At 51.8% G+C, this 230,686-nt stretch carries 182 protein-coding genes, 1 tRNA gene, 2 pseudogenes and 1 other annotated feature (2 of these 186 cut by a window edge); of the genes and pseudogenes, 102 read left to right on the top strand and 83 right to left on the bottom strand.

Features of this window, described 5'->3' with window-relative positions:
- The 3 genes in view from otnC to ltnD are tightly spaced (each overlapping or abutting the next) and all read right to left on the bottom strand, a layout consistent with a single transcriptional unit that may run on beyond the window.
- On the bottom strand, positions 1-121 hold the 5' portion of the coding sequence (gene otnC, locus ACX1CU_RS15865; RefSeq protein WP_459399232.1) for a 3-oxo-tetronate 4-phosphate decarboxylase. Its footprint begins 530 nt before the window's first position; 121 of the gene's 651 nt are visible here — the first part of the coding sequence; the start codon lies at positions 119-121; the stop codon falls past the left edge of the window.
- A complete protein-coding gene (gene otnK, locus ACX1CU_RS15860) occupies positions 118-1,380 on the bottom strand; it encodes a 3-oxo-tetronate kinase (protein ID WP_459399231.1) in 1,263 nt (420 codons plus the stop codon). Before otnK ends, otnC begins: the two co-directional genes overlap by 4 nt.
- The gene (gene ltnD / locus ACX1CU_RS15855) at positions 1,380-2,294 is read right to left on the bottom strand and encodes an L-threonate dehydrogenase (RefSeq protein WP_459399230.1); all 915 of its coding nucleotides are present in this window, start codon (positions 2,292-2,294) and stop codon (positions 1,380-1,382) included. The genes otnK and ltnD overlap by 1 nt, the downstream gene beginning before the upstream one ends.
- Before the next feature lie 261 nt (positions 2,295-2,555).
- On the opposite strand from ltnD, the gene ygbI reads away from it, so the two are divergent.
- The 3 genes from ygbI to ACX1CU_RS15840 all read left to right on the top strand — a co-directional run bounded on the left by ygbI (position 2,556) and on the right by ACX1CU_RS15840 (position 5,475).
- Positions 2,556-3,320, top strand: coding sequence for a DNA-binding transcriptional repressor YgbI (ygbI, locus tag ACX1CU_RS15850; protein ID WP_459399229.1), 765 nt, complete (start codon positions 2,556-2,558; stop codon positions 3,318-3,320).
- A 535-nt stretch (positions 3,321-3,855) separates the two neighbouring features.
- On the top strand, positions 3,856-4,665 hold the full coding sequence (locus ACX1CU_RS15845) for a winged helix-turn-helix domain-containing protein (RefSeq protein WP_459402834.1): 810 nt from the start codon (positions 3,856-3,858) through the stop codon (positions 4,663-4,665).
- Between the two features lie 189 nt (positions 4,666-4,854).
- The gene (locus ACX1CU_RS15840) at positions 4,855-5,475 is read left to right on the top strand and encodes a helix-turn-helix transcriptional regulator (RefSeq protein WP_459399228.1); all 621 of its coding nucleotides are present in this window, start codon (positions 4,855-4,857) and stop codon (positions 5,473-5,475) included.
- A gap of 180 nt (positions 5,476-5,655) precedes the next feature.
- Here the strand turns inward: ACX1CU_RS15840 and ACX1CU_RS15835 are convergent, their stop codons facing one another.
- Positions 5,656-7,122: a HAMP domain-containing sensor histidine kinase gene (locus ACX1CU_RS15835; protein ID WP_459399227.1), complete on the bottom strand. Its 1,467-nt coding sequence runs from the start codon at positions 7,120-7,122 to the stop codon at positions 5,656-5,658.
- A gap of 3 nt (positions 7,123-7,125) precedes the next feature.
- On the bottom strand, positions 7,126-7,839 hold the full coding sequence (locus ACX1CU_RS15830) for a response regulator transcription factor (RefSeq protein ID WP_459399226.1): 714 nt from the start codon (positions 7,837-7,839) through the stop codon (positions 7,126-7,128).
- Positions 7,840-7,988: 149 nt separating this feature from the next.
- Between ACX1CU_RS15830 and ACX1CU_RS15825 the strand changes: the two genes are divergently transcribed.
- The 4 genes from ACX1CU_RS15825 to ACX1CU_RS15810 all read left to right on the top strand — a co-directional run bounded on the left by ACX1CU_RS15825 (position 7,989) and on the right by ACX1CU_RS15810 (position 10,061).
- Entirely contained in the window at positions 7,989-8,600 is a 612-nt protein-coding gene (locus ACX1CU_RS15825) for a cytochrome b/b6 domain-containing protein (RefSeq protein WP_459399225.1), read from the top strand.
- Between the two features lie 10 nt (positions 8,601-8,610).
- Entirely contained in the window at positions 8,611-9,399 is a 789-nt protein-coding gene (locus tag ACX1CU_RS15820; protein ID WP_459399224.1) for a molybdopterin-dependent oxidoreductase, read from the top strand.
- Between the two features lie 61 nt (positions 9,400-9,460).
- Positions 9,461-9,751 carry a pentapeptide MXKDX repeat protein gene (locus ACX1CU_RS15815; RefSeq protein WP_459399223.1) on the top strand — a complete coding sequence of 97 codons (291 nt, stop codon included), beginning with the start codon at positions 9,461-9,463 and terminating at the stop codon, positions 9,749-9,751.
- 61 nt (positions 9,752-9,812) lie between these two features.
- A complete protein-coding gene (locus ACX1CU_RS15810) occupies positions 9,813-10,061 on the top strand; it encodes a YdgH/BhsA/McbA-like domain containing protein (protein WP_459399222.1) in 249 nt (82 codons plus the stop codon).
- Positions 10,062-10,131: 70 nt separating this feature from the next.
- Here ACX1CU_RS15810 and ACX1CU_RS15805 read toward each other — a convergent pair whose 3' ends face one another.
- The 3 genes from ACX1CU_RS15805 to ACX1CU_RS15795 form a co-directional block, all read right to left on the bottom strand.
- Positions 10,132-10,590: a helix-turn-helix domain-containing protein gene (locus tag ACX1CU_RS15805; protein WP_459399221.1), complete on the bottom strand. Its 459-nt coding sequence runs from the start codon at positions 10,588-10,590 to the stop codon at positions 10,132-10,134.
- A 252-nt stretch (positions 10,591-10,842) separates the two neighbouring features.
- The gene (locus ACX1CU_RS15800; protein ID WP_459399220.1) at positions 10,843-11,550 is read right to left on the bottom strand and encodes a glutathione S-transferase N-terminal domain-containing protein; all 708 of its coding nucleotides are present in this window, start codon (positions 11,548-11,550) and stop codon (positions 10,843-10,845) included.
- A gap of 76 nt (positions 11,551-11,626) precedes the next feature.
- Positions 11,627-12,310, bottom strand: coding sequence for an ArsR/SmtB family transcription factor (locus ACX1CU_RS15795; protein ID WP_459399219.1), 684 nt, complete (start codon positions 12,308-12,310; stop codon positions 11,627-11,629).
- 79 nt (positions 12,311-12,389) lie between these two features.
- Here ACX1CU_RS15795 and ACX1CU_RS15790 point away from each other — a divergent pair, with 79 nt between their 5' ends.
- Both ACX1CU_RS15790 and ACX1CU_RS15785 read left to right on the top strand, forming a co-directional pair.
- On the top strand, positions 12,390-13,346 hold the full coding sequence (locus tag ACX1CU_RS15790) for a cytochrome P450 (protein WP_459399218.1): 957 nt from the start codon (positions 12,390-12,392) through the stop codon (positions 13,344-13,346).
- Positions 13,346-13,693: an antibiotic biosynthesis monooxygenase family protein gene (locus ACX1CU_RS15785; protein ID WP_459399217.1), complete on the top strand. Its 348-nt coding sequence runs from the start codon at positions 13,346-13,348 to the stop codon at positions 13,691-13,693. The genes ACX1CU_RS15790 and ACX1CU_RS15785 overlap by 1 nt, the downstream gene beginning before the upstream one ends.
- A 58-nt stretch (positions 13,694-13,751) precedes the next feature.
- On the opposite strand, the gene ACX1CU_RS15780 is transcribed toward ACX1CU_RS15785, so the two are convergent.
- Entirely contained in the window at positions 13,752-14,234 is a 483-nt protein-coding gene (locus ACX1CU_RS15780; RefSeq protein WP_459399216.1) for a winged helix-turn-helix transcriptional regulator, read from the bottom strand.
- Positions 14,235-14,297: 63 nt separating this feature from the next.
- On the opposite strand from ACX1CU_RS15780, the gene ACX1CU_RS15775 reads away from it, so the two are divergent.
- From ACX1CU_RS15775 to ACX1CU_RS15760, 4 genes and pseudogenes are all read left to right on the top strand, one after another.
- Positions 14,298-14,528 (top strand): tautomerase family protein, encoded by a 231-nt coding sequence (locus ACX1CU_RS15775; RefSeq protein WP_459399215.1) that lies wholly within the window; start codon positions 14,298-14,300, stop codon positions 14,526-14,528.
- A gap of 151 nt (positions 14,529-14,679) precedes the next feature.
- On the top strand, positions 14,680-16,272 hold the full coding sequence (locus ACX1CU_RS15770; RefSeq protein ID WP_459399214.1) for an ABC-F family ATPase: 1,593 nt from the start codon (positions 14,680-14,682) through the stop codon (positions 16,270-16,272).
- Positions 16,273-16,854: 582 nt separating this feature from the next.
- Positions 16,855-16,938, top strand: a pseudogene (locus ACX1CU_RS15765) (ESPR domain-containing protein); the annotation flags it as partial.
- 255 nt (positions 16,939-17,193) lie between these two features.
- Positions 17,194-30,027, top strand: a complete 12,834-nt coding sequence (locus ACX1CU_RS15760; RefSeq protein WP_459402833.1) for an autotransporter outer membrane beta-barrel domain-containing protein — start codon at positions 17,194-17,196, stop codon at positions 30,025-30,027.
- Positions 30,028-30,101: 74 nt separating this feature from the next.
- On the opposite strand, the gene moeB is transcribed toward ACX1CU_RS15760, so the two are convergent.
- Both moeB and moeA read right to left on the bottom strand, forming a co-directional pair.
- Entirely contained in the window at positions 30,102-30,848 is a 747-nt protein-coding gene (gene moeB / locus ACX1CU_RS15755) for a molybdopterin-synthase adenylyltransferase MoeB (RefSeq protein WP_459399213.1), read from the bottom strand.
- 2 nt (positions 30,849-30,850) lie between these two features.
- On the bottom strand, positions 30,851-32,089 hold the full coding sequence (moeA, locus tag ACX1CU_RS15750; RefSeq protein WP_459399212.1) for a molybdopterin molybdotransferase MoeA: 1,239 nt from the start codon (positions 32,087-32,089) through the stop codon (positions 30,851-30,853).
- Between the two features lie 114 nt (positions 32,090-32,203).
- Between moeA and ACX1CU_RS15745 the strand changes: the two genes are divergently transcribed.
- From ACX1CU_RS15745 to ACX1CU_RS15695, 11 genes are all read left to right on the top strand, one after another.
- The gene (locus ACX1CU_RS15745; RefSeq protein ID WP_459399211.1) at positions 32,204-32,740 is read left to right on the top strand and encodes a DUF924 family protein; all 537 of its coding nucleotides are present in this window, start codon (positions 32,204-32,206) and stop codon (positions 32,738-32,740) included.
- A 373-nt stretch (positions 32,741-33,113) separates the two neighbouring features.
- Complete coding sequence (locus ACX1CU_RS15740; protein WP_459399210.1) at positions 33,114-34,964, top strand: dipeptide ABC transporter ATP-binding protein; 1,851 nt, start codon at positions 33,114-33,116, stop codon at positions 34,962-34,964.
- A 30-nt stretch (positions 34,965-34,994) separates the two neighbouring features.
- Entirely contained in the window at positions 34,995-36,524 is a 1,530-nt protein-coding gene (gene gsiB / locus ACX1CU_RS15735; RefSeq protein WP_459402832.1) for a glutathione ABC transporter substrate-binding protein GsiB, read from the top strand.
- Between the two features lie 53 nt (positions 36,525-36,577).
- Positions 36,578-37,498, top strand: a complete 921-nt coding sequence (gene gsiC / locus ACX1CU_RS15730; protein ID WP_459399209.1) for a glutathione ABC transporter permease GsiC — start codon at positions 36,578-36,580, stop codon at positions 37,496-37,498.
- A gap of 8 nt (positions 37,499-37,506) precedes the next feature.
- The gene (gsiD, locus tag ACX1CU_RS15725; RefSeq protein WP_459399208.1) at positions 37,507-38,415 is read left to right on the top strand and encodes a glutathione ABC transporter permease GsiD; all 909 of its coding nucleotides are present in this window, start codon (positions 37,507-37,509) and stop codon (positions 38,413-38,415) included.
- A 704-nt stretch (positions 38,416-39,119) separates the two neighbouring features.
- Complete coding sequence (locus ACX1CU_RS15720; RefSeq protein ID WP_459399207.1) at positions 39,120-52,793, top strand: Ig-like domain-containing protein; 13,674 nt, start codon at positions 39,120-39,122, stop codon at positions 52,791-52,793.
- Between the two features lie 319 nt (positions 52,794-53,112).
- Entirely contained in the window at positions 53,113-54,042 is a 930-nt protein-coding gene (locus tag ACX1CU_RS15715; RefSeq protein ID WP_459399206.1) for an OmpA family protein, read from the top strand.
- A 523-nt stretch (positions 54,043-54,565) separates the two neighbouring features.
- The gene (locus ACX1CU_RS15710; protein ID WP_459399205.1) at positions 54,566-56,854 is read left to right on the top strand and encodes a type I secretion system permease/ATPase; all 2,289 of its coding nucleotides are present in this window, start codon (positions 54,566-54,568) and stop codon (positions 56,852-56,854) included.
- A 44-nt stretch (positions 56,855-56,898) separates the two neighbouring features.
- Positions 56,899-58,164, top strand: coding sequence for an HlyD family type I secretion periplasmic adaptor subunit (locus ACX1CU_RS15705; protein ID WP_459402831.1), 1,266 nt, complete (start codon positions 56,899-56,901; stop codon positions 58,162-58,164).
- Positions 58,165-58,168: 4 nt separating this feature from the next.
- Positions 58,169-60,241: a TolC family protein gene (locus ACX1CU_RS15700; RefSeq protein WP_459399204.1), complete on the top strand. Its 2,073-nt coding sequence runs from the start codon at positions 58,169-58,171 to the stop codon at positions 60,239-60,241.
- A 368-nt stretch (positions 60,242-60,609) separates the two neighbouring features.
- Entirely contained in the window at positions 60,610-61,542 is a 933-nt protein-coding gene (locus ACX1CU_RS15695) for an IS110 family RNA-guided transposase (protein WP_459399203.1), read from the top strand.
- Between the two features lie 169 nt (positions 61,543-61,711).
- Here the strand turns inward: ACX1CU_RS15695 and ACX1CU_RS15690 are convergent, their stop codons facing one another.
- From ACX1CU_RS15690 to ptrR, 4 genes are all read right to left on the bottom strand, one after another.
- Positions 61,712-64,789: a beta-galactosidase gene (locus tag ACX1CU_RS15690; RefSeq protein WP_459402830.1), complete on the bottom strand. Its 3,078-nt coding sequence runs from the start codon at positions 64,787-64,789 to the stop codon at positions 61,712-61,714.
- A gap of 199 nt (positions 64,790-64,988) precedes the next feature.
- Positions 64,989-65,831 (bottom strand): S-formylglutathione hydrolase, encoded by an 843-nt coding sequence (gene fghA, locus ACX1CU_RS15685; RefSeq protein WP_459399202.1) that lies wholly within the window; start codon positions 65,829-65,831, stop codon positions 64,989-64,991.
- 16 nt (positions 65,832-65,847) lie between these two features.
- Positions 65,848-66,972, bottom strand: coding sequence for an S-(hydroxymethyl)glutathione dehydrogenase/class III alcohol dehydrogenase (locus ACX1CU_RS15680; protein ID WP_459399201.1), 1,125 nt, complete (start codon positions 66,970-66,972; stop codon positions 65,848-65,850).
- Position 66,973: 1 nt separating this feature from the next.
- The gene (ptrR, locus tag ACX1CU_RS15675) at positions 66,974-67,873 is read right to left on the bottom strand and encodes a putrescine utilization regulator PtrR (protein WP_459399200.1); all 900 of its coding nucleotides are present in this window, start codon (positions 67,871-67,873) and stop codon (positions 66,974-66,976) included.
- A 105-nt stretch (positions 67,874-67,978) separates the two neighbouring features.
- Here ptrR and ACX1CU_RS15670 point away from each other — a divergent pair, with 105 nt between their 5' ends.
- From ACX1CU_RS15670 to ACX1CU_RS15620, 11 genes are all read left to right on the top strand, one after another.
- The gene (locus ACX1CU_RS15670) at positions 67,979-69,130 is read left to right on the top strand and encodes a YbfB/YjiJ family MFS transporter (protein WP_459399199.1); all 1,152 of its coding nucleotides are present in this window, start codon (positions 67,979-67,981) and stop codon (positions 69,128-69,130) included.
- 254 nt (positions 69,131-69,384) lie between these two features.
- Positions 69,385-70,047 carry a GTP cyclohydrolase I FolE gene (folE, locus tag ACX1CU_RS15665; protein ID WP_459399198.1) on the top strand — a complete coding sequence of 221 codons (663 nt, stop codon included), beginning with the start codon at positions 69,385-69,387 and terminating at the stop codon, positions 70,045-70,047.
- A gap of 72 nt (positions 70,048-70,119) precedes the next feature.
- Entirely contained in the window at positions 70,120-71,301 is a 1,182-nt protein-coding gene (gene yeiB / locus ACX1CU_RS15660; protein WP_459399197.1) for a DUF418 domain-containing protein YeiB, read from the top strand.
- A gap of 129 nt (positions 71,302-71,430) precedes the next feature.
- On the top strand, positions 71,431-72,468 hold the full coding sequence (gene galS / locus ACX1CU_RS15655; RefSeq protein ID WP_459399196.1) for an HTH-type transcriptional regulator GalS: 1,038 nt from the start codon (positions 71,431-71,433) through the stop codon (positions 72,466-72,468).
- A 345-nt stretch (positions 72,469-72,813) separates the two neighbouring features.
- Positions 72,814-73,806 carry a galactose/glucose ABC transporter substrate-binding protein MglB gene (mglB, locus tag ACX1CU_RS15650; protein ID WP_459399195.1) on the top strand — a complete coding sequence of 331 codons (993 nt, stop codon included), beginning with the start codon at positions 72,814-72,816 and terminating at the stop codon, positions 73,804-73,806.
- A gap of 70 nt (positions 73,807-73,876) precedes the next feature.
- Complete coding sequence (gene mglA, locus ACX1CU_RS15645) at positions 73,877-75,385, top strand: galactose/methyl galactoside ABC transporter ATP-binding protein MglA (RefSeq protein ID WP_459399194.1); 1,509 nt, start codon at positions 73,877-73,879, stop codon at positions 75,383-75,385.
- Positions 75,386-75,396: 11 nt separating this feature from the next.
- Entirely contained in the window at positions 75,397-76,407 is a 1,011-nt protein-coding gene (gene mglC / locus ACX1CU_RS15640) for a galactose/methyl galactoside ABC transporter permease MglC (RefSeq protein ID WP_459399193.1), read from the top strand.
- 244 nt (positions 76,408-76,651) lie between these two features.
- Entirely contained in the window at positions 76,652-77,413 is a 762-nt protein-coding gene (locus ACX1CU_RS15635) for a dimethylarginine dimethylaminohydrolase family protein (RefSeq protein ID WP_459399192.1), read from the top strand.
- A gap of 24 nt (positions 77,414-77,437) precedes the next feature.
- Positions 77,438-78,211: an ABC transporter substrate-binding protein gene (locus ACX1CU_RS15630; protein WP_459399191.1), complete on the top strand. Its 774-nt coding sequence runs from the start codon at positions 77,438-77,440 to the stop codon at positions 78,209-78,211.
- Between the two features lie 30 nt (positions 78,212-78,241).
- The gene (locus tag ACX1CU_RS15625) at positions 78,242-78,934 is read left to right on the top strand and encodes an ABC transporter permease (protein WP_459399190.1); all 693 of its coding nucleotides are present in this window, start codon (positions 78,242-78,244) and stop codon (positions 78,932-78,934) included.
- A complete protein-coding gene (locus ACX1CU_RS15620) occupies positions 78,934-79,656 on the top strand; it encodes an ABC transporter permease (protein WP_459399189.1) in 723 nt (240 codons plus the stop codon). Before ACX1CU_RS15625 ends, ACX1CU_RS15620 begins: the two co-directional genes overlap by 1 nt.
- A 1-nt stretch (position 79,657) precedes the next feature.
- On the opposite strand, the gene ACX1CU_RS15615 is transcribed toward ACX1CU_RS15620, so the two are convergent.
- Complete coding sequence (locus ACX1CU_RS15615) at positions 79,658-80,113, bottom strand: Lrp/AsnC family transcriptional regulator (protein WP_459399188.1); 456 nt, start codon at positions 80,111-80,113, stop codon at positions 79,658-79,660.
- 14 nt (positions 80,114-80,127) lie between these two features.
- Here ACX1CU_RS15615 and ACX1CU_RS15610 point away from each other — a divergent pair, with 14 nt between their 5' ends.
- Positions 80,128-81,246, top strand: a complete 1,119-nt coding sequence (locus ACX1CU_RS15610) for a succinylglutamate desuccinylase/aspartoacylase family protein (protein WP_459399187.1) — start codon at positions 80,128-80,130, stop codon at positions 81,244-81,246.
- A gap of 238 nt (positions 81,247-81,484) precedes the next feature.
- On the opposite strand, the gene ACX1CU_RS15605 is transcribed toward ACX1CU_RS15610, so the two are convergent.
- The gene (locus tag ACX1CU_RS15605) at positions 81,485-82,012 is read right to left on the bottom strand and encodes a cysteine hydrolase family protein (RefSeq protein WP_459399186.1); all 528 of its coding nucleotides are present in this window, start codon (positions 82,010-82,012) and stop codon (positions 81,485-81,487) included.
- Between the two features lie 131 nt (positions 82,013-82,143).
- Between ACX1CU_RS15605 and ACX1CU_RS15600 the strand changes: the two genes are divergently transcribed.
- Positions 82,144-83,094 (top strand): helix-turn-helix domain-containing protein, encoded by a 951-nt coding sequence (locus ACX1CU_RS15600; RefSeq protein ID WP_459399185.1) that lies wholly within the window; start codon positions 82,144-82,146, stop codon positions 83,092-83,094.
- Positions 83,095-83,105: 11 nt separating this feature from the next.
- Here the strand turns inward: ACX1CU_RS15600 and sanA are convergent, their stop codons facing one another.
- From sanA to ACX1CU_RS15570, 6 genes are all read right to left on the bottom strand, one after another.
- Positions 83,106-83,855, bottom strand: a complete 750-nt coding sequence (gene sanA / locus ACX1CU_RS15595; protein WP_459399184.1) for an outer membrane permeability protein SanA — start codon at positions 83,853-83,855, stop codon at positions 83,106-83,108.
- Positions 83,856-84,031: 176 nt separating this feature from the next.
- Positions 84,032-85,729: an NAD-dependent malic enzyme gene (locus ACX1CU_RS15590; RefSeq protein WP_459399183.1), complete on the bottom strand. Its 1,698-nt coding sequence runs from the start codon at positions 85,727-85,729 to the stop codon at positions 84,032-84,034.
- 189 nt (positions 85,730-85,918) lie between these two features.
- On the bottom strand, positions 85,919-86,803 hold the full coding sequence (cdd, locus tag ACX1CU_RS15585; protein ID WP_459399182.1) for a cytidine deaminase: 885 nt from the start codon (positions 86,801-86,803) through the stop codon (positions 85,919-85,921).
- 197 nt (positions 86,804-87,000) lie between these two features.
- Positions 87,001-87,696: a CidB/LrgB family autolysis modulator gene (locus tag ACX1CU_RS15580; protein ID WP_459399181.1), complete on the bottom strand. Its 696-nt coding sequence runs from the start codon at positions 87,694-87,696 to the stop codon at positions 87,001-87,003.
- Entirely contained in the window at positions 87,693-88,100 is a 408-nt protein-coding gene (locus tag ACX1CU_RS15575; protein ID WP_459399180.1) for a CidA/LrgA family protein, read from the bottom strand. Before ACX1CU_RS15575 ends, ACX1CU_RS15580 begins: the two co-directional genes overlap by 4 nt.
- Before the next feature lie 138 nt (positions 88,101-88,238).
- Positions 88,239-89,462 carry an MFS transporter gene (locus ACX1CU_RS15570; RefSeq protein WP_459399179.1) on the bottom strand — a complete coding sequence of 408 codons (1,224 nt, stop codon included), beginning with the start codon at positions 89,460-89,462 and terminating at the stop codon, positions 88,239-88,241.
- 231 nt (positions 89,463-89,693) lie between these two features.
- Here ACX1CU_RS15570 and ACX1CU_RS15565 point away from each other — a divergent pair, with 231 nt between their 5' ends.
- Entirely contained in the window at positions 89,694-90,083 is a 390-nt protein-coding gene (locus tag ACX1CU_RS15565) for an endonuclease domain-containing protein (protein ID WP_459399178.1), read from the top strand.
- A gap of 222 nt (positions 90,084-90,305) precedes the next feature.
- On the opposite strand, the gene metG is transcribed toward ACX1CU_RS15565, so the two are convergent.
- Positions 90,306-92,333, bottom strand: coding sequence for a methionine--tRNA ligase (gene metG, locus ACX1CU_RS15560; protein WP_459399177.1), 2,028 nt, complete (start codon positions 92,331-92,333; stop codon positions 90,306-90,308).
- A 162-nt stretch (positions 92,334-92,495) separates the two neighbouring features.
- Between metG and apbC the strand changes: the two genes are divergently transcribed.
- Positions 92,496-93,608 carry an iron-sulfur cluster carrier protein ApbC gene (gene apbC / locus ACX1CU_RS15555; RefSeq protein ID WP_459399176.1) on the top strand — a complete coding sequence of 371 codons (1,113 nt, stop codon included), beginning with the start codon at positions 92,496-92,498 and terminating at the stop codon, positions 93,606-93,608.
- 184 nt (positions 93,609-93,792) lie between these two features.
- Entirely contained in the window at positions 93,793-95,172 is a 1,380-nt protein-coding gene (locus tag ACX1CU_RS15550) for an IS4 family transposase (RefSeq protein WP_459399175.1), read from the top strand.
- A 104-nt stretch (positions 95,173-95,276) separates the two neighbouring features.
- Here ACX1CU_RS15550 and ACX1CU_RS15545 read toward each other — a convergent pair whose 3' ends face one another.
- Complete coding sequence (locus tag ACX1CU_RS15545) at positions 95,277-95,921, bottom strand: phosphatase PAP2 family protein (RefSeq protein ID WP_459399174.1); 645 nt, start codon at positions 95,919-95,921, stop codon at positions 95,277-95,279.
- A gap of 359 nt (positions 95,922-96,280) precedes the next feature.
- Between ACX1CU_RS15545 and udk the strand changes: the two genes are divergently transcribed.
- From udk to dcuC, 4 genes are all read left to right on the top strand, one after another.
- Positions 96,281-96,922 carry a uridine kinase gene (gene udk / locus ACX1CU_RS15540; RefSeq protein ID WP_459399173.1) on the top strand — a complete coding sequence of 214 codons (642 nt, stop codon included), beginning with the start codon at positions 96,281-96,283 and terminating at the stop codon, positions 96,920-96,922.
- A gap of 259 nt (positions 96,923-97,181) precedes the next feature.
- On the top strand, positions 97,182-97,763 hold the full coding sequence (gene dcd / locus ACX1CU_RS15535) for a dCTP deaminase (protein ID WP_459399172.1): 582 nt from the start codon (positions 97,182-97,184) through the stop codon (positions 97,761-97,763).
- Positions 97,764-97,807: 44 nt separating this feature from the next.
- Entirely contained in the window at positions 97,808-99,649 is a 1,842-nt protein-coding gene (gene asmA, locus ACX1CU_RS15530) for an outer membrane assembly protein AsmA (RefSeq protein WP_459399171.1), read from the top strand.
- A gap of 815 nt (positions 99,650-100,464) precedes the next feature.
- Entirely contained in the window at positions 100,465-101,820 is a 1,356-nt protein-coding gene (gene dcuC / locus ACX1CU_RS15525; RefSeq protein ID WP_459399170.1) for an anaerobic C4-dicarboxylate transporter DcuC, read from the top strand.
- Positions 101,821-102,618: 798 nt separating this feature from the next.
- Here the strand turns inward: dcuC and ACX1CU_RS15520 are convergent.
- Positions 102,619-104,205, bottom strand: coding sequence for a TerC family protein (locus ACX1CU_RS15520; protein ID WP_459399169.1), 1,587 nt, complete (start codon positions 104,203-104,205; stop codon positions 102,619-102,621).
- A 674-nt stretch (positions 104,206-104,879) separates the two neighbouring features.
- Here ACX1CU_RS15520 and galU (ACX1CU_RS15515) point away from each other — a divergent pair.
- The 20 genes and pseudogenes from galU (ACX1CU_RS15515) to galE all read left to right on the top strand — a co-directional run bounded on the left by galU (ACX1CU_RS15515) (position 104,880) and on the right by galE (position 129,026).
- Positions 104,880-105,779 (top strand): UTP--glucose-1-phosphate uridylyltransferase GalU, encoded by a 900-nt coding sequence (galU, locus tag ACX1CU_RS15515; RefSeq protein ID WP_459399168.1) that lies wholly within the window; start codon positions 104,880-104,882, stop codon positions 105,777-105,779.
- A gap of 45 nt (positions 105,780-105,824) precedes the next feature.
- On the top strand, positions 105,825-106,721 hold the full coding sequence (gene galU, locus ACX1CU_RS15510) for a UTP--glucose-1-phosphate uridylyltransferase GalU (RefSeq protein WP_459399167.1): 897 nt from the start codon (positions 105,825-105,827) through the stop codon (positions 106,719-106,721).
- A gap of 544 nt (positions 106,722-107,265) precedes the next feature.
- Complete coding sequence (gene wecA, locus ACX1CU_RS15505) at positions 107,266-108,315, top strand: UDP-N-acetylglucosamine--undecaprenyl-phosphate N-acetylglucosaminephosphotransferase (RefSeq protein WP_459399166.1); 1,050 nt, start codon at positions 107,266-107,268, stop codon at positions 108,313-108,315.
- A 137-nt stretch (positions 108,316-108,452) separates the two neighbouring features.
- A complete protein-coding gene (locus tag ACX1CU_RS15500; protein WP_459399165.1) occupies positions 108,453-109,589 on the top strand; it encodes a polysaccharide export protein in 1,137 nt (378 codons plus the stop codon).
- A gap of 3 nt (positions 109,590-109,592) precedes the next feature.
- Positions 109,593-110,027, top strand: coding sequence for an arsenate reductase/protein-tyrosine-phosphatase family protein (locus tag ACX1CU_RS15495; protein ID WP_459399164.1), 435 nt, complete (start codon positions 109,593-109,595; stop codon positions 110,025-110,027).
- A 16-nt stretch (positions 110,028-110,043) separates the two neighbouring features.
- Entirely contained in the window at positions 110,044-112,224 is a 2,181-nt protein-coding gene (wzc, locus tag ACX1CU_RS15490) for a tyrosine-protein kinase Wzc (protein ID WP_459399163.1), read from the top strand.
- 110 nt (positions 112,225-112,334) lie between these two features.
- Positions 112,335-113,639: a flippase gene (locus ACX1CU_RS15485; protein WP_459399162.1), complete on the top strand. Its 1,305-nt coding sequence runs from the start codon at positions 112,335-112,337 to the stop codon at positions 113,637-113,639.
- On the top strand, positions 113,636-114,835 hold the full coding sequence (locus ACX1CU_RS15480; RefSeq protein WP_459399161.1) for a polysaccharide pyruvyl transferase family protein: 1,200 nt from the start codon (positions 113,636-113,638) through the stop codon (positions 114,833-114,835). Before ACX1CU_RS15485 ends, ACX1CU_RS15480 begins: the two co-directional genes overlap by 4 nt.
- A complete protein-coding gene (locus tag ACX1CU_RS15475) occupies positions 114,832-115,761 on the top strand; it encodes a glycosyltransferase family 2 protein (protein ID WP_459399160.1) in 930 nt (309 codons plus the stop codon). The genes ACX1CU_RS15480 and ACX1CU_RS15475 overlap by 4 nt, the downstream gene beginning before the upstream one ends.
- Before the next feature lie 72 nt (positions 115,762-115,833).
- The gene (locus ACX1CU_RS15470; RefSeq protein WP_459402829.1) at positions 115,834-116,766 is read left to right on the top strand and encodes a glycosyltransferase family 2 protein; all 933 of its coding nucleotides are present in this window, start codon (positions 115,834-115,836) and stop codon (positions 116,764-116,766) included.
- Positions 116,767-116,791: 25 nt separating this feature from the next.
- A complete protein-coding gene (gene wbaP / locus ACX1CU_RS15465) occupies positions 116,792-118,225 on the top strand; it encodes an undecaprenyl-phosphate galactose phosphotransferase WbaP (RefSeq protein WP_459399159.1) in 1,434 nt (477 codons plus the stop codon).
- Positions 118,226-118,488: 263 nt separating this feature from the next.
- Entirely contained in the window at positions 118,489-119,379 is an 891-nt protein-coding gene (locus ACX1CU_RS15460) for a glycosyltransferase family 2 protein (protein WP_459399158.1), read from the top strand.
- Between the two features lie 668 nt (positions 119,380-120,047).
- Positions 120,048-121,223 (top strand): oligosaccharide repeat unit polymerase, encoded by a 1,176-nt coding sequence (locus ACX1CU_RS15455; RefSeq protein WP_459399157.1) that lies wholly within the window; start codon positions 120,048-120,050, stop codon positions 121,221-121,223.
- Between the two features lie 76 nt (positions 121,224-121,299).
- The gene (locus ACX1CU_RS15450) at positions 121,300-122,808 is read left to right on the top strand and encodes a hypothetical protein (protein ID WP_459399156.1); all 1,509 of its coding nucleotides are present in this window, start codon (positions 121,300-121,302) and stop codon (positions 122,806-122,808) included.
- A 560-nt stretch (positions 122,809-123,368) separates the two neighbouring features.
- Positions 123,369-124,187, top strand: a pseudogene (locus ACX1CU_RS15445) (GDP-mannose 4,6-dehydratase).
- 255 nt (positions 124,188-124,442) lie between these two features.
- A complete protein-coding gene (gene rffG / locus ACX1CU_RS15440; RefSeq protein ID WP_459402828.1) occupies positions 124,443-125,507 on the top strand; it encodes a dTDP-glucose 4,6-dehydratase in 1,065 nt (354 codons plus the stop codon).
- Between the two features lie 14 nt (positions 125,508-125,521).
- On the top strand, positions 125,522-126,391 hold the full coding sequence (gene rfbA / locus ACX1CU_RS15435; protein WP_459399155.1) for a glucose-1-phosphate thymidylyltransferase RfbA: 870 nt from the start codon (positions 125,522-125,524) through the stop codon (positions 126,389-126,391).
- 1 nt (position 126,392) lies between these two features.
- Positions 126,393-126,929 (top strand): dTDP-4-dehydrorhamnose 3,5-epimerase, encoded by a 537-nt coding sequence (gene rfbC / locus ACX1CU_RS15430; protein WP_459399154.1) that lies wholly within the window; start codon positions 126,393-126,395, stop codon positions 126,927-126,929.
- A complete protein-coding gene (rfbD, locus tag ACX1CU_RS15425; RefSeq protein ID WP_459399153.1) occupies positions 126,926-127,792 on the top strand; it encodes a dTDP-4-dehydrorhamnose reductase in 867 nt (288 codons plus the stop codon). Before rfbC ends, rfbD begins: the two co-directional genes overlap by 4 nt.
- 220 nt (positions 127,793-128,012) lie before the next feature.
- The gene (galE, locus tag ACX1CU_RS15420) at positions 128,013-129,026 is read left to right on the top strand and encodes a UDP-glucose 4-epimerase GalE (protein WP_459399152.1); all 1,014 of its coding nucleotides are present in this window, start codon (positions 128,013-128,015) and stop codon (positions 129,024-129,026) included.
- 251 nt (positions 129,027-129,277) lie between these two features.
- On the opposite strand, the gene ACX1CU_RS15415 is transcribed toward galE, so the two are convergent.
- The 6 genes from ACX1CU_RS15415 to ACX1CU_RS15390 all read right to left on the bottom strand — a co-directional run bounded on the left by ACX1CU_RS15415 (position 129,278) and on the right by ACX1CU_RS15390 (position 135,829).
- On the bottom strand, positions 129,278-130,399 hold the full coding sequence (locus tag ACX1CU_RS15415; RefSeq protein WP_459399151.1) for an acyltransferase family protein: 1,122 nt from the start codon (positions 130,397-130,399) through the stop codon (positions 129,278-129,280).
- A 331-nt stretch (positions 130,400-130,730) separates the two neighbouring features.
- A complete protein-coding gene (locus ACX1CU_RS15410; protein ID WP_459399150.1) occupies positions 130,731-131,135 on the bottom strand; it encodes a WbuC family cupin fold metalloprotein in 405 nt (134 codons plus the stop codon).
- Between the two features lie 200 nt (positions 131,136-131,335).
- Positions 131,336-132,559 carry a glycosyltransferase family 4 protein gene (locus ACX1CU_RS15405; RefSeq protein ID WP_459399149.1) on the bottom strand — a complete coding sequence of 408 codons (1,224 nt, stop codon included), beginning with the start codon at positions 132,557-132,559 and terminating at the stop codon, positions 131,336-131,338.
- Positions 132,560-133,690, bottom strand: coding sequence for a non-hydrolyzing UDP-N-acetylglucosamine 2-epimerase (gene wecB, locus ACX1CU_RS15400; RefSeq protein ID WP_459399148.1), 1,131 nt, complete (start codon positions 133,688-133,690; stop codon positions 132,560-132,562).
- Positions 133,687-134,793: a UDP-2-acetamido-2,6-beta-L-arabino-hexul-4-ose reductase gene (gene wbjC, locus ACX1CU_RS15395; protein WP_459402827.1), complete on the bottom strand. Its 1,107-nt coding sequence runs from the start codon at positions 134,791-134,793 to the stop codon at positions 133,687-133,689. The genes wecB and wbjC overlap by 4 nt, the downstream gene beginning before the upstream one ends.
- A gap of 1 nt (position 134,794) precedes the next feature.
- The gene (locus ACX1CU_RS15390; RefSeq protein ID WP_459399147.1) at positions 134,795-135,829 is read right to left on the bottom strand and encodes a polysaccharide biosynthesis protein; all 1,035 of its coding nucleotides are present in this window, start codon (positions 135,827-135,829) and stop codon (positions 134,795-134,797) included.
- A 164-nt stretch (positions 135,830-135,993) separates the two neighbouring features.
- On the opposite strand from ACX1CU_RS15390, the gene ACX1CU_RS15385 reads away from it, so the two are divergent.
- A complete protein-coding gene (locus ACX1CU_RS15385) occupies positions 135,994-136,086 on the top strand; it encodes an IS1-like element transposase (protein WP_459399146.1) in 93 nt (30 codons plus the stop codon).
- 735 nt (positions 136,087-136,821) lie between these two features.
- Here ACX1CU_RS15385 and ACX1CU_RS15380 read toward each other — a convergent pair.
- The 3 genes from ACX1CU_RS15380 to ACX1CU_RS15370 form a co-directional block, all read right to left on the bottom strand.
- Positions 136,822-138,015 carry a glycosyltransferase gene (locus ACX1CU_RS15380; protein WP_459399145.1) on the bottom strand — a complete coding sequence of 398 codons (1,194 nt, stop codon included), beginning with the start codon at positions 138,013-138,015 and terminating at the stop codon, positions 136,822-136,824.
- Between the two features lie 66 nt (positions 138,016-138,081).
- Positions 138,082-139,440, bottom strand: coding sequence for a hypothetical protein (locus ACX1CU_RS15375; protein WP_459399144.1), 1,359 nt, complete (start codon positions 139,438-139,440; stop codon positions 138,082-138,084).
- A 71-nt stretch (positions 139,441-139,511) separates the two neighbouring features.
- A complete protein-coding gene (locus tag ACX1CU_RS15370; RefSeq protein WP_459399143.1) occupies positions 139,512-140,942 on the bottom strand; it encodes a polysaccharide biosynthesis protein in 1,431 nt (476 codons plus the stop codon).
- Between the two features lie 506 nt (positions 140,943-141,448).
- On the opposite strand from ACX1CU_RS15370, the gene gndA reads away from it, so the two are divergent.
- Positions 141,449-142,855 carry an NADP-dependent phosphogluconate dehydrogenase gene (gndA, locus tag ACX1CU_RS15365; RefSeq protein WP_459399142.1) on the top strand — a complete coding sequence of 469 codons (1,407 nt, stop codon included), beginning with the start codon at positions 141,449-141,451 and terminating at the stop codon, positions 142,853-142,855.
- A gap of 182 nt (positions 142,856-143,037) precedes the next feature.
- On the opposite strand, the gene hisIE is transcribed toward gndA, so the two are convergent.
- From hisIE to hisL, 9 genes are all read right to left on the bottom strand, one after another.
- Positions 143,038-143,652, bottom strand: coding sequence for a bifunctional phosphoribosyl-AMP cyclohydrolase/phosphoribosyl-ATP diphosphatase HisIE (gene hisIE / locus ACX1CU_RS15360; RefSeq protein WP_459399141.1), 615 nt, complete (start codon positions 143,650-143,652; stop codon positions 143,038-143,040).
- Positions 143,646-144,422, bottom strand: coding sequence for an imidazole glycerol phosphate synthase subunit HisF (gene hisF / locus ACX1CU_RS15355; protein WP_459399140.1), 777 nt, complete (start codon positions 144,420-144,422; stop codon positions 143,646-143,648). Before hisF ends, hisIE begins: the two co-directional genes overlap by 7 nt.
- Positions 144,404-145,141 carry a 1-(5-phosphoribosyl)-5-[(5-phosphoribosylamino)methylideneamino]imidazole-4-carboxamide isomerase gene (hisA, locus tag ACX1CU_RS15350; RefSeq protein ID WP_076942336.1) on the bottom strand — a complete coding sequence of 246 codons (738 nt, stop codon included), beginning with the start codon at positions 145,139-145,141 and terminating at the stop codon, positions 144,404-144,406. The genes hisF and hisA overlap by 19 nt, the downstream gene beginning before the upstream one ends.
- A gap of 5 nt (positions 145,142-145,146) precedes the next feature.
- Positions 145,147-145,737, bottom strand: coding sequence for an imidazole glycerol phosphate synthase subunit HisH (gene hisH / locus ACX1CU_RS15345; protein ID WP_459399139.1), 591 nt, complete (start codon positions 145,735-145,737; stop codon positions 145,147-145,149).
- Positions 145,737-146,804, bottom strand: coding sequence for a bifunctional histidinol-phosphatase/imidazoleglycerol-phosphate dehydratase HisB (gene hisB, locus ACX1CU_RS15340; protein WP_459399138.1), 1,068 nt, complete (start codon positions 146,802-146,804; stop codon positions 145,737-145,739). Before hisB ends, hisH begins: the two co-directional genes overlap by 1 nt.
- Positions 146,801-147,877 (bottom strand): histidinol-phosphate transaminase, encoded by a 1,077-nt coding sequence (gene hisC, locus ACX1CU_RS15335; protein WP_459399137.1) that lies wholly within the window; start codon positions 147,875-147,877, stop codon positions 146,801-146,803. The genes hisB and hisC overlap by 4 nt, the downstream gene beginning before the upstream one ends.
- Positions 147,874-149,181: a histidinol dehydrogenase gene (gene hisD, locus ACX1CU_RS15330; RefSeq protein ID WP_459399136.1), complete on the bottom strand. Its 1,308-nt coding sequence runs from the start codon at positions 149,179-149,181 to the stop codon at positions 147,874-147,876. The genes hisC and hisD overlap by 4 nt, the downstream gene beginning before the upstream one ends.
- A gap of 4 nt (positions 149,182-149,185) precedes the next feature.
- Entirely contained in the window at positions 149,186-150,085 is a 900-nt protein-coding gene (gene hisG, locus ACX1CU_RS15325) for an ATP phosphoribosyltransferase (protein WP_459399135.1), read from the bottom strand.
- Positions 150,086-150,154: 69 nt separating this feature from the next.
- Positions 150,155-150,288: a sequence feature (His leader region), on the bottom strand.
- Positions 150,264-150,311, bottom strand: a complete 48-nt coding sequence (gene hisL / locus ACX1CU_RS15320; protein WP_100396937.1) for a his operon leader peptide — start codon at positions 150,309-150,311, stop codon at positions 150,264-150,266. (Overlaps the previous feature by 25 nt.)
- Before the next feature lie 229 nt (positions 150,312-150,540).
- Here hisL and ACX1CU_RS15315 point away from each other — a divergent pair, with 229 nt between their 5' ends.
- On the top strand, positions 150,541-151,365 hold the full coding sequence (locus ACX1CU_RS15315; protein ID WP_459399134.1) for an SDR family oxidoreductase: 825 nt from the start codon (positions 150,541-150,543) through the stop codon (positions 151,363-151,365).
- On the opposite strand, the gene ACX1CU_RS15310 is transcribed toward ACX1CU_RS15315, so the two are convergent.
- On the bottom strand, positions 151,362-152,279 hold the full coding sequence (locus tag ACX1CU_RS15310) for a LysR family transcriptional regulator (RefSeq protein WP_459399133.1): 918 nt from the start codon (positions 152,277-152,279) through the stop codon (positions 151,362-151,364). The two genes, ACX1CU_RS15315 and ACX1CU_RS15310, sit on opposite strands and share 4 nt — an antisense overlap.
- Positions 152,280-152,530: 251 nt before the next feature.
- Here ACX1CU_RS15310 and speB point away from each other — a divergent pair, with 251 nt between their 5' ends.
- Both speB and ACX1CU_RS15300 read left to right on the top strand, forming a co-directional pair.
- The gene (gene speB, locus ACX1CU_RS15305; protein ID WP_459399132.1) at positions 152,531-153,472 is read left to right on the top strand and encodes an agmatinase; all 942 of its coding nucleotides are present in this window, start codon (positions 152,531-152,533) and stop codon (positions 153,470-153,472) included.
- A 33-nt stretch (positions 153,473-153,505) separates the two neighbouring features.
- Complete coding sequence (locus ACX1CU_RS15300; RefSeq protein WP_459399131.1) at positions 153,506-154,882, top strand: sodium:solute symporter family protein; 1,377 nt, start codon at positions 153,506-153,508, stop codon at positions 154,880-154,882.
- A 54-nt stretch (positions 154,883-154,936) separates the two neighbouring features.
- Here ACX1CU_RS15300 and rimO read toward each other — a convergent pair whose 3' ends face one another.
- Together rimO and ACX1CU_RS15290 are read right to left on the bottom strand one after the other, a co-directional pair.
- The gene (gene rimO, locus ACX1CU_RS15295; protein ID WP_459399130.1) at positions 154,937-156,244 is read right to left on the bottom strand and encodes a 30S ribosomal protein S12 methylthiotransferase RimO; all 1,308 of its coding nucleotides are present in this window, start codon (positions 156,242-156,244) and stop codon (positions 154,937-154,939) included.
- A gap of 166 nt (positions 156,245-156,410) precedes the next feature.
- Entirely contained in the window at positions 156,411-157,388 is a 978-nt protein-coding gene (locus tag ACX1CU_RS15290; protein WP_459399129.1) for a CobW family GTP-binding protein, read from the bottom strand.
- Between the two features lie 317 nt (positions 157,389-157,705).
- Between ACX1CU_RS15290 and ACX1CU_RS15285 the strand changes: the two genes are divergently transcribed.
- Positions 157,706-158,023 (top strand): type 1 fimbrial protein, encoded by a 318-nt coding sequence (locus tag ACX1CU_RS15285; protein ID WP_459399128.1) that lies wholly within the window; start codon positions 157,706-157,708, stop codon positions 158,021-158,023.
- 48 nt (positions 158,024-158,071) lie between these two features.
- Here the strand turns inward: ACX1CU_RS15285 and ACX1CU_RS15280 are convergent, their stop codons facing one another.
- Positions 158,072-159,553, bottom strand: coding sequence for a mannitol dehydrogenase family protein (locus tag ACX1CU_RS15280; RefSeq protein WP_459399127.1), 1,482 nt, complete (start codon positions 159,551-159,553; stop codon positions 158,072-158,074).
- Between the two features lie 352 nt (positions 159,554-159,905).
- Here ACX1CU_RS15280 and uxuA point away from each other — a divergent pair, with 352 nt between their 5' ends.
- Positions 159,906-161,096, top strand: coding sequence for a mannonate dehydratase (uxuA, locus tag ACX1CU_RS15275; RefSeq protein WP_459399126.1), 1,191 nt, complete (start codon positions 159,906-159,908; stop codon positions 161,094-161,096).
- Between the two features lie 39 nt (positions 161,097-161,135).
- On the opposite strand, the gene yeiP is transcribed toward uxuA, so the two are convergent.
- The 3 genes from yeiP to mtr form a co-directional block, all read right to left on the bottom strand.
- Positions 161,136-161,708, bottom strand: coding sequence for an elongation factor P-like protein YeiP (yeiP, locus tag ACX1CU_RS15270; RefSeq protein ID WP_459399125.1), 573 nt, complete (start codon positions 161,706-161,708; stop codon positions 161,136-161,138).
- A gap of 273 nt (positions 161,709-161,981) precedes the next feature.
- Entirely contained in the window at positions 161,982-162,914 is a 933-nt protein-coding gene (locus ACX1CU_RS15265) for an IS110 family RNA-guided transposase (RefSeq protein WP_459399124.1), read from the bottom strand.
- A 279-nt stretch (positions 162,915-163,193) separates the two neighbouring features.
- On the bottom strand, positions 163,194-164,438 hold the full coding sequence (mtr, locus tag ACX1CU_RS15260) for a tryptophan permease (protein WP_459399123.1): 1,245 nt from the start codon (positions 164,436-164,438) through the stop codon (positions 163,194-163,196).
- Between the two features lie 264 nt (positions 164,439-164,702).
- Here mtr and ACX1CU_RS15255 point away from each other — a divergent pair, with 264 nt between their 5' ends.
- The gene (locus ACX1CU_RS15255; protein WP_076941519.1) at positions 164,703-164,957 is read left to right on the top strand and encodes a YkgJ family cysteine cluster protein; all 255 of its coding nucleotides are present in this window, start codon (positions 164,703-164,705) and stop codon (positions 164,955-164,957) included.
- A 6-nt stretch (positions 164,958-164,963) separates the two neighbouring features.
- Here ACX1CU_RS15255 and setB read toward each other — a convergent pair whose 3' ends face one another.
- The gene (gene setB / locus ACX1CU_RS15250) at positions 164,964-166,142 is read right to left on the bottom strand and encodes a sugar efflux transporter SetB (protein WP_459399122.1); all 1,179 of its coding nucleotides are present in this window, start codon (positions 166,140-166,142) and stop codon (positions 164,964-164,966) included.
- A gap of 120 nt (positions 166,143-166,262) precedes the next feature.
- Complete coding sequence (locus ACX1CU_RS15245) at positions 166,263-166,685, bottom strand: nucleotide triphosphate diphosphatase NUDT15 (RefSeq protein WP_459399121.1); 423 nt, start codon at positions 166,683-166,685, stop codon at positions 166,263-166,265.
- A 248-nt stretch (positions 166,686-166,933) separates the two neighbouring features.
- On the opposite strand from ACX1CU_RS15245, the gene fruB reads away from it, so the two are divergent.
- From fruB to fruA, 3 genes are read left to right on the top strand one after another with little or no spacing between them, the layout of a single operon-like run.
- Positions 166,934-168,067 carry a fused PTS fructose transporter subunit IIA/HPr protein gene (gene fruB / locus ACX1CU_RS15240; protein ID WP_459399120.1) on the top strand — a complete coding sequence of 378 codons (1,134 nt, stop codon included), beginning with the start codon at positions 166,934-166,936 and terminating at the stop codon, positions 168,065-168,067.
- Positions 168,064-169,002 carry a 1-phosphofructokinase gene (gene fruK / locus ACX1CU_RS15235; RefSeq protein WP_459399119.1) on the top strand — a complete coding sequence of 313 codons (939 nt, stop codon included), beginning with the start codon at positions 168,064-168,066 and terminating at the stop codon, positions 169,000-169,002. The genes fruB and fruK overlap by 4 nt, the downstream gene beginning before the upstream one ends.
- A gap of 14 nt (positions 169,003-169,016) precedes the next feature.
- A complete protein-coding gene (fruA, locus tag ACX1CU_RS15230; RefSeq protein ID WP_459399118.1) occupies positions 169,017-170,699 on the top strand; it encodes a PTS fructose transporter subunit IIBC in 1,683 nt (560 codons plus the stop codon).
- An 85-nt stretch (positions 170,700-170,784) separates the two neighbouring features.
- Here fruA and nfo read toward each other — a convergent pair whose 3' ends face one another.
- Complete coding sequence (gene nfo / locus ACX1CU_RS15225) at positions 170,785-171,624, bottom strand: deoxyribonuclease IV (RefSeq protein ID WP_459399117.1); 840 nt, start codon at positions 171,622-171,624, stop codon at positions 170,785-170,787.
- Positions 171,625-171,729: 105 nt separating this feature from the next.
- Complete coding sequence (locus ACX1CU_RS15220) at positions 171,730-172,806, bottom strand: YeiH family putative sulfate export transporter (protein ID WP_459399116.1); 1,077 nt, start codon at positions 172,804-172,806, stop codon at positions 171,730-171,732.
- Positions 172,807-173,071: 265 nt separating this feature from the next.
- Between ACX1CU_RS15220 and yieE the strand changes: the two genes are divergently transcribed.
- Together yieE and ACX1CU_RS15210 are read left to right on the top strand one after the other, a co-directional pair.
- Positions 173,072-173,950 (top strand): DNA-binding transcriptional regulator YeiE, encoded by an 879-nt coding sequence (yieE, locus tag ACX1CU_RS15215; RefSeq protein ID WP_459399115.1) that lies wholly within the window; start codon positions 173,072-173,074, stop codon positions 173,948-173,950.
- A gap of 133 nt (positions 173,951-174,083) precedes the next feature.
- On the top strand, positions 174,084-175,562 hold the full coding sequence (locus tag ACX1CU_RS15210; RefSeq protein WP_459399114.1) for an amino acid permease: 1,479 nt from the start codon (positions 174,084-174,086) through the stop codon (positions 175,560-175,562).
- Positions 175,563-175,698: 136 nt separating this feature from the next.
- Here ACX1CU_RS15210 and ACX1CU_RS15205 read toward each other — a convergent pair whose 3' ends face one another.
- From ACX1CU_RS15205 to puuR, 4 genes are all read right to left on the bottom strand, one after another.
- Positions 175,699-176,001, bottom strand: coding sequence for a HigA family addiction module antitoxin (locus ACX1CU_RS15205; RefSeq protein WP_459399113.1), 303 nt, complete (start codon positions 175,999-176,001; stop codon positions 175,699-175,701).
- Positions 176,001-176,279 carry a type II toxin-antitoxin system RelE/ParE family toxin gene (locus ACX1CU_RS15200; protein WP_459399112.1) on the bottom strand — a complete coding sequence of 93 codons (279 nt, stop codon included), beginning with the start codon at positions 176,277-176,279 and terminating at the stop codon, positions 176,001-176,003. Before ACX1CU_RS15200 ends, ACX1CU_RS15205 begins: the two co-directional genes overlap by 1 nt.
- A 137-nt stretch (positions 176,280-176,416) precedes the next feature.
- Positions 176,417-178,402 (bottom strand): ligand-gated channel protein, encoded by a 1,986-nt coding sequence (locus ACX1CU_RS15195; protein ID WP_459399111.1) that lies wholly within the window; start codon positions 178,400-178,402, stop codon positions 176,417-176,419.
- 320 nt (positions 178,403-178,722) lie between these two features.
- Positions 178,723-179,280, bottom strand: coding sequence for an HTH-type transcriptional regulator PuuR (gene puuR, locus ACX1CU_RS15190; protein ID WP_459399110.1), 558 nt, complete (start codon positions 179,278-179,280; stop codon positions 178,723-178,725).
- A gap of 397 nt (positions 179,281-179,677) precedes the next feature.
- On the opposite strand from puuR, the gene ACX1CU_RS15185 reads away from it, so the two are divergent.
- Both ACX1CU_RS15185 and ACX1CU_RS15180 read left to right on the top strand, forming a co-directional pair.
- A complete protein-coding gene (locus ACX1CU_RS15185; protein WP_459399109.1) occupies positions 179,678-181,096 on the top strand; it encodes a glutamine synthetase family protein in 1,419 nt (472 codons plus the stop codon).
- Between the two features lie 487 nt (positions 181,097-181,583).
- Entirely contained in the window at positions 181,584-182,954 is a 1,371-nt protein-coding gene (locus ACX1CU_RS15180; RefSeq protein WP_459399108.1) for an APC family permease, read from the top strand.
- Positions 182,955-183,013: 59 nt separating this feature from the next.
- Here ACX1CU_RS15180 and sbcB read toward each other — a convergent pair whose 3' ends face one another.
- Both sbcB and ACX1CU_RS15170 read right to left on the bottom strand, forming a co-directional pair.
- The gene (gene sbcB / locus ACX1CU_RS15175; RefSeq protein ID WP_459399107.1) at positions 183,014-184,441 is read right to left on the bottom strand and encodes an exodeoxyribonuclease I; all 1,428 of its coding nucleotides are present in this window, start codon (positions 184,439-184,441) and stop codon (positions 183,014-183,016) included.
- A 100-nt stretch (positions 184,442-184,541) separates the two neighbouring features.
- The gene (locus ACX1CU_RS15170) at positions 184,542-184,730 is read right to left on the bottom strand and encodes a DNA polymerase III subunit theta (protein WP_459399106.1); all 189 of its coding nucleotides are present in this window, start codon (positions 184,728-184,730) and stop codon (positions 184,542-184,544) included.
- A 323-nt stretch (positions 184,731-185,053) separates the two neighbouring features.
- Between ACX1CU_RS15170 and ACX1CU_RS15165 the strand changes: the two genes are divergently transcribed.
- On the top strand, positions 185,054-186,163 hold the full coding sequence (locus ACX1CU_RS15165; RefSeq protein ID WP_459399105.1) for an SDR family oxidoreductase: 1,110 nt from the start codon (positions 185,054-185,056) through the stop codon (positions 186,161-186,163).
- A 33-nt stretch (positions 186,164-186,196) separates the two neighbouring features.
- Here the strand turns inward: ACX1CU_RS15165 and ACX1CU_RS15160 are convergent, their stop codons facing one another.
- Complete coding sequence (locus tag ACX1CU_RS15160) at positions 186,197-186,943, bottom strand: S24 family peptidase (protein ID WP_459399104.1); 747 nt, start codon at positions 186,941-186,943, stop codon at positions 186,197-186,199.
- A gap of 192 nt (positions 186,944-187,135) precedes the next feature.
- On the opposite strand from ACX1CU_RS15160, the gene ACX1CU_RS15155 reads away from it, so the two are divergent.
- From ACX1CU_RS15155 to ACX1CU_RS15125, 7 genes are all read left to right on the top strand, one after another.
- Positions 187,136-188,194, top strand: a complete 1,059-nt coding sequence (locus ACX1CU_RS15155) for an FUSC family protein (RefSeq protein WP_459399103.1) — start codon at positions 187,136-187,138, stop codon at positions 188,192-188,194.
- Position 188,195: 1 nt separating this feature from the next.
- On the top strand, positions 188,196-188,324 hold the full coding sequence (locus ACX1CU_RS15150; protein WP_459399102.1) for a hypothetical protein: 129 nt from the start codon (positions 188,196-188,198) through the stop codon (positions 188,322-188,324).
- Between the two features lie 31 nt (positions 188,325-188,355).
- The gene (gene tmaR, locus ACX1CU_RS15145) at positions 188,356-188,673 is read left to right on the top strand and encodes a PTS system regulator TmaR (RefSeq protein WP_459399101.1); all 318 of its coding nucleotides are present in this window, start codon (positions 188,356-188,358) and stop codon (positions 188,671-188,673) included.
- Positions 188,674-189,044: 371 nt separating this feature from the next.
- Positions 189,045-190,190, top strand: a complete 1,146-nt coding sequence (locus tag ACX1CU_RS15140; protein ID WP_459399100.1) for an MlaE family ABC transporter permease — start codon at positions 189,045-189,047, stop codon at positions 190,188-190,190.
- The gene (locus ACX1CU_RS15135; RefSeq protein ID WP_459399099.1) at positions 190,184-190,984 is read left to right on the top strand and encodes an ABC transporter ATP-binding protein; all 801 of its coding nucleotides are present in this window, start codon (positions 190,184-190,186) and stop codon (positions 190,982-190,984) included. Before ACX1CU_RS15140 ends, ACX1CU_RS15135 begins: the two co-directional genes overlap by 7 nt.
- A gap of 3 nt (positions 190,985-190,987) precedes the next feature.
- A complete protein-coding gene (locus tag ACX1CU_RS15130) occupies positions 190,988-191,929 on the top strand; it encodes an MlaD family protein (protein ID WP_459399098.1) in 942 nt (313 codons plus the stop codon).
- Positions 191,926-192,576, top strand: coding sequence for an ABC-type transport auxiliary lipoprotein family protein (locus ACX1CU_RS15125; protein ID WP_459399097.1), 651 nt, complete (start codon positions 191,926-191,928; stop codon positions 192,574-192,576). Before ACX1CU_RS15130 ends, ACX1CU_RS15125 begins: the two co-directional genes overlap by 4 nt.
- 66 nt (positions 192,577-192,642) lie before the next feature.
- Here ACX1CU_RS15125 and ACX1CU_RS15120 read toward each other — a convergent pair whose 3' ends face one another.
- Positions 192,643-193,794 carry a porin gene (locus tag ACX1CU_RS15120; protein ID WP_459399096.1) on the bottom strand — a complete coding sequence of 384 codons (1,152 nt, stop codon included), beginning with the start codon at positions 193,792-193,794 and terminating at the stop codon, positions 192,643-192,645.
- Between the two features lie 319 nt (positions 193,795-194,113).
- Here ACX1CU_RS15120 and ACX1CU_RS15115 point away from each other — a divergent pair, with 319 nt between their 5' ends.
- A complete protein-coding gene (locus ACX1CU_RS15115) occupies positions 194,114-194,557 on the top strand; it encodes a YybH family protein (protein ID WP_459399095.1) in 444 nt (147 codons plus the stop codon).
- 67 nt (positions 194,558-194,624) lie between these two features.
- Here the strand turns inward: ACX1CU_RS15115 and ACX1CU_RS15110 are convergent, their stop codons facing one another.
- The 5 genes from ACX1CU_RS15110 to ACX1CU_RS15090 form a co-directional block, all read right to left on the bottom strand.
- Positions 194,625-195,338: a fimbria/pilus chaperone family protein gene (locus tag ACX1CU_RS15110; RefSeq protein ID WP_459399094.1), complete on the bottom strand. Its 714-nt coding sequence runs from the start codon at positions 195,336-195,338 to the stop codon at positions 194,625-194,627.
- A gap of 77 nt (positions 195,339-195,415) precedes the next feature.
- Complete coding sequence (locus tag ACX1CU_RS15105; protein ID WP_459399093.1) at positions 195,416-197,791, bottom strand: fimbria/pilus outer membrane usher protein; 2,376 nt, start codon at positions 197,789-197,791, stop codon at positions 195,416-195,418.
- Between the two features lie 117 nt (positions 197,792-197,908).
- Positions 197,909-198,556, bottom strand: a complete 648-nt coding sequence (locus tag ACX1CU_RS15100) for a DUF1120 domain-containing protein (protein ID WP_459399092.1) — start codon at positions 198,554-198,556, stop codon at positions 197,909-197,911.
- Between the two features lie 148 nt (positions 198,557-198,704).
- The gene (locus ACX1CU_RS15095) at positions 198,705-199,343 is read right to left on the bottom strand and encodes a DUF1120 domain-containing protein (RefSeq protein WP_459399091.1); all 639 of its coding nucleotides are present in this window, start codon (positions 199,341-199,343) and stop codon (positions 198,705-198,707) included.
- Between the two features lie 999 nt (positions 199,344-200,342).
- Positions 200,343-201,281 carry a LysR substrate-binding domain-containing protein gene (locus tag ACX1CU_RS15090; protein WP_459399090.1) on the bottom strand — a complete coding sequence of 313 codons (939 nt, stop codon included), beginning with the start codon at positions 201,279-201,281 and terminating at the stop codon, positions 200,343-200,345.
- 114 nt (positions 201,282-201,395) lie between these two features.
- Here ACX1CU_RS15090 and ACX1CU_RS15085 point away from each other — a divergent pair, with 114 nt between their 5' ends.
- A complete protein-coding gene (locus ACX1CU_RS15085) occupies positions 201,396-202,547 on the top strand; it encodes an MFS transporter (protein ID WP_459399089.1) in 1,152 nt (383 codons plus the stop codon).
- A gap of 174 nt (positions 202,548-202,721) precedes the next feature.
- On the opposite strand, the gene ACX1CU_RS15080 is transcribed toward ACX1CU_RS15085, so the two are convergent.
- On the bottom strand, positions 202,722-203,612 hold the full coding sequence (locus ACX1CU_RS15080; protein WP_459399088.1) for a LysR family transcriptional regulator: 891 nt from the start codon (positions 203,610-203,612) through the stop codon (positions 202,722-202,724).
- A 227-nt stretch (positions 203,613-203,839) separates the two neighbouring features.
- Between ACX1CU_RS15080 and ACX1CU_RS15075 the strand changes: the two genes are divergently transcribed.
- The 3 genes from ACX1CU_RS15075 to ACX1CU_RS15065 all read left to right on the top strand — a co-directional run bounded on the left by ACX1CU_RS15075 (position 203,840) and on the right by ACX1CU_RS15065 (position 206,719).
- Positions 203,840-205,036, top strand: a complete 1,197-nt coding sequence (locus ACX1CU_RS15075) for an MFS transporter (protein WP_459399087.1) — start codon at positions 203,840-203,842, stop codon at positions 205,034-205,036.
- 161 nt (positions 205,037-205,197) lie between these two features.
- A complete protein-coding gene (locus tag ACX1CU_RS15070; protein WP_459399086.1) occupies positions 205,198-206,226 on the top strand; it encodes an alpha/beta hydrolase in 1,029 nt (342 codons plus the stop codon).
- Positions 206,227-206,371: 145 nt separating this feature from the next.
- Positions 206,372-206,719, top strand: a complete 348-nt coding sequence (locus ACX1CU_RS15065) for a cyclophilin-like fold protein (protein WP_459399085.1) — start codon at positions 206,372-206,374, stop codon at positions 206,717-206,719.
- A gap of 198 nt (positions 206,720-206,917) precedes the next feature.
- Here the strand turns inward: ACX1CU_RS15065 and ACX1CU_RS15060 are convergent, their stop codons facing one another.
- A complete protein-coding gene (locus ACX1CU_RS15060) occupies positions 206,918-207,982 on the bottom strand; it encodes an SDR family oxidoreductase (protein WP_459399084.1) in 1,065 nt (354 codons plus the stop codon).
- Positions 207,983-208,604: 622 nt separating this feature from the next.
- Between ACX1CU_RS15060 and ACX1CU_RS15055 the strand changes: the two genes are divergently transcribed.
- The 3 genes from ACX1CU_RS15055 (at position 208,605) to ACX1CU_RS15045 (ending at position 209,819) form a co-directional block, all read left to right on the top strand.
- Positions 208,605-208,811: a YgaP family membrane protein gene (locus tag ACX1CU_RS15055; protein WP_459399083.1), complete on the top strand. Its 207-nt coding sequence runs from the start codon at positions 208,605-208,607 to the stop codon at positions 208,809-208,811.
- An 11-nt stretch (positions 208,812-208,822) separates the two neighbouring features.
- The gene (locus ACX1CU_RS15050; protein WP_459399082.1) at positions 208,823-209,350 is read left to right on the top strand and encodes an RNA polymerase sigma factor; all 528 of its coding nucleotides are present in this window, start codon (positions 208,823-208,825) and stop codon (positions 209,348-209,350) included.
- A gap of 112 nt (positions 209,351-209,462) precedes the next feature.
- The gene (locus ACX1CU_RS15045) at positions 209,463-209,819 is read left to right on the top strand and encodes a carboxymuconolactone decarboxylase family protein (protein WP_459399081.1); all 357 of its coding nucleotides are present in this window, start codon (positions 209,463-209,465) and stop codon (positions 209,817-209,819) included.
- Positions 209,820-210,230: 411 nt separating this feature from the next.
- Here ACX1CU_RS15045 and ACX1CU_RS15040 read toward each other — a convergent pair whose 3' ends face one another.
- A complete protein-coding gene (locus ACX1CU_RS15040) occupies positions 210,231-211,082 on the bottom strand; it encodes an aldo/keto reductase (RefSeq protein ID WP_459399080.1) in 852 nt (283 codons plus the stop codon).
- A 108-nt stretch (positions 211,083-211,190) separates the two neighbouring features.
- Between ACX1CU_RS15040 and ACX1CU_RS15035 the strand changes: the two genes are divergently transcribed.
- Complete coding sequence (locus tag ACX1CU_RS15035; RefSeq protein WP_459399079.1) at positions 211,191-212,078, top strand: LysR family transcriptional regulator; 888 nt, start codon at positions 211,191-211,193, stop codon at positions 212,076-212,078.
- Positions 212,079-212,109: 31 nt separating this feature from the next.
- On the opposite strand, the gene ACX1CU_RS15030 is transcribed toward ACX1CU_RS15035, so the two are convergent.
- The 5 genes from ACX1CU_RS15030 to ACX1CU_RS15010 form a co-directional block, all read right to left on the bottom strand.
- A complete protein-coding gene (locus tag ACX1CU_RS15030; protein WP_337049414.1) occupies positions 212,110-213,183 on the bottom strand; it encodes an alpha/beta hydrolase in 1,074 nt (357 codons plus the stop codon).
- A gap of 222 nt (positions 213,184-213,405) precedes the next feature.
- Positions 213,406-213,876, bottom strand: coding sequence for a (R)-mandelonitrile lyase (locus tag ACX1CU_RS15025; protein ID WP_459399078.1), 471 nt, complete (start codon positions 213,874-213,876; stop codon positions 213,406-213,408).
- A 54-nt stretch (positions 213,877-213,930) separates the two neighbouring features.
- Positions 213,931-214,353 carry a carboxymuconolactone decarboxylase family protein gene (locus ACX1CU_RS15020; protein WP_065683265.1) on the bottom strand — a complete coding sequence of 141 codons (423 nt, stop codon included), beginning with the start codon at positions 214,351-214,353 and terminating at the stop codon, positions 213,931-213,933.
- A gap of 271 nt (positions 214,354-214,624) precedes the next feature.
- The gene (locus ACX1CU_RS15015; protein WP_459399077.1) at positions 214,625-216,052 is read right to left on the bottom strand and encodes a heavy metal sensor histidine kinase; all 1,428 of its coding nucleotides are present in this window, start codon (positions 216,050-216,052) and stop codon (positions 214,625-214,627) included.
- A gap of 11 nt (positions 216,053-216,063) precedes the next feature.
- Positions 216,064-216,756 carry a heavy metal response regulator transcription factor gene (locus ACX1CU_RS15010; protein ID WP_459399076.1) on the bottom strand — a complete coding sequence of 231 codons (693 nt, stop codon included), beginning with the start codon at positions 216,754-216,756 and terminating at the stop codon, positions 216,064-216,066.
- A 328-nt stretch (positions 216,757-217,084) separates the two neighbouring features.
- Between ACX1CU_RS15010 and ACX1CU_RS15005 the strand changes: the two genes are divergently transcribed.
- The 3 genes from ACX1CU_RS15005 (at position 217,085) to ACX1CU_RS14995 (ending at position 219,598) form a co-directional block, all read left to right on the top strand.
- Positions 217,085-218,074, top strand: a complete 990-nt coding sequence (locus tag ACX1CU_RS15005) for an alpha/beta hydrolase (protein ID WP_459402826.1) — start codon at positions 217,085-217,087, stop codon at positions 218,072-218,074.
- A 169-nt stretch (positions 218,075-218,243) separates the two neighbouring features.
- Positions 218,244-218,909 carry a flavodoxin gene (locus ACX1CU_RS15000; RefSeq protein ID WP_459399075.1) on the top strand — a complete coding sequence of 222 codons (666 nt, stop codon included), beginning with the start codon at positions 218,244-218,246 and terminating at the stop codon, positions 218,907-218,909.
- A gap of 14 nt (positions 218,910-218,923) precedes the next feature.
- Positions 218,924-219,598 (top strand): DUF4405 domain-containing protein, encoded by a 675-nt coding sequence (locus tag ACX1CU_RS14995; protein WP_459399074.1) that lies wholly within the window; start codon positions 218,924-218,926, stop codon positions 219,596-219,598.
- A gap of 401 nt (positions 219,599-219,999) precedes the next feature.
- On the opposite strand, the gene ACX1CU_RS14990 is transcribed toward ACX1CU_RS14995, so the two are convergent.
- Positions 220,000-220,075 (bottom strand) — tRNA-Asn (locus ACX1CU_RS14990).
- A gap of 375 nt (positions 220,076-220,450) precedes the next feature.
- On the opposite strand from ACX1CU_RS14990, the gene ACX1CU_RS14985 reads away from it, so the two are divergent.
- Together ACX1CU_RS14985 and ACX1CU_RS14980 are read left to right on the top strand one after the other, a co-directional pair.
- On the top strand, positions 220,451-220,861 hold the full coding sequence (locus ACX1CU_RS14985; protein WP_459399073.1) for a hypothetical protein: 411 nt from the start codon (positions 220,451-220,453) through the stop codon (positions 220,859-220,861).
- A 219-nt stretch (positions 220,862-221,080) separates the two neighbouring features.
- Positions 221,081-222,268 carry a sugar transporter gene (locus ACX1CU_RS14980; RefSeq protein ID WP_459399072.1) on the top strand — a complete coding sequence of 396 codons (1,188 nt, stop codon included), beginning with the start codon at positions 221,081-221,083 and terminating at the stop codon, positions 222,266-222,268.
- A 72-nt stretch (positions 222,269-222,340) separates the two neighbouring features.
- Here ACX1CU_RS14980 and ACX1CU_RS14975 read toward each other — a convergent pair whose 3' ends face one another.
- The 6 genes from ACX1CU_RS14975 to ACX1CU_RS14950 form a co-directional block, all read right to left on the bottom strand.
- On the bottom strand, positions 222,341-223,072 hold the full coding sequence (locus ACX1CU_RS14975) for a fimbrial biogenesis chaperone (protein WP_459399071.1): 732 nt from the start codon (positions 223,070-223,072) through the stop codon (positions 222,341-222,343).
- The gene (locus tag ACX1CU_RS14970) at positions 223,069-224,415 is read right to left on the bottom strand and encodes a fimbrial protein (protein WP_459399070.1); all 1,347 of its coding nucleotides are present in this window, start codon (positions 224,413-224,415) and stop codon (positions 223,069-223,071) included. The genes ACX1CU_RS14975 and ACX1CU_RS14970 overlap by 4 nt, the downstream gene beginning before the upstream one ends.
- Positions 224,416-224,441: 26 nt before the next feature.
- Entirely contained in the window at positions 224,442-227,018 is a 2,577-nt protein-coding gene (locus ACX1CU_RS14965; protein WP_459402825.1) for a fimbria/pilus outer membrane usher protein, read from the bottom strand.
- Between the two features lie 91 nt (positions 227,019-227,109).
- Positions 227,110-227,850, bottom strand: a complete 741-nt coding sequence (locus ACX1CU_RS14960) for a fimbrial biogenesis chaperone (protein WP_459399069.1) — start codon at positions 227,848-227,850, stop codon at positions 227,110-227,112.
- A 55-nt stretch (positions 227,851-227,905) separates the two neighbouring features.
- A complete protein-coding gene (locus ACX1CU_RS14955; protein WP_459402824.1) occupies positions 227,906-228,427 on the bottom strand; it encodes a fimbrial protein in 522 nt (173 codons plus the stop codon).
- A 661-nt stretch (positions 228,428-229,088) separates the two neighbouring features.
- Positions 229,089-230,024: a LysR family transcriptional regulator gene (locus tag ACX1CU_RS14950; protein ID WP_459399068.1), complete on the bottom strand. Its 936-nt coding sequence runs from the start codon at positions 230,022-230,024 to the stop codon at positions 229,089-229,091.
- A gap of 145 nt (positions 230,025-230,169) precedes the next feature.
- Between ACX1CU_RS14950 and ACX1CU_RS14945 the strand changes: the two genes are divergently transcribed.
- Positions 230,170-230,686, top strand: partial view of a DsbA family protein gene (locus tag ACX1CU_RS14945; RefSeq protein WP_459399067.1) — the 5' portion only. It continues 218 nt past the right edge of the window; the window shows 517 of its 735 coding nt (coding positions 1-517); the start codon lies at positions 230,170-230,172; its stop codon lies beyond the right edge, outside the window.

Here is a 230,686-nt window from a genome sequence, read left to right as displayed (position 1 = left end):
GCGACAGGTTACCTGCTGAACCGGTGGCGTAGCCGCGTTGGAAGAAAGAGGCACCCAAACGCACCATTTCTTCTCTGGCATGCTGCTCTGCGACCGAAGGTTGGCCAACGGTGGTCGTCATACTGGAAACTCCATTTGTGCTCTGGCGAAAAAGTTTTCATCGCCGAAATTGCCCGATTTCAGGGCCAGTGAAACAGGTTGTTCGATGGCACGTACCCAAGGTACGCCGGGCGAAATGCAGGGGCCGATATGGAACCCGCGGATCCCCAGCGCCTGGGTGACGACGCCGGAGGTTTCACCGCCCGCGACGATAAAGCGGCTGAATCCCTGTTGGCGCAGGCGCGTCACTACATCGGCAAACAGCGCTTCCACTGCCAGGCTAGCTGCTTCAACACCATACTGCTGCTGAGTTTGCTGCAACTGCTCCGGCTCGGCGGTGGCGTACAGCAACGGGGCCAGTTCGGCTGCTGCATGTTGCTCCACCCAACGACTGAGTTCGGCGGCATAGGCGCTGCGATCGGCGGCATTGATGCAGCGCGCCACGTCGATAGCCTGCGCCGTAGCCTGTTGGCGATAGCGGGCGACCTGTTTGTTGGTCATGGTGGAGCAGGAACCGGAAAGCACCACGGCTTTTTTGCCCTGCGGCGCACCGGCTGACTGGGCTTTTTCCTGCCCAGGCTGTGCCCATTGGCGGGCAATGCCGATCGCCAGCCCGGAACCGCCGGTCACCAGCTTCATGGTTTTCAGCGCTTCCCCTTGGGTGAGCAAATGCTGCTCATTCAGGGTGTCCAGCACCGCGTAGCGCACGCCTTGCTGCGCTAACTGCTGCAGTTTTTCTTTTACCGCACCGGCACCGCGATCCATCTCCGCCGCATTGACCAGCCCACAGCGCCCGGTTGCCTGCGCTTCCATCAGCCGCAACAGATTGCTGTCGGTCATTGGTGTGACCGGGTGGTTGCGCATGCCGGATTCAGACAGCAGTTGATCCATCACGAACAGATATCCTTGATACACCGTGCGCCCGTTGACCGGCAGCGCAGGGGAGATCACCGTTTGCTGCTCGCCCAGCGCTTCAAGTAAAGCATCGGTTACCGGGCCGATATTGCCCTGCGCGGTACTGTCGAAGGTGGAACAGTATTTGAAGTAGAACTGGCGGCAGCCTTGGCGTTGCAACCAGGCCAGCGCCTGCAACGATTGCTCGATCGCCTGATCGACCGGGCAAGAGCGCGACTTCAGGCTGATCACCACCGCTTGGGCAGCTACCGGCGCATCGTCCTGCGGCACGCCGTTCAGTTGGACGGTAGGTAAACCGTTTTCTACTAGGAAGCTGGCGATATCGGTCGCTCCGGTAAAATCATCGGCAATTACTCCGAGCAGCATTAGGCGTTCCTCTTGTTGTCTGGCAGGTTGATGCCGGAGAAAATCTTGATCACCGCGCTGTCATCTTCTTTGCCATAACCGGCATTGCTGGCGGAGGTGAACATATTGAAGGCCGTGGAGGCCAGCGGCAGCGGGAAGTGCAGCGCTTTGGCTGTGTCGGCCACCAGCCCGAGGTCTTTAACGAAGATGTCCACGGCGGATTTTGGCGTATAGTCACCGTCCACTACGTGGCGCATCCGGTTTTCAAACATCCAGGAGTTACCAGCGGCGTTGGTAACCACATCGTACATCACGTCCAGCGGGATACCGGCGCGTGACGCCAGCGCCATCGCTTCGGCCCCGGCGGCAATATGCACCCCGGCCAGCAGTTGGTGGATGATTTTCACCGTAGCACCCAGGCCGATCTCTGCGCCGATGCGGTAAACCTTACCGGCCACTGCGTCTAATACCGGCTGCAACTGGGCAAAAGTGGCTTCACTGCCAGATGCCATTACCGTCATCTGGCCTTCTGCGGCCTTGGCCGCGCCGCCGGAAACCGGGGCGTCCAACATGTTGAGGCCAAATGCCTTCAGCCCCTGTTCGATCTCTTTGGCATCGGCGGCGGCAATGGTGGAAGACACCATCACGGGCGTATTGGGTTTTAGCTGTGCTGCCAAGCCGTTGTCGCCAAACAGGATGTGCTTCACCTGCGCCGCATTGACCACCAGCAGCAAGACGGCATCCAGTTCAGCCGCAAACCCTGCCGCGCTGGTGGTAGCCTGCTTGGCCCCGGCCTGTTGCAGAGTTGCCAGTGCCTGTGGGTTGAGATCGACACCATAAGTGGTGAGCCCGGCATTAATGCACGACTTTGCCGCCCCCATGCCCATGGAGCCTAAGCCGACGATACAAACTGAATAATTTCCTGGCTGTGTCATAAAGCACTCCTGTTAATTTTAGTGATTATTTGTTTTGTTGTGTTAAATGTAAGCGTTATGGCGGCGGTTATCGGTGATCGTCTTCACAATTATTAACAATAAAGAAAAAGGTCATTTATAGCGGAAACTTTGCTTAACATAATGCTTTTAAATGTTTTTTGTGATTATGATGGGCTTCACAGCCTGGAAAGCTTTGCTTTCTCTGCACGAAAATTGACGTAAAATCACAATTATTATCACTGCGGTTATTGAGAGGACATCGTGATACCTGTTGAACGCCACCAACAAATTTTAGCGCTGGTATCTGAGCGCGGCGTGGTCAGCATCGCCGAACTGACCGAAAGGCTGGGGGTGTCGCATATGACAATCCGGCGCGATCTACAAAAACTGGAAGAACAAGGCGCTGTGACCACCGTTTCTGGTGGCGTACAGTCGGCTGAACGGGTGGCCACAGAACCTTCGCATCAAGATAAAGAGGGCATGTTCAGCCAGCAGAAAGCGGCGATTGGGCAACTGGCCGCGCGCCAGATCCCGGTTAACAGTTGCATCTATCTGGATGCGGGTACCACCACGCTGGCCCTGGCCCGGCAGATTGGCGATCGCGACGATATCACCGTGGTGACCAACGACTTTGTGATCGCGGCTTATCTGCTTGAGCACAGCCAATGCAAACTGATCCACACCGGCGGAACCGTCTGCCGTGAAAACCGTTCCTGTGTGGGGGCCGCAGCGGCCCAGGCATTGGGTCATCTGTTTATCGATCTGGCGTTTATCTCGGCTTCTTCGTGGAGTATGCGTGGGCTGTCAACGCCCAGTGAGGATAAGGTGATGGTGAAGAAGGCGATTGTTGAAGCCAGTCGCCGCTGTATTCTGCTGAGCGATACGTCCAAATATGGCAAGGTGGCCACCTATCTGGCGCTGCCGATCACGGTATTTGATGCGATTATCACCGATGGCAATCTACCGGAAGCGGTACAGGAAGCGATTATGCAGGCGAATATTTCGTTGCTGACGGCAAATGTTTAACTGGTCTTTACAAAGCAGAATATTTATCACCGATCTGCGAAATGAAGTCATGCTTTTGGAGCGGAAATTCGAAGCTTTTTATTTTCACTTGAGAGCTCTCAACACCAAACGATATTGATTTCAAAGCATAAGTCCTGTTTGAAACCACTATTTGCGCTCATTCTTTCGTGAAGCAAAAGATCTCATTTCTTAAAGTATCACTATTTTTACATTAAAATTGACTGAAACAGATGATTTATATCTGTTTTCGGCTTAAAAATTGTTATTTACAATATAAAAATCTAACTTTTAATTATTTCATATATAAATATATCAATGTGCGGCGTGTTTGTATAACCTTTGGTTCGGGTTATGAGAAAATTCTTACTCCAAGGAAGGGGGAAAAAACCAAGATAGTCCTCCTTGGTGTTAAGACATTGATACCAATGTATAAAGTAGGATTTGCGAAAGTTAGTTTTTTTACACTTTAGTTAATGCTTTATTAACAACAGATGCCAGGATTAGGCTGTTCTTATAGTGAAAACCCGTGAATAAAATGAAATATAGATTTAATGACCGCATTATTTTCGACGCTGATAGCGGGGCGTTGAGCCTGTGTGATTTCTCCGAAGAGCCCTTACCTATCTCGAATCCTTCAAAACGTCTGTTGCAGTTGTTGATTGCCCACCATGGCGATGCTGTCAGCCGAGAAGTGATATTCAAGAAAGTATGGGATGACTACGGTATGGTCTCCAGCAACAATAACCTTAATCAGTGTGTCAGTAAATTACGTAGAGTGATCAAGGCATTAGGTATTGATGATGAAGTTATTGTTACCGTGCCTAAAGTGGGCTTTATGTTGCGGCACGAAATACAGGTGGAAGCCTGTGAAAAGGAGGATGAGGCGTTTATCGACGACAATGATTTGCCGTTAGCCAAATCCACGGTACATGCAGAGGCGAAACCACCTTCAGCAACGGCTCGTTCTTCACCTGCAAGGTCTGCAAGACATATTCATTATGGTTGGGGCATTCTGGCGTTTGTTTTTGTCGTGATTACCGGTATTGCCATCTATGGTTTTAGCCCGGTCTCCCGTGAGGAAACCTACTTGGGCAAAGCAGGCGAGTGTAAGGTGTTCATGTCAACCTCGGCAGATGCAGGCCTTGGCGATGATGTTCTGGCTTACGCCGAACTACAAAAAGTGCAGTGCAGTGCAGATGAGTATCTTCTGTTGGTACGTAGTAATCAGGTTAAGTCGTATATATCCGGTATCTCCAGGCTGTTTTTTCTGCGCTGTAAGGTTCTTCGCGAACATAAAGTAGAAATTTGCTCCGGGTTGGAAAGTGAAAACTCACCGCTAATGTAATCAATATCATCGGGTGTCAGGATGAAACACCTGCAAGGGAAATGGAATAGGCCAGCAAGAACACGCTATTAAAATCAAATAATTAATCTCAATGCAGCGCTTAATAAATTCCCTTTATATTTTGGCATTGAAGGGGACTATGCTTTGCATTTTTCCGATATTCTTACAGTTATTCGATGGTAATTTGTTATGAATAAAGCTACTTATGAAGGTGATTTCATTTTTTTTGATCCTTCTCCTTGGGTGAGAAAAGGATTACAGACGCTGATTGATCCTGAGCATACTCGCACTTGCAGTTTTCAACACCTGAAAGAAATAGAGATTGCGTTGGGTGATAACGAGAAACAAACCGTCATCATGGAGCTCTATAGCCATTCTGAAAACTTGTATGACGTTATTCAATTTGTTTTAACATCCAGAGTATTCTGGCCTGATGCTGCTTTTGTGATATTCACCGATATTACGCATACTGGCATTCTTGCTATTCTGGCAATGGAACCCCACTTGTCCTTGATGTCTAAACGTGATGATCTGGATTGTCTGTCTACCGCTATTGATATCCAGGGGTATCGCAGCCCGTCTATCCAGAGCCTGCTAGGGCAACCGATACAGCCACTTTCGCACAGCGAATGGCGTATTCTGGCTCTGATGATTAGCGGTGCCGATCCTCAGCGCATTGCCAACGTCACCCAGCGCAGCTACAAAACTGTCAGTACCCATAAGCTTAATATTATGCGCAAGTTGCAGTTAAATCAGGCGGATTTTATGCGTCTTATTCTGGTATTCCGTACCCGTTACTATCCTTTATAAATGCCGGGTAACGACTCCTTTGGTTGTTATATTATTTCCCTGTTTGTCACCAAGATGACGATATTAACGTCAGTGACTGATTAATAATATTACTTAATAAGGGCTGCTTGGCACAGAGCGATCGCCGTTACCTTGAATGATATATCACGACGACAATCATCGCGATTGCCGCCGTTGTGTTCAGTACACCGGAACCGAAAAACGGAAACAGGCACCAGCGTGCGCTTGTTCCACTAAGGTGATATCGCTGTCATGCAATTGCAGGATGCGTTTTACAATCATCAAACCCAAGCCTCCGGCATGGCGGCGGGCGTTATTCAGGATTGACGGGCGGATAAACAGATCCGCACGTAATTCTTGTGGGATCCCCGGCCCGCTGTCATTCACCTGCACCATCACCTTATTGCCTTGCGTCCATAAGCGGATAGTGATTTCACCGGTTTCAGGCGTATGCCGGATTGCGTTGTCCAGCAGGTTGGTCAGTACCCGCTCCATCATACTCAGATCGGCATTCACCAGCGGGATCCCTGGCTGAATATCGGCACGCAACTGCTGCTGGCGCGCTTCGGCGGCCAACTCAAACTTCTGGAACACATCCTGTACCAACTCACTGAGTGAGAAGGGCTCCTTCTGCGGTTTGACCACCCCGTATTCCAATCGCGCCAGTTCGAACAGCTCCTGTGCCAACCGGCCTACCTTGCGGCTTTGTGCCAGCGCGATCTCCAGATAACGTTGGCGATCGGTTTCCGCCAGGCTGGCCGATTTCACCGATAACGTTTCCAGATAACCATGCAGCGAAGTGAGCGGCGTGCGCAGATCGTGCGAGATATTGGCGATAAATTCGCGCCGTTGCTGATCCTGCTGTGACAGTGTCTGCCACTGCTCGGCAATCCGCTGCGCCATGCGGCGAAACGCTTGCTGCAACCGGCTGACTTCGTCGCGGCCGCTGCTCTCAGGCGTATTTTTGGCGTAAGCCTGCAAGGCTGCGATACCGTCGCTGTCCAGTTTGCTGACCTGCTGAGTCAGGTGGCGGATTGGGCGGGTAACCCAGCGGAAGGCAAAAACCCCCGCCAGCAGCCCAAACAGCACCACCAGCCCCATTGACCACAGCGCCGAATAAAGTGCGGAGTTCACCTGCGCGCTGTTGGCCAAGGCATCGTAATCTTCGCCGAGCAGCACGACATACAGGTAACCCTCGATCTCACCGTTGACCTTCAGCTGGGCAACACTGAACACTTTGTTGGCGTTCAAGTTACGCGGGTCGTCGCCATAAATCGGCATTTTTGCCCCACTCAGCAGCGCCTGGATAGGAGACAGATCGACTTTCTGCCGCTTCAGTCGCCCGGCGGGCGCGGCATTACCAACGATATTGCCTGTTTTATCCAGCAGGTAAACTTCCACGCTCGGGTTGACCGCCATCAGGCGATCGAACAGGGTATGTACCGAGCTGTCGTCCCATCCTTTGGGGCTCAGCAGTGGATTGCTGGTGGCGATATGCAGCGCCAGATTGGCCGAAAGCCGTTGAATCACCGCTTGGCTGTATTGGGTGCTGCTGCGCACCTGCAATACGCCGGAGATCGAACAGCAGATCAGCAGCAGCAGAGCGAAAACCAGCGTCAGGCGTTGTGTGAGCGTGAGATTTTTCATGATTCACTCTTGCGGCGTGGCCGCGAATTTATAGCCCATGCCCCAGACGGTGAGGATGCGCTCGGGTTCAGCCGGGTTGCTTTCGATTTTGATCCGCAGCCGGTTGATATGCGTATTGACGGTATGTTCGTAGCCTTCGTGCTGGTATCCCCACACCTGATTAAGCAAACTGAGGCGCGAGAACACTTTGCCTGGATGGCGGGCGAAAAAGTACAGCAGGTCGAATTCGCGTGGCGTCAGTTCTACCGCTTGCTGGTTCAGATGCACCTCACGGGCGATAGGATCGATGATCAGCCCGTGGAAACTCAAGGTGCCTGCTTCCATGCGCAGGTTACGGCTCATCGCTTCCTGGCGGCGGAACAGCGCTTTTACCCGCGCCACCAGTTCCAGCATCGAGAAAGGCTTGGCGAGATAATCGTCAGCGCCCAGTTCAAGCCCCAGCACCCGGTGCACTTCGCTGGAGCGCGCGCTGGTAATGATGATCGGGGTGTAGCGCGTCATGTTGCGCGCGCGGCGGCAGATTTCCAGCCCATCAATCCCCGGCAGCATCAGATCGAGGATCAGGGCGTCCCACCCGCCTTGTTCCAGCATCGCCATCCCCAGATTGCCATCGGCGGCGTGGCTGATGTCATAACCTTCATCGCGCAGATGCAGCTGCAACAGTTCAGCAATATTGGCGTCGTCTTCGACGATCAAAATGCGTTTTGCCTTATCCATTCTTTCCACCGCGTTTTTGGCTATTACCGAAGTCTACACAACCCTCGCCTTCAGAGTTGTCACATTTTATTTAACTTTGCGTGAGGTCTTGGGGAACAAATCTGGCTAATACTCAACTCATCGAAACAGGCGCTGTCAGGAGAGACACCATGAATATGTCGATCACGCCAGAGAAAACCAGCCTCATCCACCCGCTGTGGCTGCGCTTGACGCACTGGCTGAATGCGTTGGCGATGCTAATTATGGTCACCAGCGGTTGGCGGATCTACAACGCCTCACCGCTGTTTAACTTCAGGTTTATGAATGAATTGACCTTGGGCGGCTGGTTGGGGGGCGCACTCCAGTGGCACTTTGCCGGGATGTGGCTGTTTGGCCTCAACGGCCTGTGTTATTTGCTGATTAACCTGTTGAGTGGCCGTTTTAAACGCCAGTACTGGCCGCTCAGCCCACGTCAGTTTTTTAACGATCTGTGGGCGGCGCTACGCGGCAAATTACAGCATACCGATTTGCGCCATTACAACATGGTGCAACGTGCGGCCTATCTGTTTGTGATGGTGGTGAGCCTCCTGAGCGTGCTTTCCGGGTTGGTGATATGGAAGTCGGTGCAATTTCCGCTGCTGCGCGTGCTGCTGGGGGGTTATGAGATGGCTCGTTATATCCACTTCTTTGCCATGTCGGCGCTGGTGGGGTTTGTGGTGATCCATCTGGTGATGGTGGCCTTGGTGCCCCGTACTCTGCTTGCCATGCTGCGTGGGCGCTAAGGAATTCGTAATGAAAACAGAAAAACAGCCGATGAGCCTGCAAGAAGGCCATGAGTTGGTTAAAGAAGCGCAGCGCCTGCTGGCACGCCAGCTTGAGTCCTCATCCCGCCGTCGTTTTCTGCGCAATGGGCTGACGCTAGGGGGCGTCGCAATGCTTACCGGGTGCGATCTGAGTGATAACACTCACGTGGAACAGGCGTTGAGCCGGATTTCACGCTTTAACGATCGGGTTCAGGGCTGGCTGTTTAATGCCGAGCATCTGGCACCGGTCTACCCGGAATCGATGATCACCCGGCCATTCCCATTCAACGCGTTTTATGCCGAGGATGAAGCTCCAGAGATCGATGGTGACGACTACCAGTTGGAAGTGGCTGGCCTGGTGCTGCACAAACAGCCCTGGACGCTGCCGCAGTTGCACAAGATGACGCAAATCAGCCAGGTAACGCGCCATATCTGCGTTGAAGGCTGGAGTGCCATCGGCAAATGGGGCGGGGTGCCTTTTACCGCCTTCCTGCAAGCGATTGGTGCCGATCTCAATGCTAAATATGTCAGTTTTAAATGCGCTGACGACTATTACACCAGCATCGATATGGCCACTGCGTTGCATCCGCAGACCATTCTGGCGTTGACCTATGACGGGCAGATCCTGCCGCGTAAATACGGTTATCCGATGAAGCTGCGTATGCCTACCAAGTTAGGTTACAAAAATCCGAAACATATTCAAGCGATCGAGGTTACCAATCGCTTCACTGGGGGCTACTGGGAAGATCAAGGTTACAACTGGTTTGGTGGCAGTTAAGCGCTGCCCCAAATAACTCCATGCACTGCAAAGTGCTTTCTAAATAACCGAAGGAAATATTATGAAAAAGTTATTCGCCGTGATGATGTGCAGCGCGTTGATGTTGGGTGTCTCTGGTGCTTATGCGGCAGACGGCATGAGCCATGACGGGATGAAGAAAGATGAGATGAGCCAAATGTCCCACGACGGCATGGCCAAAGGCAGTATGGCTAAGGACAGTATGAAAAAAGAGCACATGAAGAAAGACCATATGGCCAAGGATGCCATGCAGAAAGATGAAATGAAAAAAGACCACATGGGCAAGGATGCCATGAAGAAAGATGAAATGAAGAAAGATGCGATGAGCCAGTAAATATTGGCCAATATCCGGCGGCTGATGTCGCCGGTCATTTCCAGTTATCGAGAGGTTTACTATGAAAAACATCATTCTGGCCGTGGTTCTGGCCTGTATTGGCAGTACCGCTCTGGCCGCTACCCCGGTGACCACCGCCGAGGCACAGAAGTTACAAAAAATCGGCGTGGTTTCCAGCCAGGCAAGCACGTTGAGTGGTTTTGAGCAGATGATTGCCGCTGAGGCCCAACAAAAAGGGGCCAGTGCTTACCGCATTACGTCGGCTACGGTGAATAATCACGTCTACGGCACGGCGGAACTGTATAAATAGGGAGAGTTATGCCTTCAAATGCTGGCATATTAAGGTAAAGGGACGGAGTCTGACTGCGTCCCTTTTGCTATCAGCGCTGCCCCATCCACTGGGTGCATTTACCGTCGGTACACTTACCGTTGTACAACAGATGCAGGCTGGCTGATTCGTTGTGATAATTGGGCTGCTGTGCGCTGCTCTGTGGCGATGGTTCTGTCATACTTTGCGCTGGTGTGCGGCGATAGACCGCCGGAGTTGCGCCAAACTGCTTTTTAAATGCCCGCGAAAATGAAGGCTGGGAATCAAAATGGAATTGCAGGGCGATGTCCAGAATCGAGCGAGGGGTGGCGCGTAGAACCTGCGCTGCCTGCGAAAGACGGCGCTCGCGGATGTAACTACCCAGCGCATGGCCGGTGGTACTGCGGAACATGCGTTGCAAGTGCCATTTGGAGTAGCCCGATTTTGCTGCCACGTTGTCCAGCAGCAGCGGTTGATCCAGATGAGTTTCTATCCAGTCCATCAAGTCGTGAATGATATTGGCGCGATCCATTGTATAAATCCTCCCGCAGGTACGACATTCAGGTCACAGTAAAATAAGATTAATAATCCAAGTTTATTCTTTGATAATAGGCCTGCGTGACAGGTGACGCAAGTACTAACTGGGGAATTCCACGTGGCGAAAAATGCTCTACTGGGAGCAGGGGATAAATTTAGCAGGGTATCAGTGACAGCAGATCTTGCAGAAGGTAGTCCAAGAATATCAGTGAGAAGGGATAGCTTGTCTGGCTATCCCTGAATGCAGTTATGCTTCACGAGCGGGAATATTCACCCCACGTTGCACTGCTGGCCGGGCTAAGCCACGCTCCAGCCATTGGCCTACCAGTGGGAAACTGTCGAACTCCACCAGTTCCCGTGCGTCATAGAAACCAATCAGGTTGCGTACCCAGCCAAGTAGCGAAATATCGGCAATGGTGTAATCGGCACCCATGATCCAATCGCGCCCAGCCAGCCGGCTTTCCAGCACGCCGAGCAGGCGCTTGGACTCTTTCTGATAGCGTTCCAACGGCCGTTTGTCTTCATATTCGCGCCCGGCGAATTTGTGGAAAAAGCCAAGCTGGCCGAACATTGGGCCAACTGCCGCCATTTGGAAGAATACCCACTGGATAGTTTCATAACGCAACGCAGCATCTTGCGGCAAGAACTGGCCGCTTTTCTCTGCCAGATACAGCAGGATCGCGCCAGATTCGAACAGTTCGAACGGTTTGCCACCGGGGCCATCGGGATCGATGATTGCCGGGATTTTACCGTTCGGGTTCAGCGACAGGAATTCTGGCGTCCAGGTTTCGTTTTTACCGATATCAACCAGATGCGCTTCATAAGGCAAACCGATCTCCTCCAGCATGATGGAGACTTTCACCCCGTTTGGCGTTGGCAGCGAGTAGAGCTGTAATCGTTCAGGATGCTTAGCAGGCCAGAGTTGAGTAATGGGGAATTGGGCTTGATCAAACATGGTCATTCCTCAGATTTTATAGGTTTGCAAACAGGATATTCAATGGATGAGGCAGTAAACCTAGCCTGTTATCGGGTTAAACGGATATGCCAAAATGTGCGATCAGCGCCTTTTTACCCGCTGCGGTGAGTTGCAGCGCTCTGCTGTCAAGCTGGCGCTGGATCCAGCCACGTTTTTCGAACCCAGCCAGCAGCGCGGCACCGAGTGCGCCGCCAATGTGGGCTTTGCGTTCGCTCCAGTCCAGGCAACCGCAGGCAAAACGCCGCCGAGAGAGCATAGGGGAACAGTCGATGCCCAACTGCGCCAACGCGGTTTGCCCCTGATTGCTGAGCTGATAGTCGCCGTCACCGCTCAGCCATGCCAGCTCAAACAGGCGGTTATGTAACAGAACGGCGACTTCGCCCGCCATATGGTCGTAGCAGGTGCGGGCAAAGCGTAATGAGCTCGGCGTGGTGCTTTTCACCACTGGCCGTTCAACGCCAGCCAGCGCCATCAGGGTTTCCAGCACGTCGGCCACCGGTTGACCGGCCAAGCGGTAAAAACGGTGGCGCCCTTGCTTCACGCAGGCGATCAGGCGTTGTTCCAGCAGGCGTGCCAGATGGTTGCTGGCGGTTGAGGCGGCCACATCCACCGCAGCACTCAACTCGGTGGCAGTATAGGCGCGGCCATCCATCAGCAGGCACAGCATGCGTGCTCTGGTACGGTCCGCGATGGCGGCGGTCAACGCCGCGAGGCGATCTTCAATATCGGTGTCATTCATATTTCGAGCATAAGCGAAGTGTTATCGTTCGTCTAACGCCACAATGCCAATTCCTCCGTTTAACCTGAAGGAATATCCCATGACGGTCTGCCCCTTTGCCGTTACAACGCAGCAAGCGGTACGTGAAGCCTTGACCCATGTCGATCTTGGCGTGCGCCCACCACATGAACCCGTGCCGATGGTGCTGCTTAACACCCCAGCGCAACCAGTGTTTACCGCATTGGTACGTATGCGTGACGATGCCGGACATCGCGAGTTGAAAACCGCAATCAGTACGGTTTTAACCTCGTTCAGTGATAATGAGATCCGCCAAATAGCAACTCGGGTGGCGCAACAATTGGCCCCTGGCGTGCTAACAGCCGAACAGCTAACGCGCTTCAATTACGCCTTACCGATTGGCGTATTGGCGCAGATGCTGGGCGTTGCCTATCAGGAACGTAGTGCGCTGGTGGATAGCGTATTGGATTTTGTGCGCTGCATTGCTCCTTGCGGCAGTGAGCAGCAGATGGCGTGCGGTGCCGTTGCCGCCGGAAAACTGCATGAATGGATGCAGGCTGCCGATGGCCCATTATTCACCCGCTTGTGCCAACACATTGGCGATCGTTCGGTGGCGATCGCCAATGCCATCGGGCTGTTTTTCCAGGCCTGTGAGGGCACCGCCGGATTATTGGGGCAAACGCTGTTATTGATGCAGGAACGGGATGTGGCAGCGGAAGATGGCCTCGCTGCCGTGCTACAGGAAACGCCGCCGATTCATACCACCCGCCGTTTTGCGTTGCGCGATACCGAACTGGCTGGTAAGCGGTTGACGGTTGGGCAGGTGGTGCTGATTCCGTTGAAGACGGCTGAGGAAAGCTTTGCCTTCGGCTGCGGCAGCCATCAGTGTCCTGGGGCCGATTGGGCGCAATCTATTGCCTTAAGCGGTATTCGTCATTTATTGGCGCTCAATATTGAGCCAAAATTATTGGCCCACTTTCGCTGGCGTGTTTCGCAGAATGCGCATGTGCCGGAATTTTTTACTGTTGAGGAACGATAATGATCGTAGTTATTTTTGAATTACAGGCTGCCGAAGGGCAGCGGGAAACTTATCTCAATCTGGCGGCTGAGCTGAAACCGCTGTTGGCGGAAATCGACGGATTTATTTCCATCGAGCGCTTTCAGAGCCTGAGCGATCCACAAAAGTTGCTGTCGTTATCATTCTGGCGCGATGAAGCGGCGGTGCAGCAGTGGCGTAATTTGGAGCAGCACCGTAAGGCGCAGACGCGCGGGCGGCACGACGTGCTGGAATACTATCGGCTGCGGGTAGCTGATGTGGTGCGTGATTATGGGCTGGAGCCGCGTGAACAGGCACCGGCAGATAGCCAGCATTTTCATCAGATGTAGATGTCGTCTGGGGCGAGCCTGAAGATAGCCCTCACCCAAAATTATTAAAAACAGGCTGTTAGCCAAGTGGTTTTGTCGCGTCAGCCTGAACAATCGGTGCCAATTGTGCCTGTTCCAGCGTAACGATTTTCCCTTGCTGGGTGATCAGCACCTGTTGCAGTGGCTGGCCGCTTTCTTTTTCTGTCAACATGACATGGGGCTCATTGCCAAGCAGATTCTTGTGTCCCCATTCCATCAACGCCATCAGAATTGGCCCCAAGCTGCGGCCTTTTTCGGTTAACACATATTCATGGCGTTCCCGTGTTCCCGGTTCTTGATAGGCACTTTTGCTCAATAAGCCCCCTTCGACCATAGCCGCCAGACGGCTGCTCAAGGCGTGCCTAGATGCGCCAATATCGGTGCGCAAATCTTCGAACCGCGTCACGCCATAAAAGGCTTCACGCAGGATCAAGAGCGTCCAGCGATCGCCGATGATTTCTGCGGCCTGCGCTAAGCCACATAATTCGACAGATAGAGGGGGGATCCTGAGCATTTTTGACACGGGCGGTGACCTTGTTTATTCTGAGTCTGATTATCAGACTTATATCAATGCAAGGAGATTAGCGTGCCTTTTGTTAATGTGCAAACCATCAAAGGAATTATGAACGAGGAGCAGAAAAGTGAATTGCTCAAGCGTATCACCGATTTGATGGTGGAAATTGAAGGGCGGGGCGATCCGGCTTTCAGAGCGTCGGTTTGGGTCAGAATCGATGAACATGAGCCAGAGCAATGGAGCCTTGGTGGGCTGCAACCCAACGCCGCGACGATCGCCGCCAAGTTTCCGCCACGAGAATAAAATACTGATCATTGCGGAGATATTTCTTGAAGCCTATCTCCGCAGCTTCCTCACCGAACAAATCTTCATCAAAACTCCCCACGATATCTGCGTTTCGTTATGGCATAATGCGCGCCAAATCACATTCCCTATGATATGAAGAGCGAGCGCTGTGTTAAGCACTAACAACATCACTATGCAGTTTGGCAGTAAGCCGTTGTTTGAAAACATTTCCGTCAAGTTTGGCGGCGGTAACCGTTACGGTTTGATCGGAGCCAACGGCTGCGGTAAATCCACCTTTATGAAAATCCTCGGCGGCGATTTGGTGCCAAGCGCCGGTAACGTGTTCCTCGATCCGAACGAACGCCTGGGTAAATTGCGTCAGGATCAGTTCGCGTTCGAAGAGTTCAGCGTGCTGGATACCGTGATCATGGGCCATACCGAGCTGTGGGCGGTAAAAGAAGAGCGCGATCGCATTTACGCCTTGGCGGAAATGAGCGAAGAAGACGGCTATAAAGTGGCCGATCTGGAAGTCGCCTACGGTGAGATGGACGGTTACACCGCTGAAGCCCGTGCGGGTGAACTGCTGCTCGGCGTAGGTATTCCGGTAGAGCAACATTACGGCCCGATGAGCGAAATCGCCCCAGGTTTTAAGCTGCGTGTGCTGTTGGCGCAGGCGCTGTTCTCTAATCCAGAAATTCTGCTGCTCGACGAGCCTACCAACAACCTGGACATCGATACCATTCGCTGGCTGGAGCAGGTGCTGAACGAGCGTAACAGCACCATGATTATCATTTCGCACGACCGTCACTTCCTGAACATGGTGTGTACCCACATGGCGGATCTGGACTACGGCGAACTGCGTGTATACCCAGGCAACTACGACGAATATATGACGGCGGCCACTCAGGCGCGTGAGCGTTTGATGTCAGATAACGCCAAGAAGAAGGCACAGATTAACGAATTGCAGTCATTCGTTAGCCGCTTCAGCGCCAACGCCTCCAAATCCAAGCAGGCAACTTCCCGTGCCCGCCAGATCGACAAGATTCAGTTGGAAGAGGTGAAAGCTTCCAGCCGTCAGAACCCGTTTATCCGCTTCGAGCAGGATAAGAAACTGTTCCGTAACGCGCTGGAAGTGGAAGCGTTGAGCAAAGGTTTCGACAACGGCCCGCTGTTCAGCAAGCTTGACCTGATGATTGAAGTGGGTGAGAAGGTCGCGATCCTGGGCCCTAACGGCATCGGTAAATCCACCTTGCTGAAAACCCTGGTTGGGGACGTAGAGCCGGATAACGGCACCGTGAAATGGTCAGAAAACGCCAGGATCGGTTACTACGCGCAGGATCATGAATACGAGTTCGATGATACCTTGACCGTGTTCGACTGGATGAGCCAGTGGAAGCAGGAAAAAGACGACGAGCAGGCGGTACGCAGCGTGCTGGGCCGTTTACTGTTTAGCCAGGACGACATCAAGAAGCGCGTGAAAGTGCTGTCGGGTGGTGAGAAGGGCCGTATGCTCTTTGGTAAGTTGATGATGCAGCGCCCGAACATTCTGGTGATGGATGAACCAACCAACCACATGGATATGGAATCCATCGAGTCGCTGAATATGGCGCTGGAAATGTACGAAGGTACATTGATCTTTGTATCCCATGACCGCGAGTTTGTCAGTTCATTGGCCACCCGTATTCTGGAAATGACCCCGAACAAGGTGATCGACTTTACCGGCAACTACGAAGACTATCTGCGTAGCCAGGGTATCGCTTAAGCTTTTCCCTTCACCCTAACCCTCTCTACGGGTTGTCTCTTATACGTATCTCAGATTGCGGCCTAAAGGCCGTGATCTGAGAAATATAGCCATCTGATTTTAAAGGGAGTATTTTGTGTCAGCCCTAGACTGAGTACAAAATAATCCACTTATAAAACAAAATAATAAAGCGTTGTACATAAGGGGCAGCTCTATGGGAGAGGTGTCCACCAAATCTTTCCTTTCGCTGGGGATGAGAGTGATTCAAACTTGCAACGAGCGTTGAATACTTCTTTCTCCTGACATTACGATGCTCAATCCAGGAACTCACTTTTGTTCACGGGAGGATACTCAATGCCCCTATGATTATCTTTGCAAGAGCAAGGCATTTGTCCAAAAATCACACTATAGTCAATTAATTGTAGGTACAACTTAAGTTCACTCCATTCGTTAACCTTGGCATATGGACTCATTATGAAGTTCAACGAGGGGAAACGAAGAATATAGCCTACTGATTTTTCATTGATTACTAATGAGAACTACTTCATTTTCGAACGTAGCCAGCATCGGGCAGCATCTATAAATAAATTGGAGCTATTACCAATGAATACAATCTATAAAGTCATTTGGAATAACGCTTTGAATGTATGGGTTGTTGTGAGTGAATTGGCAAAAGGGAGATCAAAAAATAAGAGCAGCTATAGTTTAATCACCGATAGTGACTTTCCTATTGTTAATAAAGACAATCTCCCCCTAAACTTAAGAAAAAGTCTAATTGCTTTATTTCTAAGTGGCTTTGCTTTATTTAGCATCAGTTCAACCTACGCGCTTGAAACCACTGTCACAACCCAGGCACAGCTTTCTGCTGCATTATCCAGTGGGACTTATGACAAGATTATTTTGGGTGCTGACATTCCACTGACTCAGAACGTAGCCGTTAATATGACCAGTCGGGATGTGGTGATTGACGGTAACGGGCTTTATGGTTTGAGCGTTGCTAATACCACTTCGAATGGTTTGACTGTGTCTTCAGGGACGCGAACGTTGACACTGCAAAACATGTCCCAAATCAATTCAGCCAACTATTACACTATGGTTAGCGTAAACGGCTCCAGTACAGCCGTTAATGTGATTTATAACAACATTGATTTTCTTGGTGTTTCCCAGCTCGTTTTTATGGGAGGCAATGGTGATGCTACCAATAGCGTTATGACATTCGGCAATATCGGTAACGATGTGGTGGTTAACGATAGGAACCAGGAGATTGGTGAAGTCAATAAACTGGTATTTACCGGTAGATTTCACGTCACCCACTTGGGTACCGCTGTCTCTTTCCATAATACCGGCGCCACCGATAATACGGCAACCATGGATTTTCTCAATGGTGCTGACGTCAAGATTGATAGAACAGGTTCAACAGCCAACCTGACCGATACCGGTAGCAATGCTATCGATACTTTTGTCTACACCTTTGCTGATGGTTCTGCCTTCGAGTTAATCGCCAACCAGGATGTCCTCAGCGGAACCAATAACAATCGGGGTGTGCTCATCGGCAGTTATGATCCGGTAACAGGCTTTGGTTCAGGCGCAAGAATTATCCTGCAGGCACGCGCGACAGGTGGTGGGATCATTTCAGGTAATGCGATTGATAACCTAACTACTAACACCACGGGCATCAACAATGGCGCAGCAGGGACTGCCGATGTGATCTACAACCTGGCAACGGGATCGATTTTACAGGCCACCGGTGCAGGGATTTTAGCGACAAAAAACGCAGGTAATGCCAGTGGCATTTACATCCGTTCCGCTGGCACTATTGGGGCTGCAACAGGTATTTCTGCAACCCATAACGGTACCGGCGCCGTTAACATCGCTAATAATGGTACGATCAACAGTACGACAGCCGGCATTTCATTAAACTCTTCGGCAATTAAATCAATGACGGTTGATAACACCGGAGGGGAGATTAATGCTTCTGGAGGAACGGCTATTAACGTTCTCGGGAATGTCGGGTTAGATTTGACAGGCGGCACCATCAATACCAGTAATGCTGCCAACGGCATTACCATTGCGGCTGGCAATACCGATACCCATTCCGTTACTGACACCACCATAAATATTAATGGTAGCGGCAAGGCAATTTCCAAAAGTGATAATGCCGCCTTAACACTGAGTAATACCCAGATCAATCTGAGCGACGGTATTGGTTTTGATAACATTACCGGTGTCACCTTTGCGAGCAGCCCCAACGGCCGCAACACCATTAATGTTTCCGGGGTAGGTACAGCCATTTCAACTACCAATACGGCCCTGGATGGTTGGAGCCCTGAAGCCTTGGATCTCAATATTACAGGGGCAGGTAAAGGGATTAATGTTACGGGCGGTGGTGTCGATTTTGGTAGCGTCAATCTGCTGGTGAATGTCACCAACAGTGGCGGGACAGGCCTGGTTGTTAATGATGGCGTGACAAACAATACCACAACGATTGGCGCTAATGCCCAGATTGATGCCTCTGGCGCAACTGCCATCAGTTTTACCGGAGCCGCCGGGAAAACGCTGAACAATCAAGGGCAAATCAATGGTGCTGTCACTTTTGCCAATAATGCGGCCAATACTATCAACAATAATGGTACGCAGTCCGGAATGCTGACAACCGGTTCTGGTGATGATGTTTTAATGTTGGGTGCCACTTCCGTCAGTGAAGGCCTGATAGACTTAGGAGCAGGTAATAATAGTGTCACCATTGATAATGGCGCTTCTGTCGCATCCATTGTGACAGGCACCGGCGACGATACCTTTACCCTTAATAATCTGACGCTTGGCAATACTTACCTGGGTTCTCTTAATGCAGGAAGCGGTAATAACACGCTGAATTTCAATAATTCCACCGATGCGTTGGCTGCTGCGACACGTATCCAGAACTTCACCAACATCAATTTCAATACAGCGGACCTCACCTTGAGCGATGCCGCCAATATTTCAGGTGGTAACGTCAATCTTGATAGCAACAGCCGTTTAGCTTTTGGCCAGACATTCAATGGATTATTTGCTGGAACACTACAAGGAACCGGTAACGCAGAGGTTTTGGCGCAAGGCAATGTCACATTACAAAATGCCAGCACTTTTGCAGGCACATGGGATGTGGATCTGGGCGGGATGCTGACGGCCAATAATGCCAACCAGTTCGGTACCGCAGCGGTAGCGCTGGCTGGTACGCTAGACCTGAATACCATATCGCTGTTGGGTAATGCCTTAACGGGCACCGGTTTATTGAATATTGACAACGGTAATAATGCCTTCAACTTCGGTGCTGGAGTTGGCTCCGGGTTTACTGGCACGGTTGATCTCAAGAATGTTGCCTTCTCTCTTGCTGGTACTAATACCAGCACCTTAGCTGCTGCGACGTTAAAAACCTCTTCAGGAAGTACCACTACGGTAGGAGCTTCCAACCAAAACGTTGGCAATGTGGTCATGAATGGAGGGACAACCGAATTTGCCAGCGGCAGCCTGATAACAACAGATACGCTGGCCGTAACCAATACCAGTACGGTAAAAGTAGATGCTGCGGATATAACCTCAGGTAATTTACTCGATCAAGACAACGGTATTAATACCGATCTGGTGAAGAGCACCAATACATTATTAGCAGCAGATTTAGCACAACTGACGCTGCTGGACAGCGTGGGTAATAGTTTGGGGAACGGCACGACCAGCGATTATCTGCAAGGAGGCAATGTCGTTTCTAGAAATACCTACAACTATAACCTAAACAGTAATCTTGGCTTGAGTGTGGCGACACAGTTGACACAGGCTGATATCCAGTCCGGCCAAACGTTGACCTTGTCATCCGCAGGCGCAACAAATTCCATATTGACGGCTCAATTGACCGGTACGGGTAATCTGGCGATTGGTGCAGATAACACCCTCATGACGTTGAGCAATAGCTTGAACTCCTACACGGGTAGCACTGCGGTGACAGGTGGCACTTTGCTGCTGGGCAGCAACAATGCGTTGGGTGCCACCTCATTGCTGACGGTGGCGAGCGGCGCCACTTTCAATACCAATAACTTCAGCCAGACGGTGGGGGCGCTGACCAACCTGGGCACGGTGAGTCTCGATCCCGGCGTGTTGAGCAGTGGGGTGCTGACCAATACCGGGGTGCTCGATCTGGCGGGTGGGACGCTGAACCTGTCGTCAGGGGGCACCTCGACCGCCCCTGGCGGCCTGACCGGGGCTGGCACGCTGAACGTCAACGGCGGAGATCTGGCCCTGAGCGCGGCTAACGGTGGCCTGTCCGCCACCACCCATATCGCCTCGGGGGCGTCGGTGACGCTGGATGCCGCCAATGCACTGGGCACCAGCGCGGTGGACGTCGGCGGCCAGCTTAATCTGAACGCGGCAGATACCTTGGCCAACGTATTGAGCGGGGCCGGGACCATTAATACCGATGCAGCGGTGACCCTGAGCGGCAGCAACACCTTTAGCGGCACCCACGACATCAATGCGAACGGTGCCCTGACGGTCAGCACGACCAATAATCTGGGGACCTCGGCGGCCAGCGTCAATTTGACCGACGCCACCGCCCAACTGTTGCTCAATGGCCTCACCGGTACGCTGGCCAACACTTTGAGTGGGATAGCGGGCTCTACGGTTCAACTGAATAACAATTCATCCACCACTTTGAGCGGTGCAAACAGCGGCTTTGCTGGCCTGTTTGATCTGACGGGCAACAGCACTCTGACCGCATCGCAGAATATGCATCTGGGCAGTAGCAGCGTCAGTATCGGCAGTGGCAGTACCCTGACCTATGACACCTTTGCCGGCGGCGCCTTGACCGCGCTGAACAATGCATTGAGCGGGGCGGGCAACTGGGTACTGCGCAACAGCAATATCGATCTCTCGGGTAACAGCAATGCGGCGGGCTTTAGCGGATTGCTGGACATCAACACCGGCTCCTCGCTGACGCTAAACGGTGCCACGACGTTGGATGCGAACACCGTGCTGAACGTCAACGACGCCACCAGCACGCTGAACATTAACAACACCGGTGCCTTTGCCCTGAACAATGCCCTGACCGGGGCCGGGCAGGTCAATGTCGATACGGCCAATAACGCCTTCAGCTTCGGGGTCGGTGCGGGCACCGCCTTCACCGGTAACGTGACCCTGAACAATGCCACCTTCCTGCTGGCGGACACCAATGCCAGCGCCCTGGCGTTGGCCGGGCTGACCTTGGGGAATGGCAGCGTGACCACCGTCGGGGTCGCCGGAACGCCGGGCACCGAAACGCTGCGCGCCCTGACGCTCGACGGCGGTACGCTAAACTTTACCGGCGGTGCACCGCTCTCCAGCGCCGAGAGCACCATTACCGCTCAGACCCTGACCGCCAGCAGCGGGACCATCAACGTCGTGGGGGCGGGCTCCTGGGACAATACACCACCGGTGGTGCCCCCGAATCTGTCGATCCTGGAGCAGAACCGGGGTGCGACGGCGATGCAACTGATCAGCGCCACCACGGCCAGCGGGGCGGACAGCCTGACGCTGATGATTAACGGTGTAGAAGTGACGCCACAGGGGGTGGTCTCTGCCATCAACCAGAACGCACAGCATGTGGCGGATGCGACTTACCACTATTCGTTATCCAATACCAATGCGGCCAGCGCGAATGGCCTGTACCTGAACTACGACCTGAGTGCGATCAACCTGCTGCTGGACAACCCCGACGCGCTAATCATTGCTACCGATGCCAGCCCGGATTCCAACAAAAATCTGACCGCACAGCTGACCGGGGTGGGCGGCATCGTGCTGGATGCCACCAACGGGGCGTTGACCGTCACCAATAGCCAGAACAGCTACACCGGCAGCACCCAGGTGACCGGTGGCAATGTGCTGCTGGGGAGCAATAATGCTTTCGGTGCCACCTCATTGCTGACGGTGGCGAGCGGCGCCAGCTTCAATATCAATAACTTCAGCCAGACGGTGGGCGCCCTGACCAACCTGGGCACGGTGAGTCTCGATCCCGGCGTATTGAACAGCGGGCTGCTGACCAACAGCGGGGTGCTCGATCTGGCGGGCGGGACGCTGAACCTGTCGTCAGGGGGCACCTCGACCGCCCCTGGCGGCCTGACCGGGGCCGGCACGCTGAACGTGAACGGCGGAGATTTGGCCCTGAGCGCAGCCAACAGTGGCCTGTCAGCCACCACCCATATCCTGCTGGGGGCATCCGTCACCGCGAGTGCGGCCAATGCCTTGGGCACCAGCGCGGTGGAGGTCGGTGGCCAGCTTAATCTGAACGCGGCCGATACCCTGGCCAACGAATTGAGCGGGGCCGGGACCATTAATACCGATGCAGCGGTGACCCTGAGCGGCAGCAACACCTTTAGCGGCACCCACGACATCAATGCGAACGGTGCCCTGACGGTCAGCACGGCCAATAACCTGGGGACCTCGGTGGCCAGCGTCAATCTGACCGATGCCACCGCCCAACTGTTGCTCAATGGCCTCACCGGTACGCTGGCCAACACCCTGAGTGGGGTCGCGGGTGCCACGGTGCAGCTCGGCAATGCGTCCAACACCACCCTGACCGGCACCAACGGTGGATTTGCTGGCCTGTTTGACCTGATAGACAGCAGTACCCTGACCGTCTCACAGAGCGCCAATCTGGGCACCGGCGGCGTCAGTATCGGCAGCGGGAGTTCGTTGATTTTTGACACATATGCCGGAGGCGGCGCCTTGACCGCGCTAAACAATGCCCTGAGCGGGGCGGGCAACTGGGTGCTGCGCAACAGCAATATAAATCTCTCGGGCAACAGCAATGCGGCGGGTTTTAGCGGCCTGCTGGACATCAACACCGGCGCTTCGCTGACCTTAAACGGGACGACGGCGCTGAATGTGGACACCGTGCTGAACGTCAACGACGCCACCAGCACGCTGAACATTAACAACACCGGGGCCTTTGCCCTGAACAATGCCCTGACCGGGGCCGGGCAGGTCAATGTCGATACGGCCAATAACGCCTTCAGCTTCGGGGTCGGTGCGGGCACCGCCTTCACCGGCAATGTGACGCTGAACAATGCCACCTTCCTGCTGGCGGACACCAATGCCAGCGCCCTGGCGTTGGCCGGGCTGACCTTAGGGAATGGCAGCGTGACCACCGTGGGGGTTGCCGGAACGCCGGGTACCGAAACGCTGCGCGACCTGACGCTCAACGGCGGTACGCTGAACTTTACCGGCGGTGCGCCACTGTCCAGCGCCGAGAGCACTATCACCACCCAGACCCTGACCGCCAGCAGCGGGACCATCAACGTGGTGGGGGCGGGCTCCTGGAACAATACTCTGCCGGTGGTGCCACCGAATCTGTCGATCCTGGAGCAGAACCGGGGGGCAACGGCGATGCAGCTGATCAGCGCCACCACGGCCAGCGGGGCGGACAGCCTGACGCTGACGATTGACGGCGTGGCGGTGACGCCACAGGGGGTGGTCTCTGCCATCAACCAGAACGCACAGCATGTGGCGGATGCAACCTACAATTACGCCCTGTCTAACACCAACGCGGCCAGCGCCTTTGGTCTGTACCTGAACTATGGCCTGAGTGCGATCAACCTGCTGCTGGACAACCCTGATGCGTTGATTATTGCCACCGATGCCAGCCCGGACGCCAACAAAAATCTGACCGCACAACTGACCGGGGTGGGTGGCATCGTGTTTGATGCCACCAACGGGGCCTTGACCGTCACCAATAGCCAGAACAGCTACACCGGCAGCACCCAGGTGACCGGCGGTAACGTACTGCTGGGCAGCAATAATGCCTTGGGTGCCACCTCACTGCTGACGGTGGCGAGCGGCGCCAGCTTCAATATCAATAACTTCAGCCAGACGGTGGGGGCGCTGACCAACCTGGGCACGGTGAGTCTCGATCCCGGCGTGTTGAGCAGTGGACTGCTGACCAATACCGGGGTGCTCGATCTGGCGGGCGGTACGCTGAACCTGTCGTCAGGGGGCACCTCGAGCGGTGTTGGCGGCCTGAGCGGGGCTGGCACGCTGAACGTGAACGGCGGGGATTTGGCCTTGAGCGCGGCCAACGGTGGCCTGTCAGCCACCACCCATATTGCGTCCGGGGCATCCATCACCTCAAGCGCGGCCAATGCCCTGGGCACCAGCGCGGTGGACGTCGGCGGCCAGCTTAATCTGAACGCGGCAGATACCCTGGCCAACGTGCTGAGCGGGGCCGGGACCATTAATACCGATGCAGCGGTGACCCTGAGCGGCAGCAACACCTTTAGCGGCACCCACGCGATCGATGCGAACGGTGCCCTGACGGTCAGCACGGCCAATAATCTGGGGACCTCGGCGGCCCGCGTCGATTTGACCGACGCCACCGCCCAACTGTTGCTCAATGGCCTCACCGGTACGCTGGCCAACACCTTGAGTGGGATATCGGGCTCCACGGTGCAGCTCAATAGCGCCGCCGCCACCACCCTGACCGGCACTAACAGCGGCTTTGCTGGCCTGTTTGATCTGACGGGCAACAGTACTCTGACCGTCTCGCAGAGCGCCAACCTGGGCACCGGCAGCGTCAGCATTGGCAGCGGCAGCACCCTGAACTTTACTGCCTTTGAGGGCGGCGCGTTGACCGCGCTAAACAATGCATTGAGCGGGGCGGGCAACTGGGTGCTGCGCAACAGCAACATCAACCTTTCTGGTAGCAGCAATGCGGCGGGTTTTAGCGGATTGCTGGACATCAACACCGGCGCCTCTCTGACCTTAAACGGGACGACGGCGCTGAATGTGGACACCGTGCTGAACGTCAACGACGCCACCAGCACGCTGAACATCAGCAACACCGGGGCCTTTGCCCTGAACAATGCCCTGACCGGGGCCGGGCAGGTCAATGTCGATACGGCCAATAACGCCTTCAGCTTCGGGGTTGGTGCGGGCACCGCCTTCACCGGTAACGTGACGCTGAATAACACCAGCTTCTCGTTGGCCGATACCAATGCCAGCGCCCTGGCGTTGGCCGGGCTGACGCTGGGGAATGGCAGCGTGACCACCGTGGGGGTCGCCGGAACGCCGGGCACCGAAACGTTGCAGAGCTTGGTAATGAATGGCGGTACGCTGAACTTTACCGGCGGTGCGCCACTGTCTATTGCTGAGAGCACTATCACCACCCAGACCCTGACCGCCAGCAGCGGGACCATCAACGTGGTGGGCGCGGGCTCTTGGGATAATGTCCTACCGGTGGTGCCACCGAATCTGTCGATCCTGGATCAGAATCGGGGGGCGTCGGCGATGCAGTTGATCAGCGCCAATACGGCCAGCGGGGCCGGTAACCTGACGCTGATGATTAACGGTGTGGCGGTCGCGCCAGGCCAGGGCGTGGTGTCGGGGATCGATCAGAACGCGGTGCATGTGGCGGATGCGACCTATAGCTACCTATTGTCCAATACCAACAACCTGAACGCGACAGGTCTGTACCTGAACTATGGCTTGAGCATGCTCAATCTGCTCCAGGACAACCCCAATGCGCTGGTTATTGCCACCGATGCCAGCCCGGACGCCAACAAAAATCTGACGGCTCAGTTGACCGGGGTGGGCGGTATCGTGCTGGATGCCACCAACGGGGCGTTGACCGTCACCAATAGCCAGAACAGCTACACCGGCAGTACCCAGGTAACCGGTGGCAATGTGATACTGGGCAGTAACAATGCGTTGGGTGCCACCTCACAGCTGACCGTGGCCAGCGGCGCTGGCCTCAATAGCAACACCTTCAGCCAGACGGTGGGGGCGCTGACCAACCTGGGGACGGTCACGCTCAATACGGGCGTGCTGAGCAGCGGACTGCTGACCAACAGCGGGGTGCTCGATCTGGCGGGCGGTATTCTGAACCTGTCGTCAGGGGGCACCTCGAGCACGGTGGGCGGCCTGAGCGGGGCCGGCACGCTGAACGTCAACGGTGGGGATCTGGCCCTGAGCGCGGCCAACGGTGGCCTGTCGGCCACCACCCATATTGCCTCGGGGGCGTCGGTCACCGCGAGCGCCGCCAATGCCCTGGGCACCAGTGCGGTGGAGGTCGGCGGTCGGCTTAATCTGAACGCGGCAGATACCCTGGCCAATGTGCTGAGCGGCGCCGGGACAGTCAACACTGATGCGGCGGTGACCCTGAGCGGCAGCAACACCTTCAGCGGCACCCACGCTATCAATGCGGACGGTGCCCTGACGGTCAGCGCAGCCAATAATCTGGGCACGTCCGCAGCCCGCGTCGCGTTGACCGATGTGACCTCGCAACTGATATTCAGTGCGCTGAGTGGCGATGTGGCCAATACCCTGAGCGGGGTGGCTAATTCCACGGTCACCGTGAATAGCGGGGCCAATCTGTCCCTGTCCGGCAATAACGCTGGATTTGCAGGCCAGTTCGGCATTACCGGCAACAGTGCGCTGAGCGTCAGCCAGAATGCGAATCTCGGTTCAGGCGCAGTGGACATTGCCAGCGGCAGCCAGTTGGTCTTTAACGGGGTGACGGGCACGCTGAGCAACGCCATCAGCGGAACAGGGACTTGGGCCCTGTCGAACGGTAGCAACGTGCTGCTGAACAATGCCAATGCGTCTGCCTTCATCGGCACGGTCAGCATCAACGGCGGCTCAGTCCTGAACCTGGACAGCATTGACTGGTTCAACCCGGCCGCCACGGTGGATATCGTGAGCGCCAGCGACACCTTGAACATCAGCAACAACGGGGATTTCACCTTTGATAACCGCCTGTTGGGCGCGGGCGTATTGAATATCAATACCAACAATAACCTGTTCAGCTTTGGCAGCAACGTGGGCACCGGGTTTACCGGGCAGGTCAATCTGCAGAACACCCAGTTCCAGCTGTCGAACAATAACACCAGCAGTAACAGCAACACCGTGCTGAACCTGGAGGACAACAGCCGTACCTCGGTCGGTGATGGGGTACAGAATATCGGCGCGCTGGAAATGAACGGCGGCACGCTGATTTTCAATAACATCATTGATAACAGTGGGTTATTAACCTCTGGCGGTACCGTTGCGGCCACGAGCATCAATACCACCGGGGGCGGCACGGTGAGTGTCAACCTGCCGCCGAACGTCTCTCCGAGCCTGGAAGGGATCAGTACCTTGGCATTGGACACCGGGGCTATTGTGATCGACCTGGTGACAGGAGCCGCCACGGGCACCGGGCGTGAACTGACGCTGACGGACGGCAGCAATATGCCAATCATCCAGGACTATTTTGAGGGCATCACCAACCCGAACAGCAGCGTGGTGGCGGCGATGGGGACCTTCGGTTTTGGCCTGACCACTGGCGATCAGCGTGATGGGTTGTATGTGAACTACAGCCTGAAGAGCATGGACCTGCTGACCAGCGGCAGCGAGGCGCTGGAGCTGGTGGGGACGGCGAGCTTTAACGGCACGCCGGGTAACGAGCTCTTTGCGCAAATCACCGGCAGCGGGGATCTGGCGATCACCGAAGCCGACCCGGGTGCGATAGTGGTGCTCTCAGGGACCGACAACAATTACACCGGGGCCACGTGGGTCCATGCGGGGACCGTGCAACTGAATGCGGATTCAGCGTTAGGGCAGACGTCGGATCTGGTGATTGACCGCGGTGCGGCGGTGGACATCAACGGCCACACGCAAACCGTGGGGGCGCTGAACAGCGCTGCCGACAGCCTGCTGGATCTGGGCGGCGGTGTGCTGACGGTGAGCCACGGCGGCGTGGCCGACGGGGCGTTGGCGGGCGCGGGCAATCTGCTGCTGAGCAGCGGCACGCTGGCCGTCAATAACAACAACACCGGCTTCAGCGGCACCACCACCCTTAACAGCGGGGCGACGGCAGACGTCACGCAGGCGCAGGGGCTGGGGACCGGCGATATCGCGGTAGACGGCACGCTGCATCTGGATGGCAGCACGGGGGGACTGGCGACGGCGACCCTGGTCAACGCCTTGCAGGGCAGCGGCAATACCCTGCTGAGCGATGCGGCCAACGTCACCCTGAGCGGTAACAACAGCGCGTATGCGGGGACCTTCACCACCCAGACAGGCACCACCCTGACGGCGACCACCGGTGATAACTTTGGCGCAGCGTCGGTCCTCAATGCAGGCAGCCTGGTGCTCAACACGGCGGGCGACTGGGATCTGACCACGCCAATCAGCGGCAGTGGTAGCATTGTGAAACAGGGCAGCGGCACGGTGCACATCAACAACAGCCTGGTGAGCGCGGGTATGACGACGGTGCAGTCCGGGGCGTTGCTGGTGGGCACCCCACCGGTGAATGCGGCCGCGCCGCAGGCCTTTGCCCTGGCGTTGCCGACGGCGTTTGCTGCGGTCGGGAGCGCCACGCTGACCAGTGACGTGACGGTGCAGGCTAACGGCACCTTCGGCGGTGACGGCCAGGTTATCGGTAACCTGTCCAATGCCGGTAACCTGGTGGTGGGGCGTGCCGCCACCGGGGGCAACTACAGCGATTTCATCATCAACGGTAACTATGTGGGCAACGGCGGTAACGTCGCCTTGAACACCGTCCTGGCCGGGGATGACGCCGCCACCGATCGACTGGTGGTGACGGGGGATACCTCTGGCACCAGCACGGTCAGCGTCAGCAATATCGGCGGGGACGGGGCGAAAAACATCAACGGCATTCAGGTGATTAACGTCGGGGGCAACTCGGCGGGCACCTTTACCCTGAATGGCCGTGCCCAGGCCGGGGTGTTGGAATACTTCCTCTATCAGGGGACGCCGACGGACACGGCAGACGGCAACTGGTACCTGCGCTCCAATTATCAGGACAAGGTGGTGACCTATAACCCGGAATCGGGGGCCTTTATCGCCAACATCGCCGCCGCCAATACGCTGTTTAACACCCGGTTGGAGGATTTGCACGCCGGGGATGCGCGTGACACCGGCGACCTGAGTGGAACGGAGGCGCGCTCCAGCCTGTGGCTGCGTCAGGTGGGCTCGCGCAACAAGTTCGAAGATGCGTCGGGTCAACTGTCCAACTCCAGCAACCGCTATGTGGTGCAGTTGGGGGGCGAAGTGCTGGATACGCAGTTTACCGGGCAGGATCGTTTTGGGTTGGGGGTGATGGCCGGTTATGGCCGCGCGACCGGGACCACCGATTCGGGGGAAACCAGCTATAAATCCGATAACAGCCTGACGGGGTATACGGTCGGGGTGTACGGCACCTGGTATGCGAATGCCAGCGAACGCCACAGCCCGTATGTGCATGGCTGGTTGCAGTATGAATGGTTCAACGCTTCGGTCAGCAGCAGTGCCTACGACAGCGGAAACTACCATCTGCGCGGTGTGAGCACCTCGCTGGAAGGCGGCTATCCGATTGAAATCTATCACGGTGAGGAGAATCAAACCTATATCACGCCGCAGGCGCAGTTGACCCTGAACGGGGCGAAGATGAGCGACCTGCAAAACAACGGCTCTCTGGTGCAGCAGAGCGGCAATAACAATCTGCAGACCCGTCTGGGGGCCAAACTGTCGAACGACACGCTGATGGGGAAAGACCAGTCACGCATTCTGACCACCTATCTGGACCTGAACTGGATCCACAACAGCCGCCTGCCAGGGGTGAGTTCGGATGGTCTGGGAGTCCAGCAGACCGGCAGCCGCCATCTGGTTGAAGTGAAAGTGGGTGCGGAAGGCAAGCTGAATAACAACTTCAGCGTGTGGGGTAACCTGACCCAGCAGATAGGGCAAAAAGGGTATGATGACAAAGCGGCGATGCTGGGGGTGAAATACAGCTTCTAATGGTGGTCAGAGGTTGATAAAAGTTGGCTGCCCGTTTGGGCAGCCAACTTATACAATAAATGAGGGGGAAATCATCACGATTCCCCGCCACACACTTCACACTGCGGATCCTTTGGCAGTTTCATCTCGCGAAACTGCATGCTCATGGCGTCAAACATCAGCAATTTCCCCACCAGCGGTTGGCCATAATCGGTCAGCAGCTTGATCGCTTCCATTGCCTGTAGCGTACCGATAGTGCCCACTAAAGGCGCCATGACCCCAGCCTCCACACAGGTGAGCGCGTTCTCGCCAAACAGGCGGCTCAGGCAGCGGTAACAAGGCTCATCCGGTTGATAGGTAAACACGCTAAGCTGGCCTTCCATACGGATGGCGGCACCAGAAACCAGCGGCTTGCGCTGCGTATGGCACAGGCGGTTCAGCAGATCGCGGGTGGCGACGTTATCGGTGCAGTCCAGCACCACATCACAGGCGGCAATCTGCGCCTCATCCGGTTGACCATTGACGGTATCGACACGGATATGCGGATTGATCGCGTTTAGTTCACCGCGCGCCGAGTCCACTTTTGGCAGGCCGATACGGGCATCCCGGTGCAGGATCTGGCGCTGTAGATTGGAGAGCGAAACAGTGTCGAAATCAACCAATGTCAGATGGCCGACGCCAGCAGCAGCCAAATACGGCGCTGCGGCACAGCCTAATCCGCCGAGCCCGACGATCAGCACGTGGGCGGCTTTCAGCTTTTCCTGGCCATCGAAGTCAAAACCACGTAACACGATCTGGCGGTTATAGCGCAGTGCTTCGGCATCGGTTAATTCCGGCAGCATGTTCAGTTCCTCAGCAGGGCGTTGAAAGGTTCGACATCCACCATTTCCCCGGCAGCGACAAATCCGCGTTCGCGCTCCAGCACGATAAAGCAATTGCCCTGGCTGTAGGAACTGAATACGTGCGAGCCTTGATGGCCGGTGGTGCTCACTTCCAACTCACCATTAGCGTTGCTGGTGAAGATACCGCGTTGGAAATCGAGGCGGCCCGGTGATTTCTTCAGTGGCGTCAGCGCGCGGGCTTTCAGGCGCGCCGGTAAGCGCCATTCGCTATGCCCGGCCAGCTTGGCGAGCAGCGGTTGCACCAACTGATAGAAGGTTAGAGCAGCAGAAACCGGGTTGCCGGGCAGGCCACAGAACCAGGCGTGTTGCAGTTTGCCGAAGGCAAAAGGTTTACCGGGCTTGATCGCCAGTTTCCAGAAGCCGACTTGGCCGAGTTCATCCAGCATCTGCTTGGTGTAATCGGCTTCACCGACGGAAACGCCGCCGCTGCTGATCACTACGTCCGCTTGGCTATCTGCCTGATTGAACGCGGCGCGCAGTGCGTCTTGATCGTCGGGGATAATCCCCAGATCGATCACCGTGCAGCCGAGTTGTTCCAGCATCAGGCGCACCGCAAAGCGGTTGGTATCGTAGATCTGGCCGGCCTGCAGGGGTTGGCCGACGGGTTGCAGCTCGTCGCCGGTGGAGAACACCGCTACCTTCAGCTTGCGCATCACCTGCACGTTAGCCACGCCGAGCGAAGCCAGCAGCGGCAGTTGTGCGGCCCCCAGTTTTACCCCGGCGGGTAAGACACCCGCTCCCTGGCTGATATCTTCTCCCGCCAGCCGGATATTCTGCCCGCTGCGTACCGGCGCGTTGAAGCGCACACCGGCCTCGCTCACCTCTGCCTGTTCCTGCATGATCACCGCATCGGCCCCCGTTGGGATCGGCGCACCGGTCATGATGCGTATACAGGTATTGGCTGGCCACTCGCCGGTGAATGGCGTACCGGCAAAGGCTTTGCCCGCCACCGGTAACGGCGCGTTGGCGTTTAATTCGTTGGTGCGTACCGCGTAGCCGTCCATCGCCGAGTTGGCAAAAGGGGGCACATCGATAGGGGAAATCACTGCCGCCGCCGTAATTCGCCCGGCGGCGCTGGTGAGTGCAATGGATTCGGTCTCTTGTAATGGCGCAACCTGGGAAAGCATTGTCTCCAGTGCCTGCTCAAGGGTGATAAGGTCAGAAGTGTGGCAATGATCCATTAAGTAAACTCCGTAATCAGCGTGCGCGAGTTTTTCGGCAAAGTGCGGCTATTATGGCAGATAACGGCGGGTGGGAGAATGAGGCCATCCTGAGGACAACAACAGGAAACAACCATGCACAGACAAATACTGGATTTTTGGTTTACCGAGATTGACCCGGTGATGTGGTTTAAAAAAGATGATGACTTTGATCGTCTGTTACACAACCGCTTCGGCCAGGTTTGGCATGCGGCGGCACAGGGGGAATTGGCGCACTGGCGTGCTACGATCGAAGGGCGGTTGGCGGAGATTATCGTGCTCGATCAGTTCAGCCGTAATCTGTTCCGCAGCACACCGCGTGCTTTTTCCTGTGACGGTATGGCGCTGGTATTAGCACAGGAAGCGATCGCCAGCGGATTATGCGAGCAACTCAATATTGAGCAGCGCGGTTTTCTTTATTTGCCGTTTATGCATTCTGAATCAGCGCAGATTCATCAACAGGCGTTGGCGTTGTACAGCGAATTAAATCATCGCGATCAACTGGAATATGAATTACGTCATAAATCCATTATTGAACGTTTTGGTCGTTATCCACATCGTAATGCGATATTAGGCCGGGAGTCTACGCCAGAGGAGCGGGAATTTCTGCTGCAACCAGGATCGGGGTTCTGAATATTGTTGCCCGAGTCCAGTTGGCTGGGCGCAATGAAATTACCTTATAGCTGCTGAGATAACAGGCTGTTTTTATTCCATTAAGCTCTTTCAACGCACAAAATAATCTAAGCAGATGTCAGCCCAAGATACAGCGGATACTTTGCGCTTTACATCGCATGCTGGGCTAAATATAGTCGGGAAAGACAAAATAATAGTTATTCTCCTCAAATAGGGAGATCGGTTCCAGCGGATATCGGCAGATTGGGTTAACACAGGATGTCAGTTCAATGAGCAAACCAGTGATTGCCATTTATGGCGGAGTGACTCGTGCCATATTGAGTGCTGAAAAGGAACAACCTTATATTCAGGCGCGTTTTGCCATGGGCGCTGCATGACTAATTCTATCATCCTGCCACCGCAGCGCGTGCTGGCGGTGAGCGACCTGAGCGTACAATTCCGGCAACAGGGTGAAACCATTGCGGCGGTGCGCAATCTGGCCTTCCATGTGGATCGCGGCGAAACGCTGGCCATCGTTGGTGAATCCGGTTCAGGCAAATCGGTCACTTCGCTGGCGCTGATGCGTTTAATCGAACAGGGCGGCGGTGAACTGACCAGCGGTGTGATACAGTTCCGCCGCCGCAACGAGCAGGTGCTCGATCTGGCTCAGGCCAAGCAGAGCACCTTGCGCACCTTGCGCGGTGCCGATATGGCGATGATTTTTCAGGAGCCGATGACCTCGCTCAATCCGGTATTCCCGGTGGGTGAGCAGATTGCTGAATCCTTGCGCTTGCATCAGAAGATGGATCACCGCAGCGCCAAACGCGAAGCGCTGCGCATGCTGGATTTGGTGCGCATCCCTGAAGCAAAAAATGTGCTGGAGCGTTATCCGCACCAGCTTTCCGGCGGCATGCGCCAGCGGGTGATGATTGCCATGGCGCTGTCGTGCAAACCGGCGCTGCTGATCGCCGATGAACCCACCACCGCGCTGGATGTCACCATTCAGGCGCAAATCCTGCAATTGATCCGCGAGTTGCAGCAGGAAATGCGAATGGCGGTGATCTTCATTACCCACGATATGGGCGTCGTCGCCGAGATCGCCGATCGGGTGCTGGTGATGCATCGGGGCGCTAAGGTGGAAGAGGGTGAGGTTCGTGCGCTGTTTGCCGCGCCGCAACAGCCCTATACCCAAGCGCTGCTGGCAGCGGTGCCAAGGCTGGGTTCGATGAAGGATCAAGACCTGCCTGCCAAATTCCCCTTGCCCGGCAGCGCAGACAATGGCGCACCGCAGGATACTTTGCTGGCCGGAGCGGCACCGATCCTACGGGTCGAAAACCTGGTCACGCGTTTTGACTTGCGCAGCGGCATTCTCAACCGGGTGACGCGGCGCGTGCATGCGGTGGAAAATATCAGTTTCGATCTGTACCCCGGCGAAACGCTGGGGCTGGTGGGGGAATCCGGCTGTGGTAAATCTACCACCGGGCGTGCACTGCTAAAGCTGGTAGATAGCCAGCATGGCACCATTACCTTCGACGGCCAGCAGATCAATCAGCTTAAAGGCGCGGCGTTGCAGCACCTGCGGCGCGATATCCAGTTTATCTTTCAAGACCCTTATGCTTCGCTTGATCCGCGTTTAACCGTGGGTTTCTCGATCATGGAGCCGTTGCTGGTGCATAACGTGGCGCGCGGAGCTGAGGCAGAAAAGCGCGTAGCCTGGCTGCTGGAGCGCGTTGGGCTGCTGCCGGAGCATGCGCGGCGTTATCCGCACGAGTTTTCCGGCGGCCAGCGCCAGCGTATCTGTATTGCACGCGCGCTGGCGCTCAACCCGAAAGTGGTGGTGGCGGATGAATCCGTCTCTGCGTTGGATGTGTCGATACAGGCGCAGATCGTCAATCTGTTGCTCGATCTACAGCGTGAATTCGGCATTGCCTTCCTGTTTATTTCTCATGATATGGCGGTAGTGGAGCGTATCAGCCACCGCGTAGCCGTGATGTATCTTGGTCAAATTGTCGAGATTGGCCCGCGCCGCAGCGTATTTGAAAACCCGCAGCATGCGTATACCCGCAAGCTGATGGCCGCCGTGCCGGTTGCCGATCCGGCCCATGCTCATCAACGTCAGCCACTGTCGGTGGATGAAATACCCAGCCCGATCCACGCGTTGGGCGACGAACCCGTTACCGCACCTTTAGTGCAGGTTGGGCCGGGGCACTTTGTGGCCCACCATCCCATTGCCGGTGCCTTTTAGCCTTGCCTCAGGAGAGAAAACGATATGACCATGCAGAGATTCAAACGCAATGTTTTGGCCGCCGCTCTACTTGCTGTGGCCGCTGGCCCGGCCTGGGCTGCCAAAGATGCGGTGATTGCCGTAGCTTCTAATTTCACCACGCTCGATCCGTACGATGCCAACGACACCTTGTCACAGGCGGTGGCCAAATCCTTCTATCAGGGGCTGTTTGGCTTCGACAAAGACATGAAGCTGGTCAACGTTTTGGCGGATAGTTATGAGGTGAGCCCAGACGGCCTGACTTACACTATCAAGCTGCATCCGGGGGTGAAATTCCACGATGGCAGCGATTTCAACGCAGAAGCGGTGAAAATCAACCTGGATCGCGCCAGTAACCCGGAGAATCGCCTCAAACGCTATAATCTGTTCAGAATGATCGACAAAACAGAAGTAGTGGCACCAGATACCGTCAAAGTGGTGTTGAAAACCCCCTTCGCGGCGTTTATTAACAACCTGGCGCACCCCGCGGCGGTAATGATCTCGCCAGCGGCGCTGAAGCAGTATGGCAAGGAGATCGGTTTCCATCCGGTTGGTACCGGCCCTTATCAGTTTGAAACCTGGAACCAGACCGATTTTGTCAAAGTGAAGAAATTTGACGGTTACTGGAAAGCCGGGCTGCCGAAACTCGACACCATCACCTGGCGTCCGGTGATGGATAACAACACCCGTGCGGCGATGCTGCAAACCGGTGAAGCGACCTTTGCTTTCCCAATCCCGTATGAGCAGGCCAGCGTGCTGGAGAAAAACGCTAAGCTGGATCTGGTAGCGGCTCCGTCAATTCTGCAACGCTATATCAGCATGAACGTGACGCAAAAGCCGTTCGACAACCCGAAAGTGCGTCAGGCGCTGAACTATGCCATCAACAAAGACGCGCTGATCAAAGTGGCATTTTCAGGCTATGCCGTACCGGCCGAAGGCCCGGTGCCACCGGCGATCGACTTTGCTACCCGCTATCAACCCTGGCCCTACGATCCGGCCAAAGCGCGTGAACTGCTGAAAGAAGCCGGTTACCCGAACGGTTTTAGCACCACCTTATGGTCTTCCCACAACCACAGCACCGCGCAGAAAGTGCTGCAGTTTGCCCAACAACAGTTGGCGCAGGTTGGGGTGAAAGTGACGGTCACGGCAATGGATGCAGGCCAGCGTGCGGCGCAGGTGGAAAGCGTGGGCGTGAAGGAGACCGGCGTGCGGATGTTCTATACCGGCTGGTCGGCATCGACCGGTGAAGCCGATTGGGCGCTGTCGCCGCTGTTCACTACCCAAGCTGCACCGCCGAAGCAGTTCAATACCGCGTTCTACAGCAACCCGCAGGTGGATGAGGATTTGGCGGCGGCGCTGGCAACCACCGATCGCACCAAACGGCAGGCGCTATACCAACAGGTGCAGGACCGTATCTGGGCCGATGCCCCGTGGATCTTCCTGATCACGGAACGCCTGCTCTCGGCAAATAACAAGCAGTTGAGCGGTTTCTATGTGATGCCGGATACGTCATTCAACTTTGACAACGCAGACCTGAAATAAGGCACCCAGCCCAATCTCTTCCGTTGGAAGGGGTTGGGCTGAGGCGGATACGCATGCTTAATTACTTTCTCAAGCGCCTGCTGGGGCTGATCCCGACGCTGCTGATTGTGGCGGTGCTGGTGTTCCTGTTTGTCCATCTGCTGCCGGGCGATCCGGCGCGGCTGGTGGCCGGGCAAGACGCCGACGAAGCGGTGGTGCAACTGGTACGCCAGGATCTGGGGCTGGATAAACCGCTGCCGCAGCAGTTTGTACGTTTCTTCGTCAACATTCTGCAGGGCGATTTCGGCACCTCGATGGTGTCCAAGCGCCCTGTCAGTGAAGAGATCGCCTCACGTTTTATGCCCACGTTCTGGTTGACCTTAACCAGCATGGTGTGGGCGGTGATATTTGGAATGACGATCGGCATGACTTCCGCCGTATGGCGCAATCGCTGGCCGGATCGGCTGGGAATGATGCTGGCGGTTTCAGGCATCTCTTTCCCGGCCTTTGCGCTGGGTATGCTGCTGATGCAGGTGTTCTCGGTCAGCCTGGGTTGGTTGCCCACGGTGGGGGCCGACAGCTGGCGGCACTATATTCTGCCCTCGGTCACGCTGGGCGCGGCGGTGGCCGCCGTGATGGCCCGTTTTACCCGCGCCTCGTTTGTGGAGGTGATGCAGGAAGACTATATGCGTACCGCAAGGGCCAAAGGCGTGCGCGAGTCGCTGGTGATCGTCAAACACGGGTTGCGCAACGCGATGATCCCAGTAGTCACCATGATGGGGTTGCAGTTTGGCTTTCTGCTGGGTGGCTCGATCGTAGTAGAAAAGGTATTCAACTGGCCGGGGTTAGGGCGCTTGCTGGTGGATTCGGTAGAAATGCGTGATTACCCAGTGATCCAGGCAGAAGTGCTGCTGTTTTCCCTGGAGTTTATTCTGATTAATTTGTTGGTGGATATGCTGTATGCGGCGATCAACCCTTCCATTCGCTACCAATAGGCGGCCGCATGATTAAGCATTGGCGGCGTAATGCCGCACTGAAAACCATGCCGCAGGTGAATCCTAATGCGGTGCGTACGCCTTGGCATGAATTCTGGCGGCGTTTCCGGCGGCAGCATATTGCGTTACTGGCCGGGCTGTTTGTGCTGTTGCTGGTGGCTGCCGCGTTGCTGGCCCCGTATCTGGTGCCCTATGATGCGGAAAACTACTTCGATTACGATCGGCTGAATGACGGCCCTTCATTGGTGCACTGGTTGGGCGTCGACTCTCTCGGGCGCGATATTTTCAGCCGAATTCTAATGGGCACGCGTATCTCTCTGGCTGCCGGGGTATTTTCGGTTTTGGTGGGCGGGGCGATCGGCACGCTGCTCGGGCTGCTGGCCGGATATTATGAAGGCTGGTGGGATCGCATCGTGATGCGTATCAGCGATGTGTTGTTTGCCTTCCCCGGTATTTTGCTGGCAATTGGCGTGGTGGCGATCATGGGCAGCGGAATGGCTAACGTGATTGTCGCCGTGGCGATTTTCAGCATTCCGGCGTTTGCCCGCCTGGTGCGTGGCAACACTTTGGTACTGAAACACCTGACCTACATCGAATCGGCGCGCAGCATCGGCGCTTCTGACTGGACCATTATCATGCGGCATATTCTGCCGGGCACCATTTCATCGATCGTGGTCTATTTCACCATGCGTATTGGCACCTCGATTATCACCGCGGCTAGCCTGTCGTTTCTTGGCCTGGGCGCACAGCCGCCAACGCCGGAATGGGGCGCAATGCTTAATGAAGCCAGAGCCGATATGGTGATTGCGCCGCATGTGGCGATCTTCCCCTGCCTGGCGATTTTCCTCACCGTGCTGGCGTTCAACCTGTTGGGTGATGGGTTGCGCGATGCGTTGGATCCGAAGCTGAAAGGTTAGGCTACGTGACCTGAATGACGTCAGCAATGCTCATATATCCTTCATACTTCAAGTTGCTTGAATGTTAGCTTGGTTACTCGCCCTTTGGGGCCGCTGCAAGCAGCGTTCAAATCGGTCTCTGACCGATTTGTCACTCAGTGGCCACCTGCAAACAACTCGAATTTCTTAGAGTATAAGTGAGTTTCAGGCGCAAAAAGCGACTGATGACCAAGTGTTTTTTTAACTCTAGGCACCCGGATATATACCCTAAATAAAATTTCATAGGTGATAAAAATAATTATTTTAAGAAGCTTAACTATCGGTTAATTAATTTAAGTCATAAAATTAATTAATGAGATTATGAATATCTTATTTGCACTAATTACACGATGATTAGTGAATATATTTTCTTATCACTGATAAAAAAATACCATTTCACAGTGGTTGAGCAAAGTCCTATACTCCGCTGAAATAAAGATAAGGCTACATTGACTATTTGTCACGAATGCACTCTCTTTAACCTCAAAATACTTATTTTATAATTTGTTTTTAATGGCTTAGGTTGCGCGATGGTTACAGATGCTGGCAACTAAGCTAAAGCATGTGCAATTTGAGTATCACGGTAACATCACGGAATTTTAATCTAGACGACTTATGGAGTTGTAATACATATGGATAGAACAATAGTTCTAGCTGTAAACAATGGTGAAGGGAAAACCCGACTGTTGACTGCGAACGCAAACAAGGCTGTTAAAGTTAAGCTGATTCACGGTAATAAATACCTGTTGAAAAATCTGGGTAACGATTTTGCACCGGAGAATATTACCCTGGTACGTGTAGGCAAAGCGCTACACGTTATCCAGGAAGGGGACACTAAAGCCAGTATTATCATTGAGGATTATTTCAATGGTGATGCCAACAACCCGGTGCTGTTGGGCATGGCGGAAGATGGGCAACTGTATGCCTACGTACCATTGTCCGGTGAAGGCTACGAACATGGCTATCTGACCGGTGAAGGTGAGTTGTCGCCAGCCGCTTTAGGCGGCCCCGCGTTAGGCAGCGGCAATGGTATATTTACCTCCTCAGACGACAATCATGATGCCTTGTTTGGTCTGCTCGGTTGGGTCGCTGCGGCGACGGCGATCGGCGCTGGTGCCGCTATTGCCTATCATAACCGCAACACCGATGACAACAACCCGGCTGATACCACCCCACCGGCCAAACCCGCCATCGGCGAAGCGTTAGACCAGAAAGGTGCCGTCACCGGCGCGATCCAGAACGGCAGCGTCACCGACGAAACTCGCCCGGTTCTGAACGGTCAGGGCACGCCTGGTGACCTCATCACCGTCTATGACAACGGTCAGGCCATTGGCAGCGTGGTGATTGACGGCAACGGCAACTGGACGTTTACCCCTGACGCTGAACTGGGTGAAGGTTCGCACCAGTTGGTGATCACCGAGACCGATCCGGCAGGCAACGTCAGTTCGCCGTCCGATTCTCTGAATTTCAACGTCGATACCACTCCTCCGGATGTGCCGGGCCTCCAGCATGTCATGGATAAAGTCGGGGATGTTGTGGGTGAAATCAACGCCGGCGGCATGACCGACGATCCGCGTCCTGAACTGAGCGGCAGCGGCGAAGTCGGCAGCACCGTCACCATTTATGACAATGGTATCGTGATTGGCGAAACCGAGGTCAACGAAGATGGCCGCTGGTCCTTTAAGCCTGACACCGATCTGACCGACGGCAGCCATACCCTGACCGTTTCCCAGACCGATCCGGCGGGCAACCAGAGCGAGCAGTCTGGCGGCTGGACCTTTACGGTCGATACCCAGGCTCCTTCCCAGCCGTCTATCGGCAGCATTCTTGACAACACCGGCAGCGTCACTGGCCCGTTGACCAATGGCAGCGTGACGGATGAAACCCAGCCACAGCTGAACGGCGTGGGTGAGCCCGGTAACGTCATCATTATCACGGACAACGGTAAGCCACTGGGCTCTGCCGTGGTCGACGATCAGGGCAACTGGAGCTACGTCGTTGATGAGCCTCTGACTGAAGGCAGCCATCAACTCGTCGTGACCGAAGTCGACCAGGCCGGCAATGCCAGCGTACCGTCCAACCCGATTGAGATCGTGGTCGATACCACGGCACCGGGCAAACCGGATGTGGCGCAGGCGCAGGATAATACCGGGCCGATCACCGGGCCGATTGTTAACGGCGGCTCCACCGATGAAACCCAGCCTAAACTGAGTGGCGCGGGTGAACCAGGCAACGTTATCAACATCTATGACGGCGGCGAGAAAATCGGCTCCGTGGTGGTGGGTGACAACGGCAAGTGGTCCTTCACGCCAGAGACCCCGCTGGCTGAAACCGATCACAGCATTACCGTGACCGAAACCGATCCGGCCGGCAATGAAAGTGCGCCGTCCGAGTCATTGAACTTTACCGTCGATACCACCGCATCGCCGGAGGGCCCGGATCATCTGGCCATTACCGCCGTGGAAGACCGCGTGGGCGATCGCCAGGGTGCCGTGGATAACGGCGCGGTGACCGACGACAGCCAGCCGCTGATCAGCGGTATCGGCACCGCCGGTGACACCGTGTTTGTTTACACCACCGACAGCGCCGGTCAGCATCTGATTGGCAGCGCCGTGGTACAGCCGGATGGCAAGTGGAGCATGACGCCTGAGCTGCCGCTGCTGGAAGGCAACAACCAACTGGCGATCGTGGCGCAGGATCCGGCGGGCAACCGTACCGGCTTCTCTTCACCGAGCTATGACATCAGCCTGTTTATTCCTGTCTCATCCGAAGCGACGATCGGCAGCGTGGTGGACAACGCGGAGCCACACGTCGGGCCACTGCAGAAAGGCGATGTCACCAACGACACGACCCCGACCCTGAGCGGCACTGCGGCACCAGGTAACATCGTCACCGTGATAGATAACGGCCAGGCCATTGGTTCAGTGACCGCCGATGCCAACGGCAAGTGGACCTTCACGCCAGAAACGGCGATGAAAGACGGCAACCACAGCCTGAATATCACCGCGACCGATGCGGCGGGTAACGTCAGCCAGCCAAGCGGCAACTTCGGTATCGTCATTGACACCACCGTGCCAGATTCGGCCACCGATATTGTTATTACCGATAACGTGGGTGAGAAGACCGGTGAAGTGAAGCCAGGCGAGACTACCGATGACCGTTCACCGACCCTGAGCGGGAAAGGTGAGCCGGGCGGCACCGTGACGGTGACCGACAACGGCAAAGAAATTGGCAGCACCGTGATCGACGAGAACGGCAACTGGACGTTCACCCCGAGTGAACCGCTGGATAACGGCGATCACACTCTGAGCACCACCGTGACCGATCCGGCAGGCAACGTGAGTGAGCCGAGCCCGGGCGTGAACATTGTGGTGGACGACACCCCGGTCCTGGTTCAGTTGGGTTCCGTTAACGACAACGTGGGGCCGAATACCGGCAGCCTGCAACCGGGTGATGTGACGGACGACGCGCGTCCAGAACTGAACGGCAGCGGCAAGCCGGGCAGCACCGTGACCGTGAAAGACGGTGACACCGTGCTGGGCACCACCACCGTGAAGCCGGACGGCAGCTGGAGCTTTACGCCAGAGACCGATCTGGGTGAAGGCAACCACAGCCTGACCGTGACCGCAGAAGATGCGGCGGGTAACAGCGTGACCTCGCCAGCGTTTGAGCTGAAGGTGGACACCGAAGCCCCTGCACAGTCAGTGATTGGCGGGGCGATTGACGACGTGGGCGATGTGCGCGGGCCATTGAGCAGCGGCAGCGTGACCGACGACGCCAACCCGACCTTTAACGGGTCGGCAGAGCCGGGCAGCGTTATCAAGCTGTACGACAACGGCAACCTGTTGGGTTCGGTCACCGCCGACAACAACGGTGCCTGGACGTTTACCCCGACCACCCCACTGGTGGAAGGCGAACACAGCATCACCACCACGGCGACGGACAAAGCGGGCAACACCAGTGCGCCATCCGAGCCGTTTGAGCTGAGCACCGACTACACTGCGTCACCGACCGGGCCAGAGTTCCTGGCGATCACCGGCGTGGCGGACCGCGTGGGCAGCGAGCAGGGCACCATTGTGTCCGGCGGCATCACCGACGACAGCCAGCCGTTGATCAGCGGTATCGGTAGCGCCGGTGACACTATCATCGTCTATGCGGCCGATGCGGCTGGCAATCGTCCGATTGGCAGCACCACCGTACAGGCGGACGGCACCTGGTCACTGACGCCAACCACGCCACTGCTGGAAGGTCAGAACCAACTGACCATCGTGGCGGTGGATGCGGCTGGCAACAAGACCCAGCCAAGTACCCCATCCTATGACCTCAATGTCGACATCACCGTGCCGTCGCAGCCGGCGATCACCAGCGTGGTGGACAACGCGGCACCGCACGTTGGGCCATTGCAGAAGGGTGATATCACCAACGACAGCACCCCGACCCTGAGCGGCACCGCCGAAGCGGGCAGCAAAGTGACTATCGTGGACAACGGTCAGACCCTGGGTTCGGTCACCGCTGATGCCAACGGCAAGTGGAGCTTCACGCCTGAAACGGCACTGCAAGACGGCAGCCACAGTCTGAGCATCACCGCCACCGATGCGGCGGGCAATATCAGCGCGCCAAGCGGCAGCTTCGGCATTGTGATTGATACCACGGTGCCAGATTCGGCCACCGAGATTGTCATCACCGACAACGTGGGTGAGAAGACCGGTGAAGTGAAGCCGGGCGAAACCACCGACGACCGTTCCCCGACCCTGAGCGGCAAAGGCGAGCCGGGTGAAACCGTGACGGTGCTGGACAACGGCAACGAGATCGGCAGCAGCGTGATCGACGAGAACGGCAACTGGACGTTTACCCCGAGTGAGCCGCTGGATAACGGCGAGCATAATCTGAGCACCACGGTGACCGATGAAGCGGGCAACGTGAGTGAGCCAAGCCCGGGTGTGAACATCGTGGTGGACGACACCCCGGTAGTGGTTCAACTGGGTTCGGTAACTGACAACGTGGGGCCGAATACCGGCAGCCTGCAACCGGGCGATGTAACGGACGATACCCGTCCAGAACTGAACGGCAGCGGCAAGCCGGGCAGCGTGGTGACCGTGAAAGACGGCGATACCGTGCTGGGCACCACCACCGTACAGCCAGATGGCAGCTGGCGCTTTACGCCAGAAACCGATCTGGGTGAAGGCAACCATAGCCTGACCGTGACCGCAGAAGATGCGGCGGGCAACCGCGTGACCTCGCCAGCGTTTGAGCTGAAGGTGGACACCGAAGCCCCTGCACAGTCAGTGATTGGCGGGGCGATTGACGACGTGGGCGACGTGCGCGGGCCATTGAGCAGCGGCAGCGTGACCGACGACGCCAACCCGACCTTCAACGGGTCGGCAGAGCCGGGCAGCACCATCAAGGTGTACGACAACAATAAACTGTTGGGTTCGGTCACCGCCGACAACAACGGCGCGTGGTCGTTTACCCCGACTACCCCACTGGTGGAAGGTGAGCACAGCATCACCACCACGGCGACGGACAAAGCGGGCAACACCAGTGCGCCATCCGCGCCGTTTGAGTTGAGCACCGACTACTCTGCACCGGACGCTGGTCTAGTGGCGATCACCGGGGTGGAAGATGCGGTTGGAGCGATCACCGGCAACGTAGCGCAGGGTGGCATGACCGACGACAACCGTCCGACCCTCAAGGGCACCGGCGCGGAAGTCGGTAACACCGTTACCGTGTACAACGGCACCGCGGTGATTGGTACGGCGACCGTGCAAGATGACGGCACCTGGTCACTGAAACCGACCCTGCCACTGGCAGACGGTCTGTATGGATTGACCGCCAAGGAAACCGACAGCGTGGGCAACACCACGGCGGCGTCGCCGGAGTATGGCTTCACGATCCTCACCCAGGGCCCAGCGGCACCGGTGATTGGTTCGGTGGAAGATGATGTGGCCCCGCACACCGGTGCGCTGCAGAAAGGCGATGTCACCAACGACAGCACCCCGACCCTGAAAGGGACGGCGTTGCCGGGCGGCACCGTGACGGTGTACGACAACGGCACGGCGATCGGCAGCACCACCGCTGATACCAACGGCGCGTGGAGCTTTACCCCGAGCACCCCACTGGGTGAGGGTAATCACAACCTGACGGCCTCGGTGATGGACAGCATCGGCCAGGTCAGCCCGACCACCGGTGACTTCGGTATCGTGATTGACACCCGGCCACCGGCAGCGGTAACGGATCTGGTGGTGACGGATGATGCGGGCAGTGTACAGGGCCCACTGACAGCGGGCGGCACCACCGACGACAGCACGCCAAGCTTCAGCGGCAAGGCGGAAGCGGGCAGCGTGGTCACCGTGCTGGACAACGGCAAGGCGATCGGCAGCACCACGGCGGATGACAAGGGCAACTGGAGTTTCACGCCAAGCACCCCGCTGACCAACGGCGCACACGACTTTACCATCACGGTGACCGACAAGGCGGGTAACACCAGTGCCGAAGGCGAGCATCTGGTGGTGAACGTGGACGTGGTACCGGGTCAGGTGCAACTGGGCAGTCTGACGGACGACGTGGGCAGCGTGCAGGGCGCCATCGAGCAGAGCGGCGTGACGGACGACCTGCGTCCGACGCTGAACGGCACGGCGAAGGCTGGCAGCGTGGTGACGGTGAGCGACGGCAGCACGGTGCTGGGCAGCGTCACGGCGGATGAGCAGGGTAACTGGCGCTTTACGCCAGAGACCGATCTGGGCCAGGGCACACACAGCCTGAGCGCCAGCGCCAAAGATCCGGCGGGCAACGTGAGTGAGAGCGGCAAGTGGGCGTTTACCGTGGATGCGGTGGCGCCGAATGCCCCGACCATTGACGCGGCAGCGGACGATGTGGGCAGCGTACAGCCACAGGCGATGGCCAACGGCAGTGCGACGGACGATCCGACGCCAACGCTGACCGGCCGTGCGGAAGCCAACAGCACCGTGAAGATCGCCGATCAGAACGGGTTGCTGGGCTCGGTACAGACCGATGCCTCGGGCACCTGGCGCTTTACGCCGACCACGCCACTGGCGGAAGGCGAGCACCGCTTCACCGTCACGGCCACGGACGCAGCGGGTAACGTCAGCGCACCGTCCAACACCTTTAGCCTGACGCTGGACTTCAGCGCACCGGACGCAAGCAAAGTGGCGATCACCGGGGTAGACGATACGGTCGGGGCATTCAAAGGTAATGTGGTATCCGGCGGAACCACCGACGACAGCCGTCCGACCCTCAAGGGGACCGGGGCGGAAGTCGGTAACACCGTTACCGTGTACAACGGCACCGCGGTGATTGGTACGGCGACCGTGCAAGATGACGGCACCTGGTCACTGAAACCGACCCTGCCACTGGCAGACGGCCTGTATGCCTTGACGGCGAAGGAAACCGACAGCGTGGGCAACACCACGGCGGCGTCACCGGAGTATGGCTTCACGATCCTCACCCAGGGCCCAGCGGCACCGGTGATTGGTTCGGTGGAAGACGATGTGGCCCCGCACACCGGTGCGCTGCAGAAAGGCGATGTCACCAACGACAGCACCCCGACCCTGAAAGGGACGGCGTTGCCGGGCGGCACCGTGACGGTGTACGACAACGGCACGGCGATCGGCAGCACCACCGCTGATACCAACGGCGCGTGGAGCTTTACCCCGAGCACCCCACTGGGTGAAGGCAACCACAACCTGACGGCTTCGGTGATGGACAGCATCGGCCAGGTCAGCCCGACCACCGGTGACTTCGGTATCGTGGTTGACACCCGGCCACCGGCAGCGGTAACGGATCTGGTGGTGACGGATGATGCGGGCAGTGTACAGGGCCCACTGACAGCGGGCGGCACCACCGACGACAGCACGCCAAGCTTCAGCGGCAAGGCGGAAGCGGGCAGTGTGGTCACCGTGCTGGACAACGGCAAGGCGATCGGCAGCACCACGGTGGATGGCGATGGCAACTGGCGCTTTACGCCAAGCACCCCGCTGACCAACGGCGAGCACGATTTCACCACCACGGTGACCGATAAGGCGGGCAACACCAGTGCCGAAGGTGAGCATCTGGTGGTGAACGTGGATGTGGTACCGGGTCAGGTGCAACTGGGCAGTCTGACGGATGACGTGGGCAGCGTGCAGGGCAATATCGTGCAGAACGGCGTGACGGACGACACCCGTCCGACGCTGAACGGCACGGCGAAAGCCGGCAGCGTAGTGACGGTGAGCGACGGCAGTAATGTGCTGGGCAGCGTGACGGCGGATGAGCAGGGTAATTGGCGCTTTACGCCAGAGACCGATCTGGGCCAGGGCGCACACAGCCTGAGCGCCAGCGCCAAGGATCCGGCGGGCAACGTGAGTGAGAGCGGCAAGTGGGCGTTTACCGTGGATGCGGTGGCACCGAATGCCCCGACCATTGACGCGGCAGCGGACGATGTGGGCAGCGTACAGCCACAGGCGATGGCCAACGGCAGTGCGACGGACGATCCGACGCCAACGCTGACCGGCCGTGCGGAAGCCAACAGCACCGTGAAGATCGCCGATCAGAACGGGTTGCTGGGCTCGGTACAGACCGATGCCTCGGGCATCTGGCGCTTTACGCCGACCACGCCACTGGCGGAAGGGGAGCACCGCTTCACCGTCACGGCCACGGACGCAGCGGGTAACGTCAGCGCACCGTCCAACACCTTTAGCCTGACGCTGGACTTCAGTGCGCCGGACGCAAGCAAAGTGGCGATCACCGGGGTGGAAGATGCGGTTGGAGCGATCACCGGCAACGTAGCGCAGGGTGGCATGACCGACGACAACCGTCCGACCCTCAAGGGCTCCGGGGCGGAAGTCGGTAACACCGTTACCGTGTACAACGGCACCGCGGTGATTGGTACGGCGACCGTGCAAGATGACGGCACCTGGTCACTGAAACCGACCCTGCCACTGGCAGACGGTCTGTATGGATTGACCGCCAAGGAAACCGACAGCGCGGGCAACACCACGGCGGCGTCACCGGAGTATGGCTTTACGGTGAGCACCCAGGCCCCAGCGGCACCGGTGATTGGCTCGGTGGAAGACGATGTGGCCCCGCACACCGGTGCGCTGCAGAAAGGTGATGTTACCAACGACAGCACCCCGACCCTGAAGGGCACGGCGTTGCCGGGCGGCACCGTCACGGTGTACGACAACGGCACGGCAATCGGCAGCACCACCGCCGATAGCAACGGCGCATGGAGCTTTACCCCGAGCAGCCCACTGGGTGAGGGTAATCACAACCTGACGGCCTCGGTGATGGACAGCATCGGCCAGGTCAGCCCGACCACCGGTGACTTCGGTATCGTGGTTGACACCCAGCCACCGGCCCCGGCCACCGGTCTGGTGGTGACGGATGATGCCGGCAGCGTGCAGGACCCACTGACGGCGGGCAGCACCACCGACGACAGCACGCCAACCTTCAGCGGCAAGGCGGAAGCGGGCGGCGTGGTCACCGTGCTGGACAACGGCAAGGCGATCGGCAGCACCACGGTGGATGCGAACGGTGACTGGAGTTTCACGCCAAGCACCCCGCTGACCAACGGCGCACACGACTTTACCACCACGGTGACCGATAAGGCGGGTAACACCAGTGCCGAAGGTGAGCATCTGGCGGTCACGGTCGATGTGGTGCCGGGTCAGGTGCAACTGGGCAGTCTGACGGACGACGTGGGCAGCAAACAGGGCGCCATCGAGCAGAGCGGCGTGACGGACGACCTGCGTCCGACGCTGAACGGCACGGCGAAGGCCGGCAGCGTGGTGACGGTAAGTGACGGCAGCAATGTGCTGGGCAGCGTCACGGCGGATGAGCAGGGTAACTGGCGCTTTACGCCAGAGACCGATCTGGGCCAGGGCACACACAGCCTGAGCGCCAGCGCCAAGGATCCGGCGGGCAACGTCAGTGAGAGCGGCAAGTGGGCGTTTACCGTGGATGCGGTGGCGCCGAATGCCCCGACCATTGACGCGGTAGCGGACGATGTGGGCAGCGTACAGCCACAGAATATGACCAGCGGCAGTGCGACGGACGATCCGACGCCAACGCTGACCGGCCGTGCGGAAGCCAACAGCACCGTGAAGATCGCCGATCAGAACGGGTTGCTGGGCTCGGTACAGACCGATGCCTCGGGCACCTGGCGCTTTACGCCGACCACGCCACTGGCGGAAGGCGAGCATCGCTTCACCGTCACGGCGACGGACGCGGCGGGTAACGTCAGCGCACCGTCCAACACCTTTAGCCTGACGCTGGACTTCAGCGCACCGGACGCAAGCCTGGTGGCGATCACCGGGGTGGAAGATGCGGTTGGAGCGATCACCGGCAACGTAGCGCAGGGTGGCATGACCGACGACAACCGTCCGACCCTCAAAGGGACTGGCGCGGAAGCCGGCAACACCGTTACGGTGTACAACGGCACGAACGTGATTGGTACGGCGACCGTGCAAGATGACGGCACCTGGTCACTGAAACCGACCCTGCCACTGGCAGACGGTCTGTATGGATTGACCGCCAAGGAAACCGACAGCGCGGGCAACACCACGGCGGCGTCACCGGAGTATGGCTTTACGGTGAGCACCCAGGCCCCAGCGGCACCGGTGATTGGCTCGGTGGAAGACGATGTGGCCCCGCACACCGGTGCGCTGCAGAAAGGTGATGTTACCAACGACAGCACCCCGACCCTGAAGGGCACGGCGTTGCCGGGCGGCACCGTCACGGTGTACGACAACGGCACGGCAATCGGCAGCACCACCGCCGATAGCAACGGCGCATGGAGCTTTACCCCGAGCAGCCCACTGGGTGAGGGTAATCACAACCTGACGGCCTCGGTGATGGACAGCATCGGCCAGGTCAGCCCGACCACCGGTGACTTCGGTATCGTGGTTGACACCCAGCCACCGGCCCCGGCCACCGGTCTGGTGGTGACGGATGATGCCGGCAGCGTGCAGGACCCACTGACGGCGGGCAGCACCACCGACGACAGCACGCCAACCTTCAGCGGCAAGGCGGAAGCAGGCGGCGTGGTCACCGTGCTGGACAACGGCAAGGCGATCGGCAGCACCACGGTGGATGCGAACGGTGACTGGAGTTTCACGCCAAGCACCCCGCTGACCAACGGCGCACACGACTTTACCACCACGGTGACCGATAAGGCGGGTAACACCAGTGCCGAAGGTGAGCATCTGGCGGTCACGGTCGATGTGGTGCCGGGTCAGGTGCAACTGGGCAGTCTGACGGACGACGTGGGTAGCAAACAGGGCGCCATCGAGCAGAGCGGCGTGACGGACGACCTGCGTCCGACGCTGAACGGCACGGCGAAGGCCGGCAGCGTGGTGACGGTAAGTGACGGCAGCAATGTGCTGGGCAGCGTGACGGCAGACGGCAGCGGTAACTGGCGCTTTACGCCAACCACCGATCTGGGCCAGGGCGCACACAGCCTGAGCGCCAGCGCCAAGGATCCGGCGGGCAACGTCAGCACCAGCGATAGCTGGGCGTTTACGGTAGAGTCGGTGGCTCCGAGCCAGAAAATGGTGATTTCAGGTATCAGTGATGATACCGGCTTGTCGGCATCTGACTTCATTACCTCGGATACCACACTGACCGTCTTTGGAACGCTGGATGCGCCATTAAACGCAGGTCAGATAGCACAAATATCTGTGGATGGAGGGGTGAACTGGTCAAGTGTGAATGTCTCTGCGGGTGGCACTTGGAGCTATGTTGATGGGCGTGTACTGACCAATGGTAAGCATACCTATATGGTCCGGGTATCCAGTGCAACAGGTATGGCGGGGGGTGTAACTCAACAGGTCGTCACGGTTGATACCGCACCTCCAAGTATCGGTAAACTCACGCTGGACTTGATGTCGATAAGTGATAACGGCGTCAGCTCGACAGATAATATTACGAGTACCAGTGTTGTGGCTGTTGAAGTGAAAGTGACTGGGCTGGGGACGAAAGAACAAGCGGATATTACTGCTGGTAAAATGTATTCGGTGTTGTTCGATGATATTGACAACGACGGTAAATACAGTGCAGGTGATACCTTATTTGCTAAAGAACAGATCCCAGGTAGTTTTGCAGGAAACTCGGTAAGTTACCCTCAGACATTGCCGCAGTTAAAGAACGGTAGCTACAATCTGAAAGTGGTGTTGTTGAGTGAAGCCGGTGTGCAAACAAATGCTGGTTTACTTGACGATAGGGCTAGTGCCCGTCTGGTGATAGATAACTCTACCCCGACGATAGGTAAGAGCGGTCAACAGCAGGATGGGCTGGGTTGGGAAATAACGAGTGCTGGTGACTTTAACGGTGATGGTATTGAAGACTTTATTGTTTCAGCACCACATACTCAATCGAATGGTCTTGCAGGAGCAGGTAACTCTAATGTCTATCTGGTTTATGGATCGGTGCTGGGCATTCCGACGCTGAACGACATAGATAAGATGAACGCTAGCCAGGGAATTCGTTTTGATAACGTTGGCGTAACTGGGGCTATCGGTAAATCAGGCTTGAATATCATGAGCTTGGGGGATTTCAACGGCGATGGTTATGATGACTTGGTTGTTGCCTCACACCACCAGGACGGCGCTTATGTGATTTTTGGTCGCGAGACGGGGACAAGCACCATCTCACTGAACAGTATGGCAACGACTGCAACTAAGGATGGTTTCTACCTGCATGGTAACAATGCGTGGTTTGCTGACGGTAGCACCGGTGGTGACTTCAATGGCGATGGTTATGGTGATTTGATCATTTCCGACTCAGGTCAGAACATGGTGTACACCCTCTATGGCAAGCAGGGGGCAGCAGGTACCTGGAACAACCTGGAGCAGATGAGTGATGGGACACTGTGGGAGTTTGGCAATGGTGCTTATATTGGTCAACTGGCCAGCAACAAATACAGCACCTTCTACTCCAATAGTGCAAACAGCTTTGGCGACCACGTCCGCTTGGTTGGTGATGTCAATGGTGACGGTCTCGATGACTTCGTCATTACGCACCCTGATACGAATCTAGCCGGTGGAGCGAACAGTTATGCTTACCTGGTTTGGGGAACCACTGCTGGGTATGGTGCTGCTAAGACCTATACACAAACCACGGATTTCTGGACGCAGTATCAGAAGTATGGCATCCGGATTGGTGGCACTGAATACGGTGAAAACCTCGGTGATATCGTGCGTGACCTATCTACCGATGCTCACGGTTATAGTTATTTTGGGTCAGGTAATAGTGTTTCTACTCTGGGTGATATCAACGGTGATGGTGTTGATGACTTTATCATCGGTTCACCTTTGTGGGGAGACGGGGCTTATGATGGCGTGGCACCAGGACGTGCTTATGTCATTTATGGTAAGACCGGAGGGTGGAGTGACTTCAACCTTAGCAACCTGAATGGCAGCAACGGTTTTGTTCTGCAGGCATCAGGCACCGGAACCAATGCTCTATTAGGTACGGGGGCCAGAGGTACAGGTGATTACAACGGGGACGGCTACGATGATTTCCTGATCACGGCCCCGAATGCTGATATCAACGGCAAGACGGACAACGGTGCTGTTTACTTGGTCTACGGGCGTGCCGGTGGTGGTTTTGCGGCTAATACGGATCTCGATGCATTGGTTTCCGCTGGTCAGGCCGAGAAGTGGGTGGGTAAAGTCACCCAGGATTATATGGGCACCAACGTTGGTATGGGTGACTGGGATGGTGATGGTTTGCAGGATATCGCTATACCGTCATGGGGGGATGATTCCTTGGCTTTTAACGCCGGCGGATATGAGATCTTCTATGGCAGTAAAGAGAATCTGACGCATATGAGCACCATAGATAATGACACACATGTTTTGCGTACCAATGTGGTGGATCGTGTTGCAGCATCGCACGGTAATGACCAGATCAGCAATGTAGGCACGGGGGATGTGGTATACGGTGGCGCTGGCAATGATGTCATTTCTATCGTAAGCACTGATTTTGTACGGGTCGATGGCGGATTGGGTACGGATACCCTCAAACTCGATGGTCAAAGCTTGTACCTTAACCTGGCTACCATGGGGGCTAAAGTCCAAGGGTTTGAACACTTCGACATGGGTAACGGTAACAATACCCTCGCGTTACGTTTCAGTGACTTGATCGCAACGGGAGAACGAGACCTGATGTTGAATGACAGCAAGATGCAATTGCAAATTACTGGGGACAATGGCCAAGTTGAATTGAACTCTGGCAATGAGGCTTCACAAAGGTGGCTTCATCAAGGTCAGACCTCACAGGGCGGTATTACTTACAACGTCTACAGTAATATGGGCCAAACCGGTGAACTGTTCGTTGAGAATACCATTCATGTGATTCTGTAATAATAGTCATGCAATAACCCTACAGTGCCCGTGAATCGGGCACTGTATTCAGGGTTTCATGTCAGTTAATGATCTGTAGATGCTGTTATAGAAAAACAGATTATTCTGCCTGACCTCGCTGAGGTTTGAATTTTATACCACTAATCCAGTGGGCTTCTAGGTTGGCGTTAATTAAGCAAACCCCTAGAGTCTTATTTAAGGTGAGGGTTGTGGTGTATGAAGATCTCCTGCCATTTGTTGATGTTAGGGGGTATGGAATGGAATTTGTAGCGATATCACCCTCAATGGGTGAATGTTACGATTTGGGAGCAATTTAATAATGGAATTTGTTCATAACAGGGTTAAGTCAGTAAATATTTCATTGATTGCCTTGGCGTTCGGGTTGTTTTCTTTTACCGCCATGGCGCAACAGGAATACGTAAGTTCAGTGACAGATACGTTACTTGTTTCTGGTTCATCTACTAACAGTGTTCGTGACTCTTCTGCCAACTATAGGCCGGTTGCGAATGCAGCTCCAGAACTGGCACAAGTGGTGTTTTACTATCCGCAAGGTGAACTGCCTGCAACTGTGTATGTGGATCGTGAATTGCAATCAGCGTTACTGCCAGGTGAGTTCAGCGTGTTCTGTGTCGCACCAGGCACACATACGATTGAATCTTACATCAACGATCAGCCTAGGTATCAAGGTAAACAAAGTACGACTCATCAGTTGGGTATGCAAGCTGGTGTGACTTACTTCCTGCTGGCTAACCCTGGCTTGCAAGGGACTAAGCCGGTATTGGTAGAGCGTGCGGTGGCAGAGAGTGAGCTGGCATCAATGCGTGCGCACACTCGCATCATCAATCGTGCTTCACAGGTGAAGCCGTGCGAATACGTTAATGGCAGCGGTGTCACGTTGATCCAAGAAAGCGTATTGTTCCAGTTTGGCAAAAGCGATGCTAGGGCAATTTTACCTGAGTCTCAAGCCAAACTGCGGAATGTGATTGATTTTATCAAGCAAGGGAAGAGTGCTACAGAGATTCAACTGCACGGCTACACGGATGCGATTGGTCAGAGAGAGTCTAATCAGCGTCTCTCTGATGCCAGAGCCCAGACCGTACGTAACGAGTTGATTCGAGGCGGAGTCGACTCTTCCATTATCGGAGTGACTGAAGGAATGGGCGTCGCACAAAGTGCTGAAGGATGTGTGGCCGGCCAGACAGCCGGTTGCAATATCAATAGCCGACGTGTCGATATCGTCGTCAGATAACGAAACCCGAGACACGGCATAAGGTGTATAACCGCCATATTTCATGTTGTATGTTCATTGGCTTTGTTATTCAACCTATCGGTGTGGGCCTCGTTCTTACGGGGCCACTGCAAGCAGCGTTCAAATCTGTTTTCGGCAGATTTGAACGCTCACCCACTAGCCAGTGACTTATATAAATTTTTGAGGGCTGCATTGCCGTCTTCCTGCAACTCGAATTATTTAGAGTATAGTTGGAAATGGGCTAAAAAGGTGGCTCATTTTTATTTCTATGGATTTTTAGTCACACTATCTTAAAGATGTCTACTGTCTTTAGGTTAATTTTTTGGAATGTATGAGTTTAAATTTATGAGTGCTCTATTTAATTTTCAGTATAGCCAGGTTACGTGGTGCTTGCCTGTTATTAATATGTCTTTTTCTGTGGGTTGGCTGTTATTTTTTAGCTGGATTCTATGCTCTTTGTTGCGTTTTTTTATAGAAAATTTAAGTGGAATTTTTATGCTCTCTATGAAATTAGAGAATGGCTATGAGTGAGAAAGTAATTACCCGGCCGGTATTGGAATCTACCGGCTTTGACAGTGTGGAAGATAATAGCAAAGATTCCTTGCTGTGGGCCGTTGAATGGTTATGTCGATATCATAATAAAGTTGCCAGCACAGCGGTGTTATATGCGGGATTACCACGTGGCGAAAAACTGACACCGGAATTGGCGTTGCGGATGCTGGATCAGGTCGGTCTCTCTGGAGGATGGATAAAACGAGATCTGTCTCAGGTTTCCACCTATCTCTTCCCTTTGGTGCTGGCCTACAACGATGGCAGCTATTGCGTGATTACCTCACGTACCGGTAAACGTGGCGATCTGAAGTATCAGGTCGTGGTGCCGGAAAGTGGTGGCGTGCTTCAGATGTCAGAAGACGCATTGATGGCTAATTACAGCGGTTATGCCATGTTGGCGAACCCGAAGCCCAGGCTTGATAAGCGCACAGATAACGAAATTCTGCCGGAAAAAAACCGCGAAGGGCACTGGTTGTTCTCCACGCTGTGGCGTTATCGTCACTACTTCTACAGCGCCGCGCTGGCTGCTTTACTGGCGAACGTTCTGACACTGGCCAGCACGTTTTTTACCATGAACGTCTACGATCGCGTTATCCCGACTCAGGCTTACGTCACCTTATGGTCACTGGCGATCGGTGTATTGATTGCTATCGTATTTGAATTCACCTCGCGGCAAGTGCGTACTTACCTGATTGATGTTGCCGGTAAAAAAGCCGACTTGATTCTGGGGGCCAAATTGTTCCGCCAGGTCATGGCAATGCGCATGGAGAGCAAGCCGCAGTCAACCGGCTCTTTTGCTAACCAACTGCGCGACTTTGAAGCAGTGCGCGATTTTGTAACATCAGCGACGTTATCAACGCTATCAGACCTGCCTTTCTGCATTTTGTTTATGTTGATCATCTATCTGATCGGCGGGCAACTGGCCATAGTCCCGTTGATCGCCATCCCGATTATTCTGCTGGTTAGCGTGTGCATTCAGTGGCCGCTGAGCCGCTATATGGGGGAAAATATTCGTGAGATCTCCCAGAAGCAGGGATTATTGATTGAGACCATCGAAGGGCTTGAGGCGTTGAAAGCGGCTCGGGGCGAAGGCGTGATGCAAAAGCGTTGGGATGATTTCAGCGCCCTGGCGGCGGCTTCTTCCATGAAGACCCGATATCTCTCTTCTCTGACGTCTAACTTTGTCAGCTTTATGCAGCAGATCACCACCGTGGTTATTGTGGTCTTCGGTGTTTATCTGATCCACGCGGGCGAGTTGACCATGGGGGCAATGATTGGGGTGGTCATTTTATCGGGTCGTTCGCTGGGGCCACTGGCTTCAGTAGTTGGGCTGGCCTTACGCTATCAGCATGCCAAAGCGGCGTTGAAGTCGTTGAATCAGTTGATGGACCTACCGACTGAGCGTGATGCTGACGTTAACTATTTGCCGACGCCCAGTTTCGCTGGGAATCTGCAACTGAGAAAAGTGGGCTTTGCTTATCCAGTACCGGGCGTCATGGTTCCCCCTGCCATTTTGGAGAACGTTAACATCAACATCCAGGCCGGTGAGCGAGTTGCCATTATTGGCAGTATTGGCAGTGGAAAATCGACGTTGTTACGGGTAATGGGGCGCTTAATGCAGCCCTTAAGCGGCCAACTTACCATCGATGGTGTTGATGCGACTCAGGTCGACCCGGCGGATTGGCGAACTGCGGTGGGGTATGTAAGCCAAGACTGCCGACTGTTCCACGGTACCCTGCGCTTTAATGTCACTATTGGCGATCCGGGAGTCAGTACCGAAGAGTTTCTGCGCGTTGCCCAGATGACCGGGTTGGATCGTATCGCGGCCAAACATCCGCTGGGCTATGACATGCCGGTTGGGGAAATGGGGAGCGCATTGTCCGGTGGACAGAAACAGTTGGTTGCTCTGGCGCGCTGCCTGCTGCTGCGGCCTAAAATTCTGCTGATGGATGAACCCACCAGTTCGATGGATGCAATGACAGAAACGCTGTTTATCCGCCAGTTGCAAAGCGCGATAGAAGGGCAGACGTTGGTAATTGTGACCCACCGGATGTCCGTATTGAATATTTTTGATCGGCTGATCGTACTGGATGATGGTCGCGTAGTGGCTGATGGCCCTAAAAATCAGGTCATCGCCATGTTGAATGCGAACAGTCAGCAGAAAACCCAACAGAATGCGCAGAGTGAGACCGGTAACCCTGTACCCGTGAAGCCAAATAATGGTGTAGCAGGGATCGCCGAAAGGAAAGTGGAAGCTTAGAGATGAAGAAGAATGACCTCAACGTATCCCTATCACAGAATGGTATGGCTAAAAAAAATCAGGTTAGCACGGGTAAAAGTGCCAATAATGATCCACTGAATGGGAAAGTTGAAAACGACGATTTAGAGTTTATTAACGACCTGCAAGCGGCGTTGATCTCACAAAAAACGCCGTTCAGTATGATCATGCTGTACACCATTGCGTTGGTAGTGGTGGTGGCCTTGGTGTGGGCGCATTTTGCCCGGGTGGAGGAGATTACCCGTGGCGACGGGAAGATTATTCCCGCCAGCCGTGAACAGGTTATTCAGAGCCTGGAAGGCGGTATTCTTGAAGAGCTGAATGTACGCGAAGGGGATATTGTCGAGAAGGGGCAGGTGCTGCTGAAGATGGATCCGACGCGGGCGGGCTCCAGCTACGGCGAATCCTTGTCGAAAGTCCTGGGGCTCAAGGCGTCTATCGCACGCCTGCGGGCACAATCTTACAATACGCCGCTGGTGTTTCCGCCCGAGGTGCTGGCAGTGCCCAGTATCGTGAATGACGAAACCCAGGCTTACAGCGCCCAACTGAGAACCCTGAATGAGAGTGTGGATGCGCTGAAGAAAAGCCTGTCGCTGGCGGAAAACGAGGTACAGCTTTCTGCCCCGCTGGCCAAAAAAGGGCTGGTGTCGGAAGTGGAAATCCTGCGTCTGCGCAGGCAGGCGAACGAGTTCCAGTTGCAGATTGCCGAACGCACCAACCGTTTCCGCTCGGATGCCAACAGCGAACTGAACAAGCTGGAGTCAGAGCTGGCGCAGGCGGAGGAGATTTTGCGTGGCCGCGAAGACGTGATGCAGCGCACCACGATTGTTGCCCCGGTGCGCGGCACGGTGAATAACATCCGCACCACCACCCGGGGCGGGGTGATCCAGCAGGGGGCGGAAATCATGACGATTATTCCGCTGGAAGATAACCTGCTGGTCGAAGCCCAGGTCAAACCGGCCGACGTGGCCTTTATTCACCCGGGTTTACCCGCCACGGTCAAAATCACCGCGTACGACTATGCCATTTACGGTGGGTTGAGCGGCGTGGTGGAGCATATCAGTTCCGACACGTTGGTGGATGAAGAGAAAGCCCGTTCTGGCCGCGGGGATTCAACCTATTACCGCGTGTATGTGCGGACTAACCAGGCCGCCTTGCATGTTAAAAACAAAACGTTCCCGATCATTCCCGGCATGATCGCCAACGTTGAAATTCGTACCGGCGAGAAAACGATCCTATCCTATATTCTAAAACCTGTATTAAAAGCCCGTGAAGCGTTCAGGGAGAGATGATCTGATGGTACGCAAGCACAATGAATTCCGCCGGTTAAATGTGGCAATGGCAATCGCCATCTGCCTGCCGTTCTCCCCCCTGATGGCCGCACAGTCAAGAAGTGCGCAGGATATCAACGGATTACCGCCGATGCTGACGCAGGAGGAATACATGACACTGTTCCATTCTGACCCGTCATCGGCAGGCGAGGCCGGATCAAAAGAAGCCCCTGATTTTCTTCAGGAGTTAGCGGCTATAGGGGAGCCAAAAGCACCGGTACCCCGTCAGAGCCCGGCGGCCCCTGCGCCGGAAGTGAAAACAGAAGCTGCCCCCGTGTTCAGCAACAACGTGGCGGTGAATAACGTGCAACCGACGGCGACCGCCGGGCAGAATGAAGTGGTTCAGCCGGTTCAGCCGGTTCAGCCGGTTCAGCCGGGCCAAGGCGTCAGCGTGTCAGAGCCGACAAGCCAGCCAGCGATGCCCGCCACGGCCAACGCCCCCCGCTCTTCAGGGCTGATTACACGTATTGAGCCGCCAGCGCCGATTAAAACCACAGAAGCGCCAGTAGTCACCCACACTGGGCGCTTGAGCCAGCCCGTGCAATCAGGCAGCAGCACGCCTGCGGCGCCGGTGGTTGCTGGCAATCAGCCCGCTTTGGTTAACCGCACAGAGCTGCGCACCAAAGCCGATATTGCCACGGAGGCTCCTGCGGCAGGCAACCGGGCGGTGCTGAAAAACAGTGGCGATAACCTCCCTGCGGTTCAGCAGCAGTATCAACCGGATCCGGCGTATGACAAGGTGCGTTGGAACGGCGAGGTTGATGGAGAAAGCGGCAAACGCAGCTTCGAGAGTATGTCTGACGAGGCTTACAGCGGAAAAAGCACTAATCCGTCACGGGCGTTTATGCGCAAAATGGTGTCGATGGCATTGGCGCACAGCCCGGAGATCCGCTCTTCAGAGGCCGACGTTCTGGCTGCGGGTTATTACGTTGATCAGACCAAAGGGCAGCGCTGGCCACAGGTGCAGGTCGGGGTCTCCACGCCGTTAGGCACCCAGGGAGGCAATGCCGATCTGCAACGCAATAACGCCAAGGCCGGTGATACCAGTGGGTCGGTATCTATCACCACGCCAATCTATGATTGGGGCAAGATCAGCAATCAGGTGGACAGCGCCGAAGCCAGCGTCACGGCGGCGGTGAATGCGGAGAGTTACACCAAAGAGCAGTTGGCCTACAGTACCGTGTCAGAGCTGATGAACCTGGGGCGCTATCAGGAAAGCCGCCAGGTGGCGCAGGCCTATGTTGCGCGGATGAAGGAACTGACCGACATGCTGTCGCAGATCGCGACGGCGGACGGGGGGCGAGCCAGTGAGTTTACCCAGGCGAAGGCGAAGCTGCTTTCAGCCCGCGCCAACCTGGATGATATTGAACACCAGGTGAGTACCAGCCGTATCAGATTGGTGCGTCTGTTGGGCGTCGAGCCGAATTTACCGGAGACGGTCTCCTGGCGAGATTCGGTGATGCCGGCGTCAGTGGCGATCGCTTCGTTGACCAAGAACCCGAACCTGCTGAAATTACAGGCGCAGGCCAAGGCCGCGGAGTATGAAGCCGAGAGCATCAAGTCGTCGGGGTTACCGCAGTTGAACTGGGTGGTATCCAAGAACACGGCCAAAGATATCAATGGTGATGAAACCGGTTGGTATACCGGGCTGAATGTGCAATGGAATGCGTTCAGCGGGGGTTCGCAGACGGCGGCGCAGATGGCGGCACGCGCTAAAGCCAACGGTGCCCAGCAACAATATGAAGTGGCGTACCGCGATTTGGAATATCAGATCAATAATCTGGTACAGACGCGAGATTCTTCGTTTATGCGCGCGGATGATTTTGATCGGTTGTCAGCAGAAACGGATCGTGTGAGGCAGATGTTTTACGATCAGTGGTACAACCTGGGTACACGCACGCTGCTGGATGTGCTGACGGCGGAGAACGACCACTTTAACAATCAACTGTCTGCAATCAATAATCGTTATGATGGCTATATCTCGAATATTAACGTGATTGCCAGTGCGGCGATGTTGTTGAGCTGGGTCGATAAATAGTGTTGAGTTGAAAGCTTGCTAGGGTAAAAACCGTAATAGTGGTGGAGACAGTAGTTTGCCAAATTAGGCGCGCGGCCTGAAGTGTAGTGCCGCCCAAAAGTGGGCGGCAGTGTAATGCCAGTCAGTTAAGCAAAAAACTGCATAACCATGCAGCAGATGCTAAAGGTGTAGCCTCCCTTGTATGTTTGTAGTTGATGTAAAAAGATAGGTTGTACTGTGTTCTTACCCGGCGTGGCAGCACGTACCCCCTCTGGGACACCAAGCCCGTGGGAGAGCTTATTGCGCCACGTCGGTTTCATGATGAGCCCGAACAGCTGCCTGGACGACGATGCTGTCAGTCCGTATCACGCAAGGCTGGGAGACATGAGATGAAACAAAAGACTTACGTCGGTATTGATATCGCCAAAGAGAAGTTCGACGTGTTTATCAACACAGACCATCGTATTGCTCAATTTGACAATACGTCCTCAGGGCATCAGGCGTTAATCACCTTGCTTGATACCTATGAGGTGGAGCTGATCGCCATGGAGGCTACAGGTAAATATCATGGGCCACTTTGCGCAGCGCTCACGTTGAAGACATTGCCCGTAGCGGTCGTTAATCCCCGGCAGGTCAAGAATTTTGCCCGTGCGTTGGGAAAACGGGCGAAAACAGACACGATAGATGCTGCAGTGTTATGCCGCTTTGCCCAGGCGATAGAGCCGCCAGTGAGAGAACAAAACGATGTTCAAACTCAACGTCTGGCGGGAATGGTAACGCGACGGCGTCAATTGGTAGAGATCCGCACAGCGGAGCTTAACAGGCTTGAGGGGGCGTTATACGAGGCCAGCCAATCGATACATGCCCATGTTAATTGGCTGAACCAGCAGATTAGCGATATTGACGATGATATACACCGACAACTGAAGGTGATGCCAGTCTGGCAGGAGAAAGCCAGGTTGCTCGAAGAGGTGAAAGGGTTAGGTAAAGTGACGGTGTCGACGTTACTGGCGTTGTTACCGGAGCTAGGTAAGCTGACATGGCGAGAAATCAGTGCCTTGGTTGGCGTGTGCCCGTACGCCCATGAGAGTGGGAAAATGAAAGGGCAGCGAACGATCTGGGGCGGGCGTTCGGCGGTGAGAGCGGCGCTTTACATGGCAACGTTGTCGGCAACGCGTAGCAATGAGACGATAAAAGAGTTCTATGAGAGGCTGGTTGCACGGGGTAAAGCGAAGAAAGTGGCGCTAACCGCGTGCATCAGAAAGCTGTTAACGATATTAAACGCGATGCTGCGAGATAATAGGCAATGGGTGACAAATTAATCATCACCCATTGACTTTAAACACAGCTGCTCTCCCTGTGGGAGAGGGCCGGGGTTAGGGGCTTGTAGTACAGTGATCTTCCCCTCACCCTCACCCTAACCCTAACCCTAACCCCGAAGGAGAGGGAACTGGTTAGCCTTAACTGACCGGCATTAGGCTGCACAGAAGGTTATTGCTGCATCCAAGTAACCTCATAATGGTAGTGGCTCGCCGTCAGCAGAAAGTCAGGGCTGACGCTGGGGCTCCAGGAGTCATCACCGCCAACGCCCATGTGGAAACCGTCCAGGTTCAGCCAGGTTCCGGCTTCTTCGCGCAATAAATGCTGATGGGTAGTATCCATCAGTTGCTGCTGGCTGTAACGGCTCAGGCCAAAGTGGAAACGGCCCTGCCACTGCCAGCGGCCAAAAGTTAACTGGCGGGTATCGCAGCGCAGGCCGTTCTCGCTGGGGAGGATATACGGCGTGTGCAACGCAGGTAACGGCAGCGCCCAGCGCCCTTGTTGCGCTGATAGCTGGCGGTCCGGATAGTTCTCGTGCGGCCCCAAACCCAGCCATTCAACCGGCACGGCGGTTTCTGCCAACTGGCAGGTCAACCCGATGCGTGCAGGTGCGGGAACACCCCAGGCGACATCAACATCCACGCTGATATGCAGTTTCCCTTCACCATCAAGCAGATAGTTTTTGCGGCTGATAAACAGCGGCTGTTGCTGGCTGCTGTAGCTGTGCACCGTTGAGATCTGCACGCCATGCCCAAGGGCGTTGGCGCTAAATGACAGCAGTTGGCTTTCCAGCGCGTACATACCGGCTTTTTTCCAGCGCTCTACCCAGGCGTTGGGATCGATACGCGTCGCTTCGCTGACGCCGATATCATTATCCAGCGGTGCGCGAATAAACTGGTCCTGTAACGGGGTCAATAACTGTGGCTCACCGTCACGCCACCATTGGATCAGGCAACCGCGGGTAGTGCAAAATTGCCAGCGCTGCTGGCCATGGGTGATTTCAACCATATCCGGATGAGTGACTAACTGCGGCAGTGGGCCGGTGCTGACATTAGGCAGCGCCAGCGCGTGCGGTAAGCGCCACTGATCCCAGGCGCAGCGGTGGCCAGCGTCGGCCCAGGCTGTTGCCTTTGGCTGGCGGACTTCCACATTCAGCCACAGCTCACCCTTGCCTTGCACCTGCGGCATCTCACCCAGTACCAGCCGTTGGGTGCCCTGCGGTGGTATGTCCAGCAACCGATCGCCTTGCGCGATGCACTGCCCGTCTAACTCCAACCGCCAGAACAATTGCTCGTTATCGGTAGGGCGGAACAGGTATTCGCTGGTGATCTCAAGGGTCAGCGGAGCCTCTGGTTGGTGCTGGAATTGGAAAAACTGCTGCGCGCGCTGTGCTTCATACAGCGCGGGATGAGGAGTGCGATCTGGGAATACCAGGCCGTTCATGCAGAACTGACGATCGTTAGGGGTATCGCCGAAATCACCGCCGTAGGCCCAGTAACGCACGCCGTCTTCGCCGGTTTTGGTCAGCGCCTGATCCACCCAGTCCCAGACAAAACCGCCCTGCAAGCGCGGGTGTTTACGGAATACCTGCCAGTAGCGATCAAAACCGCCGAAGCTGTTGCCCATGGCGTGAGCATATTCACACAGGATCAGCGGACGATGCTCATTCGGCAGGCCGATCCATTTTTTGATCGACCACTTCGGCACCTGCGGGAAGGGCTGGTCCTGATCTACACGCGCATACATCGGGCAGACAATGTCGGTGGCCGCAGTATCGGCACCGCCGCCTTCGTACTGCACCGGGCGTGTTGGATCGCTGCTCTTGATCCAGCGGTACAGGGCATCGTGCGCGCTTCCGTGGCCGGATTCATTGCCTAATGACCAGATGATAATGCAGGGATGGTTGCGATCGCGCTGCACCATACGCGTGACGCGTTCGCTCAGGGCCGGGAACCATACCGGATCGTCCGTCAGGCGGTTCATCGGCTGCATGCCGTGGGTTTCGATATTGGCTTCATCCACCACGTACAGGCCGTAACGATCGCACAACCGATACCAAAGCGGATGGTTAGGATAGTGCGAACAGCGTACCGCGTTGAAGTTATGTCGCTTCATCAGCAGGATATCTTGCAACATGGTGGCTTCGTCCATCACCTGCCCCTGTTCCGGGTGATGCTCATGGCGGTTGGTGCCGCGTATCAGAATAGGTTTGCCATTGACCTTCAGCAGGCCGTCGCTGATCTCGACTTGACGGAAACCCACGTCATAGGCTTCCGCCTCAATCAATGTATCGTCGGCCGCCAGCAAGGAAACCACGGCGCGATACAGATGAGGCTGTTCGGCACTCCACAGTGCGGGCTGCGCAACCGGCAAACGCAGGGTAGTGCGATCGTCATAGCAGCCGCGTTCGTCAATAATTTCACTTCCCAATGGCTGCTGGTGTACGGCAGTCAACTGGTCACCCTGCCACAGCTGAACTCGTACCGAGCAGCCAGCCGCTGGCGATTGAACCTGCACCAGCGCCTCCAGTTCGGCATGATAAAAACCGGGGGCCAGATGGGTGCGCAACTGAATATCGCTCAAATGGCGGCTTGGCTTATGCAGCAGGCTGACATCGCGGAAGATGCCGCTCATGCGCCACATGTCCTGATCTTCCAGATAGCTGCCATCGCTCCAGCGCAGCACCATCACCGCCAGGCGGTTTTCACCGGGCCGTAACGCGCGGGTTAAATCAAACTCGGCGGGCAGGCGGCTGTCTTGCGAATAACCGATCCAGATACCGTTACACCACAAATAGAACGCCGAATTGACGCCGTCGAAAATAACTCGCGTCTGCCCCTGTTGCAGCCAGGCTTCGGCCACCTCAAAGGTGAGCGAGTAACAGCCGGTAGGGTTCTGTTGCGGCACAAATGGCGGTGTGACCGGGATCGGGTAGGTGACGTTGGTGTAGATCGGCACGTCGTAACCGGCCATCTGCCAGTTAGAGGGCACCTGTAGCGTATCGGCATCGCTCAGATCTTGCTGCAACCACCGTTCTGGTACGGCTTCTGGCTGGGTGAAATAGCTGAATTTCCAGGCGCCGTTGAGCAAGGTTCGCTGTGCTGAGGGGCGATCGTGCCTAGCATGTTGTTCGTCACGCCAACTGGCAAACGGCGGATGTGCAGGTAAGCGGTTGTAGTGGGTGCAGGCCGGGTTTTCCCAGTCGCGCCGGGTAAGGATCGAGGCTAATGAGGCAGGAGCAGATGGAATATCAACAGGATTCATGAGGATACCTTGGCTGAAAATGTTACGCGTTCATGATGTGGGGTAACATGAAGGGCAAAGATCCGGTTGTAAAGGCGTTCAGCTAGGTAAAGCGAAGAGGATCACAAATGGGGTTCTGCCCGGTAAAACGGGGGAGGAAATCGCTGTTTGTGGCCGCAGGCGCAGCCACAAACAGCCGAAACAATCAGCGGAACAGATGCTCGGCGTGGAAGCGCAGGTGATCTTCGACAAAAGTAGCAATAGTGAAATAGCTGTGATCGTAGCCCGGCTGGGTGCGCAGCGTCAGCGGCCAGTCGAGCTGGCGTGCCAGTTCGGCCAGCTTCGCCGGTTGCAGTTGATCCGCCAGGAACTGATCGCCATCCCCCTGATCCACCAGAATAGGCAGTTTTTCTGCACCGCTCGCCAGCAGGTGGCAACTGTCGTACTGCAACCACTGGTTTTCGTCATCCCCCAGGTAAGCGGCAAAGGCTTTGCGCCCCCACGGAACCTGACAAGGGTTAACAATCGGCGCAAAGGCTGATACGGAACGGAAGCGCTGCGGATTGCGCAATGCCATCATCAGCGCGCCGTGGCCGCCCATCGAATGGCCGAAGATCGACTGACGATCGCTGATGCTGAAGTGCTGCTGAATCAGTGCGGGTAGCTCATCGCTGATGTAATCGTACATGCGAAAGTGCCGATCCCAAGGGGCCTGGGTCGCGTTGAGATAAAAACCCGCCCCTTGGCCCAGATCGTAACCTGGGTCATTGGGCACCTCGTCGCCGCGCGGGCTGGTGTCGGGCATCACTAACACCAAACCCAGTTCGGCAGCAATGCGTTGGGCACCCGCCTTCAGCGTAAAGTTTTCATCGTTGCAGGTCAGCCCCGACAGCCAATACAGCACCGGCGGTGGATTATCATCGCGCGGCGGTGGCAGATAGATGCTGAAAGTCATGTTGCAATTCAGGCTCTGCGCCGCGTGGCGGTAACGTTGTTGCCAGCCACCGAACATGCGGTGCTCTTCGAGAAGTTCTAATGACGTGCTCATCTCTCTGCCTCCTGGCTTATTTATCAAAATGGATCACCGAACGGATCGATTTACCTTCATGCATTAAATCGAAGGCGTCGTTGATCTGCTCTAACCCCATGGTGTGGGTGATAAAGTCATTCAGGGCAAATTCGCCGTCCATATAGCGCTGCACAATGCCGGGCAACTGACTGCGGCCTTTTACGCCACCAAAGGCGGAACCGCGCCATACGCGGCCGGTCACCAGTTGGAATGGACGGGTTGCGATCTCTTCACCGGCACCGGCGACGCCGATAATGACCGACTCACCCCAGCCTTTATGGCAGCACTCCAGCGCCGAACGCATCACGTTGACGTTACCGATGCATTCGAAGGAGAAATCAACGCCGCCGTCGGTCAGCTCAACGATCACTTCCTGAATCGGCTTGTGGTAATCTTTCGGGTTGAGCAGATCGGTAGCGCCCAGCTTACGCGCCAGCTCAAACTTGCTGGTGTTGATATCGACACCGATGATGCGGCTTGCACCAGCCATCTGAGCGCCGATAATCGCCGAAAGGCCGATGCCGCCCAGGCCGAAAATCGCCACGGTATCGCCTGCTTTCACTTTGGCGGTGTTGAGTACCGCACCCATACCGGTGGTGACGCCGCAGCCCAGCAGGCAGACTTCTTCCAGTGGAGCTTCTTTGCTGATTTTGGCCAGCGAAATTTCTGGCACTACGGTGCGTTCCGCGAAGGTGGACGTGCCCATATAGTGGAAAATCGGCTTGCCGTCTTTGAAGAAGCGAGTGGTGCCGTCTGGCATCAAGCCTTTGCCCTGGGTGGCGCGGATCGCCTGGCACAGGTTGGTTTTGCCGGATTTACAGAATTTGCATTCGCCGCATTCCGGGGTGTAGAGCGGGATCACGTGATCGCCGACGGCCACGCTGGTCACGCCTTCACCGATTGCTTCCACGATGCCACCGCCTTCGTGGCCGAGGATTGCCGGGAATACCCCTTCAGGATCTTTGCCAGACAGCGTATAGGCATCGGTGTGGCAAACGCCGGTGGCGACGATGCGCACCAGCACTTCGCCTTTCTGCGGTGGCATCAGGTCGACTTCTTCGATCGTCAGCGGTTGGTTCGGGCCCCAGGCCACGGCCGCACGGGTTTTGATCATTTCCATCTTACTTCTCCTCAGTATCAGTATTTTTAGTGGCCGTAGTATCAGCCTGCTCAATAATCAGTTCTTTTAATGCGCGGACGTTAGGACCGAACGCATCGCGCCGCCACAATAACCAGGTGGCGGTTTCAGCAATTTCTGCCGGTAACGGGTGCACTTTCACCCGCTCGAAGCCCGGTAACAGATTAAGCACCGAATGTGGGATCATCGCCAGCCCGGCTCCGCTGGCCACGCAGGCCAGCATGGCGTGATAGGACTGGATCTCCATAATCTGGCCGGGTACTGCGCCGCTGCGCTTAAACCAGGACTCCAGCCGCAAGCGGTAAGAACAGCTAGCGCGGAAGGCGAACAGGGTTGCCCCTTTGGCATCGTGCGCGTTTTCAATCGGGGCATGATCCAGGCTGGAAATCACCACCATGCGTTCCGGGAAAGCGATACAGCCATTCAGTTCATCGTGCTGCAATGGGCCATCCACCAACGCCGCCGCCAGCGTACCCGCACGTACCCGCTCGATGATCTCGCCGGAGGTGCCGGTGGTCAGCGAAAGCGCGGCCTGCGGAAAGCGCTGGTGATAGGCTGCCAGCAAGCCGGGCAGGCGGGTGGCGGCGGTGCTTTCCATCGAACCCAAGGCAAAGTTGCCCGCGGGTTCCCCGGCGTGGGTGATGCTCATGGCTTCTTCGCTCAGCGCCAGAATACGCTGGGCGTAACAGAGAAAATTATGGCCCATTGGCGAAAGACGCAGGCGCTGTTTTTCACGAATGAACAGATCGGTACCCAGTTCCTGCTCGAGCTGGCGCAAACGCGTGGTCAGGTTCGACGGCACGCGATGCAACTGCTCGGCGGCACGGGCGACGGAGCCGGTTTCGGCCACGCTGCAAAACATGCGCAGTTGGGTCAGATCCATAGCTTTCTCTTTTTGTGATGAACTTGGTGAGTATTATTCAGTTTTTGTGATTTTAATCCTGCTGCATGATAGTCGCAACTTTCTTCTAACAATCAGGACGCGCAGATGGCGTTAAGAATTGCGTTGAGTGGCTTTATAGCCTTAGTTGTGGCGATGGGGATTGGCCGCTTTGCCTTCACGCCGCAGGTGCCGCTGATGATTGCTGAACAGCAGTTTACCCTGACCGGAGCCGGGCTGGTGGCGGCGTTAAACTACTTGGGATACCTGTGCGGTGCTTTTGATGCCATGCGCGCCAGCCGCCACGTGGAGCGCCGCCTGTGGCTCGGTGTCTGGGGCGTGGTGATCCTCACCCTGCTGTCCGCCGTGGTGGAAGGCGTGTGGTGGCACGGTGCGGTGCGCCTGGTGATTGGCTGGGCCAGCGGTTGGTCGATGGTGCTGGTGGCGGCATGGACCAATGAACGGTTGGCGCACTATGGCCGCCCGACGTTGAGCGCCGCCGTGTTTGCCGGGCCGGGAGCTGGCATTTTTATCAGCGGCATGCTGGCAGTGGCGATCCACAGCCTGGCGCTGAGTGCCGCGCAGGCTTGGCTGGTGTACGGCGTGCTGGCCTTGGTGTTGGTGGCAGCGATCAGCGTTAATCTGCCACGGGCCGGGGATCTGCACCGGCCGGATACCGCACCGGAACCGCTGGTGTTGACCCCGGCATTGAAGCTGCTGGTGTGGAGCTACAGCCTGGCCGGATTTGGTTATATCCTGCCCGCAACCTTTCTTTCGCAGATGGCGGCGGCGCGTTTCCCCGGCAGCCTGTTTGCCCAGTTTGTCTGGCCGATTTTTGGTGGCGCGGCGGTGCTGGGGATTGTCATCGGCATTCTAACCCGCCATAAGTTCACCACGCAGACCCGGCTGGCGATCACTTTGTGGGTACAGGCGTTAGGGGTGTTATGTGCCGAAGTGGTGCCGGGTGTGATCGGATTAGTGCTGGGTGCGCTATTTACCGGCGGTGGTTTTCTCAGCGTGGTACAGCTCTCTATCCAGCATGGCAGGGAACTGGCTCCTCACCATGCGCGTTACATGGCGGGGTTATTGACCACCGGTTATGCAATTGGCCAACTGGTGGGCCCAATGCTGTCGGCGGTTTCAACCGCGCTGACCCAACGGTTGGAGCCTGCGCTGTATGTGGCGGTGGTGGGGTTGGTGATCGCTGGCTTGCTGGTCATTAATACCCCTGCTCGGGGCAGTGCGCGTAAATCGGTATGATGTGAGTGAAATCCATACAAAAAACAGGGAATAGCCGCAGCCAGCCTGCCCAGGCGGCATGCGGATATTTCACGCAATCATGAAACACTATCACTGGATAAACGTCTCACTCTCATCTAGAGTGGGTAAAAATCTTGACCGGGCTCACGCTATCGCGCATCTGAACCCGGTAGTTAAAAAAATGAGACGCCGCAAATCTGCTAGTTATCGGCATAACAGGCATTGTCGGAGCCGCCTGCTGGAGATAGATACCCATGACATCGTTAAGTAATGAAGCTGCATTGGTTCACGCTGCGCTTGAAGCACGTGGCCTGGAAACCCCATTGTGCGGAGAAATGCTGGATCGAGAAACGCGTAAAAGCCGCATCAAAGAACACATGACAGAAATCATGAAGTTGCTGAATCTTGATCTGTCCGATGACAGTCTGGCAGAAACGCCGCATCGCATTGCGAAAATGTATGTCGATGAGATTTTCTCCGGGCTGGATTACGCCAACTTCCCGAAAATCACCGTCATTGAGAACAAAATGAAGGTGGATGAAATGGTCACGGTGCGTGATATCACGCTGACCAGCACCTGCGAACACCATTTTGTGACCATCGATGGCAAAGCGACGGTGGCCTATATTCCGAAAGACGCAGTGATCGGTTTGTCGAAAATCAACCGTATCGTGCAGTTCTTCGCTCAGCGCCCACAGGTGCAGGAGCGTTTGACCCAGCAGATTCTGGTGGCGTTGCAAACCTTGCTCGGCACGAATAACGTGGCGGTATCGATTGATGCGGTCCATTATTGTGTTAAGGCACGCGGGATCCGCGATGCGACCAGCGCCACGACCACCACTTCTCTGGGGGGGCTGTTCAAGTCCAGCCAGATCACCCGCCAGGAGTTTCTGCGCGCGGTGCGCCATCAGAGTTGATGGATGCGTTGGTAACGAAGAGAACAGGCGCCTGAGGGCGCCTTTTTAACGATCTGAATACAGCGGTATAAAATGAATCATCATGAAACAGCACCGCTGCCGCGTATTGCGACCTTGGACTGTGCACGGGGTATCGCCATTCTCGGCATTCTGCTGATGAATATCAGCGCGTTTGGCCTGCCGAAAGCGGCCTACCTCAACCCGGCTTTTCTTGGTATTCCTTCGGCGCGCGATGCCTGGACCTGGGCGTTGCTGGATCTGTTTGCTCAAGCCAAGTTTTTAGCGATGTTTGCCCTGTTGTTTGGGGCAGGCCTGCAACTGTTGCTGCACCGCGGCAAAGTGTGGATACGCGCTCGCCTGTCGTGGCTGGTGCTGTTTGGCTTGGGGCATGCGATTTTCCTGTGGGATGGTGACATTCTGCTGGCCTATGGGCTGATTGGCCTGGTGTGCTGGCGCATGATTCGCGACGCCAAAGATACCATTACGCTATTGAAAACCGGTGCGCTGCTGTATTTGATCGGCGTTGCGGTGTTGCTGCTGTTGGGGTTTATGTCGCACGGTGAACCGGGTAATTTCTGGCAGCCGGGCGTGGCGCAATTGCAGTATGAGAAGTTCTGGAAGCTGCAAGGGGGCGTGGAGGCCTGGCGTAGCCGCCTGGATTTGCTTTCCTCCAGCCTGTTGGCGATTGGTGCACAGTATGGCTGGCAACTGGCCGGTTTGATGCTGTTTGGCGCGGGGTTGATGCGCAGCGGCTGGCTGCGGAACAGGTATACCCCTTCCCACTATCGGCGCTTGGCCGCTTGGATGATACCGTTTTCATTGTTGATCCAACTGCCGGGGGTGGCGCTACAGTGGCATCTAAACTGGGATTATCGCTGGAGCGGTTTCTTGTTGCAGGTACCGCGTGAATTAGGGTCGTCATTGCAGGCAATCGGCTATCTGGCCCTGATTTATGGTTTTTGGCCCACTTTTTCTCGCTCGCGTATCAGTCATTGGTTGGCGCAGGTTGGGCGCATGGCGCTGAGTAATTACCTGTTGCAAACGCTGATCTGCACCACGCTATTTTACCGTTTTGGCCTCTACCAGCAGTTTGATCGCTTGCAGCTCCTGGCGTTCGTCCCGCTGGTTTGGCTGGCTAACCTGTTGTTTTCCAACCTCTGGTTGCGTTACTTCACGCAGGGCCCGATGGAATGGCTGTGGCGCAAGCTGACGGTTTTGGCTGCTGGTGAGCAGGCTCAGCAGAAAGCAAATTAAGATCTGGCGCAGGTAGGTTAAAAAAATGTATGTAAACGTTTTCTTTCCTGTGACGTAATTCACGCTGAGGAGGATCTCAAACGGGGTAGGATAGCGTCATTATCAACTTTCCCGACTCCAGGATGCTCCATGAATTCTGTCCATCCGATCACCATTCGCGACGTCGCGAAGCGTGCAGGCGTTTCTGTGGCTACCGTCTCACGGGTGCTCAATAACAGCGCCCTGACTAGCCCCAAGACGCGTGAGCAGGTGTTGCAGGCGGTTGCGGAATTGGGCTATCGGCCAAATGCTAACGCACAGGCGCTGGCCACGCAGAGCAGTGATACCCTTGGCGTGGTGGTGATGGATGTCTCCGATCCGTTTTTTGGTGCCTTAGTGAAAGCGGTAGACACGGTGGCACAGCAAAACCAGAAATACTTGCTGATCGGTAATAGCTACCATCAGGCGGATAAAGAACGCCATGCAATTGAAGTGTTAATCCGCCAGCGATGTAATGCTCTGATTGTGCACGCAAAAGCGTTGAGTGATGCGGAACTGATCGCCTTTATGGATCAAGTGCCGGGTATGGTGCTGATTAACAGGGTGATAACAGGCTACGAACACCGCTGCGTGGGGCTGGATAATGTGTTTGGGGCTGAGATGGCGCTGCGTCTGCTGCTGTCACAGGGCCATCAGCGCATTGGCTATCTGGGTTCCAATCATCCGATCGAAGACGGCCCGTTGCGCCAGCAAGGTTATAGCCAAGCCATGGCGGCGGCGGGTATTGTGCCGCTGGACAGTTGGCGTGCCTACGGTTCACCTGATTTACAGGGGGGCGAAGCGGCGATGGTGGAATTGCTTGGCCGCAACCTGCACCTGAGCGCGGTTTTTGCCTACAACGACGCCATGGCCGCCGGTGCTATGGCGGTATTGAAAGAAAACGGTATCACGGTGCCGCAGCACTTCTCGCTGGTGGGATTCGATGATATTCCCATTGCGCGTTACACCAGCCCAAAGCTGACCACCATCCGTTATCCCATTGTTTCTATGGCTACCTTGGCCACCGAACTGGCGCTGAAAGGTGCGGCCGGGTTGCTGGAGCCACAAACCTCGCATATTTTCATGCCGACGCTGGTGCGCCGCCATTCTGTGGCGCCGTGGCAAAGTGAGGCGGCGGTCACTCTCTAAACATTTAACGTTGTGTAACCGTTTTCAATCTGTGAGAAAATTCACAGAATATTAACATCGTGCTGTCTATGCTTTATAGGATGAAGTACCTGAAGGGGTGGCCTACTGCGTAATGCCCATCAGTTAAGCGAAAGCTGCATATTCATGCGGCACAATGCTAAAGGTAGCGCCCCTTCTCCCTGTGGGAGAGGGCCGGGGTGAGGGGCTGTACGGCGATCTCACCCTAACGGCGGGGGAATAGGCTAGCCTTAACTGATAAGCATTAGGCCTACCGCGCTGCAATTTCACGTATGACGGGTATCACTCTAATACCAAGTACGACCCTACACAAACCGGAGACAGACAATGAATAAGAAGGTTTTCACCCTGGCCGCGCTGGCCGCAAGCATGATGTTTGGCGCAGTCGCTCACGCAGAAACTCGTATTGGTGTCACCATTTATAAATACGACGACAACTTTATGTCGGTAGTGCGCAAAGCCATTGAAAAAGATGCCAAGGCGTCTCCGGACGTCACGCTGTTAATGAATGACTCGCAGAATGACCAATCCAAGCAGAACGATCAGATTGACGTGCTGATTGCCAAAGGGGTTAAAGCGCTGGCGATCAACCTGGTGGATCCGGCCGCGGCACCGGTGGTGATTGATAAAGCGCGTGCTAACGATATCCCGATCGTGTTCTACAACAAAGAGCCTTCCCGCAAAGCGTTGGACAGTTACGACAAAGCCTATTACGTCGGTACCGATTCTAAAGAATCCGGTGTGATCCAGGGCGAACTGATTGCCAAGCACTGGAAAGCCAGCCCGACCTGGGATCTGAACAAAGACGGCCAGATTCAATATGTGCTGCTGAAAGGCGAGCCGGGCCACCCAGATGCGGAAGCACGTACTACCTATGTGGTTAAAACGCTGAATGAGAAAGGCTACAAAACTCAGCAGTTGCAGATGGATACCGCGATGTGGGACACCGCCCAGGCTAAAGACAAGATGGATGCCTGGCTGTCTGGCCCGAATGCCGACAAGATCGAAGTGGTGATCGCCAACAACGATGCGATGGCAATGGGCGCTGTTGAAGCTCTGAAAGCGCATAACAAATCCAGCATTCCGGTATTTGGCGTAGACGCATTGCCAGAAGCGCTGGCGATGGTGAAATCGGGCGCGATGGCCGGTACCGTGTTGAACGATGCTGACAATCAGGCAAAAGCCACCTTCGAGCTGGCAAAAAACCTGGCTGCGGGCAAACCCGCGGCAGACGGCACCCAATACAAGATTGAAAACAAAGTCGTGCGTATTCCTTACGTGGGTGTAGATAAAGACAATTTGTCCCAGTTTGTTAAATAAGCACATTGCGATGCAATGACCCCGCCGCTTCCCGGCGGGGAATTCATTATTAGAAAATCCAGGTATATTTATGGCCGATAACTCTCGTGAGTGGCTGTTGGAAATGGCCGATATCAATAAGTCATTTCCCGGCGTTAAGGCATTGGATAATGTTAATCTGCGCGTGCGTCCACACTCCATTCATGCGTTGATGGGGGAAAATGGCGCAGGTAAATCGACATTATTAAAATGTCTGTTTGGCATTTATAAAAAAGATTCCGGCACTATTCTGTTCCAGGGGCAGGAAATAGATTTCAAGAGTTCTAAAGAGGCGCTGGAACACGGCGTATCTATGGTGCATCAGGAATTAAACCTGGTTCTGCAACGTACCGTGACGGACAACATGTGGCTTGGGCGGTATCCGACCAAAGGTCTGTTTGTCGATCAGGACAAGATGTATAAAGACACCAAGGCCATCTTCGATGAACTGGATATTGATATTGACCCGCGCGCGAAAGTGGGCACGCTGTCGGTATCCCAGATGCAGATGATCGAAATTGCCAAGGCCTTCTCGTATAACGCCAAGATCGTAATTATGGATGAGCCAACCTCTTCATTAACGGAGAAAGAGGTCAATCACCTGTTCACCATTATCCGTAAATTGAAAGATCGTGGCTGCGGCATTGTTTATATCTCCCATAAGATGGAAGAGATTTTCCAGCTGTGTGATGAAATCACCATTCTGCGCGATGGCCAGTGGATTACCACCCAGCCGCTGGAAGGGCTGGACATGGACAAGATCATTTCGATGATGGTTGGCCGTTCGCTGAGCCAACGGTTCCCTGATCGCCAGAATACGCCGGGAGAGGTGATTCTGGAGGTGAAAAACCTGACCTCGCTGCGTCAACCTTCGATCCGTGATATCTCTTTTGATCTGCACAAGGGCGAGATCCTGGGGATTGCCGGGTTGGTGGGCGCCAAACGTACCGACATCGTGGAAACCCTGTTTGGTATCCGCGAGAAAGTCGCTGGCACCATTAAACTGCACGGCAAAAGCATCAATAATCACAGTGCGAATGAAGCCATTAACCACGGTTTTGCGCTGGTGACGGAAGAGCGCCGCTCAACCGGCATTTATGCCTATCTGGATATTGGTTTTAACTCGCTGATTTCTAATATTCGTAATTACAAAAATAAAGTTGGCTTGCTGGATAATGCGCGGATGAAAAGCGACACCCAATGGGTGATCGACGCCATGCGGGTGAAAACGCCGGGCCATCGCACCAATATCGGTTCGCTTTCTGGTGGTAATCAGCAAAAGGTGATTATCGGCCGCTGGCTGCTGACACAGCCGGAAATTCTGATGCTGGATGAACCGACGCGCGGTATCGACGTGGGGGCCAAGTTTGAAATTTATCAGTTGATAACCGAGTTGGCGAAGAAGGGCAAGGGGATCATTATTATCTCTTCCGAAATGCCGGAGCTTTTGGGAATTACCGACAGAATACTTGTGATGAGTAATGGTCAGGTTGCGGGCATTGTTAATACTAAACAGACCTCGCAAAATGAAATATTGCGATTAGCCTCCTTGCATCTTTAAGGATCGTGATTATGAACGCGCTTAATAAAAAAACCTTGTTCACTTACTTTAAAGAAAGTGGCATTTACGTGGTATTGCTGGTGCTGCTGGCAATTATCATTATTCAGGATCCGACGTTTTTAAGCCTGATGAACCTGAGTAACATCCTGACCCAATCTTCGGTGCGCATCATTATTGCTCTGGGCGTGGCTGGGCTGATCGTGACACAAGGGACCGACCTTTCTGCCGGGCGGCAGGTGGGGCTGGCGGCGGTGGTAGCCGCGACCTTGCTGCAATCGATGGATAACGTCAATAAAGTGTTCCCGCACATGGAAACCTGGTCGATCCCGCTGGTGATCCTGCTGGTGTGTGCGATAGGTGCGGTGATTGGTCTGGTGAACGGCCTGATTATCGCCTACCTCAACGTGACGCCGTTTATTACCACCTTGGGTACCATGATTATCGTCTACGGCATCAACTCGCTGTATTACGATTCCGTGGGGGCTTCACCGGTAGCGGGTTTTGATCCGAAGTTCTCCACGTTTGCTCAGGGGTTCCTGCGCTTTGGTGACTTCAAGCTGTCGTACATTACCTTCTACGCCATTATTGCGATTATCTTTGTCTGGATCCTGTGGAATAAAACCCGCTTTGGCAAAAACATCTTCGCCATCGGCGGCAACCCGGAAGCTGCTAAAGTCTCCGGCGTTAACGTCCCGCTGAACCTGATTATGATCTATGCGCTGTCCGGGGTGTTCTATGCCTTCGGTGGGCTGCTGGAGGCTGGCCGTATCGGCAGTGCCACCAACAACCTCGGCTTTATGTATGAGCTGGATGCGATTGCCGCCTGCGTGGTGGGCGGGGTGTCGTTTGCCGGTGGGGTAGGAACGGTGCTGGGGGTGGTGACCGGGGTGATCATCTTCACCGTGATCAACTACGGCCTGACCTACATCGGGGTTAACCCCTACTGGCAGTACATCATTAAGGGCGGCATCATCATCTTTGCGGTCGCGCTGGATTCACTGAAATACGCCAAGAAAAAATAATCTCTATTTACCGCATCCTTCAGCCAGAAGGATGCGGTTCCCTTTCGGTTTACCCTCGCTGTATATCAACCCCAACTATTTGACTGCTTTGGCTTCCCTTGGCTGCCACAGCCTGATGGGCCGAAAACGCGGCAAGATACAGCGCAAATGTGTTGTGCCAGCCAATGATTCGACCCGCTTGGCGGCGGAATCCGTTTAATAATCAAAGAGACACCCTCTGTACTTTTCAACCAAGAGAATCGCTATGCACTTTACTCAAGCCATTGCCCGATTGCCTGCCGATACCTGTGGTGCCGGCCAGACCACCGCCCAGTTGGGGGCACCCAATGTGGCTGAAAGCAGCCGCCAGTTCCTGGCGTATGTGAATGCGCTGCTGCAACTCGGCCTGAAGGTGACGGTATTGCCTGCCGCTCCGGCATTCCCCGATGCGCACTTTGTTGAAGATACCGCGGTGGTGATGCCCGAATTGGCGGTGATTACCCATCCAGGCGCGCCCAGCCGCCAAGGCGAAGTGGAAACCATTGCACCGGTGCTGGCGGGCTTTCGCCCGCTGGTGCAGATGAGCAGCCGCGGGCACCTTGACGGTGGCGACGTGTTGTTAGTCGATCGTCAGTTTTTTATTGGTTTGACCGCCCGCACCGATGAGGCGGGGATCCGTGAGTTTGCCGCTGCGGTGGAACCGCATGGTTATCGGGTTACTGCCATTGAGGTGAGCGCCGGGCTGCACCTGAAATCGATCGTCAACTACGTTGGCCGCAATACGCTGCTGCTGACCGAAGATTACCGGCAGCATCCGGCCTTTGCCGCTTTCAACATTGTGGTGATCCCGGAAGAGGAGTCCTATGCAGGCAACACGCTGTGGATCAACGATACCTTGCTGACGCCGCAGGGTTACCCTTACACCTTGGCGCAATTAGAAAAATTGGGCATGCCGATTGTCCCGCTGGAAACCAGCGAATTCAAAAAAATGGACGGTGGGTTAACCTGCCTGTCACTGCGTTTCTAAGTTTGAGGCAACAGGGATTAGATCATGAAAAAGTTATTTAAGGTTCTGCTGACCAGTGCGGTGCTGTGCGCGCCGCTTTCCGCCAAGGCATTTGACACCATCAGCTTTGGCGTGGATGGCGGTTATCCGCCGTTCGACGTTCTTTCCCCCAGCGGTGAGATCACCGGTTTTGATATTGATATCGCCAATGCATTGTGTACGCAGTTGAAAGCGAAGTGCGTGTTCGTCAGACAGCCATTTGAGAGCATGATTGCGGCGCTTAATGCCGGTAAGTTTAATGCGATTATCGCTTCGCTCAATATCACCGAAGATCGCCAGAAAGAGGTCGACTTTACCGACCGCTATTATCGCAGCGCAGCCCAACTGGTGGCGCGTAAGGGCAGCCCGCTTCAGCCCGATGTGCAAAGCCTGAAAGGCAAAACGGTGGGCGTGCAGACTGGGTCGGTGCATGAAGCTTACGCAAAAAAACAGTGGGCTGGGAAAGGGGTGAAAATTGTCTCCTATGCCAATCAGGACAATGTTTATCTGGATCTGATGTCCGGGCGTATTGATGCGTCGCTGCAAGACAACATCCAGGCGGGCAACAGCTTTATTGATACCCCACGCGGCAAGAACTTTGCCTTTGCTGGCCCGGTGATCCGCGATCAGACCATCTCTTCGGAAGTGGGCATCGCCGTGGCGAAAGCCAACCCGGCGCTGCGCGATGCGCTCAATGAGGCGATCAAGGCCATCCGCGCCGATGGGACTTACGACGCCATCCAGAAGAAGTATTTCAGCTTTGATATCTACGGCGAATAATCAGGGCTACTGAGTTAACGGAGATTCGGGATGGTAATCGACTATTTGCCGCTGCTGTTGCAAGGCGCCGGGCTATCGCTGTGCGTGATGCTGTTGGCTCTGGTGCTGGCGCTGATCCTTGGCCTGATCAATGCGGTCGTCAAGCTGTTCGGCCCGCCTTGGTTGCGCTGGCTGTCGACCGGCTATACCACGTTGGTGCGCGGTATTCCTGAACTGGTGATCATGCTGCTGCTGTTTTTTGGCGGCGAGATGCTGGTGAACGGTTTCCTCGGCCTGCTGGGTATTGGCCCGGTACACTTCAATACCTTTCTCTCTGGCGTATTGGCGATTGGCTTTGTGTTCGGCGCTTATTATACCGAGACCTTTCGTGGCGCTTTTCAGACGGTGGATCAGGGCCAACTGGAGGCGGCCGTGGCCTACGGTATGCGCCCAGGGCAGGTGTTCCGCCGCGTGATGCTGCCGCAGATGCTGAGCTTTGCCATTCCCGGTATCAACAATAACTGGCTGGGGCTGATGAAGGCTTCGGCGCTGGTGTCGATCCTGGGGCTGGAGGATATGGTGTGGCTGGCAGAGCAGGCCGGGCGCGCCACGCAGAAACCCTTCCTGTTCTATTTCCTGATCTCGCTGATCTATATGGTGATTACCGCACTTTCCGGCTGGATGTTCAGCCGCCTAGCGCGGCGCTATGCGCTGTATTCCTCAACGGCCAGAGATACATACTGATGAATCTGCAAACGATACTGGATACGGTACCCACTTTTCTGTGGAGTGACGGCAATGATGTCACCGGGCTGGCCGTGACCGCCAAGCTGTTCTTACTCTCGGTGGTGCCCGGCATGATGTTGGCGGTATTAATGGCGGTTGGTCAGGTTTACGGCCCGCGCCCGCTGGCGATGCTGATCCGCAGCGTGAGTTACTTCTTTCGCAGTACGCCGCTCTATCTGCAACTGATGCTGATTTACTACGGCCTGTCGCAGTTCGACGTGGTGCAACTGGGCTGGCAGAACGATCAGCCCTTCTGGCTGCTGTTCCGCGATGCCACCTTCTGTGCCACGTTGGCGCTGGTGCTGAATACCAGCGCCTATGTGGCGGAACTGCTGGCCGGGATGATGGTCACTTTCCCGCGCCAAGAGTGGGTGGCCGGTGAAGCCTTTGGCATGAGCCGTGCGCAGATTATCCGCCGGTTGGTGCTGCCCGCCACCTTACGGCGCGGTATTCCGGCGTTAAACAATGAGATGGTGTTTTTGCTGCATGCCACTTCGTTGGCCAGCACCGTCACGCTGTTGGATATCACCGGCGTGGCGCGCTCCTTTTATGCCGCGACCTATTCACCCTTTATTCCCTTTTTGCTGGCGGCAGCGCTGTATTTGGTATGTACCTTTGCGCTGATTTTCCTGTTTTCCCGTGCGGAGCGGCGCTGGCTGGCGTTTACCCGCCGGAGTTGATTCAGGAGCGTTTGATGGTCTGCAATTCGGTCAGCGTCATGATTTTGTCGACGCGGAATTTTTTGCTGGTTAGCCAGGTGTCGGCCAACTGCCGGTAATGTTCCATACTTTGGCAGCCGATACGCACCAGAAAATCGAAGCTGCCGCTGACCAGCCAGCAGTCCAGCACCTCCGGCGCTTGGCGCATTTCCTGCTCAAACGCCGATTGTGACTGGCCGTGATCGGCCAGGGCAATTTGCGCCTGTACCACAAACGCATGCTCCGGTTCCGGCAACTCAATCAGGGTGCTGTAACCGCGAATAATGCCGGCACGTTCGAGGATCCGTACTCTCTCCAGGCAGGGGCGGGGCGTCAGGTTAACCAGCTCGGACAGCTTACGATAGGAAATGCGGCCATCCTGGCGCAGTATTTCAAGGATCTTTTTATCAATTCGGTCAAGCCGCGTTTTCTTTTCCATAGATGGGACGTCCAATGAAAATCAATCACCATAACCTACCTGAACACGCGCTGGGCGGACAGCGCCGATTAACCAGTTTTCATTTCGGCCAGCCTGACGTGGGCAAGAAAATTTACCTGCAAGCGAGTTTGCATGCCGATGAACTGCCAGGGATGTTGGTGCTGCACTACCTTAAACGGTTACTGTGCCAAGCGGAGCGGCATGGGGAAATCCACAGTGAGATTATCCTGGTTCCGGTGGCCAATCCTCTTGGGCTGGCACAGGTGCTGCTCAACGGTGGCGTTGGTCGTTTCGACTTGGTCCATGGTGGTAACTTTAACCGTGACTTTCCCGATCTGGCGCAACTGGTGCGTGACTCATTACTGCAACAAAGTTTCACCGATGCCAGTGACTATCAGCAGAAGGTGCGCAGTGCCATGACTAGGGCGCTTAGCGCAATGTCGGCTGGTACCGAAGTAGCCGCTCTGCGCCAGCAGCTGCTGTTGCTGGCGTGTGATGCCGATTTGGTGCTGGATCTGCACTGTGACGATCGGGCGATGTTGCATATGTATGCCGACCCGGCCTACCGCCAGCAGGCCGAGATTCTGGCGCGTTTTATGGATATCGGTGCCGTGCTGCTGTCGCAGGACAGCGGCGGCGGTTCGTTTGATGAGGCCTGTGGTTTGCCTTGGCACCGGCTGGCTGCCAGCCATAGCGAATGGAGCCAGTTTGAGCTGGGCTGTATGGCCGTCACCCTTGAGTTGCGCGGGCAGCAGGATGTCAGCCACGCGTTGGCCAGCAATGATGCCGAGCGTCTTTACCGTTATCTGCAATATTGTGGGGCGATTGCCGGTGAGCCACCGGTAGTCCCTGAGCGGAAAGTACAGATGTTGCCGTTTGCTGCCGGTGAGATCGTGCGTGCCCCTGCCAGCGGTATTCTGCTGCTGTTGCGCCAGCCCGGTGATTGGGTTGAGGCGAATGAGATTGTGGCCGAAATTATCGACCCGCTAACGGATACGGTAAAAGCCGTGTGTGCTCAAGCTGGTGGCCTGATTTATGCCTGCCGCAGCGCGCCTTTCGTCACCTTGGGCGCGGAGATCGCCAAGATTGCCGGGAAAACGCCTTACAAAGGGGGCGGTGGGCTTGCCGCCTGAGGTGTTTACCCGCCCAGTTGGTATGGCTAATCAAAGCCCCTCACCCCGGCCCTCTCCCGCAGGGAGAGGGGGAAAACCTGGCTAGTGTTTTCTACCTTTGTGGAGAGGGGAAAACCTTCTCCTTCAGTGTGACAGGGATACACCGGCTAGTTCCCTCTCCCTCGGGTTAGGGGAGATCGCGGTGGTTAACCTGGTATCTGCCCCTCAGCAGTTTGGCATTTTTCTGCCTGACTACCATTTACAGCAGGTCTGTTGATGACACCAATGGCACCCGCGTTGACATGGCATTCAAGGCGATCAGGTGCAGTATTTCACTCACCGTAGTGCTGCAATCCGGCAAGACGGAAACGGCATATTTTTCCGCTGACTTGGAAATGGCAGTGTGGGTGACGCAGTTCTGCGTCATCATGCCGCAAATCCACAGGTTTGTTACCGCCAACTGCTGCAGTTCTGCTTCCAGCGTAGTGTGGAAGAAGCTATCGGCGAACGCCTTTTTGACCACGATGGCATTAGGGGCTGCGGCAAGAATATCAGGGTGAATTTCAGCCCCTTCGGTACCTTCATTGAAAAATGGCGCGATGCCTTTGCTGCTGTCGGCAATATGCTGCACCAGGATCACCGGAATATTGGCCTGATTCGCCTTACCGATTGCCGTGTTGATATTTTCCAGCACGCTTTCTGTATTCCACTGTGGGAATTTTCCCTGTGGAAAGTAGTCATTCTGCACATCAATTACGATCAATACCGGGTGATTATGTTTAGCCATGATGGTTGCTCTCTTCCAGATTACGTGGGGTTGCTTGAGATCTATTCTCTGCCTGATAGCCTAAGAGAGTGAGTGGCCTGAATGACAAACTACGTTAATATTGGGCCAAATTAAGTCATCAGGAGCGCATTATGTCTGCCATTAATGTTGCGGTTGTAGCCTTTGAGCATATCAGCCCGTTTCATCTGGCGGTGCCTGGGGTGGTGTTTGCCGATGCGCATGAGGAGTATTCCCCTTTTAGTGTCAAAGTATGCGCTATTCAGCCAGGGTGTATCGCCACATCTGGTGGCTACCAAATAGTGGTGGAGTGGGGCTTGGAGGTGTTGGCTGAGGCCGACATCGTGATCATCCCCAGTTGGCATGACCTGCATGGGGAACTGCCAAACGCATTGCTTGAGGCGTTACTGCTGGCGCACCAGCGCGGAGCGAAAATCGTCGGGTTGTGTCTGGGAGCCTACGTGCTGGCAGAGGCAGGATTGCTCGATGGCCAGCAGGCCACCACACACTGGGCTTACGCCGGGGATTTTGCCCAGCGTTATCCGCAGGTGATGCTGAATGCTGATGTGCTGTACGTCGAGCAGGGCAATTTGTTGACCTCTGCTGGCACCGCAGCAGGGATTGATGCCTGTCTCTATCTGCTGCGTCAGCAGTTAGGCATCAAACTGGCGAATAATATTGCTCGTCGCTTGGTGGTTGCGCCGCATCGCGGCGGCGGTCAGGCGCAATTTATCACCCATCCGATACCTGCAACGGCGGCGGACTCTCGCTTATCTGAGCTATTAACCTGGCTAAGATTACACTTGCAGCAGGAGCATACTTTGGATTCGCTGGCAGAGCGTGCCCTAATGAGCCGCCGGACTTTTACTCGCCATTTCCGGCAATTAACTCAGATGACGGTCAATCAGTGGTTGCAGACGGAGCGTTTGGCGTTGGCGCAAGCCTTACTGGAGTCTACCGATCACAGCATAGAAACAATCGCTGCTCTCAGTGGCTTTGGTTCTGCAATGTCGCTGCGGCACCACTTTCGCCGCAATTTTGACGTTTCACCGTTGGTGTGGCGACAGAGTTTTACCGGTAAATAAAAGCGGGCGCATCAGCTCTTTTTAGCCGCAGCACTACGCTTTTCTGCCGCCAGCTTATGTTCCAGCTCCACCAGTTGCTCTGGCGATACCGCCGGGTAGCCCTGTGCGTCTTCCGGCACGTCGTGCATAGAAGATATGGGCAGTAACGGGCCGAGGAAACGCGGCTCGCGCTTGAGAATATACAGGTCGGTTAACGCGCCCAAGCGGGCAAAGATCTCACGGGCTCGCACCGTCATCATGTCTTTTGGCGACGGCACCGCATAGCACTGCGCCTGAATACCCATATGCAGCGCGATAAACAGCGCACGTTCGCAGTGGAAGCGCTGGGTGATGATGATGAAGTCGTTGGTGTCGAACACCTTACGCGTGCGCACGATGGAGTCGAGTGTGCGGAAACCGGCGTAGTCGAGCACGATATCACTTGGCGCAACGCCAGCGGCGATCAGATCGCGGCGCATGGTCATGGGTTCATTGTAACTTTGCTGGGCGTTATCACCGCTCAACAGCAGGTATTTCACCTTGCCGCTGTTATAGGCGTTCAGCGCCCCCTGAATGCGGTAACGGTAATACTGATTGATCACGCCGGTACGGTAATATTTGGCGGTCCCCAGCACCACACCCACCTGACGGTGCGGTAACCCTTGCAGTTCGTCATAAACGTAGGGTGCGGTTTTCCAGCTTATCCAGCGATCGAGCGCGAGAGCCGACACCATCAACAGCGAAATGATGATTAACAGGCTAATTATCAGGCGTTTCCACATAGTGTTGCCTTACGCGCTTAATGATAAAAACAGAATTCAAGGCTACTTTACCTGTCTGGTTGAAGCAAGCGCCGCGCCGTGTGTAGCAGGTATTACGCTGTATTTTTCAGCGTTTAAGGCAGATAAGGGAGCGAGAGGGCAAATTGGGGGCAAGATGTGCCCCCGGACTGTAAATATTAGAACGATGTACGCTTATAGCTGCGGTATTGCGGCCGCCAGAAGTTGTGCTCAATGGCTTTTGACAGCGCATCTTCTGAGGTGACGACCGCCATTCCCTGCAACTGTGCGGCTTTACCCACTTCCATGGCGATGCATTTAGAAACGCCCTGAATATCATCGATATTCGGCAGCAGCGCACCGTGGCCGTCGGTAGCCAGTGGTGAACAGTCGGCCAGTGCACGGCTGGCGGCCATCAGCATTGCATCGGTTACGCGTTTTGCCCCGGCAGCCAGAACGCCCAGACCAATCCCTGGGAAGATATAGGAGTTGTTGCATTGGGCGATCGGGAACACCTGATCTTTATAGGTGACCGGCGGGAACGGGCTGCCGGTGGCTACCAGAGCGGCACCTTCGGTCCAATTGATGATGTCTTCCGGCCGCGCTTCCACGCGGGAGGTCGGGTTGGACAGCGGCATGACGATCGGGCGCGGGCAATGCTTGTGCATTTCGCGGATCAGCTCTTCGGTGAACAGCCCCGGCTGGCCGGAAACGCCAATCAGAATGGTCGGCTTGGCGTTGCGCACCACTTCCAGCAGGGAGATGGCATCGCTTTCCACCTGCCATTGCGCCAGGTTTTCGCTTTTCTGTACCAGTTTGCTCTGGAAGTCGAGCAGGTTAGGCAGTTTGTCGGTCAGCAGGCCGAAACGATCGACCATAAATACCTGCGCACGCGCTTCTTCTTCGCTCAGGCCCTCGGACTTCATCTGGGCGATGATTTGCTCGGCGATACCGCAACCGGCAGAACCGGCACCGAGGAAGGCCACGGTTTGATCGCGCAGTTGGCAGCCAGCGGCGCGGCTGGCGGCGATCAGGCTGCCGAGTGTGACCGCAGCCGTGCCCTGAATATCGTCGTTGAAGCAGCAAATTTCATCACGATAGCGGTTGAGCAGCGGTGTGGCGTTGTTCTGCGCGAAATCTTCGAACTGTAACAGCACGTTTGGCCAGCGGCGTTTAACCGCCTGAATGAACTCTTCGACAAAGGCATGGTATTCGTCGCCGGAAATGCGCGGATGACGCCAGCCCATGTACAGCGGATCGTTCAGGCGCTGTGGGTTATTGGTGCCGACATCCAGCACCACCGGCAAGGTGTACGCTGGGCTGATGCCGCCGCAGGCGGTGTACAGTGAGAGTTTGCCGATCGGGATGCCCATGCCGCCGATCCCTTGGTCGCCGAGGCCGAGGATGCGTTCGCCGTCGGTCACCACAATCACCTTCACGTTCTGCTTGGTGGCGTTTTGCAGCATATCGTCAATGTGTTCGCGGTTCGGGTAGGAGATAAACAACCCGCGTGCACGGCGGTAGATATCCGAGAAGTGCTCGCAGGCTTCGCCAACCGTTGGGGTGTAGATGATTGGCATCATCTCGCTCAGATGCTCATCCAGCAGGCGATAGAACAGGGTTTCGTTGGTGTCCTGAATGTTGCGCAGGTAAATGTGTTTATCGTTGTCGTTCTTGAAGTCCTGGTACTGGCGGTAGGCGCGTTCGACCTGTTCTTCGATGGTTTCCACCGCTTCTGGCAGCAGACCATGCAGGTTGAAGTGGTTGCGTTCCTCTTCGCTAAAGGCGCTGCCTTTGTTCAGTAACGGGAATTCCAGCAGAATGGGGCCAGCATAGGGGATGTAGAGAGGGCGTTTGCTTTCGTATTCAAGTTCCATCAGTTTTACTCTTAAACGTATCAGATAGCTTTAATAGCCGCAGATCCTAAAAGATCGGCAGAAGATGTACAGCAATTGTTATGGGTTTATGAAGCAAATTGACGTAATTATCGGCAGTCAAACGATTTTTTAATAAAAAAATGTTTGGATGCGGGTAACGGGCGGAACCGCTGGGTTCCGCCGCAGGGATTAGAAAGTGACTCGGCTGACGTCTTGGCAGCCCAGCGTTGCCAGTGTGGCTTGGGTAGCGTCCCATTGGGTCAAAATGGCACCCTGTGCTTCAGCCAACACCGCGCGGCGGATGTGCAGGCAGTCGCCACCGGAGAGATTCATCAGGACCAGCGCGGCCTGCAACGGTGGCAGGCTGGGGTTGAAAGCGGCATTTTCTGCATAGCGGCCCGCATACACCGTGCCATCTTCGGCTTCCAGCGCGACGCCGCTGTGTGCGTTGCTATAAGGCGCATGGCTGTGGTTGGCCGCCGCCAGCGCGCTTTTTGCCAGCTCATCGTCCAGCGTCAGTTGGAAACCGTGGTCGATTGGGCTCATCAGCCGTTCGCTGATTTCAAGATCTTGCGGGCCGAAGGCGTATGGTAGGTAATCACCCAGAGTGGCCGCTGCGCGCCCTGGTTGCAAAATCTGCAAGTGGGTGCCGCTATTGAGCTCATTCATAAACTGACGGCAATGGCCGCAAGGGGTGTAATTGACGGTAATGGAAACCAACCCGGTTTCGCCCCGTAGCCAGGCGTGAGCGATCACCGATTGTTCAGCGTGCACGGTTTGTTGTAGCGGCGCACCGCTGAATTCCATATTGGCACCAAAATACAGGTTACCACTGACGCCGCGAGCTACCGCCCCAACGTGGAAGTGTGAAATAGGGGTTAACGAATAGGTTGCTGCTAATGGCAGCAGGGCAAATGCCAGCGCCTCGTCGTCCAGCCCGCAGTGTTGCTTGATCGCTGCCACCTGATCGGCTTGAAACATGGCTGGGAAATCGGGCGCATCGAAATAAGGCAGCAGGGCAGATTGCAATGCCGCAGGCAGTTCGCTGTAAACAGTGTGAAAACGCGGGTGCATAGAAAGTCTCTCTACAGGTTAACGGGGTATACCCTTATTACTTGAAATTGCAGCGTTGTTGGCTGCGGGCGGGTTACCCCAGTCATTAACACATTCTAGGTAACCTTCTCACGATAGAGTGTGATTAGAGTCTTTTTTTTAATGAAATGAATGTAATTAAAACAGAGTTTACGAGATATATCGCAAATTTTGCGTGATTACCCGAACAAATGCAGCAGTATTGGGAACAGGAATGGAGCCATCAGTGAAGTAATAATCCCGCAGATCACCAGCGCCAATGAGCTGAATGCGCTTTCCTGATAATCAATTTCTGCGCTGCGCGCGGTTCCCAGCGCGTGTGATGCGGTGCCCATCGCCAAACCGCGGGACGATTTGGTGGTGATTTTCAGCAGATTGAGCAGTGAGTGGCCGAAAACCGCCCCCAGAATACCAACCAGAATCACGCAAACCGCACTAATGGCTGGGATACCGCCAAGTGACTCAGCCACTGCCATGGCGATCGGCGTCGTCACTGATTTAGGCATGATAGACGCAGCGATATCCGGTTTTGCCCCCATCAACAAGGCGATAGCACCACCGCTGATCATGGCGGTCACACTGCCGATAAAGCACACGATAATGATGGATTTCCAGCGGGCGCGGATCTGATGGAGCTGTTCGTAAAGTGGAAAGGCGAGTGCCACAACCGCCGGTTGCAGCAGATCGTTAATGATTTTACTGCCCTGGAAATAGTGCTCGTAAGGCATTTTGGTCAGCAACAGCAGCGGGATGATCACCGCCATGGAAACCAGTAGCGGGTTCAGCAGCGGCATCTTGAGCCATTGTGACAGCTTGCGTGCGCCGAAGAACACTATCAGCGTCAGCGGCAGGGACCACCAGATATCATGGTTCATTTGTCTTCCTCTGCGCTTTTTTTCTTGCCGAGGAGCGTGCGTTCGCGGTGGAAATAGTGCGAGGTATAGCCGACTACGACAAACACCAGCAGGGTGCTGAGCAGGCATGACACCACCAGCGGGCCGAGATCGTCGATAATCTGGCGATAATACTGCATCACACCGACAGCGATCGGCACAAACAGTAGCACCATGTAGCGGATAAGCAGCTGGCAACCGGGTTTGACCCATTTGGCGGGCAGTATTTGTGAGGAGAGCAGGGCAAACAGGATTAGCATACCGATGATGCTGCCGGGAATGGCGATAGGCAACAGCGACGCAATGGCGTTGCCGGTGAACAGACTGAGATAAATCAGCACAATGGCCCTGATATATTTCCAGCACAGCATGAATACGTTGCCCATAACCCCTTCCCGTTTAGCCTGACGTATTCATCATACAATTAAACTGTGAGCTACGCCACAGAACGCATCATGAATGACCTTTACGGATAGTATGCCACTTCGGCAGGATCCCGATCTGTTTTAAGTGTAGGCACTGCGTTATTCCACGCTGCTGAGGGTGGAAAGCGGCTGCTGACGTTCTGCCAAGCGGTGGCCCAGAAAAAAGAACAGCAGGCTGAACAGCGCCGCAGCAATCAACATCAGGAACATCACCGGCGGCGGCGCGTAGCTCAGCAGAAAGCCGCACATGACCGGATTGATCGCGCCGCCCAGATTGCTGAGGCTTTGCACCCCGTAATAGCTGCCTTTCAGATGTGCTGGGGCGATAAAGTCGATAAACATATATTCGACCGGGATAACGATGATCTCTCCAAGGGTGAAAACGGCCATCGCCGCAGCCCATAGCCATATTGATTGCCCTGCGAGCATAAAGCCGATCAGCCCTAGGACAAAGAACAGGGTGCCCAGCGCCAGCCAGCGCAGCATGTTGTCTTGGCGCATACCTCGGCTGAACAGATATTGCAGTGCAATCACGATACAGGCGTTGACGATCATCACCACGCCGATGACTTTATAGGCGAACTCGGCGTTGGATACGGTGATCAGATATTGCGACAAATAGCCGGTGAACTGGCCGAACACCACCGCACCCAGCGCACTGCCGATGGTGAAATAGATCAGCCGCCGATCGTGGCGCAGAATACCTACCGTCTGGCGAAAGTTGGGCACCGCAGGCGGTGTGGCATGGGTTGCCGCAATCGGGGAAGGGGGCTGGTGGCGCAAACGGAAACTCAGCACCGTCACCGTCAGTAGCGCCAGCACTCCGGAGAGGTAGAACGGCAGCAGCGGACTGTAACCGGCAACCATAACCCCCAGTGATGAACCGACCGCCCAACCTACGTTAACCAGCGTGTAATTCATCGAGAAGGCCTTGATGCGTTTAGCCACTGGCAGCCAGTGGGCAAAGCAGGCTTTGATGGCGATGCCAAGCACCGCATAGGCCGTATGCAGGATGGCCAATACGGCGATAACGCCCCCCGGGCGTGGGATCCAGGGAATAGCAAACAAGCTCAGGGAAAACAGAAGGATGGAAAGCAGGATCAGGACGTTTTTATTAAACCGATCGACCAGATAGCCGCCATAAAAACTGCTGATGATACCTATTGCCAGGCTGATGCCGAGGATCACACCTACGCTTTTCGGTAGCAGGTGGAAGTGCTCGGTAAGATAGATGGTGATAAAGGGTAGCGTAACGCCGCGACCGATAGTCAATACCAATGAACTTGCCAGCAACGTGTTGATCAGCGGAGGGAATCCCTTCATAACCTACCCTGTTAATGCATACAGCTATTTAACCCGTGTTGATACATTAACTGATTTTGCGGCACTGAGAAGGGGGATCTGAAGAATTGTTTTAAAAAAAAGAGGCTACGTCTGTGGCCCGTCATAAAACTCCCAACGAGTAATAAGAGTTTTGGAATCCCGAGCGCAATGTGTGATTGAACGGATGGCTAAGCCGAAATGGTGGCGATAGGCTTTGTTGCGGAGGTGTTGATGAAGAAAGTAACCGCCTTGAGCACGGCCCGTCGTTTAAGATCCTGCATGACAGAGGCAGAAAAAGCGTTGTGGCTGCAACTGCGCGATCGCCGTTTCACAGGGTTTAAATTTCGCCGGCAATTCCCTGTCGGGCCCTATTTTGCAGATTTTCTCTGCTGGCAAGCCAAGTTGATTATTGAATTGGATGGCGGTCAGCATGCGGAGCAGGTTGTTTACGATCGGCAGCGGACCCGCTTTCTTGAGCAGCAGGGATTTACGGTGATTCGCTTTTGGAACAATGAAATTTTTCAAAACTGGGAGGGGGTCGCGCAGATTATTTTGCGGCATTTGCAGAGCTGCCCCTCACCCCAGCCCTCTCCCCGAGGGAGAGGGGGCAAAGGACGTTAGGTGGCTGCATTGAGCCACAGATACCGGACTGGAGGGTGGCGTTGCGGTGATTGGCTTGAACAGTCCCCCTGGTCTTGGTATGTGGGGTAGAGGACGTTAGCTGGGACTTGGGAATTGCATTGATCACAGCCGCCAAGTGTGAGTGTGATAGCAGAGATTGGCACTGAACAGTCCCCTCTCCCTGGGGGAGAGGGCTAGGGTGAGGGGACTTGCACGGATGCTTTACTTCACCTGCATACCTGGCTGCGCACCGCTATCCGGGCTCAGCAGGAAGATCTCTTTCCCGCCAGGGCCAGCGGCCATCACCATACCTTCGGAGATGCCGAAACGCATTTTGCGTGGTGCCAGATTGGCCACCATAATGGTCAAGCGCCCTTCCAGCAGTTTCGGGTCCGGGTAAGCTGAACGGATGCCAGAGAAGACCTGCCGGGATTCGCCGCCCAGATCCAACTGCAACTTCAACAGCTTGTCGGAACCTTCCACAAACTCGGCGCTTTTGATCAGCGCAATCCGCATGTCTACCTTAGCGAAATCGTCAAAGGTGATGGTTTCCTGAATCGGAGCGTCCGCCAGCGGGCCGGTCACCACTTTTGCGGCGGCCATGTCTTCTTTCGATGAGTTAACCATTTCATTCACTTTGTCGAGATCGATACGGTTGAACAGCGCTTTGAAGGTGTTCACCTGATGCCCCAGCAGTGGCTGCGCGATAGCATCCCAACTCAGTTCACAGTTAAGGAAAGCTTCGGTGCGTTCGGTCAACGCAGGCAATACCGGCTTCAGGTAGGTCATCAGGATGCGGAACAGGTTGATGCCCATTGAGCAGATCGCTTGCAGATCGGCGTCACGCCCTTCTTGTTTCGCTACCACCCACGGAGCCTGCTCGTCCACATAGCGGTTAGCCAAGTCGGCCAGCGCCATGATTTCGCGGATCGCCCGGCTGGTTTCGCGGCTAGCGTAGGCTTCTTCAATGCTGGCGGCGGCGTCAACGAAGGTCTGGAACAGGGCTGGATCGGCCAGTTGATCGGCCAGTTGCCCGCCAAAGCGCTTGTTGATAAAACCGGCGTTACGCGAAGCCAGGTTGACCACTTTGTTGACGATATCGGCATTCACACGCTGTACGAAATCTTCCAGATTCAGGTCGATATCGTCGATACGTGAAGAGAGCTTGGCGGCATAGTAGTAACGCAGGCAGTCGGCATCCAAGTGTTGCAGGTAGGTTCCGGCCTTAATAAAAGTACCGCGCGATTTGGACATTTTCGCGCCGTTCACCGTCACATAACCATGTACAAACAGGTTGGTTGGCTTGCGGAAGTTGCTGCCTTCCAGCATCGCTGGCCAGAACAGGCTGTGGAAATAGACGATGTCTTTACCGATAAAATGATACAGCTCGGTGGTGGAGTCTTTACGCCAGAATTCGTCGAAGTCCAGATCGCCACGTTTGTCACACAGGTTTTTGAACGAGCCCATATAACCGATCGGCGCATCTAGCCAAACGTAGAAATATTTACCGGCAGCATCCGGGATTTCAAAGCCAAAATACGGCGCATCGCGGGAGATATCCCACTGTTGCAGGCCGGATTCGAACCATTCCTGCATCTTGTTCGCAACCTGCTCCTGTAACGCGCCGGAACGGGTCCAGGCTTGCAGCATGTCGCTGAACGCAGGCAGATCAAAGAAGAAATGTTCGGAGTCGCGCATCACCGGCGTTGCGCCAGAGACGACGGATTTCGGTTCGATAAGTTCGGTCGGGCTGTAGGTGGCGCCGCACACTTCGCAGTTATCGCCATACTGGTCCGGGGCTTTACACTTCGGACAAGTGCCTTTCACAAAACGATCCGGCAGGAACATGCCTTTCTCAGGATCGTAAAGCTGAGAAATAGTGCGTTTCTTGATAAAGCCGTTCTCTTTCAGACGGCTGTAGATCAGGCTCGCCAGTTCACGGTTTTCTTCGCTATGGGTTGAATGATAGTTGTCATAGCTGATGCCAAAACCGGCGAAATCCTGTTGGTGCTCGTGGCTCATTTCCGCGATCATTTCTTCTGGCTGAATACCCATCTGCTGCGCTTTCAGCATGATCGGCGTGCCGTGTGCGTCGTCCGCACAGATGAAATGAACCTCGTGGCCGCGCATTCGTTGGTAACGAACCCAGATATCTGCCTGGATGTGCTCGAGCATGTGGCCGAGATGGATGGAACCATTTGCGTACGGTAGCGCGCACGTCACCAATAATTTTTTCGCGACTTGAGCCATAGTGAGAAGTTGCTTTCTGTAATGAATAAAAAGGGGCTTTGATGTTAACCGATCGCGCTCTTGGCTGCCAGAGCGGTTTCTTTCGGGTTATACGCGCGAGTTACCTCACAGTTCTGATATGCTTGTGAGGATGCTATTCATTTAAAAAATCAAGGAGCCGGGATGAACGCAAAATCCCCTGAGCAGACCAACCCTGAAGTTCTGCGCGCCCTGGTGACCGGTGTATTGGCCGCCTTTGAACACCCAACGTTAAAAAATAATCTGACTGCCCTGAAAGCGATCCACCACTGCGCCATGCTGGACAAGGTTCTGCATATCGAACTGATCATGCCATTCGCCTGGCGCAGCGGTTTTGCAACGCTGAAAGCAACGGTCGGTGATGAATTGCTGCGCGTAACGGGCGCACAAGCCATCGATTGGAAGCTGAAACAGGATATCGTCACCCTGAAGCGGGCCAACGATCAGGCTGGTGTGAAGGGCGTGCGTAACATTATTGCCGTCAGTTCCGGCAAGGGTGGGGTGGGGAAATCCAGCACCGCCGTTAACCTGGCACTGGCGCTGGTGGCCGAAGGAGCCAAGGTGGGGATCCTCGATGCGGACATTTATGGCCCGTCGATCCCGAATATGCTGGGTACCGAACATGAGCGGCCAACGTCGCCAGATGGCCAGCATATGGCACCGATCATGGCGCACGGCCTGGCCACTAACTCGATCGGTTATTTGGTGACTGACGACAACGCCATGGTATGGCGCGGCCCGATGGCCAGCAAAGCGCTGCTGCAACTGTTGCAAGATACGATTTGGCCGGATCTGGATTATCTGGTGCTGGATATGCCACCGGGCACCGGTGATATTCAACTGACGCTGTCGCAGAATATCCCGGTTACCGGCGCATTGGTGGTGACCACGCCGCAGGATATCGCATTGCTGGATGCGGCAAAGGGCATTGTGATGTTTGAGAAAGTGCATGTGCCAGTGTTAGGCATCGTCGAGAACATGAGCACGCATATTTGCAGCAACTGCGGCCATCACGAACCTATTTTCGGCACCGGTGGTGCAGAAAAGCTGGTGAAGAAATACAACAGCCGCCTGTTAGGGCAGATGCCGTTGCATATCTCACTGCGTGAAGATTTGGATCGGGGCCAGCCAACGGTCATCAGCCGCCCTGACAGCGAGTTTGCCGAGATGTATCGCCAACTGGCGGGGCGTGTGGCGGCGCAGATGTACTGGCAAGGGGAAGCGATCCCGACCGAGATTTTCTTCCGCGCGGTATAAGACAGTATTAACTATGATAACCCGGCACACTGTGCCTAATGCTTGTCAGTTAAGGCTAGCCAGTTCCCTCTCCCCAAAGGCTGTCTCTTATACACATTTCCCCGGCACAAACGCCGGGGAGTTTTTGAACTTTCTCCCCGTCTGTTGATCTCTCTTTATATTCTCCTCTTCTTCGGTTTTTAGTATGGTGCTTTCTGATTGTTATTCATGGGCTAATGACACTTTTGGGCTCGCTCAACTTGGCGACTATCGGCGAACTCAGCGTCTCGTCAAATTCACTGCCTCGTTGGCTAAAAATACAGGACTTTCTATTGTGAAATCATCCCAAACCACCGCTGAAGTTGAAGGGGCTTATCGTCTGATCCGCAATCCCAACGTCTCACCCGATGCCATTGCCGAGGCCGGCTTCAACGCCACAGCAATGGCCGCCAAGACGCACACCCTGCTACTTGCTTTGGAAGACACCACCTCCATTAACTTCGCTCACACCACCGCGTATGACGAGTTGGGAAATACGACAACCAGCAAGAATACGCATGGCCTGTTAGCCCACACCGTCCTGCTTTATGCTCCCGAGCACGCACTGTTCTTGGGGCTCATCGACCAGCATCGCTGGAGCCGTGAAGCGAACAAATACGGTAAAAAGCACCAACGTAAACACGTGCCTTATGAAGAGAAAGAGAGTTACAAATGGCAACAGGCATCTGAACGAACGGCACAGCGTCTCGGTGACACACAAGCACACGTTATCTCCGTCTGTGACCGGGAAGCGGATATCTGGCATTACCTTGATTATAAAACGAAAAATAAACAGCGCTTCATCGTTCGAGCCGCTCAGAACCGGTTGCTAAGTGGACATAATGAGAAGCTGTTGGAGTTGCCAGAAACGCTAACAGAAGCAGGCAGTTATCGACTGAATGTGGTCCAGAAAGGCGGACGTGCTGCGCGTGGGGCACAAATGAGTATCCGCTATAGCTCGGTCGAACTCAAAATGCCGGGGAGTACGTCAGAAGAAAATACCGTCCCACTGACGTATATCTGCTGTCGTGAAGAAGGAGAAGACGGAGCGTGCTGGCACCTTCTGACATCAGAAAAAGTCACATCAGCGGAAGAAGCCCGGGTGATTATCAGTTACTACGAGCGTCGCTGGCTGATAGAGGAATACCATAAAGCGTGGAAAAGCGGTGGAACGCAGGTGGAACAGCTACGGATGCAAACGCGAAATAATCTGGAGCGAATGATCGTCATCCTGAGCTTTATAGCGGTGCGGGTGTTGGCGTTACGCCAGGGCGGGTTGAGTGAAGAGACGCTCAATGCAAGCTGTGAACGGGTACTGAGTCCACTTGAATGGACGTTGTTGTGGGTGAAACAGGAAGGTAAAACCTTGCCGAAGAGGCCGCCGAGTGTGAAGTGGGCGTACCTGAATCTGGCGAAGCTGGGGCGTTGGTATGACAGTAAACGAACGGGACGAGCAGGATGGGTAGTGATGTGGGAGGGATGGTTCAAGCTTCAGGATATCGTCGAAGGGTATAAACTGGCGAAGTCTCTTGATCAGGAGATCTGATCAAGAGACAGCCCCAAAGGAGAGGGAGCGACTCCTTTAGCCATTGCGCATGACTATGCAGTTTTACACTTAACTGACCGGCATAACACACTATGCCGGTTTTTTTAATTGTGCTTTATAGCAGCAGGCGATGGGGTTTTGTTGTGCAGATCGGCGCGCACAAAAGGTTTGTGTATGGGAGCTATGGTCACGGCAATCCGCTCCAGTAACCCTTGAGTTGGGGCGGCGGTGCCGGTGTTGATCAGGAACAGGGGCAGAACCAGCGTAGCGGCGATCTTGCGGTAGGAAAGCCGAGGCGGCGGAGTGCCGCGCTGAAGCAGCAGGAAGGTGCTGCTGACGATCAGGCCTAATAGCAGGCCAGTGATCACTTCTGAGGTGGAATGGACGTGAATCGCCAAGCGTGAATAACCTACCGCGATGGCCAGCACATACCCCACAATCACCGCCAAGCGCCGCACTATTGGTGCAAAACGCCCGCTGAGTAACCACAACATCACTGGCCAGATACTGGCAGACAGCGCCGAGTGGCCGCTGAATCCGGTGAAATCAAACTCGCGGCTGCCAATGCCCCAGCCCATAAATGCCAATTTTGATACACACACCACGGCTCCGACGCCGCCGAACAGCAGTGTCCATTCCCAAGTGGGTTTTCTGCTGGCGGGCGCGAACATCAAAATTATAAAGATAATGGCTGCGCAGGGTAGTAGCAGCATGCTGTCACCGAAGAAGGTCAGGAAATGCCAGTTCATGTGCGGCGGCACTCCACGGTGGGAAATAAATCACGTTGTTTCACGGGTTTGAAGACTCGTTGAAAGTGAGCAGGATATTAATAAGACGATTGTACGCTGAGAGCCGGGTTTGCAGTAGCGGAAATGTTCTGAAAACGCCGTTCGGCGTCTATACACAAAATAATTCGAGTTGCTTGTAGACGGCAAGCACCGGAGAGCCAAGGAGCACAGATCACTATGTGACTGGGGCGGTCAACACCCAAGCAACTTGATGTATAAAGTGTGTAAGGGGATAAATACTGGCGTCATATGGGGTAACTCCCTATAATCAGCCCGTTCTAGTTCCCCCTTTCCTCACTATAAATCAGGTCTTTAATTTTATGACTGACAAGCCGCATCAGTGCGTCATTATTGGTATCGCTGGCGCATCTGCCTCCGGAAAAAGCCTTATCGCCAGTACTTTGTATCGTGAACTCCGCGATCAGGTGGGTGATGAACATATCGGTGTGATCCCGGAAGACAGTTACTATAAAGATCAGGCCCATTTGACCATGGAAGAACGGGTCAAAACCAACTACGACCACCCGAGCTCCATGGATCACGATCTGCTGTTTCAGCATCTGCAAATGTTGAAGGCCGGTCAGGCAATTGAATTACCGCTGTATAGCTACACCGAACATACGCGTAAAAAAGAAACGGTTCTTCTACAGCCGAAAAAAGTCATCATTCTGGAAGGCATTTTGTTGCTGACGGATATCCGCCTGCGTCAGGCGATGAATTTCTCGATCTTTGTCGACACACCGTTGGATATTTGCCTGATGCGCCGCATGAAGCGCGACGTGAATGAGCGCGGTCGTTCGATGGATTCCGTGATGGCGCAGTACCAGAAAACCGTTCGTCCAATGTTCCTGCAGTTTATTGAACCTTCCAAGCAGTATGCCGATATCATCGTTCCGCGCGGTGGCAAAAACCGTATTGCGATTGATATTCTGAAAGCCAAAATCAGCCAATTCTTTGAATAACCGCCTTTAATGGCTGGAAAAGCGCGTTTTTCCAGCCATTGGCGGACTAGTTTGCGCTCTGACATAGACCTTCGGTCTGTTATGTGGCAATTTTTGTATGAATTCATACCCAAAGTACTTGGAGTTGCAGGTAGGCGGCAACTGAGAGAATCCCCAGGAGCTTACTCAAGTAAGTGACTGGGGTGAGTGAAGGCAGCCAACACCCCTGCAACTTCAAGTAAGAAGGGTATATGTGCTTTGATGGAATGGAGATAATTTAATGAGACTGTGCGACCGCGATATAGAAGCCTGGCTGGATAGCGAAAAACTGGTCATTTCGCCTCGTCCGCCGATTGAGCGTATTAACGGCGCCACAGTGGATGTCCGCTTGGGCAATCAATTCCGCGTATTCCGTGGTCATACCGCCGCATTTATCGATCTGAGCGGGCCCAAAGACGAAGTGGGCGCTGCGCTTGATCGCGTGATGAGCGATGAAATTGTGTTACCAGAAGGGGAAGCTTTCTTCCTGCACCCAGGTGAACTGGCGCTGGCGGTAACGCTGGAATCGGTGACGCTGCCAAACGATCTGGTGGGCTGGCTTGATGGCCGTTCTTCCTTGGCGCGCCTGGGTTTGATGGTGCACGTTACTGCGCATCGTATCGATCCGGGTTGGCGCGGCCGAATTGTGCTGGAGTTCTATAATTCAGGTAAGCTGCCGTTGGCGTTACGCCCCGGTATGTTGATCGGTGCTCTGAGTTTTGAACTGCTTACCGGGCCAGCTGCGCGCCCTTACAACAGCCGCCAGGATGCGAAATACAAAGATCAGCAAGGGGCAGTCGCCAGCCGCATCGATAAGGACTGACCGCGCTGGGTGTTTGCCGGTGTTGTGCTGATAATGAGGATGGCATGAGAAGATTACTGACAGCTTTGGTGATTTTGCTGGTAGTGCTGGTGGCAGGTATGACTGCGTTGGTGCTGCTGGTCAATCCGAATGATTTCCGTGCCTATATGGTCAAGAAGGTTGAACAGCGTAGCGGCTATCATCTGACGCTGGAAGGTGACCTGCGCTGGCATGTCTGGCCGCAGCTCAGCATTTTGGCCGGGCGTATGACCCTGACCGCGCCGGGGGCCAAAGCACCGGTGGTCAGTGCTGATAATATGCGGCTTGATGTTAAATTTTGGCCGCTGATTTCCCACCAACTGTATGTCAAACAGGTGATGCTGAAAAGTGCCGTCATCCGCTTGACCCCCGATAGCGAAGAACAAACGCAGCCGAATGCGCCGATCGCCCCTGGCGGTAACCAGGCAGATGATACAACCGAATCCACGTGGAAATTTGATATCGATAATCTGCGCGTGGTGGACAGCCTGCTGATTTGGCAGCGCGCCAATAACGAACAGATTAACGTTCGCGATATCAATTTGACCCTGCAGCAAAACGGCCAACATCAGGCACAGATGGAGCTTTCCAGCCGGGTGAACCGCGATCAGCGCGACCTGACGTTTATAATGGCCGCCGATCTCGATCTGCAGCAATATCCCCGCCAGATTGGTGCCAAAGTCACACAGTTCAGCTATCAGTTTGAAGGTGCAGATATTCCTGCCGCAGGCATCAAGGGGGAAGGTAGCGTACAGGCGGTGTATCAGCAGTCGCCACAGCAGATCGCCTTCAGCCAACTGATGCTCAGTGCTAATGACAGCCAACTGGCCGGTGATGCCAGCGCGCAGTTAGGATCGATCCCCAGCTATACCCTGAATCTCAGTTCAAGCCATCTTAACTTTGATGCGCTTTCGGGCTGGCAGAAGAAAAACTCTGATGAAGTGCAACAGACGGCGGCAATGACGTCGGCGCCGGTTATTGCCAATCAGACAGACGATCCACAACAGAATTTGCAGATGCTGCGTGATTTTAACGCCCAGTTGAATCTGAAGGCTGAACAGGTGACCTACCGTGGGCTGAGCATCAGCCAACTGGTGGCGCGGGCGGATAACCAGCGGGGATTGCTGGCGGTAAAAACCTTGTCTGGCAATGTGGCCGGCGGGGATTTTGCCTTGCCGGGTTTGCTGGATGCTCGCGGCAGCAAACCGGTCATCAAGCTACAACCGGTATTGCGCAAGGTTGAGCTGGGGGATGTGCTTAAAGCGTTCGGTATGCCATTGGTGTTAACCGGAACCTTCAGTATGCAGGGGGATCTGACGGGCGATCGCCTGACGGCCTCTTCTTTTGAGCATCGCTGGCAGGGTACGGCTGAAATGGCTATGCAAAACGCCCAGTTGCACGGATTGAACATTCATCAACTGATTCAGCAGGCTGTAGCACGTAGCAATAGCAGCGTGCACGGGCAGGATAGCTATCAGCGTTATACCGAAGTGAAACAGGTGAGTGCCAAAGGTAGCCTGCGTAACGGGACTATCAGCCTCAGCGATCTAGCGGCAGACTCTGAACTGTTCAGCCTGACCGGCGGCGGTACGCTGGACATGCCGGGTAAACAGTCTGATATGACGCTGAACGTGCTGGTGACCGGCGGTTGGCAGGGTGACAATGCCTTGATTGCACAGTTGAGGAAAACGCCGATCCCGCTACGGGTTTATGGGCCGTGGGAAGAGCTTAATTATCAGCTACAGGTCGATCAGATTCTGCGTAATGCGCTGCAGGATCGTGCCAAAGATGCCTTGAATAAGTGGGCAGAGAAGAACAAAGGTTCGCGCGAAGGGCAGGACTTGAAGAAACTGCTGGATAAACTGTAACTTTTGGCCTGATGTGCAGGGTGTTCTACTTTGGCGGGGGAGAGGCAATCTTCCCCTCACCCTAACCCTCTCCCACAGGGAGAGGGAACTGTCAGCAGCGCGCATTAAGCTTTCTGGTTACTATTTTAGCGCCCTCTCCTACATGGATAGGGAACTGTCACCAGAGCGCATTAAGCTTTTATCGCTACTATTTTTTGCCCCTCTCCTTTGGGGCATAGGTATCTACACATTTTTGCACGGAAGGTGGGACTCCCTCTCCCTTGGGAGAGGGCGGGGGTGAGGGGCCTTTTTATCACGATCTATTGCCAGCGACTCCGTTGGAAACTCATTGTAATGGACAACAAAATCCATTGAATTAATTGATATTTAATCAATGAAAGTTCGCCGTGAATAGCCCCTCACCCTAGCCCTCTCCCGCGGGGAGAGGGGACCGTTCAGTGCACATTTCAAGCACCAAAGCCGCAGCAAGCCGTGATACTCTGTCCGTCGGAGGTGATGGGGCTGTCTATTGGCAACTTGTGTAGATACCTATGCCTACAGGGAGAGGGAACTGTCAGCAGCGCGCATTAAGCTTTTATTGCTACTATTTTTTGCCCCCTCTCCTTTGGGGAGAGGGCCGGGGTGAGGGGAAGCCACGATCGGCCTCACTTATCAATACCACCACAGTCCCGCCTGAAGTTTCATTATTTCTTGATAGTTTCCTCTCGCAACGTTGATGAATGTCATAATATCCTATGTCGATTTTCTGCAGAGTGTGGCGGTATTCTTCGGCCATAGTCGGTTGGGCTGAAACAAAATAATTAAGTTGAGGATTTATGATAGAACTTCTGATTGGTGTGGTAGTAGCGGTAGGTGTTGGCCGTTACATTATCAAAGGTTATTCGGCCACAGGAGTACTGATGGTCGGGGGGCTGATGCTACTGACGATCAGCGCACTGATGGGCAAAAGCGTGTTGCCTGCCAGCGCAACGTCAACCGGTTGGCGCGCCACTGATATTTTCGAATATGTGAAAATCCTGCTGATGAGCCGCGGTGGCGATCTCGGCATGATGATCATGATGCTTTGCGGTTTTGCCGCTTACATGACGCACATTGGTGCCAACGATGTGGTAGTGAAACTGGCCTCGCGCCCGTTGCAGATGATTAACTCCCCTTATTTACTGATGATCGCCGCCTATTTCGTTGCCTGCTTGATGTCATTGGCGGTGTCTTCTGCCACCGGCTTGGGCGTGTTGCTGATGGCAACGCTGTTCCCGTTGATGGTGAATGTAGGGATCAGCCGTGGTGCGGCGGCGGCTATCTGTGCTTCCCCTGCGGCGATTATCCTTTCACCGACCTCCGGTGACGTGGTGCTGGCGGCCAAGGCGGCTGAAATGCCGCTGGTCGATTTTGCCTTTAAAACCACGCTGCCTATTTCGATTGCCGCCATTGTTTGTATGGCGATTGCCCATTTCTTTTGGCAGCGTTATCTCGATAAGAAAAACAACGAACAGCATCACATTGTTGATGTGAGTGAAATCACCACCCATGCACCCGCTTTCTATGCCATTCTGCCGTTTGCGCCGATCTTGGGTGTGCTGGTGTTTGATGGCAAATGGGGCCCAGAACTGCACATCATCACCATATTGGTGATCTGCATGTTCCTGACTGCGGTGATTGAGTTTATCCGCAGCTTCAATGCAAAAACCGTATTTACTGGCCTGGAAGTGGCTTACCGTGGCATGGCGGATGCGTTTGCCAGCGTGGTGATGCTGCTGGTTGCTGCGGGGGTATTTGCGCAGGGGCTGAGCACCGTTGGGTTTATCAGTGGCTTGATCGGCCTGGCGCAGTCGTTTGGCACCGGTGGCATTATTATGATGCTGGTTCTGGTGGTGATTACCATGCTGGCGGCAATGACCACCGGCTCCGGTAATGCGCCTTTCTACGCGTTTGTTGAACTGATCCCGAAACTGGCCGCACAGATGGGGATTAACCCCGCTTATTTGGTGATCCCGATGTTGCAGGCATCAAACCTTGGCCGAACGTTGTCGCCGGTTTCAGGGGTGGTTGTGGCGGTGGCTGGGATGGCGAAAATCTCGCCGTTCGAAGTCGTGAAGCGGACTTCTGTGCCAGTGATCGTAGGGCTGATTGTGGTGGTAGTGGCAACAGAACTGCTGGTTCCATTGCGCTGATTGGCCATGCCAGCCGGTTTTAGGGAATATTGCTGTGCTAAAGCCCCCTCACCCCGGCCCTCTCCCGGAGGGAGAGGGGGAAAACACGGTTAGTGTCTTCGCTTTTGGGGATAGGGGGAAGTTAACCGTACTACAAACCGCCACTCTGTTCTTCCACAAGGTGAACGGAAACTCCGGTCAGTTCTCTCTCCCTTGGGACTAGGGTGATGGGATGATCATCGCACTACAAGCCACCACTTTGCCTAGTTGGTTTTTTCGGTGAGTGGCTGGGAGTATTGCCAGGCTAAAGCCCCTCACCCCGGCCCTCTCCCGGAGGGCTGTCTCTTATACACAACTCGGCATCTTGCTGTTTTTTAATGTAATTATTTTAAGCCTGTCAATTTTCCGCTCGAAAAAATTATCTTTAAAATCAGCCTGCTATGTTTCTCAAATTGCGGCTATTTGACCGCAATTTGAGATGTGTATAAGAGACAGCCCGGAGGGAGAGGGGGAAAACACGGTTAGTGTCTTTGCTTTTGGGGATAGGGGGAAGTTAACCGTACTACAAACCCCCACTCTGTTCTTCCGCAAGGTGAAAGGGAAACACCAGTCAGTTCCCTCTCCCGCAGGGAGAGGGGGGAAACCCGATGAGTGTCTTCGCTTTTGAGGATAGGGGGAAGTTAACCGTACTACAAACCGCCACACTGTTCTTCCACAAGGTGAAAGGAAAACACCGGTCAGTTCCCTCTCCCTTGGGGAGAGGGTTAGGGTGAGAGGGCGATCACCGCACTACAAGGCCCCATTCTGCACTTCTACAATTCAAACTTCGTAGTCTTCTTCCGGCGCGATTAGCGGGGTGATTTTTACTTTCATGATGCGGTGGCTGCTGATCTCCAGCGGTTCAAACAGATAGTCGCCAATTTGCAACTGTTCGCCTTCTTGCGGAATGCGCTGGCAATGCTCCATCAATAAACCGGCCAGCGTATGGTATTCACGCTTTTCTTCTATTGGCAGCGGCACATACAGCACCAAGTCTTCCAGCGGCATGTGACCATTGGCGATCCAGCAGCCGTCGGTGGTTTGCTGGATGTCGTGGCGTGCGTCGATCTCCTCATCCGCCTCTGGCAGGTTACCGGCGATGGTCTCCATAACGTCGGTCAAGGTGACGACGCCCTCGATCGAACCAAACTCATCGACGACAAAAGCAAAGTGCGTTTTTGCCTGGCGGAATTGTTCCAGTGCAGAAAGCAACGTCAATTGCTCAGGGAAGATCAGCGGTTGGCGCACCAAAGCGCGCAGATCCAGTGAGTCCTGTTGCAACTGCTGTTTCAACACGTCGATGGTGTGGATCACCCCCAAGGGTTCATCGCTGGCGTTGTCCTCTGTTACCACGATGCGCGTATGCTGGTTTTTACCCAGTAACTGCGTCAGTTTTTCTTGTGCGTCGTTGAGCGCAAGGTATTCCACATCATGCCGTGAGGTCATGATACTGCTGACCGTACGCTGCGCCATGCCCAGCACGCGCTCGATCATGTGGCGTTCCTGCCGGTTGAAAATCTCACCGCTTTCACTGGTGCTGTCCGCCAGCAGGCTGGCAGAATGGCTGTCTACTTCTGCCTCTTCATGTTTGCCGCTCAGCATGCGTAATACCGCTTCAGCTGTGCGTTCACGCAGGGGGCGAACCTTAGAAAGAAAGCGCCGCCGGTTGAATTGTGCCAGTTGGTTCAATGCTTCGATCATTACTGAGAAGCCAATCGCAGCATAGAGATAGCCTTTCGGGATATGATAGCCGAACCCTTCCGCAACCAGGCTGAAACCGATCATCAGCAAGAAGCTGAGGCACAGAATAACGATGGTGGGGTGAGCATTAACAAAGCGCGTAAGCGGCTTGCTGGCAAGCAGCATCAGGCCAATCGCGATACAGACGGCGATCATCATTACCGCGAGGTGATCGACCATCCCGACAGCCGTGATTACCGAATCCAGAGAGAATACCGCATCAAGCACGACTATTTGCGCGACGACCGGCCAAAAACGAGCCCCTTTACGCTGCCCGTGCTGCTCTTCGTCTTTGCCTTCCAGCCGTTCGTTCAGCTCCATCGTGGCTTTAAACAGCAGGAAGATACCGCCGATCAGCATGATCAGATCCCGGCCACTGAACGGGTGACCCGCGGCGGTAAACAGGGGCTTGGTGAGGGTTGCCAGCCATGAGATTGAGGCAAGCAGAGCCAAACGCATCAGCAGTGCCAGCAAAAGGCCAACAACGCGTGCTTTATCTCTTTGTTTTTTCGGTAACTTTTCCGCCAGGATGGCGATAAAGATGAGGTTATCTATCCCCAGTACAATCTCCAGCACAACCAGGGTGGCCAAGCCGGCCCAAATTGTTGGATCTGCGATCCATTCCATACGCCCAATTTCACCTTTAAGTTCGGCGGCACATGCCGCAATCGGAATGATGGACGCTGAGAAAGGGGAATTCAACTTTAAATCAACATATAGGAAGTTAGACAATAGAAAAGGCGAGTAATTAAGCATTACAATGGCTTTTTGACGGGCTGATAGGCGATGCAAAAAAATCGGTCTGTTTTTTAGGTATAATTTCAAGGTTTAAATAATATTCTTTTAAATCAATAAATTATTTATGTTGCAAAATGCATTAATGTGCACGGTAAAACCACAATAGTAGTCTTATTCTGAAAAGGCCTATACATGTTTATCTAAGGCTTGTTTCAATGGGTCAATAGTATAAGAATCTTAGCCCATCTATAGATGGTGATAAGTGCCGTTACCTGGTCAGCAAGGTGCTGCGTTCCCGTTTTACCGTGAACTGTGTCTCATCACATTGAGTGCAACCCCCCAGATTCATCATAAGGTGTGTGGTAGTCACGCCTTTTGATTCAAACATTTTCTACAGTGCATTGGTAGCTGAAAGCCAGGGGCGGTAGCGTGTAAAAAATTAGCATAACGGTTTGATGGTTTTTCACAATACAATGATTTAAAAGAGAAATTACTAACCCGCTAATGTGGTTACCCTGTCTGGCTCTGTTATACTTCTTGTTGTTTTTCGGTGGAAAAAAACTATGCAAAAGAGATTAAAGGCCGTGATTCCCGTGGCGGGTCTGGGTACACGCATGCTGCCTGCGACCAAGGCTATCCCGAAAGAAATGCTGCCGGTGGTGGATAAACCACTGATTCAGTACATCGTTAGCGAATGTGTTGCGGCAGGCATTAAAGACATCATTTTAGTCACGCACTCCTCTAAAAACGCGATTGAAAACCACTTTGATACCTCTTTTGAACTGGAAGCGGTGCTTGAAGCACGTGTAAAGCGCCAATTGCTTGCCGATGTGCAGGGGATCTGCCCGCCGGACGTGACCGTTATGCAGGTGCGCCAGGGGCAAGCTAAAGGCCTTGGCCACGCCGTGTTATGTGCCAAACCGATGGTGGGTGATGAACCTTTTGTGGTGTTGCTGCCGGATGTGCTGCTGGATGATGCCACTGCCGATTTGCGTAAAGAAAACCTGGCTAAGATGATCCAGCGTTTTGAGCAAACCGGTTTCAGCCAGATTATGGTTGAACCTGTGCCTGAGCAGGATGTGTCTAAATACGGCGTTGTAGACTGCGGTGGCGCAATGCTAGCCGCTGGTGAAAGCACCCCGATGACCGCAGTGGTAGAAAAACCCGCGCGCGAAGATGCCCCTTCGAACCTTGCTGTGGTGGGCCGCTATGTGCTTTCGGCCGATATCTGGCCACTGCTGGAAAAAACCCCGCCGGGTGCGGGCGATGAGATCCAGTTGACCGATGCAATTGCCATGTTGATGGAACAGGAAACCGTTGAGGCTTTCCATATGACCGGGAAATCGCACGATTGCGGTGACAAACTGGGCTATATGAAGGCTTTTGTGCAATATGGCCTGCGCCACCCGTCTGAAGGTGAAGGTTTCACCCAGTGGTTGAAGCAGACGCTAAACAGCAAGTGACAGCTAAGACCGCTGGCATGATCAGAAGATTCAGAGAGGGTTATCATGACTAAGATGTTGAAAGCCGTCATTCCTGTTGCTGGTTTGGGTATGCGCATGTTGCCAGCAACCAAGGCGATTCCAAAAGAGATGTTGCCGATTGTCGATAAACCGGTGATCCAATACATCGTGAATGAGTGCGTTGCCGCAGGCATCAAAGAAATTGTTCTGGTGACGCATTCCTCCAAGAATGCGATCGAAAACCATTTTGACACCTCTTACGAACTTGAAGCCATGCTAGAGGCGCGCGTGAAGCGCCAGCTGCTGGATGAAGTGAAGTCGATCACTCCGCCGGGCGTAACCCTGATGCACATTCGCCAGGGGCAACCTAAAGGGCTGGGGCATGCGGTGCTGTGCGCCAGGCCTTTGGTAGGAGATTCACCGTTTGTGGTGCTGCTGCCGGATGTTTTGCTGGATGACGCGAAAGCCGATCTGAAAAAAGACAACCTGGCGCATATGATCGCCCGCTTTAAAGAAACCGGTTTGAGCCAGGTGCTGGTGCAGGCGGTAGATGAAAGTGTGTTGTACAACTACTCGGTGGTTGAATGTGAGGTTAACACCTTACAGCCTGGTGAAAGTTCGTTCATGACGTCGATCATTGAAAAACCGAGCCGTGAGATTCAACTGAAATCTAACTACTCTGCCGTTGGCCGTTATGTGCTTTCTGCCGATATCTGGCCGATTCTGGAACAAACCACGCCGGGAGCCTGGGGGCGCATTCAGTTGACCGATGCTATTGCAGAACTGCTGAAGCAAAAACCGGTAGAAGCCATGAAGCTGGTGGGTGAGTCATTTAACTGCGGTGAAAAGCTGGATTACCTGCGGGCATTTGTGACCTTTGGCCTGCGCCACCCAACGCAGGGCAAGGCATTCCGCGAATGGGCAGAGAAGTTGGAGTTGTAAGAGTTGTATGTACTGCGGCCTTGCAAAGGAAGAGCGTTGTCAGCATGCATATCTCCATCATCGGCAACGATTTTTCTCTCACCGGCGCTAGGCCTTGTCGTAGTTACCGGCAAGGCCACAATAACGCAAAATAGATATTCGATTTCACTACTACAATTCGTATGAATTAATTTTATTAAAAATCATAAAGTTAAATATCGTTGGCTATAAAATGAACTATACATCACCATTCTGACAGTGAGCCCATTTTGAAAAGGCTGACAAGGTCTTTTAAAGGTAGCTTTGTAAGCTAATGGTATAAGAATCTGGTCATCACAATTTGATGTAAGTTCATATTTTGCGCGGTAGCGTATGGATTTTGTATTCGTGATGTTATGAAAAATCAGGTATTGACATATTTTTTATTTCCATAAAACGCGTTGAGCAAGTAAGTATTTACGCTAAAAACTCTCACTAGCAGTACTATAGTAACTGAGAACCAAGAGCAGTGACGAGCCTGCGTTACTTGGATTGGAAATTATAATTATTTGATTATGGTGAGAAAATGCAAGAGTCAATGGCGGTCTTCGTCGGCGCCCTTCTGATGTTGTTGGGGGCAAGAAAGGTCGCATTTTATATTGGTTTAGTGGATAAACCGAGTGCCCGTAAGAAGCATGATGGGCATATTCCGCTAGTAGGGGGGGTATCAGTTTATTTGGCACTGTGGGTGCTTTATGTGTTACACCCAGACTGGATGCCGCATTTTAGTCTTTACATGATCTGCGCAACAATTTTACTGATCGTTGGCGTATTGGATGACCGGTTTGATTTACCTGTATTACCAAGGATTGGGGTTCAGGCTTTGGTCGCTGCTGCCATGATGTGGTCTGGGCTGGTTTTGACAAGCCTTGGGCATGTTACTGCAGATATTGAGCTGGTACTGGGAGTGTTTGGCTACTCTTTGACCTTGCTTGCAGTATGGGGTGCAATCAATGCTTTTAACATGGTCGACGGCATTGATGGCCTGCTGGGGGCATTATCGTGCGTTACCTTTGCTGCCTTAGCCGTAATGTTCCAGCTAGGTGGTGACCCAGAACTTGCTAAATGGTGCGTGTGCCTGTTAGTGGCATCCTTGCCGTACATTATGCTGAATCTTGGTATCCCGATGGGGAGAAGATTCAAGGTGTTTATGGGGGATGCGGGTAGTACGCTGATTGGCTTTACCGTCATCTGGCTGCTGGTGCTAGCCACTCAAGGCGATAAAGCTGTGATGCGACCAGTATCGGCACTGTGGGTAATTGCGGTACCATTAATGGATATGGCGGCGATTATGGTGCGCCGGATCCGCAGAGGAAATAGCCCATTTAAACCTGACCGTGAGCATCTTCACCACATCCTGATAAGAGCCGGGTTAGGCCCACGCCAGACGCTTTTGGCCATTGTTGCTTTTGCAGCATTGCTGGCGACAATAGGCATTATTGGTGATAAGGCCGGGGTGCCTGAATTGCTGATGCTAGTGGGATTTTTGGTTGTTTTTGCAGCTTATTTTTGGTCTATTATCCGGGTTTGGAGAATTTTGACCTGGATCCGAAAACAGGCCATAAGCAAAGGATGAGTGAGAGCGGAAACTCACCTGCAAACAAGTGATTAGCGACTTGATTGGCAGGTGAAATACTCTTTGTTGAGTGACCTTCCGTTTACAGAACTCGAACGTTAGATTGGATTGCTTTCCTTATAATAGTGAATAATTGGATGATAAAAGTTACGTTTAAGCTGCTATCAGTATTGATATCAGCAAGTTTCATCAGCGGATGTACCGTGGTGCCGGGCTCACATTTATCGACGTCGGGCAAGACCGTTGTAAAGCAATCCGATGCAGATTTTAATATCAACAAGTTGGTCAATATCTACCCAATGACGCCCGGTTTGGTTGAGAAAATGCGACCAAAACCAGTTATTGCCCAAAATAACGCTGCATTAGAGCAGGATTTGCAAAGCTACGAATACCGCATTGGCATTGGCGACGTGCTGATGGTGACCGTGTGGGATCACCCTGAACTGACAACCCCTGCTGGGCAATACCGCAGCGCCAGCGACACTGGCAACTGGGTAAACTCCGATGGCACCATCTTTTACCCCTACATTGGCAAGCTAAAAGTTGCTGGCAAAACGATGGCAGAGATACGCACAGAGATCTCCAGCCGTTTGGCACAGTATATTGAAAGCCCACAGGTGGATGTGAGTATTGCCGCCTTCCGTTCGCAGAAAGTTTATGTGACCGGTGAAGTTGCTAAATCTGGCCAACAGCCCATTACTAACGTGCCATTAACCGTAATGGATGCCATTAACGCAGCCGGTGGCCTTTCTGAGAATGCAGACTGGCGCAATGTGGTGCTAACACACGATGGTAAAGAACAACGAATCTCTTTGCAGGCCCTGATGCAAAAGGGCGACCTGACGCAAAACCATCTGCTTTACCCTGGCGACATTCTTTACATCCCACGCAATGATGATTTGAAAGTGTTCGTGATGGGTGAGGTGAAGAAACAGACAACGTTGAAGATGGACCGAAGTGGCATGACGTTGACCGAGGCGTTAGGTAATGCCGAAGGTATGGATCAGGCTATGTCTGATGCGACAGGTGTGTTCGTTATTCGCCCATTGCGTGGCACGGAAGGGAGCAAGATTGCGAGTATTTATCAGCTGAATGCAGCAGATGCTTCTGCTCTGGTAATGGGAACTGAGTTCCAACTGCAACCTTATGACATTGTCTATGTAACCACAGCTCCGATTGTGCGTTGGAACCGTGTGATCAGCCAATTAGTGCCGACAATAAGCGGTGTACATGACATGACGGAAACTGTGCGTTTTATAAACCAGTGGAATTAATTTATGTTTGATTCAATTTTGGTGGTTTGTGTTGGTAACATTTGCCGTTCCCCTACTGGTGAACGGCTATTAAAAACGAAGTTACCAGATAAAGAAATATCTTCAGCAGGCTTAGGCGCTCTGGTAGGTAAAGCAGCAGATTCAACAGCCATTGAGGTCGCTAACCATAATGGTCTCTCGCTTGAAGGACATCAAGGTCAACAATTGACTGCATCGATGTGCCGAAGTAATGATCTTATTCTTGTTATGGAAAAAGGTCATATTGATGCGGTGTGTAAATTAGCCCCAGAGGTAAGAGGCAAGACTATGCTTTTCGGGCATTGGCTTGAACAGTGTGATATAGCAGATCCATATCGTCAAAGCCGCGAAGCCTTTGAGTTTGTATACCGTCTTCTTGATGAGTCTGCCCAAAAATGGGCTAATGCCTTAAGCCGATAGTCAGTTAGGACTTCCAATGTTAGAAAAAAATAAAATTAATGTGATAAATAGCGAAAAGTCGAACGAAATTGACCTAGGACGCTTATTAGTGACAATGATTGATCATCAATGGTTAATTATTGGTATTACGACTTTCTTTGCTGTCGTAGGAATTATATATAGTATTTTTGCAACGCCAATTTATAGAGCTGATGCGCTAGTTCAAGTTGAACAGAATGTAGGTAGTTCTCTTTTGAATAATTTATCGCAGATGTTACCAAATAGCCAACCTGAATCAGCAGCTGAAGTAGAGTTGATAAAATCTAGGATGGTTGTAGGAAAAACAATTCATGAATTGAATCTAGATACATCTGTAGGTGAAGCATACTTCCCGTTTTTTGGCAAAGGTTTTTCTCGCTTGAGGGGAGAAGCACCAGCAAAAATTGCTATCTCTCGGTTAAACGTACCAACGTCTCTGTATGATGAACCAATGCAATTGGAGGTTATAGATAAAAACTCTTATCAGCTAACTACTAATACTGGCATATCAATTGAAGGTAAAGTTGGTAAAGTATTGGAAGCACATAAAATAACGTTATTAATAAGCGAGATAGATGCTGAGCCTGGTGTGAAATTCAATATAATGAAACGGCCTGAAATATCGGTTGTGAATGATATCCTTGAAAATTTCAATGTTGCCGACAAGGGTAAAGATACAGGTGTATTAGGGTTGAGCTTGCTTGGCGAAAATCCAGATGAAGTTGTGACTATTTTAAATAAAATAACTCAAAATTACCTTTTGCAGAATATAGATAGGAAATCAGAAGAGGCAGCTAAGAGTTTAGTTTTTCTTAAAGAGCAACTTCCTTTAATTCGTAGTGCTTTAGATGGTTCAGAAGATAAACTTAACGCGTTTCGACAGAAAAATGATTCTGTAGATTTAAGTTTAGAAGCAAAATCAGTTTTGGATACAATGGTTTCAGTCGAAACTCAATTAAACGAATTGACATTTAAAGAAGCCGAAATATCTAAGTTATATACAAAAGAACATCCATCTTATCGTGCTTTGATGGAGAAAAGAAAAACACTCGAAGAAGAAAAAGAAAAATTGAATAGGCGTGTTAGCAAGATGCCTAAAACTCAGCAGGAAATACTTAGATTGACCAGAGATGTTCAATCTGGTCAAGAGGTTTACATGCAATTGCTGAATAAACAACAAGAGTTGAGTATAAGCAAGGCAAGTACAGTTGGGAATGTGAGGATTATCGACTCGGCAGTAGCAAAAATAAAACCAGTTCAACCTAACAAAGTTATGATTACTGTGCTTTTCACTGTTTTTGGTGGATTGATTTCAGTTTGCTTTGTAATGGCAAAAACATATTTACATAAAGGAATAGAGAGCCCACAAGAACTTGAAGAAGTTGGTATAAATGTATACTCAAGTATACCGGTATCTGAATGGCAACTGAAGAAAGACCGCGAATTCGTTACAAAAAACAAACACGGGAAGATTAATGCTAGAGCTAATGAATTACTGGCTGTAGGAAATCCTGCAGATTTGGCTATAGAAGCAATTCGTGGATTACGTACAAGTCTACATTTTGCAATGATGGAAGCAAAAAATAATATTTTGATGCTTTCTGGTGCCAGTCCAAGTATTGGTAAAACATTTGTTAGTGTTAACTTAGCTGCAGTTATCGCTCAGGCTGGAAGTAGAGTACTAGTTATTGATGCAGACATGCGTAAGGGTTATGCACATCAACTTTTAGGCGTGAGTTGTGATAAAGGCATATCTGATGTGCTCTCTGATCAGGCAACAGTAGATGAAGTTGTGAGCAAAACTTCTGTTGACAATCTTGATTTTATTTCAAGAGGACAGGTTCCACCAAATCCATCAGAGCTATTGATGCGTTCACGGCTTTCTGAATTACTTGCATGGGCAACAGAGAATTATGATCTTGTGTTAATTGATACACCACCAATTCTTGCTGTAACAGATGCAGCAATTATAGGGCATCATGCAGGCGCTGTATTGATGGTTGCTCGATTTGAAGCAAATACAGTTAAAGAGGTGGAAGTTAGCATTCATCGACTTGAGCAAAATGGTGTTGAGATAAAAGGTGTTATATTGAATGCTGTCGTCCAGCGTGCTTCTGGTTATTATGGTTATGCTAATTACGGCTATTATAACTACGAGTATAAATCTGACAAAAATTAGGTTTAATTAATAACATCATCGGTAGTTAATGTTGAACCACCGCCGGCAATTATGAAGATATAGTATACAGCATTATTGTGTTTGTTACTTATCTATACTGTGAAGAAGATATGCTAGAACTTAACAAAGATAAGTTTATTAAAAACATATCATGGAATCTAGTTGGCTTTGTTTTCCCAATCTTAGCTGCTATTGTAATAATACCATTGTTAATGAAAAATATTGGTATGGAGCGTTTTGGTATATTAACACTTATATTCGCCTTGATCGGCTTTATGAATATATTTGATTTTGGATTAACACGTTCAATTACAAACTCTGTGGTTAAGTATAGAAATAGTGAAACTCAACTACTAGCATCGATAAAAACAGGTTGGTTTATTATAGTTGTATTGCTATCTGTAGTTGCGTTACTTATATTATTATTTCATAGGAGTATTACTGAATCTATCTTTAATGTATCAAATGCTGTTCTGGAACAAGAAGTTAACAATAGCTTGTTAATAATTGCGCTTAGCTTACCATTTGTCATATCACAAGCTACATTTACAGGTGTGCTTGAAGCATTTGGTTGTTTCAAGAAAATTTCGTTAGCTAAGATACCCTTTTCAATTTTAATGTACTTAGTTCCTGCCATTGTTTCATTTTTTAACAATAGCTTACTATATATAACAATGTCACTGTGTATTTTAAGAGTCTTAATGGCTGTATTTTTCTTCATTCTAATGCACGAAGAATTAAAGCAGGCTACCCAAAATAGCTTATTGAGTGCAAAAATTCAGAAAGATATCGCGATTGAGTTATTTAAATACGGAGGATGGGTGTCGATTAGTAACATTATTGCTCCTATAATGTTGTATATCGATAGGTTTTTTGTTGCTTCAATCGTGGGTGCGAGTTTAGTTGCTTACTACACAACACCTTATGAAGTGGTTTCCAAAATGACCATTGTGGCTGTTAGCGTAAGTGGTGTACTATTTCCTATTTTGGCATCTAAGATACCTACAGAAATAAAAGTTGCCGATAAATTTTTCAAAAAATCCCTATTAGGAATATTTTTAATCCTATTTCCTCCCGTAGTTGTAGGAGTGTTATTTTCGGACTATATACTAACACTTTGGATTAATGACGTTTTTGCAAAACAAGCAAGTCTCATATTTAGTATTTTTTTAATCGGTTTCTTAATTCATGGTTTAATTCAGCCTGCCTTTACCTGGATACAAGCTTCGGGTAAGCCATATATAACCGCTATGGCTCATGTGTTTGATCTGACTTTCTATATTATATATTTTCCTGCTTTAACAAAGCATTATGGCATTGTTGGAGCTGCATCTGCTTGGGTCATTAGAGTGTCTATAAGTTTTATCGTTTTACATTCCATTAGATTATTTTTTTACAGGCGTAGCCTCAAATGAAGAGATATAATATTGTTGGTGCTTTTGATCGTCATAACTATGGCGATATATTATTTCCATTAATCCACTCTCGTTTTATTAGAGAAAATAATAATACTGATTCAAATATAGAAATTGATTTTTATGCCTTAAGTACATCGGATTTGACAAACGTCGGTGGTGTTATTACAAAGCCTCTGAAGGATTTACTAACATCAAATTCTTTAGAGAATGATAAGGTAATAATGTGTGGAGGTGATATTCTTACTGTTGATTGGATTAGTATGATCGGGCATATATCCAACAAGAGAGTTTACTTTGTATTAAGACAACTAAGAAAGATATTTGGAAGTATATTTTCTAATGAGTTAGTAAGATTGCTTTACAGACAAAAAAATAAGTACCCATATGTTCTTACCAAGAAAGATATAAAATCAGAAATATATTATACGGCTGTAGGTGGTTCAGGTTTTGAGCTAAATAGGAATAGCTATATAGACGCTATTCCTGCTGCATTAGAGGGAGTTGACTCTATCTCTGTCCGTGAGAATATAACTAGAGCATATTTAATCAAGCATGGAGTAAGCTGTGATTTAATTCCTGATACCGCGTTAATTATGTCAGATATGTATCCATTACATGAACTTGCAGAGTTAGATTGGACTAGCGATATTGAATATACTTCTGCATTTGATATTAATAACTATATCGTATTTCAAGCTGCACGTTATAATGTTGAGAGCAGACTTGAACTTGTTGAAAATGAAATTAGGGTTATTTTACGCGAAACAAAAAAGTCAATATTACTACTACCAATTGGTAGAGCTACTGGTCATGAAGATCATGTTGTTTTGGAAAAGTTATATAGCAAGTTATCTGTAGATGGTTTAGCTGTGGCAATACAGAATAGCGAACATGTTTTACACATTATGTCATCTCTCGCTCATGCGAGTGCTTACATTGGAACAAGTTTGCATGGTGCCATTACATCATATTCTTTTGGTCATAAGGTTTGTGCCTTCTCGACGAATGAGGTGAAAAAACTTCAAGGATATCTTGAGGCATGGTTAAAAAAATCTGATTATCATTTAGTTGAAGATGTAAAGTTTTCTACAGGTTTTATTTCCCTTTGTAAAAATTCTTTTTCTATCGAAAACTTAGATGGTTTAGATATTCAAAAGACAATGGTAACTATGGAGATGGGTAAATACTTATGAAAAAAGCTTTACCCAAAATAAGTATCATTCTTGCAACTTACAATGGCGGTAAGTTCATTGGTGAGCAAATCGAGTCCATATTAGATAACTTATATTTTGATAAACTAGTAAAGGAGATCATCATAACTGATGATGGTTCTTCAGATGATACAGTAAGTATTTTAAGGCAATATCAATGTTCTAATGAAAAAATAAAAATTTTAGAGAACAATACCAATGTTCATGGCGTCGTTGCTAATTTTTCTAGAGGTATCATTGCATCTGATTCTGAGTATATAATGTTGAGTGATCAGGATGATGTCTGGTTGAAAAATAAAATATCACTTTCATATGATAGAATAAAGAGGCTTGAATCCGAATCTGAAAGTGATGTTCCTATACTTGTTTTTACTGACTTAATGGTTGTAGACGAAAATCTTGCTTTATTATCTGATTCTTTCTTTAAACATCATAAAGTTGAAATTAAAAATTTTATCAATTTTAATTCATTGATTCTGAACAATATTGCACCCGGTTGCACCTGTATTATAAATAGAAAACTTATAGATATTGCTTTACCTATTCCAAAAGAAGCACTAATGCATGATTGGTGGTTTGTTCTTATTGCAAAGTCATTAGGCGTATTAGATGTAATTCCTGATGCTACGATCCTTTATAGACAACACAGCAACAATGTTATTGGGGCTAAAAAGGTAAAATTAGTATCAAAGTTGCTTAACATTCGTAATGTTGTCAATAATTATGGCAAAACACTTGAGAGTAAAAAAAAGCAAGCTGTCAAACTACTCACGCTCAAAGATCAATGTGATCTTAAGGTTGTAAACTCAATAAATTATTTTAAATCCTCTGTTTTTTTTCCTGTTATATGGGAACGTTCATTTTCAAGGAAAATACTAGCACTAATCTCGCTGCTTTTCTGTAAGTGAATTATTTCTATCATTTTTAATCCATAAAGAACTTACACTATGAATAACTTCACTAACGCGGAAACTAAAATGATACGCTTCATTGTCGTCGTGCCAACTTATAACGGAGGGGAAGTGTGGGATTCATCTGCCAGAAGTATTAAAGATGCTAGCAAAAATATGAGTGCATGCTCAGGCGTATATATCATTGATTCAGAAAGTACTGATAATACATGTATGATCGCTAGGCAGTATGGAATAAATATAAAAATTATTTCAAAAAATGAATTTAATCACGGAGGGACAAGAAATTTAGCTTTAGAGTTTTGTAAGGATGAAGATGTTATTGTTTTTTTGACGCAAGATGCAATTGTCGACGATGAAATATCAATTCAGAAACTGATATCCACTTTTGAAATGGAGAAAGATATTGTTGCTGCTTATGGATGTCAACTTCCACATTATGATGCAAATCCTATAGCCTCCCATGCTAGGGCTTTTAATTACAAGCAAGAAAGCTATGTAAGTGGGATCTTTTCTAAGCAAGATATGGGGATAAAAACTGTCTTCATGTCTAACTCTTTTTCAGCATACCGTGCCTCAAAATTTAAAGAGCTAGGTGGTTTTCCTTCAAATACTATTCTTTGTGAAGATATGTATTTTACAGCTAAGGCTGTTTTGGCTGGTTACAAAGTTGCCTATGTCGCCGATGCAAAAGTTCGTCATTCCCATAACTATTCGGCAATTGAAGAGTTTAAACGCTATTTTGACATAGGTGTTTTTCATCATGATGAATCTTGGATCAGAAATTCTTTTGGCAGCGCTGGAGGGGAGGGGAAGAAATTTATTTTATCAGAATTCAAGTATCTGATAAAAAATGCACCTTTATGGATACCTATGGCATGTCTTAATAATGCTTCAAAAATTATTGGCTATAAATTAGGGCAGAACTATAGAAAAATCCCACTGAAGTGGAGGAAAAAGTTCAGTATGCATAAACGTTATTGGGATAACGTCTCGGATTAACAGTCGTACTATGAAGGGTAATTCTATGGGTGCATTAAGTTACTCAAAAAAAATTAATTTTGTAAAGTTTTCTCTTGCTCTATCTGATTTTTTATTTTTCACTCTATCATTATTTATGAGTATTAGTCTGATTGGTTTATTTGGTGAGGATATCAATAAATTCATACCAGAAACAGAAATGCCAGCTCGTTTGCTAACGCATGTAATGCTGGCGGCACTTTGTGTCGGGTGGTTTTGGATAAGACTGCGTCATTACACTTACCGTAAACCATTTTGGTTTGAGCTTAAAGAAATATTCAGAACGTTGCTGATTTTTGCTGTCCTCGATCTGGCTTTAGTTGCTTTTTCTAAGTGGCAGTTTTCCCGTTACGTTTGGGGGCTTACTTGGGTATTTACTTTAGTATTAGTACCGTCAGCTCGAGTTTTAGCTAAGCACCTCTTGAATCGATTTGGTATGTGGCAGAAGCATACAATTATCATTGGAACAGGAAAGAATGCCCGTGATGCATATGCAGCATTGCAAAGTGAGGAGGTGCTCGGTTTTGCAATATGCGGTTTCTTCTGTAGCAGTAAGATCTGTGATGAGGAATTACTTGGCATACCTGTTATTAATAATGAACAGGAGTTATGGAAACAATGCGACCCAGAAACGACTCAGTTTATTGTTGCTTTGGAATTTGAAGAGCATTCGTTGCGTGACGATTGGCTGAAAAATTTGGCAAAACATCACTGTCGTTCTGTCTCCGTGATCCCAACACTACGTGGTGTACCACTATATGGTACTGATATGTCGTTTATTTTTAGCCACGAGGTAATGATCCTGCGCGTCAGTAATAATCTTGCTAAGAGAACCTCGCGTTTTCTTAAGCGTGCTTTTGATATTGGTTGTTCGACGGTGATTATCACCATGCTTTCTCCTATTTTGCTTATATTGACTTATCTGGTATCTAAAGATGGTGGAAAAGCTATCTACGGCCATGAGCGTGTTGGGCGAGACGGAGTTAAATTTAAATGCCTTAAATTCCGCTCAATGGTAATTAATTCGCAAGAAGTACTACATGAACTATTAGCAAATGATGCTGAAGCATATGCCGAGTGGAACAAAGACTTCAAGCTTAAGAATGATCCGCGGATTACTCGTATAGGTAGATTTATTCGTAAAACTAGCTTAGATGAACTACCACAGTTATTTAATGTGCTGAAAGGTGAGATGAGCCTTGTGGGTCCACGACCAGTGATTGAAAAAGAGCTTGAACGATATGCTGGGGATGTTGATTATTACCTAATGGCCAAACCTGGTATGACTGGTTTATGGCAAGTTAGCGGCAGAAATGATGTCGATTATGATACTCGCGTATATTTTGACGCATGGTATGTAAAAAACTGGTCCTTGTGGAATGATATTGCTATCCTTTTTAAAACCATAAGAGTAGTCTTAAGAAGAGATGGTGCATATTAAACCATTTAGCTGCTTTGAACCATATGAAAATTGTCGTGCTGATGTATCATAAACTTGTTAATTACTTATTAACTATACAATGATGAAATATAGCTGATGTACGGTATTGACTTATGCGGTGAAATTATTTTGGCGATGTGTCAAAATATTGCATTCATTAATTTTTCGCTTTTCTAAGTTCCTAATTCTATACTTTTAAATTTAGTGGGTATGGCTAACTAGTTTTGTAAGCTTTTTAAGTAAAGTATATTGAGATAATATAAATGATAGTTAATAAGAGTCTTGTTTTTTCCGTCATTATTTCGTTCAACCCTGAAATGGCTAATTTACTAAAGCTAGTTAGAAATTTGAATGAACAATGTATAACATCTGTGGTAATAGATAATGGAACGTTACATGAGAGTGATGTTAATTTATTATCTAAAAGTTGCAGTGTAATTCGGTTAGATAGCAATGTAGGTATAGCAAAAGCACAAAATATCGGTATTGATTTTTCTCGCGAACATGGTGCTGAATATATTTTGTTTTTTGACCAAGATAGTGAGATTACTGACTCCTTTGTTGATTCATTACTGAGTGATTATGTTACAGTTACTGAGTTAAGTGATTACAAAATTGCCACGATCGGGCCAGTATTTACTGATTCTAGATATGGTTTTTTCTATAAATTCATTCGGTTGAATAAATTTGGAATGCGAAAGAAAATTAATCCTGAATATGAAAGAAAACCATTTGAAGTCACTATGATAATCTCTTCAGGATCTCTCATTCCTATTAGCGTTCTAGATGATGTTGGGAATATGAATGAAACGTTATTCATAGATTATGTCGATACAGAGTGGTGTCTTCGGGCGGTAAGTAAAGGTTATAAATTATATGTTGCAACGTCAGCAACAATGGCACATACAATTGGTGACAAAATGGTTTCTTTGCTAGGATTTAACATACCCGTACATTCACCGTTCAGACGTTATTATAGAGTAAGAAATGCATTGATCTTCTCACGTATGCCACACATTCCAGTTCTAATGAAAGTAAGGGATAATTTATTCAATGTTGTTCATCAGATGATTTTGATTTTAACTCAAAAAAATAAAATGGAATATTTTCGCTCAATGATTAGAGCTGTTAAAGATGGTATAGCGAACAGATAGTTTCGATATTTTCCATTGTAATTATATATGTGATCTTTTACGAGAAATGGAGAGGGCTTGTGTTTTTATTCTAGCTACTAATATAACATCTAGGTTACTCTTCTTCGTTATTTCTGTGGACACTATTCAAATTAGCTGAATATGTATTTTTCAATGAATGTTCGATAACTTATTTATGCGAAATTAATAACATAACTCCATTGTTTATTGAGTTCGGAGATAGTACCACAGCAGCTTGAACTACAGGAACGAGGTTATCTTTGTGTGGATCGAACTTTTAAAGTACAGGCGAGGGTGTTAACGCTGTTTAGTTTTCTTGTGGTATTCTTAGTACCAAGACCTTTAATATATCTCAACTATCTGCTCTCCGATATCAGATTTATGGACCTTACAGGTGTGCGCAAACTGAAATATGCGATATCAATAGTATCCTCGCCAAACAATATGCCAGATAAAAAGGACAACGAATATTAACACGTTGGTATGAGCAAATTTCAGAAGTGTATATTATTCAAAAAATTGGAGCCATTACCGATCTTCTCAATTCACACTAATGATCCGATTTAGCGATGAAGATTTGTAATCCTTGTAGTCGAAAGTATCACGCAAACTGGATCACTACTTTGGAAAGGCATTTAGAGCAAGCTTAATTATACTCGAGTTGCGATATGAAAAAAACATTTCTTAACCCAATGTATTTATTTGGTTTTTCGTTTCTTTTGGCTATTTTTTTATATGAGGCGCAGTTATCTGGCTTGTATAAAAATGGCAGTCGCTTAATAACTATTGTTATGGTTTTTATATGTATAGTATCTATAGTGATAGGCTTTTTTTTCAATGGGATGTTTAACGGAAAATCTATAAGAAATAGAGAGGAATTTGATAGAGATAAAATAATGTGGCCAAACGCTTTATTTGTGGTCATTGGGTTTGCTATAGAGTGTGCAGCTAGCGGGCTAATACCATTGCTTGTTGTAATTCAAGGTTATAACTATGAATATAGAGACTTTGGGATTAAAACTTTTCATGTTTTTTACATGAGTTACACATCTGCCTTTTCAATAATATGCTTTAACCGATATCTTGATTCAAAAAATAAAAAGTTACTTATATACGCAATGCTTGGTGTTTTGGTATCAATATTGATAGTTAGCAGAGGAGCTACAATGCTATTAGTATTACCTATGACGTTAATGTATTTCGCAAAAAGAAACTCAAGTAGAAAAGTGAAGTTGAAAAGTAAGATTGCTATAATTGTATTTTTTATTTCTGGTATTATACTCTTTGGATTCCTTGGCGATAAGAGAATGGTTGCTTCAGGTTACACTAGTGAAGATGCAATTATGGATATTGGTATCGCTAATGATGCATTTAGAAGGGCCCCTTCAGGATTCTTCTGGGTGTATTTATACGCGTCCTCACCATATGGAACACTTGCTGCTCAAGAAAGATTTGATAATGTTAATAAAGGTACAATTAAAGATTTTGTTATTGGCTCTATCATTCCTGATTTTATCAGCAAGCATTTGCAGGAGGAGGGGAGTATTGGATTTCAACCAAAAAGATTAACTCCAGAACTTACAGTAGGATCCGGTTTTAGTGTGGCTATTGCTACATTCGGGTTTGCTGGTATAACACTTTTGTTTTTATGGATGGTTTTCTTGTCTTTCTTGTTTGCATGGTTGAATAAGAACAAGTACATGGTTGAGATCTGTGCAATACTTTCCTCATCTGCTGCTTTAATGGTTTTTGATAATATGTTTATATTTAGCTCATGTGTAATGCAACTCGTAATTATAACAATATTTTCAAGAGTTAGAATTGGGAACTATCATTTTATATAAAAGCATGTGATAAATTGCCATCACCTTCCTTATTCTTATTGAACACCTATGGAATATTCATTGGTTGGGAAGTATTATGAATAGAAGACGATTAGTTTTGGGGGCAATGGCAGGTATTTCCGGACTGTATACATTTAGTTCCTCGGCCAGACAAGCAATACCTCTCAGTTCACCACTCAATAATGTCACAGAGATAAATCTAGCCCTTGTTGACTCAAGTGGCAGCAATTGTAACTTAAGTTCAAAGTTGGTGGTGAAATATGATGCTGTACCCTATAACGAGATGGGGGTATCACTTGCAGATTGGATATTTGGTAATGTAAGGTCAATATTTTTATATCTAGATAAAAGTAAAGTTGAAAAAATAAAAGATGGAAAATCAGTAGATATAACTAGTGAACTCTCATCGGCTATGAGTGATAATGTGGCAATATTTCTCCCGAATGGAAATTATTCAATATCTAAAACTATAAGCGTTGGGGTGAACTCATCTCTTATTGGAGCCGGTGCGAGAAATGTATACATAGATAATCAGAGTGCAGATCATGCCTTTAAATTTCCTATCGGATATGCGCGTGGAGTGAAGGATTTTTCTGGGTTTAGTATTGGTTGTAAAGCCGAAACGGCAAAGGATATGTATGCTTTTTATTTTGATGAAGCCAGTTACGGCAAGTTAGATTACTCAGGTGGTTGGAGATTTATTGGTATTGAACTGAATGGTAAAGGTATGGGAGGGGGGTGGTATCTACAGGACTGTTTTAGAGTGACAATAAGAGATTGTGGCGCAACCAGTTTATCAAACCCATTTTATATAGTTGGCAGCGTAGTACAACTAACAGTGGATAATTTTGTCAACAATGGTGATGATTACCCAGATACAAAGTTAGGTAGTTATGGTGTATATATGGCTACAAAAAAATATACGGACGGTAATCATATTAAGATGCCTGAGGGGATAAATTTTATTAACTGTAAATTCGTTCATCAGGGAATAGGAGCATATGCATTAGGGTTATATGTTCAGTTTGTTAATACAGAGTTTGACTATTCAGAAAAGTGCGGAGGGTTGTATGCTGGTGGTGACAAAGTGGATTTTATAAATTGCTATGTCGCACCGCAATTGACACGGAGTGACGACTTTGTTGGCTTTCTTATATCTGCAATGACTCAAAATTCGCCAGAGCCAGTTTTGATATCAAATTGTACAATTAACATGCAAGAAGGGAGAGGCGGAAAGTCCTATGGCATCGTGGTTAGTGGCGAGACAACTTATATAAAGAGTGTAAAAATAGAAAATTGCTTCTTTAGAGGGACTGGTTATGATGCAGGTATTATAGCGAAAAAAATTAACGGCGTTGTATTATCGGGTAATACTTTTAAATTTTCAGGGCTAAGTATAGTTATAGAAAGTGCTAAGAATTTCACTATGACGAACAATTATAGTATGGGCGAGTTCGTAATACCTGAGCCTAAAGGTGATAACTGTTGGATAATAACTGGCAATATTGGTGATTTTCAGGGAGTGAATCTTAGTGACGCTTCAAGTTGCTTGATTATTAACCCCGGTTTAAGTAGGAAATTTTAAATGTCTTACACGAACACCAAGTCAATGGGAATATGTTTTTTTCTCTGGTATTTGTAGTGGAAATATACCTTCGACGTTGATGAAGTCGGATGAATATCTGTACTCATTAGCACCATGTCATCTTACAATTAAGCTATTTTTAAGTTTAAAAAGAGCCAGTTCTACGGTTAGGACATTAAGGTTTACTCAATTAGTCACAGAGATTGTTTACTGATTGATTAGAGCTTAGGACATTCGTGGGTTCCTACTTGCTATAATTGTTCGTACCACTTAGTGCGATTACGCCAAAAAGATAGGGATAGCGGTTATTTTTCTCAGCATCGGGATACACTTCTGCTGTGCATTTTATGCCAGTCTATGCCTATTTTAGGATGAATTGATTTCTACCTCACCGAAAGCGGGCCTGTATAGTTATTTTGCAAAAACTGGCACTATTCCTATTCTTTACCAGATAGCCCCTTTATTGAAGTAATCGGGTAGTTGTCAAAAATTTCGCAGGTAGAATAGAACGTAACTGAAATCATGATTTTTAGTGCCTGATGCGTTTATGAGGAACAAAAATGGCAATTTTAGTCATTGTCTGTGCCTGTTACATTGGTTCCCACACCGTTCTTGTTCTATTGGATCGTGGCGAAGATGTGGTTGTGTTAGGCAATCAATCTGTCCAATGCATCTAAAGAGTCACTGCAATGTGTGGAGCAACTGACGGGCAAGCAGCGATCTTTTATCAGGTTGACATTCAGAATGCTGAGTGTTTGAGCTTCATTTTTAATGGTCAAAAGATTTCTGCGGTGATCCAATTTGACAGGCTTAAGGCCGTGGGGGAGTTCACCCACAATTCGTTTGAACTTTACTAAAATAATGTTTCTGGCACTTTGTTTTTCTTGAATGAAATGCGCCGCGCTGGTGTGTATCAGTTTATCTTCAGTATGGGGCCAAGCCCCGGTGCCTTATGTCGAGACCACGCCGATCAGCGGCACCACCAGCCCGTATGGTATATCTAAACTGATGGCTGAGCAGATCCTGCAGGATCTTGCCAAGGCGGAACCGCAGTTTGCAATTATTGCCCTGCGTTGCTTTAACCCAGTTGGTGCCTATGAGTCAGGACTGATTGGTGAGGATCCTAATGGTATCCCTAATAACTTTTTACCCTACATTTATCAGGTAGCGATTGGCAAATTGGAAAGATTATTTTTTGGTGGTGATTATGCAACCAGAGACGGTACCGGTATGTGATTATATCCATGTTATGGATCTGACTGAAGGATACTTGATGGCGATCTCCCGGCTTTCTGGGCTGATGCCAAACTGGCCAAGCATAGCTTGGTTGGAAAGCGAAACGTGTCATAGCTGCCATCATGCGTGACACTTGGAATTAGCAGCGGAAAAATCTTAAAGGTTACTATTAGCGAATACATTGTTAGTACTTGGCTTCGCTTATCCGTATTCTAATCACTGACGCTAAGTTTTTTGTACCATACGCATTGTATTGAGTGAGTTTTCTGTCTGTTTGATTTTGTATTTTATTTCAAACTTCACGAACAGTAGCAATAACGTCACTGCTTGGTGGAGCTTTGTACATTTTAATCGTGGTGGCTGATCATTGGTCAGTTAGAGCAGTTATAGAGGGTTATATGAAGATTATCGTTACTGGTGGTGCTGGTTTCATTGGTTCGGCTGTTGCCCGGCATATTATCAATAATACCAATGACCAAATCCTGGTGTTGGATAGCCTGACCTATGCAGGTAATTTAGAATCGTTGAAAACGATCGCAGGCAGTGAGCGTTATCAGTTTGCGCAGGTAGATATTTGTGATCGGCCAGCATTGGATCGCACCTTTGCTCAGTTTAAGCCCGATGCGGTGATGCACCTAGCGGCCGAAAGCCATGTTGATCGCTCCATTGATGGCCCTGCGGCGTTTATTGAAACCAATATTGTGGGCACCTATACCCTGCTGGAGGCCGCACGCCTGTATTGGCAGGGCCTGGATGAGGCGGCGAAAAAAGCATTCCGTTTTCACCACATCTCAACTGACGAAGTGTATGGTGATCTGCACGGTACTGAGGATCTGTTCACAGAAACCACGCCTTATGCGCCAAGCAGCCCTTATTCCGCTTCAAAAGCTTCTAGCGATCACTTAGTCAGAGCGTGGCTGCGGACCTATGGCTTGCCGACCATCGTGACGAACTGTTCAAATAATTACGGCCCCTATCATTTCCCAGAAAAGTTGATACCGCTGACGATCCTCAATGCACTAGAAGGGAAAGCGTTACCGGTCTATGGCAATGGCGCACAAGTGCGTGATTGGCTTTACGTTGAAGATCATGCCCGCGCCTTATACCTGGTGGTTTGTGAAGGTGAAGTGGGTGAAACCTATAACATCGGTGGCCACAACGAGCGGAAAAATATTGAGGTCGTACAAACGATTTGCCGTCTGTTGGACGAGTTGGTGCCAAATAAGCCAGGTAACTTAGCAAAATATGAAGACCTGATCGCCTTTGTTACCGATCGCCCCGGCCATGACATGCGCTACGCAATCGATGCGTCGAAGATTGAATGTGAACTGGGGTGGAAACCGCAAGAAACTTTTGAAAGTGGGATTAGAAAAACCGTTGAATGGTATCTGGCTAATGAAGCCTGGTGGAGCCGCGTAAAAGACGGTTCTTATGCAGGTGAACGGCTTGGTCTGACAAATTAATTTAAGGTGTAAGAATGAAAGGTATTGTTTTAGCAGGTGGCTCGGGCACACGTCTTTACCCCATAACTCGTGGTGTCTCAAAGCAGCTGTTGCCAATTTATGACAAGCCGATGGTTTACTATTCGCTTTCGGTACTCATGTTGGCAGGGATCCGCGATATTTTGATTATTTCCACGCCGGAAGACATTCCATCATTCAAGCGCTTGCTTGGCGACGGTAGCCGTTTTGGTATTTCCTTGAGCTACGAGATCCAACCAAGCCCAGATGGTTTGGCGCAGGCTTTCCTGATTGGCGAAGAGTTTATCAACGGTGACAGTTGTGCTCTGGTGTTGGGGGACAACATCTTCTTTGGTCAAAGCTTTGCTAAAAAGCTTGAGTCGGTAGTAGAGCGTAATCAGGGCGCTACAGTGTTTGGTTACCAGGTGATGGATCCTGAACGCTTTGGTGTGGTGGAGTTTGATGACAACTTCCGCGCACTTTCTTTGGAAGAGAAGCCTGCTGTTCCTAAATCAAACTGGGCGGTGACTGGGCTCTATTTTTATGACCAAGACGTTGTAGAGATGGCCAAGCTGGTTAAACCTTCTGCTCGTGGCGAATTAGAAATCACCACGCTGAACCAGATGTATCTGGACAAAGGTACGCTCAATGTTGAACTGCTCGGCAGGGGCTTTGCGTGGCTGGATACCGGTACTCACGACAGCCTGATTGAGGCTTCTCAATTTATTCATACCATTGAGAAACGCCAAGGGTTCAAAGTTGCCTGCCTGGAGGAGATTGCCTACCGCAAAGGGTGGCTGACTCGTGAGCAGGTAATGGCAGAAGCTAAATTGCTTAGTAAGACCCTCTACGGGCAATACTTGGCGCAATTGATCGTGGAGAGATAAAATGCAAGTCGCAAATACTAAAATTGATGGCGTGAAGATTATTCAGCCAAAAGTCTTCGGGGATGCCCGTGGTTTTTTCCTGGAAACGTTTGAAAAGAAACGTTATCAGGAAATGTTGGATATTGGTCTGGATTTTGTACAGGATAACCATTCGCGCTCCTCACGCGGTGTGCTGCGTGGCTTGCACTTTCAAAAGGTCAATCCTCAGGGGAAACTGGTGCGTGTCGTTCGTGGCGAGGTGTTTGATGTCGCTGTGGATATCCGCCCAGATTCCCCAACCTATGGCGCTTGGGAAGGCGTGATTCTTTCCGAAGAGAACAAAGCGCAGTTCTGGCTCCCTCCTGGCTTGGCACACGGTTTTGTTGTGCTTTCTGACGTTGCCGATTTCGAATATAAATGCACCGATTATTATAATCCGGTGCATGAAGGGTGTTTGCTGTGGAACGATCCTGCTGTTGGAATCGAATGGCCAATAGAAAACCCGTTGCTGTCTGAGAAAGATAAACTCGGCAAGTTGTTCAAGGAGTTAGGTCAATGAAAGTATTACTGACGGGCTCAAAAGGGCAATTGGGTAACTGTTTTTGCGATCGTTTGCCAACCGGTTGGGATGTTCTGGCGACTGACTACGACGTGCTTGATATCACCGATCTGGCGAAAGTGAAACAGGCGGTGGCAGATTACCGGCCTGATTTTATTGTTAATGCTGCTGCTTATACTGCGGTGGATAAGGCAGAGTCTGATCAGCAAATTGCGGCCCTGATTAATGAGATCGGCCCGAAAAACCTGGCATTGGCAGCAAATGAAATTGGTGCACGCCTGGTACATGTGTCTACCGACTATGTCTTTGATGGTGAGGCAAACACGCCATATCTTGAGACGGCGGCAACTAATCCGTTGGGTGTTTATGGTAAAACCAAGTTGGATGGTGAAATCGCCGTCAGCCAAATCCAGCCTGATGCCCTGATTATCCGTACTGCCTGGGTTTTCAGTGAATATGGCAACAACTTTGTGAAGACCATGCTGCGCCTTGGCAAAGAGCGTGATGCTCTGAGCGTGGTTGCCGATCAGTTTGGTTGCCCAACCTATGCGGGTGATATTGCTCAAGCCATTATTGATCTGTTAACAAAGAATGCTAAAGGTGGAGTTTATCATTTCTGTGGTGATAACCAGGTGGCATGGAATGAGTTTGCTGAGGCAATTTTCGCTTCGGCAGTAAAGCAAAAAGGCCTTAGCAAGGCACCGGTGGTGACCGCGATAACGACAGAACAATATCCAACCCCCGCCAGAAGACCAAAATATTCGGTACTCAATTGCGAGAAAATTCAGCAGCAGGGTATTTCTTTATCTTGCTGGATAGACAGAGTTGATGATGTTGTGGCAGCAGTAAATCTAAAGGCATAAAACACTTCTGTAAAACAGTGGGTTATGGTAATTAGCATGGGCATAGTAGGGGACTACTATGCCCATGTTATTTATAGCGCTATTATTTGAGAATGCTCAATACTTGGTACCTGAACGGCGAGCTTGCATGGTGTGAGTAAAACAATGCAATAAGCGGCTTACCTTAGAATAGACAACGAATCCCCATTTTTAGCGCCAGGAGCGCAAGCAAGGAGTTCGCATGGCAATTTTAGTCACCGGCGGTGCCGGCTATATTGGTTCCCACACTGTTCTGGCGCTGCTGGAACGGGGTGAGGACGTGGTGGTGTTAGACAATCTCTCCAACGCGTCTGAAGAGTCACTGCAGCGTGTTGAACAGCTAGCAGGTAAAGCAGCGATCTTTTATCAGGGCGACGTGCAGGATGCCGAATGTTTGAACCGCATTTTTGATGGCCACAACATCTCTGCGGTGATCCACTTCGCAGGGCTGAAAGCGGTAGGGGAGTCTACCCGCAAGCCGTTGGAGTACTACCAGAATAATGTCTCCGGCACTTTGGTCTTATTGGATGAAATGCGCAGTGCCGGTGTGCACCAATTTATCTTCAGTTCTTCCGCTACGGTATATGGTGCCAACTCACCTGTGCCTTATGTTGAAACCACGCCAATTGGCGGCACAACCAGCCCATATGGCACCTCTAAGCTCATGGTTGAGCAGATCCTGCAAGATTTCGCCAAGGCAGAGCCACAGTTTTCTATTATCGCCTTGCGTTACTTCAACCCGGTTGGTGCTCATGAGTCAGGGTTGATTGGTGAGGATCCTAATGGCATCCCGAATAACCTTTTGCCATACATTGCTCAGGTGGCGATCGGCAAACTAGAAAAACTGGGGGTCTTTGGCGGTGATTATGCAACCAAAGATGGCACCGGTGTGCGTGATTATATCCATGTCATGGATCTGGCAGAAGGCCACCTGGTGGCGATGAATCATCTGCGAAAAATTTCTGGTTTTAAAGCGTATAACCTTGGCGCGGGTGTTGGATATTCTGTTCTAGAGATGGTACATGCCTTCGAGAAGGCCTCTGGGGTGAAAATTCCCTATCAGGTGCTGCCACGCCGGGATGGTGATCTCCCAGCCTTCTGGGCTGATGCCAAGTTGGCCAAGCAGGAACTGGGTTGGGAAGTGAAGCGGGGTATTGATGCCATGATGCGTGACACCTGGAACTGGCAGAAGAAAAACCCACAGGGCTACCGCTGAGCTCGGCGTTTATCAGTTCTGTTGTAACCGAGTGGCGAACTCATATTGTTAACGAAAATCTGCTGCCATATGCTGTCCCCTTGGCTCATTTTCAGAAGGGATGACAACCGAAAATTGCTTCAGTTAATACCCGCAATGTGAGTTTGCCGTTTGGTTACGATGATTTTAGCTGGAATAGAAAGTGTAGCAGCGAGTTTTTAACGTGTTACCAACCTATTTTGCCAAGAGTAAAACGCGGCTAGATTGGGTTATTATTCTCGAGTAGTGGGGGGAGTCATAAGTGTGCTATTAGTGGCTGATGTATTCATTTTACTACGTTTAATCCATGCCATGGATGGTTTTTCTACAAATAAATGTATGAGGAGCGCTGCTATATAAGCGCAAAACGTTGCTGTTGCAATGGCAGAATAGGGGCCTAATCCAGAGTCAACAAGAATATACATAATTGTGTAACCGAATAAAGCATGGACTACATAAAGCGGATAGCTAATGTTAGAAAAGTGCGAAAGGATAGGGTTCTCTTTGATTTTATCACGCAAGACAAAGCAGATATAAAATACTGTTATGCTGAGAATGTATCCAACAGCCCACTGTATTATGTACTCCGCATAGTTAGCCACACCAAACCAAAGTAACAGGATCAAGGTAACCACTGTTGTCTGTATTATCAGCGATTCTTTTATAGATATTTTTTGGTTGATTAGGGAATAGTAAGATGTTCCTAATAGAAGAAGTAGACTTGAGGCGGTCTGGACTCCAATCAAATATCCTTGAGTTTTAAATACGACTGCTGATATTCCTGCTATCACCAACGAAGTAGCAATATACTTTTTCGCATCAAAATTTATTATGCGCATCCCAAATACACACATTACCAAGTAGAAATAAATCTCAACTTCCAGTGTCCAACTTATGCCATCAATGCGAGTAACATTAAGGGGCCCTCGTGTGATTACGCCAAAATGGGCAACTATGTCTCCTAAAGAGAATTTGAAAGGAACTGAAGCGTAAAATGAAAGTCCATATAAGGATAGCATAGTGATGCTAAATCCGACTATGTACACTGGATAGATTCGGATAGCTCGGCGATACAAAAAACCTGTTTTACTATCGCTTCTCAATGAGAACGGAATAACCAGCCCACTTACGATGAAGAAAACACCAACGCCAAACTGACCTAAAAAAATACAGAATTCTGAGAGTAGCGATAGTGGGAAATCTAATTCAGGGAAGTGTGATAGCGCAGGTACCCCCATCAATGACGAAATCGCAGGATGCATAACCCAAAAAATACCAGCATAGTGAGAGATAAGCACAGTAATTGCACCTACCCCTCTAAGTATGTTGGCAAAAACTATTCTTTCACCAGCCATAAGAATGTCCAATAATGTTAACTAGGCATGTCAATATTATCCTACGCAGTCACAGAGTGAATCTGCAATAAGAAAAGTAAGCACCCATATTACTGTAGGTTCAGCTATATTCAAAACAAGGGGTATGCTTCTACTTAGGTTATTTTTTTTGGGTATGGGCTAGCTAACTGATTTATGGCCAACCAGTGTTAATATTCTCCCACTTGTAGATAATTAACTCTATTTTACAAACATGTATAGCGTTGGGCCAACTCTGATAACGATGTATGTATATCAAAGTTGAAATTATCTCTGGTACCAATGGGGCACAGAAAAGGAGTGGCCTCGTTGTTTACCATTGCGGAAATGACTTAGCGAAATCTGGGTTAAAAGGACCCTCTTTGATTTCAAGCATTAAAGCTTTATCTGATATACACTCTACGCTGTGAATATCATTTGGAGAAAATTCGACGAGCCCGCTATAATCTTCAGGGCCTGCAAAGAACTCATCTATAACTTCCCCCGTTTTACTATAAATGCATACTTTAATACGCCCTTCGGTTACGCTAAACATCTCCCACTGATGAGAAAGTTCATGAAAGTGAGGCTCAACGTAACTCCCCTTCACCAAAGCGATCAGCAACCGTTGAACCTTGTCCTGATGAGAGTTGTGTAATTGATGATGAGAGCGTTTCCTTTCTGAAAGAGAAGCTTGCTTATAGAGGTCATTAATAAAATCTTTATCAACTAATCGCATATAAGTGATGCCTTTAATTGGGCGAGTTTATTCATATAATACGTATTTAACAAGGCCATCTATGGTCTGTATCAATCTTTTACCAAGTAAACAGGAGAGCTGTACTCTATTTAATTAGCGTATTGAAACAGATATACCAAAGTATAGGTTCTGTTGAAATACATAAAAAAGTTGTCTGTACTTTCATCTTTCAGTTTTGACTAATTGGTACTATGACAACTATTTTGCTCTTCTAGGCGCGTAGTAATAAGCTGTGCAGCAGAGTTAACTGAAAACTGATCGATAAGTAATTTTTTGGCATTAATGCCCATTGTGTTACGTAACAACTTATCAAAGTAAAGCTTCTCGGCGGATGAAAATAATTTTTCGTCTTCCCCATTCACATGTATAAAACCCGCACCATAAGTATTCACAAGTTCTTGCAAATCATTCCCTTCATTTATACTTCCAAGAATAGGTAATGACTCCACCATATAGCCTAACAACTTCCCAGGGAAATTGTGTGTCGTATGCTGCGCAGATAGGGAGAATAGACCAATATCAGTTTCTGCTAGAATAGATTTAAACTCACCCTGTTTAACTGCCGGTAAATATGAGTAATTACTTAACCCCCACTGAGTTGCCAATGAGTTAATCAACGTAACCTCATCCCCTTGGCCAATAAATAGGAAGTGAGCATCTTTATGGATCTGCATGTTTCTTGCTAAACGCATCAGGTTAGTCATATCCTGTGCATGGCCAATATTACCACCGTAGAAAAAAATAACTTTACTTTCGAGGTTCAAGCGCTTTCTAATAGAAGTAAATTCAGTGTTTTCACAAGATACATTAAGAACATTTGTCCAGTTGCGTAAAACTTCACACGGATAATGCTGATTTTGAGTACTGAATAATTCTAGATTTTTTTCTGACATGAGGCCAATTTGATTGGCCTGTTTATACGAAATGTGTTCGAAGCATCTAAAGTATTTTTCAATCAGACTGCCATCTTTCACTATTCCTGCATCTATAACCCACTGAGGGAACAGATCGCGTAGTACCAAGTAACTTGGACAGCGGCACCGTTCCTTAATTTTTCTAACAAGCGCGCCCCAAAAAATAGAAGGGGAGTAATAAATTACCCCATCGAACGAGTCATGCTTAACATAAGGCTTAATGGCTCTCCATGCCCTAAATGACAATAATGTTTCATTTATTACGCGCTGGAACTTACTGACATTTTTAATTGGCCCACTTTTAAAACGCCATACTGTCACTTCACCAATTTTACAGATAACTAAATTTTCACTCTGTTCACTACAAGGTGTAATTACAGTCACGCTGTGTCCGTTAGAACTCAGCTCAATTGCTAACTCATGAAACATTTTTGCTCCAACTCGAGTGCTGTTGGGCCAATAATCATCAATAACCAAGGCAAGTTTCATTTAATACTGTTTCCAAACCACTCGCTTAACATAGTCAGTGTAAGAGTGAACGATCCTGACCACTTTGTCTGAAACATTAGGCATACTATAATCGTAAACTTGGCGTAATAAACGCTCCTCGCCGCGTGGTTGTGTCGCTAAGATGGAAAGTGCTTGTAGTACTCGTTCAATCTCCAACCCAACCATCATCACAGATGCCTCCTCAAAGCCTTCAGGTCTTTCATGAGCTTCACGAATATTGAGCGCAGGGAAGTTCATAATTGAAGACTCTTCCGTAATAGTTCCGCTATCTGAGAGTACTGCCCGAGCATGCTTTTGTAACTGGTTGTAGTCATGAAAACCCAATGGCTTCAGTAACTGAATATTGGGATGGAATGAGATTCCTTGTTCATCAATTCGATTACGGGTACGCGGGTGGGTTGATACGATAACTGGCAAATTATATTTTTCAGCAATCGTATTTAATATTCCTGCTAATTTCGCTAATTGTTTTGGTGAGTCGACGTTTTCTTCGCGGTGAGCACTGACAACGAAAAAGTCATTAGGCTTGAGGTTTAATCGCTCAAGCACATCAGAGCTATCTATTTGCGGCATGTAGTGAGTCAACACCTCAAACATTGGGCTACCTGTTTTAATCACACGGTCAGGTGGTAAACCCTCTGCCAATAAATAGTCACGAGCAATATCGCTGTATGTCAAATTAATATCTGCTGTATGATCAACGATACGACGATTTATCTCTTCTGGCACACGCATATCAAAACAGCGATTACCTGCTTCCATATGGAAAATAGGAATTTTTCGACGCTTAGCGGGTAAAGCAGAAATACAAGAGTTAGTATCACCAAGTAACACAATCGCTTCAGGCTCTACGGACTCTAGTATTTCATCAACCTTAATAATTATCTGGCCTATCGTTGCTGCCGCACTTTTACCGGCTGCATTTAGAAAATAGTCAGGCTTACGAACACCGAGATCATTAAAGAACACTTCATTTAGTTCATAGTCGTAGTTTTGCCCGGTATGAACTAATATATGTTCACAATGCATATCTAATTTGGCAAGAACACGAGATAAACGAATTATCTCGGGGCGAGTACCTACGATTGACATCACTTTTAATTTTTTCATTTTAACGGTCTCGATATTGTATCTGGCTGTTCACGATCAAAGGTTTCGTTAGCCCAAAGCATAACAATTAACTCATCATTACCAATGTTTGTAACATCGTGACTCCACCCTGGAACGGTTTCGACAATCTGATAAGAGTCGGATGATACGGTTAACTCATATTTTTCATGTGTAACAATATGTTCAAACTTAAAACTAGCATGGCCCTTTATGACCAAAAATTTTTCATTCTTGGTATGGTGATAATGTCCGCCACGAGTAATACCGGGATGCGCAGTGAAAAATGAGAACTGCCCAGACGATTTAGTCTTTAGCATCTCACAAAAAACACCACGCGTATCTGCATAGAAAGGAACTGTATAGCTAAATTGCTCAGGTTTAAAATAACTTAACCACGTAGAATATAGCGCTCGAGTAAAGCCGGTTCCTACTTCTTCTGTAACAAGCGTTTCACGGCTATCTCTAAATGTATAAAGAAGATTAGCAACTTCACCTACGGTCACAGAGTATTCAGGTAATACTTGCAGATAGCCACGAACTCTCTTTTTCTGGACAATTGATAACATCTCATTACAAATGTCATCAATATAAATCAACGTAACGTTTGCTGATGGATCATTAATATTTATATCGATGCTGTTAGCAATATTATGACAAAAAGTAGCAACGAATGAGTTGTAATTAGGTCTGCACCATTTTCCAAAGACGTTAGGGAATCGATAAATGAAATAATCGGCTCCAGTCTCTGTACCATAATTTTCGATATATCTCTCAGCAGATGCTTTGCTTATTCCATAGGCATTTTCTTTTATCGCTTGGGTTGAGGAGCTAAGCATAATAGGAGTGCGCTTTTTTTTCTGTTCAAGAGTCTTTACGATCTTATGAGTTAAATCAGCATTCCCTTCAGCGAATTCTTCAATATTTTCAGGACGATTTATGCCAGCGAGATGAAAAACAAAGTCGGCTTCCTGCAAACCGGATATCAACTCTGCCTCTGAAGAGTTTCTATCAATTTGGATAAGATCACTAAAGCCGGCTTCTTGAAGCCGTATACACAAGTTGCGTCCAATGAAGCCTTTAGCACCTGTCACTAGAATCTTCATATTATTCATCGAGTTCATACTCCTTACCGGCGGCTATTGCTCGAATAAATGGTAGTTTTAGTAAGAGCGTTTTCATAGACTCAACATTCAGGCGCTCGGTGTTATGAGAGTTATAATCTTCAACTTCAGTAATACGTTTATCACCCTGTTCTACATATTTCCCATAGTTGAGATCTCTCAGATCTGGAGGCACGCGAAAATATTCGCCCATATCCTCAGCTGCGACCATTTCTTCACGACTTAACAATGCTTCATATAATTTTTCGCCATGGCGAGTACCAATTATATTGATCTGATGGTCTGGAACATTAAGCAACTGCTTTAATGCAATACCAAGAGTCTCAATAGTTGCAGCGGGTGCCTTCTGGACGAAAATATCGCCGTTATCGCCGTGTTTGAAAGCATAAAGTACCAGATCCACTGCATCGTCAAGCGTCATCATAAAGCGAGTCATATTAGGATCGGTGATAGTCAACGGCTGACCCGCTTTAATCAGATCGACAAATAAAGGTATTACAGAACCGCGTGATGCCATGACATTGCCATATCGAGTAGCACAAATCACCGTTTTATCTTTATTAACGTTTCTCGATTTTGCAACAATGACTTTTTCCATCATTGCTTTTGAGATCCCCATTGCGTTGATAGGGTAAACTGCTTTATCAGTACTCAAGCAAACAATACGTTTAACTTCATTAGAAACGGCTGCCTCAAGCACATTTTCAGTACCGAGCACATTTGTTTTCACTGCTTCCATCGGGTGGAACTCACATGATGGAACTTGTTTTAGCGCGGCAGCGTGATAGATAAAGTCGACTCGACGTGACGCATTGAGAATACTAGAATAATCACGAACATCGCCAATATAAAATTTTAACTTTGGATTGTTATATTTTTTTCGCATATCATCTTGTTTTTTCTCATCGCGGCTGAATATACGGATCTCACCGATATCAGTATCAAGAAAACGTCGTAATACTGCATTGCCGAAAGAACCAGTGCCACCAGTAATAAGAAGAGTTTTATTTTTAAACATAATTAACCTTTATATGGATAAACAATTTTATATTTTAAAACAGTCAGCAATTGTTTGTAATGAGGTACCATGAGAAATGGATTGTAAAAAGTCACTACAAGTATTTAGATAACAGATAAATATAATAAAGTCGGACTATTGTGGGGTATTTATGACTTGGAGGAATGTCCATGACCTTCATTGATATGGCCTGCAATGGAACTGGTATTTCTGATACAACAAAAATACTAAAAATTGGTATTAACATCATTCCCTGAGCATTAAAAAACTTGCGTCAAAGCAAATGCCGCATCCGCCTATAGCCTTTCTGATTTATCACTTATCTGCGAGCCTGATGAACAGAAGAACTTCACGGGCAATAAGGTTGCGTAATTTACTTACTCCACTTAATAAAATAAGAAAAATCTTAAATTAAGAATAGATCTTGTGAAAGAGGGAGATTTGTCAAGCCACCATAAAATTTAAACACGCTACCGCCCTTGGCGTTAAGCAACCAAAGTACTTAATAATTTCTATACGGCATTGGTCAATTTAGTTGACACGCCGATTGTCGAGTTTACGCTTCTACTGGAAGTGTACCAAACAGGTATCATAACATCCCCTAAAGCTTTTTCCAGCAAAAAACACTGATGAATTTCTGGTTTCAGAATGCCTAGGTTAAGGTTGTATATAGTGGTTAATTTTAATGCGGCCGTAGTTCTTCGAGAAGTACTTATTCGGTAATACATTTCTTATAATATGACACTCGATTACTCAATATTCATGGTTGCACAAAATTATCGCATTGAATTTTAATGTTTTTGTACTACATAGGAGAAGGATTGAGGTTCACTTGATATAACCCCGACTTAAAAAATCTTCAAATGATGTTACTACTATCTCGTCAATATCACCTGTTTAAGTGCGGCCATATCCATAGGTTGTTGAGTTTGCGCACCTCGAAGTAAACGATGGTATAACGAGATATTTTTGTTGACAAGTTTGCAAAAAAATTACATGTTTTTTTCCATAAATTCAACCACTCGTTCTCCAACGGCATGACAAGATTTATTATCTAGTAACCATTCCCGCCCGCGTGCAGATTTTCTTGATAGATCCTCTTGGCTGGCTGAGCAAATCTCTTTGAGCGCATTTGCAATACTTTCAACCGAGAAATCTTCAATCACATTTAGGTAATCGAAATATTCATCAGGAATTCCCGCAAGCCGAGTCGTCAACACCGGGATTCCTGCAGCTATATATTCAATTAACTTTGAGGGAAATGAATAGCGCGTGTATTTTTCAGCAGGGTCCCTCGTTAATGCAAGAAATGCAGCTTGTGATTGTAATTGTGCTACCTTGTCTGGTGATAAGAAACCGAGGTATTTGACCGATGGATGTTGCGAACTAACAGAGGCGAGATAATCTTCCAGATCCCCGCGCCCACAAAGCAGGAGTTCATAATCTATACCTGAACGAATGAACCCCTCAACAAGCTCTAGCACACCGTAGGCTTGGTTGATACCACCGGCATAAAAGATGAACGGCTTCGCAACTGTCGACTCGTTCCTTACAACAGGTGTTGTTTCAGCAATGCCTTCAAGAACAATATAAGGCTTATGCCGCCAAGCGTTTGTGTCTTCGATCATCGGTTTGCTGATCACTAACAACCCAGCGGCGGCAGACAGTAATTTATCGAGTAAAGCAACATCAAGTTTTTTCAAGCCACGCAGTAGCCATGAGCGTTTTAACGAGACATCCATATAGGAGGGCAAATCTGGAATGTAAACGTAATATGGTTTTCTCGTCAGCTTTGAATATAAAAACGTTGCCAGTAAATTAGGAGAGTGAGCTGCATACACACAAATTGCATCTGCTTCTCGGCCCATTGTTAGGAGACCAAAGAAAGAACCAATGAAGCGAGAAGCCATTTTAATAACTGGCAGGTTAAGCAACGGAAGTACCTTGCCAACTGTATGCCCGTCAATTTCGATAGTAGCGGCCGGAAACCATATTCTCTTTATACGTGGGAATGTTGACACCGCGATACTTGCTACTGTCTTCACTTGAACATCTGCAGAGCGAAGTGATTCTAGAAAGCGCTTTTCCAGCTTATAAGCAGCTACTTGAGGAAAAGCATCACCCTTGGAATAGCTCTCAAAATATTGGTCTCCTACATGGAAACCAAGCAAAATCAGATTTTGCACTATTTTACTCCTGTAATTACAACCAGAAGGGCAGGACTTAGACCCTTACTGAAAATGCACGTCTGATTAACTATTTTTAGAGAACAGCCCGCATAGCTTCACGAATAAGGCATAGCCCCATAGCATCAATATTGTCCAGAATACGCCATGATCGTAAAAGATAGGCCCTTCCCCTGGCAACTGAGATAGGTGATACCCTACGATGCCACCTGTTATCGCTAGCGCCCCTATAGCCGCATTGGCTGTCATAGGCAAGGTGGCAAAAAGACCAAGTACGATCGAGGCGCAAATCAGCCCCACAAACGCTAGTGGCCAACCACCGAGAGCGTATGCGCTAATATGCACTGCTGCAGGTGCCGTCCCACGGCCATTAAATTGATCGTTAAACATCTCGCTGTAGATGAAGTAGCTTGGGCGACATTTCTGGCCGATCTTAGCCTGTGCCATGAGTCCACCACAGACTTGGCCTTTGTTGGTGAAAATTTCATAGTAGTAAGGGTAATTGATCGCCATACGATTAACAGCATGGAATAGCATCATTGGGATGTGTTCACCAATCGCACCACTTAGTCTGATAATCTGTGTTCCGGTCTCTACGCTTTGGGAGGGTTCATCGACTGCAACCGAGACTTGGTCCCCAAGATTGATGGTGGACTGAACGCTAGTAATATTCGATGGCGCAATTCGGTACACGAATGCAGAAATCAGAAAATAGACTAGAATCAGAAAAGCCATACCAATAATAGTTTTAATAACCGGACGTTGATGTGTATAAACGAAGATCACCATGACTAATCCAGCATAGAAGATGATGATTGGCCATTTCATGTTTAACGAAATCAACAGTAAGGAAATCAAAATTACATTGATGAAAGTTACGGAGCCCCACCAACGCCCACCTTCCCTGACAAACTTCACTGCAGAAAATATAGACAAGAAATGCAGGTTGGACATCAGGATAACGGTACTAAAAAAGCCCACTCTCTCACGAATCTGAAAACGTGCCTCGACCGAAGAGTTGAAGTCACTTCCTTCCAAGAACAGCTTGAATGCACCCGCATGCCACAATGCGTAAGAAACCCACGCATAACATGCTACAAAAAGAACGAGGTATGACGTGCGACTGAACTCTGGGAAGAAACTAGCAACCTTTTCCATCGGCCTCTGAGCAAACCGACGGACTACCCAAACCGTTACCGGCGTTACTACGAATGGGGATAACAGCAGTAACCAATATCCAGCAGAAAACAAGGTATCGAATGCAAAAATCCTAGAGGTATACATTGCCATGTCGAGATATGGTCGAGCAGCAGGGAGTAGGTACACCAAATTACCGAGGACTACTGTAAAAAAGTATGCCATCAAAAAAACCACTGGAGCAAGGTTGCTAGATAACCAACTCCGAAAACTGTTAAAATCCAACATCCCAAAAAACCTCAATTTTTCCTAACAAGCCAGGTACGCCTTCGCGGCAGTTTATTTGCATGAGCGCCACATCACTCTAATCTTGCTTTAGTGAAATCACTCCAGGCTACACTTTTCCATAGAACCACTAGCGACAAGGCAACAAACATCAGAGTCCACATCAGTACCCCGACCCACCACTCAATGGTAACTGGTAAACTGAGCACTGCTAAGTGCAACAGATATCCCACAAGCATTGCAAATAATGACACAACGAATGGCTTTGCAATGCCTTTGTAGAAGTTGACTTTCCTAAATACAGTCAAACTGACGAGAACAAAATAGGTTAGTTGTCCCAACAGCACACCAATCACAGCACCGTACAACCCCAACAACAAGCCACCAAGGTAAGACAGCACTACAGACATCACCGCACAGAACAACGACAAGTAAGCCAGAGGTTTCATTTTCCTATGAACTTCAAGGCGTTTCTGAACATACACGGCAGCGCAATTGAGAAACACACCGATAAATGCGATCAACAAAACACCAGGTGGAGTAGAAATAGGTTTATTTGTAAATATCTCAAATACCTGAAACCCCACAAACACAATTAATGTCCAAAGAAGCATGAATACAGTTATCAGGAAGCCCATTGAACTTTGAATGAGCTTACCATCAAAAACACCCTCTCTAAATCGTTTAATGACTAGCGGATGAACTAGCATCAATAAAGGCATACTCAACAGACCACCAGCTCCAACAAAAAGATCCTTCAACGATAAGTACGAGTCACCACTGGGAATGTCGAGGTAGCTGATTGAAAAACGATCGGCACCCGCCATCACCAACATCCCAAACATCCAGGGTGCTAGTGCAGCACCATAATTGTAAATGGACTTCACATCAGACTTGAATGTACTCAGAAATGGCATGTTGATACCCAGTCGCCAAACGACAGACGCCAGCATAATCGTCGCGGCAGTCGCATAACCTGCACCCAGCGCGACCATTGCGTCACCGTAGGTAACACCAGCTTCGGAAAATAACAAAAAGATCAAGCCGACTTGAATGATAGCCTGCATAACTACTGCAACTAATTGCTGGCGAACTAGAAAACCTGCCTGACAGACTGAAGACATGAAAAAGAAGTAAATCTGACTAATACACAACCACCAGACATAAGTAAATGTACCTGCATCTGCGGAAAAAAACGTTGCAATAAACGCAGCAACTGTCGACGCAATAGGCGCAATTAAAGAAACTAGATATAAACTGTTCGAGAAAAATGACTTTTTGTCATCAACACCAGAGTAATAGTATATGAACGAATTACCGACCCACATCGCCCCCAACTGTGCAATGATTAACGAGCAGGCAAGGCTAACAGAATAAGCAACATACTCTCCAGATGGAAAGAATCGATACAGAAAAAAAGTAAAAAACACCGTCAATAGTGCAGGCATTAGTTTCACCGGCACATAGAGGGCAAACTTTTTCAGAAATCCATTACTACTTGTCATATATAGTCATATATTGGCGCCAACCATCTAGCTCAGTGTTCATCTGCCTACACCACAGAGTGATCACGATCAAAAAACGAGGGTTTTATAGCAGTGATTAGGATAAAGGTCAATCCTGTGCAGAGGAGGGGCTGGCTATGCCGAGTTAAGAGTAAAACCTTCGGTAAAAGAGGTTTAGATACTTTTTAGACGACACTATTTTGACCCTCTAAAAGAGAATCATCATATTGTTGTACTGTACGATAACGAGCCATGTTGATGGTTAGATTTTAGGGGCAGGCTATTTTTCAACCGTAGGAGTTAGTTACCTAATTGAGTGGAACGACCCGAATTCATGAGAAAATTGCAACATATTTAAATGGATGAAGAAATAATTATGTTACAAATGACCTATCGCACCAATCACTACCCACCGTCCTCAATCCTGAGTTAACATGTGAGCCACATCAAAAAACCTGTTGGCCGTGAGCCGTGATACAGGTGCTATCTTCAGACAGGAGTTCTTAATGTCCAAACAACAAATCGGCGTTGTCGGCATGGCGGTGATGGGCCGCAATCTGGCATTGAACATCGAAAGCCGTGGTTATACCGTTTCTATCTTTAACCGTTCAGGCGACAAAACTGACGAAGTTATTGCTGAGAATCCGGGTAAAAACCTGGTGCCGCACTACACCGTCGAAGAGTTTGTCGCATCGCTGGAAAAGCCGCGCCGCATTTTGCTGATGGTGAAAGCGGGCGAAGCGACGGACAAAACCATTGCCTCTCTGACTCCTCACCTGGAAAAAGGCGACATCCTGATCGATGGCGGTAACACCTACTATCAGGACACTATCCGTCGTAACCGTGAACTGTCTGCTCAGGGCTTTAACTTTATCGGTACCGGCGTTTCCGGTGGTGAAGAGGGGGCGCTGAAAGGGCCTTCTATCATGCCGGGTGGCCAGAAAGAAGCTTACGAACTGGTAGCACCTATCCTGAAGAAAATCGCTGCCGTAGCCGAAGGCGAGCCTTGTGTGGCCTATATCGGTGCTGACGGTGCTGGTCACTATGTGAAAATGGTGCACAACGGTATCGAATACGGCGACATGCAACTGATCGCAGAAGCTTACTCTCTGCTGAAGCAGGCGCTGAATCTGAGCAACGAACAGCTGGCAGAGACCTTTGCCGACTGGAACAAAGGCGAACTGAACAGCTACCTGATCGACATCACCAAAGACATCTTCACCAAGAAAGACGAAGAGGGTAAATACCTGGTTGATGTGATCCTGGACGAAGCAGCCAACAAAGGCACCGGCAAATGGACCAGCCAGAGTTCACTGGATCTGGGCGAACCGCTGTCGCTGATCACCGAATCGGTGTTTGCGCGCTACCTGTCTTCGCTGAAAGACCAGCGCGTTGCGGCATCTAAAGTGTTGACCGGCCCGAAAGTGGCTGCTGTCAGCGGCGATAAAGCCGAGTTCGTTGAGAAAGTGCGTCGCGCTCTGTATCTGGGCAAAATCGTTTCCTATGCGCAGGGCTTCTCTCAGCTGAAAGCCGCTTCCAAGGAAAACAACTGGGATCTGAACTACGGTGAAATCGCCAAGATCTTCCGTGCCGGTTGCATTATCCGCGCTCAGTTCCTGCAGAAGATCACCGATGCCTATGCGGAAAATGCCGATATCGCCAACCTGCTGCTGGCACCTTACTTCAAGCAGATTGCCGACGAATACCAGCAGGCGCTGCGTGATGTAGTGTCTTATGCGGTGCAGAACGGTATCCCAACGCCAACCTTCTCTGCGGCGATCGCCTACTATGACAGCTACCGCTCAGCGGTGCTGCCAGCTAACCTGATCCAGGCGCAGCGTGACTACTTTGGTGCTCACACTTACAAACGTACCGACAAAGAAGGCGTATTCCATACCGAATGGATGGAGTAATCCCGACAGTTGAACGATAAAAAAAGCCGCCGAGGTTAACGCCCGGCGGCTTTTTTATTGGGAATGTAAACACACCGATTTTAGCGCTCGCGATGAGTCACCAAAAAGAGCCCAGTAAACTCGGTCGGTTCCCTCTCCCTGTTGTGGGAGAGGGCGAGGGGGATTTGCTGGCTGAGCCCCTACTACTTCTGATGCCGTTCCCGCAGGCGGCCAATGACTTTGCTCAAGTCCAGATCCTGATCCTGCAACAATACCAGCAGGTGATAAATCAGATCGGAAGCTTCGTTGGTCAGTTCTTCGCGATCGTTCACCGTGGCGGCCAGAGCGGTTTCTACGCCTTCTTCACCGACTTTCTGCGCGATACGCTTGGTGCCGCTGGCATACAGCTTGGCGGTATACGAGCTTTCCGGGCTGGCGGTCTTGCGTGAGGCCAACAACTGCTCAAGCTGATACAGGAAGCCCCAGTCGCTGCTTGCCGGGTGGAAGCAGCTGTTGTTGCCCAAATGGCAGGTTGGGCCGATTGGGTTCGCCAGAATCAGCAGGGTATCGTTATCGCAGTCTGGCGTGATGCTCACCACGTTGAGGAAGTGGCCGGAGCTTTCGCCTTTGGTCCACAACCGCTGTTTGGTACGTGAGAAAAACGTCACTTTGCCGCTTTGCTCGGTCACCGCCAGCGCTTCCTGATTCATATAGCCGAGCATCAATACTTCGCCAGAAACGGCGTGCTGGACGATCACCGGCAGCAGATTGTCGGTTTTTACCCAATCCAGCTGATTTCTTTGTTGTTCTGTTAACACAAACGCATCTCCACGCCACGTTCCGCCAGGAACTTTTTCAGTTCGCCGATATTAATGATTTGCTTATGGAATACCGAAGCCGCCAGCGCGCCGTCAACGTCTGCGTCGCGGAAGGCTGCCAGGAAGTGTTCCATGGTGCCAGCACCGCCGGAGGCGATCAGCGGCACCTTGCACACATCACGCACTTTCCTCAGCTGTTCCAAATCATAACCGTTACGCACGCCGTCCTGGTTCATCATGTTAAGCACGATCTCCCCAGCGCCGCGCTTCTGCACTTCTTGTACCCAATCGAGGGTTTGCCACTCGGTCACTCGGGTGCGGCTTTCGTCGCCGGTATATTGGTTGACGTGATATTTGCCGGTTTCAGCTTCATACCAGGTGTCGATACCGACCACGATGCACTGCACGCCAAAGCGATCTGCCAAACGGCTGATCAGGCTTGGGTCGGCCAAGGCGGGCGAGTTGATGGAGATTTTATCTGCACCAAACGACAGAATTTGGCTGGCGTCTTCGGCGCTTTTGATGCCACCGGCCACGCAGAACGGAATATCAATCACTTCCGCCACTCGCGATACCCAGCTTTTATCCACCACGCGCCCGTCGCTGGAAGCGGTAATATCATAAAACACCAGTTCGTCAGCCCCTTCCTGCGCATAGCGCTGGGCCAGCGGGACGATATCGCCAATGATCTCGTGATTGCGGAACTGCACGCCTTTCACCACTTGCCCATCTTTCACGTCCAGGCAGGGGATTATCCGTTTTGCCAGCATGCGATTGCCTCCTCGACGCTGAATTTACCATCTAACAGGGCGCGCCCGACGATCACCCCTTCGACACCGCTGCCGCGTAATTGGGCGATATCATCCAAGTTGCCGATACCGCCAGAAGCCTGGAAGGCGATTTGCGGATAGCGTTCGCACACTTCCTGATACAGCGCCACGTTGGAACCTTTCAAGGTGCCATCGCGCGAAATATCGGTGCACAGCACGTGTTTAAGGCCGAACGGCAGGTATTGTTCCACTACCTGTTCCAGCGTGGCGTCCGAGTTTTCCTGCCAGCCGCTGATGGCCACGCGCTTGGTGCCAGCGGCATCAATGCGCACGTCCAGCGCCAGCACCATGGCATCGGCACCGTAACGCTCGAACCAACCCTGTACCATCTCCGGCTGTTTCACGGCGGTAGAACCAATCACCACGCGGGTGGCACCGGCTTCCAGCAGCGCTGCAACGTCCTGTTCATTACGAATGCCACCGCCAACCTGCACCGGCACGCTGATGCCAGCCAGCAGCTTGCGCAGCAGCGGGATCTGGCGCGCAGCCGGATCTTTAGCGCCGGTCAAATCCACCAGATGCAACACCTGTGCGCCTTGGCGCTGGTAATCTTGCAAACGCAGCAACGGGTCGTTGCCGTAGTCACGCTGCTGGCCGTAATCGCCCTGATGTAGGCGCACCACATTGCCGTCGATCAAATCCAAAGCGGGAATAATCATGCTGCCTACATCTCCAGAAAGTTTTTCAACAGTTGAGCTCCGGCCGTGCCAGATCGCTCTGGATGAAACTGCACGCCAAAGAAGTTGTCTTTTTGTACGGCGGCGGTGAATGGCTCGCCGTAGTTCGCCTGAGCGATGGTGCTTGAGCATATCGGCATCGCATAACTGTGAACAAAGTAGAAGTAAGCACCGTCCTCGATGCCACGGAACAGGTGGTTGCCCGCCTGAGAAGTCACCTGATTCCAGCCCATGTGCGGCAGTGGCAGGCCAAAGTCGTTCATCTGCTTCACCGGGGCATCAATAATGCCCAGCGCTTTGATACCGCCACTCTCTTCACTGCTTTCTGCCAGCAACTGCATGCCGAGGCAGATGCCCAGCACCGGCTGGGTGCAGGCTTTGATCAGCTCGATCAGATCGCGCTCTACCAACTGCTCCATGGCCGCCTGCGCGGTACCCACGCCGGGCAGAAACAGTTTGTCGGCGCGCAGTACGATCTCGGGGTCACGGCTGACTTCAGGCTGATAGCCCAGCCGCTGCACTGCGTAATTAACAGAAGCCAGGTTGGCGCAACCGGTGTCCAGGATCACCACGTTCATCACAGCACCCCTTTCGAGCTCGGGAGGGTGTTGCCCTCAACGCGGATCGCCTGGCGTAGCGTGCGGCCAAACACTTTGAACAGGCTCTCAACGCGGTGATGATCGTTTTTGCCCTTGGTTTTCAGGTGCAGGGTGCAAGCCATGGTGTAAGACAGCGAACGGAAGAAGTGCTCGACCATCTCGGTGCTGAGATCGCCCACGCGCTGATAGTTGAACTCGGCGCGGTATTCCAAGTGCGGGCGGCCAGAAAGGTCCATCGCGCAGCGTGCCAGGCATTCATCCATCGGCAGCACAAAGCCAAAGCGTGCGATGCCACGCTTGTCGCCCAGCGCTTTGTTCAGCGCTTCACCCAGCGCCAGCGCGGTGTCTTCCACCGTGTGGTGATCGTCAATGTACAGATCGCCATTCACCTGAATATCCATGCGGAAGCCGCCGTGGGTGGCGATCTGATCCAGCATATGGTCGAAGAAGCCAACGCCGGTCTTAATCTTGCTGCCGCCTTCGCGATCCAGCCAGACGTTAACGTCAATCTGCGTCTCTTTGGTCACGCGGTTAACGTGAGCGTGGCGATCGCGCTGGGTCAACTGCTGGGTAATGGCTTTCCAGCCCAGGGTTTCACGCTGGTACAGCAGCCCCTGAATGCCCATATTGTTGGCCAACTGGATATCGGTCTGGCGATCGCCAATCACGTAGCTGTTGGCGGCGTTCATCACACCCGGTTGCAAATAGCCTTTAACCATGGCGATTTTTGGCTTGCGGCAATCGCAGTTGTCTTCCGGCTTGTGCGGGCAGATCAGGATATCGTCGAATTTCACGCCCTGTGAACTGAGGATCTGCATCATCAGGTTGTGCGGCGGATCGAAGGTTTCCTGCGGGAAACTGGCGGTGCCGAGGCCATCCTGATTGGTGATCATCACCAGCGTAAAGCCCGCCTGCTGCAACGCTAGCAGGGAAGGGATCACATCCGGCTCCAGCGCCAGTTTATCCAAACGATCAACCTGAAAATCTTCAGGTGGCTCAGCAATCAGCGTGCCGTCGCGGTCAATAAAGAGGAATTTCTGGCTCACATAGGCTCCTTTGTGCCAAGCAGGGGTTTGAGTGCGTCAACGACGCGTTGGCATTCTTCACGTGTGCCAATGGTGATGCGCACGCAGCCGGCAAGACCAGGCTGTTTATGCTGATCGCGCAAGATAATGCCCTGATCCCACAGCGTTTTAAACACATTGCTGGCAGCGTTGCAGCGCACCAGCAGGTAGTTACTGTCGCTGGTGAATACCTGTTCAACGCAGGCGCAGTTTTGCAGCGCCTGTTGCAACCAACTGCGGTTAGCGCTGACTTCCGCTACCCGTTGGCGCATCAGGTTTAGCCCTTCGGTGCTCAGTGCCTGTGCCGCAATGTCGGCCACTGGGGTAGAGAGCGGGTAGGGCGCGATGACTTTCAGCAGCAGGGCGATCACCTCGGCATTGGCCAGGGTAAAACCGCAGCGCAGGCCAGCCAGCGCAAAGGCTTTCGACAGCGTGCGCAGAATCACCAGGTTAGGATAATCGCTCAGCCAGCCCGCGACCGAAGCCTGTGGGCAAAATTCGATATAGGCTTCGTCAACCGCGACGATCGCTTTACCGTTGGCCATCTCCAGCAGCGCACGCAGGTCGTTCGGGTCCAGCAGATTACCGGTCGGGTTGTTCGGGCTACAGGCGTAGATCAGCTTGACGTTATCCAGGCTGGCGGCAATGGCGGGCAGATCGAGCTGCCAGTCGGCTTTGGCCGCCACGGTACGGCGCTCAACGCCGAAAGTCTCGGCGCTGACGGCGTACATGCCGTAAGTCGGCGGGCAGAACAGAATGGCGTCTTTGCCCGGCTCACAGAAGGCACGGATCAACAGTTCGATGCCTTCATCTGCGCCACGGCTGACCAGCACCTGATCCTGATTCACCCCGGCGTAAGCGGCATAGCGCTCGATCACCAGCGCCGGTTGGCATTCCGGGTAGCGGTTAAAGGTCTGTGCGGTCAGTTGGAACTCTGGCGCGACCGGGTATTCGTTAGCATTCAGCCACACGTCACCCTTGCCCCCCAAACGGCGTGCCGACTGGTAGGGGGTCAGCTCGCGCACGTTTTTACGTGCTAATTGTTCAATGCTCATGCTTGCTCCTTCAAGGCGGCGACGCGTAGGGTCACGGCGTTTTTGTGGGCGATCAACTGTTCTGCGGCCGCCAGCGTTTCGATAGTGGCTGCCAAATTCATAAAGCCTTGCGGCGTCAGTTCCTGCACCGTCATGCGCTTTTGGAAGTCCGCCAGCCCCAGGCTGGAACAGGTGGCAGTATAGCCGTAGGTTGGCAGCACGTGGTTGGTGCCCGAAGCGTAATCACCAGCAGATTCCGGCGACCAGTCACCAAGGAACACCGAACCGGCGCTGGTAATGCTGTCTACCAGATCGCGCGCGTTGCGGGTTTGAATAATCAAATGTTCCGGGCCGTATTGATTGCTGATGGTGATACATTCGGCTAAATCCTGCGTGACGATCAACCGGCTGCTGGCCAGCGCCTGGCGGGCGGTTTCTGCGCGCGGTAACTCAGCCAACTGCTGTTCAACCGCTTTCGCCACCGCTTGCGCCATGGCGGCATCCGGCGTCAGCAGGATCACCTGTGAATCTGGCCCGTGTTCGGCTTGCGACAGCAGATCGGAGGCCACAAACGCCGGGGTTGCGCCGCTGTCGGCAATCACCAGCACTTCAGAGGGGCCAGCGGGCATATCAATCGCCGCGCCGTCCAGCCGCTGGCTGATCTGGCGTTTGGCTTCGGTCACAAAGGCGTTGCCCGGCCCGAAGATCTTAGCCACCCTCGGCACAGAATCGGTACCGAACGCCATCGCGGCAATCGCCTGCGCGCCGCCGACCTGAAACACTTCCTGCACGCCGCACAGCTTGGCGGCATAGAGGATCTCATCGGCAATCGGCGGTGGCGAGCACAGCACCACGCGGCGGCAACCGGCGATACGCGCCGGGGTCGCCAGCATCAACACCGTAGAGAACAGCGGTGCAGAACCGCCAGGAATATACAGGCCGACCGAGTCGATCGGGCGGGTGACTTGCTGGCAGCGCACGCCAGGTTGGGTTTCCACATCCACCGGCGGCAGTTTTTGCGCATTGTGGAAGGTTTCCACGTTGCCGACGGCAACGGCCATCGCCTGCTTGATTTCGTCACCCAAGCGGGCGCAGGCCTGTTCGATCTGTTCTGCGGTGACGCGTAGCGCACCCACTTCGGTTTTATCAAACTTGGCGCTGTATTCACGCAGCGCGCTGTCGCCGTTAGCCTTCACGTTATCGAGGATCTCTTGCACCGTGCGGGTGATGCTGCCTGAAGCGGAGATCGCCGGGCGCATCAGCAGTTCTGCACGCTGTGGTGCGCTGCATTCTGCCCAATTGACGATGGTATTGAAGTTCGACATGGCGTTACTCCATCATCTTCTCAATTGGCAGCACCAGAATGGAGCTGGCACCCAGGGTTTTCAGTTTTTCCATGGTTTCCCAGAACAGGGTTTCGCTGCTCACCATATGCATCGCAACGCGGTTCTGCGCACCGGCCAATGGCAGGATGGTTGGGCGTTCAGCACCCGGCAGCAGGGCGATAATCTCATCCAGACGATCGCTTGGCGCGTGCAGCATAATGTATTTGGATTCGCGCGCCTGAATCACCCCTTGAATACGGGTCATCAGGCGGTCGATGAGCTGCTGTTTGGCCGCAGGCATTTCGCCGTCGCGCTGGATCAGGCAGGCCTTGGAGCGATAAATCACTTCAACTTCACGCAGGCCGTTGGCTTCCAGCGTTGCGCCGGTGGAAACCAGATCGCAGATGGCATCTGCCAAGCCAGCACGCGGTGCCACTTCTACCGAACCGTTCAGCAGGCAGGATTTAAAACGCACGCCTTGTTTGTCGAGGTATTGCTTCAGCAGGTGCGGGTAAGAGGTGGCGATGCGGGAGTCTTGCAGGCTTTGCGGGCCGCTATATTCGCTGTCCAGCGCGGTGGCCAGCGACAGGCGGCAGGAGCCGAAGTCCAGGCGGCGTAGGGTAAAGTAACGTGGATCTTCGCCTTGTGCACGGCGGTTGAGCAACTCTTCTTCCAGCACGTTCTCACCGATGATGCCCAGATCCACTACGCCATCCATCACCAGCCCAGGAATGTCGTCATCACGCACGCGCAGGATATCAATCGGCATATTCTCGGCGAAGGCGATCAGGCGTTGCTGCTGTAGGTTGATTTTGATACCGCAGCGGGCCAGCAGTTCCTGAGAGTCTTCACTCAGGCGGCCTGATTTCTGCATTGCTATCCGTAAACGTGTTTTATCCAACATGGTAACCTCTGTTTAATCTGTAATTTTATGAATTTATTGTAAAAACTATTTTTCTGTCTGTCCGGAGCCAAAAAAAAACCCTCGGAAGGTATCTTCCGAGGGCTCTCTCTTGCGTTTGTCTGGTTCTACGCGCCACTGGAAGATTTAAACCGTCTTCCAGCACACATCGCCCGAAAGACTAGTCTGGGTGATGGTGATGATGGTGGTTGAACTGAACGCGGGTCATGTGTTTTCTCTTTAAAGTAGATCAGCCAATGCTGAGTTGCTGATTAACCTAAACTATCAGTGTGGTCTTGCGCAACTGTTTTTTGTCATCATAAATTTAATTCATTGAAACAGGCTGAATTATTAGCCAGTTGCGGCTTTACGAACCTTTACCAGAGTTGATTGTATCCCTATGCCGAGTGGCGTAGCCTTAATCACCGAGCGTTATCATTTTCAGGAGAATTAAATTAATGAAAAAAGTCGCCATTATTGGCCTGGGCTGGTTGGGCATGCCGCTGGCTTTATCGTTAATGAGCCGCGGATTTGAGGTGGTTGGCAGTAAAACCACGCCGGACGGTGTAGAAGCTGCGCGGATGAGCGGTATTGAATGTTATCAGCTTGAACTGACGCCTGAATTGATTTGTGAGGCTCATGACCTGGAGCAACTGCTGTACGCTGATGCGCTGGTGATCACGCTGCCTGCCCGGCGCACCGTGGAGGGCAGCGAAGGCTACTTTAATGCCGTGCGCATGCTGGTGGATAGCGCAATAGCGTTCGGTGTGCCGCATATTATTTTTACCAGCTCGACCTCGGTGTACGGCGAGACTACCGGCCTGGTGCGTGAAGATTCGCCGCTCAAACCGGTAACCCCTTCAGGGCGGGTGCTGGCAGAGCTGGAGCGCTGGCTGCATGAATTGCCAAATACCTCGGTCGATATTTTGCGCCTGGCGGGTTTGGTGGGCACCGATCGCCATCCGGGCCGTTTCCTGGCGGGTAAGGTTGACGTTAAGGGCGGTGCGCAAGGGGTCAACCTGGTACACCAGGATGATGTGATCGCCGCTATCCAGCTGTTACTGAAATTACCAAAAGGGGGGCACGTTTATAATCTCTGTGCGCCAAGCCATCCGACCAAACGTGAATTTTATCCGGCGCTGGCGGCACAGTTGCAGTTGCAACCCCCGCTGTTTGCCGAAGAACCGGAACAGGCAGGGCGGTTGGTGGACGGCAGCCGTATCTGTAATGAATTAGGGTTCGAGTATCAATACCCGGATCCGGCGCGTATGCCGATCAGTTAAATCGAATTGGGCTTATCAGGCCAGCGTGGCACGCTGTTGGCCAGGTCGTCTAACAGCGCCGCCAGCGACTTTTTTGGCTGACCGGGGCGTGTGACCAGGCTTATCTGCGCCTGGTAAGTGAGCGGTTGGCCCCCTAGCTGTTTCATTAAACCCTGTTCGACCCAACGGCTGGCGAAATGGGTGGGCAGATAGCCCAGGTATTCGCCGCTAAGGATCAGATGAGCCACGCTTTCCATGTGGTAAGCCATGGCACCAAACTCCAGCGGTGCTACCGGGCAAAGCTGTTGTGCCAGCAGGTAGCCGCGTTTTACCCAGCGGGCATTTTCGATTTGCTCGCGGCTTGGGGCATCAAGGGTAAACAACGGGTGTTCGCTGCTGCAATAAATCGCCTGCGATTCCTGGCACCAAGGGTGATAAACCAGTTCGTTCAACTGCTGGCCGAAATAGCCAATCCCCAGATCCAACTGCTGGTTCAATAATCCCTGCTCAATCTCCGCGGGTGAACAGATACGGCATTGAAACTGCACGTCCTGACGGCGGCGGCGAAATTGCCTGATCGCCTGGCTAAAAGGGATCCCTGGCAGTGAAACCAGATTATCTACCAGGCCGATCATCAGATCGCCGCTAAGCATGCCATTAAGCGATTGGCTGACGCGCGTAAAGTCGCGAGTTGCATTAAACAGCGTGCGGCAGGCGCTCAGCATTCTTTCCCCTTTCGGCGTTAACTGAAAGCCGGATCGCCCGCGCTGGCAAAGCCTGAACCCCAAGCGCGTCTCCAGCGTGCCCAAATGGGTGCTGATGGTGGATTGATTCATCATCAGGGCATCCTGCGCTGCGCTAACCCCTCGAGCTTCCGCTACTGCAACGAATACCCGCAGCAGTTTGAAATCGATATCGCTGAGATTGGTGATCATCTTCGCTCTCCCTGAATATTCACTATTTAACGCCACGGCAACATGTCTGATGCGGGCGCTATTGATAGGTGTTTCCTCTACCCTTTATGTCTGTGAAAAAAATAAAAATCAATATGTCAATGTGTTATGACACATCGGCTTTTTCAATGCTTACATTAAAAACCGGGAATAGTAACGCGGGTCGGTTAGAGCATAGGCTGTCGTTGTTGCGCAAATGTTATAAAACAATGATTGTCTGACAAGGAAAACCTATGCTGAATCAACCTCAAAGCGGTAATGAAATGCCGCGTTTTGCAGGCCTGCCGACCATGATGCGTTTACCTGCTGCCGACAATGCACAGGGGTTGGATGCCGCCTTTGTTGGCATTCCTCTGGATATCGGAACCTCTAATCGCAGCGGTACGCGTTTTGGGCCACGGCAAATCCGCCAGGAGTCGGTGATGCTCCGCCCTTACAACATGGGGACCGGCGCAGCGCCGTTTGAACGGTTACAGGTTGCCGACTTGGGTGATATTGCCACCAACCCCTATAGCCTGGCAGACAGCGTTAGCCGCATTGAGCTGGCGTACGACGAGATCCTGCGCCACGGCTGCATCCCTCTCACCCTCGGGGGCGATCATACCTTGACGCTGCCGATTCTGCGTGCGGTGGCGCGCAAGCATGGCCCAGTTGGCCTGATTCACATTGATGCGCACTCCGATACTAATGACGAGATGTTTGGCGAAAAACTGGCGCACGGCACCACCTTTCGCCGGGCGCACGAAGAAGGCCTGTTGGCTCCGCAGCGGGTGGTGCAGATTGGCCTGCGCGGCAGTGGCTATGCTGCGCAGGATTTTGACTGGTCGAGGCAGCAAGGGTTCCGCGTGGTGCCAGCAGAAGCCTGCTGGTATCGCTCACTCGCCCCGTTGATGGCCGAGGTGCGTGAGCAAATGGGGCAGGGGGCGGTTTACCTCAGCTTTGACATCGACGGGCTGGATCCGGCGTTTGCCCCCGGAACCGGCACCCCGGAAGTCGGCGGATTATCGGTTTGGCAAGGATTGGAGATCGTCAGGGGATGCCAGGGGCTAAACCTGGTGGGCGCGGATCTGGTAGAGGTTTCCCCGGCATACGACAGCTCCGGCAACACCGCCTTGCTGGCGGCCAATCTGCTGTTTGAAATGCTGTGCGTGCTGCCGACTAAACGTTCCATATAACCCAATAAATAACAACATGATAGGGGATACTTTATGCAACTCGATCTGTTTGTGGCGGTGCTCTATTTTTTGGTTATCGGTGCGGTGGGTTGGCTTGGCGTTCGTAAGGCCACCACCAAGGAAAATTATCTGGTCGCTGGCCGTAATCTGGGGCCAGGTTTGTATTTAGGTACGCTGTCAGCGGTGGTGCTCGGTGGGGCTTCGACCATTGGCAGCGTAAAGCTGGGCTACACCTATGGCATATCCGGGCTGTGGCTCTGCTTCGCGCTGGGTATGGGCATTGTGGTGCTGAGTACCGTCTTGGCCAAGCCCTTGCTTAAGCTGAAGCTCTATACCGTTAGCCAGGTATTGGCGCAGCGCTATCATCCGGCGGCTAGGGTCACCAGCGGTATTATCATGCTGGCTTACGATCTGATGGTGGCGGTGACTTCGATTATTGCCATCGGCAGCGTAATGCAGGTGATGTTTGCACTGCCGTTTGCCGCCTCAATACTGATTGGTGGTGGGATGGTGGTGCTCTATTCAACGCTGGGGGGCATGTGGTCGCTGACGCTGACGGACATTATCCAGTTTATCATCATGACGGTGGGGATGATGCTGGTGCTGATGCCGATGAGCATCGTCAAAGCGGGCGGATGGGAGATCTTTACCCAGCAATTACCGGCGAGCTATTACCAACTCTCCTCCATTGGTTTCGACACCATCATTCTGTTCTTCCTGATTTACTTCTTCGGCATCCTGATTGGGCAGGATATCTGGCAGCGGGTATTCACCGCCCGCAGCGTGCCGGTGGCGCGCTACGCTGGCTTAGGGGCGGGTATCTACTGCGTACTTTATGGCGTTACCGGCGCGATGATCGGGATGGCAGGGAAGATCGTGCTGCCGTTGTTGGATAACAGCGATGGTGCGTTTGCCGCCATCGCTCAGGCGGTACTGCCCGCAGGCGTCAGCGGGTTGGTGGCCGCCGCTGCACTGGCTGCGCTGATGTCAACCGCCAGCGCCTGCCTGTTGGCCTCTTCGACCATTGCCTTGGAGGATGTTCTGCCCGCCATCCGTCGGCGGCCATCGGGCGGTTTGGCCGCTGGGCGCTTGACCACGCTAGTGATGGGAGTGGTGATGCTGGGGTTGGCTTTCCTGGTGCGGGATGTGCTGTCGGCTTTGACGCTGGCTTACAATCTGCTGGTGGGTGGGATGTTGATCCCGCTGGTGGGGGCGATTTTCTGGAAACGCGCCACCAGCACCGGAGCGATAGCCAGTATGGTGATGGGCAGCCTGTGCGTGTTGGGCTTTATGTTTTATCACGGGATTCAGGCTAACAGCCCGATCTACAGCGGTTTACTGGTGGGTGCGCTGGCCTTTATCGTCGGCAGTTTATTAACGCCGGAGCAACGGGCCGTCGCAACGGCCTGAATCGGTTGTGCTGAGGTTACGGGAAAGCGTTAGGCTGCCCCGTAACCTGCCTGATTAGACCAGCGAACCCCAGAGATCGTATTCGTCGGCGTTTTCGATCTTCACTTTGACGATCTCGCCCACTTTCACTCCGGTTTCACCGTTCAGGTAGACCGCACCGTCGATCTCCGGTGCATCGGCCATGCTGCGGCCAATCGCGCCTTCTTCGTCCACTTCATCGATCAGCACCAGCAGTTCGCGGCCAATCTTTTCCTGCAAGCGCTGGGCAGAGATCTGTTGTTGCAACTGCATAAAGCGGTGATAACGCTCTTCTTTCACCTCTTCTGGCACCTGATCCGCCAATTCGTTGGCTGCTGCGCCTTCTACCGGGCTGTATTTGAAACAGCCGACGCGATCCAGCTTGGCTTCTTGCAGGAAGCTGAGCAGCATCTGGAAGTCTTCTTCGGTTTCACCTGGGAAACCCACGATAAAGGTGGAGCGCAGCGTCAGATCCGGGCAGATTTCACGCCAGCGTTTGATGCGCTCCAGCGTGCGTTCTACGGCGCCAGGGCGCTTCATCAGCTTGAGGATTTTCGGGCTGGCGTGTTGCAGCGGAATATCCAGATACGGCAGGATTTTGCCTTCCGCCATCAGCGGGATCACGTCATCCACATGCGGATAAGGATAAACGTAGTGCAGCCGCACCCAGGCACCCAGGCTTGAGAGTTGCTCACACAGGCTGACCATGCTGGTTTTCACCGGCTGGCCGTTCCAGAAGCCGGTACGGTGTTTGACATCAACGCCGTAGGCAGAAGTATCCTGCGAGATCACCAGCAGCTCTTTGACCCCGGATTCCACCAGGCGCTTGGCCTCATCCAGCACTGAACCGATTGGGCGGCTGTCGAGATCGCCGCGCATCGATGGGATGATGCAGAACGTACAGCGGTGGTTACAGCCTTCAGAGATCTTCAGATAGGCGTAGTGCTTCGGCGTCAGTTTCACGCCTTGCGCTGGGATCAGGCTGGTAAACGGGTTATGTTCCGGCTTCGGTACATAGTGATGAACGTGGTTCAATACCTGCTCATAGCTGTGCGGCCCGGTAATTTCTAACACCTTCGGGTGCACTTCACGGATCTGGTTTTCTTTGGCACCCAAACAGCCGGTCACGATCACTTTACCGTTTTCGTTTAGTGCTTCACCGATCGCTTCCAGTGATTCTTGCACGGCACTGTCGATAAAGCCGCAGGTGTTAACGATCACCAGTTCGGCGTCGTCGTAACTTGGTACGACCTCATAGCCTTCGTTACGCAGTTCGGTCAGGATCCGTTCAGAATCAACCAGGTTTTTCGGGCAGCCTAACGATAAAAATCCAATCTTAGCCATTTTTTGTACAATATGTTATTCAGAATCCGCAGAGTATACACATGCGCAAATTATCCAGCTATATCCCGTATCTGCTGGGCATCATGTAAATATCGCGCTGTAGCCCATGCACGTTTTGAGATCTTGATATTTACCAAAAGGTTAAGCAGCGGGAACCTTTTGCACATCAATTCATGCGAATCTTAAATAAGGCGGATTGCAAGGCGTTCCAATCGGCTTCGCTGCTGTGGATCAGTTCAATGCGGCTGTCCAGTGGGGCAACGGGGCGTGTTTCGATATTCAGATCCTGCCCTTGGCGGTTGATCAGTAAACTCCCTTCGGGAATGCGCACCACCGCTTTAGCCCGTTCAACCGGTGCCAGCCTGATCCATTCCATCATGCCCACGGTGTCGAACAGGGTTTCGCTGTCAAAAATCCAGCCACAGCTGGTATAGCCCTGGCCCTGATTCAGGGCTCGGCGCCAGCGCGCATTTTCTGGCAGGCGCAATGCCGCTAAGCCGCGCGTTTTGGCTTGGGCGTGATGATGATGTTGCGCATCCGGCAATTCGCTGTGATTGGTTCGTGGCTGGTCAAGCCATGCGACGTTCATGCGCCCTTGCTCAATGCGGTGCACCGGCCGCTGCTGGCCATATTGCGTCTGCCATTGCTCCAGAGCCAGGCCATCCTGTGGCTGCCAGGTATCGATCTTATTAGCGATGATGATGTCTGCGGTCGCCAATTGATCGCGGAAGTTTTCATTTTCGCGATACTGGGGCTGGCTGAGTTGACGGACATCAAGCAGGCAAATCGTTGCCAGCAGTTCGATCCAACCGGCGTACGTTTCCTGTGTCAGCAACTCCAGGATCTGTTTTGGGTGGCCAAGACCGGTGGGTTCGATCAGCAACCGATCGGGTTTTTCCTGTTGCAACAGCATGTTCAGCCCAACCTGCATGGGTAGGCCGTTGACGCAACACATGCAACCACCAGGGATCTCCTTGAGCACGGCACCGCTGTTTGCCAGCAGAGCCCCATCGATACCAATTTCACCAAACTCGTTAACCAGCACCGCCCAACGTTCGTTTTGTGGCTTATTGGCCAGCAGATGACGAATGGTGGTGGTTTTACCACTGCCAAGAAAACCGGTGATCAGGTTGGTTTTTGTCATTTTTTATTTCCTGGTTAAATGCTTTTTATTTTATTGATAACCATAGCTTATGGATATTGCATGCGGTTTGAATATTTTATCTGGGCGAAGTCACAAATTTAACATTTGCTTTCGTGCGTTTCTTAACCCGATAGAGTTATCTTTTTTTAGGATAATTCCCAATAAAAACGAGGAATTATAAAAATCAATTGTGTCGTATTGATGGTTTTCTCAGTGGCCAATGCGTTGAATAGCGTTCAAAAAACCCCCCATGCCTTGCGATTATTCCGAAAGAAATATTCTATGATTAAAGTGACTTAACAAAAAGTGAGGTTGCCATGAATAGCTTACGGTTATTTTTGATCGCAGGAGCGTTACTTTCATGGATGGCAGCAGGTCATGCGGGTACCCCAGGTACCGTTGGTGGGGTCATCAACTTTGTAGGTTCGATTGTTGAAGGCCCTTGTCTGGTCAATGTTGTCAACTCATCGGCTAATACCCAGTGTTATCGTAATGGGCAAAACTACACAGGCACGCAAGCTCTGGCAAGTTTTAACGCTAGCAGCAAAGAACTCCCACTGAACTTAGGTACCACTGAAATGAGGTGGGTGGACCAGCAACAGAAGCTTGCGATAATGACTGTAGTATACCGTTAAGTCGCTTGCGTCATGCCGGGCATATGCCCGGCATGACCTCCCCAAACATCAGGCTACTCGATCCATTACCCACTGTTTTACCGTTTGACGCGCACCGCGATCGCGCAATGACAGATAAGCCTGGGTTACCGCCGCAACAAACTTCTCATCAGCCGGTAATTGTTCGCCAAAAACGCTCTTAATCGCCAGCAACGCAGCAACGCGGGGTTCACCGTCTTGCGAAGAGCCAACCACCTGCTGCAAGCTTGCCAGCATAGGGTCGCGGATATCAATCGGCTGCCCGGCATCGTCAATACCGCCCACATAACGCATCCAGCCAGCAACACCCAGAGCCAGCCCGGCATAGCTGCCGCCATGCTGCAAATGCCAGCGGATAGAGTCCAGCATGCGTTGTGGCAGCTTCTGCGTACCGTCCATGGCGATCTGCCAGGTCTTATGTTGCAGCGCCGGGTTGCTGTAACGGGCGATCAGCCGATCGGCATAGGCGGCCAGATCGATACCGCTCACTCGCAGCGTTGGGGCCTGCTCATGCAGCATCAGGTGATAGGCGGCACGGCGATAATATTCATCCGCCATGCAGTCATTAATGTGCGGATAACCCGCCAGATAGCCGAGATAAGCCAGGAACGAGTGGCTGCCGTTCAGCATGCGCAATTTCATCTGCTCAAATGGCAGTACATCATCCACCAGTTGCACGCCAGCGGCTTCCCACTCTGGGCGGCCAGCAACAAAGTTATCTTCTACTACCCATTGAATAAAAGGTTCGCAGGCGATGGCGCATTCGTCGCGCACTCCGCCCAACGCTGCGGCGACTTCATCCAAGGTTTCCGGCGTGCTGGCAGGCACGATGCGATCGACCATGGTGCTGGGGAAAGTGACGTTGCTGGCAATCCATTGTGCCAGTTTTGCATCGCGGGCCTGTGCCAGGCCGGTGACCGCATTACGCACGACATGGCCATTTTCTGGAATATTATCGCAGGAGAGCACGCTGAAGGCGGGCAGGTGACGTTGGCGCCGCCGATGCAGCGCTTCCACCAGGATCCCCGGCACGGTGGTGGGCCGGATCGGGTCAGCCAGATCGGCTAGAATGGCCTCATGCTGCAAGTCTAGCTGGCCGCTGCCGGGTTCGATGCAGTAGCCCTTTTCCGTAATGGTCATCGAGACGATCGCCACCTGCGGTTCCGCTAGTTTCTCCAAGACGGCATCAATATCTTCCAGCTTGCGATGCACGCTTTCGTGAACGGCACCGATAACGATCGCCTGATTACCCGCCGCCCCTTTTTCCAGCACGGTGTAGAGATGATCTTGAGCGCGCAGGGTTTGGAACAGCTCATCGCCGCCGAACAGGCTGATCTCACAAATCCCCCAGTCGCCACCTTTACGGTTAAGCACGCGATCGGTCAGCAGCGCTTGGTGGGCACGATGAAAGGCACCGAAGCCCAGGTGCACCATACGGCTACGCAGCAGGCGGCGATCGTACTGCGGTTGTTGCACCTCAGCGGGAAGCGATGAGTTGGCGATAGTCTTCATGAATGGCTCCATTACAAGAGAAAGTCCTGGCCGGTAGCTTGCATAAAGTTATCAGACCAGTTGGCCGTGCGCAGCCTGTTGCTGATGCGCCGGTCTCCGTGTGTTGTTATCTGCCGCCACTCTAAGGTGGCTGCGGGGCGAATAAAATGGGTCAGTCCAAAATAAGCCAGAAGCGTGAGTTGGATCAACCAATCAAGGTTTCTATTTTGACAGCATGCTGCTAAAGAGTAAGGTTAAAGATGAATGATATCTATCTCAATGTGGTATAACAAGATTGATTTGATTTTGCGATCTACCTCACCACTGGCAACAAACCTCAGATGACTGAGCGACTATTCACAAGGATAAATCTATGGAACAAACATGGCGTTGGTATGGACCTAACGATCCGGTTTCGCTGGATGATATACGTCAGGCGGGGGCAACCGGTGTGGTGACGGCGCTGCATTATATTCCTAACGGTGAAGTGTGGCCGGTTGAGGAAATAAAAACGCGTCAGGCTCTGCTGGCTGAGAAAGGGCTGGTGTGGTCGGTGGTGGAAAGCATCCCGGTGCACGAGGAGATCAAAACTCGCAGCGGCAATTATCAACGTCATATCGCCCATTATCAGCAGTCGCTGCGTAACCTGGCGGCCTGCGGTATCGACACCGTATGCTACAACTTTATGCCGATCCTCGACTGGACGCGCACCGATCTGGAATACCTGTTGCCAGACGGTTCAAAAGCGCTGCGTTTTGACCAGATCGCCTTTGCCGCTTTTGATCTGCATATCCTGCAACGCAAAGGTGCCGAAAAAGACTACAGCACCGAAGAGCAAACCGAGGCGCGGGCTTATTTCAACGCGATGAGCGCGGCGGAGATTGCCAAGCTGACCGGTAATATCATCGCCGGGCTACCGGGGGCCGAAGAGGGTTACACGCTCGATCAATTCCGCGCAAGGTTGGCCGAATATGACCATATCGACAAAGCCCAACTGCGTGAAAATATGGCGGTGTTTTTGCGCGCCATTGTACCGGTGGCGGAAGAGGTGGGAGTGCGCCTTGCGGTGCACCCGGACGATCCGCCGCGCCCGATCCTTGGCCTGCCACGCATTGTTTCCACCATTGAAGACATGCAATGGCTGAAAGAGACCGTTGATAGCATTCACAACGGTTTTACCATGTGCACCGGTTCCTACGGCGTGCGGGCGGATAACGATCTGGTACGAATGATTGAAACCTTTGGCGATCGCATTCACTTTACCCATCTGCGCTCGACCTGCCGCGAGCAGAACCCGAAAACCTTCCATGAAGGGGCGCATCTGCAAGGGGACGTGGATATGGTGTCGGTGATTGAAGCCATTCTGACCGAAGAACAGCGCCGCTTGCAGGCGGGCGATCGTCGGCCTATCCCGATGCGGCCGGATCATGGTCACCAGATGCTGGACGATCTGAAAAAGAAGACCAACCCTGGCTATTCGGCTATTGGCCGTTTGAAAGGTTTGGCGGAAATTCGTGGCGTGGAGTTGGCGCTGAAGCGGCGCTTTTTCCCGGAATTACTCTAGGTTTGAAGGCAGGGCGCACCGCTGCGCCCTGAATCACAATTAGTCGGCACGGCCCATGTAACGACGTTCGGCAATATGAATGCGGATTTTGTCGCCTGGGCTCAGGTATTCCGGCACCAGAATGGTCAAACCGGTCGCCATGGTGGCCGGTTTGTTACGGGCGCTGGCAGAAGCCCCTTTGATGCCCGGTGCGGTTTCGACAATTTCCATATCCACAGTTTGCGGCAACTCCAGCGCTAACACCTGGCCTTCCAGCGTCAATACCTGCATCCCCGGCAAACCCGCCTCAGGAATAAACAGCAGTTCGTCTTCGATCTGATCTTTGGTGAAGATATACGGGGTGTAATCTTCGTCATCCATGAACACGTATTCTTCGCCGTCGATATAGGAGAAGTTCACCTTGCGGCGCGACAGGGTAACGGTGTCCAGAATATCGTCGCCCTTAAAGCGCTCTTCTACCTTGAGCCCGGTGCGCACGTCAGAGAAACGCATTTTGTAAAGGGTGTTGGCACCGCGTGCGGTTGGGCTCTGGACATCAATGTCCTTCACCAGCAGCAGTTTGCCGTTGTAGTTGATCGCCATGCCACGCTTGATTTCGTTAGCTCTTGCCATTGGAATAACCTGTCGATAAGGAGTTTTGAGAAGTTGCGACAAGTTACTCGTACCGCGCTTTTCAGGCAATAGTCCTGCAAAAAAAGAGTGAGTGAAGTAGGGGGATTTCGGAGAGTAAAAAGGGCGGCAATCGCCATAATGCTTGTCAGTTAAGGCTAACCAGTTCCCTCTCCCTTGGGGAGAGGGTTAGGGGACGAACACCGCACTGCAAGCCCCTCACCCCGGCCCTCTCCCACAGGGAGAGCAGCTGTGTTTAAAGTCAATGGGTGATGATTAATTTGTCACCCATTGCCTATTATCTCGCAGCATCGCGTTTAATATCGTTAACAGCTTTCTGATGCACGCGGTTAGCGCCACTTTCTTCGCTTTACCCCGTGCAACCAGCCTCTCATAGAACTCTTTTATCGTCTCATTGCTACGCGTTGCCGACAACGTTGCCATGTAAAGCGCCGCTCTCACCGCCGAACGCCCGCCCCAGATCGTTCGCTGCCCTTTCATTTTCCCACTCTCATGGGCGTACGGGCACACGCCAACCAAGGCACTGATTTCTCGCCGTGTCAGCTTACCTAGCTCCGGTAACAACGCCAGTAACGTCGACACCGTCACTTTACCTAACCCTTTCACCTCTTCGAGCAACCTGGCTTTCTCCTGCCAGACTGGCATCACCTTCAGTTGTCGGTGTATATCATCGTCAATATCGCTAATCTGCTGGTTCAGCCAATTAACATGGGCATGTATCGATTGGCTGGCCTCGTATAACGCCCCCTCAAGCCTGTTAAGCTCCGCTGTGCGGATCTCTACCAATTGACGCCGTCGCGTTACCATTCCCGCCAGACGTTGAGTTTGAACATCGTTTTGTTCTCTCACTGGCGGCTCTATCGCCTGGGCAAAGCGGCATAACACTGCAGCATCTATCGTGTCTGTTTTCGCCCGTTTTCCCAACGCACGGGCAAAATTCTTGACCTGCCGGGGATTAACGACCGCTACGGGCAATGTCTTCAACGTGAGCGCTGCGCAAAGTGGCCCATGATATTTACCTGTAGCCTCCATGGCGATCAGCTCCACCTCATAGGTATCAAGCAAGGTGATTAACGCCTGATGCCCTGAGGACGTATTGTCAAATTGAGCAATACGATGGTCTGTGTTGATAAACACGTCGAACTTCTCTTTGGCGATATCAATACCGACGTAAGTCTTTTGTTTCATCTCATGTCTCCCAGCCTTGCGTGATACGGACTGACAGCATCGTCGTCCAGGCAGCTGTTCGGGCTCATCATGAAACCGACGTGGCGCAATAAGCTCTCCCACGGGCTTGGTGTCCCAGAGGGGGTACGTGCTGCCACGCCGGGTAAGAACACAGTACAACCTATCTTTTTACATCAACTACAAACATACAAGGGGGCGACTCCTTTAGCCATTGCGCATGATTATGCAGTTTTGCGCTTAACTGACCGGCATTACGGCCATCGCCGCCCTCAGAAAGTGTTATTCAAACACCGGCAGCATATTCAGCAGGGTGAGTATGTGAGCGACGGCGTTGATCACGCCAAACAGGATAATAAACAGGATCATGCCATGGCCGCCGGGAGCGCGATAGGCCGCCTGCGGGAAGCGACGGCGGCTGGCGCGCGCCATCATGGCTGGGACGATCACCGCCCAGATAGTGGCTGCCAAGCCCGCAAAACCGATGGCATACAGGAAGCCGTTCGGGAACAGCAGTGCTGCCAAGGTTGGTGGAACGAACGTCACCAGCGCCGATTTGGTCCGGCCAGCGGTGTTATCGCTGAACTTGAAGAAGTCAGCCAGATAATCGAACAAGCCCAGGGAAACCCCAAGGAATGAACTGGCCAGCGCCATATAAGAGAAGGCACTGAGCAGTTGGCCAACTGCCTGACTGCTGGAAACGTTGCCCATTTGCTTGAGCAGGCTGCCGATATTACCGCCTTCGGCAATCACCTGTTTGAACGCATCACGCGTGATATTGCCCTGAATCACATACTGCCACAGGATGTAGATCCCCAACGCCAGCAGGGTGCCGTACACCAGGCTACGCACCACGGCACGGCTGTCTTGGTGATAATACTTCACCAGCCCCGGCACGTTGCCGTGATAACCAAATGACGTCAGCAGATAAGGTAAGGCCGCCAAGGCATAGGGCAGGTAAGTGGCGCTGCTGTCGCCACGGTTGAACAGCACCGCAGGCTGGACGTGGGTAAACATATCGCCAACCGACATCACAAAAGTGATCACCATACCGCCAATCAGAATGGTGCTCAGGCGATCCACCGCCCGGGTCGATAACCAGACGATAAACGCCACCACCAGAGCGAACACCAGCCCGGCCACCGCCTGGTTGGTACCGACAATGCCTTCCAGCGTGTGGGCAATAATTGAGCCACCGGCCGAGATGTAGGCATAGGTCAGAATGTACAGCACAAAGGTGATGGACAGGCCGTTGATGGCATTCCAGCCTTTACCGAGCAGGTCTTTGACGATGGTATGAAAGCTGGCACCGGCCGGATAATTGAGCGTTGCTTCGAGGATCATCAGGCCGGAAATCAGCATGCAGGCCCAGGTATAAATCAGCAATGCCACTGAGCCGCCGAACCACACGCCAGAAGTGACAATAGGAATAGAGAACATACCGGCCCCGACGGCAGTACCGGCAATGATCATCGCGCCACCGAGTACGGAAGGGCGGGAAAGTTTCTGGATGGTGTCCGTGGACATTGTTGCTCCTGAATGGCCTGATGGGCCGTGAGTTCTTTTGTACTAGCTCAATAGTACGATGCGTGATGTGTGCATGTAAAGAATCTAATTTGCTATTTTCATGCGCAATGGATGAGGCGTTGGTGTTTCTATGCCAAGAAAGCATTACCGTTGAAAAACGGGGGGAGAGAAAGATTTCGGTCTGAATAGGATTCTGCTGGCGGCAATTACGGCGTGCTGCTATTGTCCGGCTTCAATTCTGCCAGCCCGCCAGGAGAAGCGCTGATGGACTGCCGTCCCGACTGTGGCGCTTGCTGCATTGCACCGTCAATTTCCAGCCCGATCCCCGGCATGCCCAATGGCAAACCGGCGAATACCCGCTGCATTCATCTGGATCAGCAACTGCGTTGTGGCCTGTTTCATTCGCCATTGCGGCCCCGCGTCTGCGGCAGCCTGCAGGCCAGCCGGGAGATGTGTCATGATCGCCGTGACGAAGCGTTAATCTATTTGGCAAAGCTAGAGGTAGATACCGCGCCTTAAGCGGGTTCAGGCATCCTTTAGCCGCCAGAGACAGAGCACTGCACCTATCACCATCGCCAGCGCGGAATAAAACACCGCATGGTAGTTCCAGATCTCAGCCACAGAACCGGCGATCGAACCTGCAATAATCCAACCAACGCGCGTGGTGTTGGTAAACAGCGTGGTTGCCGCCCCGGCCTGCCCAGGCATCAAATCCTGAAAATAGAGCATGCCGATACCCGCCAGCACGCCGATAAACAGCGCATTCAGCAATTGCAGGGCGATCAACTGCCAGGTGCCGGTAATAAACAGCAGCCCGGCATAAAACAGCACCCCGGCGATCACCGCGCAGCGCATCAGGAAGCGTTTACCGAAGCGTTTGGCAACCATCCCGGCCAGCAGCATGGTAGGGATCTCCAGCCCGGCCGCCGTGCCCATCAAGATCCCGGCCAGTTTTTCTGGCAAATGCAGCTCTTGCACCATATACAGCGGCATATTGATCAGATACATGCCGTTGGCGGTCCACATCAGGGTACAGGCGGCAAACAGCAGCAGCGTGTCGCGGCGGTTCTGGCGCGGTGCTTCCAGCGTAGCACCTTTGGCCGACGGCGTTTTCGGCATCGAGGGCAGCGTTTTCCACACCAAAGCGCCACAGAGAATAAAAGTGGCTGCCGCCGCCAGATACATCACCTGAAAGCCAAAACCTAATGCCAGAGCAAAGGCAATCGGCGGACCGATTACCCAGGCCAGGGACACCTGTGCGCGCAGGATCGAGCTGAACATCACCGCTTCGCGCCCGGTGCGTTCAGCGTGCTCGCGTGCCAGCGCAAACATCTGCGGGTTGGCGGTGGAGCCGAAGCTGCTCAGCAGCACGCCGACAAACAGCAACAGATAATAGTTACGGTTCCAGGCAAACAGCGCGCAGGCCAATGCGCCCAGCATGCAGCAGAGAAAGATCAGTGATTTGCGATCGCCCTTTCTATCTGAACGGCGGGCAAGAAACTGGCTGACCAAAATGCCGATCACCGCGCTGCCGGTAAAGAACAAACCGACCATACTCGGGCGCACGTTCACTTCGGTGGAAAGAAACAGGCTCAGCGTGGGGGTTTGCAAGGCACCGGCAATGCCGGTGAGAAACGCCACGACAATAAATGCCAGCGAAGTGAAGTCGGGCAAGCGTCGAGTTATTGCAGTTGAAGTACGCATAGTGGTGAGCAAATAGCCAATAGAGAAACAAGTCGCGCGTAGAGTACGCGTTTTTAAAAAAAACAAAAAACGGTTTCAATCAACAACAGGGTAAAAAGTCTTTTCTGTGGCGAACAGGCTTCAAATTGTAGATAGATAGGTTTTACCACTCAGCCATAGGGCGATCGCGGTGCGGCTGGCTTCAAAATGCGGTTCCGGCAGAGCGTCGGGAGAGCACCAGCGCCATTCGGCACATTTTTCCGGCTCTTTTAATTCGGCTTTGCCGCCGGGGTGCTGAACCAGCATACAGATGGATACGGTATGTTTGCCTTCAGCCCGCCAGGTTTGCAGATTATTGCTGATACCAATGAAATGCGGAGCATCAATCAGCAACCCGGTCTCCTCAGCAATTTCGCGCTGGGCACAGTGTTCAAAGGTTTCACCCTCATCCAAATGGCCACCGGGGATCGACCAGAAAGGGGCGTGAGAGCCGCAGCGTTTACCTAATAGAATCTGGCCCTGCGGGTTAACAATGATCACGCCAACGCCGGTTGCTACCGTCATGCCTTTCTCCTTCAGCAGTGTTTCAGCACAGTACGCCATTTTGTTCTGTAAGCAAGGTGTTTGCAGGGGAAAATGTGCGTGATGTCAAAAATCCATCATATCGGAATTAAGAAAACTTGCTTTCAGCAAGGCCTGATTCCACACTGATTGAAACGTTTCAGCGTTATCGAATGGGTCACTCCGGTTTTGATAACGCTCCTTTTTCCCTACATAGCTGAAACGATTCAATTCAGCAGGAGAGGAGAACTATGTTCCAGTTGTCACAGCAAGACATTCACCTGGGCGCCGCCGCCAGCGGTAAACAGGAAGCCATCCGGCAGGTCGCGGCAGCGATGACCGCCGCCGGATGCGTCAGCGCCGCCTATGTTGACGGCATGCTGCAGCGTGAGCTGCAAACTTCTACCTATCTGGGTAACGGAATCGCCATTCCGCATGGCACCACCGACACCCGCGATCTGGTGCTGAATACCGGGGTGCAGGTATTCCAGTTCCCGCAGGGGATTGAGTGGGGCGAAGGCCAGACCGCCTATGTGGTAATCGGCATCGCCGCCCGTTCAGACGAACACCTGGCGCTGCTGCGTCAACTGACGCACGTACTCAGCGATGACGACGTAGCGGCACAGCTGGCGAAAACCACGTCAGCAGAAGAGCTGCGCAGCCTGCTGATGGGCGAGAAACAAACGGCTGAGTTTCAGTTCGATGCTTCACTGATCGCGCTGGACGTGGCGGCAGATTCTTTGATGACGCTGCAAGCTTTGAACGCGGGCCGCTTGCAAAAGATCGGTGCGGTCGACGCCCGGTTTGTCAGCGATGTGATCACCCGCAAGCCGCTGAACCTGGGGCAGGGTATCTGGTTGAGCGACAGTGCTGAAGGCAACCTGTTCAGTGCGGCAACCATCAGCCGCCCCGTGCAGGCGTTTGACGAAGAGGGCGAGCAGGTTGCACTGCTGCTGACCGTAGCGATTGCCGATCAGCAACCGCTGACGCTGCTGAACTACCTCAGCGACCTGCTGTTGAGCAATAAAGCTGAACGCTTGCTGAACGCCGATGCCGCCTCCGTGCTGGCACTGCTGACCAGCGAGGTGGCCGAACAGAGTGCGGTGCTGAGCGCAGAATATATCGTTCGTAACGAACACGGCCTGCATGCCCGCCCGGGCACCGCATTGGTTAACGTGATCAAACAATTTTCCAGCGAAATTACCGTCACCAATCTTAACGGCAGCGGTAAACCGGCTAACGGCCGCAGCCTGATGAAGGTAGTGGCGCTGGGTGTGAAGAAAGGTCATCAGTTGCGTTTTACCGCCAGCGGTGATGATGCTGAAGCGGCGCTGAAAGCCATTGGCGAAGCCATCAGCGAAGGTCTTGGCGAGGGTGCAGCATGAGCAGAAGAGTAGCAACCATTACCCTTAACCCGGCTTACGATCTGGTGGGTTTCTGCCCGGAGATCGAACGGGGTGAGGTTAATCGGGTAAAAACCGCCGGGCTGCACGCCGCCGGTAAAGGCATTAACGTTGCCAAGGTACTGAAAGATTTAGGTATTGATGTCACCGTGGGCGGTTTCCTGGGGAAAGATAACCAGGATGGTTTCCAGCTGTTATTTAGCGATCTGGGCATTGCCAACCGTTTCCAGGTGGTGTCAGGGCGTACCCGTATCAACGTGAAGCTGACGGAAAAAGACGGCGAAGTGACCGATTTCAACTTCTCCGGGTTTGAAGTCACGTCAGCGGATTGGGAGCGTTTCGTTAGCGACTCCCTGAGTTGGCTCGGCCAGTTCGACATGGTGGCGGTCAGCGGCAGTTTACCGGAAGGCGTACCGCCTGAAGCCTTTACCGAGTGGATGGTGCGCCTGCGTGCGCAGTGCCCGTGCATTATTTTCGACAGCAGCCGTGAGGCGCTGGTGGCGGGGTTGAAAGCCGCGCCTTGGCTGGTGAAACCGAATCGCCGTGAGTTGGAGATCTGGGCCGGTCGTCCATTGCCAACCTTGGATGATGTGGTGGAAGCCGCGCATGCGTTACGCGATCAGGGGATCGCTCACGTGGTGATCTCGCTGGGTGCAGAAGGCGCACTGTGGGTGAACGCTTCCGGTGCCTGGATCGCCAAGCCGCCTGCCTGTGAGGTCGTTAGCACGGTGGGTGCCGGTGATTCGATGGTCGGTGGTTTGATCTACGGCCTGCTGATGCGTGAATCCAGTGAACATACTTTACGTTTGGCCACCGCCGTGGCTGCCCTGGCGGTGAGCCAGAGTAACGTCGGCGTGACCGATCGCCCGCAGTTGGCCGCGATGATGGCGCGTGTCGATCTGAAACCTTTTAACTGACAGGAGGAAGCAGAATGAAAACGCTGCTGATGATAGACATTTCGTTCGGGCAGGCTCGTGGTCACCTGGCGAAACGTATGCTGGAAGGCGCTGCGGCCAAAGCTGGTCTGGTGCTGGTAGATGTGCTGAACGAGGCTGAACTGGTGGTCGTAGCAGGTCAAGCTGCGCCTACGGATGCCAAGCTGAACGGCAAGCAGGTGTATATCGGTGATGTGGAACACGCGGTGCGTGATCCCGAAGCCTTTTTGGCGCAGGCTAAAGCCGAAGCCAAGCCTTATCAGGCTCCGGCAGCGGCACCTGTGAAAGCGGCTGGCCCGAAACGCATCGTTGCGGTGACCGCTTGCCCGACCGGCGTGGCGCATACCTTTATGGCGGCCGAGGCCATTGAGAGCGAAGCCAAAAAACGTGGCTGGTGGGTGAAGGTGGAAACCCGTGGTTCCGTGGGGGCAGGTAATGCGATCACCCCAGAAGAAGTGGCGGCGGCCGATCTGGTGATTGTCGCAGCGGACATCGAAGTGGATCTGGACAAGTTTGCCGGTAAGCCGATGTACCGCACTTCTACCGGGTTGGCACTGAAGAAAACCGCGCAGGAACTGGATAAGGCACAGGCGGAAGCCGAGATCTTCCAGCCACAGAAAAGCGGCAGCGTACCAACCGCAGGCAAGAAAAAAGAGAGTGCCGGGCCGTACCGTCACTTGCTGACCGGTGTGTCCTACATGCTGCCGATGGTGGTGGCGGGTGGTCTGTGTATTGCGTTGTCGTTCGTGTTTGGTATCAAGGCATTTGAAGAAAAAGGCACTCTGGCTGCTGCGCTGATGCAGATCGGCGGTGGTTCAGCTTTTGCGCTGATGGTGCCGGTTCTGGCCGGGTATATTGCGTTCTCGATTGCCGACCGTCCTGGCCTGACGCCGGGCCTGATCGGCGGTATGCTGGCGGTGAGCACCGGTGCTGGCTTCCTCGGTGGTATTATTGCCGGTTTCCTGGCGGGTTATGTCGCTAAAGCGATCAGCGGTAAGCTGCATCTGCCGAAGAGTATGGAAGCGCTGAAGCCGATCCTGATTATCCCGCTGCTGGCGAGTCTGACCACCGGTTTGATAATGATTTACGTGGTCGGTACGCCGGTGGCGAAAATCATGGAAGGCCTGACCCACTGGCTGCAATCGATGGGGACGGCTAACGCAGTGCTGTTGGGTGCGATCCTCGGTGCGATGATGTGTACCGATATGGGTGGCCCGGTGAACAAAGCCGCTTATGCCTTCGGCGTGGCGCTGTTGAGTTCCTCGGTGTATGCCCCGATGGCGGCGATTATGGCGGCAGGTATGGTGCCACCGCTGGCAATGGGCTTGGCAACGATTGTGGCGCGCAACAAGTTCGAGAAATCCGAACAGGAAGGCGGCAAAGCGGCATTGGTACTGGGGCTGTGTTTTATCAGTGAAGGGGCGATTCCGTTTGCTGCCCGCGATCCGATGCGTGTGCTGCCGTGCTGTATCGCCGGTGGTGCATTGACCGGTGCGCTGTCGATGGCCTTCGGTGCCAAACTGATGGCTCCACACGGTGGTCTGTTCGTGCTGTTGATCCCTGGCGCTATCTCTCCGGTATTGCTGTATCTGGTAGCGATTATCGCCGGTACCTTGTTGGCAGGGCTCGGTTACGCGGTGCTTAAGCGTAGCGACGTTGCGGCGGCTACTGTGGTCTGATAGATAAACAATACAGTTCCCTCTCCCTCGGGGAGAGGGGGCGATCATTTTGAGCAATGTGAATGATTTAGCGTTAGCTTGAAGATCACTGTTGAGCTTTCAGCCAGGCAATTTCTTCGGCCCAGATATCTGGGTTCACCGTTTCCAAAATCAGCGGGATATTATCAAAGCGCGCATCGCGCATGATGTAGCTGAACACCGTCTTGCCGATATTGCCTTCACCTAGGCTGTGGTGGCGGTCAACGCGGCTGCCAAACTCGCTTTTGGCATCGTTAAGATGCATGCCACGCAGGTAGTTGAAGCCCACCACGTTACCCAACTCTTGGAACGTCTTTTCGCAGTCCTCTTCCGTGCGCAAATCATAACCAGCGGCGAAGGTGTGGCAGGTATCTATACACACACCGACGCGGCTTTTATCTTCCACGCCGTCGATAATGGCTGCCAGATGCTCAAATCTGAACCCCAGATTGCTGCCCTGACCGGCGGTGTTTTCGATCACCGCGGTCACGCCTTGGGTTTTATCCAGCACCAGGTTGATGGATTCTGCAATGCGCGCCAGACATTTATCCTCATCAATCTGCATCAAATGGCTGCCCGGGTGGAAGTTCAGCAACGTCAACCCCAGTTGTTCACAGCGTTGCATTTCATCAAGAAACGCCTCGCGGGATTTTTCCAGCGCATCCGTTACCGGGTGGCCAAGGTTAATCAGATAGCTATCGTGTGGCAGGATCTGCCCAGGGCCAAAGCCGTATTGTGCGCAGGCACGTTTAAACTTATCGATTACGTCGGCAGGCAGCGGAGCTGCTTTCCATTGACGCTGATTTTTAGTGAACAGGGCGAATGCGGTCGCCTCTAATTCGTGCGCGCGGATCACCGCCTGATCTACGCCGCCTGAAGCGCTGACATGTGCACCGACAAACTTCATTTTCATTCTCCTGTGTTATCGCCAGCATTATGGCATTGATACCGGCAGGATTGAATGGCGGGGTAAAAGAAGCGGGCCCGCAAGATGGGCCCGAGAGGGAGGGTGTTACAGCAGAGCCTGAACCAGTTGGTTAATTGCGGCACCGCCGATAACCAGCCAGATAAACAACAGGGTGGCCAGCAGAATCGGTTTCACCCCTGCCTGGCGTACCGCGCTGATATGGGTGGTCAGGCCCAGCGCCGCCATCGCCATCGCCAGCATCCAGGTGTCGGCGGTAATCAAGTGCTGTACCAGTGCCGCCGGGAGCAGGTTAAACGAGTTCAGCCCGGCAACGGCAATAAACAGCACGGCAAACCAAGGGATGGTAATGGCCGATTTTTCGCTTTTGCTACCCGCAGCACCACGGCTGATATAGCCAGACAGCAGTAGCAGGAAAGGTGCCAGCATCATGACGCGGATCATTTTGGCGATCACGGCGGCGTTTTCGGCATCAGGGCCGATGGCATGGCCGGCTGCCACCACCTGGGCCACTTCATGGATCGTCGAGCCGGTATAGATGCCAAAGGTTTCCTGGGTAAATGGCATCCATTGGAAGTGCTCATTCAGGTGATATAGCCAAGGGTAAGCGAAGATGGCCAGCGTGCCGAACACCACCACGGTAGAGACGGCCACCGCCACTTTGCTGGAATCCGCCTTCAGAACCGGTTCGGTGGCCATCACCGCCGCCGCACCGCAGATACTGCTGCCCGCGCCGATCAGCATGGTGGTCTGGTTGTCGAGGCCGAAAACTTTCTTGCCCAGCCAGCAAGCCAGCAGAAAGGTGCTGGTCAGGGTAAGGGCATCGATGATGATGCCGCTGGCCCCGACATCGGCAATCTGCTGAAAGGTTAAACGAAAGCCGTAAAGGATAATCCCCAAGCGTAGCAGGCGCTGCTTGGCAAGTTGAACGCCGGTATGGCATTGAGGGTGCAACCACGGATAAAGCGTATTGCCGACGACGATGCCAAACAAGATCGCCAGCGTCAGTGCACCTAACCCCAATCCGGCAACCCAAGGAATGTTGCTGGCCCAGATCGCCAATGCGGTTAATGCACCGGTCAGCAATAAACCGGGTAGTAACCGTGGTAGCCCCAACAGCGGGAAATGCTGCTCGGGGTAAGTGTGGGTGGTCTCGCTCGCCATTGTTCAATCCTCTTCTCGATTCTTGCTAGCAAGAGTAAAATTTCGTGACCTAAAAGAGAAATTGATTATATGCTTATAATCTATCTGAATAAGTGGTCGATGCTGTGCGATCCTCTATGGGCACCAGGCCGAATTCTGTAAACGTGATAATCTTAATGGTATGACCGCTGGTTTTATTACCGCTTATTTCTACATTTTTATTTTAATTTCAAAGGTTTTGTTCGGCGTATCAGCCCGGCAAGCCTCCTTTTATACCGAGATCGCTATGCATATCACCTTGCGTCAACTGGAAGTCTTTACCGAAGTGCTGAAAAGTGGCTCAACGACGCAGGCCTCGGTGGTATTGGCCTTGTCACAGTCGGCGGTCAGCGCTGCGTTGGCGGACTTGGAAGGGCAACTGAATGTGTTGTTGTTTGATCGGGTAGGCAAACGATTGGTTATCAACGAACATGGCCGCTTGCTGTACCCGAAAGCGTTGGCACTGCTGGAGCAGGCCAGTGAAATAGAGCAGTTATTCCTGCATGACAATGGTGCGTTGCGCATCGCGGCCAGCAGCACCATCGGCAACTATATGCTGCCCGCGATGATTGCCCATTATCGCAAAGATTTCCCGACCACGCCGCTGGAGCTGAATGTGGGGAATAGCCAGGATGTGATTGGTGCAGTGGCGGATTTTCGCGTCGATCTCGGCCTGATTGAAGGGCCGTGCCATATGCCTGAATTGGTTACCCAGCCGTGGCTGGAGGATGAGTTAGTGGTGTTTGCCGCACCGGATAGCCCTTTGGCCCGGCAACCCCTGACCATGGCCGCGCTGGCGAGTGCGCCTTGGATCCTGCGTGAGCGCGGTTCGGGTACGCGAGAAGTGTTGGATCACCTGCTGCTGGCGCATTTGCCGAACTTCCAACTGGTGATGGAACTGGGCAATTCCGAAGCGATTAAGCATGCGGTACGTCATGGTATCGGTATCAGTTGCCTGTCTCGGCGTGTGGTGGAGGAACAACTGGCCAGCGGCGTGCTGGTGGCGCTGAAAATTCCGCTGCCGCCGTTGATACGGACGTTGTATCTGATCCATCACCGCCAGAAACATATCTCCAACGCTCTGCAACGTTTCTTGAGTTACTGCGTTCTGCCTGTCGAGGCCTGAGAAGATATCAGGCCCGTTGCTAATAATTGCTGCCGGATTATGAAGCTATCTTATATCAGCGCAATGTCACTAGTGCGTGGGCGGGTATTTGTTACAATCCGCCCTCATTTTTTTGACGAGCAGTAGGGTAACAATGGCTCAGCAGGATATAAAAACATCGGGGCAGCAAGCACCCGGATTGCGCCGCGAACTGAAAGCGCGGCATTTAACCATGATTGCCATCGGCGGTTCTATTGGTACCGGCCTGTTTGTCGCCTCTGGCGCGACAGTTTCGCAGGCTGGCCCCGGCGGCGCACTACTTTCCTACGCACTGATCGGTTTGATGGTTTACTTCCTGATGACCAGCCTGGGCGAATTGGCCGCGTTTATGCCGGTTTCCGGTTCGTTCTCGACCTACGGTGCTAAATACGTTGAAGAAGGTTTCGGTTTCGCGCTGGGTTGGAACTACTGGTACAACTGGGCGGTTACCATTGCCGTTGACCTGGTAGCAGCACAGTTGGTAATGAACTACTGGTTCCCGGACACGCCGGGCTGGATCTGGAGCGCCCTGTTCCTCAGCCTGATGTTCTTGCTGAACTACATCTCGGTCAAAGGTTTCGGTGAAGCGGAATACTGGTTCTCGCTGATCAAAGTGACCACGGTGATTATCTTTATCGGCCTCGGCATACTGATGATTTTCGGTATCTTGAAGGGCGGTGAAAATGCGGGCTGGCAAAACTGGACCATCGGCGATGCGCCGTTCGCCGGCGGTTTCTCGGCGATGATCGGGGTGGCGATGATTGTCGGCTTCTCCTTCCAGGGGACTGAACTGATCGGTATCGCGGCCGGTGAATCCGAGGATCCGGGCAAGAACATCCCGCGCGCGGTGCGTCAGGTGTTCTGGCGTATCCTGCTGTTCTATATCTTCGCAATTCTGATTATCAGCCTGATCATTCCTTACACCGATCCGAGCCTGCTGCGTAACGATGTGAAAGATATCGCCGTCAGTCCGTTCACCTTGGTATTCCAGCATGCTGGCCTGCTGTCTGCCGCTGCGGTAATGAACGCGGTGATCCTCACGGCGGTGCTGTCTGCCGGTAACTCCGGGATGTATGCTTCAACGCGTATGCTGTTTACGCTGGCTTCGGAAGGAAAAGCCCCGCGCATTTTCGCCAAGCTGTCGAAAGGCGGCGTGCCGCGTAACGCGCTGTATGCCACTACCGTGGTGGCGGGGCTGTGCTTCCTCAGTTCGATGTTTGGCAATCAGTCAGTTTATCTGTGGCTGCTGAACACGTCCGGGATGACCGGCTTTATCGCCTGGCTGGGGATTGCCATCAGTCACTATCGTTTCCGCCGTGGCTACGTGATGCAGGGGCTGGATATTAACGATCTGCCATACCGTTCCGGCTTCTTCCCGCTGGGGCCGATCTTCGCCTTTGTTCTGTGCTTGATTATCACGCTGGGGCAGAACTATCAGGCGTTCCTGGAAGACAAGATTGACTGGTACGGCGTGACCGCGACCTACATTGGTATTCCGCTGTTCCTGATCATCTGGTTCGGTTACAAGCTGACGCGCGGCACCCGCGTGGTGAAGTACAGCGAAATGGAATTCCCGAAGTGGGATTCGAAGTGATTTATTAAGATTATTATCGGATTTGAAAACCAAAGGGGCCACTAATGTGGCCCCAAAACTTTTTGTATCAATAAGAGAATCATTTCGGTACGGTTTTCTTCTGCAATACGAAGAAAATCACAGCCCCATGCTGTTCTTAGACGTGCGGCAACTGAACCGGCTTGAATAATGGGGTCAGCTTGGAAACATCCACGGTTTTTTCGGCTTTATCCAGGCTATAAGCTTCTTGTAACTTGAGCCATAACCGTGGGGAGCCGCCTAACACCTTCGACAATTTTATCGCCATTTCCGGGCTAACTGCAGCCTGGCATGAAACCAGCCGTTGTGCCGTTGAGGGGGCAACATTAAGTGCCCGAGCCAGTTCGCGAATACCCAGATTGAGTTCATCCAATGCGTCTGCAATGATCTCTCCAGGGTGAGGGGGGTTATGCATTTTCATTAGTGGTAGTCCTCATAATTGACAATATAAGCATCACCCTCGATAAATTCGAAGGTCACTCGCCAGTTTCCTGACACCGTAATGGCCCATTGTCCTTGCTTGTCTCCTGTTAAAGGATGCAAACGATATCCTGGAAGATTCATTTCACTAATCTCCTCAGCCTCATTCAATACAGCAAGGCGTTGGCGGAGTTTGTTTGCATGTTGGGCATTGATCCCTGATTGAACACCTTGTTCAAAGAATTGGCGCAATCCCTTGTGCTTGAAACTTTTTATCATGCTCCCTACCGCTCCTTGTTGCGTAACAAGGAGCAGTGTAATGGGGTGTTCCCTGTTACGCAACAATGTTGTTGCGGGTCATTCATCAGGATATACGCATGGTTTGACGCGGCGGTCTGCCGCCGCGCTTTCCCATATCAGAAGTTATAGGTCATACCAACGGTATAACGGCGGCCATCCAGAACGGTGTTGTAATGATCGTAATCGACGGTTTTGTCGAAAATATTGTATACCCCACCGGTCACCGTCAGATGTTTGTTGGCCTGGTAGCTCAAACCGGTATCAACGAAGGTATAAGACGGCGTGCCTGTGGCCATCGACGTGCGGCTCAGGTATTCAGAGGTTCTGCTACGGAAGTTGAGGCGTGACCACAGGCTGACGTCCTGCGTGGCTTTCCAGTCCAGCGTGGTGTTGAACATGTGCTTTGGCATCTGGTTCAGGGGTTTTCCTTGTTGCGCTCCGCTTTTCTGTTCCGACTGGGTAAAGGTGTAGTTGGCCGTCAGGTCCCAGTCTTTGCTGATTTCCCAACCCAGGGTGGCTTCTACACCACGCATATTGGCTTCATCCACGTTGATGCGATCGCTGATAAAGTAATAAGGCGTATTACCGATGAAGCATTCAGGTGAACCGCTACCGCTGTCGCAGCGGCGCACTTCGGTGATTTTATCTTTGAAGTCGGTATTAAATAGCGTGACTCCGGCATTCATTCCTTGCTGATCGTCCCACAGCAGGCCGATTTCCTGGCTCAGGCTCTTTTCCGGCTTCAGATCGGGGTTACCAATGATGATTGAAGTTCGGCCACCCCCGGTGATCTGCCCCCAATTGGCGGAAGACTGGCGCAGATCGGGTGAGCGATAACCGGCAGAAACACCGCCTTTCAGCGTCCATTGCTCCGCCAGATGCCACACGCCGTACAGGCGCGGCGTCCAGTGGTTGCCATAGTTCTGATCCTGGTCCATGCGGACCCCGCTGGTCAGGGCAAAATCGTTGGTTATTGACCACTCATCTTCGGCAAACAGTGCCCAACTCCAGCGCGTCAGGTTATTCAGGCCGTCGGCGGCAGCAAGCTGATTACCTTCATCATGCAGATCTTCATAGCGGTACTGCCCACCCAGATTAAGCAGGTGATCGCCAAGATCAAATTGCGTTTGCGTATTGAAGATGGTGTTGTTCAGCTTCATTTCGCGGCCAGGGTTGTTGGTCTCCTCGCGTTGAATATAGCTGTTGGTGTTACCAAAATCGTAATAGCCGTTGTGGGTGATCGAATACTGGGTGCGCTCGTAGCGGCTATTGCTGGCACTGTTCGGCGTACATTTGCCGTTGCGGCAGTTCTCTGCCGCCATTGATACGCCCGGCGTGCTGTCGCGATCCTGCAATGAGCGGCCAATTTCAACGTCAACGCCGTTTTTTTCATCTGGGGTCAGGCTGAACACCGCCGTACCACTGCGCATCCGCTGTTCGTTATAGCCGTTGATAATCTGGTCTTCAGCGCGGCGTGACAGCAATCCGTTGACCCGCAGCCCCAGCAGGCCGTCGATCAGTGGGCCAGAGGCAAAAGCGTTGGTCTGGAAGATATCACCGGAATGACGATCTTCCTGGAAGGTAGCATCGCCGTGCAGAGAGCCCTTCCATGCCTGGGTGGTAGACGTTTTACGCGTAATGATGTTGATGACGCCGCCCATGGCATCTGAGCCGTAAAGAGAAGACATCGGCCCACGTACCACTTCGATGCGCTCAATCGCCTGCAACGGTGGCAGCCAACCTTGTTCGATACCGGCACCGTCGCTGTTAGGCCGGGTGCCACGGGTATCAACACGCTTGCCATCAACCAGAATCAGCGTGTACTTGGAGGACATGCCGCGAATGCTGATATCGCTGCTGCTGGCTCCACCGGTGACTACCACGCCTGGAACGTCCTTCAATGCATCGGTGATATCACGATAAGCCCTGGTTTCAAGCTGCTGGCGGGAGATGACTGAAATAGAGGCCGCTGAGTCTTGGATCCTTTGCTGGAAACCGGAGGCGGTGACCACCATGGTGTCCTGTGATTCCGCCAGTGCCGTGCTGCTGGCGAGTGAAGCGAGGATTAATGCGGTCAGTTGGTTATAACTTGGTTTTTCCATGAGATAAAGATTCCTGGCCCGATATTATTAATTAATTGATTTAAAATGAAATAGGGTTTTTCACCGCGACGGTTTCCGCTCTTTGGTGAAGCCTCGGGCTATTGTAAGGAAATAAATATGAATGTAAATGCAAATGATAATCCGTATCATTTGCATGTGTAATTATGTGGTGACGTGGTATGGCAGGAAAAGGCGAAAGATAAAATACGGGTGCTAATATGTTGCAACCGTGGTCAGAACCTCAATGGTTCCGGAGATGGTAAGAAACCGATGAGTGAGGGCAACAGGCTGTGCGCTATTGCCCCCTCGGTCTTGGCGTGTCAGAAGGTGGTGGGGGTGTGTGCGCTGATGATTCGGCAGACGCGCGTCGACGTATTGCTGAAACTGTGGGGCATTCCGGTGTTGATGGCATAGCTCTGGCCCGCTGTCAGCAGGTAACTCTGGCCGTTGACCGTCAGCATGATTTCGCCTTCAAGCAGGGTGCCGATCTCTTCCCCCTGATGCTTGATCTTCTCACCGGTGGTGGTGCCGGGCTGGTAGGTTTCCAGCATCATGGCCAGGTTGCGCGTCGGGCTGCCGTTATGCACCAGCTTCATGGATACGCCCTGGCTGCCGATCTCGATCAGGTCTTCTGGTTCGATGACCACTTTGGGCTCATCCCGCCGTTCGGGTTCGGCAAAAAATTCAGACAGTGATAATCCATAGACCTTTAGCAGCTTCTGCAACGTACTGATGGCAGGGCTGACTTTGTCCTGTTCAATGGTGCTGATGGCACTGTGGGTTAATCCGGACAGTTCGGCGACCCTGCGCTGCGACAAACCCAAATGTTGACGGATCTGCGACAGGCGCTTGCCTGGTGCCAAGCTGACTTCGCTCATAGCGGTAGTTCCTTCTGATAGGGGCGACAGGCTGAGGTAATACCCGGAGCCGGGTACCTGTCGGAGTGATATCGATACAATATGATATCGGTAGTTGGGCAGCTATTGGAAAATATATTGCCCATATTCACCGTGGCTCTGGCGGAAAAAATAATGTACACAAAAACGCCAAACAACGCCTTTTCGGTCAATATTTTATCAATTTAGCAGCCCGTGACGAATAATCAAACGTGATTGTAACATTTGCAAAGCAATTCTGTTAAGGCTATGTTTCATTTAATGGGTGTTATTTCGAGCGCTGCTTCAGGCGCACTCTACTAGAGAATTCAGACCATGTGTTGAATCGATCGGCAAGCGAATGCGCGAGCATTCCCAAAAGCACAACGGCGGGTGATGTATGCAAACCAATAGCGCAGCAGTTGAAAATTTTGCACAGCATAGTGAAGATAGGCGAAGTAGCGCGTTCCAAAGTGAGGTTGCTCACTACTTGGAACGCCATCCTGCCACACAGTATATCGATATCCTTCTCAATGATTTGAATGGTTCCTTCCGCGGCAAACGTATTCCCATCTCCGGGCTGAAAAAAATAGAAAAAGGCTGCTATTTCCCCGCATCCGTGTTTGCCATGGATATTCTTGGCAACGTGGTGGAAGAGGCCGGTTTGGGCCAGGAACTGGGTGAGCCTGACCGAATTTGCATTCCGGTGCCAGGAACGTTAACGCCATCGGCGGCAGATCCCGAGCATATCGGCCAGGTATTGCTGACCATGCTGGATGAAGATGGTACTCCCTTTGACGTTGAACCTCGCAATGTCCTGAATCGAATATGGCAGACATTGCGCCAGCGTGGATTATTCCCGGTGGTAGCGGTAGAGCTGGAGTTTTATCTCATCGATCGACAGCGGGATTCTGAAGGCTATCTGCAACCGCCGTGCGCGCCCGGAACGCAGGAGCGCAACGTACAGAGCCAGGTCTATTCGCTGGATAATCTCAACCACTTTGCCGGAGTGCTGAACGATATCGACGCACTGGCACAGATGCAGGGCTTACCGGCCGATGGTGCGGTGGCAGAGGCGTCGCCAGGCCAGTTCGAAGTGAACCTGAATCATACCGACAATGTGTTGCAGGCCTGCGATCATGCGCTGGCGTTAAAACGCCTGGTGCGGCAGGTGGCAGAAAACCATCACATGCATGCCACCTTTATGGCCAAACCCTACGAGGATTATGCTGGCAGCGGGATGCACGTGCATATCAGCATGGTGGACAGCGCGGGTAAAAATCTGTTTGCCGAGCCGAATGGTGAAGACTCGGCGCTGCTGAAGCGTGCCTTGGCCGGAATGATCACCCTGATGCCCGCCTCCATGGCGCTGTTGGCCCCTAACATCAATGCGTTCCGCCGTTTTCAACCGGGCATGTATGTGCCGGTCCAGGCTTCCTGGGGGCACAACAACCGTACCGTAGCGCTGCGTATTCCCTGTAGCGATGTGGATAACCACCGCGTGGAGTATCGGGTAGCCGGGGCTGATGCCAACCCTTATCTGGTGGTGGCGGCGATCCTGGCGGGCATACTCTATGGGCTGGATACCGAACTACCGCTGCCTGAACCGGTAACCGGTAACGGTCTTGAGCAGGAAGGCGTGCCATTCCCGATCCGCCAGAGCGATGCATTGTACGAGTTTGAGCATCAGCATGAACTGACCCGGCATCTTGGTGAGCGTTTCTCGCACATTTATCACGCCTGCAAGATGGATGAACTGATGCAATTCGAACGGCTGGTTACCGAAACCGAGATCGACTGGATGTTGAAAAATGCCTGAATGAGCCTTCAGCATCTGCCGAGAAGAGGGTTTTCCGCGCGATCGGCAAAAGAATTTGTGTAAGAAGGTTTCTGGAGCTTGTCTTCCGGTGGTTTTCTAGGGCAAAATATCCCCATGAAGATAGCCGACGTTTTAACGCGTCGGTTATTTTTTTGCATTTACGTTCTACAAACTGTGAATTTCACACACCAAGCGAGGCCGGACATCGAGCCGGATAGATAAATAGGTTCGTCGCGATCAACCAAAACTCTATGGTCGTGACTCATGAGGATTAGAAAGATGGGGCAATTTTTCACTTTAGCACCGGTACCCGCCGGTTTCCGCTGCGGCCGCAGCGATTATGGAGCAGTCAAGGCAGTATCGACTTGTTATCCAGCTTCCCTCATCCCCCTTTTAGAATTCAGTCGCACGTTGCGAAGTTTCCCCGCAACCTTAAGTCTTGGCGTGTCTCTTATCCGCAAGGCAGAAGGTAAGGGGGGGCTGCGCGATGTCCGATAACATCATCAGCGCCGCACCAGCCGGCCAGCGCGCTCAACTGCGCAAAACTCTCACTTTGGTTCCGGTAGTCATGATGGGCCTGGCGTATCTGCAGCCGATGACTATCTTTGATACCTTTGGCATTGTCTCCGGCCTGACCGATGGTCACGTCGCTACCGCCTATGCCTTTGCTCTGCTGGCGATCCTGTTTACCGCGCTGAGCTACGGCAAACTGGTACGTAAGTTCCCGTCTGCGGGTTCTGCCTATACCTATGCTCAGAAAGCCATCAGCCCACACGTTGGCTTTATGGTGGGCTGGTCATCGTTGCTGGACTACCTGTTCATGCCGATGATCAACATCCTGCTGGCAAAAATTTACCTGGAAGCGATCTTCCCAGGCGTGCCTTCATGGATCTTCGTCGCGGTGCTGGTTGCGCTGATGACGGCTTTCAACCTGCGCGGCATCAAGTTGGTAGCCAACCTGAACTCCATTATCGTGGTGGTGCAGGTGGCGATCATGATCGTGTTCCTTGGCCTGGTCATCCATGGGATTTCCAACGGCGAAGGGGCGGGTACGCTGGTCAGCAGCCGCCCGTTCTGGTCTGATAATGCCCATGTGGTGCCGATGATTACCGGTGCGACCATCCTGTGCTTCTCGTTCCTCGGCTTTGACGGCATCAGTTCGTTGTCGGAAGAAACCAAAGATGCAGAGAATGTGATCCCGAAAGCCATCTTCCTGACGGCGCTGATCGGCGGCATTATCTTTATCGTGGTGTCTTACTTTGTACAGCTGTACTTCCCAGACATTTCACGCTTCAAGGAGCCGGATGCATCACAGCCTGAAATCATGCTGTATGTGGCTGGCAAGTTCTTCCAGTCGGTGATCCTGGTATTCTCCTGCGTGACCGTACTGGCTTCAGGTATGGCTTCTCATGCGGGTGTATCACGCCTGATGTATGTGATGGGCCGTGACGGCGTATTCCCAGAGCGCTTCTTCGGTTATGTGCATCCGAAATGGCGTACTCCGGCGTTGAACGTGCTGCTGGTGGGGGCGATTGCGCTCTCTGCGGTGTCGTTCGATCTGGTAACCGCGACGGCGTTGATCAACTTCGGTGCGCTGGTGGCGTTTACCTTCGTAAACCTGTCGGTGATTTCGCAGTTCTACATCCGTGACAAGCTGAATCGTACCCTGAAAGAGAAATTCAATTATCTGGTCCTGCCGGTGTTAGGGGCGCTGACCGTGGGTGCACTGTGGATCAACCTGGAGTCCAGCTCAATGACGCTGGGCCTGATTTGGGCTGCGATTGGCCTGATCTATCTGGCGTTTGTCACCCGCAGTTTCCGTTTGCCGGTACCGCAGGCGAGTGAAGACGTTGCTTAACTGAAACTGTCTGTTAACCACATGACAAAGGGCGCAATTTGCGCCCTTTGTTGTTTCGGTTAGCCCACCAACTGCTTACCGTAATCAAACAACGCCTTCAATAGCGCTGTTTTCTCTTGATCCCCTTCATGCAGGTTATACAGCGCTTCTAACTGCAACAGATAGTTTTGCACTCGCTCGGCGTTGAGCATGGCTTGGCGATGCTGCAGCCAGCGGCGCTGCTCGGCATCATCCAGCGTGTTCGGGTAATTGCGCGCACGGTAGCGAAACAGCAGTTCTTTCACCCGGCCATCGTTAAAGGTTAAATCCAGCGCGGGCAGATTCTGCGGTTTGGTCTGCTGGATAATTTTCATGGCAGCCCTGTCGGCATCGCTGAAAAAGCCGTCATACAGTTTGGCATCCACATCGTCGATCGAAGTAAAGGGTTCAGCCTCGGCATACAGGGCTACCACCTTTTCTCTAATTTCCGGGTGTTGGCGCAGCACCTGCAAATTTTGCAGGCAGGCTTGGCGATCGATACCCAATCGTTCGGCGTTTTCCGGCAGCAGCGTTTTAGCCGGCGCCAGCACCGGGCACTTGTTGATATGTACCAGCTTAATCGGCACCGGTGCCTGATTGGCGGCCAGCCGATCGCGCCGGGTATAGAGACGCTCACGCAGTTCATCGGCGCTCAGTTCCAGTAGTGGCGTGATGTCACCGGCTAAGTCGCACATGATTACCGCGTTTTTGTTCTCTGGGTGCCAGGCCAGCGGCGAAACCCAACTGGTGTTGCCGCGTGTGGCACCAAACATGCCGGAAACATGCACCAACGGGGTCATCTCGGCAATGTCGATCAACGCGTTCAGTTTGTGTTTATTGCGGTGCTGTAACAGATAGTCAAACAGTCGGGGTTGCGCCTGCTTGACCAGCTTGGCCATGGCAATGGTCGCGTAAACGTCGGCCATTGCATCGTGGGCATTCTCGTGTTCTATGCCGTTGGCACGCGTCAGGTGTTCTAAGCGAAAGCTGGGGAAACCCTCTTCATTTTCCGGCCAGTGGATACCCTCAGGACGTAATGCATAGCAGGCACGCATCACATCAAGCAGATCCCAGCGCGAATTGCCGTTTTGCCAACTGTAAGCGTAGGGGTCATAAAAGCTGCGATAGAAGATGTTGCGGCTGACTTCATCATCAAAACGAATATTGTTGTAGCCGAGAATACAGGTGCCGGGCACGCTGAACGCTTGGTGGATCTGCCGGGCAAATTCGGCCTCATTCACCCCTTTGGCCAGGGCCTGTTGCGGCGTGATGCCGGTGATCATCACTGCTTCCGGGTCGGGCAGGTAGTCATCGGCCGGAGCACAGTAGATGATCAGCGGTTCTTCGATGATATTGAAATCCATATCGGTACGCACGCCAGCGAACTGCGCTGGGCGGTCCATCGATGGGCTTATGCCAAAGGTTTCGTAATCGTGGATATAAAATGTAGCCGGAGCCTTGCTGCTCAAAATCGCATCTCTTTATTGGCGTAGGTAATATGCCTCTATTGTAACGGTGCCATGAACGATGCCAAGCAGTGGTTTAGCTTAAGCAAAGAAATGCGGGTGATTACGCATTGCGATAGTAGAGCAGGCGTTGATGAAAGTAGTTGAGCAGATGAGCAGGCACGTTTTCTTCGGCATTTTCTAGCCCCGAAGCATGTCCGTAGCGTTCATTATAAATAACGCTTAGGGCTAACAGGTCGGTGTGGATCTTTTCGCGTTCTTGCTTGGGCAAGTTATCCAGTTTTCGCACCATATCTTTCTCCTTGAACGAAAAAGCATCATAGGACCGCAGGGCGAGTTTGTCGCTACCCCATTTAGGGAGGACGCTTGCAGAACAGAACGATTCTGACTCAATAGGCTATATCAGGGAATTAAATCAGGCTTAGCGTCAATGTTATATAAACAACTACTAATAATATGGGGAATAATGTGACTAAACGCCACGTGGATGTTTCAAAATATCCCTTAAGACAATATTAATAAAATTAATTTCCAGCCCACTTGGTTCCTATTTAATTTTCGTTTACATATTCAGGCATACAATCCAGCACATTCAATGCAATATGGGTATCCAGTATGAAAACGCTTTTATTGACCGGTGCTACGGGCTTTCTCGGTGGTGCAGTGCTCGAGAATTTACTGATTGATAATCAAGATATTAACTATCTTTTTCTGGTGCGTGCCGAGGATAAACAGCAGGGTTTGAACCGTATTTGTAGCAATATGGAAAAGTTTAATATTGATAAATGTATTCTGGATAAACTAACAACAGAAAATATTTTACTGGGTGACTTAAGCGAGCCCGAACAATTTTTGGCAGACACACGTATTAACAATGTCACTCATGTGGTTAACTGTGCCGCCGTGGCTTCATTCGGTAATAACCCGCTTATTTGGAAAGTTAACGTTGAAGGAACTTTGGCTTTTGCGCAAAGAATGGCGCAGGTTAAAGGATTAAAACGTTTCCTGCATGTAGGCACGGCGATGTCCTGTGCTCCTGAACCTGGCTCGTTAGTGGCAGAAAGCGCGGAATTTGAGGAAACTGCCGAGCATTTGGTGGAATACACCCGCTCCAAATCGACGATTGAGCAACTGATGCGGCAGACTTGCCCACAATTGCCATTGGTGATTGCGCGGCCTTCGATCGTAGTTGGCCACACGCGTTTGGGCTGCCAGCCTTCCAGCAGCATTTTCTGGGTATTCAGCATGGCGCTGATGCTGCGTAAGTTTATGTGTTCGTTGCAGGACAATATCGACGTGATCCCGGTGGATTATTGTGCTGACGCGCTGGTGATGTTGCTGAACCGCGATACGCTGGATAACGACGTTTATCATATCTCTGCCGGTGAAGAGAGCAGCGTCAGCTTTGCCGATATCGATCACGCCATCGCGGCAGCGCTGGAGAAACCACCGGTTGGCGATCATTATGCACAGGTCAGTTACGAGGCTCTGCTGCAAATGCGCAGACAACTGAAGGATATTTTCGGGCCGTGCAATGAGCGCCTGATGCTGAAAGCGATGCGCCTGTATGGCTCATTTGCCATGCTCAACGTGCGGTTTAGCAATGAGAAAATCCTCAAGCTGGGCATGCCGAAGCCGCCGCGCTTTACCGATTATATTGCCTGCTGCGTGCAGTCGACGCGTGGGTTGTCGATACCTCAGCAAATGGTGGTGGATTTTAAATAACAGGCAGGGCATCCGCAGCGATGCCCTGCTTGCTCACCAGGATGAGGATGACCAGAAGACGCGGCCCAGCACCACCAGTTGGTCTTTGCGCTGCGGATAGCTGAGATGCTCATCCTGATATTCTTCCCGGTTCAGTGAGCGGATAACGACGCCGCCGTCGGGCTGTTCGATCAGGACTTTGACCCGCAACAGGTTGCCATGGCGAATGGCATAGGTTTTCCCTTCGCGGATACGGATATCGGCGGTGTTGATGCCTACGACATCACCATCTTGCAGGCGCGGTTCCATACTGGAGCCGGAGATGCGGATAATACGTGCTGCATTGACCGGTACGCCCATTTTATGCAGGTAGTAGCGGCGGAATATCAGCGAAAACTCTTCACAATCAACGATTTCATAGCAACCGTCACCGGCAGAAAAATCGATATCCAGCAAGGGGATCTCCACAAATTCTTCTTTGTCCTGATCGGTATCCTCCCAGACGACGGGCCTGAGCCGCGCGGGTTGGAAATCGGACTCCGCTGCAACGTCGGCAAAGGGATGCTCCAGTGCTTTTTCATGGAATACATCGAACCAGCCTTTCGGCAAGCTCAGCTTAGCTTCGATGCGCCGGGCGAGGTTATCGCCCAGATTGCGGGAGGATTTTTCACCGGTGATCTGGCTCAGCGTTGGCGCAGAAGAATCTACCAGTATGGCAAATTCATTCTGGTTGGTGCCTTGGCGGGCATAATGCGCCATCAGATCGCGCAGATTATTGCGCCTAATTTCTTTAGTTTCCATTGGCCGATGATCGCACCCTTTAGCAAAAAGGTAAATCCTTATGCGACAGAAAAGGGGCCCCGTATTTAGCGCTGAGCTAAATGCCCATAGGGTTTCTCGCAAGGTGGGAAACATCTTTGTACATTCAACGTTATACGTAAGTGTTTTTCCTCCACTAGAATAAAATTTTATGGCTTCGTCGGTGATGACAACGTGCGCTTAGACCGAGAGATCTCTTCTGTTGAACGCCTGCTTTATCGCAACTACCGCATTGTTCACGGTGTGCGTATCGGGCTGGCGTTTATCATTACCTTCCTTTTGCTGCGCACGCTCAAGGTGCCGGAAGGCATCTGGCCGCTGATCACCCTGGTCGTCGTCATGGGGCCGATTTCTTTCTGGGGCAACGTGCTGCAACGAGCGCTGCAGCGCGTCTCCGGCATGCTTTTGGGGGCGGTTTCTGGCCTGATTGCGCTTTATCTCGAATTTCACTCGCTGCCGCTGATGCTAATCTGGTGCGGCATCGTGATGTTCTTCTGTGGTTATCTAACGCTGGGTAAACGGCCTTTTATGGCGTTGTTGATCGGTATTACGCTGGCAGCGATGTGTGGTGCTGGGGCGGAAAATATGCCGGTTGCCCTGTGGCGTGGCGGCGATGTGATTTTAGGCTCGATATTGGCGCTGTTGTTCACCAGCATCTATCCGCAGCACGCATATATGCTCTGGCGCATGGAGATGGCCGATTGTTTGCAGTCTGTCGGCCAGATCTACGGTGCTTACCTGTCACCTAATATGCTTGAACGCCCACGCCTGGAAACGCGGATGAAACAGTTACTGGCTCAGGTGGTCAAGCTACGCGGGTTGCTCCAGCCAGCCAGCGAAGAAACCCCGATTCCCGAACAGGTATTCGAAGCGGTGCAAACCCTGACCCGTAATCTGGTGTGTACGCTGGAGCTGCTGGTTGGGGCTTACTGGGCCTCGCGAGAAACCCGCTTTATTCTGCTGAACGCCAAAACCCTGCGCAGTGCGCAATTGCTGACGCTGCGCTCGATCGAATCGCTGGCGGATATGATGCGCTACGGTGAAGTGCGAACGGAGTCAGGGGATCTGAGCGAGATCGCCTGCGAGCTCAAAGCCCTGATGCAGGAGGCCAGCGCTGAGCAGCCCTGTGATGCCTCGATCTGCGGTTATATGTGGCTGAGTATGGAACTGGCGCAACAGCTTGAGGAATTGAGTGATTTGCTCAAGGTATGTACGTCCCGCGTGCGGGAATAGGGTGTTAGATCATGAAGGCGGTGCTTCGGGTTTTGGCTGGGGCGCTAAAGTGGGTAAGATAGGCCAATGGGAGTTGTGCCTGACGGGCACAAACCTGTATCTTGGAGTGATTGTGGCCGTCAGCAAATGAATCTGTGTATTACTAAAGCAAGGGTATGAAGATGGATAATGCAAATAAGCCGAGTTTTCAGGACGTACTGGAGTTTGTGCGTATGTTCCGCCGTAAAAACAAGCTGCAGCGTGAAATTACCGACAACGAAAAGAAAGTTCGTGACAACCAGAAGCGTGTGCTGCTGCTCGACAACCTGAGTGAGTACATCAAACCAGGTATGAGCATTGAAGATATTCAGGGCATTATTGCCAACATGCGCAGTGATTATGAAGATCGTGTTGACGACTACATCATCAAAAATGCTGACCTGTCTAAAGAGCGCCGTGATTTGTCCAAAAAGCTGAAAGCCATGGGCGAAGTGAAGTAAATTTTCTACTGTCAGGGCTGGCACTTTCCAGCCCTGCATGTTCCTGCTGAATCCTCTTACGCTGCCTGTATTTCTGCTACAAAACCCATTCTGAATTATCGTGTTACGCATTGATTTTTTAAGCTGACATAGCAAATCAGCCTGGACCCGCTACGCTTAGAGTATCGTCTTGCAGCAAGCCTTCTGGTGATTGTTTTGACGCAGTGCGGTGGCTTAATCCATGTTGCCGCTGTTTTTGAACAATGAAGTGTAAATCAGTCTGATATTCATAATTTTCATGAATAATAAAAATGGTACTTTACTCATAGATGAGCCACTAATTTAGCTATGTTGCGATGACGTAGCCCGGTAAAGGGTAACAGGTTCTTTTTATGACAGAACAACAGCTCAGCGCATTGCTCAATCTGGACGACACTGTTCATCCCCCTCGCGTGTTGGCACGCGGTGATTGGGTGCTTGCACACTACCGACTGCTGGAGCCTGGCGTCAGACAATTGCAGACTCGGTTGCCCGATAATGCGGCGTTTGATCTCAGCCAGTTGGGCGTTCTTGATACCGCCGGGGCCACATTGCTGGTCAACCTGCTTGGCATCGAGCGGATACTCAACCTCAGCCAGACTGCGCCTTCGTTGCCTGCTGAACGCCGCGTTCTGCTGGAAACCGTCGGCCGTTCTCTGCAAGGGTTTGAGCTACCGGAGCCAGAAACACCACCGAGTTTACTGGTTGAACTGTTGGCCAATATTGGCCAATCCATGACCAGTTTCTGGCAAAACTTTATCGATCTGCTGGGGTTCATTGGCCTGACTCTGCAAGCGCTGTTTGGCAGCCTGCTGCGCCCTTCACGCTGGCGGCTCACCTCACTGGTGGCCAATATTCAGCAAATCGGCCTCAACGCGGTGCCCATCATTATGCTGCTGACCTTCCTGGTTGGCGCGGTTATCGCCTTCCTGGGCTCAACGGTGTTGGCTACCTTTGGTGCCGGTATTTTTACCGTCCATCTGGTGGTGTTTTCCTTCCTGCGTGAATTTGCCGTGTTGCTTACCGCCATATTAATGGCGGGCCGAACCGCCAGTGCGTTTACCGCGCAGATTGGCCTGATGAAAGCCAATGAGGAAATCGACGCGATCCAGGCGTTGGGGCTGAATCCGGTGGAAATGCTGGTGCTGCCACGCGTATTGGCGTTGCTGATTGCGCTGCCGATGCTGACCTTTGTCGGCATGATCAGCGGGATCTTTGGTGGCGCGATGGTATGTGTGCTAACGCTGGATATCTCGCCTACCATGTTTTTGACCATCATGCAGGGTAGCGGCGGATTGCAGCATTTCCTGGTAGGGATGAGCAAAGCGCCAGTCTTTGCCTTCCTGATTGCTATTGTCGGGTGCCTGGAAGGGTTCAAAGTCAGTGGCAGCGCCGCCTCGGTAGGGGCGCACACCACCTCCAGCGTAGTACATTCAATCTTTGTGGTGATCCTGCTTGATGCCGTCGCCGCACTGTTTTTCATGGAGATGGGATGGTGAACCAAGCAGCCCCTGAAGCCATTATTCGCATTCGTAAATTGCGTAACTGTTTTGGCAAACAGTGTGTTCATGAGGATCTTGATCTTGATGTCCGGCGTGGTGAAATTCTGGGCGTTGTCGGCGGCTCTGGCACTGGTAAATCCGTGCTGTTGCGCAGTATCGTTGGGCTACGTCGCCCAACGGCGGGGCAGATTCATGTTTTTGGCGAAGATTTGATGGCGCTTTCCGGCCTACACCGTTCCACGCTGGAAAGGCGATTTGGCGTGCTGTTCCAGCGCGGAGCGCTGTTCAGTTCGCTGACCGTCACCGAAAACGTGGCATTGCCGCTGATTGAATACGCCGGATTACAACGCAGCGATGCGGAACAACTGGCTCAGGTAAAACTGGCGCTGGCGGGTTTGCCTGCCACCGCGGGCAATAAATACCCGGCATCACTTTCTGGCGGCATGGTGAAACGTGCCGCACTGGCCAGAGCCTTGGCGCTGGATCCGGAAATTCTGTTTCTGGATGAGCCCACCGCCGGGCTGGATCCGATCGGTGCGGCGGCCTTTGACAGCCTGATCCGTACGCTGCGTGATGCGCTGGGGTTGACGGTGTTCCTGGTCACCCACGATCTGGACACCCTCTATACTATCTGTGACCGGGTTGCCGTGCTTTCGCAGAAAAAGGTGCTGGTGGTTGATTCGCTGGACGTCGTGGCCGCCACCGATGATGCCTGGATCCAAGAGTACTTCCATGGCCCGCGTGGGCGGGCTGCGCAACAGGCCGTAACGAACATTCGAGAGAGGCAATAAGAAATGGAAACCCGTGCTCACCATGTACTCATTGGTCTGTTTACTCTCATTATTTTCAGCGCCGTGCTGTTGTTCAGCCTGTGGTTGACCAAGGCCGGCAGCGATCGTCAGTTCAAACTGTACGATATTGTGTTCAACGAAGCCGTCAGTGGCCTTTCACAGGGCAGCACGGTGAATTACAGCGGGATCCGCGTGGGGGAAGTGGTTCAACTGCGGTTGGACAAAGATGTGCCGAGCAAAGTCTGGGCACGTATCCGGGTAGCGGCTTCGGCACCTATTCGCCAGGATACGCAGGCCCGGCTGGCCGTTGCGGGCATTACCGGGACGTCCAATATCCAACTTAGCAGTGGCACCGAGGCCAGCCCGTTGCTGGAAGGCGAGAATGGTGAGATTCCGGTGATTATTGCCACCCCATCACCGCTGAGCCAATTGCTCACTAACGGTGAAGATGTGGTCACCAATATTAATGAAGTGTTGGTGCGCTTGAATCAGGTACTGACGCCGGATAACCAGCAGCGTTTGGTCAACACGCTGGATAATCTGGAGAAAATCACCGGTACCGTAGCCGGAGAACGTGAAGATATTCGTACGGTAATACAGCAGTTGGCGCTGCTCACCAAACAGGGCAATGACACGCTGGTGCAAACCAATCGCCTGGTGCGCAATGCTAACGGCCTGCTGGACGGGCAGGGCAAGCTGCTGGTGAGTAACGCGGCCAAAACCATGGCATCGTTGGAGCAAACCAGCGCTCTGCTTAACAAGTTAATCAGTGAAAACCAAAGCTCGCTGAGTAATGGGATGCAGGGATTCAACGATCTCGGTCCGGCGGTTGATGAATTGCGCAGAACGCTGGTGGCATTGCGCAGTGCCATGAATCGTTTGGAAGAAAACCCGTCAGCCTTGCTCAGAGGCCGTGAACGTACCAAGGAGTTTAGACCACAATGACTGACTTCAGCCTTATCTATGCCCGCTACCGCCGCAACCTCTTACGGCTGTTAGCCCTGATACTGTTCCTGCCGCTGGCGGCCTGCACTATTTTGCCGGAAAGCCCGGTGTTACAGGTTTATCTGTTGCCCGCTCAGCCTGCTAGCGCTTCTGGCAGCGGGCAGGCGTCTGGTCAATCGTTTCGTATCGTCCAGCCGACCACCAACCAATTTCTGAATAGCTCACGCATTGCCGTTCAGCCTCAGGGGGCCGAGATCACTTCTTTCTCTGGTTCGCGCTGGAGCGATCCGGCACCGCTATTGCTGCGTAATCGCCTGATTCAGGAGTTCCGTACCGATGGCCGCTTCCTTTCAGTGAGCAGTGATGAAGACAACGTGCAGGCCTATATTGAACTGAACGGTGAGCTGTTGTCATTCCAGGGCGTGTACATCGGTGATAGCGGTGAAGTGGTGATCCGTTTTGACGCACGCCTGGTACGCACGTCCGATCGCCGGGTGATCGCCAGCCGCAGCTTTGAGGTTCGGCAGCCAGTAAGCGGCAGATCGATGGATAAGGTGGTGCAGGCATTCGGTTTGGCCAGCGATAAACTGGCGGCCCAGATGCTGAGTTGGACGCACCAGCAGACGGCAAACTTTCCAGTAAGATGATATGAATAAAACGCCCGGTAGATGCCTATCGGGCGTTGTTATTGGCAATGTGAAGTCAGGCTGAGGTTAGAAATCGTAACGCATACGCACCACCGTCATGTCACCGAGATTATCGGTGCTGGAGGTCAGTACGTGTTCAACGTCAACGCGGAAGCCGTAATCCAGCTGCACTGCAACCCCGAGTCCATTGTCGATGCGCTGATAATCGCGATCGTTGACGTACTCCAGGCGGTCACCCATAAAGTAAGGCATTACCGATTTCACGGCATACTGACCAACCGGCACGGTATAACCTGCCAGATACTCAATCCCCCAGGCATCACCCGCAAAGTAGTTGGTTTCTGACTGTTTTTTAGTGGTCAGGAAGTTGTTGTACCAACCGCCGCCAAAACTCAGGGTCCAGTTATCCGGTTTCCAGCTCAGCGCCGTCCCGAAGATATTCTGATCGTAAGTGGTGCTGCTGCCATCGGCAGGGCTGCGCATTTCGGCATTGGTGTAGTTCCACGCCGTGCCCCAGGTCAGATTCTGTGTCAGATGATAATCCACGCCCAGAGAGCCGCCGCCTTTGCGCTTGTAGCGCAGGCTTTTGCCCGGCAGGTATTCGTCGTCATTGAACAGGTATGACACATAAACGTCGGCATTATCGAAGGTATTTTTGTACTTCAACATTTTGCGCGAACGGTAGGAACCGTCGTAATCACCGTTGATCCCGTTGCCTGGCGCCTGGGCCAGCATGTCGTAATCCCAGAGATCGGTTTTGATGCCCACTACGTCGTAATACACGCTGTTCTGTTGGCCGAAGGTCAGTTGACCCCAGGTTTTGCTTTTCAGACCGGTGTACAACATGCGGCGAGTGGTATTGTTGGCCCCCTCGGCATGGTGGTTGTCCCAATTGAACAGTGCGGGGATATTCACGCCAAGTTCGTAGTAACTGATCCAACTGATATCGTCAAAAAGAAAGTAATCAGCGGCAAAACGGAAGCGGGTGCCGCCGTCAAAGCCATTGCGTTTGTAAGAACCGTTATCGCCATCGCCGGTCATGATATTGACCTGTGGGCGGATACTGCCACCAACGGTAAAGTTGAGGCGGCTCAGTGGATTACCTGCCTGTGGATCTTGTTTCAGCAGTGTGATTTCAGCTTGGGCGGCGAAGGAAACAGTGCCAACGACCAGCGCCAAGCCGATAGCCTGGGTTAAAGAGTGCAATTTTCTTATCATTTTTACCTGACCATACATACCATAATAACTTGCGTGGTTGCGCAAGTACCCCTTTGCTCAGAAAGACAATGTTCTGCGCATTTCCATAGGTTTTCGGTGTTACTGAAAAAATGGGGGGCAGATATAACATAGCGTGCTAAGTAAAAAATTACTTTTCTTGCTAACTCATTATCAGGCTGATGATCAGATAGGGGGAAGTGAGGTGCCGTTGCGTGGATGCTTTTTAATCACTATTCGTTATTTTTATAATACTAACAGAATGTTACCCTGCTGCCTCTTGTCATAATCAGGTTCTTTTCCCCACCACGAGGTATGCACCATGCTTACAGTCGGCTACAAAAAAGTCATTGTTATGCTCTTGTTTACAGTCATGGGGAGTGCCCATGCCGTAGACGAGCTGAATAGCACTCGTAGCGGTTTTGGCCAAGCCATGGCGGCGCGGGATGTAGAAGGTATCGCACAGTTTTTTGATGAAAAAGGCATTCTGGTCAAGCAGGACGGTTCTCTGGCTAAAGGACGAACCGAGATCAAAGAAGGATTCCGCGAGATACTGGCGGATAAAAATATGCGTGTCCGGAGCGTTCCCGACTCATCCACTACCGTACAGAATGGCGATATCATTTTAAGAAGCGGCCGCTGGCAGCTGATCGATATTAATGGAAAGGTGCACGAAGAGTGGTTTGCCAGCGAAGTATTTCGTAAAAATGCGCAGGGTAAATGGGTTTATTTAATCGATAGCCCTTATAACAAACTACCCAATTAAGATTGGCCAAAATGCCAATGCACCTTGGCTGGGTGCATTGGCTGATGTACAAATTCAGACGTATAGGCTACTTACTGACCGGCAGTGTGACCTCAGGCAGTTTAAAGCCATAACGGCTTAACGGCGTGATAGTGACTGATGCCGGTGTCCCATCGATAGCCAGCCGTTTGGTCTCGCCTGCCAGCAGATAGTAATTCTCTAGTGGAACGATCTTATTCCCAGGCAATAAGGTGAGCTGCGGCGCTAAGCGAATAACATGCTTACCAGGGTTGGCAATCACCAGTTGTTGCCCTTTAACACTGAACTTCAGGTCTTCCCAAGGGGTTTTGGTCTGCGGAACAGAACTCGGTTGTACGATAAACCCGATATCCTGTCGAATAGGCATTTTGGCACTGTTATCTGCCGCTTGGCTGACCCCCTCAAATGACGCTTTCAACAAGACCTCATGGGTGAGTGGCGTTCCTTTCTTCAATACAAAATTGACCTGCTGGCTTTGCTCTGCATCGATACGGGTGATCGGCGGCGAAATCAGGAGCTGTTTGCTGAGGTTACCGCCATCCAAATCAATCAGCTTGGTCACCAGTAACAATGGTGCTGAAGAGGTATTTTGAATGTTGAAGCTGACTCGGCCTTCGCTTTCATTCAGGATAATGCCGGTGCTTTCCAGCTTGAATGAAGCCTGTGCAGGAGTAACCAGCAGCAGTGAAACCAACAATCCCAGGCCGAGCAGGACGGATAACAGGAGCCGATGGTGTGCATTTTTTCTGCTCGTTATAGACATAGTAAACCTCACGATGTGTAAACAGAACTCGTTTTAAGTGTAATCCCTGATAATAAGAAAAACAGGGACGGGAATAATTAGCGACAAATCGCTTCTGAGACTTCGTATAACGCGTTGGCGTCGAACTGGGTTGGGGCTTGATAATCGACCTGGCATTCACTCTGGTTCATTACTTTGACGCGCAAAGGTTGGCCGATATCGTCATTGGTCAGCATCACGTTCCCATCGCCGATCACGGTGCCCATAAATTTGCCGTTGCCGTTCAATACCGTTGCGCCAACGGGGAGTGCGGTACCCGTGGTATCGCGGATGGTCAGCAGCAACTGGCGGGTTTCGGTTACCGTAAAGCTCTTGCTGGCAACCGAACCGCGCGCCAGTGCAAAATCGGCGGTGGTGCTGTTCAGCCTGATATTCAGTGGCAATGTTTTGGTATCAATCTGCGCGGTTGCTGTCGTATAAGGTTGCAGCGCAGGCAGAATAGCCTTGCCGGAGCGATTGGTCAGGGTCGCACCGCTGCCAGGAGCCTGCACGCGCAGATTGCCCTGCTTGGGAATGTCGACAATCGCAAACGTATCTCCTATCGCTTGTGGCGATGTCGCCACGCTGCCGTTGGCGTAGGCCATGGCACCACTGGCTGACAGCGAAACGGAGCGGCTTTGGTTGGACGACTGTGATACCCCGGTGGCTAATTGAGCGTAAGGCGTACGCAAGTTAGCACTACCGCTGACGCGTTGCTGACTTTCTGAACCTGTTACACCCACCGAATAGCCACGGTTTTCCCCCCAGCGGCCTTGATAGGTGGAGCCCATAGACAGGGTATTATCCACTTGCTGTATCCGACTGTTCAGTGTCCCCTGGCCCAGTGGCAACGACAGGCTGGCATACGCCGACTGGCCGAAAGCGGAGGATTGCAGACTGAGACTCAAAGTCGCATTGCCCCAACGCTGGCTGCTGGATAGCGTATGGGCAATATCACTGTCGCCATTGCGATAATACTGATTATGCGAAGCCACATAGGAGAACGCACCCCAGCGCGGATGCGCCCAGGTAATTGCAGCACTGGTGGCATTACGCAATGTCTGGGCTGCGGGATCCTGACGATAGGCGAAGCCACTGAGTGCGTCATCCGGGGTCAGATAATCCTCTGAACGGTAAAGTGTGGACAGGGAGGTAGAGACATTTACCCCCAAATGGGCTTGGGCCTGCAGATCCAACTGATAACCTTGTCGGTTATCTTTACCCCGGGCATAGCCGACCCCGCCACCCACCCAGCCGCGTTCAGTTCCAGCGTAGCTGCTTTTCATCACCAGGTTTTGGTATTCAGACGACAGCAACCCACCGGTTGTCGCCCGCTGGCGGCTGGCGGGGCTGAAAGCCAGTTCACCCGTAAGCAAAAGTGGGGCATCCGTGGGTATATCTGCCGTCGCGTTAGGGTTGCGATAACGCCCGAGCCCCAGTTGGTAGCTGTTGGCTTCCTGATAGGCATTGATGTCCAACGCGTTGGTTACAGAGAAACGCTGCCTGCGGCCATCTTCTTCGATGATCTCGACGTCTGCCGGGATGCCATTGGAAAAGTTGCTGATGTTACTCAGCGAGAACGGCCCTGGAGCGACGACGGTACGGTAAATGGTGCGTCCACGCTGGCGGATTTCGACGGTGGCGTTGGTATTTGCGACGCCTTTAATCGGCACAATCAGTTGTGATGCACTGAACTGCGCGCTGTCGGAATAGAGTTGCGCGCCAAAGATCGGCAGGCCAGAGAAAGAGTCACTACTGCTGCCGAACTGACCAAGTTGCAATACTGATTTGAGCGATTCCACAGCACGTAAGGCTGAGGTTTCCTCGGAGGTGTAACGGCTATTGCCCAGGCCGCTGGAGACGCTGCTGCGGTTGCGCACTACCCAGTTACTGAGGTTGACGCCAGGCTCAAATAGCCCCTGGAAAAAGCGCAGGTCGGCGTTGTTACCAGAAATTTGCTGACCGAACAGATTATAGTTGAGCAGCAGCGCGTGCCCGCCGTATTGAAAGTCACCCTGTTCCGGATCAAAAGCCTCTTCGGGCAGCATCAGTTCCAGGCGGAACTGCCCAGGGTAGGGTTTAACAAGGGCGGTAGGCCATAGTGTGCTCAGTGCTTCGCAGTCTGAGGCGAGCTTGGGCTGGCGAAGTTTCAGGGCAACCAACAGCGCATTATCAACGCAAAGTTGTCCGTCAGCGTTAAAGCGGGCATCGACAGTGTGCGTACGAGCTGCATTGACTTGGATGTTGACGGTATTGGTGCCTGGCAGGAAGCGTGCTTCTTTACCAAAGAATTCGGCAACATCGGCCGTATAGCCGAGAGTTTGCAGAGTTTTAAGGTCAAATTCCGGACCTTTTTCATTCGCAGCCGTGGCCATGCTGGGTATTAGCATGAGTGCTGATACCAGCGAATGAAATGGGACACGCAACGTTGTCATTCTGGCACTCCAATCAATCCGTAATCATTACCATTAGGTAAAATGTAAAAATAAAGGAAATAGATAAATAGCGGGCACAGCATGCTATGCCCGAATAAAGCGAATTATTAATGGTAATTAAATAGCAAATGCGAAACTGAGGGTCATTGAGCCATCAATCTTGGTCTTATCAGTAAGAGCGCCATTCATAATCTCTGAACTAGCGAGGTCAGGATAAATAGAAATATCTGCCCGGAATACTTTACCAGCTTGCAACTGGTTATTAGCCGTTGCCCAACTGACTTGATTTCCCTTGGAGAGATAGGTACTCGCTGCTTGTAGTGTACATTGCCCAGGAATACCCTTACACAGAGCTACTCGTACACCATCAACGGTCGAAGTATTTGCTATATGAGGTTGGAATGCGCCGATTTTGCCGGTTCCATTGACAAAACCCAGGCCATAGTGATTGGTCACGCCAGCCCCAGGAGTAGTAATGACCACAGAATCACTGCGATTGTCTGTAGGAGTGATAGTTAAATATGTCTGACTATCGCAGGTGACCACCCAGCTTTTCATCAAGGGGGGAAGCGAAGTTTTCGCTGCTGGTTGAACCAAGGCTGATGACACTTTACCCAGATCATACACACCGTTATCCGGTACAGAGATACTGCAGGTAGGTACATTGATTTTACCTGCGACTTTCAGTTCAGCAACAGGTGCAACAGCTTGCGCACCTATTGAAACTAAAAACAGGGATGAAGAAAACAATAAATACTTATTCATAGTTAACGCCGTATTGATAAAAATAAAGTTATGGCAGAAATATCAGAAAGTTTATCCAGGTTAGTGGGTAATTTCAGATGGGATTAACTTGCATAATGATAGTCCAGGTCATGAGTATGCCCGCCATAAGCGGGCAACTCTGGCTGGATTAGATGCCGTAGGCAAAGTTCAGCGTCATCGAACCGTCGATGTTGGTGTCATCGGTAATCGGGCCGTTCATGGTGGCAGAGCTTGCCAGAACCGGGCTAACGGTGATGTCAGCGACGAAGATCTTACCGCTTTTTTGCGTATTGGCCGTTGCTGTAGCCCAACCGGAACGCTGACCGGTAGTGATGTTAGCCGTAGCCGCCGGGGTAAAGGTGGCGGAGGCAGAAGTAAACAGGCTGGAAGCCACGCCATCTACTGTGGCATTTTCCATCTGTGCGGTGTAGTAACCGATTTTCCCGGTATTGTTAACCATCCCCATGCCGAAATTGGTGGTAGCGACTGCGCTGGCAGAGGCTGCACGGTTATCTACCGGTGCAAAGTTCAGGTAGGTTTCTGCATCGCAGGTAACCGTCCAGGTTTTGGTCATCGGAGTCAGCGCGGTAGTTGCCGCTGGCTTGATCATGGTGGCAGACAGTTTGCCAAAGTCATAGATGCCATCATCAGGGCCAGCCACAGTACAGGTTGGGACGGTCAGCTCACCGATAACTTTCAGCTCTGCAGTTGGGGCATCAGCGTGAGCGTTTGCCATGGTCAGCAGCAGGGTTGATAATGCAGTTGCGGTAATTACGTGCTTTTTCATAAAACAAAAATCCATATCATGATGTTAATAACAACGGGTGTTGGGTTTTATTTGCTTGCTAATATTGGCAATATAAAACCGTTAATAAAAATTGACGGTATACATTCCATCAATTCTTGTTATTAATGGGTTTTCCCCATTAAAAAATTTAACCGCGCGAGGCGAGCGGGTTATGTATTAGAGTCAGTGAAGTTATTTTGTGAATAGTTGAGTTTTTAATCTTTCCGTAAAGGTCAATTAATCTCAGTTAGGATTCCCATAGCTGTATACTATACTCGTCATACTTCAAGTTGCCTGGGTGTTGGCTACGCCCGCTCGCACCAGCCACATAGTGATCTATGCCTCTGGCGGCTCGGACTTGCCGTCTACACGCAACTCGAATTATTTAGAGTATAGTAATCTCTTGCTTCGATGATTTCTAACTTGGTTATAGAGTAACTGACTAAAACGGTTAGCAGGTATACATTATTTCTGTTGAAATAATATAAACGCTGTCATGCTCATATTGCTCACATTGAATAAATACGCTGTTCTTTTGATGCGGCGACTATAAAAGCTTTTCTTATCGCTGAGGAGATGTTTTTTTGTTTGGTGTGATGCATTATTTTGATGTGATATGCGGGGGATTTTTTCAAAAACAACAAGATAGGTTATTTGGGACTAAAAAAATGCTGCATTAAAAATGCATTTTATAGCAAAAGAGTAAATAACATTAATAAGTGTGTGGTCAAAAACGACAGTTTGATAGACTTCGTCTACCCAGTTAGAAGAAAATATAACCAAGCCTGTGCGTTGAAAAAACGATCAAGATCAAATAAATCAGAATTAGTAAGATTTTTAACGATAAGAGGGATCTATCTTTTTGATATTTATTGGAGTAGTAAGAATAGCATCAATGCCGTTACTTGAGAGGGCAATAGATCTCCCATTTTGTACGTAGGATTACGCTGAAGGTCCGATTGAAACGAACCACTTGTTAGAGATCTTCCGACATACCGATCATGTAGTGCCATCTGGCTTATGTGATAGGGTCCAATCTGAATGAGTTTTATTTTCTGTCAGATGAAAAAAGTCGATCAAGAAATCGATAACCGTACGCGTTCGTTTTGCCAGCCAGCGGTCGGCGGGCCAGAGGAGTGAAAGCGTTTCTTTGCGTATAGCATACTCATCCAGTACGCTGCGTAAGCTGTAATTTGCCAGCGCGGGTTGTATGACATAATCAGGTAACCAAGCCAGCCCAATTCCAGATAGAGCGAACTGCATACGAGTCTGAGTGTGGTTACAAATTAATGTTTTAGGAAGAAGCATATTTTCGGCATCACTAAACTCCCTAAGCTGCCAGGTTTCCAGTTTTCCACTGTGAGGAAAGCGGTAATGCAAACAAGGGTATTTTTTTAGCTCATCGGGATGATGGGGAATACCAAACCGATGCAGAAAATCAGCGGAGGCTACCACCTTGGAACTGAAGGTGGTTAAAGGTTTAATTTTTAATCTTGAGTCCTGAATGGTTCCACTGCGTATGACCAGGTCAAAACCCTCCTCAATCACATTGACCAGCCTGTCGGTAAACTCCAGCTCCAACTGTAGCAATGGATAAGCGCGCATTAGCGCCTCAAAAGCAGGCAGCAAGAGCGTTTGCTCCGCCATACTAATACGTACCTGACCTGCAATCTCATCGCTGGAAGAGACGATCTCTTCCTCTATGGCCTTAATTTCGGCTAATACGCCTAAGCTACGGTTATAAAGCTGTGTCCCTATGTTGGTCAACACCATGCTCCGTGTACTACGCTTAAACAGCTGTATTTTTAATCGAGACTCAAGCTTGGAGATACTTTTACTGATGGTTGACGGAGCTACGCCACAGGTACGTGCAGCGGCCACAAAACTCCCCTTTTTAACCACCTGTATAAAGAAGTTTATCTGATTAATATTGTCCATCTTGTTCTCCACTGATGAATTTCGTTCACCAAAGAAGTGATTACAACACTATTTTTCATTAATAGTAATAGGCTTAAAGTATTTCATCCAAAGCTATCAACCTGAGTGATAAAGATGAAAGCACTTCTTATCTTAATGATGGGTGCATTTGTATCCCAAACCACCGAGTTTTTGCCTATTGGTTTGCTGCCACAGCTAGAAAGTGATCTACAAATTTCCCCTGATTTAGTGGGATATTTGGTGACTGGATACGCATGGGTGATCACCTTAACGTCCATTCCACTCACGTTACTGACTCGCAAGTTCGAACGGCGCAGTTTGTTTTTATTTCTACTGGGAACCATAACGATATCTAATGGTCTGGCAGTAATTTGTCACTCCTACCAGATGCTGATTGTACTGCGTTTAATTGCAGCTCTTGGCCACGGTGTCTTCTGGGCTATGTTAGCCGCATACGCTATTAGAGTAGCGCCAAACATGCCAAATAGCAGGGCAACCGCCATCGTGTTTGCCGGAATTTCAATGGCCAGCGTAATGGGTATTCCTATTGCCAGTTTTATTGGCGAGAAATTTAGCTGGCAAATTGGTTTCGGCCTGTTCGGACTATTAGGGTTATGTACTTTTGCAGCGGCTATTCTCTGGCTGCCGTCGTTTAAAAACCCTGTAATAATGGATGCTAAAGAGACTAAAGGCTCTGCATTGCCACGCAATAACAAACCGTTGTACGGTGCAGCGTTAACTACGCTGATAGTTATTGGTATGCATTTTACCAGTTACACCTATATTACGACTTTGTTGGATAGCCCGATGAATATGACAACATCTGAGAAACCAATGATGTTACTTATCTTTGGTGTTGCTGGCGTGGTCGGTATGTTACTGGCAGGCTGGCTAGGCAGTAAACCACTGAGACTTGCGGTTGTTGCAACTTGCGGGATCTTGGTGTCACAAATTATGATCACTCAATCAGGTATGATGCCTTATCAGGCTATGCTTGAGGTATTTATCTGGGGCTTATCAATCTCAGTGTTAATTGTCGGATTACAAGGTTGGTTTCTGTTGCTGTCGCCAAAATTTCCCGAAGCCGCTTCAGCGTTGTTAGTTACCTCGTTTAATCTCGGTATTGGTTCTGGTGCGCTTGCCGGAGGCATGATTCTCACTAAGTCAGGCAATATGGCGGTATTATATTTGGCGATTGGACTCGGCGTCCTGGGGTTGGTGAGTTTTAGTCTGGCCGAAAGGTTAAACAGAAAGCAGAATGACTAATCGATACCATTATTACAGTAAATATGGCATTGAATGCCGCCGGTTCATCAGCAATGTTGATGTTTTTTCTTGTGTTGTAATTATTACGGCCATTGCACATTAGCTTTTTAATCGCTCAGTTAAATAAAAATAGCATGACGACATCCCAAATAAAGTTGCTGACGACTTACCTGGCTAGCTTCGGTATCGCAGCGTATCAACAACTAACGAAAATGCAGGGGACGGCTGCTTTCTGCTGGGATAATAAAGGTAATACCCAGGGAAAGGGGCACACCATTCCTGCAAAATGCGTATCAGGCGGCCGTCTACAATATGCGAGCCGAATTCTTCTTCCGGTAGAAATGCAATGCCCAGCCCGGCCACTGCTGCATCGACCATATGGGCTGAGGTATTAAAAATCAATTGCCCGTCGACACGCACGTTGACCGGCACCCCTTGGTGTTCAAACTCCCAGATATAGAGCCCACCAGAGGTTGTCATACGCATATTGATGCAGTTGTGATGAACCAGATCCTTTGGCGTTTGCGGCTGCGGATGATGAGTGAAATAGTCAGGGGATGCCACAGCTGCCATGCGCAATGGTGGGCCAATCGGCACCGCTATCATATCTTTATCAATGGTATCCCCCAGCCGGACGCCAGCATCAAACCGGTCGGCCACGATATTACGGAACCCGTGGTTGGCATCAAATTCCAGTTTTATGTCGGGATAGTTGCGCAGTAATGGGGACAATTTCGGCAGCAGCAGGGAATGCAGAACGTTTGGCCCGCATGTGATGCGCACCGTGCCAGCGGGTTTATCGCGTAACTCCGTCAGCATGTCCAGTTCTGCTTCAATCTCATCAAAACGATTGCCAATCGCCAGCAACAGCCTCTCTCCAGCGGCAGTGGGGGAAACGCTGCGTGTAGTACGGGTAAGCAGACGGATTTTCAAACGATTTTCCAAACCCGTGATCGCCTGACTAAGGGCTGGTTGAGTGACGCCAAGCTGCGCAGCGGCACGGGTAAAACTACCTTCGCGCGCGACTGCCATAAACGAGATCAGATCATTAAGGTTACGTTTCATCTTATCTCCTTGCCGGTATTTATAATTATGGCTTATAAGCCCATTAAGTATTCATTAGCTAGTCAGAATACGTCACGCGTGTAGAATTTTCATCAACTGATAGCGCAAGGCGGGTCAAAGAGTGCCATGTCCGCATTCCCTGATTAATTTTTTAATACTTGAGTTTTACTCCCATGAGTAAAGACACAACTTTGGCTTGCGCACCGGAATAAGAGAGATAAGGCGTTATGACCCCATTAGCGAACGAGATATCGGCCCGACAGCCAACCACCTATTGGAGCGGCGTGCTGGCAATGACACTGTGCGTGTTTGCTCTTGTGGCATCGGAGTTTATGCCGGTCAGCTTGCTGACCCCCATTTCCCACGAACTGGGCGTCAGCGAAGGTTTAGCAGGGCAGGGGATTGGGATTTCAGGTGCGCTGGCGGTGTTGACCAGCTTGTCGATCTCCGCACTTGCCGGGAATATTGACCGTAAAGTTCTGCTGCTGGGCCTGACGTTGTTGATGGCGCTTTCCGGCATGATTGTCGCGATAGCGCCTGATTATCTGACCTACATGCTAGGACGGGGAGTGCTCGGTGTAGCCATCGGCGGCTTCTGGTCAATGTCAGCGGCGACGGCGATCCGCCTGGTACCACCGACTCAGGTACCGCAAGCGCTGGCCATTTTTAACGGCGGCAATGCGTTGGCGATGGTGATCGCCGCGCCGCTTGGCAGTTATCTCGGTGCTGTCATCGGATGGCGTGGGGCATTCTTTTGTCTCGTGTTGGTGGCGTTAATCGCCTTTGTCTGGCAGTGGTTCAGCTTGCCTGCAATGGTGGCGGAAAGGGATGGCAAGCGTTCAGGCAATATTTTGCGCCTGTTGAACAATCGACTTGTTGCAACCGGGATGGCGGCCTGCGGCATCTTCTTTATGGGGCAGTTCACGCTCTTTACCTACGTGCGGCCGTTCCTGGAAACGGCCACCCATGCCAGTGTCTCTACGCTATCGCTCACGCTGTTGATCATTGGGGTTGCAGGCTTTATCGGCACGCTGCTGATCGGTGTTTTTCTGCGTCGTGGATTTTACCCGACGTTGATTGTCATTCCGCTGCTGATGACCGCGATTGCCGGGATGCTGATCGCGTTTGGTTACAACATCGCGATCGTTATACCCCTTCTCGGCATCTGGGGGCTGGTAGCGACCGCCGCCCCGGTCGGTTGGTGGACCTGGGTTGCCAGAACGCTGCCTGATGATGCGGAGGCGGGCGGTAGGCTGATGGTTGCGGTAATACAGCTCTCTATCGCGCTGGGTTCCACCCTTGGCGGACTGGCGTACGACCACAGCGGTTATCAAAGTAGTTTCGCCATCAGCGGCATCCTGCTGACGATCGCGGCCATGTTGGCCGTATTGGCATCACGTAAAGACCCTAAACACACTGCATAAACAAGCGTTAATGCTCTGAGAATTCAAGCCATTGGTGCGTTCAGCCTTTTGAACCTAAGGAGTTCACCCACCGGGTTCGTGGTGAATGGGCAGGCTTCTGTGGCGTAATTTATTTTTTAACCGAGTGGGCTGCCGCCCGCTCATCCAATAAGGATAATGTTATGAAAACATTGACTATGATGTTAGGGCTGTTAATCAGTTCGTTTACTGTTGCAGCAGCCGATATGTCTCAGGGGGCAGATAATTTTTACAACAGCGATAAGGTCACCCAGCAAAAGGTGACGTTTAAAAACCAGTATCAGATGGATGTCACTGGCAATCTGTTTATGCCAAAAAGCATCAATCAGAACGCCAAAAATCCGGCGATTATCGTTGGTCATCCCATGGGGGCGGTGAAAGAGCAAAGTTCTAACCTCTATGCGCAGAAGTTGGCAGAACAGGGCTTTGTCACGTTGGCTATCGATCTTTCTTTCTGGGGCGAGAGCGAAGGCTTGCCGCGTAACGCGGTATTACCGGATATGTATGCAGAGGACTTCAGTGCGGCGGTTGATTACCTCGGCACGCGGTCGTTTATCGATAGAAACCGCATCGGCGTATTGGGTATCTGCGGTAGCGGCAGTTTCGCTGTCAGCGCGGCGAAAATTGATCCACGCATGAAGGCGATTGCTACCGTGAGCATGTATGACATGGGGTCTGCTAACCGTAATGCGCTGCATCATTCGCTAACTGTGGAACAGCGTAAGAAAATCATTGCGGACGCGGCAGAACAGCGATACGTCGAGTTTACCGGTGGCAAAACGCAATATACCAGCGGTACGGTACACAAGATCGATGCCAACTCATCACCAATCGAGAAAGAGTTTTATGATTTCTACCGGACACCACGCGGTGAGTTCACCCCGAAAGGCTCTTCAACGCAACTGACCACGCACCCGACGCTGAGCAGTAACGTGAAGTTTATGAATTTCTATCCATTTAACGATATTGAAACTATTTCGCCGCGCCCGATGTTGTTTATCACTGGCGATCGGGCGCATTCGAAGGAATTCAGTGAGGATGCTTACCAACGAGCCGCGCAGCCGAAAGAGCTGTATATCGTCCCCGGTGCGGGCCATGTGGATTTGTATGATCGTACCGACCTGATCCCTTTCGCTAAATTGACGTCTTTCTTTAGCGATAATCTGAAGTAAGGGGGGGCTGGTTTCAACGTTGCCAGGGGAGAATACGGGTATGGAAGGTTACCGCAGGAGTATCGTTTTCGTTTCGCTTATCATTGCAATGATTGGATGTTCTTTTGTCAGCCATGCTGACTCACAATCTCATAAGGAACATGGCATGAAAATTCAGATGAAAATTAACGGACAACGCTATGACATTACGCTTTACGATAACCCCGCAGCCAAGGCATTTGCAGCACAGTTGCCTATGACGCTGGAGATGATGGAGTTAAACGGCAATGAAAAGTACGCAGAGCTGCCTCATACGCTGCCTGCTAGCGCGACACTGCCCGGCACCATCCACAATGGCGACCTCATGCTGTACGGCAGCCAGACATTAGTGCTGTTTTATGCAACGTTTAAGTCATCTTACGCATACACGTCCGTTGGCCGTGTCGATTCGCCACAAACCCTGGCTGAAACCATAGGTAAGCAGAACGTGCGGATCGAGTTTATCAACGAATAATAGCCAAAGTGAAAAGGCTGTAGCACATCCCCCAACTTTTTTGGATCAACTGTAATTCAGCATCAGCGTAGTAAGGGGGACAGCGATCAATACAACCTCGGTGCGGCAGTTGCAAGCCGTTACACATAGGCTGTGGGGGGCATGTTTCTGCCTCCCCACGGGTGGCACGTTTTCTGGAAGGTGAAAACCTGCGGTTGTTTACGGGATCATCTTCTCTGCTTTTAATTTATCGAACAGTTCGATAAATGAGTCGCGAGTGCACTGATAATCCATAAATCCTGCTTTTCGGCTTTTGCTGATATCGGTAAATACCTCCATCGGGCGGCCCAGATCGGCATCGGTATGCCACCATGACGTCAACTTATTGACATCCGCCTGTTTCAGAGAGAACTGTTCGGCGATCTTTTGCCACTGCGCCGCGGCCTCATGCATCCTGCCTTCCAGCGGTTGTATTTCACCGCTGAATGGCACTGGCTCTATGCCAAAGTAATGGGCGATTTCTCCCCACATCCACTTCCAGCGAAACACATCACCATTGACCACATTGAAATCCTGATCCGCTGCCTGCTTACTGGTTGCCGCCCACAGTAACTGCGACGCCAGCAGACGGGCATCCGTCATATCGGTCACACCATGCCATTGCGCAGACGAACCCGGAAAGACAAATGGTTGCCCGGTTTGTTTGCACAGCGTGGCATACACCGCCAGAGTTTGTCCCATATTCATCGCGTTACCCACTGCATAACCGATAATGGTATGTGGGCGATGCACGGACCAGCTGAAATGGTATTTTTCAGCGGCGGCAAACACCTCATCCTCTTGCGCGTAATAGAAGTTATCTACCGGTTGGCGCCCTTGCTCTTCGCGGAATGGCGTGAGTGGCACTTCCCCTTTACCATAAGCATCAAACGGACCAAGGTAGTGTTTCAGCCCCGTGACCAACGCCACATGCCCCCCCTTCAGGTTACTGCCCAGAGCTTCCAGCACGTGGCGTACCATCGCACCATTGACACGGATATTCTCCTGTTCATTCTCCTGCCGCGCCCAGACGCTGAAGAACACCTTATCGACCTCAATACCCTGCAATGCGTTTTTCACCGCCTTCTCTGAGGTTAAATCCGCTGTCAATGCCGTACAGCCTTCTGGGACTGGGGTATTGCCACGCGACAAGCCATAAACCTGCCAGCCCTCGGCCGACAGCCTAGTCGCCAGTGCGCTACCCACAACACCGCTGACGCCAACAATCAATGCACGTGATTTCATTCTGTTACTCCTTCGGAGCTTTGAGGTTACGTTTAATGTGAAATTGAACTATTGGCAGGGTTGTCAGTGAAAAATGCAGCTATCGACAACGACCTGATGAGTGACCGGAAAACACGCTACCCGCTGTTCCAGTCTAAGATGGGGCTTGGGTTTAAGATATAGCAGCAGGGGCTGGCAGGCCAGGTATGTACGAATCTTTACTCTGCTTGTTTATCGCTGAATAGGTTTTAACGCCTGTCTGGCCTGTTTTTCATGACGCCGCCAAAATAACGCTCATCCAGTTCAATACTTCACTGGTTTGTAAGACCAGATGATGCTCAATGATTTGCCTCAATCTACGCAAAAACAAAGTCGCTGAGTTCGGCTGTATCAAGAGTAAATCGGCTGCTGAGCGAGAGGTCACTTTCAACACCAAGGATTTAAACGGCTTTAATTGCACTTTTTTGTTAATTTACAAAGTATTATATTCATTTCTATCGGCCGGAAAAATTGCTGGTCTGCTACAGCCCCGAAAATATTTTTAATCCGGCGAATCCTTTTAAACGTTTAGGCCCTCTTTCTCTTTGCAGGTACCAAACGATTTGTTCCTGCCATCCATTATTCAGTCAAAAGAGAACCCATTATGTTCAATCGCAAAAATGTAGGGAACAAAGAAAGAATCGCCCGAGTTACAGGGGGTTGCCTGATGATACTGTACGGGCTGATCGGCCTCCATACTACGTGGTTGGGGATAACCATTGCGGGTGTCGGCTTTGTGAACCTGGTTACTGGTGCATTGCGATACTGTCCGGTGCGTGCCGTGTCCGGTCGAAAATCCACAGGTCACTGAGCGGGAGCCTTATGCGGATTCAAGAGAATACCTTTGCTGCGGCCCAAGCGGGGGACCCCGTAGCGTTAGAACATATGCTGGTTCAGTTACGTCCAGATATCCGGCGTTATGCCCGTTACCAGTGTCAGCGGTCGTCTGCGATAGATGATGTGGTACAGGAAGCACTCATTATTCTCTACCGAAAAGTAGGGACAGTTCGCACTGCATCAGCACTAAACGGGTGGTTGTACAAAATCGTCACACGCCTGTGCATGCTGCCAGCCCTCATGTTCCTGAGGGGAATGGAGGATCTGAAGAATATTGAAAACTCGTCCCGCTTTGCCGAGATACCGGTGAATGAACTGCGCATGGATCTGGTTCATGCACTGGAGTCTTTGCCTTCAACGCATCGCGAAATCATTCTGCTGCGGGATTTGCAGGAAATGACCATCAGTGAAATTGCCAATTACCTGAACATCACGCGTGAAGCGACAAAAAGTCGCTTACATCGCGCACGGGCTCTGGTCAGGGAATATCTGCTGGCGGAAAAATCTGCATAAAATTATTGAGTTGAGCATAGAGTGCCGATTTGATCGGTTTGAATCAGGCAGAGTTTGTCCTTGTGAGGGCAATTAAGATGCCTTTTACCACAATGAGTCAGCGAGAATAATCATGACCGTATATCAGCGCCCTGAAGACTTATCCCTTGCCAAAGAACTCCTCCGGCTGGCGCCCAAAGAAGCACAAGCATTTCTTGGTTTGAAATCGGCTGCCGAACGCACAGATGGCATCATCCCTGAAAAGTATCGCGAGCTTATCTCTATTGCGGTCGCTCTCACCACGCAGTGTTCATACTGTATTGATGTACATGCAAAGAACGCTGCCAAGGCAGGTGCTACGCGAGAAGAAATCGCAGAGACGGTTTTTATTGCCTCAGCGCTTCGCGCCGGTGCAGCCGTAGGCCATGGCCTTCTTACATTACGACTTTTTGATGAGGTGCCATTGACGAACCATCAGCAAGGCGAGTGACATTATCGTTCAGTATTCAACTTGATGTGCATGGTGCTAGGGTAGATAGTAATCACGTTGCCTGTGTTTAACATATTGGTACAAAGGCAAGTTTCCTTTCTTTTCCTCTATGTCGGCACTTGAGAGCCCAAAGGTGATGTTACCGGAATGCAAAAAGCCCGCTTAATTGCCTAAGCGGGCTTTTCTAATTTGGCTCCTCTGACTGGACTCGAACTTTTCTTTAAATATTTGATTTTATTATTTTAAATTGACGTTTATTGGTGGCTGGGCCCCCAATAAAGCCCCTTAAATATTTGCATGTAATAATTGTGATGGATATCTCATTTTAATGGTGACATGACAGTGAGAGCCCGGTGTTTCTACATAATGGAGAGACTATTCACTTTAGAACTACTATGAGTATGTGGATGCTTAAACATCCAGTTTGCGGTTGGCCAGCCACTCAACCATTGCCGGATCGCGATGAGAGAAGAAGGCACTGGTGGCCGTATCCATTGCAGCTATCTGTGTCATCTCCATCGCACTGAGTTCAAAATCCAGGATGTTGAAATTTTCAATCATGCGCTCCTTGCGAACGGATTTAGCCAGTGAAACGATGCCACGTTGATAGATCCAGCGCAGGACGACCTGGCCGACACTCTTGGCGTATTTCTTGCCAATCTCTGTCAAAATTGGATTCTGAAACAGACCATTGCGGCCTTCAGCAAAAGGTGCCCAAGCCTCAGGCTGGATAGCCCGACAGCTCATCCAAGGCACGGCATGAAGTTGTTGGTTAAACGGATTAACCTCGATCTGATTGACTGCGGGGGGAATGGTGTTAAACGCCATCAGATCCGCGAGGCGGTCGGGATGAAAATTACTGACCCCAATCGCTCGGATTTTGTCGGCAGCAAGTAACTCTTCTATTGCACGCCACGCGCCATGAACGTCACCGTAGGGCTGGTGAATCAGATACAAATCAACGTAATCAAGCTGTAGACGATTCAGTGAGCGCTCAAATTGTGCTTTTGCACCTGCATAGTTGGTGTCTTGCAACCAGAGTTTGGTGGTGACAAAGAGTTCATTGCGTGCAATGCCGCTTTGCTTCAGGGCATTACCCACCTGTGCCTCATTCTGGTAAGAGGCGGCAGTATCTATTAGACGATATCCGGTCGCTATGGCATCAATAACAGCCCGCTCGCATTCGGCGGGGTCTGTCATCTGAAAAACACCAAATCCCAGCAACGGCATCTGAATACCGTTATTCAATGTTACCGTGTTCATGGTCTTGTCCTGTGTAAATGTACCTATACCAGGAAGCATAACGCACGCGCGATAATAAGATTAGATGCTATAATCTGCATGCCTTTATTAGTTGGACTAATAAATAGAATGGAAAACTACAATGATCTGGCCACGTTCGCACTGGTCGCCAAAGAGCGTAGCTTCACCCGGGCAGCAGCGAAGCTGGGTGTCTCTCAGTCAGCCCTGAGTCAGACTATCAGGGTGCTTGAAGAGAAACTGGGCTTGCGGTTACTCACTCGTACAACGCGTAGCGTTTCTCCCACAGAAGTTGGAGAACAAATTCTTAATCTGCTTTCGCCGCGGCTTGAGGAAATTGAAACCGAAATCGCGCGGCTAAAAGCACAGAAGGAACGCCCGGCAGGTACTCTTCGCATAACTGCGGGGGAACACCCAGCGGTGTATATCGTTCAGCCTGCGCTGTCGGCGTTTCTGGCGGAATACCCTGATATTCGTGTCGAACTGATAGTCGATTACGGGCTGTCAGATATTGTGTCGGAGCGCTATGACGCCGGTGTCCGGCTCGGAGAGCAGATAGCCAAGGATATGATCGCGGTACGCATCAGCCCGGATATTCGCATGGTCGTCGTCGGCTCACCGGATTACTTTTCTACCCATCCAGTGCCGCAGCATCCTCAGGAACTGACTCAACATAATTGTATTAGTATTCGATTACCGACCTATGGTGGCATCTTCCCCTGGGAATTTGAAAAAGAGGGAAGGGAAATTAAAGTTCGGGTGGATGGGCAGTTAGTTTTTAATAATATTACCTTACGGCTTAATGCCGCACTGTGCGGTATCGGTCTTGCCTACATACCCGAGGATATTGTTAGCGAGCATATTGCAGCCGGACGATTAATCACCGTTCTGCAAGATTGGTGTCCGTTTATTGCGGGTTACCACCTTTACTATCCTAATCGGCAGCATACTTCCCCTGCGTTTACGTTGCTGTTGAATGCGCTCCGCTATAAGCAATAGTGGAGTCACCAACGACTCCACTATTTATTTATCACTGAAGATTTTTATCTTTCAGGAATTTTGAGACCAGATCGGCGATTTCAACGTTATTCAAATCAGAGAAGGGGAAATGAGTATTTCCTTTAATACCGATTTCCGGCAGATGGATAACCGCCACGTCTCCGCCATGTTTATTCACTACATCCCGCCATTGACGCGCAACAGCCAACCGGGCGCGCCAGCTATCCTGTGCAGGCAAGGCCGTCGGTTTATCCGGGATATTGTCGCCGTAGATAATCAGCACAGGAATTTTAGTCAGTGCCATAAACTGATCCAGGGGTACCGATTCCCCTTTTACGGTATCAAAGGCGTTCTTGGTTGGCGGCGGAACTTCGCCTTGTGGAAAGACAAAGCTGCTGCCTGGTTCAAACGCGACTATCCCTTTTACGTTGGCATTCTTCATCGCTGTAAACCAGCCGGGGCCTCCCCCCTGAGAGTGGGTAAACAGAATGGCCGGGCCGGATTTATCCACGACGGCCGACATGGCATCCGCAATCACATTGATATCAAAGGGGCCGGTGTTGGGGGTCATCTGACGGTAGTACTGGTTTAATGTCTCTTTATCGTGGGAGAACTGTACACCCTCGAAGAAATCGGGCCAGACACCCAGACGGAACTGATTAAACCATAGTTGCTCATCGGCAACCGGTTTGACGGTTCCCTCCACCATACTGCGACCGGCGTTCCCCCGACGTGGTTGATCAACCAGATAGGTCGAGAAACCACGGCGCAAGAAGATGTTCTGAAAACCCTCGCGGCCGTCCGGTGTGCTTTCCCATGTTCTGGCGGACTGTCCAGCACCGTGCAGCATCACAATGGGATATTTGTGTGGGTTCTCTGGGATCTGATAAAACACAGAGGCGTGATCGCCATGATAGGTCTGGCCTGTCGGATCCAGCGGTTTTTTCGCATCAAACTGCCCTGGTGTCGTAACGACAGCGCCACCTGCGGCAAAACTTCCCTGAGACTGGATAACCAAGGGGGTTGTGGGGGCAGCAAAGGCAGATTGAGAAACCAATCCGCCAACCAACATACAGGCGGTGAGTGTTTTCAGTAAGGCTTTCAAGATATTTTCCTCATGTCATCGCGGATAACTGAATCATAGAGAGATTTTCACAAATGACTATGCTGTTAAAACGAATGAGTTAATAAGCAGGGCTAATTAACGGATAGGCTTTTTGCATCTGATATCAATAATATTTTTGAGCTCAGTGTATTTCACTCGTCTGCCGTCCATTAATATCTCAGTGAAGCCCTGTTTCAGCGAAAAGGCAAAAGCTGTATTTCATTATCGTGGGTACTGGTCGTCCGTGACTTTTTCCATCCACGTCACGGTTTTACCGTCCTGTGATTCTGAAACAGCAATATGCACCATCGGCTCTGTTGCGGATGCGCCATGCCAGTGTTTGACACCCGGCGGGATCCAGACTACATCGCCAGTTTTGATTGGCTGGGCCGATCTTTCCCATTCCTGTACCCAACCCGTGCCGGAAGAGACGATGAGTGTCTGTCCAAGGGGATGCGTGTGCCAGGCTGTTCGTGCTCCGGCTTCAAATGAGACGGTTCCCCCAGAAATTCGGGCCGGGGGAGAGCCTTTAAACCGTGAGTCAACCTTGGCCGTGCCGGTAAAGTACTCAGGAGCACCCAACGTCGTGGGTTGTGAGCCCGCAGGGCTGACGGTCACTGCCTCCTGCGTTGCGGCAATAGCCTGCGAACCGGGCAGTAAAAGCGCCGCTAGTGTGATAAGGAAGATTTTCATATCTATTCAATCCATTAACGAGAGAAATACCAATTAATCCATTGCAGAAAAAAACTATTTCCCTTCTTTAAACACTTCTTTTGCAATGGATATCGCTGTTACTGCCGTTGGCCACCCTGAATAGAAAGCAAGCTGGGTGATGGTTTCGACCAACTCTTCCTCAGTGACACCGTTCTGGCGAGCCAGACGTAGATGAGAACGCAACTGGTCAGGACGATCCATCGCCACCAGAGCACTGACGGTCACCAGGCTCCGATCACGTTTTGAGAGCTGTGGTCGTTCCCAGATATCGGCATACAGGACATCGTCAGTGAGTTGCGCCATCTTGGGGGCGATATCCCCCATCAATTGTTGCGCCCGAGACGGTTTTTCTGTTTTATTTTTCGCCGCATCCTGCGCGTGAGCAAGGGTGGCCATTGAACCGGCAAAGGTAAGAGCGGTGCAGAGCAGGTACTGCTGAATTTTGTTTTTCATCATCCATTTCCTTTGTTATCGGCACGATTAAAGATGGGAGGGTTATGTCGGTGACGATAACGTGAGTTTACAGAATGCTTCATGTCACCAGGCTGACCGCTGCCTGACAAGTTTGTCAGAATCGGTACTGAAGCTATTTTCACCAAAGGAAAGGGAGGTTTTTGCGATAAGCGAAGGCCTGTGACAACGCGAATATCGAGTGAATACAGGTTATACGGTGATTGATTACCCCTTAAGCAAAGCGAGTTAAGCCATAATTAGACGTTCTTAATTTTTAACCTGCGATGCCAAACCTCACATAACGATGTGCCTCTTTTTCAGCGAGTTCACTGTTTATGGCGAGAGTCAGCCCGAAGGTATTGATCCCATTCTGGCTACTGGCAAACACATCGCCACGATGCATTATCGCCACCGCCCTGACGATGGAAAGTCCGAGTCCATGGTGTGTATCACTGCGTGTACGGGAAGGATCAGCACGATAAAAACGTTCAAACAAACGTTTCAGGTGCTGATCTGAGATGGCTGAACCAATGTTGGCGACCGCGATGGAGGCCAGATTATTCTCTCTGCCGATCGTCACCTTCACGGTGGTACCAGGAACAGCATGTCGGGCGCTGTTTTCCAGTAAATTCGCTAGAGCGCGGTGGAAAAGTCGCCGATCAATGCGTGCCGTGAGATCTCCCTCGACATGAATAGACAGGTTTTTTTCAGCGAATGACGGCTCCACATACTCCGTGGTCTTGTAGGTCTCTTCACTCAGAGACACGTCGGTTAACTGGGTTGCATGCTCCCCAGCCTGAGCATGGGAGAGGAACAGCATATCGTTGACGATAGAGGTCATTCTCTCGAGTTCTTCCAGATTGGACTCCAGTAACTCCTCGAGTTCATGCGTTTCGCGTTGCCGTGACAGACCGAGTTGCGTTTGCCCCATCAGATTGGTCAGCGGGGTTCTCAGTTCATGAGCCACATCGGCGTTAAAACTTTCAAGTTGTCGCCAGGCGATTTCCTGCCGTTCGAGTACACCATTGAATGCCACGGCCAGCTTTTGCAGTTCATCCGGCAGCGTTGAGGTATCCAGGCGCTGCCCGTAATTTCCCGGTGCGAGGTGATGGGCCTGGGCGCTGAGTTTGTTGACAGGGCGCATGCCTATTCTTGCAATCACAAACCCCAACAGGGCCACTAATAAAACACCGATTGTGCTGATGAAGATCAGTGTACGGGTAAATTCATTCAGGGTACCCATATACGGTGTGGAGTCGATGGCCACTACATAGCGCAGTGCGGGGCGCTCCCCTTGGGCAGGAATTTCCGACATCAATATAAACAGAGAGCATGACTCTTCTGTGGCACCGGGAACTTTGCTGAATCCTTTGTTCAGCGAAGCCCAGGTTACACCGCTAGGTGGCGGGCCACCCACCTGAAGCCGGGGATCCTCACTGAGGATCCAATACTGTACGCGGCCACCCTCAGCCGTGGCCAAATCGGTAAATTTGGTCGTCAGCGTTTGCCAGCCGTCTAGCGTGGTGCGGGAGAGGATCCAGGGTGCCATCAGCGACTCCCTGAACTGCAATTCGTTATGCATTTGCTTTTGCAATGAATCATGCAGGGAACTCCGCAGCACAATACCCAGAACTGAAACGATCAGTATGGAGGCCAAGGCAAACATCAGCGCCAATCGTCCAGAGATAGAACGCTTAATCATGATAACTCTCTCTATTTAGCCTGGCGTTCGGGGCGGGTTTCAAGGACATATCCCATGCCTCGCACCGTATGCAGCAGTTTGACCGGGTAGGGTGCATCAATTTTCGCCCTCAGGCGTTTTATCGCGACCTCAACCACATTGGCATCGCTGTCAAAATTCATGTCCCAGACCTGCTCTGCAATCATCATTTTTGACAGGATCTCTCCCTGATGTCTGGCTAACAGGCTTAACAGAGCGAACTCTTTTGCGGTCAGTTCAAGACGTTCACCGGCTCTTGTGACACGCCTTGCCAGCAGGTCAAGATGCAGATCGTTAATGTGCAATTGAGTAACATCTACGCCATCACTCGGACGTCGCCGCAACAACGCCTGGATACGGGCAACCAGTTCAATCAGCGAAAAAGGTTTAGGCATATAGTCGTCCGCACCCTGACGCAGACCCTTGACACGTTCATCAACCGAACCGCGAGCAGATAACATCAGCACCGGGGTTTGCTTGCTGGCGCGAAGACCTTCCAGAACACTATAACCATCCATGCCAGGCAACATGACATCCAGCACAATCGCATCGTAATCATACTCGAGGGCCAGGTACAATCCGTCCGTACCGTTGGCTGCCACATCTACGGTAAAACCCAGTTCGCTGAGTGCGCGATTGATATAGGAAGACGTCTTCTCCTCATCTTCTACCAACAGTAACCGCATGTTCGTATCTCCCTTACCCATCAGGGCAATAAACGTCTTATTTCACTTATCTTAGAGGTTCATGACCAACACCAAGCTGACATTTTCCTGACATTTTTGTCAGAAAAGTATTTTTCTAACTGACAGAAATGTTATCTGGCCGTCATGCTGATGTCAGCATGCCCCCCGTAGACTACCTGCAAGCCTACCCCCTCGCAAAAAAGACCAAAAGGAGTGTCGGGGTAATACGTTGTTTATTTTAGATATCTGGAGGTTTCTTGAAATGAAATACAACGTTTTTAAAACAACATTATTAGCGGCAGTGATCACTCTTTCATCTGGGGGCGCAATGGCAGCAGATTATAAATTAAATCCGTTTACGTTGACCTATGACGGCGCGATTACTAAAAATGTGAAAGGAAAAGTCAATATTCACCCGGTCACTTACAAGTTGAATGGGCTGGACATTGCAGCCAACGTGTATACCCCGGCGAATTATGACCCCGCTAAAAAATACCCGGCAGTCGTTGTGGCTCACCCCAATGGCGGTGTGAAAGAGCAGGTTGCTGGCTTGTATGCCCAGCGTCTGGCAGAACAGGGCTACATTACCATTACTGCTGATGCGGCGTATCAGGGCGCGAGCGGTGGTTTGCCCCGTAATGTCGACAAACCGGCGTACCGGATTGAAGACATTCACGGCATGGCAGATTTCATCACCCAGTATCCTGGCGTAGACACTGTCCGTTTAGGCCTGCTGGGTATCTGCGGAGGAGGAGGCTACTCCTTGAAGGCAGGGCAAACCGACAAACGATTTAACGCCATTGCTACGTTGAGCATGTTTGACTCTGGCCTAGTAAGACGCAACGGTTATCAAGATTCACAACTCGCCACGATACAAGAACGTCTAAAGCAAGCCTCCGATGCGCGAGCACAGGAGGCCTCTGGCGGTGAGGTTATTTATCTGGGTGATGCCAAGCTGACGGATGAACAAATTGCCAAACTGCCGTTTGACCTCTATCGGCAGGGTTTTGAGTACTACGGCAAGACTCACGCACACCCCAACTCGACCTTCAGATACACCGCCAGCAGTCTTCTCGACTTAATGAGATTCGATGCGGCAAGCAATATGGATTTAATTAATAAGCCGCTATTGATGATAGCAGGCAGTAAAGCCGACTCTCTGTATATGAGTGAAAAAGCGTTTAAAGGCGCGAGCAACGCGAAAGATAAGGAACTGTTCCTGATTGACGGTGCAACCCATATTGAAACCTATTGGAAACCGGAATATGTGAATCAGGCCATGGGGAAACTGGATCAGTTTTACGGGAAAAACTTATAAGAATAAAGCGACTCACACCCCTCTCTTATCTTGCGTCAACACATGCGGATAGAAGTATCACTTTGTCTGTTATGCCGCTGCCATAGTCATTTTTATGGCAGCAGTATCGGCCTGCCCAGCGAGGGCATTGACGATCACGGATGACTCACTTTACCTCTAGGCGAACGCTATGAATACATTATGGTTCACTCCACTGACAAAATATCTGATTTTATTTCTGGCGTTCACTGTCAGTAGTGTAAATGCAAAAGACGAGGCAGTAGATGGCAACACGCGACGGATCCTGATTGTCTATTTCTCTCAACCTGAGGATGTAAAATTAGATGGGGTCGATGGTATATCGGGGGCGAGCGTATTGCAAAAAAACAGTGTGGTTCTGGGCAGTACCCAGTATGTGGCACAGATTATCCAGAAGGAAACCGGCGGCGATTTATTCCGCATTGAAACGGTTAAACCCTATCCTAATCAGCATGATCCTCTGTTGAAATATGCAGAACAAGAAGTGAAAGATGGGGCTCGGCCCGAATTGAAAGAAAAAATAGAAAATATTGCCGATTATGAGCAGATATTTATTGGTTATCCCATCTGGTGGTACAAAATGCCAATGGCGATGTACAGCTTTTTTGAACAGCATGATTTTAGTGGAAAAAAGCTTATCCCCTTTACTACCCATGGTGGCAGTCGTTTCTCTGACTCGTTGCGCGAAATCAAACGTCTTCAACCCAATGCACAGTTGGTAACCCAAGGCCTCGCCATCTCAAGAAATGATGTGACGGATGAGGATACGCCAACGGAGATTATCAACTGGTTAAGAAAATTACCGAATAGGCTGTGATAGCAGGTCAGTGAATGAAAGCAAAATATAAATTCCAAGTTGTGCAGGATATAGTAATGATGATTATCCTGTTGTCGCTGATGGGGTTTCATCTGTGGGGGGAAAGTATTCATGAATGGTTGGGTATGGTCTTTTTAATGTTCCTTTTTCTCCATAATGGGCTAAATATTCACTGGTTTAGAAAACTGGTTCAGGGGAGGTATTCTGCTTTCAGGTTCATGCAAGTCAGCGTAAATCTCTTACTGGTACTGCTACTGTTATCTGCCATTATCAGTGGACTGATGTTATCAAAACATCTCTTGCCTGATTTACCCATTCACAGTTCCTCTGATCTGGTCAGAAAGGTCCACATGACCAGTGTTCATTGGGGGCAAATCATCATTGCCGTCCATTTGGGCATGCACTGGAAAATGCTAGCCAATTTTTTTGCTAAGGTCTGGAATATTTCACCTCTCTCGTTTCTCTCAACGCGATTGATGCCCGCTATTTTCTTCAGTATTACGGTGTATGGACTGCATGCTTTCATTTGCCGCAATTTACTACCTTATTTGCTTCTTCAAGTCGATTTTGCCTTTTTTAATTTTGAAGAGTCTAAGGTTTTTTTCTATTTTGACTTCTTTGCTATTACCATTTTATTTGCATCTCTGATGCGGTTTACAGGGGCTATTTATTCACATTGGCAAGGTTAATTGGTTCGGTATGAAAATTCGCAAAAAATAGTGGGATCGCCATCGTTCAGTTAATCAGTGGGGGCAGTTCAGATATACCCGAATTTTAGACTGTTAGCCGGGCACTGAAAAGCAAATACCCCGCTTAGGCAACTAAGTGGGATTTTCTAATTTGTTCCGTGAGCTCGGATGGGCTATGTTCTGCAAGTTGATCGGTCTAAACTGATGACATTATTGGGATAATGGCGCTAGAAATGGCATAGCCAAGGATACCATAATTTAGCCGATTCGAGTCCCAATGAAGCCCCCAAAACGTTGGATGCCAGTATACCAATATGGAACAGAGTATAATTTGATTTGAAAAAAGGGATCTTACTTTGAGACACCATGGACAACAGTGGCTGTCCATGGCATTAAATTTATGGCTCCTCTGACTGGACTCGAACCAGTGACATACGGATTAACAGTCCGCCGTTCTACCGACTGAACTACAGAGGAATCGTGTGAACGGGGCGCATGATAACGGCGGGCTGTGGGTTTGTCAAAGCACTAAAGTGAGAAAAAAGTGTGTTTGCTGGCAGATTGAGCATCCTGGATTGTTTTTCAGCACTTCTCATTGGTCAAGGGCAGTAAAAATAGCCTACTCATCTTTTAAGGTAATGATATTTATCAATTCGATGTTATTATTCTTTATGTTCCGCATGGATTATTTTTAAGATTATTCTATGCTATTCTGGAAGATGTTCTGTGATGATAAGGCTATTGTGACCTTTGCGGGCCTTGTCAGGGTTATGCCTGTTACTCTATGCTACGCAAAGTCATTTTTATGGCGGTAAACCACACCGTTCCTTTGTTTCCCGGAGTTTCCCAGTAATGAAAAAAACAATCGCGGTAGCCGCAGTGTGTGTGTTGATGGCAGGGTGCCAGAATATGAATCAGCGCCCTAAAGCCAACACTGCCCCTGTGGCAACGCCGCGCCCGGCCGCTGTGACTCAACCGGTGGCACAGCCTGTAATTTCTGAAAGCACAGAGACATTGGTCGGTTCATGCATGAAAGAACTGAATGCGTTGCAGCAGGTCAATCAAGCGATGTACCAGACTCGCAGCATTGAATTGAACCATATTCTGTCGGAAGCTAAGCTGTATATGCGGGTTCGTGACAACGTAAGCACTGATATCCATCAAATCATGGATGCCGCTTATAAATTCCGTATTTCAAAAACCTGCAATCAGATCAGAACCGACCTGACCAAAGCACTGGTTCAGCGTGTTGTTGGTTCGTAAAGCTTCTCTTTAGGAGCAGATCGTATTCAAGATTTCTTGGCATACGTGTTTTTACAGTAGAAACGCTCTCATTTGGGAGCGTTTTTGTTTTTATCCCTGCCATCGCCAGTGTTGATGCTGTTGAAAAAAACAGTGAAACCATAATGTGATCTATATCGCGTTTTTACCGCTAATTGGCTAATATATCGTCATTGCCCGCCCCTGCTATGGATCACCTTAATGGAAGATATCAGTCCTTCCCGCTCAACTGCCTGGATGCGCGTGGTTGTTCTCGCCGTTTCAGCATTTATCTTCAATACTACCGAATTTATCCCGGTCGGATTATTGAGTGACATCGCCCAGAGCTTTGAGATGCAAACCGAACAGGTTGGCCTGATCATCACTATTTATGCTTGGATCGTTGCCACCGCATCGCTGATCTGTATGCTGCTGACCAGCAAGATTGAACGGCGCAAACTGCTGATCGGGGTATTTGTCCTGTTTATTGTCAGCCATGTGCTCACCGCAGTGGCGTGGAACTTCACCACGTTAGTAATCTCTCGTGCCGGTGTGGCGCTGGCGCACTCGGTGTTCTGGTCGATCACCGCGTCGTTGGCGATCCGCGTTGCTCCTGCGGGCAAAAAAGCGCAGGCGTTGAGCATGCTGGCAGGGGGCACTGCGTTGGCAATGGTGCTCGGGCTGCCGTTAGGGCGGGTGATCGGGCAACTGCTTGGTTGGCGCATGACCTTTATCGGTATTGCTATTTGCGCCACCCTGGCGCTGCTGATGTTGTGGCGTTTGCTGCCGGAGCTGAAAAGCGAGCATTCCGGTTCACTCTCCAGCGTACCTGTGTTGTTCAAACGCCCGGCGTTAGTCAGCCTGTTTATGTTGACCATTATTGTGGTGACGGCACATTTCACCGCCTACAGCTACATCGAACCCTTTATTCAGAACGTGGCGGCGCTGACGGCAAACTTTACCACGCTGATGTTGTTGCTGTTCGGGGCGGCCGGTATTCTCGGCAGCCTGCTGTTTAGCCGCTACAGCGAACGCTTGCCCTCGGGCTTCTTTATTGGCGCGATTGGGTTGTTAGCCGTCAGCCTGTTGCTGCTGTTGCCCGCTTCGGGGAGTGAAACTGCGTTGACGCTGCTGTGCGTGGTGTGGGGCATGGCGATTATGGCGATTGGCCTCTCGATGCAGGCCAACGTATTGCGCCTGGCACCGGATGCTACCGATGTTGCCATGTCGATCTACTCCGGCCTGTATAACTTTGGTATCGGTGCAGGTGCGTTGCTGGGTAACCAGGTCAGCCTGCATCTGGGGATGTCGAATATTGGTTTTGTTGGTGCGCCGCTCGCGCTGATCGCACTGGGCTGGTGTGTGCTGAGTTTTTACCGCAGCGAACGTTTGCAGCAGCAGCGGGTTTGATAAGAATTGGCCCTACAGGGCCAATCTCCTACCTTGAAACTCTCGAGCCTTGGGCTGTTCTTGACGACTTAGTTACCGCTTGAGGGATTTTTTGCCTCCAACGCCGTTACCATCGTCGTTGATCAAAATGTAACTGATACTGCCAGGTTGCCAGTTCGCTTCGCCATTGATATCCAGCGTCTTGCTGGAAAAAGGGGCCAACATACCTATTTCTGCCGGGTAGGATTTACCACCGCCCGTAAGGCTGGCTGCACTGAAGGTAGCGTAATAAGGTGAGGTATTTTCGACTTTAAGTTTCAGCACACCAGGCTGTCTGATCAGGCTGAACTGTTGCTGTTCTGTCAGTTTCTCGACATTCGGCTTCAGGTTCTTCGGGCGATAGAACATCTTCAACTGTAGGCGCACTGCCACTTTCACCGCAGAAACACCGGGCGGTAAGTTGGCGTCAGTGGGGGGGATCTCGTAGATATTCAGCCAGTAAAGGGATTCACGGTCCTGTGGCTGCTGTATCTGAGTGGCCAGCAGGCGCAGGTTTTTCCTTTCTCCCGGCTCTAGCCGGAAAATCCCCGGCAGTGGCAACACCGGGACGTCTCCTGCCGTTTCTGGTGTCCCTTCCGGGGCACCATTATCGATCCAGGTCTGCACAATTACCGGATAAGGATTACCGTTCGACAACAGTAGTGAACGTTCGCGATCGGCAGCGGAAAACACCACGCGCGATGATTCAATAATCACGCCTGCCTGTGCCCAACTGCTGAACAACAGCGCGCCTGCAATACATAATCCGGTTAATTTTCGCATCATTGCACCTGAATAATGACCTGCGCCGTCGCGCTTACTTTGCCCGCGGTAACCGTTTTGCCCGGCAGGGCTTTCAGCGTGGCATTAAGGTTTTTAGTATAGGTGGTTACGCCATTGACGACACCCCCTGCGGTTGCGTCCGTCAATACCGGGTACCAGCCCGCATTGTTGCCCCCCAGCACCGAACCACTCAGCGTACTGAGCAGGTTCAGCACCGTGCCGTTAGTGCGTGAAATTTGAATGCCCACGCCGCTGGCGACGTTGGGATCGGTGCCATAGCCATCGGATAAAAGATAGCTGACGCCTGAGCCGGCGGTACCAAATCCAGCGGATACCGCCGCCGCCGCGTTGGCGGGTTGTACCAAAATCCCCATTGCTGTCTGGTTGGCAGCAACTCCGCTAGCCAATGCCACTAGGCCAGCATTGGCAGGGGCCCCGGTCTGGCAGGCAAACTGAATCGTTATCGGCATCTGGCGTGTCACGCCGGATTTCAGTTCCGCTACCGTGATCAGCGGGAAGACAACCGTAGGGGTCACGTTAGTGACCGAACAGCTCGCCGCCCGGCGGACATAGATACGGTTATGCAGGTTGACCGCGCCCGGCCAATAACCGTACCAACCACCGTATATTGATAAGGAGTCTGCGCCAATGCTTAGATTGGAGGAAAGGGTTCCCCCCTTAAAAGCGATATAAGTGTTGGGCTGTGTCCAATTGACAACGCCGGTAGTGGTCGAACCTGCGGAGTTACTCAGGCGAAACAGCTCTACTTTGGTATTGCTAAAGTTTTTGGCCTTGACCAGTATCCACCCCAGTGAGTCCGTATCCAGGTTGGTCAAAGGGCGCGCTTTCCAGTAACGAGAGTAATATTCGCCAGTAACCAGATTAGTCGCTCTCAGGGCTACGCCATCAATAATAGTTTGATAAGACTCTGGTAAGCCATAGGCAGAACCTACCTCTACGTAGCCAGCGTAGGTTGAGTCACCGTTGGTGGCATAGTACTCGAACAGCTTTCCAGCTTCGCTAGCGGTGCAGCGGAATAGGATTTGATCTGAACTGTATGTTTGAGCCCCCGACTGTAGGAAGTCAACAATACCGCTGGCAATCAATGTTCCATTCGGCTGAAAGGTGCTGCTGTTGACATTGATAACGCTCTGTACGGTACCCATAGAACCTGCCGAATCAACGGAGCCGTCCCAATTGGCTGCTGTCCCTTTACCTGCTTCGGTGTAATAAGCTGAGGCTGAGTTAGTAGTATATCCTGTTATTTTGTAACACTCTGCCCAACTCGGTGTTGCCAGAGTGATGCCAGCTAACGCCAGCAACACGGCAGTAAAATTTTTGCTCATACCTGTCTCCCGTTTTGAGCTGAGCATCAGTGGCTGGTGCACGGCAACTCCAGACGATACAGTGACTGTGTCATGTCCTGACTGCTTAAATCGTAATTCAGTGTGCACTGCTCGCTGGCAGATTCGCCCCACTTCACGCGCAAGGTTCCTTGCTTACCTGCGGCACGGGCATAAATTTGATTGCCCTGACCCACCAGGCCGATAACGGTGTTATTGCTATCATAAACGTTGCTGCCTAACGGCAAGTTGCCGCTTTGTGCACCAAGTAACTTGATCAGCAACGCATAACCTTCCAGCGTTTTGAAGCGCACTTTGACCACTGAACCGGCATAAGGCGCTATACGCTGCTGGTTCTCGGTGAGTTCGGCACTTGCGTTCTCAATCCCTTTGGCATCAAGGCCGATATCGTTATAACGATAGGGCACCAGAGAAGGGACAATGGCATAACCGGAACTATTGATTTTTGCACCCATGCCGTTAATCACATCAGCACCTTTTACCCCATCCGCTTCAACCAGCCCAAAGGTATCGCCCAGATAAGGGCCGAACGTCACACCGCCGCTATGCAACACGGCGGCTCCACGTACGCTGGCACCACCCTGAGTATAATTCTTGCCCTGTGAGAAGTTGCCGCCTACGGTGGCTACAGACATCTGTTTGGTCAGGTTGGTACCAAAACTGGCCCCGGTACCGCCAGAGTCGAAAGCACCATTAACAGTATAGCTTAGGCTCTGATCTTCCCCGAGAGTCCCTGCCAATGCGCTTTGGTAGTTAGTATTGCCGTTAGCACCGGTGGAGTGGCTGATACCTGACGACAGGATCGGCGAGCGTGAGCCTGCACCCAGCGGGATGGAAACCGAGAACATAACAATATTCTGCGTGCTACCGTTGGCCGCATCTCCTGCTGACTGCACACCATAGCGTGTACTGCCGGTTTGCTGACGGCTGAGCGACAGGTTATAGCTGATATTGTTAAAACTGTGCGAATAGGCCATCTGATACTGGGTATCACGTCCACGGTTTCCGCGGTAAGTGCTGGTGGAGCCGGAGAAATAGATCTGGCCGTATTCCCCTAAGCTTTGGCTCACCGTTGCGACAAACTGATTGCTCTGCTGATAGGTGCTGGATGACCAGACGTTGTTGTTTTCATACGCATTGCGTAATCCCAGGACGTCGTTCAAGTCGCGATAGCCCTGAGTCGAGTAGCGATACCCGGCCAGCGCCAGCGTGGTAGAGGTCGGAATAAAGGTGCGGCTGTAGGTTGTACCCAGGCGCCAACCATCCAGAGTCTTGCCCCACATGTCTGCCCGCGAATACACGGCATTGACGCCCACCGCACCAAGCTGACTGCTGAACACGGCCCCACCGAGTAATGCCTGGTAGCCGTCAGAAACACGGATACCTGAATTGGTGGTAATGGCGTTGGTCAAACCCGCCTGATAGGTCAAATCGGCAAACGTCGCATTGCTGTTACCGATGTTGCGGACCTGCCCGGCAGCGATGCTCAGGTTAGAATGCCCTGGTCGCATCGAGTCTGGTACGGCAGAGAATGGCACCGTAAAGGAAGAAATGCGACCATCGGCTTCCTGTACTTCTACCACCAGGTCGCCTTGGAAACTGGTCGGATACAAGTCATCAATGATGAATGCGCCGGGTGCGACGGTGGTCTGATAAATCTGCACCCCTGACTGGCGCACGCTGACTTTGGCCGTGGTAGATGCTACGCCGCGAATGGTCGGCGCATAGCCACGTTGTGATTCGGGCAGCATACGATCGTCGGTTTCAAACAAAATACCGCGAAAACCCAGGCTACTGAACAGGCTGCCAGAGGTGAAGCTTTCACCGAGCGTCAACTGCCCTCCGATCGACGGCAGTGGGCGCTGTACGTAGGTGCGTATCGAGTTCCACTGGCTGTTGCTGGTGCTTTTATCGCTGTTATAACGCGTAAAGCTCGACTGCTGGCGGAATTGCCACAGGCCAAGGTTAATACCCGAGTTCAGCCCCAGATAGGTTGAGTCCGTGGTATTACCTGATGCTCTCGTCTGGTAGTAGTTGCTGTCGTAATTGGTGAACGCCACGGTTTCACCCGAAGAGAGATCGCTGGTCGGCACGGCGCCACGCGCTTCGCGCTTCATCAACAATTGTGGTACGGAAAGATCCAGGCGCAGGCGTGCAAAATCAAAACGGCTGGATGCGCCATCGACCTGTTGTTCCAGGTTCAGGCAATTGGGCACATTCTCAGCTTTGACTTTGATTGCGCTAGGTAAAATGCCCGCGTCAAGCAGCATATCCTCTGACAGGCAGGCCGAGACCTGGCCTTGCTCCCCTGCGGTGAATTGCAGAGATTTTCGGGTAAAGAAATCACCGTTGACGAAGATATCAACCTGATAAGTGCCGGGCTCAATGGTGTTAGCCTGATTAAAACGAGCAATGCTCTTTTGTTCTTTGGCACTGCCCACCAGCATGCTGTCATCGAATTCAAACTGGCTGTTGGTGGTGGCTGCGAAGGCTTGCGGTATCAGCAGCCCCAGCAACAGCGCCAACGGCTTGAGCCGAGCCCCATTTATCGGTGAATTAACCAACACTGCCTTCCCTTGGCGAATATCGGAATAGCGTGGGGAAATGGTTATTTTTGCGTGCATTCCTTTAGTCCCTAAAACGCGAAATCCTGGTACTGCGAATTAATACGGCCGATCAGTTGAGACGGCTTTCCTGGTAGGTGTGACCACCGTAGTCATTGACCAACGTGAATTTCACTTTCTGTGCACCGGCAGGGGACTGGGCACCTTTTTCTAACTTCCAGCTAGCCTGCGACTTTGGTGCCACCATCTCCGTCTTGAATGGCACTTCTTTATTGCCCACCACTACGGCGGCTTTGATAAAGGAAGCATAGAAACCGGAATCATTCTTCGCCGTCAGCACCCATTGCCCTGCCTGTTGATTCAGAGAGAAATGAAGCTGTTCTGCGACTTTTTCTGAGCTACCGACGATATTTTTAGGACGATAGAAAATTTTTAGCCGGTTACGCAGCACCACCAGCATCTGGTTATCTGCATCATTGGCTATATTCTTCGGTGGGATCTGCACACTGTTCAGGTAAAACACCGATTCGCGATCCTGTGGCAAATCCTTGCCGGTAAATACCAAGCGGACTGACTGGCCGGTTTTCGGCTCAATACGGAACAGGGCGGGTACCACGACAAAGGGCCCATCAGCACTGTCAGGTGTTGAGGTAGGATTGTTGATGTCTGACCACATCTGCATCACATACGGAATACTGTCATTATTGGTGAATTGTACCGTCTGTGATTGGGAGTCCGCTGGGTAGATGATCCTGGTATTGAGCATGACTACGCTGGCGGTTAGGGGGGCAGAAAGCAACATAAGGAATGCGGAGAACGCGCCAAGCACGGCCCCTGGGTATTTGATCGTCACACGAAGTATCCTCTCGGAATGCCCCTTCCACGGTGGTGGAAGGGGGAGCACTTATTTACTGATAAGATACTGCGTATTGCACGCTACCCAACACAGAACCTGCGGTGGCGGCGTCTTCAGCATAATAGCGCACGGCAAAGTCATGGGATGCAGAAGTTGCACCATTTGCCAGTGACAGACCATTAGCACCGGTTTGGCCGGTCAGATCCAGTGGGGCAGTTGGCGCTGCAGGGTCAACCAACTGCAGAGAAACGTTGGTGGCAGTACCGGTATTGCCCATATTGCCAGTTGAGGTCAGGTTGTTGCCCACAAACACGGTTTTAATTGCGGTGGTACCTACAGAAGCTGTGCAACCGGTCAGGCTGATGGTGAACGGCGTTTGACCTGCAGTAGCACCGGTCTGATCCAATGCGTTAGCCGCAACCGTTGGCAGCAGGATCAGCGGCGTTGAGGCGTTGCCGTTGATGCTAATGTCACAAGTCTGGTCAGCCACTTCACCCTGGAACTTAATGGTGTTGTCAGCCAGTGCAGCGGTGGATAAAACCAGGCCAGCAACAACGATCGCGATTTTGTTCATTTTCATGTTAAAAATTTCCCTTAGGTTAAGTCATTGGCGAATTGATTACTGATTTCGCCGTTTCCTGTGTTTACAACATTACTTTTTATTGACCTGATTCTCGGATAGTTCCTGAATACAACATGCAGCAAACAGTTGGCTTACATGTTTATTTGAGATGAGTCCGATAACACTGTCTCCATGTGTCAGCCAGCCAATCTATGAAAATGCGCTAAATGCGTTTATTGATTAGCCTGCCGTTGACGAGATATATCCTACTTCAATTGGCTTTGATTGGAATCATTAACTATTAAATGATGTATTTTAAGTTTAATGTTCTGTATTTAATGTTTTATTGATGATTTTTAATAATTAAGTATCGCACTGATTTTCGGAGTAGGATATTTAACTAAGTATTTTCCTAAGTTTTTCATCTGGGAAACATCTTATTTCGGGTGGCGGGAGATTGGTGCAGGTCAAATATTGTATTAATGGTGCGGCTGATATTGCAGGTGGTGTTTTTTTAAATTTTTTCTTACATTTACTAAAAAAATGACACCTTTAAAGGCAATCCTTAGTTATGGGACAGAATATTCTGGTATATCTCTGTTTCCATTAGGCATTAACGTTGAAACCTCAATGCTTTCCTCACCAGAGGCACTTCGCTTAATAGGACTTCCGTTCAACCTCGGTTGTGCAGATCCCATGGCTTTAGGCTCAGGGAAGGATGCGTTTGCAGAACGTTGAATGCCCAGTCCACAAAACTTCTTACCCGCACGGACAAGTATTTAGTGCTGGGGTAAATGATATTGAGCTGTCGGGGGGGAAAACTCCACTGCGGTAAAACCGCGCACAGTGCGCCTGCATGTACCAACGATTCGACGGCGAAAGGAGCCGCAGGGCAGATGCCAACACCAGCCACACAGGCGGCAATCGAAACCTCGTTATCATCGAATAACCAATCATAAGGCCCGTCGATCTCCCGGCTTTCTTGGGTTGATTGCAGTTGCCAGATCAGTGGACGATGGTTTCGGCTGCTGAACCAGCTGATTTTCTGGTGTGCTAACAGTTCTTTGGGCGTGTTGACGGGGCCATGAGTCAGAAGGTAATCAGGGGAGGCGTAAAGCCCAAGATGAACATTGCAGATGTGCTTCGCAATCAGGCTGGAATCCTCCAGGTGCCCACCTCGGATAGCGCAATCGATCCCTTCTTCAAAGAGATTGCTAATTCTGTCACTACAACCAAACCGCAGTGAAATATCTGGAAATTTCGCCTTGAATTCGGGTAATCGCGGAGCAAGCAGGTAGCGCGCAATCGATGCCAGCACTTCTACCCGTACCTTGCCCTGTGGATTTGCCGTCTCGCCTTTGAGCGAACCCTCCAACTCTTCTATCTCGCTGAGAATCTCAAGGCAGCGCTCATAGTAGGCGGTTCCCTCTTCTGTCAGGCCCATCGTGCGGGTAGTCCGGTGCAGGAGCCTGATACCCAGAAGGCGTTCAAGGTCGGTGATCCTCTGCGACACCCTGGCTTTGGGCAATTCCAGAGCTTCTGCTGCACGCGTAAAGCTGCCGGTTTCAACCACCCGGACGAAAGTGAGCATTGCGGTAAGTTTGTCCATTTGTTCTCAAAAGTTGAACAGCTATTTCATTTAAAGCGTATTTTTCATCAATTCGAAACCCATTACTCTATTTTCCCTTACTTTCCTGTCGGCGTAGTACTTATGGTATGGGTCAGGCAGACAGAGTATTTACCGGAGAAACCTGATGATGAAATGCGATCCTGATGCAGGACACTGTACCTTGAACGGGCCAGAATATGCTTCGGCGCTGGCTAGTGTGCCACAGATAGAGGGAGTGACCGTCCACTATATTGGCGATCCCATGTGTTCCTGGTGCTGGGGGATTTCACCGGTTGTTAGTCAGATTGCTGATTTCTGTCAGCAGATGGGAGTCAACTTCGCCATCACGACCGGGGGATTACGTGCCGGTGGCGGAGACCCTTGGAACGAGGCCTTCAAGCATTTTCTGCGCAAGGAGTGGAGCCACATTGCCCAAGTCACGGGCCAGCCGTTTGGTTTTGACCTGTTGCAGGCCAGCCACTTCGGCTATGACACCGAACCGGCTTGCCGTGCGGTTGTGGTCGCTAAACAGCTTATGCGGCAAAACAACCAGACACCGCGCGAACTCTTGGCTTTCTTTGCTGCCGTTCAGCGGAAGTTTTATGTTGAAGGTGGCGATCCGAAAGAAACCGAGTTTTACCGTCAACTTTGTGCACAGAGCG

The sequence above is a fragment of the Serratia sp. D1N4 genome, assembly GCF_054552755.1.
Note: the sequence above shows the minus strand (reverse complement) of the source record. Positions and strands in the feature narration are given on the sequence as shown.

Bases quoted from the DNA above. Each gene is read 5' to 3' on its own strand.
- otnK (WP_459399231.1), bottom strand. From the start codon at position 1,380: ATGCTGCTCGGAGTAATTGCCGATGATTTTACCGGAGCGACCGATATC.
- ltnD (WP_459399230.1), bottom strand. From the start codon at position 2,294: ATGACACAGCCAGGAAATTATTCAGTTTGTATCGTCGGCTTAGGCTCC.
- ACX1CU_RS15845 (WP_459402834.1), top strand. From the start codon at position 3,856: ATGAAATATAGATTTAATGACCGCATTATTTTCGACGCTGATAGCGGG.
- ACX1CU_RS15840 (WP_459399228.1), top strand. From the start codon at position 4,855: ATGAATAAAGCTACTTATGAAGGTGATTTCATTTTTTTTGATCCTTCT.
- ACX1CU_RS15835 (WP_459399227.1), bottom strand. From the start codon at position 7,122: ATGAAAAATCTCACGCTCACACAACGCCTGACGCTGGTTTTCGCTCTG.
- ACX1CU_RS15830 (WP_459399226.1), bottom strand. From the start codon at position 7,839: ATGGATAAGGCAAAACGCATTTTGATCGTCGAAGACGACGCCAATATT.
- ACX1CU_RS15825 (WP_459399225.1), top strand. From the start codon at position 7,989: ATGAATATGTCGATCACGCCAGAGAAAACCAGCCTCATCCACCCGCTG.
- ACX1CU_RS15820 (WP_459399224.1), top strand. From the start codon at position 8,611: ATGAAAACAGAAAAACAGCCGATGAGCCTGCAAGAAGGCCATGAGTTG.
- ACX1CU_RS15815 (WP_459399223.1), top strand. From the start codon at position 9,461: ATGAAAAAGTTATTCGCCGTGATGATGTGCAGCGCGTTGATGTTGGGT.
- ACX1CU_RS15810 (WP_459399222.1), top strand. From the start codon at position 9,813: ATGAAAAACATCATTCTGGCCGTGGTTCTGGCCTGTATTGGCAGTACC.
- ACX1CU_RS15805 (WP_459399221.1), bottom strand. From the start codon at position 10,590: ATGGATCGCGCCAATATCATTCACGACTTGATGGACTGGATAGAAACT.
- ACX1CU_RS15800 (WP_459399220.1), bottom strand. From the start codon at position 11,550: ATGTTTGATCAAGCCCAATTCCCCATTACTCAACTCTGGCCTGCTAAG.
- ACX1CU_RS15795 (WP_459399219.1), bottom strand. From the start codon at position 12,310: ATGAATGACACCGATATTGAAGATCGCCTCGCGGCGTTGACCGCCGCC.
- ACX1CU_RS15790 (WP_459399218.1), top strand. From the start codon at position 12,390: ATGACGGTCTGCCCCTTTGCCGTTACAACGCAGCAAGCGGTACGTGAA.
- ACX1CU_RS15785 (WP_459399217.1), top strand. From the start codon at position 13,346: ATGATCGTAGTTATTTTTGAATTACAGGCTGCCGAAGGGCAGCGGGAA.
- ACX1CU_RS15760 (WP_459402833.1), top strand. From the start codon at position 17,194: ATGACCAGTCGGGATGTGGTGATTGACGGTAACGGGCTTTATGGTTTG.
- moeB (WP_459399213.1), bottom strand. From the start codon at position 30,848: ATGCTGCCGGAATTAACCGATGCCGAAGCACTGCGCTATAACCGCCAG.
- moeA (WP_459399212.1), bottom strand. From the start codon at position 32,089: ATGGATCATTGCCACACTTCTGACCTTATCACCCTTGAGCAGGCACTG.
- ACX1CU_RS15745 (WP_459399211.1), top strand. From the start codon at position 32,204: ATGCACAGACAAATACTGGATTTTTGGTTTACCGAGATTGACCCGGTG.
- ACX1CU_RS15740 (WP_459399210.1), top strand. From the start codon at position 33,114: ATGACTAATTCTATCATCCTGCCACCGCAGCGCGTGCTGGCGGTGAGC.
- gsiB (WP_459402832.1), top strand. From the start codon at position 34,995: ATGCAGAGATTCAAACGCAATGTTTTGGCCGCCGCTCTACTTGCTGTG.
- gsiC (WP_459399209.1), top strand. From the start codon at position 36,578: ATGCTTAATTACTTTCTCAAGCGCCTGCTGGGGCTGATCCCGACGCTG.
- gsiD (WP_459399208.1), top strand. From the start codon at position 37,507: ATGATTAAGCATTGGCGGCGTAATGCCGCACTGAAAACCATGCCGCAG.
- ACX1CU_RS15715 (WP_459399206.1), top strand. From the start codon at position 53,113: ATGGAATTTGTTCATAACAGGGTTAAGTCAGTAAATATTTCATTGATT.
- ACX1CU_RS15710 (WP_459399205.1), top strand. From the start codon at position 54,566: ATGAGTGAGAAAGTAATTACCCGGCCGGTATTGGAATCTACCGGCTTT.
- ACX1CU_RS15705 (WP_459402831.1), top strand. From the start codon at position 56,899: ATGGCTAAAAAAAATCAGGTTAGCACGGGTAAAAGTGCCAATAATGAT.
- ACX1CU_RS15700 (WP_459399204.1), top strand. From the start codon at position 58,169: ATGGTACGCAAGCACAATGAATTCCGCCGGTTAAATGTGGCAATGGCA.
- ACX1CU_RS15695 (WP_459399203.1), top strand. From the start codon at position 60,610: ATGAAACAAAAGACTTACGTCGGTATTGATATCGCCAAAGAGAAGTTC.
- fghA (WP_459399202.1), bottom strand. From the start codon at position 65,831: ATGAGCACGTCATTAGAACTTCTCGAAGAGCACCGCATGTTCGGTGGC.
- ACX1CU_RS15680 (WP_459399201.1), bottom strand. From the start codon at position 66,972: ATGGAAATGATCAAAACCCGTGCGGCCGTGGCCTGGGGCCCGAACCAA.
- ptrR (WP_459399200.1), bottom strand. From the start codon at position 67,873: ATGGATCTGACCCAACTGCGCATGTTTTGCAGCGTGGCCGAAACCGGC.
- ACX1CU_RS15670 (WP_459399199.1), top strand. From the start codon at position 67,979: ATGGCGTTAAGAATTGCGTTGAGTGGCTTTATAGCCTTAGTTGTGGCG.
- folE (WP_459399198.1), top strand. From the start codon at position 69,385: ATGACATCGTTAAGTAATGAAGCTGCATTGGTTCACGCTGCGCTTGAA.
- yeiB (WP_459399197.1), top strand. From the start codon at position 70,120: ATGAATCATCATGAAACAGCACCGCTGCCGCGTATTGCGACCTTGGAC.
- galS (WP_459399196.1), top strand. From the start codon at position 71,431: ATGAATTCTGTCCATCCGATCACCATTCGCGACGTCGCGAAGCGTGCA.
- mglB (WP_459399195.1), top strand. From the start codon at position 72,814: ATGAATAAGAAGGTTTTCACCCTGGCCGCGCTGGCCGCAAGCATGATG.
- mglA (WP_459399194.1), top strand. From the start codon at position 73,877: ATGGCCGATAACTCTCGTGAGTGGCTGTTGGAAATGGCCGATATCAAT.
- mglC (WP_459399193.1), top strand. From the start codon at position 75,397: ATGAACGCGCTTAATAAAAAAACCTTGTTCACTTACTTTAAAGAAAGT.
- ACX1CU_RS15635 (WP_459399192.1), top strand. From the start codon at position 76,652: ATGCACTTTACTCAAGCCATTGCCCGATTGCCTGCCGATACCTGTGGT.
- ACX1CU_RS15630 (WP_459399191.1), top strand. From the start codon at position 77,438: ATGAAAAAGTTATTTAAGGTTCTGCTGACCAGTGCGGTGCTGTGCGCG.
- ACX1CU_RS15625 (WP_459399190.1), top strand. From the start codon at position 78,242: ATGGTAATCGACTATTTGCCGCTGCTGTTGCAAGGCGCCGGGCTATCG.
- ACX1CU_RS15620 (WP_459399189.1), top strand. From the start codon at position 78,934: ATGAATCTGCAAACGATACTGGATACGGTACCCACTTTTCTGTGGAGT.
- ACX1CU_RS15615 (WP_459399188.1), bottom strand. From the start codon at position 80,113: ATGGAAAAGAAAACGCGGCTTGACCGAATTGATAAAAAGATCCTTGAA.
- ACX1CU_RS15610 (WP_459399187.1), top strand. From the start codon at position 80,128: ATGAAAATCAATCACCATAACCTACCTGAACACGCGCTGGGCGGACAG.
- ACX1CU_RS15605 (WP_459399186.1), bottom strand. From the start codon at position 82,012: ATGGCTAAACATAATCACCCGGTATTGATCGTAATTGATGTGCAGAAT.
- ACX1CU_RS15600 (WP_459399185.1), top strand. From the start codon at position 82,144: ATGTCTGCCATTAATGTTGCGGTTGTAGCCTTTGAGCATATCAGCCCG.
- sanA (WP_459399184.1), bottom strand. From the start codon at position 83,855: ATGTGGAAACGCCTGATAATTAGCCTGTTAATCATCATTTCGCTGTTG.
- ACX1CU_RS15590 (WP_459399183.1), bottom strand. From the start codon at position 85,729: ATGGAACTTGAATACGAAAGCAAACGCCCTCTCTACATCCCCTATGCT.
- cdd (WP_459399182.1), bottom strand. From the start codon at position 86,803: ATGCACCCGCGTTTTCACACTGTTTACAGCGAACTGCCTGCGGCATTG.
- ACX1CU_RS15580 (WP_459399181.1), bottom strand. From the start codon at position 87,696: ATGAACCATGATATCTGGTGGTCCCTGCCGCTGACGCTGATAGTGTTC.
- ACX1CU_RS15575 (WP_459399180.1), bottom strand. From the start codon at position 88,100: ATGGGCAACGTATTCATGCTGTGCTGGAAATATATCAGGGCCATTGTG.
- ACX1CU_RS15570 (WP_459399179.1), bottom strand. From the start codon at position 89,462: ATGAAGGGATTCCCTCCGCTGATCAACACGTTGCTGGCAAGTTCATTG.
- ACX1CU_RS15565 (WP_459399178.1), top strand. From the start codon at position 89,694: ATGAAGAAAGTAACCGCCTTGAGCACGGCCCGTCGTTTAAGATCCTGC.
- metG (WP_459399177.1), bottom strand. From the start codon at position 92,333: ATGGCTCAAGTCGCGAAAAAATTATTGGTGACGTGCGCGCTACCGTAC.
- apbC (WP_459399176.1), top strand. From the start codon at position 92,496: ATGAACGCAAAATCCCCTGAGCAGACCAACCCTGAAGTTCTGCGCGCC.
- ACX1CU_RS15550 (WP_459399175.1), top strand. From the start codon at position 93,793: ATGGTGCTTTCTGATTGTTATTCATGGGCTAATGACACTTTTGGGCTC.
- ACX1CU_RS15545 (WP_459399174.1), bottom strand. From the start codon at position 95,921: ATGAACTGGCATTTCCTGACCTTCTTCGGTGACAGCATGCTGCTACTA.
- udk (WP_459399173.1), top strand. From the start codon at position 96,281: ATGACTGACAAGCCGCATCAGTGCGTCATTATTGGTATCGCTGGCGCA.
- dcd (WP_459399172.1), top strand. From the start codon at position 97,182: ATGAGACTGTGCGACCGCGATATAGAAGCCTGGCTGGATAGCGAAAAA.
- asmA (WP_459399171.1), top strand. From the start codon at position 97,808: ATGAGAAGATTACTGACAGCTTTGGTGATTTTGCTGGTAGTGCTGGTG.
- dcuC (WP_459399170.1), top strand. From the start codon at position 100,465: ATGATAGAACTTCTGATTGGTGTGGTAGTAGCGGTAGGTGTTGGCCGT.
- ACX1CU_RS15520 (WP_459399169.1), bottom strand. From the start codon at position 104,205: ATGGAATGGATCGCAGATCCAACAATTTGGGCCGGCTTGGCCACCCTG.
- galU (WP_459399168.1), top strand. From the start codon at position 104,880: ATGCAAAAGAGATTAAAGGCCGTGATTCCCGTGGCGGGTCTGGGTACA.
- galU (WP_459399167.1), top strand. From the start codon at position 105,825: ATGACTAAGATGTTGAAAGCCGTCATTCCTGTTGCTGGTTTGGGTATG.
- wecA (WP_459399166.1), top strand. From the start codon at position 107,266: ATGCAAGAGTCAATGGCGGTCTTCGTCGGCGCCCTTCTGATGTTGTTG.
- ACX1CU_RS15500 (WP_459399165.1), top strand. From the start codon at position 108,453: ATGATAAAAGTTACGTTTAAGCTGCTATCAGTATTGATATCAGCAAGT.
- ACX1CU_RS15495 (WP_459399164.1), top strand. From the start codon at position 109,593: ATGTTTGATTCAATTTTGGTGGTTTGTGTTGGTAACATTTGCCGTTCC.
- wzc (WP_459399163.1), top strand. From the start codon at position 110,044: ATGTTAGAAAAAAATAAAATTAATGTGATAAATAGCGAAAAGTCGAAC.
- ACX1CU_RS15485 (WP_459399162.1), top strand. From the start codon at position 112,335: ATGCTAGAACTTAACAAAGATAAGTTTATTAAAAACATATCATGGAAT.
- ACX1CU_RS15480 (WP_459399161.1), top strand. From the start codon at position 113,636: ATGAAGAGATATAATATTGTTGGTGCTTTTGATCGTCATAACTATGGC.
- ACX1CU_RS15475 (WP_459399160.1), top strand. From the start codon at position 114,832: ATGAAAAAAGCTTTACCCAAAATAAGTATCATTCTTGCAACTTACAAT.
- wbaP (WP_459399159.1), top strand. From the start codon at position 116,792: ATGGGTGCATTAAGTTACTCAAAAAAAATTAATTTTGTAAAGTTTTCT.
- ACX1CU_RS15460 (WP_459399158.1), top strand. From the start codon at position 118,489: ATGATAGTTAATAAGAGTCTTGTTTTTTCCGTCATTATTTCGTTCAAC.
- ACX1CU_RS15455 (WP_459399157.1), top strand. From the start codon at position 120,048: ATGAAAAAAACATTTCTTAACCCAATGTATTTATTTGGTTTTTCGTTT.
- ACX1CU_RS15450 (WP_459399156.1), top strand. From the start codon at position 121,300: ATGAATAGAAGACGATTAGTTTTGGGGGCAATGGCAGGTATTTCCGGA.
- rffG (WP_459402828.1), top strand. From the start codon at position 124,443: ATGAAGATTATCGTTACTGGTGGTGCTGGTTTCATTGGTTCGGCTGTT.
- rfbA (WP_459399155.1), top strand. From the start codon at position 125,522: ATGAAAGGTATTGTTTTAGCAGGTGGCTCGGGCACACGTCTTTACCCC.
- rfbC (WP_459399154.1), top strand. From the start codon at position 126,393: ATGCAAGTCGCAAATACTAAAATTGATGGCGTGAAGATTATTCAGCCA.
- rfbD (WP_459399153.1), top strand. From the start codon at position 126,926: ATGAAAGTATTACTGACGGGCTCAAAAGGGCAATTGGGTAACTGTTTT.
- galE (WP_459399152.1), top strand. From the start codon at position 128,013: ATGGCAATTTTAGTCACCGGCGGTGCCGGCTATATTGGTTCCCACACT.
- ACX1CU_RS15415 (WP_459399151.1), bottom strand. From the start codon at position 130,399: ATGGCTGGTGAAAGAATAGTTTTTGCCAACATACTTAGAGGGGTAGGT.
- ACX1CU_RS15410 (WP_459399150.1), bottom strand. From the start codon at position 131,135: ATGCGATTAGTTGATAAAGATTTTATTAATGACCTCTATAAGCAAGCT.
- ACX1CU_RS15405 (WP_459399149.1), bottom strand. From the start codon at position 132,559: ATGAAACTTGCCTTGGTTATTGATGATTATTGGCCCAACAGCACTCGA.
- wecB (WP_459399148.1), bottom strand. From the start codon at position 133,690: ATGAAAAAATTAAAAGTGATGTCAATCGTAGGTACTCGCCCCGAGATA.
- wbjC (WP_459402827.1), bottom strand. From the start codon at position 134,793: ATGAAGATTCTAGTGACAGGTGCTAAAGGCTTCATTGGACGCAACTTG.
- ACX1CU_RS15390 (WP_459399147.1), bottom strand. From the start codon at position 135,829: ATGTTTAAAAATAAAACTCTTCTTATTACTGGTGGCACTGGTTCTTTC.
- ACX1CU_RS15385 (WP_459399146.1), top strand. From the start codon at position 135,994: ATGTCCATGACCTTCATTGATATGGCCTGCAATGGAACTGGTATTTCT.
- ACX1CU_RS15375 (WP_459399144.1), bottom strand. From the start codon at position 139,440: ATGTTGGATTTTAACAGTTTTCGGAGTTGGTTATCTAGCAACCTTGCT.
- ACX1CU_RS15370 (WP_459399143.1), bottom strand. From the start codon at position 140,942: ATGACAAGTAGTAATGGATTTCTGAAAAAGTTTGCCCTCTATGTGCCG.
- gndA (WP_459399142.1), top strand. From the start codon at position 141,449: ATGTCCAAACAACAAATCGGCGTTGTCGGCATGGCGGTGATGGGCCGC.
- hisF (WP_459399140.1), bottom strand. From the start codon at position 144,422: ATGCTGGCAAAACGGATAATCCCCTGCCTGGACGTGAAAGATGGGCAA.
- hisA (WP_076942336.1), bottom strand. From the start codon at position 145,141: ATGATTATTCCCGCTTTGGATTTGATCGACGGCAATGTGGTGCGCCTA.
- hisH (WP_459399139.1), bottom strand. From the start codon at position 145,737: ATGAACGTGGTGATCCTGGACACCGGTTGCGCCAACCTGGCTTCTGTT.
- hisC (WP_459399137.1), bottom strand. From the start codon at position 147,877: ATGAGCATTGAACAATTAGCACGTAAAAACGTGCGCGAGCTGACCCCC.
- hisD (WP_459399136.1), bottom strand. From the start codon at position 149,181: ATGTCGAACTTCAATACCATCGTCAATTGGGCAGAATGCAGCGCACCA.
- hisG (WP_459399135.1), bottom strand. From the start codon at position 150,085: ATGTTGGATAAAACACGTTTACGGATAGCAATGCAGAAATCAGGCCGC.
- ACX1CU_RS15315 (WP_459399134.1), top strand. From the start codon at position 150,541: ATGAAAAAAGTCGCCATTATTGGCCTGGGCTGGTTGGGCATGCCGCTG.
- ACX1CU_RS15310 (WP_459399133.1), bottom strand. From the start codon at position 152,279: ATGATCACCAATCTCAGCGATATCGATTTCAAACTGCTGCGGGTATTC.
- speB (WP_459399132.1), top strand. From the start codon at position 152,531: ATGCTGAATCAACCTCAAAGCGGTAATGAAATGCCGCGTTTTGCAGGC.
- ACX1CU_RS15300 (WP_459399131.1), top strand. From the start codon at position 153,506: ATGCAACTCGATCTGTTTGTGGCGGTGCTCTATTTTTTGGTTATCGGT.
- rimO (WP_459399130.1), bottom strand. From the start codon at position 156,244: ATGGCTAAGATTGGATTTTTATCGTTAGGCTGCCCGAAAAACCTGGTT.
- ACX1CU_RS15290 (WP_459399129.1), bottom strand. From the start codon at position 157,388: ATGACAAAAACCAACCTGATCACCGGTTTTCTTGGCAGTGGTAAAACC.
- ACX1CU_RS15285 (WP_459399128.1), top strand. From the start codon at position 157,706: ATGAATAGCTTACGGTTATTTTTGATCGCAGGAGCGTTACTTTCATGG.
- ACX1CU_RS15280 (WP_459399127.1), bottom strand. From the start codon at position 159,553: ATGAAGACTATCGCCAACTCATCGCTTCCCGCTGAGGTGCAACAACCG.
- uxuA (WP_459399126.1), top strand. From the start codon at position 159,906: ATGGAACAAACATGGCGTTGGTATGGACCTAACGATCCGGTTTCGCTG.
- yeiP (WP_459399125.1), bottom strand. From the start codon at position 161,708: ATGGCAAGAGCTAACGAAATCAAGCGTGGCATGGCGATCAACTACAAC.
- ACX1CU_RS15265 (WP_459399124.1), bottom strand. From the start codon at position 162,914: ATGAAACAAAAGACTTACGTCGGTATTGATATCGCCAAAGAGAAGTTC.
- mtr (WP_459399123.1), bottom strand. From the start codon at position 164,438: ATGTCCACGGACACCATCCAGAAACTTTCCCGCCCTTCCGTACTCGGT.
- ACX1CU_RS15255 (WP_076941519.1), top strand. From the start codon at position 164,703: ATGGACTGCCGTCCCGACTGTGGCGCTTGCTGCATTGCACCGTCAATT.
- setB (WP_459399122.1), bottom strand. From the start codon at position 166,142: ATGCGTACTTCAACTGCAATAACTCGACGCTTGCCCGACTTCACTTCG.
- ACX1CU_RS15245 (WP_459399121.1), bottom strand. From the start codon at position 166,685: ATGACGGTAGCAACCGGCGTTGGCGTGATCATTGTTAACCCGCAGGGC.
- fruB (WP_459399120.1), top strand. From the start codon at position 166,934: ATGTTCCAGTTGTCACAGCAAGACATTCACCTGGGCGCCGCCGCCAGC.
- fruK (WP_459399119.1), top strand. From the start codon at position 168,064: ATGAGCAGAAGAGTAGCAACCATTACCCTTAACCCGGCTTACGATCTG.
- fruA (WP_459399118.1), top strand. From the start codon at position 169,017: ATGAAAACGCTGCTGATGATAGACATTTCGTTCGGGCAGGCTCGTGGT.
- nfo (WP_459399117.1), bottom strand. From the start codon at position 171,624: ATGAAGTTTGTCGGTGCACATGTCAGCGCTTCAGGCGGCGTAGATCAG.
- ACX1CU_RS15220 (WP_459399116.1), bottom strand. From the start codon at position 172,806: ATGGCGAGCGAGACCACCCACACTTACCCCGAGCAGCATTTCCCGCTG.
- yieE (WP_459399115.1), top strand. From the start codon at position 173,072: ATGCATATCACCTTGCGTCAACTGGAAGTCTTTACCGAAGTGCTGAAA.
- ACX1CU_RS15210 (WP_459399114.1), top strand. From the start codon at position 174,084: ATGGCTCAGCAGGATATAAAAACATCGGGGCAGCAAGCACCCGGATTG.
- ACX1CU_RS15205 (WP_459399113.1), bottom strand. From the start codon at position 176,001: ATGAAAATGCATAACCCCCCTCACCCTGGAGAGATCATTGCAGACGCA.
- ACX1CU_RS15200 (WP_459399112.1), bottom strand. From the start codon at position 176,279: ATGATAAAAAGTTTCAAGCACAAGGGATTGCGCCAATTCTTTGAACAA.
- ACX1CU_RS15195 (WP_459399111.1), bottom strand. From the start codon at position 178,402: ATGGAAAAACCAAGTTATAACCAACTGACCGCATTAATCCTCGCTTCA.
- puuR (WP_459399110.1), bottom strand. From the start codon at position 179,280: ATGAGCGAAGTCAGCTTGGCACCAGGCAAGCGCCTGTCGCAGATCCGT.
- ACX1CU_RS15185 (WP_459399109.1), top strand. From the start codon at position 179,678: ATGCAAACCAATAGCGCAGCAGTTGAAAATTTTGCACAGCATAGTGAA.
- ACX1CU_RS15180 (WP_459399108.1), top strand. From the start codon at position 181,584: ATGTCCGATAACATCATCAGCGCCGCACCAGCCGGCCAGCGCGCTCAA.
- ACX1CU_RS15170 (WP_459399106.1), bottom strand. From the start codon at position 184,730: ATGGTGCGAAAACTGGATAACTTGCCCAAGCAAGAACGCGAAAAGATC.
- ACX1CU_RS15165 (WP_459399105.1), top strand. From the start codon at position 185,054: ATGAAAACGCTTTTATTGACCGGTGCTACGGGCTTTCTCGGTGGTGCA.
- ACX1CU_RS15160 (WP_459399104.1), bottom strand. From the start codon at position 186,943: ATGGAAACTAAAGAAATTAGGCGCAATAATCTGCGCGATCTGATGGCG.
- tmaR (WP_459399101.1), top strand. From the start codon at position 188,356: ATGGATAATGCAAATAAGCCGAGTTTTCAGGACGTACTGGAGTTTGTG.
- ACX1CU_RS15140 (WP_459399100.1), top strand. From the start codon at position 189,045: ATGACAGAACAACAGCTCAGCGCATTGCTCAATCTGGACGACACTGTT.
- ACX1CU_RS15135 (WP_459399099.1), top strand. From the start codon at position 190,184: ATGGTGAACCAAGCAGCCCCTGAAGCCATTATTCGCATTCGTAAATTG.
- ACX1CU_RS15130 (WP_459399098.1), top strand. From the start codon at position 190,988: ATGGAAACCCGTGCTCACCATGTACTCATTGGTCTGTTTACTCTCATT.
- ACX1CU_RS15125 (WP_459399097.1), top strand. From the start codon at position 191,926: ATGACTGACTTCAGCCTTATCTATGCCCGCTACCGCCGCAACCTCTTA.
- ACX1CU_RS15120 (WP_459399096.1), bottom strand. From the start codon at position 193,794: ATGATAAGAAAATTGCACTCTTTAACCCAGGCTATCGGCTTGGCGCTG.
- ACX1CU_RS15115 (WP_459399095.1), top strand. From the start codon at position 194,114: ATGCTTACAGTCGGCTACAAAAAAGTCATTGTTATGCTCTTGTTTACA.
- ACX1CU_RS15110 (WP_459399094.1), bottom strand. From the start codon at position 195,338: ATGTCTATAACGAGCAGAAAAAATGCACACCATCGGCTCCTGTTATCC.
- ACX1CU_RS15105 (WP_459399093.1), bottom strand. From the start codon at position 197,791: ATGACAACGTTGCGTGTCCCATTTCATTCGCTGGTATCAGCACTCATG.
- ACX1CU_RS15100 (WP_459399092.1), bottom strand. From the start codon at position 198,556: ATGAATAAGTATTTATTGTTTTCTTCATCCCTGTTTTTAGTTTCAATA.
- ACX1CU_RS15095 (WP_459399091.1), bottom strand. From the start codon at position 199,343: ATGAAAAAGCACGTAATTACCGCAACTGCATTATCAACCCTGCTGCTG.
- ACX1CU_RS15090 (WP_459399090.1), bottom strand. From the start codon at position 201,281: ATGGACAATATTAATCAGATAAACTTCTTTATACAGGTGGTTAAAAAG.
- ACX1CU_RS15085 (WP_459399089.1), top strand. From the start codon at position 201,396: ATGAAAGCACTTCTTATCTTAATGATGGGTGCATTTGTATCCCAAACC.
- ACX1CU_RS15080 (WP_459399088.1), bottom strand. From the start codon at position 203,612: ATGAAACGTAACCTTAATGATCTGATCTCGTTTATGGCAGTCGCGCGC.
- ACX1CU_RS15075 (WP_459399087.1), top strand. From the start codon at position 203,840: ATGACCCCATTAGCGAACGAGATATCGGCCCGACAGCCAACCACCTAT.
- ACX1CU_RS15070 (WP_459399086.1), top strand. From the start codon at position 205,198: ATGAAAACATTGACTATGATGTTAGGGCTGTTAATCAGTTCGTTTACT.
- ACX1CU_RS15065 (WP_459399085.1), top strand. From the start codon at position 206,372: ATGAAAATTCAGATGAAAATTAACGGACAACGCTATGACATTACGCTT.
- ACX1CU_RS15060 (WP_459399084.1), bottom strand. From the start codon at position 207,982: ATGAAATCACGTGCATTGATTGTTGGCGTCAGCGGTGTTGTGGGTAGC.
- ACX1CU_RS15055 (WP_459399083.1), top strand. From the start codon at position 208,605: ATGTTCAATCGCAAAAATGTAGGGAACAAAGAAAGAATCGCCCGAGTT.
- ACX1CU_RS15050 (WP_459399082.1), top strand. From the start codon at position 208,823: ATGCGGATTCAAGAGAATACCTTTGCTGCGGCCCAAGCGGGGGACCCC.
- ACX1CU_RS15045 (WP_459399081.1), top strand. From the start codon at position 209,463: ATGACCGTATATCAGCGCCCTGAAGACTTATCCCTTGCCAAAGAACTC.
- ACX1CU_RS15040 (WP_459399080.1), bottom strand. From the start codon at position 211,082: ATGAACACGGTAACATTGAATAACGGTATTCAGATGCCGTTGCTGGGA.
- ACX1CU_RS15035 (WP_459399079.1), top strand. From the start codon at position 211,191: ATGGAAAACTACAATGATCTGGCCACGTTCGCACTGGTCGCCAAAGAG.
- ACX1CU_RS15025 (WP_459399078.1), bottom strand. From the start codon at position 213,876: ATGAAAATCTTCCTTATCACACTAGCGGCGCTTTTACTGCCCGGTTCG.
- ACX1CU_RS15020 (WP_065683265.1), bottom strand. From the start codon at position 214,353: ATGATGAAAAACAAAATTCAGCAGTACCTGCTCTGCACCGCTCTTACC.
- ACX1CU_RS15015 (WP_459399077.1), bottom strand. From the start codon at position 216,052: ATGATTAAGCGTTCTATCTCTGGACGATTGGCGCTGATGTTTGCCTTG.
- ACX1CU_RS15010 (WP_459399076.1), bottom strand. From the start codon at position 216,756: ATGCGGTTACTGTTGGTAGAAGATGAGGAGAAGACGTCTTCCTATATC.
- ACX1CU_RS15005 (WP_459402826.1), top strand. From the start codon at position 217,085: ATGGCAGCAGATTATAAATTAAATCCGTTTACGTTGACCTATGACGGC.
- ACX1CU_RS15000 (WP_459399075.1), top strand. From the start codon at position 218,244: ATGAATACATTATGGTTCACTCCACTGACAAAATATCTGATTTTATTT.
- ACX1CU_RS14995 (WP_459399074.1), top strand. From the start codon at position 218,924: ATGAAAGCAAAATATAAATTCCAAGTTGTGCAGGATATAGTAATGATG.
- ACX1CU_RS14985 (WP_459399073.1), top strand. From the start codon at position 220,451: ATGAAAAAAACAATCGCGGTAGCCGCAGTGTGTGTGTTGATGGCAGGG.
- ACX1CU_RS14980 (WP_459399072.1), top strand. From the start codon at position 221,081: ATGGAAGATATCAGTCCTTCCCGCTCAACTGCCTGGATGCGCGTGGTT.
- ACX1CU_RS14975 (WP_459399071.1), bottom strand. From the start codon at position 223,072: ATGATGCGAAAATTAACCGGATTATGTATTGCAGGCGCGCTGTTGTTC.
- ACX1CU_RS14970 (WP_459399070.1), bottom strand. From the start codon at position 224,415: ATGAGCAAAAATTTTACTGCCGTGTTGCTGGCGTTAGCTGGCATCACT.
- ACX1CU_RS14955 (WP_459402824.1), bottom strand. From the start codon at position 228,427: ATGAACAAAATCGCGATCGTTGTTGCTGGCCTGGTTTTATCCACCGCT.
- ACX1CU_RS14950 (WP_459399068.1), bottom strand. From the start codon at position 230,024: ATGGACAAACTTACCGCAATGCTCACTTTCGTCCGGGTGGTTGAAACC.